Source organism: Rhodoglobus sp. (assembly GCF_053580035.1).
This window is the reverse complement of the sequence record NZ_JBMDVL010000001.1, coordinates 57672-285591: the sequence shown is the minus strand read 5'-3', so window position 1 is coordinate 285591 and position 227920 is coordinate 57672. Positions and strand designations below refer to the sequence as shown.

At 57.7% G+C, this 227920-nt stretch carries 227 protein-coding genes, 2 tRNA genes and 1 pseudogene (1 of these 230 running past the window's edge); 127 read left to right on the top strand and 103 right to left on the bottom strand.

The window, feature by feature from the left end; genetic code table 11:
- The first annotated feature begins 12 nt into the window (after nucleotides 1-12).
- From hisG to pyk, 13 genes are all read left to right on the top strand, one after another.
- On the top strand, nucleotides 13-855 hold the full coding sequence (gene hisG, locus ACOH1Z_RS01395) for an ATP phosphoribosyltransferase (protein ID WP_449646713.1): 843 nt from the start codon (nucleotides 13-15) through the stop codon (nucleotides 853-855).
- A 2-nt stretch (nucleotides 856-857) separates the two neighbouring features.
- On the top strand, nucleotides 858-1610 hold the full coding sequence (hisF, locus tag ACOH1Z_RS01390) for an imidazole glycerol phosphate synthase subunit HisF (protein WP_449646712.1): 753 nt from the start codon (nucleotides 858-860) through the stop codon (nucleotides 1608-1610).
- Nucleotides 1607-1984: a phosphoribosyl-AMP cyclohydrolase gene (gene hisI / locus ACOH1Z_RS01385; RefSeq protein WP_449646711.1), complete on the top strand. Its 378-nt coding sequence runs from the start codon at nucleotides 1607-1609 to the stop codon at nucleotides 1982-1984. Before hisF ends, hisI begins: the two co-directional genes overlap by 4 nt.
- Nucleotides 1977-3503 carry an anthranilate synthase component I gene (locus ACOH1Z_RS01380; RefSeq protein ID WP_449646710.1) on the top strand — a complete coding sequence of 509 codons (1527 nt, stop codon included), beginning with the start codon at nucleotides 1977-1979 and terminating at the stop codon, nucleotides 3501-3503. Before hisI ends, ACOH1Z_RS01380 begins: the two co-directional genes overlap by 8 nt.
- Nucleotides 3504-3505: 2 nt before the next feature.
- The gene (locus ACOH1Z_RS01375) at nucleotides 3506-4069 is read left to right on the top strand and encodes a Trp biosynthesis-associated membrane protein (protein ID WP_449646709.1); all 564 of its coding nucleotides are present in this window, start codon (nucleotides 3506-3508) and stop codon (nucleotides 4067-4069) included.
- A gap of 60 nt (nucleotides 4070-4129) precedes the next feature.
- On the top strand, nucleotides 4130-4360 hold the full coding sequence (locus ACOH1Z_RS01370) for a DUF6704 family protein (protein ID WP_449646708.1): 231 nt from the start codon (nucleotides 4130-4132) through the stop codon (nucleotides 4358-4360).
- A gap of 1 nt (nucleotide 4361) precedes the next feature.
- A complete protein-coding gene (gene trpC / locus ACOH1Z_RS01365; protein ID WP_449646707.1) occupies nucleotides 4362-5132 on the top strand; it encodes an indole-3-glycerol phosphate synthase TrpC in 771 nt (256 codons plus the stop codon).
- A complete protein-coding gene (trpB, locus tag ACOH1Z_RS01360; RefSeq protein ID WP_449646706.1) occupies nucleotides 5132-6364 on the top strand; it encodes a tryptophan synthase subunit beta in 1233 nt (410 codons plus the stop codon). The genes trpC and trpB overlap by 1 nt, the downstream gene beginning before the upstream one ends.
- Nucleotides 6364-7146: a tryptophan synthase subunit alpha gene (trpA, locus tag ACOH1Z_RS01355; RefSeq protein ID WP_449646705.1), complete on the top strand. Its 783-nt coding sequence runs from the start codon at nucleotides 6364-6366 to the stop codon at nucleotides 7144-7146. Before trpB ends, trpA begins: the two co-directional genes overlap by 1 nt.
- A 33-nt stretch (nucleotides 7147-7179) precedes the next feature.
- The gene (gene lgt, locus ACOH1Z_RS01350; RefSeq protein WP_449648175.1) at nucleotides 7180-8229 is read left to right on the top strand and encodes a prolipoprotein diacylglyceryl transferase; all 1050 of its coding nucleotides are present in this window, start codon (nucleotides 7180-7182) and stop codon (nucleotides 8227-8229) included.
- Between the two features lie 105 nt (nucleotides 8230-8334).
- Nucleotides 8335-12909, top strand: a complete 4575-nt coding sequence (gene gltB, locus ACOH1Z_RS01345; protein WP_449646704.1) for a glutamate synthase large subunit — start codon at nucleotides 8335-8337, stop codon at nucleotides 12907-12909.
- A complete protein-coding gene (locus ACOH1Z_RS01340; RefSeq protein WP_449646703.1) occupies nucleotides 12902-14359 on the top strand; it encodes a glutamate synthase subunit beta in 1458 nt (485 codons plus the stop codon). Before gltB ends, ACOH1Z_RS01340 begins: the two co-directional genes overlap by 8 nt.
- 60 nt (nucleotides 14360-14419) lie before the next feature.
- Entirely contained in the window at nucleotides 14420-15865 is a 1446-nt protein-coding gene (pyk, locus tag ACOH1Z_RS01335) for a pyruvate kinase (protein WP_449646702.1), read from the top strand.
- 151 nt (nucleotides 15866-16016) lie between these two features.
- Here pyk and ACOH1Z_RS01330 read toward each other — a convergent pair.
- Nucleotides 16017-16099: transfer RNA gene (locus tag ACOH1Z_RS01330), tRNA-Leu, on the bottom strand.
- 39 nt (nucleotides 16100-16138) lie between these two features.
- Between ACOH1Z_RS01330 and ACOH1Z_RS01325 the strand changes: the two genes are divergently transcribed.
- A complete protein-coding gene (locus ACOH1Z_RS01325) occupies nucleotides 16139-16744 on the top strand; it encodes an ANTAR domain-containing response regulator (protein ID WP_009772227.1) in 606 nt (201 codons plus the stop codon).
- A gap of 59 nt (nucleotides 16745-16803) precedes the next feature.
- Here the strand turns inward: ACOH1Z_RS01325 and ACOH1Z_RS01320 are convergent, their stop codons facing one another.
- Complete coding sequence (locus ACOH1Z_RS01320; protein WP_449646701.1) at nucleotides 16804-17235, bottom strand: PaaI family thioesterase; 432 nt, start codon at nucleotides 17233-17235, stop codon at nucleotides 16804-16806.
- 59 nt (nucleotides 17236-17294) lie between these two features.
- Here ACOH1Z_RS01320 and polA point away from each other — a divergent pair, with 59 nt between their 5' ends.
- The 4 genes from polA to rpsA all read left to right on the top strand — a co-directional run bounded on the left by polA (nucleotide 17295) and on the right by rpsA (nucleotide 23717).
- Entirely contained in the window at nucleotides 17295-19961 is a 2667-nt protein-coding gene (polA, locus tag ACOH1Z_RS01315) for a DNA polymerase I (RefSeq protein ID WP_449646700.1), read from the top strand.
- Between the two features lie 46 nt (nucleotides 19962-20007).
- On the top strand, nucleotides 20008-20274 hold the full coding sequence (locus tag ACOH1Z_RS01310) for an HPr family phosphocarrier protein (RefSeq protein ID WP_449646699.1): 267 nt from the start codon (nucleotides 20008-20010) through the stop codon (nucleotides 20272-20274).
- Between the two features lie 34 nt (nucleotides 20275-20308).
- Nucleotides 20309-22027 (top strand): DUF885 domain-containing protein, encoded by a 1719-nt coding sequence (locus tag ACOH1Z_RS01305; protein ID WP_449646698.1) that lies wholly within the window; start codon nucleotides 20309-20311, stop codon nucleotides 22025-22027.
- Nucleotides 22028-22250: 223 nt separating this feature from the next.
- Nucleotides 22251-23717, top strand: coding sequence for a 30S ribosomal protein S1 (gene rpsA, locus ACOH1Z_RS01300; protein WP_449646697.1), 1467 nt, complete (start codon nucleotides 22251-22253; stop codon nucleotides 23715-23717).
- A 163-nt stretch (nucleotides 23718-23880) separates the two neighbouring features.
- Here the strand turns inward: rpsA and ACOH1Z_RS01295 are convergent, their stop codons facing one another.
- A complete protein-coding gene (locus ACOH1Z_RS01295; protein WP_449646696.1) occupies nucleotides 23881-24471 on the bottom strand; it encodes a DUF4126 domain-containing protein in 591 nt (196 codons plus the stop codon).
- A 39-nt stretch (nucleotides 24472-24510) separates the two neighbouring features.
- Between ACOH1Z_RS01295 and coaE the strand changes: the two genes are divergently transcribed.
- Both coaE and uvrB read left to right on the top strand, forming a co-directional pair.
- Nucleotides 24511-25128, top strand: coding sequence for a dephospho-CoA kinase (gene coaE, locus ACOH1Z_RS01290; protein WP_449646695.1), 618 nt, complete (start codon nucleotides 24511-24513; stop codon nucleotides 25126-25128).
- Between the two features lie 34 nt (nucleotides 25129-25162).
- The gene (gene uvrB / locus ACOH1Z_RS01285) at nucleotides 25163-27235 is read left to right on the top strand and encodes an excinuclease ABC subunit UvrB (protein WP_449646694.1); all 2073 of its coding nucleotides are present in this window, start codon (nucleotides 25163-25165) and stop codon (nucleotides 27233-27235) included.
- A 10-nt stretch (nucleotides 27236-27245) separates the two neighbouring features.
- On the opposite strand, the gene ACOH1Z_RS01280 is transcribed toward uvrB, so the two are convergent.
- Entirely contained in the window at nucleotides 27246-28298 is a 1053-nt protein-coding gene (locus ACOH1Z_RS01280; RefSeq protein WP_449646693.1) for a glycosyltransferase, read from the bottom strand.
- A gap of 67 nt (nucleotides 28299-28365) precedes the next feature.
- On the opposite strand from ACOH1Z_RS01280, the gene uvrA reads away from it, so the two are divergent.
- From uvrA to ACOH1Z_RS01230, 10 genes are all read left to right on the top strand, one after another.
- Nucleotides 28366-31239, top strand: a complete 2874-nt coding sequence (gene uvrA, locus ACOH1Z_RS01275) for an excinuclease ABC subunit UvrA (protein WP_449646692.1) — start codon at nucleotides 28366-28368, stop codon at nucleotides 31237-31239.
- Nucleotides 31240-31312: 73 nt separating this feature from the next.
- Nucleotides 31313-33280, top strand: coding sequence for an excinuclease ABC subunit UvrC (gene uvrC / locus ACOH1Z_RS01270; RefSeq protein ID WP_449646691.1), 1968 nt, complete (start codon nucleotides 31313-31315; stop codon nucleotides 33278-33280).
- A gap of 12 nt (nucleotides 33281-33292) precedes the next feature.
- Complete coding sequence (rapZ, locus tag ACOH1Z_RS01265; RefSeq protein WP_449646690.1) at nucleotides 33293-34168, top strand: RNase adapter RapZ; 876 nt, start codon at nucleotides 33293-33295, stop codon at nucleotides 34166-34168.
- Between the two features lie 45 nt (nucleotides 34169-34213).
- Nucleotides 34214-35194 (top strand): DNA-binding protein WhiA, encoded by a 981-nt coding sequence (whiA, locus tag ACOH1Z_RS01260; RefSeq protein ID WP_449646689.1) that lies wholly within the window; start codon nucleotides 34214-34216, stop codon nucleotides 35192-35194.
- Nucleotides 35195-35303: 109 nt separating this feature from the next.
- Nucleotides 35304-35930 (top strand): superoxide dismutase, encoded by a 627-nt coding sequence (locus tag ACOH1Z_RS01255; RefSeq protein WP_449646688.1) that lies wholly within the window; start codon nucleotides 35304-35306, stop codon nucleotides 35928-35930.
- 109 nt (nucleotides 35931-36039) lie between these two features.
- Complete coding sequence (gene gap / locus ACOH1Z_RS01250) at nucleotides 36040-37047, top strand: type I glyceraldehyde-3-phosphate dehydrogenase (protein ID WP_449646687.1); 1008 nt, start codon at nucleotides 36040-36042, stop codon at nucleotides 37045-37047.
- Between the two features lie 12 nt (nucleotides 37048-37059).
- Complete coding sequence (locus tag ACOH1Z_RS01245) at nucleotides 37060-38277, top strand: phosphoglycerate kinase (protein ID WP_449646686.1); 1218 nt, start codon at nucleotides 37060-37062, stop codon at nucleotides 38275-38277.
- Nucleotides 38265-39062 carry a triose-phosphate isomerase gene (tpiA, locus tag ACOH1Z_RS01240; protein ID WP_449646685.1) on the top strand — a complete coding sequence of 266 codons (798 nt, stop codon included), beginning with the start codon at nucleotides 38265-38267 and terminating at the stop codon, nucleotides 39060-39062. The genes ACOH1Z_RS01245 and tpiA overlap by 13 nt, the downstream gene beginning before the upstream one ends.
- Before the next feature lie 46 nt (nucleotides 39063-39108).
- Complete coding sequence (gene secG / locus ACOH1Z_RS01235) at nucleotides 39109-39357, top strand: preprotein translocase subunit SecG (protein ID WP_010202547.1); 249 nt, start codon at nucleotides 39109-39111, stop codon at nucleotides 39355-39357.
- 33 nt (nucleotides 39358-39390) lie between these two features.
- The gene (locus tag ACOH1Z_RS01230) at nucleotides 39391-39753 is read left to right on the top strand and encodes an RNA polymerase-binding protein RbpA (protein ID WP_449646684.1); all 363 of its coding nucleotides are present in this window, start codon (nucleotides 39391-39393) and stop codon (nucleotides 39751-39753) included.
- Nucleotides 39754-39870: 117 nt separating this feature from the next.
- Here ACOH1Z_RS01230 and pgl read toward each other — a convergent pair whose 3' ends face one another.
- Genes pgl through tkt form a run of 6 tightly spaced genes read right to left on the bottom strand, consistent with a single transcriptional unit; the run spans nucleotide 39871 to nucleotide 48043 of the window.
- Nucleotides 39871-40674 (bottom strand): 6-phosphogluconolactonase, encoded by an 804-nt coding sequence (gene pgl, locus ACOH1Z_RS01225; protein WP_449646683.1) that lies wholly within the window; start codon nucleotides 40672-40674, stop codon nucleotides 39871-39873.
- Nucleotides 40674-41645, bottom strand: coding sequence for a glucose-6-phosphate dehydrogenase assembly protein OpcA (locus ACOH1Z_RS01220; protein ID WP_449646682.1), 972 nt, complete (start codon nucleotides 41643-41645; stop codon nucleotides 40674-40676). The genes pgl and ACOH1Z_RS01220 overlap by 1 nt, the downstream gene beginning before the upstream one ends.
- The gene (gene zwf, locus ACOH1Z_RS01215) at nucleotides 41642-43183 is read right to left on the bottom strand and encodes a glucose-6-phosphate dehydrogenase (protein WP_449646681.1); all 1542 of its coding nucleotides are present in this window, start codon (nucleotides 43181-43183) and stop codon (nucleotides 41642-41644) included. The genes ACOH1Z_RS01220 and zwf overlap by 4 nt, the downstream gene beginning before the upstream one ends.
- Nucleotides 43184-43218: 35 nt before the next feature.
- Nucleotides 43219-44817, bottom strand: coding sequence for a glucose-6-phosphate isomerase (locus ACOH1Z_RS01210; RefSeq protein WP_449646680.1), 1599 nt, complete (start codon nucleotides 44815-44817; stop codon nucleotides 43219-43221).
- Nucleotides 44814-45926 (bottom strand): transaldolase, encoded by a 1113-nt coding sequence (tal, locus tag ACOH1Z_RS01205; protein WP_449646679.1) that lies wholly within the window; start codon nucleotides 45924-45926, stop codon nucleotides 44814-44816. The genes ACOH1Z_RS01210 and tal overlap by 4 nt, the downstream gene beginning before the upstream one ends.
- A 23-nt stretch (nucleotides 45927-45949) precedes the next feature.
- Nucleotides 45950-48043 (bottom strand): transketolase, encoded by a 2094-nt coding sequence (tkt, locus tag ACOH1Z_RS01200; RefSeq protein ID WP_449646678.1) that lies wholly within the window; start codon nucleotides 48041-48043, stop codon nucleotides 45950-45952.
- A gap of 236 nt (nucleotides 48044-48279) precedes the next feature.
- On the opposite strand from tkt, the gene ACOH1Z_RS01195 reads away from it, so the two are divergent.
- The gene (locus tag ACOH1Z_RS01195; RefSeq protein ID WP_449646677.1) at nucleotides 48280-49200 is read left to right on the top strand and encodes a heme o synthase; all 921 of its coding nucleotides are present in this window, start codon (nucleotides 48280-48282) and stop codon (nucleotides 49198-49200) included.
- 35 nt (nucleotides 49201-49235) lie between these two features.
- On the opposite strand, the gene ACOH1Z_RS01190 is transcribed toward ACOH1Z_RS01195, so the two are convergent.
- Nucleotides 49236-50177: a COX15/CtaA family protein gene (locus ACOH1Z_RS01190; RefSeq protein WP_449646676.1), complete on the bottom strand. Its 942-nt coding sequence runs from the start codon at nucleotides 50175-50177 to the stop codon at nucleotides 49236-49238.
- Nucleotides 50178-50423: 246 nt separating this feature from the next.
- Between ACOH1Z_RS01190 and sufB the strand changes: the two genes are divergently transcribed.
- The 5 genes from sufB to ACOH1Z_RS01165 are packed head-to-tail and all read left to right on the top strand — an operon-like array spanning nucleotide 50424 to nucleotide 54497.
- Complete coding sequence (gene sufB / locus ACOH1Z_RS01185) at nucleotides 50424-51842, top strand: Fe-S cluster assembly protein SufB (RefSeq protein ID WP_449646675.1); 1419 nt, start codon at nucleotides 50424-50426, stop codon at nucleotides 51840-51842.
- On the top strand, nucleotides 51843-53030 hold the full coding sequence (gene sufD, locus ACOH1Z_RS01180; protein ID WP_449646674.1) for a Fe-S cluster assembly protein SufD: 1188 nt from the start codon (nucleotides 51843-51845) through the stop codon (nucleotides 53028-53030).
- Nucleotides 53027-53362 carry a non-heme iron oxygenase ferredoxin subunit gene (locus ACOH1Z_RS01175; protein ID WP_449646673.1) on the top strand — a complete coding sequence of 112 codons (336 nt, stop codon included), beginning with the start codon at nucleotides 53027-53029 and terminating at the stop codon, nucleotides 53360-53362. Before sufD ends, ACOH1Z_RS01175 begins: the two co-directional genes overlap by 4 nt.
- A 36-nt stretch (nucleotides 53363-53398) precedes the next feature.
- A complete protein-coding gene (gene sufC, locus ACOH1Z_RS01170; RefSeq protein ID WP_449646672.1) occupies nucleotides 53399-54163 on the top strand; it encodes a Fe-S cluster assembly ATPase SufC in 765 nt (254 codons plus the stop codon).
- 4 nt (nucleotides 54164-54167) lie between these two features.
- Nucleotides 54168-54497, top strand: coding sequence for a metal-sulfur cluster assembly factor (locus ACOH1Z_RS01165; RefSeq protein ID WP_100388990.1), 330 nt, complete (start codon nucleotides 54168-54170; stop codon nucleotides 54495-54497).
- A gap of 12 nt (nucleotides 54498-54509) precedes the next feature.
- Here the strand turns inward: ACOH1Z_RS01165 and ACOH1Z_RS01160 are convergent, their stop codons facing one another.
- Complete coding sequence (locus ACOH1Z_RS01160; RefSeq protein WP_449646671.1) at nucleotides 54510-55130, bottom strand: biotin transporter BioY; 621 nt, start codon at nucleotides 55128-55130, stop codon at nucleotides 54510-54512.
- A 120-nt stretch (nucleotides 55131-55250) separates the two neighbouring features.
- On the opposite strand from ACOH1Z_RS01160, the gene ACOH1Z_RS01155 reads away from it, so the two are divergent.
- On the top strand, nucleotides 55251-56849 hold the full coding sequence (locus tag ACOH1Z_RS01155; RefSeq protein WP_449646670.1) for an ABC-F family ATP-binding cassette domain-containing protein: 1599 nt from the start codon (nucleotides 55251-55253) through the stop codon (nucleotides 56847-56849).
- 58 nt (nucleotides 56850-56907) lie between these two features.
- Here ACOH1Z_RS01155 and ACOH1Z_RS01150 read toward each other — a convergent pair whose 3' ends face one another.
- From ACOH1Z_RS01150 to ACOH1Z_RS01140, 3 genes are read right to left on the bottom strand one after another with little or no spacing between them, the layout of a single operon-like run.
- Nucleotides 56908-57744 carry an SURF1 family cytochrome oxidase biogenesis protein gene (locus ACOH1Z_RS01150; RefSeq protein WP_449646669.1) on the bottom strand — a complete coding sequence of 279 codons (837 nt, stop codon included), beginning with the start codon at nucleotides 57742-57744 and terminating at the stop codon, nucleotides 56908-56910.
- The gene (locus ACOH1Z_RS01145; protein WP_449646668.1) at nucleotides 57741-57929 is read right to left on the bottom strand and encodes a hypothetical protein; all 189 of its coding nucleotides are present in this window, start codon (nucleotides 57927-57929) and stop codon (nucleotides 57741-57743) included. The genes ACOH1Z_RS01150 and ACOH1Z_RS01145 overlap by 4 nt, the downstream gene beginning before the upstream one ends.
- 50 nt (nucleotides 57930-57979) lie before the next feature.
- Nucleotides 57980-58282: a DUF3099 domain-containing protein gene (locus tag ACOH1Z_RS01140; protein ID WP_449646667.1), complete on the bottom strand. Its 303-nt coding sequence runs from the start codon at nucleotides 58280-58282 to the stop codon at nucleotides 57980-57982.
- Between the two features lie 70 nt (nucleotides 58283-58352).
- Here ACOH1Z_RS01140 and ACOH1Z_RS01135 point away from each other — a divergent pair, with 70 nt between their 5' ends.
- Complete coding sequence (locus ACOH1Z_RS01135) at nucleotides 58353-59075, top strand: beta-ketoacyl-ACP reductase (RefSeq protein WP_449646666.1); 723 nt, start codon at nucleotides 58353-58355, stop codon at nucleotides 59073-59075.
- 32 nt (nucleotides 59076-59107) lie between these two features.
- On the opposite strand, the gene serB is transcribed toward ACOH1Z_RS01135, so the two are convergent.
- Nucleotides 59108-59746, bottom strand: a complete 639-nt coding sequence (gene serB / locus ACOH1Z_RS01130; RefSeq protein WP_449646665.1) for a phosphoserine phosphatase SerB — start codon at nucleotides 59744-59746, stop codon at nucleotides 59108-59110.
- A 128-nt stretch (nucleotides 59747-59874) separates the two neighbouring features.
- Between serB and ACOH1Z_RS01125 the strand changes: the two genes are divergently transcribed.
- Both ACOH1Z_RS01125 and ACOH1Z_RS01120 read left to right on the top strand, forming a co-directional pair.
- Complete coding sequence (locus ACOH1Z_RS01125; protein ID WP_449646664.1) at nucleotides 59875-60657, top strand: ABC transporter ATP-binding protein; 783 nt, start codon at nucleotides 59875-59877, stop codon at nucleotides 60655-60657.
- 94 nt (nucleotides 60658-60751) lie between these two features.
- A complete protein-coding gene (locus ACOH1Z_RS01120) occupies nucleotides 60752-61003 on the top strand; it encodes a type B 50S ribosomal protein L31 (RefSeq protein WP_010202510.1) in 252 nt (83 codons plus the stop codon).
- Nucleotides 61004-61159: 156 nt separating this feature from the next.
- Here ACOH1Z_RS01120 and ACOH1Z_RS01115 read toward each other — a convergent pair whose 3' ends face one another.
- On the bottom strand, nucleotides 61160-61858 hold the full coding sequence (locus ACOH1Z_RS01115) for a 3'-5' exonuclease (RefSeq protein ID WP_449646663.1): 699 nt from the start codon (nucleotides 61856-61858) through the stop codon (nucleotides 61160-61162).
- 129 nt (nucleotides 61859-61987) lie between these two features.
- On the opposite strand from ACOH1Z_RS01115, the gene ACOH1Z_RS01110 reads away from it, so the two are divergent.
- Both ACOH1Z_RS01110 and ACOH1Z_RS01105 read left to right on the top strand, forming a co-directional pair.
- Nucleotides 61988-62899 (top strand): alpha/beta fold hydrolase, encoded by a 912-nt coding sequence (locus ACOH1Z_RS01110; RefSeq protein ID WP_449646662.1) that lies wholly within the window; start codon nucleotides 61988-61990, stop codon nucleotides 62897-62899.
- A complete protein-coding gene (locus tag ACOH1Z_RS01105; RefSeq protein WP_449646661.1) occupies nucleotides 62896-63978 on the top strand; it encodes a glycosyltransferase family 4 protein in 1083 nt (360 codons plus the stop codon). The genes ACOH1Z_RS01110 and ACOH1Z_RS01105 overlap by 4 nt, the downstream gene beginning before the upstream one ends.
- A gap of 28 nt (nucleotides 63979-64006) precedes the next feature.
- Here the strand turns inward: ACOH1Z_RS01105 and ACOH1Z_RS01100 are convergent, their stop codons facing one another.
- Together ACOH1Z_RS01100 and ACOH1Z_RS01095 are read right to left on the bottom strand one after the other, a co-directional pair.
- Complete coding sequence (locus ACOH1Z_RS01100) at nucleotides 64007-64663, bottom strand: histidine phosphatase family protein (RefSeq protein WP_449646660.1); 657 nt, start codon at nucleotides 64661-64663, stop codon at nucleotides 64007-64009.
- Nucleotides 64664-64692: 29 nt separating this feature from the next.
- Nucleotides 64693-65523, bottom strand: coding sequence for a Sir2 family NAD-dependent protein deacetylase (locus ACOH1Z_RS01095; protein WP_449646659.1), 831 nt, complete (start codon nucleotides 65521-65523; stop codon nucleotides 64693-64695).
- Between the two features lie 82 nt (nucleotides 65524-65605).
- Between ACOH1Z_RS01095 and ACOH1Z_RS01090 the strand changes: the two genes are divergently transcribed.
- The 3 genes from ACOH1Z_RS01090 to ACOH1Z_RS01080 all read left to right on the top strand — a co-directional run bounded on the left by ACOH1Z_RS01090 (nucleotide 65606) and on the right by ACOH1Z_RS01080 (nucleotide 68886).
- A complete protein-coding gene (locus tag ACOH1Z_RS01090) occupies nucleotides 65606-66409 on the top strand; it encodes a TrmH family RNA methyltransferase (protein ID WP_449646658.1) in 804 nt (267 codons plus the stop codon).
- Nucleotides 66410-66443: 34 nt separating this feature from the next.
- Nucleotides 66444-67670, top strand: a complete 1227-nt coding sequence (locus ACOH1Z_RS01085) for a D-alanyl-D-alanine carboxypeptidase family protein (RefSeq protein ID WP_449646657.1) — start codon at nucleotides 66444-66446, stop codon at nucleotides 67668-67670.
- 109 nt (nucleotides 67671-67779) lie between these two features.
- Entirely contained in the window at nucleotides 67780-68886 is a 1107-nt protein-coding gene (locus ACOH1Z_RS01080; protein WP_449646656.1) for a fatty acid desaturase family protein, read from the top strand.
- A 70-nt stretch (nucleotides 68887-68956) separates the two neighbouring features.
- Here ACOH1Z_RS01080 and ACOH1Z_RS01075 read toward each other — a convergent pair whose 3' ends face one another.
- Nucleotides 68957-69718, bottom strand: coding sequence for an SGNH/GDSL hydrolase family protein (locus tag ACOH1Z_RS01075; RefSeq protein WP_449646655.1), 762 nt, complete (start codon nucleotides 69716-69718; stop codon nucleotides 68957-68959).
- A gap of 148 nt (nucleotides 69719-69866) precedes the next feature.
- On the opposite strand from ACOH1Z_RS01075, the gene ACOH1Z_RS01070 reads away from it, so the two are divergent.
- From ACOH1Z_RS01070 to ACOH1Z_RS01060, 3 genes are all read left to right on the top strand, one after another.
- Nucleotides 69867-70130, top strand: a complete 264-nt coding sequence (locus ACOH1Z_RS01070) for a GlsB/YeaQ/YmgE family stress response membrane protein (protein WP_449646654.1) — start codon at nucleotides 69867-69869, stop codon at nucleotides 70128-70130.
- Nucleotides 70131-70315: 185 nt separating this feature from the next.
- The gene (dinB, locus tag ACOH1Z_RS01065; RefSeq protein WP_449646653.1) at nucleotides 70316-71563 is read left to right on the top strand and encodes a DNA polymerase IV; all 1248 of its coding nucleotides are present in this window, start codon (nucleotides 70316-70318) and stop codon (nucleotides 71561-71563) included.
- 69 nt (nucleotides 71564-71632) lie between these two features.
- Complete coding sequence (locus ACOH1Z_RS01060) at nucleotides 71633-73402, top strand: DEAD/DEAH box helicase (protein WP_449646652.1); 1770 nt, start codon at nucleotides 71633-71635, stop codon at nucleotides 73400-73402.
- 186 nt (nucleotides 73403-73588) lie between these two features.
- On the opposite strand, the gene ACOH1Z_RS01055 is transcribed toward ACOH1Z_RS01060, so the two are convergent.
- From ACOH1Z_RS01055 to imuA', 4 genes are all read right to left on the bottom strand, one after another.
- Nucleotides 73589-73792, bottom strand: coding sequence for a cold-shock protein (locus ACOH1Z_RS01055; RefSeq protein ID WP_009772173.1), 204 nt, complete (start codon nucleotides 73790-73792; stop codon nucleotides 73589-73591).
- Nucleotides 73793-73948: 156 nt separating this feature from the next.
- Entirely contained in the window at nucleotides 73949-77410 is a 3462-nt protein-coding gene (locus ACOH1Z_RS01050) for an error-prone DNA polymerase (RefSeq protein ID WP_449646651.1), read from the bottom strand.
- A 42-nt stretch (nucleotides 77411-77452) separates the two neighbouring features.
- Complete coding sequence (locus tag ACOH1Z_RS01045; protein ID WP_449646650.1) at nucleotides 77453-79060, bottom strand: DNA polymerase Y family protein; 1608 nt, start codon at nucleotides 79058-79060, stop codon at nucleotides 77453-77455.
- Entirely contained in the window at nucleotides 79057-79878 is an 822-nt protein-coding gene (gene imuA' / locus ACOH1Z_RS01040) for a DnaE2-dependent mutagenesis accessory factor ImuA' (RefSeq protein ID WP_449646649.1), read from the bottom strand. Before imuA' ends, ACOH1Z_RS01045 begins: the two co-directional genes overlap by 4 nt.
- Before the next feature lie 78 nt (nucleotides 79879-79956).
- Here imuA' and ACOH1Z_RS01035 point away from each other — a divergent pair, with 78 nt between their 5' ends.
- The 3 genes from ACOH1Z_RS01035 to ACOH1Z_RS01025 all read left to right on the top strand — a co-directional run bounded on the left by ACOH1Z_RS01035 (nucleotide 79957) and on the right by ACOH1Z_RS01025 (nucleotide 82699).
- Nucleotides 79957-80988 (top strand): ATP-binding cassette domain-containing protein, encoded by a 1032-nt coding sequence (locus ACOH1Z_RS01035; RefSeq protein WP_449646648.1) that lies wholly within the window; start codon nucleotides 79957-79959, stop codon nucleotides 80986-80988.
- Nucleotides 80985-81830 carry an ABC transporter permease gene (locus tag ACOH1Z_RS01030; protein WP_449646647.1) on the top strand — a complete coding sequence of 282 codons (846 nt, stop codon included), beginning with the start codon at nucleotides 80985-80987 and terminating at the stop codon, nucleotides 81828-81830. Before ACOH1Z_RS01035 ends, ACOH1Z_RS01030 begins: the two co-directional genes overlap by 4 nt.
- 182 nt (nucleotides 81831-82012) lie before the next feature.
- Nucleotides 82013-82699, top strand: coding sequence for a GDSL-type esterase/lipase family protein (locus ACOH1Z_RS01025; protein WP_449648174.1), 687 nt, complete (start codon nucleotides 82013-82015; stop codon nucleotides 82697-82699).
- A gap of 51 nt (nucleotides 82700-82750) precedes the next feature.
- Here the strand turns inward: ACOH1Z_RS01025 and ACOH1Z_RS01020 are convergent, their stop codons facing one another.
- The gene (locus tag ACOH1Z_RS01020) at nucleotides 82751-83464 is read right to left on the bottom strand and encodes a LysR substrate-binding domain-containing protein (protein WP_449646646.1); all 714 of its coding nucleotides are present in this window, start codon (nucleotides 83462-83464) and stop codon (nucleotides 82751-82753) included.
- Between the two features lie 37 nt (nucleotides 83465-83501).
- Between ACOH1Z_RS01020 and ACOH1Z_RS01015 the strand changes: the two genes are divergently transcribed.
- The 5 genes from ACOH1Z_RS01015 to ACOH1Z_RS00995 all read left to right on the top strand — a co-directional run bounded on the left by ACOH1Z_RS01015 (nucleotide 83502) and on the right by ACOH1Z_RS00995 (nucleotide 88647).
- On the top strand, nucleotides 83502-83864 hold the full coding sequence (locus ACOH1Z_RS01015; protein WP_449648173.1) for a DUF5997 family protein: 363 nt from the start codon (nucleotides 83502-83504) through the stop codon (nucleotides 83862-83864).
- Nucleotides 83865-84045: 181 nt separating this feature from the next.
- Complete coding sequence (locus tag ACOH1Z_RS01010; RefSeq protein ID WP_449646645.1) at nucleotides 84046-85146, top strand: GAF domain-containing protein; 1101 nt, start codon at nucleotides 84046-84048, stop codon at nucleotides 85144-85146.
- A gap of 51 nt (nucleotides 85147-85197) precedes the next feature.
- Nucleotides 85198-85947, top strand: a complete 750-nt coding sequence (locus ACOH1Z_RS01005; protein ID WP_449646644.1) for a DarT ssDNA thymidine ADP-ribosyltransferase family protein — start codon at nucleotides 85198-85200, stop codon at nucleotides 85945-85947.
- 21 nt (nucleotides 85948-85968) lie between these two features.
- Nucleotides 85969-87288, top strand: coding sequence for a GNAT family N-acetyltransferase (locus ACOH1Z_RS01000; RefSeq protein WP_449646643.1), 1320 nt, complete (start codon nucleotides 85969-85971; stop codon nucleotides 87286-87288).
- A gap of 60 nt (nucleotides 87289-87348) precedes the next feature.
- Nucleotides 87349-88647, top strand: a complete 1299-nt coding sequence (locus ACOH1Z_RS00995) for a M18 family aminopeptidase (protein WP_449646642.1) — start codon at nucleotides 87349-87351, stop codon at nucleotides 88645-88647.
- Nucleotides 88648-88659: 12 nt separating this feature from the next.
- On the opposite strand, the gene ACOH1Z_RS00990 is transcribed toward ACOH1Z_RS00995, so the two are convergent.
- Both ACOH1Z_RS00990 and ACOH1Z_RS00985 read right to left on the bottom strand, forming a co-directional pair.
- Nucleotides 88660-89412: a ZIP family metal transporter gene (locus ACOH1Z_RS00990; protein ID WP_449646641.1), complete on the bottom strand. Its 753-nt coding sequence runs from the start codon at nucleotides 89410-89412 to the stop codon at nucleotides 88660-88662.
- Nucleotides 89413-89504: 92 nt separating this feature from the next.
- Nucleotides 89505-89969: pseudogene (locus tag ACOH1Z_RS00985) on the bottom strand (RNase H family protein); the annotation flags it as partial.
- Nucleotides 89970-90095: 126 nt separating this feature from the next.
- Between ACOH1Z_RS00985 and ACOH1Z_RS00980 the strand changes: the two are divergent.
- From ACOH1Z_RS00980 to ACOH1Z_RS00970, 3 genes are read left to right on the top strand one after another with little or no spacing between them, the layout of a single operon-like run.
- Nucleotides 90096-90869, top strand: coding sequence for an ABC transporter ATP-binding protein (locus ACOH1Z_RS00980; protein WP_449646640.1), 774 nt, complete (start codon nucleotides 90096-90098; stop codon nucleotides 90867-90869).
- Between the two features lie 17 nt (nucleotides 90870-90886).
- The gene (locus ACOH1Z_RS00975; RefSeq protein WP_449646639.1) at nucleotides 90887-92422 is read left to right on the top strand and encodes a transporter; all 1536 of its coding nucleotides are present in this window, start codon (nucleotides 90887-90889) and stop codon (nucleotides 92420-92422) included.
- Nucleotides 92423-92470: 48 nt separating this feature from the next.
- Nucleotides 92471-92791 (top strand): hypothetical protein, encoded by a 321-nt coding sequence (locus tag ACOH1Z_RS00970; protein WP_449646638.1) that lies wholly within the window; start codon nucleotides 92471-92473, stop codon nucleotides 92789-92791.
- A gap of 57 nt (nucleotides 92792-92848) precedes the next feature.
- On the opposite strand, the gene ACOH1Z_RS00965 is transcribed toward ACOH1Z_RS00970, so the two are convergent.
- A complete protein-coding gene (locus ACOH1Z_RS00965; RefSeq protein WP_449646637.1) occupies nucleotides 92849-93133 on the bottom strand; it encodes a GNAT family N-acetyltransferase in 285 nt (94 codons plus the stop codon).
- Between the two features lie 9 nt (nucleotides 93134-93142).
- The gene (locus ACOH1Z_RS00960; RefSeq protein ID WP_449646636.1) at nucleotides 93143-93628 is read right to left on the bottom strand and encodes a glutathione peroxidase; all 486 of its coding nucleotides are present in this window, start codon (nucleotides 93626-93628) and stop codon (nucleotides 93143-93145) included.
- 121 nt (nucleotides 93629-93749) lie between these two features.
- Here ACOH1Z_RS00960 and ACOH1Z_RS00955 point away from each other — a divergent pair, with 121 nt between their 5' ends.
- The 3 genes from ACOH1Z_RS00955 to ACOH1Z_RS00945 all read left to right on the top strand — a co-directional run bounded on the left by ACOH1Z_RS00955 (nucleotide 93750) and on the right by ACOH1Z_RS00945 (nucleotide 96811).
- Nucleotides 93750-94688 carry a J domain-containing protein gene (locus ACOH1Z_RS00955; RefSeq protein WP_449646635.1) on the top strand — a complete coding sequence of 313 codons (939 nt, stop codon included), beginning with the start codon at nucleotides 93750-93752 and terminating at the stop codon, nucleotides 94686-94688.
- 99 nt (nucleotides 94689-94787) lie between these two features.
- Nucleotides 94788-96056 carry an APC family permease gene (locus ACOH1Z_RS00950; RefSeq protein ID WP_449646634.1) on the top strand — a complete coding sequence of 423 codons (1269 nt, stop codon included), beginning with the start codon at nucleotides 94788-94790 and terminating at the stop codon, nucleotides 96054-96056.
- Nucleotides 96057-96094: 38 nt separating this feature from the next.
- Nucleotides 96095-96811 carry an endonuclease/exonuclease/phosphatase family protein gene (locus tag ACOH1Z_RS00945; RefSeq protein WP_449648172.1) on the top strand — a complete coding sequence of 239 codons (717 nt, stop codon included), beginning with the start codon at nucleotides 96095-96097 and terminating at the stop codon, nucleotides 96809-96811.
- 1 nt (nucleotide 96812) lies between these two features.
- On the opposite strand, the gene ACOH1Z_RS00940 is transcribed toward ACOH1Z_RS00945, so the two are convergent.
- From ACOH1Z_RS00940 to ACOH1Z_RS00925, 4 genes are all read right to left on the bottom strand, one after another.
- Nucleotides 96813-98276: a SulP family inorganic anion transporter gene (locus ACOH1Z_RS00940; protein ID WP_449646633.1), complete on the bottom strand. Its 1464-nt coding sequence runs from the start codon at nucleotides 98274-98276 to the stop codon at nucleotides 96813-96815.
- 278 nt (nucleotides 98277-98554) lie between these two features.
- A complete protein-coding gene (locus tag ACOH1Z_RS00935; RefSeq protein ID WP_449646632.1) occupies nucleotides 98555-100255 on the bottom strand; it encodes an ABC1 kinase family protein in 1701 nt (566 codons plus the stop codon).
- 37 nt (nucleotides 100256-100292) lie between these two features.
- Nucleotides 100293-100859 (bottom strand): PadR family transcriptional regulator, encoded by a 567-nt coding sequence (locus ACOH1Z_RS00930; protein ID WP_449646631.1) that lies wholly within the window; start codon nucleotides 100857-100859, stop codon nucleotides 100293-100295.
- Between the two features lie 228 nt (nucleotides 100860-101087).
- Nucleotides 101088-101171, bottom strand: a tRNA-Leu gene (locus ACOH1Z_RS00925).
- A 152-nt stretch (nucleotides 101172-101323) separates the two neighbouring features.
- Between ACOH1Z_RS00925 and ACOH1Z_RS00920 the strand changes: the two genes are divergently transcribed.
- A complete protein-coding gene (locus ACOH1Z_RS00920) occupies nucleotides 101324-102655 on the top strand; it encodes a M20/M25/M40 family metallo-hydrolase (RefSeq protein WP_449646630.1) in 1332 nt (443 codons plus the stop codon).
- Nucleotides 102656-102679: 24 nt separating this feature from the next.
- On the top strand, nucleotides 102680-103531 hold the full coding sequence (locus ACOH1Z_RS00915; RefSeq protein ID WP_449646629.1) for an undecaprenyl-diphosphate phosphatase: 852 nt from the start codon (nucleotides 102680-102682) through the stop codon (nucleotides 103529-103531).
- A gap of 18 nt (nucleotides 103532-103549) precedes the next feature.
- On the opposite strand, the gene ACOH1Z_RS00910 is transcribed toward ACOH1Z_RS00915, so the two are convergent.
- Nucleotides 103550-104485 carry a proteasome assembly chaperone family protein gene (locus ACOH1Z_RS00910; RefSeq protein WP_449646628.1) on the bottom strand — a complete coding sequence of 312 codons (936 nt, stop codon included), beginning with the start codon at nucleotides 104483-104485 and terminating at the stop codon, nucleotides 103550-103552.
- Between the two features lie 65 nt (nucleotides 104486-104550).
- On the opposite strand from ACOH1Z_RS00910, the gene ACOH1Z_RS00905 reads away from it, so the two are divergent.
- The 12 genes from ACOH1Z_RS00905 to ACOH1Z_RS00850 all read left to right on the top strand — a co-directional run bounded on the left by ACOH1Z_RS00905 (nucleotide 104551) and on the right by ACOH1Z_RS00850 (nucleotide 115850).
- Entirely contained in the window at nucleotides 104551-105222 is a 672-nt protein-coding gene (locus ACOH1Z_RS00905; protein ID WP_449646627.1) for an HAD family hydrolase, read from the top strand.
- A complete protein-coding gene (locus tag ACOH1Z_RS00900; RefSeq protein WP_449646626.1) occupies nucleotides 105219-106205 on the top strand; it encodes a tRNA (adenine-N1)-methyltransferase in 987 nt (328 codons plus the stop codon). The genes ACOH1Z_RS00905 and ACOH1Z_RS00900 overlap by 4 nt, the downstream gene beginning before the upstream one ends.
- A gap of 10 nt (nucleotides 106206-106215) precedes the next feature.
- On the top strand, nucleotides 106216-107217 hold the full coding sequence (locus ACOH1Z_RS00895) for an FKBP-type peptidyl-prolyl cis-trans isomerase (RefSeq protein ID WP_449646625.1): 1002 nt from the start codon (nucleotides 106216-106218) through the stop codon (nucleotides 107215-107217).
- 47 nt (nucleotides 107218-107264) lie between these two features.
- Nucleotides 107265-108248 (top strand): helix-turn-helix transcriptional regulator, encoded by a 984-nt coding sequence (locus ACOH1Z_RS00890; protein ID WP_449646624.1) that lies wholly within the window; start codon nucleotides 107265-107267, stop codon nucleotides 108246-108248.
- Nucleotides 108241-109224 (top strand): helix-turn-helix transcriptional regulator, encoded by a 984-nt coding sequence (locus ACOH1Z_RS00885; RefSeq protein ID WP_449646623.1) that lies wholly within the window; start codon nucleotides 108241-108243, stop codon nucleotides 109222-109224. The genes ACOH1Z_RS00890 and ACOH1Z_RS00885 overlap by 8 nt, the downstream gene beginning before the upstream one ends.
- Nucleotides 109225-109232: 8 nt before the next feature.
- Complete coding sequence (locus tag ACOH1Z_RS00880; protein WP_449646622.1) at nucleotides 109233-109580, top strand: hypothetical protein; 348 nt, start codon at nucleotides 109233-109235, stop codon at nucleotides 109578-109580.
- Nucleotides 109559-109960: a hypothetical protein gene (locus ACOH1Z_RS00875; RefSeq protein ID WP_449646621.1), complete on the top strand. Its 402-nt coding sequence runs from the start codon at nucleotides 109559-109561 to the stop codon at nucleotides 109958-109960. The genes ACOH1Z_RS00880 and ACOH1Z_RS00875 overlap by 22 nt, the downstream gene beginning before the upstream one ends.
- An 81-nt stretch (nucleotides 109961-110041) precedes the next feature.
- The gene (tatA, locus tag ACOH1Z_RS00870; protein WP_449646620.1) at nucleotides 110042-110260 is read left to right on the top strand and encodes a Sec-independent protein translocase subunit TatA; all 219 of its coding nucleotides are present in this window, start codon (nucleotides 110042-110044) and stop codon (nucleotides 110258-110260) included.
- A gap of 47 nt (nucleotides 110261-110307) precedes the next feature.
- A complete protein-coding gene (tatC, locus tag ACOH1Z_RS00865) occupies nucleotides 110308-111066 on the top strand; it encodes a twin-arginine translocase subunit TatC (protein ID WP_449648171.1) in 759 nt (252 codons plus the stop codon).
- A 55-nt stretch (nucleotides 111067-111121) separates the two neighbouring features.
- On the top strand, nucleotides 111122-113554 hold the full coding sequence (locus tag ACOH1Z_RS00860; RefSeq protein ID WP_449646619.1) for a DEAD/DEAH box helicase: 2433 nt from the start codon (nucleotides 111122-111124) through the stop codon (nucleotides 113552-113554).
- Between the two features lie 12 nt (nucleotides 113555-113566).
- The gene (gene lnt, locus ACOH1Z_RS00855; protein WP_449648170.1) at nucleotides 113567-115132 is read left to right on the top strand and encodes an apolipoprotein N-acyltransferase; all 1566 of its coding nucleotides are present in this window, start codon (nucleotides 113567-113569) and stop codon (nucleotides 115130-115132) included.
- The gene (locus ACOH1Z_RS00850; RefSeq protein ID WP_449646618.1) at nucleotides 115125-115850 is read left to right on the top strand and encodes a polyprenol monophosphomannose synthase; all 726 of its coding nucleotides are present in this window, start codon (nucleotides 115125-115127) and stop codon (nucleotides 115848-115850) included. The genes lnt and ACOH1Z_RS00850 overlap by 8 nt, the downstream gene beginning before the upstream one ends.
- Here ACOH1Z_RS00850 and ACOH1Z_RS00845 read toward each other — a convergent pair.
- The 4 genes from ACOH1Z_RS00845 to ACOH1Z_RS00830 all read right to left on the bottom strand — a co-directional run bounded on the left by ACOH1Z_RS00845 (nucleotide 115847) and on the right by ACOH1Z_RS00830 (nucleotide 118620).
- The gene (locus ACOH1Z_RS00845; protein WP_010202408.1) at nucleotides 115847-116212 is read right to left on the bottom strand and encodes an RNA polymerase-binding protein RbpA; all 366 of its coding nucleotides are present in this window, start codon (nucleotides 116210-116212) and stop codon (nucleotides 115847-115849) included. The genes ACOH1Z_RS00850 and ACOH1Z_RS00845 overlap by 4 nt on opposite strands.
- A 143-nt stretch (nucleotides 116213-116355) precedes the next feature.
- Nucleotides 116356-117138: a glycerophosphodiester phosphodiesterase family protein gene (locus ACOH1Z_RS00840; RefSeq protein WP_449646617.1), complete on the bottom strand. Its 783-nt coding sequence runs from the start codon at nucleotides 117136-117138 to the stop codon at nucleotides 116356-116358.
- On the bottom strand, nucleotides 117113-118027 hold the full coding sequence (locus tag ACOH1Z_RS00835) for an SPFH domain-containing protein (RefSeq protein WP_449646616.1): 915 nt from the start codon (nucleotides 118025-118027) through the stop codon (nucleotides 117113-117115). Before ACOH1Z_RS00835 ends, ACOH1Z_RS00840 begins: the two co-directional genes overlap by 26 nt.
- Nucleotides 118024-118620 carry an NfeD family protein gene (locus ACOH1Z_RS00830; protein WP_449646615.1) on the bottom strand — a complete coding sequence of 199 codons (597 nt, stop codon included), beginning with the start codon at nucleotides 118618-118620 and terminating at the stop codon, nucleotides 118024-118026. The genes ACOH1Z_RS00835 and ACOH1Z_RS00830 overlap by 4 nt, the downstream gene beginning before the upstream one ends.
- Nucleotides 118621-118721: 101 nt before the next feature.
- On the opposite strand from ACOH1Z_RS00830, the gene ACOH1Z_RS00825 reads away from it, so the two are divergent.
- The 4 genes from ACOH1Z_RS00825 (at nucleotide 118722) to ACOH1Z_RS00810 (ending at nucleotide 121088) form a co-directional block, all read left to right on the top strand.
- Nucleotides 118722-119498, top strand: a complete 777-nt coding sequence (locus ACOH1Z_RS00825) for an SDR family oxidoreductase (RefSeq protein ID WP_449646614.1) — start codon at nucleotides 118722-118724, stop codon at nucleotides 119496-119498.
- 10 nt (nucleotides 119499-119508) lie between these two features.
- Entirely contained in the window at nucleotides 119509-119964 is a 456-nt protein-coding gene (locus tag ACOH1Z_RS00820) for an NUDIX hydrolase (protein ID WP_449646613.1), read from the top strand.
- Complete coding sequence (locus ACOH1Z_RS00815) at nucleotides 119961-120446, top strand: heme-binding protein (RefSeq protein ID WP_449646612.1); 486 nt, start codon at nucleotides 119961-119963, stop codon at nucleotides 120444-120446. The genes ACOH1Z_RS00820 and ACOH1Z_RS00815 overlap by 4 nt, the downstream gene beginning before the upstream one ends.
- A 138-nt stretch (nucleotides 120447-120584) precedes the next feature.
- A complete protein-coding gene (locus ACOH1Z_RS00810; protein WP_449646611.1) occupies nucleotides 120585-121088 on the top strand; it encodes a hypothetical protein in 504 nt (167 codons plus the stop codon).
- Between the two features lie 540 nt (nucleotides 121089-121628).
- Here the strand turns inward: ACOH1Z_RS00810 and ACOH1Z_RS00805 are convergent.
- The 3 genes from ACOH1Z_RS00805 to ACOH1Z_RS00795 all read right to left on the bottom strand — a co-directional run bounded on the left by ACOH1Z_RS00805 (nucleotide 121629) and on the right by ACOH1Z_RS00795 (nucleotide 124679).
- Nucleotides 121629-123389: a hypothetical protein gene (locus ACOH1Z_RS00805; RefSeq protein WP_449646610.1), complete on the bottom strand. Its 1761-nt coding sequence runs from the start codon at nucleotides 123387-123389 to the stop codon at nucleotides 121629-121631.
- Nucleotides 123386-124294 carry an ATP-binding cassette domain-containing protein gene (locus ACOH1Z_RS00800; protein ID WP_449646609.1) on the bottom strand — a complete coding sequence of 303 codons (909 nt, stop codon included), beginning with the start codon at nucleotides 124292-124294 and terminating at the stop codon, nucleotides 123386-123388. The genes ACOH1Z_RS00805 and ACOH1Z_RS00800 overlap by 4 nt, the downstream gene beginning before the upstream one ends.
- Before the next feature lie 73 nt (nucleotides 124295-124367).
- On the bottom strand, nucleotides 124368-124679 hold the full coding sequence (locus ACOH1Z_RS00795; RefSeq protein ID WP_449646608.1) for a hypothetical protein: 312 nt from the start codon (nucleotides 124677-124679) through the stop codon (nucleotides 124368-124370).
- A gap of 162 nt (nucleotides 124680-124841) precedes the next feature.
- Here ACOH1Z_RS00795 and ACOH1Z_RS00790 point away from each other — a divergent pair, with 162 nt between their 5' ends.
- Nucleotides 124842-127232, top strand: a complete 2391-nt coding sequence (locus tag ACOH1Z_RS00790; RefSeq protein ID WP_449646607.1) for an ATP-binding cassette domain-containing protein — start codon at nucleotides 124842-124844, stop codon at nucleotides 127230-127232.
- 43 nt (nucleotides 127233-127275) lie between these two features.
- On the opposite strand, the gene ACOH1Z_RS00785 is transcribed toward ACOH1Z_RS00790, so the two are convergent.
- Nucleotides 127276-127680 (bottom strand): VOC family protein, encoded by a 405-nt coding sequence (locus tag ACOH1Z_RS00785; RefSeq protein WP_449646606.1) that lies wholly within the window; start codon nucleotides 127678-127680, stop codon nucleotides 127276-127278.
- 229 nt (nucleotides 127681-127909) lie between these two features.
- Here ACOH1Z_RS00785 and ACOH1Z_RS00780 point away from each other — a divergent pair, with 229 nt between their 5' ends.
- From ACOH1Z_RS00780 to glpK, 10 genes are all read left to right on the top strand, one after another.
- The gene (locus ACOH1Z_RS00780) at nucleotides 127910-128272 is read left to right on the top strand and encodes a DUF805 domain-containing protein (RefSeq protein WP_449646605.1); all 363 of its coding nucleotides are present in this window, start codon (nucleotides 127910-127912) and stop codon (nucleotides 128270-128272) included.
- Between the two features lie 227 nt (nucleotides 128273-128499).
- Entirely contained in the window at nucleotides 128500-129264 is a 765-nt protein-coding gene (locus tag ACOH1Z_RS00775; RefSeq protein ID WP_449646604.1) for a GAF and ANTAR domain-containing protein, read from the top strand.
- 81 nt (nucleotides 129265-129345) lie between these two features.
- Nucleotides 129346-130542 (top strand): Rossmann-fold NAD(P)-binding domain-containing protein, encoded by a 1197-nt coding sequence (locus ACOH1Z_RS00770; RefSeq protein WP_449646603.1) that lies wholly within the window; start codon nucleotides 129346-129348, stop codon nucleotides 130540-130542.
- On the top strand, nucleotides 130542-130868 hold the full coding sequence (locus ACOH1Z_RS00765) for an NAD(P) transhydrogenase subunit alpha part 2 (RefSeq protein ID WP_449646602.1): 327 nt from the start codon (nucleotides 130542-130544) through the stop codon (nucleotides 130866-130868). The genes ACOH1Z_RS00770 and ACOH1Z_RS00765 overlap by 1 nt, the downstream gene beginning before the upstream one ends.
- Nucleotides 130865-132286 carry an NAD(P)(+) transhydrogenase (Re/Si-specific) subunit beta gene (locus ACOH1Z_RS00760; protein WP_449646601.1) on the top strand — a complete coding sequence of 474 codons (1422 nt, stop codon included), beginning with the start codon at nucleotides 130865-130867 and terminating at the stop codon, nucleotides 132284-132286. Before ACOH1Z_RS00765 ends, ACOH1Z_RS00760 begins: the two co-directional genes overlap by 4 nt.
- 60 nt (nucleotides 132287-132346) lie before the next feature.
- Complete coding sequence (locus ACOH1Z_RS00755) at nucleotides 132347-132928, top strand: DoxX family protein (protein WP_449646600.1); 582 nt, start codon at nucleotides 132347-132349, stop codon at nucleotides 132926-132928.
- 67 nt (nucleotides 132929-132995) lie between these two features.
- Nucleotides 132996-134069, top strand: coding sequence for a 2,3-butanediol dehydrogenase (locus tag ACOH1Z_RS00750; RefSeq protein ID WP_449646599.1), 1074 nt, complete (start codon nucleotides 132996-132998; stop codon nucleotides 134067-134069).
- Between the two features lies 1 nt (nucleotide 134070).
- Nucleotides 134071-134505: a pyridoxamine 5'-phosphate oxidase family protein gene (locus tag ACOH1Z_RS00745; RefSeq protein ID WP_449646598.1), complete on the top strand. Its 435-nt coding sequence runs from the start codon at nucleotides 134071-134073 to the stop codon at nucleotides 134503-134505.
- A gap of 126 nt (nucleotides 134506-134631) precedes the next feature.
- Nucleotides 134632-135003 (top strand): YchJ family protein, encoded by a 372-nt coding sequence (locus tag ACOH1Z_RS00740; protein ID WP_449646597.1) that lies wholly within the window; start codon nucleotides 134632-134634, stop codon nucleotides 135001-135003.
- A gap of 35 nt (nucleotides 135004-135038) precedes the next feature.
- Nucleotides 135039-136547, top strand: a complete 1509-nt coding sequence (gene glpK / locus ACOH1Z_RS00735; RefSeq protein WP_449646596.1) for a glycerol kinase GlpK — start codon at nucleotides 135039-135041, stop codon at nucleotides 136545-136547.
- A 6-nt stretch (nucleotides 136548-136553) separates the two neighbouring features.
- Here glpK and trpD read toward each other — a convergent pair whose 3' ends face one another.
- Nucleotides 136554-137609, bottom strand: a complete 1056-nt coding sequence (trpD, locus tag ACOH1Z_RS00730) for an anthranilate phosphoribosyltransferase (RefSeq protein ID WP_449646595.1) — start codon at nucleotides 137607-137609, stop codon at nucleotides 136554-136556.
- Nucleotides 137610-137686: 77 nt separating this feature from the next.
- On the opposite strand from trpD, the gene ctaE reads away from it, so the two are divergent.
- Genes ctaE through qcrB form a run of 4 tightly spaced genes read left to right on the top strand, consistent with a single transcriptional unit; the run spans nucleotide 137687 to nucleotide 141881 of the window.
- Nucleotides 137687-138322 (top strand): aa3-type cytochrome oxidase subunit III, encoded by a 636-nt coding sequence (gene ctaE / locus ACOH1Z_RS00725; protein ID WP_449646594.1) that lies wholly within the window; start codon nucleotides 137687-137689, stop codon nucleotides 138320-138322.
- A 17-nt stretch (nucleotides 138323-138339) separates the two neighbouring features.
- Complete coding sequence (gene qcrC / locus ACOH1Z_RS00720; RefSeq protein WP_449646593.1) at nucleotides 138340-139152, top strand: cytochrome bc1 complex diheme cytochrome c subunit; 813 nt, start codon at nucleotides 138340-138342, stop codon at nucleotides 139150-139152.
- A gap of 39 nt (nucleotides 139153-139191) precedes the next feature.
- Entirely contained in the window at nucleotides 139192-140268 is a 1077-nt protein-coding gene (gene qcrA / locus ACOH1Z_RS00715) for a cytochrome bc1 complex Rieske iron-sulfur subunit (protein ID WP_449646592.1), read from the top strand.
- Nucleotides 140265-141881 (top strand): cytochrome bc1 complex cytochrome b subunit, encoded by a 1617-nt coding sequence (qcrB, locus tag ACOH1Z_RS00710; RefSeq protein WP_449646591.1) that lies wholly within the window; start codon nucleotides 140265-140267, stop codon nucleotides 141879-141881. Before qcrA ends, qcrB begins: the two co-directional genes overlap by 4 nt.
- Nucleotides 141882-142300: 419 nt before the next feature.
- Here the strand turns inward: qcrB and ACOH1Z_RS00705 are convergent, their stop codons facing one another.
- From ACOH1Z_RS00705 to ACOH1Z_RS00680, 6 genes are all read right to left on the bottom strand, one after another.
- Nucleotides 142301-142762: a GNAT family N-acetyltransferase gene (locus ACOH1Z_RS00705; protein ID WP_449646590.1), complete on the bottom strand. Its 462-nt coding sequence runs from the start codon at nucleotides 142760-142762 to the stop codon at nucleotides 142301-142303.
- Nucleotides 142731-143153, bottom strand: coding sequence for a cytochrome c oxidase subunit 4 (locus tag ACOH1Z_RS00700; protein ID WP_449646589.1), 423 nt, complete (start codon nucleotides 143151-143153; stop codon nucleotides 142731-142733). The genes ACOH1Z_RS00705 and ACOH1Z_RS00700 overlap by 32 nt, the downstream gene beginning before the upstream one ends.
- Before the next feature lie 3 nt (nucleotides 143154-143156).
- Nucleotides 143157-144836: an aa3-type cytochrome oxidase subunit I gene (ctaD, locus tag ACOH1Z_RS00695; protein ID WP_449646588.1), complete on the bottom strand. Its 1680-nt coding sequence runs from the start codon at nucleotides 144834-144836 to the stop codon at nucleotides 143157-143159.
- Nucleotides 144837-144841: 5 nt separating this feature from the next.
- Nucleotides 144842-145699, bottom strand: a complete 858-nt coding sequence (ctaC, locus tag ACOH1Z_RS00690) for an aa3-type cytochrome oxidase subunit II (RefSeq protein ID WP_449646587.1) — start codon at nucleotides 145697-145699, stop codon at nucleotides 144842-144844.
- 137 nt (nucleotides 145700-145836) lie between these two features.
- Nucleotides 145837-146193 carry a HesB/IscA family protein gene (locus ACOH1Z_RS00685; RefSeq protein ID WP_009772096.1) on the bottom strand — a complete coding sequence of 119 codons (357 nt, stop codon included), beginning with the start codon at nucleotides 146191-146193 and terminating at the stop codon, nucleotides 145837-145839.
- A gap of 9 nt (nucleotides 146194-146202) precedes the next feature.
- Nucleotides 146203-147621: a dipeptidase gene (locus tag ACOH1Z_RS00680; protein WP_449646586.1), complete on the bottom strand. Its 1419-nt coding sequence runs from the start codon at nucleotides 147619-147621 to the stop codon at nucleotides 146203-146205.
- A 38-nt stretch (nucleotides 147622-147659) separates the two neighbouring features.
- On the opposite strand from ACOH1Z_RS00680, the gene ACOH1Z_RS00675 reads away from it, so the two are divergent.
- Nucleotides 147660-148238: a DUF3043 domain-containing protein gene (locus ACOH1Z_RS00675; protein ID WP_449646585.1), complete on the top strand. Its 579-nt coding sequence runs from the start codon at nucleotides 147660-147662 to the stop codon at nucleotides 148236-148238.
- 45 nt (nucleotides 148239-148283) lie between these two features.
- Here ACOH1Z_RS00675 and ACOH1Z_RS00670 read toward each other — a convergent pair whose 3' ends face one another.
- From ACOH1Z_RS00670 to hisD, 3 genes are read right to left on the bottom strand one after another with little or no spacing between them, the layout of a single operon-like run.
- Nucleotides 148284-149318, bottom strand: a complete 1035-nt coding sequence (locus ACOH1Z_RS00670) for a quinone-dependent dihydroorotate dehydrogenase (RefSeq protein WP_449646584.1) — start codon at nucleotides 149316-149318, stop codon at nucleotides 148284-148286.
- Nucleotides 149319-149369: 51 nt separating this feature from the next.
- A complete protein-coding gene (nrdR, locus tag ACOH1Z_RS00665; protein WP_449646583.1) occupies nucleotides 149370-149828 on the bottom strand; it encodes a transcriptional regulator NrdR in 459 nt (152 codons plus the stop codon).
- A gap of 20 nt (nucleotides 149829-149848) precedes the next feature.
- Nucleotides 149849-151162, bottom strand: a complete 1314-nt coding sequence (gene hisD / locus ACOH1Z_RS00660; RefSeq protein ID WP_449646582.1) for a histidinol dehydrogenase — start codon at nucleotides 151160-151162, stop codon at nucleotides 149849-149851.
- Between the two features lie 67 nt (nucleotides 151163-151229).
- Between hisD and ACOH1Z_RS00655 the strand changes: the two genes are divergently transcribed.
- Entirely contained in the window at nucleotides 151230-151733 is a 504-nt protein-coding gene (locus ACOH1Z_RS00655; protein ID WP_449646581.1) for a flavin reductase family protein, read from the top strand.
- Nucleotides 151734-151777: 44 nt separating this feature from the next.
- Here the strand turns inward: ACOH1Z_RS00655 and dnaE are convergent, their stop codons facing one another.
- The 19 genes from dnaE to ACOH1Z_RS00560 form a co-directional block, all read right to left on the bottom strand.
- Nucleotides 151778-155296, bottom strand: coding sequence for a DNA polymerase III subunit alpha (dnaE, locus tag ACOH1Z_RS00650; RefSeq protein WP_449646580.1), 3519 nt, complete (start codon nucleotides 155294-155296; stop codon nucleotides 151778-151780).
- A gap of 67 nt (nucleotides 155297-155363) precedes the next feature.
- Nucleotides 155364-156284: an RluA family pseudouridine synthase gene (locus ACOH1Z_RS00645; protein WP_449646579.1), complete on the bottom strand. Its 921-nt coding sequence runs from the start codon at nucleotides 156282-156284 to the stop codon at nucleotides 155364-155366.
- A gap of 163 nt (nucleotides 156285-156447) precedes the next feature.
- Nucleotides 156448-157239 (bottom strand): DivIVA domain-containing protein, encoded by a 792-nt coding sequence (locus tag ACOH1Z_RS00640; RefSeq protein WP_449646578.1) that lies wholly within the window; start codon nucleotides 157237-157239, stop codon nucleotides 156448-156450.
- A 126-nt stretch (nucleotides 157240-157365) separates the two neighbouring features.
- Nucleotides 157366-157659, bottom strand: a complete 294-nt coding sequence (locus tag ACOH1Z_RS00635; RefSeq protein WP_449646577.1) for a YggT family protein — start codon at nucleotides 157657-157659, stop codon at nucleotides 157366-157368.
- A gap of 44 nt (nucleotides 157660-157703) precedes the next feature.
- Nucleotides 157704-158165, bottom strand: a complete 462-nt coding sequence (locus tag ACOH1Z_RS00630; protein ID WP_449646576.1) for a cell division protein SepF — start codon at nucleotides 158163-158165, stop codon at nucleotides 157704-157706.
- 36 nt (nucleotides 158166-158201) lie between these two features.
- Entirely contained in the window at nucleotides 158202-158888 is a 687-nt protein-coding gene (locus ACOH1Z_RS00625; RefSeq protein WP_449646575.1) for a YggS family pyridoxal phosphate-dependent enzyme, read from the bottom strand.
- Between the two features lie 5 nt (nucleotides 158889-158893).
- On the bottom strand, nucleotides 158894-160051 hold the full coding sequence (gene ftsZ, locus ACOH1Z_RS00620; protein WP_449646574.1) for a cell division protein FtsZ: 1158 nt from the start codon (nucleotides 160049-160051) through the stop codon (nucleotides 158894-158896).
- Between the two features lie 254 nt (nucleotides 160052-160305).
- Entirely contained in the window at nucleotides 160306-161388 is a 1083-nt protein-coding gene (locus tag ACOH1Z_RS00615; protein WP_449646573.1) for an FtsQ-type POTRA domain-containing protein, read from the bottom strand.
- A complete protein-coding gene (murC, locus tag ACOH1Z_RS00610; RefSeq protein WP_449646572.1) occupies nucleotides 161375-162823 on the bottom strand; it encodes a UDP-N-acetylmuramate--L-alanine ligase in 1449 nt (482 codons plus the stop codon). The genes ACOH1Z_RS00615 and murC overlap by 14 nt, the downstream gene beginning before the upstream one ends.
- Nucleotides 162820-163914, bottom strand: a complete 1095-nt coding sequence (locus ACOH1Z_RS00605) for a UDP-N-acetylglucosamine--N-acetylmuramyl-(pentapeptide) pyrophosphoryl-undecaprenol N-acetylglucosamine transferase (protein ID WP_449646571.1) — start codon at nucleotides 163912-163914, stop codon at nucleotides 162820-162822. The genes murC and ACOH1Z_RS00605 overlap by 4 nt, the downstream gene beginning before the upstream one ends.
- A complete protein-coding gene (gene ftsW / locus ACOH1Z_RS00600) occupies nucleotides 163911-165356 on the bottom strand; it encodes a putative lipid II flippase FtsW (RefSeq protein ID WP_449646570.1) in 1446 nt (481 codons plus the stop codon). Before ftsW ends, ACOH1Z_RS00605 begins: the two co-directional genes overlap by 4 nt.
- Nucleotides 165313-166839 carry a UDP-N-acetylmuramoyl-L-alanine--D-glutamate ligase gene (murD, locus tag ACOH1Z_RS00595; protein ID WP_449646569.1) on the bottom strand — a complete coding sequence of 509 codons (1527 nt, stop codon included), beginning with the start codon at nucleotides 166837-166839 and terminating at the stop codon, nucleotides 165313-165315. The genes ftsW and murD overlap by 44 nt, the downstream gene beginning before the upstream one ends.
- 2 nt (nucleotides 166840-166841) lie before the next feature.
- On the bottom strand, nucleotides 166842-167939 hold the full coding sequence (gene mraY / locus ACOH1Z_RS00590) for a phospho-N-acetylmuramoyl-pentapeptide-transferase (protein WP_449646568.1): 1098 nt from the start codon (nucleotides 167937-167939) through the stop codon (nucleotides 166842-166844).
- Nucleotides 167936-169339 (bottom strand): UDP-N-acetylmuramoyl-tripeptide--D-alanyl-D-alanine ligase, encoded by a 1404-nt coding sequence (locus ACOH1Z_RS00585; protein ID WP_449646567.1) that lies wholly within the window; start codon nucleotides 169337-169339, stop codon nucleotides 167936-167938. The genes mraY and ACOH1Z_RS00585 overlap by 4 nt, the downstream gene beginning before the upstream one ends.
- Nucleotides 169340-169375: 36 nt before the next feature.
- The gene (locus tag ACOH1Z_RS00580; RefSeq protein ID WP_449646566.1) at nucleotides 169376-171037 is read right to left on the bottom strand and encodes a peptidoglycan D,D-transpeptidase FtsI family protein; all 1662 of its coding nucleotides are present in this window, start codon (nucleotides 171035-171037) and stop codon (nucleotides 169376-169378) included.
- 100 nt (nucleotides 171038-171137) lie between these two features.
- Nucleotides 171138-171758, bottom strand: coding sequence for a cell division protein FtsL (gene ftsL / locus ACOH1Z_RS00575; protein ID WP_449646565.1), 621 nt, complete (start codon nucleotides 171756-171758; stop codon nucleotides 171138-171140).
- Nucleotides 171755-172708, bottom strand: a complete 954-nt coding sequence (gene rsmH, locus ACOH1Z_RS00570; protein ID WP_449646564.1) for a 16S rRNA (cytosine(1402)-N(4))-methyltransferase RsmH — start codon at nucleotides 172706-172708, stop codon at nucleotides 171755-171757. The genes ftsL and rsmH overlap by 4 nt, the downstream gene beginning before the upstream one ends.
- 98 nt (nucleotides 172709-172806) lie before the next feature.
- Entirely contained in the window at nucleotides 172807-173238 is a 432-nt protein-coding gene (mraZ, locus tag ACOH1Z_RS00565) for a division/cell wall cluster transcriptional repressor MraZ (RefSeq protein ID WP_449646563.1), read from the bottom strand.
- A 244-nt stretch (nucleotides 173239-173482) separates the two neighbouring features.
- Nucleotides 173483-173866, bottom strand: a complete 384-nt coding sequence (locus ACOH1Z_RS00560; RefSeq protein WP_449646562.1) for an SCO2097 family morphological protein — start codon at nucleotides 173864-173866, stop codon at nucleotides 173483-173485.
- Between the two features lie 73 nt (nucleotides 173867-173939).
- Between ACOH1Z_RS00560 and ACOH1Z_RS00555 the strand changes: the two genes are divergently transcribed.
- The gene (locus ACOH1Z_RS00555; RefSeq protein ID WP_449646561.1) at nucleotides 173940-175058 is read left to right on the top strand and encodes a polyprenyl synthetase family protein; all 1119 of its coding nucleotides are present in this window, start codon (nucleotides 173940-173942) and stop codon (nucleotides 175056-175058) included.
- Nucleotides 175059-175113: 55 nt separating this feature from the next.
- Here the strand turns inward: ACOH1Z_RS00555 and ACOH1Z_RS00550 are convergent, their stop codons facing one another.
- Nucleotides 175114-175455: an Rv2175c family DNA-binding protein gene (locus ACOH1Z_RS00550; RefSeq protein WP_449646560.1), complete on the bottom strand. Its 342-nt coding sequence runs from the start codon at nucleotides 175453-175455 to the stop codon at nucleotides 175114-175116.
- A 338-nt stretch (nucleotides 175456-175793) separates the two neighbouring features.
- Between ACOH1Z_RS00550 and ACOH1Z_RS00545 the strand changes: the two genes are divergently transcribed.
- Both ACOH1Z_RS00545 and pknB read left to right on the top strand, forming a co-directional pair.
- A complete protein-coding gene (locus tag ACOH1Z_RS00545; protein WP_449648169.1) occupies nucleotides 175794-177143 on the top strand; it encodes a LysM peptidoglycan-binding domain-containing protein in 1350 nt (449 codons plus the stop codon).
- Nucleotides 177144-177201: 58 nt separating this feature from the next.
- Entirely contained in the window at nucleotides 177202-179166 is a 1965-nt protein-coding gene (gene pknB, locus ACOH1Z_RS00540; protein WP_449646559.1) for a Stk1 family PASTA domain-containing Ser/Thr kinase, read from the top strand.
- 140 nt (nucleotides 179167-179306) lie between these two features.
- On the opposite strand, the gene ACOH1Z_RS00535 is transcribed toward pknB, so the two are convergent.
- Together ACOH1Z_RS00535 and ACOH1Z_RS00530 are read right to left on the bottom strand one after the other, a co-directional pair.
- On the bottom strand, nucleotides 179307-180677 hold the full coding sequence (locus ACOH1Z_RS00535) for a class II 3-deoxy-7-phosphoheptulonate synthase (RefSeq protein WP_449646558.1): 1371 nt from the start codon (nucleotides 180675-180677) through the stop codon (nucleotides 179307-179309).
- A 91-nt stretch (nucleotides 180678-180768) separates the two neighbouring features.
- Entirely contained in the window at nucleotides 180769-181458 is a 690-nt protein-coding gene (locus ACOH1Z_RS00530; RefSeq protein ID WP_449646557.1) for a lysophospholipid acyltransferase family protein, read from the bottom strand.
- 163 nt (nucleotides 181459-181621) lie between these two features.
- On the opposite strand from ACOH1Z_RS00530, the gene ACOH1Z_RS00525 reads away from it, so the two are divergent.
- The gene (locus tag ACOH1Z_RS00525) at nucleotides 181622-183445 is read left to right on the top strand and encodes an AMP-dependent synthetase/ligase (protein WP_449646556.1); all 1824 of its coding nucleotides are present in this window, start codon (nucleotides 181622-181624) and stop codon (nucleotides 183443-183445) included.
- 127 nt (nucleotides 183446-183572) lie between these two features.
- Here ACOH1Z_RS00525 and def read toward each other — a convergent pair whose 3' ends face one another.
- The 3 genes from def to ACOH1Z_RS00510 form a co-directional block, all read right to left on the bottom strand.
- Complete coding sequence (gene def, locus ACOH1Z_RS00520) at nucleotides 183573-184064, bottom strand: peptide deformylase (protein ID WP_449646555.1); 492 nt, start codon at nucleotides 184062-184064, stop codon at nucleotides 183573-183575.
- Between the two features lie 4 nt (nucleotides 184065-184068).
- Complete coding sequence (locus ACOH1Z_RS00515) at nucleotides 184069-185391, bottom strand: MinD/ParA family ATP-binding protein (protein ID WP_449646554.1); 1323 nt, start codon at nucleotides 185389-185391, stop codon at nucleotides 184069-184071.
- A gap of 104 nt (nucleotides 185392-185495) precedes the next feature.
- Nucleotides 185496-188900: a pyruvate carboxylase gene (locus ACOH1Z_RS00510; protein ID WP_449646553.1), complete on the bottom strand. Its 3405-nt coding sequence runs from the start codon at nucleotides 188898-188900 to the stop codon at nucleotides 185496-185498.
- A 121-nt stretch (nucleotides 188901-189021) separates the two neighbouring features.
- On the opposite strand from ACOH1Z_RS00510, the gene ACOH1Z_RS00505 reads away from it, so the two are divergent.
- Complete coding sequence (locus ACOH1Z_RS00505) at nucleotides 189022-189822, top strand: ParA family protein (protein ID WP_449648168.1); 801 nt, start codon at nucleotides 189022-189024, stop codon at nucleotides 189820-189822.
- Nucleotides 189823-189882: 60 nt separating this feature from the next.
- On the opposite strand, the gene ACOH1Z_RS00500 is transcribed toward ACOH1Z_RS00505, so the two are convergent.
- The 4 genes from ACOH1Z_RS00500 to ACOH1Z_RS00485 all read right to left on the bottom strand — a co-directional run bounded on the left by ACOH1Z_RS00500 (nucleotide 189883) and on the right by ACOH1Z_RS00485 (nucleotide 192495).
- Nucleotides 189883-190431 (bottom strand): MerR family transcriptional regulator, encoded by a 549-nt coding sequence (locus ACOH1Z_RS00500; RefSeq protein ID WP_449646552.1) that lies wholly within the window; start codon nucleotides 190429-190431, stop codon nucleotides 189883-189885.
- Nucleotides 190432-190658: 227 nt separating this feature from the next.
- Complete coding sequence (gene ftsR, locus ACOH1Z_RS00495; protein WP_449646551.1) at nucleotides 190659-191357, bottom strand: transcriptional regulator FtsR; 699 nt, start codon at nucleotides 191355-191357, stop codon at nucleotides 190659-190661.
- Complete coding sequence (locus ACOH1Z_RS00490; RefSeq protein WP_449646550.1) at nucleotides 191357-191866, bottom strand: FHA domain-containing protein; 510 nt, start codon at nucleotides 191864-191866, stop codon at nucleotides 191357-191359. Before ACOH1Z_RS00490 ends, ftsR begins: the two co-directional genes overlap by 1 nt.
- A gap of 44 nt (nucleotides 191867-191910) precedes the next feature.
- The gene (locus tag ACOH1Z_RS00485; protein WP_449646549.1) at nucleotides 191911-192495 is read right to left on the bottom strand and encodes a CDP-alcohol phosphatidyltransferase family protein; all 585 of its coding nucleotides are present in this window, start codon (nucleotides 192493-192495) and stop codon (nucleotides 191911-191913) included.
- 83 nt (nucleotides 192496-192578) lie between these two features.
- On the opposite strand from ACOH1Z_RS00485, the gene ACOH1Z_RS00480 reads away from it, so the two are divergent.
- Nucleotides 192579-193022, top strand: coding sequence for a hypothetical protein (locus tag ACOH1Z_RS00480; RefSeq protein WP_449646548.1), 444 nt, complete (start codon nucleotides 192579-192581; stop codon nucleotides 193020-193022).
- A complete protein-coding gene (locus ACOH1Z_RS00475) occupies nucleotides 193022-193420 on the top strand; it encodes an Hsp15 family ribosome-associated heat shock protein (RefSeq protein ID WP_449646547.1) in 399 nt (132 codons plus the stop codon). The genes ACOH1Z_RS00480 and ACOH1Z_RS00475 overlap by 1 nt, the downstream gene beginning before the upstream one ends.
- Here the strand turns inward: ACOH1Z_RS00475 and ACOH1Z_RS00470 are convergent.
- From ACOH1Z_RS00470 to ACOH1Z_RS00445, 6 genes are all read right to left on the bottom strand, one after another.
- Nucleotides 193417-193707 (bottom strand): DUF4287 domain-containing protein, encoded by a 291-nt coding sequence (locus tag ACOH1Z_RS00470; protein ID WP_449646546.1) that lies wholly within the window; start codon nucleotides 193705-193707, stop codon nucleotides 193417-193419. The genes ACOH1Z_RS00475 and ACOH1Z_RS00470 overlap by 4 nt on opposite strands.
- Nucleotides 193708-193719: 12 nt before the next feature.
- On the bottom strand, nucleotides 193720-194205 hold the full coding sequence (locus tag ACOH1Z_RS00465) for an SRPBCC family protein (protein ID WP_449646545.1): 486 nt from the start codon (nucleotides 194203-194205) through the stop codon (nucleotides 193720-193722).
- Nucleotides 194206-194209: 4 nt separating this feature from the next.
- Nucleotides 194210-194575 (bottom strand): ArsR/SmtB family transcription factor, encoded by a 366-nt coding sequence (locus tag ACOH1Z_RS00460; protein WP_449646544.1) that lies wholly within the window; start codon nucleotides 194573-194575, stop codon nucleotides 194210-194212.
- A gap of 70 nt (nucleotides 194576-194645) precedes the next feature.
- The gene (locus tag ACOH1Z_RS00455; protein ID WP_449646543.1) at nucleotides 194646-195431 is read right to left on the bottom strand and encodes a thioesterase family protein; all 786 of its coding nucleotides are present in this window, start codon (nucleotides 195429-195431) and stop codon (nucleotides 194646-194648) included.
- A gap of 103 nt (nucleotides 195432-195534) precedes the next feature.
- Entirely contained in the window at nucleotides 195535-195801 is a 267-nt protein-coding gene (locus tag ACOH1Z_RS00450; protein WP_449646542.1) for a Rho termination factor N-terminal domain-containing protein, read from the bottom strand.
- A gap of 193 nt (nucleotides 195802-195994) precedes the next feature.
- Nucleotides 195995-197086: an Rv2578c family radical SAM protein gene (locus ACOH1Z_RS00445; protein ID WP_449646541.1), complete on the bottom strand. Its 1092-nt coding sequence runs from the start codon at nucleotides 197084-197086 to the stop codon at nucleotides 195995-195997.
- A gap of 138 nt (nucleotides 197087-197224) precedes the next feature.
- On the opposite strand from ACOH1Z_RS00445, the gene ACOH1Z_RS00440 reads away from it, so the two are divergent.
- Nucleotides 197225-197689, top strand: a complete 465-nt coding sequence (locus ACOH1Z_RS00440) for a GNAT family N-acetyltransferase (protein WP_449646540.1) — start codon at nucleotides 197225-197227, stop codon at nucleotides 197687-197689.
- The gene (locus ACOH1Z_RS00435; protein WP_449646539.1) at nucleotides 197686-198183 is read left to right on the top strand and encodes a GNAT family N-acetyltransferase; all 498 of its coding nucleotides are present in this window, start codon (nucleotides 197686-197688) and stop codon (nucleotides 198181-198183) included. The genes ACOH1Z_RS00440 and ACOH1Z_RS00435 overlap by 4 nt, the downstream gene beginning before the upstream one ends.
- On the opposite strand, the gene ACOH1Z_RS00430 is transcribed toward ACOH1Z_RS00435, so the two are convergent.
- Nucleotides 198180-199550, bottom strand: a complete 1371-nt coding sequence (locus tag ACOH1Z_RS00430) for an LLM class flavin-dependent oxidoreductase (RefSeq protein ID WP_449646538.1) — start codon at nucleotides 199548-199550, stop codon at nucleotides 198180-198182. The two genes, ACOH1Z_RS00435 and ACOH1Z_RS00430, sit on opposite strands and share 4 nt — an antisense overlap.
- A 145-nt stretch (nucleotides 199551-199695) precedes the next feature.
- Here ACOH1Z_RS00430 and ACOH1Z_RS00425 point away from each other — a divergent pair, with 145 nt between their 5' ends.
- Nucleotides 199696-200274, top strand: a complete 579-nt coding sequence (locus ACOH1Z_RS00425; protein WP_449646537.1) for a flavin reductase family protein — start codon at nucleotides 199696-199698, stop codon at nucleotides 200272-200274.
- 10 nt (nucleotides 200275-200284) lie between these two features.
- On the opposite strand, the gene ACOH1Z_RS00420 is transcribed toward ACOH1Z_RS00425, so the two are convergent.
- Complete coding sequence (locus ACOH1Z_RS00420; RefSeq protein WP_449646536.1) at nucleotides 200285-200809, bottom strand: hypothetical protein; 525 nt, start codon at nucleotides 200807-200809, stop codon at nucleotides 200285-200287.
- Between the two features lie 150 nt (nucleotides 200810-200959).
- On the opposite strand from ACOH1Z_RS00420, the gene ACOH1Z_RS00415 reads away from it, so the two are divergent.
- Nucleotides 200960-201916, top strand: coding sequence for an NYN domain-containing protein (locus tag ACOH1Z_RS00415; protein WP_449646535.1), 957 nt, complete (start codon nucleotides 200960-200962; stop codon nucleotides 201914-201916).
- Nucleotides 201917-201980: 64 nt separating this feature from the next.
- Here ACOH1Z_RS00415 and ACOH1Z_RS00410 read toward each other — a convergent pair whose 3' ends face one another.
- Complete coding sequence (locus tag ACOH1Z_RS00410) at nucleotides 201981-203030, bottom strand: LLM class flavin-dependent oxidoreductase (protein ID WP_449646534.1); 1050 nt, start codon at nucleotides 203028-203030, stop codon at nucleotides 201981-201983.
- A 102-nt stretch (nucleotides 203031-203132) separates the two neighbouring features.
- On the opposite strand from ACOH1Z_RS00410, the gene ACOH1Z_RS00405 reads away from it, so the two are divergent.
- The 3 genes from ACOH1Z_RS00405 (at nucleotide 203133) to ACOH1Z_RS00395 (ending at nucleotide 205741) form a co-directional block, all read left to right on the top strand.
- A complete protein-coding gene (locus ACOH1Z_RS00405; RefSeq protein WP_449646533.1) occupies nucleotides 203133-203756 on the top strand; it encodes a MerR family transcriptional regulator in 624 nt (207 codons plus the stop codon).
- Nucleotides 203757-203836: 80 nt separating this feature from the next.
- Nucleotides 203837-204883, top strand: coding sequence for a hypothetical protein (locus tag ACOH1Z_RS00400; RefSeq protein WP_449646532.1), 1047 nt, complete (start codon nucleotides 203837-203839; stop codon nucleotides 204881-204883).
- Nucleotides 204884-204928: 45 nt separating this feature from the next.
- A complete protein-coding gene (locus tag ACOH1Z_RS00395; protein WP_449646531.1) occupies nucleotides 204929-205741 on the top strand; it encodes an alpha/beta hydrolase in 813 nt (270 codons plus the stop codon).
- Here ACOH1Z_RS00395 and ACOH1Z_RS00390 read toward each other — a convergent pair.
- Both ACOH1Z_RS00390 and ACOH1Z_RS00385 read right to left on the bottom strand, forming a co-directional pair.
- The gene (locus tag ACOH1Z_RS00390; RefSeq protein WP_449646530.1) at nucleotides 205738-206181 is read right to left on the bottom strand and encodes a hypothetical protein; all 444 of its coding nucleotides are present in this window, start codon (nucleotides 206179-206181) and stop codon (nucleotides 205738-205740) included. The two genes, ACOH1Z_RS00395 and ACOH1Z_RS00390, sit on opposite strands and share 4 nt — an antisense overlap.
- Nucleotides 206182-206338: 157 nt before the next feature.
- A complete protein-coding gene (locus ACOH1Z_RS00385) occupies nucleotides 206339-208708 on the bottom strand; it encodes a phosphoketolase family protein (protein WP_449648167.1) in 2370 nt (789 codons plus the stop codon).
- 234 nt (nucleotides 208709-208942) lie between these two features.
- Here ACOH1Z_RS00385 and ACOH1Z_RS00380 point away from each other — a divergent pair, with 234 nt between their 5' ends.
- On the top strand, nucleotides 208943-209590 hold the full coding sequence (locus ACOH1Z_RS00380) for a DUF1294 domain-containing protein (RefSeq protein WP_449646529.1): 648 nt from the start codon (nucleotides 208943-208945) through the stop codon (nucleotides 209588-209590).
- Between the two features lie 64 nt (nucleotides 209591-209654).
- Here the strand turns inward: ACOH1Z_RS00380 and ACOH1Z_RS00375 are convergent, their stop codons facing one another.
- A complete protein-coding gene (locus ACOH1Z_RS00375; RefSeq protein ID WP_449648166.1) occupies nucleotides 209655-209945 on the bottom strand; it encodes a metal-sensitive transcriptional regulator in 291 nt (96 codons plus the stop codon).
- A gap of 113 nt (nucleotides 209946-210058) precedes the next feature.
- Between ACOH1Z_RS00375 and ACOH1Z_RS00370 the strand changes: the two genes are divergently transcribed.
- The 8 genes from ACOH1Z_RS00370 (at nucleotide 210059) to ACOH1Z_RS00340 (ending at nucleotide 216016) form a co-directional block, all read left to right on the top strand.
- A complete protein-coding gene (locus ACOH1Z_RS00370; RefSeq protein ID WP_449646528.1) occupies nucleotides 210059-210244 on the top strand; it encodes a DUF8730 family Cys-rich protein in 186 nt (61 codons plus the stop codon).
- An 8-nt stretch (nucleotides 210245-210252) separates the two neighbouring features.
- Entirely contained in the window at nucleotides 210253-210366 is a 114-nt protein-coding gene (locus tag ACOH1Z_RS13480) for a DUF8730 family Cys-rich protein (protein WP_510177742.1), read from the top strand.
- A 62-nt stretch (nucleotides 210367-210428) separates the two neighbouring features.
- Nucleotides 210429-210791 carry a rhodanese-like domain-containing protein gene (locus ACOH1Z_RS00365; protein WP_449646527.1) on the top strand — a complete coding sequence of 121 codons (363 nt, stop codon included), beginning with the start codon at nucleotides 210429-210431 and terminating at the stop codon, nucleotides 210789-210791.
- Between the two features lie 104 nt (nucleotides 210792-210895).
- Entirely contained in the window at nucleotides 210896-211822 is a 927-nt protein-coding gene (locus ACOH1Z_RS00360) for an alpha/beta fold hydrolase (protein ID WP_449646526.1), read from the top strand.
- A gap of 77 nt (nucleotides 211823-211899) precedes the next feature.
- Nucleotides 211900-213195: a sensor histidine kinase gene (locus ACOH1Z_RS00355; RefSeq protein ID WP_449646525.1), complete on the top strand. Its 1296-nt coding sequence runs from the start codon at nucleotides 211900-211902 to the stop codon at nucleotides 213193-213195.
- On the top strand, nucleotides 213192-213893 hold the full coding sequence (locus ACOH1Z_RS00350; protein ID WP_449646524.1) for a response regulator: 702 nt from the start codon (nucleotides 213192-213194) through the stop codon (nucleotides 213891-213893). The genes ACOH1Z_RS00355 and ACOH1Z_RS00350 overlap by 4 nt, the downstream gene beginning before the upstream one ends.
- Before the next feature lie 135 nt (nucleotides 213894-214028).
- Nucleotides 214029-214910 carry an ABC transporter ATP-binding protein gene (locus ACOH1Z_RS00345; protein ID WP_449646523.1) on the top strand — a complete coding sequence of 294 codons (882 nt, stop codon included), beginning with the start codon at nucleotides 214029-214031 and terminating at the stop codon, nucleotides 214908-214910.
- A complete protein-coding gene (locus tag ACOH1Z_RS00340; RefSeq protein WP_449646522.1) occupies nucleotides 214910-216016 on the top strand; it encodes an ABC transporter permease in 1107 nt (368 codons plus the stop codon). The genes ACOH1Z_RS00345 and ACOH1Z_RS00340 overlap by 1 nt, the downstream gene beginning before the upstream one ends.
- Before the next feature lie 76 nt (nucleotides 216017-216092).
- Here the strand turns inward: ACOH1Z_RS00340 and rimK are convergent, their stop codons facing one another.
- Entirely contained in the window at nucleotides 216093-217283 is a 1191-nt protein-coding gene (gene rimK / locus ACOH1Z_RS00335; protein ID WP_449646521.1) for a 30S ribosomal protein S6--L-glutamate ligase, read from the bottom strand.
- Between the two features lie 3 nt (nucleotides 217284-217286).
- Here rimK and ACOH1Z_RS00330 point away from each other — a divergent pair, with 3 nt between their 5' ends.
- Entirely contained in the window at nucleotides 217287-217790 is a 504-nt protein-coding gene (locus ACOH1Z_RS00330; protein WP_449646520.1) for an ATP-dependent zinc protease family protein, read from the top strand.
- 40 nt (nucleotides 217791-217830) lie between these two features.
- Here the strand turns inward: ACOH1Z_RS00330 and ACOH1Z_RS00325 are convergent, their stop codons facing one another.
- The 3 genes from ACOH1Z_RS00325 to ACOH1Z_RS00315 all read right to left on the bottom strand — a co-directional run bounded on the left by ACOH1Z_RS00325 (nucleotide 217831) and on the right by ACOH1Z_RS00315 (nucleotide 220029).
- Nucleotides 217831-218358, bottom strand: a complete 528-nt coding sequence (locus ACOH1Z_RS00325) for a DUF427 domain-containing protein (protein WP_449646519.1) — start codon at nucleotides 218356-218358, stop codon at nucleotides 217831-217833.
- Nucleotides 218359-218437: 79 nt separating this feature from the next.
- Entirely contained in the window at nucleotides 218438-219181 is a 744-nt protein-coding gene (locus tag ACOH1Z_RS00320; RefSeq protein ID WP_449646518.1) for a phosphatase PAP2 family protein, read from the bottom strand.
- Nucleotides 219178-220029, bottom strand: coding sequence for a PPK2 family polyphosphate kinase (locus ACOH1Z_RS00315; protein ID WP_449646517.1), 852 nt, complete (start codon nucleotides 220027-220029; stop codon nucleotides 219178-219180). The genes ACOH1Z_RS00320 and ACOH1Z_RS00315 overlap by 4 nt, the downstream gene beginning before the upstream one ends.
- Before the next feature lie 43 nt (nucleotides 220030-220072).
- On the opposite strand from ACOH1Z_RS00315, the gene ACOH1Z_RS00310 reads away from it, so the two are divergent.
- Nucleotides 220073-220882 carry a DUF1206 domain-containing protein gene (locus tag ACOH1Z_RS00310; RefSeq protein WP_449646516.1) on the top strand — a complete coding sequence of 270 codons (810 nt, stop codon included), beginning with the start codon at nucleotides 220073-220075 and terminating at the stop codon, nucleotides 220880-220882.
- Here the strand turns inward: ACOH1Z_RS00310 and ACOH1Z_RS00305 are convergent.
- Complete coding sequence (locus tag ACOH1Z_RS00305; RefSeq protein ID WP_449646515.1) at nucleotides 220844-221575, bottom strand: phosphatase PAP2 family protein; 732 nt, start codon at nucleotides 221573-221575, stop codon at nucleotides 220844-220846. The two genes, ACOH1Z_RS00310 and ACOH1Z_RS00305, sit on opposite strands and share 39 nt — an antisense overlap.
- Nucleotides 221576-221735: 160 nt before the next feature.
- On the opposite strand from ACOH1Z_RS00305, the gene ACOH1Z_RS00300 reads away from it, so the two are divergent.
- On the top strand, nucleotides 221736-222722 hold the full coding sequence (locus tag ACOH1Z_RS00300; protein ID WP_449646514.1) for a diacylglycerol/lipid kinase family protein: 987 nt from the start codon (nucleotides 221736-221738) through the stop codon (nucleotides 222720-222722).
- Between the two features lie 52 nt (nucleotides 222723-222774).
- Here the strand turns inward: ACOH1Z_RS00300 and ACOH1Z_RS00295 are convergent, their stop codons facing one another.
- Complete coding sequence (locus tag ACOH1Z_RS00295; RefSeq protein WP_449646513.1) at nucleotides 222775-223953, bottom strand: FUSC family protein; 1179 nt, start codon at nucleotides 223951-223953, stop codon at nucleotides 222775-222777.
- Nucleotides 223950-224630 (bottom strand): response regulator transcription factor, encoded by a 681-nt coding sequence (locus ACOH1Z_RS00290; RefSeq protein WP_449646512.1) that lies wholly within the window; start codon nucleotides 224628-224630, stop codon nucleotides 223950-223952. The genes ACOH1Z_RS00295 and ACOH1Z_RS00290 overlap by 4 nt, the downstream gene beginning before the upstream one ends.
- Nucleotides 224631-224794: 164 nt before the next feature.
- On the opposite strand from ACOH1Z_RS00290, the gene ACOH1Z_RS00285 reads away from it, so the two are divergent.
- The 3 genes from ACOH1Z_RS00285 to ACOH1Z_RS00275 all read left to right on the top strand — a co-directional run bounded on the left by ACOH1Z_RS00285 (nucleotide 224795) and on the right by ACOH1Z_RS00275 (nucleotide 225517).
- Entirely contained in the window at nucleotides 224795-224968 is a 174-nt protein-coding gene (locus ACOH1Z_RS00285; RefSeq protein ID WP_449646511.1) for a CsbD family protein, read from the top strand.
- A gap of 59 nt (nucleotides 224969-225027) precedes the next feature.
- A complete protein-coding gene (locus tag ACOH1Z_RS00280; protein WP_449646510.1) occupies nucleotides 225028-225189 on the top strand; it encodes a hypothetical protein in 162 nt (53 codons plus the stop codon).
- Nucleotides 225190-225328: 139 nt separating this feature from the next.
- Complete coding sequence (locus ACOH1Z_RS00275) at nucleotides 225329-225517, top strand: hypothetical protein (protein ID WP_449646509.1); 189 nt, start codon at nucleotides 225329-225331, stop codon at nucleotides 225515-225517.
- A gap of 12 nt (nucleotides 225518-225529) precedes the next feature.
- Here the strand turns inward: ACOH1Z_RS00275 and ACOH1Z_RS00270 are convergent, their stop codons facing one another.
- The 3 genes from ACOH1Z_RS00270 to ACOH1Z_RS00260 form a co-directional block, all read right to left on the bottom strand.
- Nucleotides 225530-226231: a polyamine aminopropyltransferase gene (locus ACOH1Z_RS00270; RefSeq protein ID WP_449646508.1), complete on the bottom strand. Its 702-nt coding sequence runs from the start codon at nucleotides 226229-226231 to the stop codon at nucleotides 225530-225532.
- A gap of 91 nt (nucleotides 226232-226322) precedes the next feature.
- On the bottom strand, nucleotides 226323-227309 hold the full coding sequence (locus ACOH1Z_RS00265; RefSeq protein ID WP_449646507.1) for an FHA domain-containing protein: 987 nt from the start codon (nucleotides 227307-227309) through the stop codon (nucleotides 226323-226325).
- A 2-nt stretch (nucleotides 227310-227311) separates the two neighbouring features.
- On the bottom strand, nucleotides 227312-227575 hold the full coding sequence (locus tag ACOH1Z_RS00260; RefSeq protein ID WP_449646506.1) for a hypothetical protein: 264 nt from the start codon (nucleotides 227573-227575) through the stop codon (nucleotides 227312-227314).
- 212 nt (nucleotides 227576-227787) lie between these two features.
- Between ACOH1Z_RS00260 and ACOH1Z_RS00255 the strand changes: the two genes are divergently transcribed.
- Nucleotides 227788-227920 carry the start of a hypothetical protein gene (locus tag ACOH1Z_RS00255; RefSeq protein ID WP_449646505.1) on the top strand. The gene runs 266 nt beyond the window's last position, so 133 of the gene's 399 nt are visible here — the first part of the coding sequence; the start codon lies at nucleotides 227788-227790; its stop codon lies beyond the right edge, outside the window.

Genomic DNA, 227920 nt, shown 5'->3' with positions numbered 1-227920 from the left:
CTGAGAGTTGACATGTTAAGAGTTGCAGTGCCCAATAAGGGTTCACTGAGTGATACCGCTTCCGAAATGCTGTCGGAAGCTGGTTATGTTGGTCGCCGGGACCCCCGCGCGCTGAACGTACGTGACGAACGCAATGGCGTTGAGTTCTTTTACCTCCGCCCCCGCGACATCGCTACCTATGTTGGATCCGGCGCTCTCGACGTTGGGATCACTGGCCGAGACTTGCTTTTGGATTCGCAGTCGCCTGCTGTTGAAATTGCGAGCCTTGATTTTGGGGGATCCACCTTCCGTTTCGCCGGAACGCCCGGCCGCTTTTCTGAACTCTCCGATCTCAATGGAGTGAGGGTAGCCACCAGCTACGCAGGACTCGTTGGTGCGTTTCTTGAGCGTCACGGAGTAAAGGCAGAGCTCGTAGGCCTCGATGGTGCCGTCGAGTCCGCGATCCGCCTTGGAGTAGCGGATGCCGTTGCCGACGTCGTGTCCACTGGCTCAACGCTGCGCGCTCAGGGCCTCGAAATCTTCGGACCGGTCATCCTCGATTCCACCGCCGTTCTCATTAGCTCCGGCACGGCATCCGGAGATGGTGTCGCCACCCTTCAGCGCCGCCTTCAGGGAGTTCTTGTGGCTCGACAGTATGTGCTGATCGACTACGACGTTCCTGTTCGACTTCTTGACGCCGCTACGCAAGTGACTCCCGGTATCGAGAGCCCTACAGTCTCTCCGTTGCAGGATCCCGAATGGGTTGCAGTGCGCTCGATGGTTCGACGCACCGACACTAACCACGTCATGGACGAGCTCTACGCCGTTGGCGCACGCGCGATTCTCGTCAGCACCATCCACGCTGCGAGGATTTAGTCGTGGCTGTCGCAGTCCGAGTCATTCCGTGTCTCGACGTCGCCGACGGCCGGGTCGTCAAAGGCGTCAACTTTAAGGATCTTCGAGACGCAGGAGATCCCGTTTCGCTCGCCCGCCGCTATTACGACCAGGGCGCTGACGAAGTGACCTTCTTGGATGTCACGGCGACGGTAGAAGGTCGCGCGACGATGTACGACGTTGTCCGTTCAGCAGCGGAACAGATCTTCATCCCACTGACTGTTGGTGGGGGAGTCAGGGAACCCGACGACGTCTCCAAGCTTCTTGCCCATGGCGCAGACAAAGTTGGCGTCAATAGTGCAGCGCTCGCTCGACCGCAGCTCATTGATGACATTGCGCGACGTTTTGGTGCTCAAGTACTCGTATTGAGTCTCGATATTAAACGCCGCGGCGATGGCTGGATCGTGACCACGCACGGTGGTCGGACTGAGACCGATCGAGATGCGATCGACTGGGCCCGCGAGGCAATGGACCGTGGTGCAGGCGAATTGCTCGTCAACTCCATCGATGCAGATGGCACCAAACAGGGTTTCGACCTTGAGTTGGTCTCGGCGATTAGCGAATTTGCGACAGTGCCCGTCATCGCCAGTGGTGGTGCCGGTGCTGTGGAGCACTTCGCCCCGGCAATTGCCGCCGGTGCCGATGCCGTGCTTGCGGCATCCGTGTTCCACAATCGCCAACTGACTGTCGGCGATGTTAAAGAGTCACTTCGAAATCATGGATTGGTTACGCGATGAGCGACGAACTCACCCTGGCGACGATTAGCGATGTTCTTGAGCGGGCACAGTTCGCGCCTGACGGCCTGCTGCCGGCAATTATTCAGCAGTGGGATACCAAAGAGGTACTCATGCTTGGCTATATGAATGCGGAAGCACTGACCCGCACATTGACTGAGGGTCGAGTGACTTTCTATAGCCGAAGCAGGCAAGAACTTTGGCGCAAGGGTGATACCAGCGGCCACTTTCAGTTCGTTCGGACGGCAGCCCTCGATTGTGACCGAGATGCACTTCTCGTAGGTGTCGAGCAGGTCGGACCGGCGTGCCACACCGGAACTCACTCCTGCTTCGAGGTCGACCCGCTCGTTCCCGTTCAGGGATTCTCTAATGAATAGCACGACAGACCACGCGGAATTTGAGCGCCTCGTAGCGGTAGGAAACCGGGTCGTTCCGGTCATCCGTCAAGTCTTTGCTGACGGTGAGACGCCAGTGGGCGTGTACCGCAAACTTGCGCAGGCCAAGCCAGGTACTTTTCTTCTTGAATCGGCGGGCCAGGGTGGCATTTGGTCTCGATTCTCGTTCGTCGGCGTAGCGAGCTTTGGTGTGCTTACGCACAACGAAGAGTCCGTTGAGTGGATCGACTACGGCTTGTCGAGGGAGAGAGTTCTCGGCAACGATTGCCCCACAGCCCCGCTAGAGGCTCTAGCGCACCTCAACGAACGATGGAAGACACCAAGAGTTTCCGGCCACCCGCCTCTCACCGGCGGCCTCGTTGGCTTTATCGGGTGGGAAGCGATCCGACAGCTAGAGAACCTTCCGGATGCTCCGCCCGCCGATTTCGATGTTCCGAGCCAAGCACTGAGCTTCGTTTCCGATCTCGTTGTGCTCGACCACCGCAATGGCACAGTGTTGCTCATATCCACGGCGCTCAACGATGGAAATCTTGATTCCGCGACGATGTGGACGGAAGCGCAAACTCGACTCGACGTTTTGCAGACTGGGCTTGCTCGACCGACCGAAGCGTATCTCGCAGAGGTCGACATCGAGATTGAGCCGATCCCAATTCCTCGAACCACTCCTGATGAGTATGCGCAGGCCATCGCCAAATCTAAAGAGTTCATTCGTGAAGGTGACGTATTTCAAGTCGTCATCTCGCAGCGTTTCGATCACGAACTTAGTGCGAGTCCTCTCGACGTCTATCGAGTGCTCCGTACGCTCAATCCATCGCCATACATGTACCTGCTTTCCTTGGTCGATGTTTCTGGTCGCCCATACTCGATTGTCGGGGCCAGCCCCGAAGCGCTCGTCAAGGTGTCGCAAAAACGGGTGCACATGCATCCGATCGCTGGCTCGCGCCCGCGCGGAGTGGACACTGAACACGACCTCGAACTTGCTGAAGAGTTGCTCGCCGATACGAAAGAGCGCGCAGAACACCTCATGCTTGTCGATTTGGCTCGCAACGACCTTTTGAAGGTCTGTATCCCCGGCACTGTGGCCGTCACCGAATTTATGCAGGTGGAACGCTTCAGCCACATCATGCACTTGGTCTCGTCAGTTGAGGGCGACCTTTCGCCGAATGCTTCAGCCGTCGACGTATTCCGTGCCACGTTCCCGGCAGGAACGCTTTCTGGTGCGCCCAAGCCCCGCGCGCTGGAGATTATCGACGAGCTCGAGCCTGCTCAGCGCGGCGTGTATGGGGGAGTGGTTGGCTATTTCGACTTCGCTGGAGATGCTGATCTCGCGATCGCCATTCGCACGGTCACGATCGTCGATGGTATGGCGCGGGTGCAAGCTGGCGCTGGTCTGGTGGCCGACTCGGACCCTGCTGCTGAACATCAGGAAGCTAAGAACAAGGCGGCGGCTCCACTGCGCGCCGTCGCGGTGGCCAATGCGATGCGGCGGCTGAATTCGTGATCGTGAGACGCTCCAGAGCGATCGTGCTCGCTGCTCTCGTAATTTTGGGCGCGACCGTGATGCTCTCCTGGACTCAACAGTGGTTTACGATCGCGCTGTATGAAGGCTCAAGAGTTGACGTGCTCGGAAGTGATGCTGCCGGCTCGCTGGCAGCTCTGGCGCTATCGATCTTCGCGCTGGTTGCGGCACTCAGTCTTTCTTCCGTGATCGTGCGGCGCGTGCTGGGAGTTCTTGCCGCCGGTGTTGGTGCGATCATTGTGGCCGTGAGCCAGTCAGCAATCGCCGATCCGCTTCATTCCTCTGGTGCACTCATCACGGATGCCACCGGAATCAGTGGCGATGAGTCGCTTCGGTCTTTAGTCGACACTGTCAGTGTCAGCGGCTGGCCGATACCGGCGATAGTGGCAGGCGGGCTCATTGTCGTTGTGGGTTTGTTCGCGACGATTTCGGCCCACCGTTGGCCTGCACCCACTAAGAAATACGATCGTGCGACAGCAGTCGTTGCCGACGATCCAGCATCTCAATGGGACGCTCAGAGTCGGGGAATCGACCCAACTGCGAGCTGAGTGGCACAACCACGAGCTTTACTCCCGCTAGAATTTAGGATCAGCAAAGAATGGAGCCTGATGAGTACTGATACTGACCCCGGCCACGGAAACTCTCCTGCGGCATGGACTGCCGTCGTCATCATGTTGGTCGCGTTCACAATCGGAACGCTCGCATTCTGGTTCAATGTGCCGTGGCTCGTGTTTGCCTCGGCAGGGCTCGTCGTTGTCGGCCTGATCGTTGGCCAGATTCTGCGCAAACTCGGTTACGGCGTCGGTGGCGACAAGCTCACCGTCGAGCCCCACAACTAGAGTGCTCTCCGATTTAGTCGACGGCGCGCTCGAAGATGCCGCCGTTCGTCGTGAGGCTGTCAGTCTCGCTCAGGTAGAGCGTGCTGCTGCAGATGCTTTTCCGGCTCTGGATGCCCTTGAGGCTCTGTCGCCGCGCGAACGTGTGCACATCATCGCTGAGATCAAACGGTCTAGTCCATCTCGCGGTGCGTTAGCGGAAATCAGCGATCCGGCATCGCTAGCGTTGTCCTATCAAACCGGCGGCGCCAGTGCGATTAGTGTGCTCACCGAGCAGCGTCGATTCGGAGGTTCCCTTGAGGACCTCACGACGGTTAAAGCTGTTGTGCGACTTCCGGTCTTGCGTAAGGACTTTATCGCCGAGCCTTACCAAGTGTTTGAGGCTCGCGCTGCTGGTGCTGACCTCGTGCTCCTCATTGTTGCTGCTCTAGACCAGAAGATTCTCGAGCACCTTTACAACTTGATCGTCTCATTGGGCATGACGCCGTTGGTCGAAACGCATTCTGCTGACGAGGTTTCGCGGGCCTTGGATGTTGGGGCCAGCTTGGTCGGCGTCAACGCACGAAACCTGAGCACTTTCGAACTCGATCAGAACCTGTTCGGCGAGCTTGCCGATCAGATTCCTAGCGGAGTTATCCGCATTGCCGAATCTGCCGTGAAGTCTGCGGCTGATGTCGCCCACTACCGCAAGGCAGGCGCTGACGTCGTTCTCGTGGGCGAAGCCCTCGTTACCGGTGATCCCATTGCCACCCTGCAAGAATTTTTGGACTGCTAATGCTGAGAGATGAACTAGGACCGTATTTCGGAGAGTTCGGCGGGCGCTTTGTCCCCGAATCCTTGATCGCCGCTCTTGATGAGCTCGACGCTGCCTATAACGAGGCGAAGAACGATTCCTCGTTTCAAGCGGAGCTTGCGGAGTTGCACGCTAGTTACACCGGGCGGCCATCCATTATTACCGAGGTTCCGCGATTCGCGGAGCACGCGGGTGGTGCTCGAATCATCCTCAAGCGTGAGGACCTGAATCACACCGGTTCTCACAAAATCAACAACGTGCTCGGGCAAGCACTGCTCGCTCGTCGACTAGGTAAAACTCGCCTCATCGCAGAGACCGGGGCGGGGCAACATGGCGTAGCGACCGCAACAGCGGCAGCGCTGTTTGGCATGTCGTGCGTTGTCTACATGGGCGAAGTGGATACAGAACGCCAAGCACTGAACGTTGCGCGCATGCGTTTGCTTGGTGCAGAAGTCATTCCCGTGACAGCGGGCTCGCGCACCCTCAAAGATGCGATCAACGAGGCACTTCGCGACTGGGTTGCCAACGTCGAAGACACCCACTACCTCTTGGGGACTGTTGCTGGTCCGCATCCATTCCCTGTCATGGTGCGGGATTTCCACAAGGTGATCGGCGACGAAGCTCGCGAGCAAGTTGTGAAACTCACCGGCGCCCTTCCTACCGCGGTTGTAGCGTGTGTCGGCGGTGGCAGCAACGCTATGGGGATTTTCCACGCCTTTCTCGATGATGCCGACGTAGCGCTTTATGGCTACGAGGCGGCAGGAGAAGGGCACCTCACCGAACGTCATGCGGCGACCCTCACACGAGGCCGCCCTGGGGTCCTCCACGGTGCACGTAGCTACATGCTCCAGGACGCTGATGGCCAGACCGTTGAATCACACTCGATTTCTGCCGGCCTCGACTATCCGGGTGTTGGCCCTGAACACTCGTGGCTGAAAGATATCGGGCGGGCAGACTACTTGCCCATCACCGATGCTGAGGCGATGGATGCTCTGCGCTTGTTGAGCAGAACCGAAGGCATCATCCCCGCCATTGAGTCTGCACATGCGTTGGCTGGGGCCATCAACTTGGGCAAGGAACTCGGGCCAGACTCCGTGATCTTGGTAAACCTCAGCGGCCGCGGTGACAAAGATATGGAAACTGCTGCAGAATACTTCGACCTCATCGATGCGGAAGCGGCTTCGGCTGCTACTTCCCGCGCGGAGGAAAAGTAATGAGCACCGTAGAAGACACCATCGCCCAGGCAAATCGTGATCGCTCAGGTGCGTTAATCGGATACCTTCCTGTCGGTTTCCCGACCATCGCCGACAGTATTGAGGCTGCCGTTGCTCTCGCCGAGAATGGTGTCGACGTCATTGAACTTGGCTTGCCATACTCCGACCCGGTGATGGACGGCCCCGCAATTCAGAAAGCGACCCAGCAGGCTCTCGCTAATGGTTTCCGGCTTCAAGACGGGTTTGATGCCGTGGCGGAGATCACGTCGCGAGTGTCGGCACCGGTGCTCTTGATGAGCTACTGGAACCCGATCATGCAATTTGGGGTCGATCGGTTCGCAGACGAACTCAAGGCTGCTGGGGGAGCGGGCATCATTACGCCTGACCTTGTTAGCGATGAGGCCGCAGAATGGATTGCGGCATCAGACCGCACAGGTCTTGACCGAGTCTTCCTCGCAGCCCCGTCGTCCAGCGATGCCCGGTTAGTTCGCGCTGTTGAGGCAAGCACTGGATTCGTCTATGCGGTCTCCACGATGGGAATTACGGGCGCCCGTTCTGATGTCGATACCGCAGCGAAAACTTTGGTTGCGCGCTTGCGAAACGCGGGTTCCACGAGCGCGTGCGTTGGACTGGGGATTTCGACCGCTGATCAAGTGCGTGAGGTGCTCAGCTACGCGGATGGTGCAATTGTCGGCTCAGTATTCGTCAGCGCTTTGGCCAATGGCGGGGTGAGCGCCGTAGCACAGACGGCAGCGTCGCTTTCGACCGGTACGCTTGCTTAGTCGCAGTCCAGAAAGGTGACCCTCTTGTCATTAGTGCCCCTCAGTATTCCGAGCCCGCCCGATTCATGGTCGACGCTCGCGACAATTCCGTTCGGCCAATGGTTGAGCGGTCTGGGCGTCAATCCCAACCAGGCGATCGTGATCCACACGTACGCGATCTGCATTCTGCTGGGAATCATTGCGGCTACCTGGTTGACTTCACGTCGGCTCACTAATCGTGGTGCTGAACCCGGGATTGTTCTCGACATCATCATTTGGGCTGTGCCTCTTGGTTTGGTTGGTGCGCGCGCCTATCACGTGTTGACTCACCCTGGCGATTACTTCTATGACGGCGCGGATCCCTGGGAAGTCATCCGTATCTGGAATGGTGGAAATGCGATTTTCGGGTCGCTTATCGGTGGAGCCGTCGGTGCCTATATTGGCGCGCGTACGACCGGAATACGGTTCTGGAGCTTTGCGGATGCTCTCGCTCCTGCGATTCTCTTGGCTCAGGCTATTGGTCGTCTCGGCAACTATTTCAACCATGAGCTCTTCGGCCAGCCTACTGATTTGCCGTGGGGTCTCGAGATCGAGGCGGGTAATTCAGCAATCCCTGCAGGGTTGCCCGTTGATACCCTGTTCCACCCGACTTTTTTGTACGAAATGATCTGGAATGTTGTCGGCATCGTCTTCTTGCTCACAATGGAGCGTCAATACGGTTTCGTAAAGAAGCATGTTCTTGGACTCACCCTTCCCGTCTTCACGGCTACAGGCCCAATTCGCCTCCAGTGGGGCAAGGTGTGGGCGCTGTACATGATTTGGTATGGCGTCGGCCGTGTCTGGTTCGAGTCGATTCGCATTGATCCCAGCGAGGTTTATCTCGGACTCAGAGTTAACGTGTGGGGCGCAATCTTCACCGTGGCCTTCGGCATTATTCTCTTCGTTGTGCAGTCACGTCGTCACGTTGGTGTCGAAAAGAGCGCCTACGTCGATGGTCACGTGTGGACCGCCGATGGTGTTGTAAACTCCGATGAAACGTATTCTGAGCATGACATAGTCGTCAACGCTGCCGAGGAGTCCGCTCCTGTCACTGCTTCGAAATAGTCCGCCACAAGCGGCGATACCCCTCAGGCCCCTATCGGGCGCTGAATTTTCTCTGGGCCACTGAAGTCCCTCTCCGCACCAGTAATAACGTGAGGACGGTACGGCATGGCTGTTACCCCACCCTTTGAACGCTTTGGTTCGATCCCAGCAGCAGCAGGGATGTACGACCCATCCAATGAGAAAGATGCTTGTGGTCTCGCCATGGTGGCGACGCTTCGCGGCACCCCTGGGCACGATATTATTACGACGGCGCTTGAGGCGCTTCGTAACCTAGAACATCGCGGCGCGGTCGGTTCCGATGCCGGAACCGGCGACGGCGCGGGCATCATGACTCAGATTCCCGATGATTTCTTTCGAGAGGTCGTCGATTTTGAGCTGCCGAGCAACGGCCGTTACGCCGTCGGCAATGTTTTCCTTCCGCTCGATAGCGCCGCCCGTCACGATGTTAAAGCTGGCATCGAGAAGCTTGCTGCCGAGGAAGATCTCACGGTATTGGGGTGGCGCGATGTGCCGATTCAGCCCGATGAGCTCGGAAGTCTCGCCCGCGGAGCAATGCCGGCTATTGAGCAGCTCTTTTTGCAGTCCAAACGTGTCGACTTGAAAGGAACGCTGCGCGGCATTCATCTCGACCGCCAGACGTATCGTCTCCGTAAGCGTGCAGAACGTGATCTGCACGCTTACTTCCCCTCGCTTTCCTGTCGGACGATCACCTACAAGGGCATGGTGACGACGCTCCAGCTCGAGCCTTTCTATCCTGACCTTTCCGATGTGCGTTTCGCGTCAAAGCTCGCGCTCGTGCACTCGCGCTATTCAACGAATACTTTCCCTTCGTGGCCTTTGGCGCAGCCATTCCGCATGGTCGCTCACAATGGCGAGATCAACACTGTGCAGGGCAACCGTAACTGGATGCGTGCACGGCAATCGCAGCTCGAATCTGCGGTTTTCGGAGATATTAACGACATCCTGCCGGTCAATACTCCAGGTGCAAGCGACTCAGCGTCCTTCGATGAGGTCGTCGAGTTGTTGAACCTTGCGGGTCGCCCACTCCCACACGCAATGATGATGATGGTTCCCGAGGCGTACGAGAACCAGGTTGATGCAGATCCTCGCCGTCGGGCGTTCTACGAATATCACTCGATGTTGATGGAGCCCTGGGACGGCCCAGCAGCACTCGTCTTCACTGACGGTTCGCTGGTAGGCGCAACGCTCGACCGCAACGGACTTCGTCCCGGACGCTACCTTGTGACCGACGATGGACTCGTCGTACTCGCCAGTGAGATCGGCGTATTCGACGTCGATCCCATCAAGGTTGTTCGCAAGGGACGCTTGCGTCCCGGCAAGATGTTCTTGGTCGACACTCAGGCCGGTCGCTTGATCGAGGATGACGAGATCAAGGCAGAGCTTGCGGCATCGCAACCGTGGGCTGAGTGGCTTGAGAGCGGTCGAATTGCCCTCGAAGAGCTGCCGGAGCGCGAGCACATCGTGCATACCCCGGCGTCAGTTACTCGTCGTCAACGCACCTTCGGGTACACCGAAGAAGAAGTACGCATTCTTATCGAACCGATGTCACGGTTGGGCGCAGAGCCGCTCGGTGCTATGGGATCCGATACGCCCATTGCGGTACTTTCGGAGCGCCCACGACTACTTTTCGACTACTTCACTCAGCAGTTTGCGCAGGTGACGAACCCACCACTCGACTCGATTCGTGAGTCGGTTGTTACGTCGATGCGTCTCGGAGTTGGCCCGCAACGTAACTTGCTAGCGGCGACCCCTGAGCATGCCAAACAGGTCGCTCTGCCGTTCCCGGTAATCGACAATGATGAGTTGGCCAAGATTCAGCACATCGAACCGCATCCCGGCTCCCGCCTCGCGACGACCATTAAGGGTCTCTATCGAGTTGATGCTGGACCATCAGCGATGGAAGCGCGGTTGGCGGCGATGTGCGCCGAGGCCGATGCGGCTATTGCCGATGGCGCAGAGTTCATCGTGCTCTCCGACCGAGACTCGAATAAGGACCTCGCACCGATTCCATCGCTGCTCATGGTCGCTACGGTGCACCATCACTTGATTCGCCAGCATGACCGCATGAAGGTTGGGCTGATGGTGGAAGCTGGCGATGTGCGCGAGGTTCATCATGTGGCTCTTCTTGTGGGCTACGGCGCGTCAGCAATTAACCCGTATCTGGCGATGGAAACCGCTGAAGAGCTCGTTCGTAATGGCACGATCACTGATGTGAGCGCCGAGAAGGCAGTTCGTAATCTGATCACCGCGCTTGGCAAAGGCGTGTTGAAGATCATGTCCAAGATGGGCATCTCGGTAGTGAGCTCCTATGCGGGAGCTCAGGCCTTCGAAGCTGTCGGTCTTTCTCAGGCGTTCGTCGATCAGTATTTCACTGGCACCAAGAGCATCTTGGGTGGCGTGGGCCTCGATGCCATCGCTCGGGAAAATGCTGCACGTCACACTGCCGCTTATCCCGAGGACCGTGCGCCAACGGTTCACGAACGTCTCAACACCGGTGGAGAATATCAGTGGCGCCGTGAGGGCCCACCGCATCTGTTCAACCCGGAGACTGTTTTCAAGCTTCAGCACTCGACTCGCACGCGTCGCTACGACATCTTCCGTGAGTACACCTCGCAAGTAGATGAGCAAGCGGAAAACTTGATGACCTTGCGTGGACTCTTCGCCTTCAAGACTGAGGGTCGCGAGGCTGTACCGATCGACGAGGTCGAGTCGGTAGCGAGCATTGTCAAGCGGTTCAGTACCGGTGCAATGAGCTACGGCTCGATTAGCAAAGAAGCTCACGAAACACTGGCTATCGCCATGAATCAACTCGGAGCGCGTTCGAACACTGGCGAAGGTGGCGAGGACGTCGAACGACTTCTCGACCCCTCTCGTCGGAGCGCAATCAAGCAGGTTGCTTCTGGCCGTTTTGGCGTGACGAGCATGTACTTGACCCATGCAGACGACATCCAAATCAAGATGGCTCAGGGAGCAAAGCCTGGTGAGGGCGGTCAGCTGCCGGCGAGCAAGGTGTATCCGTGGATCGCACGGACGCGCCACGGCACACCCGGAGTCGGATTGATTTCGCCGCCGCCGCACCACGACATCTACTCGATCGAAGACCTCAAGCAATTGATCTTCGACCTCAAGCGGTCGAACCCGTCGGCTCGAGTCCACGTCAAACTGGTGAGCCAGAAAGGCATCGGAGCAGTTGCGGCCGGCGTCACGAAGGCAAAAGCGGATGTTGTGTTGGTATCTGGCCATGATGGCGGAACGGGCGCTAGCCCCCTGAATTCGCTCAAGCATGCTGGCACGCCGTGGGAAATCGGTTTGGCCGAAACCCAGCAGACGCTCATGCTCAACGGAATGCGTGACCGCGTTACGGTTCAGGTTGATGGTCAGATGAAGACGGGCCGTGACGTGATCATCGGTGCGCTTCTCGGTGCAGAAGAGTACGGGTTCGCGACGGCGCCCCTTGTGGTGTCTGGGTGCATCCTGATGCGGGTTTGTCACCTCGATACGTGTCCTGTCGGTGTCGCGACTCAGAATCCCGAGTTGCGTGAACGCTTTACGGGCAAGCCGGAGTTCATCGTCAACTTCTTTGAGTTCTTGGCTCAAGAGGTCCGTGAATACTTGGCGCAGCTAGGATTCCGCACGCTGGAAGAAGCGATCGGCCACAGCGAACTGCTTGACATGAACCGGGCAATCTCACACTGGAAGACTGACGGCCTAGATCTGACTCCAGTATTTGAGGGACCGGTATTCGCTGACGATGAGCCTCGCACTCAGTCGGTGGCTCAAGATCACGAACTCGATGAGCACTTCGACCAGCAGCTTATTGAACTCAGCCGCGCGGCATTGGAGAACAAGAGCTCTGTTTCGATCGATCTGCCTGTGCGCAATACTGATCGCGCAGTGGGCACGATGCTCGGTCATGAGGTTACGCGTCGTCACGGCGAGCACGGTCTGCCGATTGACACGATCACCATCACGCTGCATGGTTCAGCGGGCCAATCACTTGGTGCCTTCGTTCCGGCAGGTATTTCGTTGAAGCTGTACGGTGACAGCAACGACTATGTCGGCAAGGGACTGTCCGGAGGTTCGGTCGTTGTCCGGCCTGATCTGGCGAGTGTTTTCCCCGCCGAGACAAATGTGATCGCGGGAAACGTTATTGGTTATGGCGCCACGAGCGGCAGCATCTTCATTCGTGGAAAAGTGGGCGAGCGCTTTATGGTTCGCAATTCCGGAGCGACTGCGGTAGCGGAAGGCGTTGGTGACCACGCTCTTGAGTACATGACCGGCGGTCTCGTACTCATCCTTGGCACGACGGGGAGAAACCTCGGTGCGGGGATGTCTGGTGGCACCGCGTACATTCACCAATTGCGTGAAGAACGCGTTAACGCCGAGTCTTTGAGCTCCGGCGAACTGGGCTTGAGCGAACTCGGCAGCGCTGATGTAGAAATTCTGAAAGATCTGCTCGAGCTTCATCGTGCCGAAACAGGGTCGGTTGTTGCCGAAAAAATGCTCGCCGATATGGATGCTACGGCTGCCCAGTTTACGAAGGTGACTCCGCGCGATTATGCGGCAGTAATCGAAACTCGAGCAACCGCACTGGCCGAAGGACTCGACCCCGATGGGGACGTTACTTGGGCGCGAATCAAGGAGGTTACCGGTGGCTGATCCCAAGGGATTCCTCAAGGTACAAGAGCGTGAGCTTCCCAAGCGACGCCCCGTCAGTCTTCGACTGATGGATTTCAAAGAAGTGTACGAACAGCAAGAGTCGGGTCAATTGGCTCGTCAAGCTGGCCGTTGTATGGACTGCGGTATTCCGTTCTGTCATCAGGGATGCCCGCTTGGCAATTTAATTCCTGAGTGGAACGACCTGATGCGTCGGGGAGAGAGCGCCGAAGCAATTGAGCGGCTGCACGCGACGAACAACTTCCCCGAGTTCACCGGGCGGCTGTGTCCTGCACCGTGCGAGAGTTCGTGTGTTTTGGGTATCAACCAACCAGCAGTAACGATCAAACAGATTGAAGTTTCGATCATTGATCAGGCATTTGCCGATGGCAATGTCACCCCACACCCTCCTGGTCGGCTGACGGGCAAGACGGTTGCCGTTGTTGGATCAGGTCCCGCTGGTTTGGCTGCCGCTCAGCAACTAACGCGCGCTGGTCATACGGTTGCGGTGTTCGAGCGTGAGGACCGCATCGGTGGATTGCTTCGCTACGGCATCCCCGACTTCAAGATGGAAAAGCGCCACATTGAGTTGCGTCTTGCCCAGATGCAGGCTGAGGGAACTCGTTTTCGCGCTGGAGTAAACATTGGTGTCGACATCTCGTGGAACGATCTGCGGTCGCGTTACGATGCCGTCGTTGTTGCTACCGGCGCTACGGTGCCGCGCAACTTGCCGGTGCCCGGCCGCGACTCTCTCGGTGTGCACTACGCCATGGAATACCTCGTTCAATCGAACAAGGTTGTTGCCGGCGACTCTGTGAGCGAACAAATCACTGCTGAAGGCAAGCACGTCGTGGTTTTGGGCGGTGGAGACACCGGAGCGGACTGCATCGGCACGGCACATCGCCAAGGAGCGCTCTCCGTTACGAACCTTGCCATTGGAGTCCAGCCTCCGGCGGAGCGCCCAGAACACCAGCCGTGGCCCCTGACCCCCACACTCTTCGAGGTGTCCAGTGCCCATGAGGAGGGCGGCGAGCGACTCTACTTGGCATCGACCGTTGAGTTCGTGACTAACTCTGTCGGCGAAGTGCGTGCGATCAAGGTCGCCGAGACCGAATTCGTCGATGGCCGCAGAGTGCCGAAGGCGGGGACCGAACGCGAAATTCCGGCCGATCTCGTGCTGCTCGCGCTCGGATTTACTGGTCCCGAGACAGACTTGCTCAACAAGCAGCTGCCACTCGGATCAGATGATCGTGGCAACCTGACGCGCGACGCTGACTACCAGAGCGACACTCCCGGCGTTTACGTCGTTGGGGATGCTGGCCGTGGTCAGTCATTGATCGTGTGGGCTATTGCCGAGGGGCGGGCTGCGGCATCCGCTGTAGATCGGTACCTTGAAGGGGACACGCAATTGCCGTTCCCTGTTTTGCCCAGCGATCGCGGGATGACCGTGTAGCTGTATCACCACCACTAGTACCACCACCCATTCACCACCACTGAATTGTCAAAGGAAGTTATGAGACGCGCAAAAATCGTCGCGACGCTCGGCCCGGCTACGTCGAGCTACGAGAACATCAGGGCAATCATCGATGCAGGTGTCGATGTTGCTCGCATGAACCTCAGCCATGGAAACTACGCCGTCCACGAAGAGGTGTACGCGAATGTGCGTCGTGCCGCCGAGGACGCTGGCAAGCCGGTTGCAGTGATGGTTGACCTTCAGGGCCCTAAGATTCGTCTTGGCAAGTTCGAAGATGGACCCTACGACCTCGCAGTCGGTGACATTTTCAAGATCACGATCGACGATATCGTCGGTAACCGCGAGATTTGCGGGACTACTTTCAAGGGATTGCCTCAGGATGTGGCCCCTGGCGACTTCCTGCTCATTGATGATGGCAAGGTCAAGGTCAAGGTTGTGAGCGCGACGGATACTGTCGTGACCACCGAAGTCATCGTTGCTGGCGCCGTATCGAACAACAAGGGCATCAACTTGCCTGGTGTTGCAGTCAACGTTCCTGCTCTGTCGGAAAAGGACGAAGACGACCTTCGCTGGGGTCTCAAGCTTGGCGCTGACCTGATCGCGTTGTCGTTCGTTCGCAATGCTGAAGACATCGTTCGGGTTCACGAGATTATGGACGAAGAGGGCCGTCGGGTTCCTGTCATCGCGAAGATCGAGAAGCCACAGGCTGTCGATCACCTTGAGGCAATCATTGACGCCTTTGACGCCATCATGGTTGCGCGTGGCGACCTTGGCGTTGAACTTCCTCTCGAGGCGGTTCCGATTGTTCAGAAGCGTACTGTCGAGTTGGCTCGCCGGATGGCTAAGCCGGTCATTGTTGCGACCCAAATGCTTGAGTCCATGATTTCTAGCCCCGTACCGACGCGCGCGGAAACGTCCGACGTCGCCAATGCGATTTTGGACGGTGCTGACGCCGTCATGCTCAGCGGCGAAACCAGCGTGGGGGAGTACCCCGTGATCACGGTTCAGACCATGGCAAAGATTGTTGCTTCAACAGAAGAACACGGTCTCGACCGTATTGCTGAGCTGGGCACGAAGCCGAAGACACAGGGCGGTGCAATCACACTTGCAGCAGCCGATGTTGCCGCGTTCGTTGAAGCAAAATATGTCTGTGTCTTCACCGAATCTGGTGACTCTGCACGTCGGATGTCACGACTGAGGTTCCGCATTCCCATGAAGGCCTTCACGCCGAACCCTGAGATTCAACGCCGCATGTCGCTGATCTGGGGAATCGAATCATTCATTGTCGACCGTGTTACCCACACGGATGAAATGTACCGCCAAGTTGATCAAGTTCTGCTTGATCAGAAGCTCGCTGAGATTGGGGACAAGGTAGTCGTTATTTCCGGTTCCCCTCCCGGAATCGCGGGATCGACAAATGACCTTCGCGTGCACATCATCGGTGACGCGATTAACGCCAAGGCGCCAGTCTGGGCGAACAACTAGTTCACTCAGATAATTGTCGCCAGCGTGCCGGCGAGGACCCAACGGTTCTCGCCGGCACGCGCCGTTAACGAACAATGCGATAGCGGATGGCGCGTTAACGAATAAGACCGAGATCAGGGGTTCTGATCTCGGTCTCATTCTGTAAATATTGTGCCGAATGTGGGACTCGAACCCACACGTCCTTTCGAACAAAGCATTTTGAGTGCTCCGCGTCTACCATTCCGCCAATTCGGCTGACTACAACGCTGAATAGAATACCGTAGGCTTGCACTTGTGACTGACCAAAACACCAATCCCACTGCTCCTCGCCGCGTCGTCGTTGCCGAAGATGAGTCTCTCATCCGCATGGACATCGTAGAAATTCTCCGTGACGCCGGCTATGAGGTTGTCGGTGAAGCCGGTGACGGCGAGACCGCCGTGGCCTTGGCCACAGAGTTGCGCCCCGATCTGGTCATCATGGATGTCAAGATGCCTCAGCTCGACGGCATCTCAGCCGCTGAACGCCTGAGCGCCAACCACATCGCCCCGGTCGTGCTGCTTACCGCCTTCAGCCAGAAGGAGCTCGTAGAGCGTGCTTCAGAGGCTGGTGCGCTTGCCTATGTCGTCAAGCCGTTCACTCCGAGCGATCTGCTGCCAGCGATTGAGATTGCGCTTAGTCGCTATGCGCAGATCATTACTCTCGAAGCTGAAGTCAGTGACCTCGTCGAGCGTTTCGAAACTCGCAAACTCGTTGATCGCGCCAAGGGCCTACTGAATGAAAAAATGGGGCTGAGCGAACCTGATGCATTCCGTTGGATTCAGAAGGCATCTATGGATCGTCGCTTGACGATGCACGATGTGTCGCAGGCCATCATCGACCAGCTCAGCGCCAAGAAGTAGTTTCTGGCGCGTTATCGCGCCGCCTTGAGGCCCGCACTGATCTTGGGGCCCGCACCGCGCTATGGGGTGTGGCGATCCTTCAGGATGTTCGTGATGCGAACCGTCGAGAGTCGACGCTCCTGTTCGTCACGGATCACGATTTCGTGAGTGGCCAGTGTGCGGCTCAGAGCGATCGCGGTACACGTCGCGGTGACTATTCCTTCGCGCACTGCTCGGGTGTGGGTCGCGTTCACTTCGATGCCCATGGCGACTCGACCGGGGCCGGCATGAATCGCAGAAGATATTGAGCCAAGTGACTCGCCGAGAACCACGTGAGCGCCGCCGTGCAAAATACCGATCACCTGGGTGTTGCCCTCAACGGGCATAGTCGCAACCGAACGTTCGGCTCCCAACTCAAGAAACTCGATCCCCATCTTCTGGGTGAGTGCTCCGCCTCCTGATTCAATAAGTCGTGCGACGAGTTCAGGATCGAGGTCATCGGGATACTTCACAGAGGGGCCCTTCAAGCTAAGTCGTTCCGGCTGTCGGCAGGCGCGGCTAGGCTGGCTGCGTGTCGGATAATCAAAAGCCTACCCTCATGATCATTGACGGCCACTCGTTGGCCTTCCGAGCGTTTTACGCGCTCCCTGTCGATAGTTTTCAGAACAGGGAGGGTCAACATACCAATGCCATTCACGGCTTCTTGTCGATGCTGATCTCTCTCTTGCAGAATGAGAAACCCACGCATCTCGCCGTGGCGTTCGATATTTCCCGCTATTCCTTCCGCACGCGGGAGTACCCCGAATACAAAGGGACGCGTGGCGAAACGCCTGTCGAGTTCGTGGGGCAAATTCCGCTGCTGGAGGAGGCTCTCAAGGCCATGGGTGTCCAAACTCTCAGCAAAGAAGATTACGAAGCAGACGACATCCTCGCCACGCTCGCCCATGAGGGTTCCGACAACGGCTACCGGGTACTTGTTGTTTCTGGCGACCGTGATGCAATTCAAATGGTCAACGATGATGTCACTTTGCTTTATCCAAATGCTCGTGGCGTTTCCGAGTTGAAGCGGTACGACCGCGATGCTGTTTTCGAACGCTACGGCGTGGAACCCCACCAATATCCGGATGTCGCAGCTTTGGTTGGCGAGACCAGTGACAACCTCATCGGCGTTGACAAAGTGGGGGAGAAGACCGCGGTCAAGTGGATCAATCTCTACGGATCGCTTGACGAAGTGCTAGCTCATGCCGAAGAAATTAAGGGCGTGGTTGGGCAAAATTTGCGGGATCAGATGGATCGCGCGGTTCGCAACCGCAAGCTCAACCACCTTCTTACTGATGTCGAATTGCCGGTTACCGTCGGCGATCTCGACCGACGCCCCATCGACGAAGCAGCAGTTCAGGAAGTTTTTGATCGACTCCAGTTCAAAACTCTGCTTCAACGCGTGCTCAAGATTGCGGCAGCGGAACGCGGCGATGAACCCGCCTCGTCGACAGCCCTCGAAACAGCAACCACTGTTCCCGTTGTGCGCACGATGGTTGATGAAGAACTTGCTAAGTGGATTGCTACGAACAGCGCTCAAGGCACAAAGCCTCTCGGCCTCACACTGACAACCGTTGACGGCAAGGTGACCGGCCTCGGGCTAGCAACCGCAACCGAAACTGCTTTTGTGCCCTGGGCAGCAGACCGACTCGACTACGCAGCGCTCACCGAGTGGTTAGCCAGCGACGCTCCGAAGTTCATGCATTCCGCCAAAGCGCAGCTCAAGGTCGCCTTGGCTAACGGTCTCGAGATCGCCGGGATTGCCTTCGATACGATGCTTGCTGCATGGGTGCTCAAGCCAAGCGGAAAACCTGAAGAGCTCGAGGCCCAGGTGTACAACTACCTAGGCGAAACGATCGAACAAAGCGACCCCAATCAGCTTGTACCCGAAACAGAGGCGCTGAGCGCCGCGACGCTGTCTTGGTATGTTATTCGCGTCGCGGAATATCTTGCCGGTCGACTAGACGAAGGTTCGCTCGGTGTTCTGACCGAGATCGAGATGCCGCTTGTTCCTGTATTTGCTCGAATGGAGCGTTCGGGCATTGCCGTGAATCGGCAATTGCTCAACGATCTCAGTACTTCACTGTCTGAAACAGCAGCAGAAGTCGCTCGCAATGCCTTCGAGGTAATTGGGCGCGAGATTAATTTAGGTAGTCCGAAGCAGCTTCAAGAGGTGCTGTTCACTCAGCTGGAGATGCCAAAGACGCGCGCAAACAAGACCGGCTATTCCACGGATGCCGCTAGCCTTGCTGACCTGCAAGAGCAAGCTCCGCATCCGTTCCTCGATCTATTGCTCAAGCACAGGGATGCCACAAAGCTGGCTCAAATCATCACCGGTATTGAGAAAGCGATTGATGAGTCGGGTCGCGTACACACAACGTACGAGCAAGCAGGGTCAAGCACCGGTCGCATTGCGTCTAATGAACCCAATCTGCAGAACGTTCCCATCAAAACAGCGACAGGACGGCAGATTCGATCAGCTTTCGAAGCTGGCGCTGGATTCGACACTCTATTGACCGCCGATTATTCGCAGATTGAAATGCGCATCATGGCCCATCTTTCTGGAGATGAAGGGCTCATTCAGGCTTTCAACGATGGCGAAGATTTGCATCGTTTTGTCGGATCCAGAATCTTTGGAGTTGAGCCGGCCGATGTCACGTCGGAAATGCGAACCAAGGTGAAAGCGATGTCCTACGGCTTGGCTTACGGACTCAGTGCTTTCGGCCTCAGTAAGCAATTACGTATTGAGACGAGCGAAGCCAAGGCACTAATGACGGACTACTTTGCGCGGTTCGGTGCTGTGCGGGACTACTTGCGCAATGTTGTCGAGCAGGCGCGAGTCGACGGCTACACCACAACGATATTCGGTCGCCGGCGACCCTTTGGCGACCTTAATTCGAAGAATCGTGTTTTGCGTGACAACGCTGAGCGCCAAGCATTGAACTCACCCATTCAGGGATCGGCCGCCGATATCCTCAAAATTGCGATGTTGCAGATCGATGCCGATATTCGTGAGGGCGAACTTAAATCGCGGATGCTTCTCCAAGTTCACGATGAATTGGTCTTTGAAATCGCTGGGGGAGAGCTTGAGCAAATGACTACTATCGTTCATGAGCGGATGTCGGGTGCTGCGAACCTCTCTGTCCCGCTAGACGTTCAAATTGGTACGGGACACAACTGGGATTCGGCAGCTCATTAGGGTTTTCAAGAATTACGGCGAACACTAGCCGCAGCGAGGAGCAGAGATGACAAGCAGAACCGCAACCATCGGATCAAAGGTGGGGCTTCACGCTCGCCCAGCATCTCTATTTGCTCAAGCGGTAAGTACCTGTGGAGTGACAGTGATGCTCACCGACTCGACAGGCAAGACTGTCAACGCGGCGAGCATTCTCAGCGTGCTATCGCTGGGGATCGAGTTCGGTCATTCTGTGACGTTGACATCCGATGATGACGGCGCAGAAGCCGCGCTTGAGTCGTTAGCTCGGCTGCTTGCTAGCGAACTAGACGACTAGCAACAAGATCCGCTAAAAAAGGAGCCAGACAAAGATGTCAGAATCGAAGCTTCAGCCAAGCAACGAGGATTCCTGTGCATCGCGTGAGTCCACGCCGATCGACGCGATCGCCGAAGAGTGGGTTGAGACTTTGACAAGACTCAACCCAGCAATCGGTACCTGGATCGGATCGCCGGGTGCGCATTCTGGGTATGCCGACTATTCACCAGAAGGGCACTCTGAGATTGTTGAAGCTACTCGCGATGTCCTAGAGCGTCTCAAGAATGAGGCTGTTGTTGACCACGTGGATCTCGTTACCAAGTCCGATATGGTGTCGACGCTGCAGCTTGAACTCGACTCTGATGCTGCGAGCTTGTGGATGCGCGATCTCAATAATCTGGCAAGCCCAGCTCAAGACATCCGTGGCGTACTCGATCTCATGCCCACTGCGTCCGGAGACGATTGGTCGGTTATTGCAGACCGACTTCACAACATTCCCGCCGCGATCGATGGCTACATTGCCACCCTCCGCCACGGCATTGATCAGGCGGTCGTTCCGGCCAAGCGTCAAGTTGCTGAAGTTATCGCTCAGGCGAAACAAATCTCAGCACCGGGTGGATTCTTCGATAGCTTTATCGCGGCGGCTCAGCCAGTTGCAGCAGGCGATGCAGCTCTAGAAAGTGCTCTAAACGACGGTGCGTCGGAAGCGGCCAAAAGTTACCTCAAACTCGAAGAGTTTCTCCGCACTGAACTAGCTCCACGAGCTTCGATGCAAGACGCCTTCGGCCGGGAGCTTTATACCCTCCAGTCCCAGAGCTTCCTTGGTTCCAAGATCGATCTCGACGAAACCTATGAGTGGGGAATTGAAGAACTCGCTCGCATGACTCGTGAGCAAGAAGAAATCGCCCGTGAAATCAAGCCAGGGGCTACAGTCGCGGAAGCGATTGCTCATCTCGATTCAGATCCTGCGCGGACTCTCCATGGCACCGAGGCGCTCCGCGAGTGGATGCAGCACCTGAGCGATGAGGCCGTGAATGCCTTGGCCGGCACACATTTCGATATTGCAGAGCCCATGCGAGCGCTTGAGTGCATGATCGCTCCAACACACGACGGAATCATCTACTACACCGGGCCAAGCGACGACTTCTCGCGCCCCGGCCGCATGTGGTGGTCAGTGCCAGAGTCGGTGACCGAATTCACTACGTGGCGAGAAGCGACAACCGTTTACCACGAGGGCGTGCCCGGCCATCATCTTCAGATCGCTCAGGCCGTATACAACCGCAATCAGTTGAATACCTACCGTCGACAGCTGTCTGGCACTTCGGGTCACGCCGAGGGGTGGGCTCTCTACGCTGAACGGTTTATGAGCGAGCTTGGTTTTCTTGATGATCCAGCGAATCGCTTCGGCATGCTCGACGGCCAGCGGATGCGTGCAGCGCGGGTTGTTCTCGACATCGGTGTACATCTGGGCAAGCCCAAACTCGACGGGACCGGAGTCTGGGACTGGGACTACGCTCTTGACTTCATGACGAAGAATGTCACGCTCGATCCCGCTAATGTTCGGTTTGAAGTGAACCGTTACTTTGGCTGGCCGGGCCAAGCCCCGTCCTACAAAGTAGGACAGCGAATCTGGGAAGAGCTGCGAGACGAGTGCAAAGCGCGCGAAGGCGAGTCCTTCGATTTGCGCGCCTTCCATCGCCGAGCACTCAACGTCGGGGGAGTAGGGCTTGACACTCTGCGAACCGCAGTACTCGCCCACTATGAAAAGCCCTAGCGAGGATGCTGATTTCATATCCGTGCCGTGAAGGCGCAGTTTTCCCCAACTAAAGAGAAACACTGGGGTCGGCTGGTTGGTTTTCCCTCACCTGAGGCGCTAGGCTGGAGTGTCGCAATTGCGACTTCTTATTCGCCTGCCTGCGGCGATCACAAAATTACTTATTGCCGTTGGCCCAATTGTGCGCTTTTCGAAGCGCAACCCATACCGGAGCTACTACTACATGACAATCGCAACGACCGACAAGGCACCCAAGCAGGTCGCCATCAATGACATTGGATCTGCTGAAGATTTTCTCGCCGCGGTCGAAAAGACTCTGAAGTTCTTCAACGATGGTGACCTTATCGAAGGTACCGTCGTCAAAATCGATCGTGACGAGGTTCTCCTCGACGTCGGTTACAAGACCGAGGGTGTAATCCCCTCCCGTGAACTTTCCATCAAGCACGACGTTGACCCCACCGAGGTTGTCAACGTTGGCGACACCGTTGAGGCTCTTGTTCTTCAGAAAGAAGACAAAGAAGGCCGTCTCATCCTGTCGAAGAAGCGCGCACAGTACGAGCGTGCATGGGGCGACGTCGAACTCATCAAGGAATCGGATGGCGTTGTCACCGGTTCTGTCATTGAGGTCGTCAAGGGTGGACTCATCGTCGACATCGGTCTTCGTGGATTCCTCCCCGCATCGCTCATCGAGCTTCGCCGCGTTCGCGACCTCACGCCGTACCTCGGCCAGGAGATCGAAGCGAAGATCCTCGAACTCGACAAGAACCGCAACAACGTTGTTCTGTCGCGTCGTGCCCTTCTCGAAGAGACTCAGTCGGCTAGCCGCACTTCGTTCCTCAACAACTTGGCCAAGGGCCAGGTTCGCAAGGGTGTCGTTTCCTCGATCGTCAACTTCGGTGCGTTCGTTGATCTCGGCGGCGTAGACGGACTCGTCCACGTTTCTGAGCTCTCCTGGAAGCACATTGAGCACGCTTCAGAAGTTGTTGAAGTTGGCCAGGAAGTTACCGTCGAAATTCTTGAGGTTGACCTCGAGCGCGAGCGCGTTTCGCTGTCGCTCAAGGCAACGCAGGAAGACCCGTGGCAGGTATTCGCCCGCACCCACGCAATCGGACAGGTTGCACCGGGTAAGGTCACCAAGCTCGTTCCGTTCGGTGCGTTCGTTCGCGTCGCAGACGGCATCGAGGGTCTCGTTCACATCTCCGAGCTCTCCGGCAAGCACGTTGAGCTCGCCGAGCAGGTTGTTTCGGTTGGCGACGAAGTATTCGTCAAGGTCATCGACATCGACCTCGAGCGCCGTCGCATCTCGCTTAGTCTCAAGCAGGCTAACGAGGGCGTTGACCCAGAAGGTACCGAGTTCGACCCGGCACTCTACGGAATGCTCACGGAGTACGACGACCAGGGCAACTACAAGTACCCCGATGGTTTCGACCCCGAGACCAACGAGTGGAAAGACGGCTTCGAGTCACAGCGCGAGAAGTGGGAGCAGGACTATGCTGCCGCTCAGGAGCGTTGGGAACAGCACAAGAAGCAGGTTGCTGCAGCCGCCATTCAGGAAGAGTCGATCAGCAGTGCACCTGCTGGATCGTCCTCGTTCTCGAACGACGAGGCAGCATCCGCTGCTGGTTCAGGAACCCTTGCAGACGACGAGACTCTCGCCGCTCTGCGCGAAAAGCTTTCGAGCAACAACTAGTCTCTAGTTGAATTTCTGTGGCCAGTCTCCTTCGGGAGGCTGGCCACAGTCCGTTAACGGGAGAAGCATCCAGCGGACGAGAGCTCGCTTGCCAACGCCGGCAGCGAGGGTGCGAGGCCCTCGATCACAAGCTGGTGCGAGGCGAGCAACTGGCTGAGGTCCGCTACTGGCGGGTTAGCCGTCCGCGTCGTGATCGACGAATCCGCACAATGACGAGAGCAACCAGGGCGATTAGGGCAACAAGGCCGATCACCGGCACGAGTAGTGCCATGAAGCTCAGCAGCACGCTGCTGAGATCTTCGGCAGCGCTCACTACGGGCGCAGCAGTGCCCGCGCTAGCAGCGTTGAGGGCGGGGCGCGCTAGCATCTTCGTGGCGTGCGTTCCGAACGCGAGGAGGACACCAACCGCAACGGGAACCCAAGCATGGGAACTGAAGAACGCGGCGGGATCGGTGACAACGGCGGTTTCGGATGCAGCTCCAGTGCCGAAGGCGATCCCTCCCGCGGCGGGGCGTATGACACTTTGGATCCAGTCATTGACGGAATCCACGACGGGGATTTTGTCCGCCACGATTTCGACGACAAGAAGCACACCGAGAATCACCAAGACCCAAGGATTTTCGAGCCAAGTCCACGCGCCCGGCAACTCAACGAAATCAAAGACTCGCCCTGCGAGCCCCAAAATTAGCAGCGGGATGTAGGCATTGAGTCCGGCCGCTACAGCCAGACCGCTACCGGTAAGCACCTCAAGCATCCGGAGTTCCTTTCAACACGCTGAGGCTAGCATTAGAGAATGCACTTATTAGCGCTCACCGGTGGCATTGCGTCAGGTAAGTCCACAGTTGCACAGCGCTGGAAACAGCACGGTGCGGTCGTAGTGGATGCGGATGCTCTGGCTCGCGAAGTGGTCGAGCCCGGCTCGCGAGTTCTTGACGTGATTGCTCATCGATTCGGCCCCGGCGTGCTTTCGGAGGACGGGTCGCTGAACCGTGCAGCGCTGGGCAACATAATCTTTCGAGACAGTCAGGCTCGGGAGGACCTCAACGCCATCACTCATCCCGCGATCGGGCGACTTGCGCAACGTCATTTTGACGATGCTGCTCGGCTGAATCCCGATGCGATTATCGTCTACGACATCCCATTGCTAGTGGAGTCTGCACAGTCTCTCGACCGCTTTGAGTTCGTTGTCACGGTTGAAGCTGAACCTGAAGTACGGATTCAACGACTCATTGAGCATCGGGGGATGTCTCAGAGCGAGGCTCGGGGCCGTGTGGAATCCCAGGCCACATCCCAAGATCGTCGCGCCGTTGCCGACTTCGTTATTGAGACAAATGGTTCGCTTGACGATACCGAGCATCAAGCCGACCAAGTGTGGTCCCGCATCGACTCGCAACTGCAGGCGTCGCTCTAATCAAGTTGTCAGTGCGCATGCTTAGACTTGAGTAATGCAACCGACCCGCTCAGTGCGTCCATTTGAGGTGATCAGCGAGTACTCACCGTCTGGCGATCAGCCAGAGGCCATTCGGCAACTCGCGCAGCGGATCAACGCCGGAGAGACTGACGTGGTGTTGCTTGGCGCGACGGGTACCGGAAAGTCGGCAACGACAGCGTGGCTTATCGAGCAGGTTCAGCGTCCGACTCTCATCATGTCGCACAACAAAACACTGGCAGCCCAGCTCGCTAATGAGTTCCGTGACCTGATGCCCAACAATGCTGTCGAGTACTTCGTGTCGTACTACGACTACTACCAGCCTGAGGCCTATATCCCGCAAACGGATACGTTCATCGAGAAAGATTCGTCGATCAATGCCGAGGTCGAACGGCTACGACACTCCACGACAAACTCCTTACTCAGTCGCCGCGACACCGTCGTGGTTTCCACGGTATCAAGCATCTACGGCTTGGGGGCGGCAGAGTCCTACCTCGAGGCAATGATTGCTCTTCAGGTGGGAATGCGTATTGATCGTGAGACGCTCATTCGCAAGTTTGTGAGCATGCAATACCAGCGCAACGACTATGACTTCTCGCGGGGCAACTTTCGCGTTCGTGGCGACACCATCGAGATCATTCCGGTGTATGAAGAGCTGGCGATTCGCGTGGAGATGTTTGGCGACGAGATTGAAGCTCTTTACTCTCTGCACCCGCTGACCGGCGAAATTGTTAAAAAGATGGATGCCGTTTCCGTTTTCCCCGGAACGCACTACGCGGCGAGCCCAGAAACGATTAAGACGGCGATCGTGTCGATTCAAGCGGAGCTCGCCGATCGACTGGCAGTCCTCGAACGCCAAGGCAAGTTGCTCGAGGCACAACGGTTGCGGATGCGCACAACGTATGACATCGAGATGATGGAGCAAATCGGTTTCTGCAACGGCATCGAGAATTACTCCCTGCACATGGACGGACGCCAGCCTGGCGAGCCACCGAGCTGTCTCCTTGATTATTTTCCCGAAGACTTCTTGGTCGTAATTGACGAGTCTCATGTAACGGTGCCCCAAATTGGCGCGATGTATGAGGGCGATGCTTCCCGAAAGCGCACCCTCGTTGAGCACGGATTTCGGTTACCGAGTGCGCTCGACAACCGTCCACTGCGCTGGGAAGAGTTCCTAGAACGCGTTGGTCAAAAGATTTACCTCTCGGCCACCCCCGGAAAGTACGAGCTAGGAATTACCGACTCAATCGTCGAGCAGGTCATCCGACCGACCGGACTGGTTGATCCCCAAATTGTGGTTAAACCATCGAAGGGCCAGATAGACGATCTCCTCGAACAGATCACCACGAGGGTCGAGAAGAATGAGCGGATCTTGGTCACAACGCTGACCAAGAAAATGGCGGAAGAGCTCACAGAGTTCCTGTCAGAGCACGGCGTTCGGGTGCGCTACCTGCACGCTGACGTTGACACCCTTCGTCGCGTCGAATTGCTCACTGAACTGCGGCAGGGGGTCTACGACGTGCTCGTCGGTATCAATCTGCTCAGGGAGGGCCTCGATCTTCCCGAAGTCTCTCTCGTCGCGATTCTCGACGCCGATAAAGAAGGATTCCTTCGTTCATCGACGTCGCTCATCCAGACCATCGGACGAGCAGCACGAAACGTCTCCGGTGAGGTCCACATGTACGCGGATGTCATCACCCGGTCCATGCAGTTCGCCATCGAAGAAACTGATCGTCGTCGCGAAAAACAAGTCGCGTACAACACCGAACACGGCATCGACCCGCAACCGCTTCGCAAGAAGATCGCCGATATCACCGATGCTCTCCTCCGTGAGGGCGCCGACACCGCCGAGCTTCTTTCCACCCGCAATCGTGATGGTAAAAAGCGGGCACCTACACCCAATCTTTCACGTGAGGGAATCGCAGCGAGCGGTGGAAACGACCTTGAGCAGATCATTTCAGAGCTCAATGAACAAATGTTGCAGGCGGCATCCGAATTGAAATTCGAACTTGCTGCGCGATTGCGTGACGAAGTTCAGGATCTCAAGAAAGAACTACGCCAGATGGAACAGGCTGGTCACTTGCGTTAACTTTCATTGCTTAGCCCAGCGATTCGTGAAGGTCAATCATGGCGCGGGCGAGTGGCATCGCATCAAAAGGTAGTGCGGTCTCGCGTGCAGCACGCCTACGCTTCTCCACTGGTTCGGCGCGAAGCACCAGGGTTGCTTGTGCCATGTGCGCAGGATCCGCGGAAGTGCTGAGGCCACCGCCATCTCGAAAATCAATGTGGCCCTGGATGTGCGCGCTCACGATTACCGGGGTGCCAGACGCGAGGGACTCAAGAGTGATCCCATGACCGATGGTGCCGCCAACCGTGACGAACGCGAAGTCTGCGGTGGCAAAGACCTCGGCGCGTTCGGCTAAGGAGAGGTCGTCGGCGCTCAAGAATTGCACTGGCAGCCCAGAGGCGCTCCGCTCGAGTCGATTGCGCAGCGGACCGTCACCCACGACCACTAGATGCGCATCGATCCCCTGGATAGTAATGGCACGGATAGCTTCTATAGCGACTGCTACAGCGCCGCCAGTGGTGAGCGGCGCGGCACACACCACAATCACATCGGCACCGCTCGTGTCGCGGAGAGCAGAGTTGTGGCGCAACGGAGTGAAAATCTCCAGATCCACCCCGGGCTCAACCGTCAAGATTCTACTGGCGTCGAGGTACGCGGAGCGAAGTGTCGTCGACTCGCTGCCACACACAACTCGCTCATAGTTCGTCAGCGCTGCGTCGGTCGACCACTTAGCTTGCACATCGTCGGCGAGAAGTATTGCCGGTACATGGTTGTTTCGCGCCCAGATTCCCAGTTGGCGAAAACTCAGGCGATCGGCAACCTCAAGGCGGTCGGGAACTAGCCGATCAAGCGCACGGCGGATCGCGAGGGGAATCCTCACAAACCCACGGCGCATTGCGGGTCCACGTGCGGGAACCGTGACCACGGTGCCGTACTCGGTCCATTTTACGGACGCGACAATTCCAGGCACAATTACCGAAAATTCGTGACCAGCCGCGCGGTACGCGATTCCGCGTGAACGCACCGCGCTTGAGGGGGAGAGCGCCGGAACTGAATAGAAACTGGCCACGTGCGCGATGTGCATATGTTCATTATCGCCCTCACAAGGCAAACGTTCAGGCAATGTCAGTGGTCTCCGTAGAATAGTAAGAGTGACTACTGCTCCGTTGATCCCCAATTCTCACCTCAGCGTCCGCGGCGCTCGAGTTCACAACCTCAAGAACGTTGACCTCGAAATACCTCGTGATTCGCTCGTGGTTTTCACCGGTCTTTCTGGGTCAGGAAAGTCGAGCCTTGCGTTCGACACGATCTTCGCTGAAGGTCAACGCCGCTATGTAGAATCTCTCTCCGCTTACGCGCGGCAGTTTCTTGGTCAAGTCGACCGACCTGATGTTGACTTCATCGAGGGTCTCAGCCCTGCAGTGTCGATCGATCAGAAGTCGACGAACCGTAATCCGCGGTCCACTGTTGGCACGATCACAGAGATCTACGACTACATGCGGCTCCTCTGGGCGCGCATCGGGGTCCCGCACTGTGCTGTGTGTGGCGAAAAGATCGAACGTCAGTCTGTGCAGCAGATTGCTGATCAGCTCATGAAACTCGAGAGTGGCACTCGCTACCAGGTCGTGAGCCCGGTCGTTAGTCAGAAGAAGGGCGAGTTCGTTGACCTATTCGCCGAATTAACGTCGAGCGGATACTCACGCGCGTTGGTGGATGGCGACGTGATTCAACTGAACGATCCTCCCAAACTCAAAAAGCAGGTTAAACACGACATCTCCGTCGTCGTTGACCGCCTCGTCGCTAACGAAGACATCCTCACTCGCCTCACCGATTCCCTCGAAACGGCACTTCGACTTACCGATGGAACTGTTGCGATCAACTTTGTGGACGAAGAGGGCGATGCTGCATGGCGTTCATTCTCAGAGAAACTCTCCTGCCCCAACAACCACCCCATCCAACTTACTGAGATTGAGCCTCGAACCTTCTCATTCAACGCTCCATTCGGTGCCTGTCCCGAATGTTCCGGGCTGGGTACCCGCATGTCGATCGACGCGGATCTATTAATCGCCGATGATTCAGTAAGCCTGTCAGAGGGCGCAATTCTGCCGTGGACCAACGCAGGAAAGGGCCTCTATAACTATTTCGAGAAGTTGCTCGGCGGCCTAGCCCAAGACCTAGATTTTTCTTTGGACACGCCCTGGGGCGAGCTTCCAGAGGACGTCAAGGATGCGATTCTGACCGGAAATAACTTCAAAGTCTCCGTCAAGTGGAAGAATCGCTACGGCCGAGAAATGAAGTATTCGACCGGGTTCGAGGGAGTTATACCGTACATCGAACGCAAGTATCTCGAGGCAGAAACTGACGTTCAACGGCAACGTCATGCCGCCTACCTGCGCGAAATCCCTTGCCCCGTCTGCCAGGGCAAACGACTCAAACCAGAAGTTCTCGCCGTCACCGTTGCTGATCGCAGCATCTCTGATATTTGCGAATTGAGCCTCAGTGACGCCTACGGTTTCATGAACGGCATCACACTTTCAGAGCGCGATGCTCGTATCGCGGCCCAAGTGTTGCGCGAAATCCGGCTTCGTTTGGAATTTTTGGTCGAGGTCGGATTGAGCTATCTCAACCTCGCCCGCGCAGCCGCGACTTTGAGCGGTGGCGAAGCTCAGCGCATCAGACTTGCAACTCAGATCGGGTCTGGGCTTACTGGTGTGCTTTATGTCCTTGATGAACCCAGCATCGGTCTTCACCAGAGGGACAATCGCCGGTTGATCGAGACCTTGGTGAAGCTCAAGAACCTTGGCAACACCCTCATCGTCGTCGAGCACGACGAAGACACCATTCGCACTGCGGACTGGATTGTCGATATTGGGCCGGGTGCTGGCGAACACGGCGGAGAAGTCGTGCATTCTGGCTCCTATGCTGACCTTCTGAAGAACACGGAATCGATTACCGCAGACTACTTGTCAGGACGAAAGGCGATTGAAACGCCGAAAAAGCGTCGACCAATTGACCGCGACCGGCAAATTACTGTGGAAGGTGCGCGAGCCAACAACCTCCAGAACGTCACCGTGAAGTTTCCCCTCGGCACGTTCACCGCGGTGACCGGAGTGAGTGGTTCAGGAAAATCGAGTCTCGTTAACGACATTTTGTATAGGGTTCTCGCCAACGAACTCAACGGTGCACGTCAGATCCCCGGCAAGCACACGCGGGTCACCGGTCTCGAGAACCTAGACAAGGTTGTCCACGTCGATCAAAATCCCATAGGTCGCACACCCCGGTCAAACCCCGCCACCTATACCGGCGTCTTCGACAAAATTCGCACGCTGTTTTCTGAAACAGGGGATGCAAAAGCACGAGGTTACCTTCCCGGTCGATTTAGCTTCAATGTGAAGGGTGGCCGCTGCGAGAACTGTTCGGGCGACGGAACAATCAAGATCGAGATGAACTTTCTCCCTGATGTCTACGTCGCTTGCGAAGTATGCGGGGGAGCCCGTTACAACCGCGACACACTCGCTGTGAAGTACAAATCCAAGAACATCGCAGAAGTTCTCGACATGCCCATTAGCGAGGCTGCAGAGTTCTTTGAGGCGATCTCTAGCATCCATCGATACCTGAAGACGCTAGAAGAGGTTGGACTCGGCTATGTGCGACTCGGTCAAAGTGCAACCACACTTTCCGGTGGCGAAGCACAACGGGTAAAGCTCGCGACCGAACTACAGAAGCGATCGATGGGGCGCAGCATCTATGTCCTCGATGAGCCGACTACTGGGCTTCACTTCGAGGATGTTCGCAAGTTGCTCTTAGTGCTCAATGGTCTCGTTGATAAGGGAAACACGGTCATCGTGATCGAACACAATCTCGATGTTATTAAATCCGCAGACTGGCTTATCGATCTCGGGCCTGAGGGCGGAGCCGGCGGTGGTCAACTGCTATTCACGGGCACGCCGGAAAAGCTCGCCAAGGTGAAAGATAGCCACACCGGAAAGTTCCTCGACGAGGTGCTCAGCGGCAACCGTGTCTAATCAATCGTCCGGATGTCTAGAGTGAAAACGGCGCACGGAACAAAGATTGCATCTAGCGAGGAAAGGGAACGACATGGCTGAAACAGTCAGTTGGCGCCCTCGCGCGGGTGATATTCCTACTCAGCCGGGCGTCTATCGCTTCATAGACGATCGCAAGAGAGTTTTGTACGTCGGCAAGGCCAAGAACCTCCGTTCGCGGTTGAGCAACTACTTCGCACCGCTATCGTCGCTCCACGAGCGCACTCGCCGTATGGTGCTTTCGGCAACCGACGTCGAGTGGACAATCGTAGGAAACGACTTCGAAGCGCTGCAACTCGAATACACTTGGATTAAGGAATTCGATCCGCCGTTCAATGTTCAGTACAAAGACGACAAGTCGTACCCGTATCTGGCAATCACAATGGGCGACGACGTTCCTCGCGTGCTCGTCACCCGTAACCGAAATCTTCCGAACGCGCGCTATTTCGGACCCTACTCCCGAGCCTGGGCAATTCGCGACACCGTCGACGTTATGCTCAAGGCTTTCCCCATGCGAAGTTGTTCGCAGTCGGTCTACAAGCGTGCGCAACATACAGGTCGCCCCTGTCTGCTGGGAGATATCGGAAAATGTGCAGCGCCGTGCGTAGGGCGAGTTACCCTCGAGGATCACAAGTCGATTGCGCTGGACTTCGCCTCGTTTATGGCGGGCAATGACTCACGGATGCTCAATTCGATCCGGGAACAGATGAATCAGTCAGCAGCCTCGCAAGACTACGAGTCTGCCGCCCGCTATCGGGATCAGATAGGTGCCCTCGAAACGGCACTGGCCAAGAATCAAATCGTGCTCTCCGAAGATGTTGACGCCGACTTCTTTGGAATCGCACATGATGAGCTCGCAGCTGCCGTGCAGCAGTTCATCGTGCGAGGCGGACGTATTCGAGGTGTGCGGGGCTGGGTCGTCGACAAGGAACTTGATGTCGATCTTGGCGGTCTGGTCGAGTCTGTGCTTCAGAATGCGTATGACGACGCGTCACCTCCGCGCGACGTCATAGTGCCGGCATTGCCCGAAGACAGCACGGTGCTAGAAGAGTGGCTAGCTCAGCGGCGTGGAATAGGAGCTCGCGCTCGATTGCGGGTTGCGCAACGCGGTGAGAAAGCTGCACTCGCTCAGACCGTCGAGACAAATGCAAAGAACGCGCTGATGCTCTACAAGTCGAAGCGCAGTGGTGACTTCGTTGCTCGCTCTCAAGCTCTGGCCGACATCCAGGAAGCACTAGGCATGTCTGCGGCTCCACTGCGAATGGAGTGCTTCGACGTCTCGCACCTCTCGGGAACGAACGTTGTGGCATCAATGGTGGTCTTCGAAGACGGATTGCCGAAAAAGCAGCACTATCGGCGCTTCAACATCGCGGAAACGACGGACGACACTGACTCGATCTACCAGGTACTTAAGCGCCGGCTCGCCTATCTAGCGGTCGGAGCTACCGTGCCAGAATCAGGTCAACCAACCCCAGTGAAAGACCTCGCTAAGTCAGAAGAATCGACGGCGCTGGATGAGCAAGACGTCACTGGTGAGCTGTCGAACCTCACCCAGCAGCCCGCGAGCTCCACAAAATTTGCCTATCCGCCACAACTTCTCATTGTTGATGGTGGCCAGCCGCAGGTTTCCGCAGCGAAACGTGCGCTAGAAGAGTCGGGGGTTTCTGGCATTCAACTCGCAGGGATCGCGAAAAGGCTCGAAGAAATTTGGCTTCCGGATTCTGACTTTCCGGTCATCCTGCCGCGTAATAGTGATGCACTCTTTTTGATTCAGCGGCTTCGGGATGAAGCCCATCGTTTTGCTATTACTCATCAACGACAGCGTCGATCGAAAGATGTGTCGTCGGTTCTCGCAACTGTCCCGGGCCTTGGACCAGCGCGGATCAAGACCCTCCTTCAGCATTTTGGATCCGTCGCCAGGCTCAGGGGCGCCTCAGTTGACGAGATCATCGAAGTACCTGGCATTGGCGCGTCGACAGCCGACGCCATCATTCAGAAGCTCGCCCAACCCGACCTCAGGTAGTCTGGCAACACCATGAAACCTGTTACCGAACAGCAAGAGATGCTCATCGTGACCGGGATGTCAGGCGCAGGACGATCGACAGTCGGAAATGCTCTAGAAGATCTTGGCTGGTATGTCGTTGACAACCTGCCGCCCCAAATGTTGCGTCCGCTCGTTGATCTCGCCCACCGGGCGGGAGATTCCCTGCCTCGCGTCGCGGCTGTTGTTGATGTTCGAGGCGGAAAGCTCTTCTCCGACGCTCAAGAGGCCATCCAGTCGCTGCGAGGCTCGACCTCACTGCGGGTGCTGTTTCTCGATGCAGAGGACGCTGCGCTTGTTCGTCGATTTGAACAAGTGCGTCGCCCCCACCCGCTTCAAGAGGAGGGGACTCCGCTGGATGGGATTGCCGCAGAACGTACCCGAATGGCAGAAATTCGTTCCAGCAGCGACATCATCATCGACACTACAGATCTGAACATCCACCAGCTTGCAACAACCATTATCGAGAAGTTCTCTGCGGAGAGCGACGCCGGTTTGCGTATTACTATTGAGAGCTTCGGGTTTAAGTATGGCCTTCCAGCAGACGCCGATATGGTGGCTGACTGCAGGTTCCTGCCTAATCCCTTTTGGGTTCCTGAACTCAAAGCGCTTGACGGACTCGATGATCGAGTGCGCGCGTACGTCGTTGGAGCAACCGGAGCACAAGAGTTTGTTGCAGACTATGCACGAGCACTTGAGCCTGTCTTTGCTGGCTATCAGCGCGAAAACAAACGACACGCAACGATTGCGATCGGCTGCACCGGCGGTAAACACCGGTCGGTTGCAATTGCAGAAGAATTGTCGGCGATTCTGAGCGGCTTGCCCGGAGTTGCCGTAAGCATCAAACATCGGGATCGCGGACGAGAGTAGATTACTCATCCATGAACACCGCCACCGTGAAAGAAAGGCCAGTTAGTGGCATTAACTGCTGAAGTCAAAGACGAACTGGCACGAATTCAGTTGGGCAAGACCACCGAGCGCGCAGCTGAACTCGCGACAATTCTGCGTTTCTCGGGCGGATTGCACCTGATTTCGGGACGCATCGCCGTCGAGTCTGAGCTCGAGACCGAACTTCTCGCGCGTCGCGTGCGACGCGACATCGCAGAGTTGTACGGGGTGCGCTCCGAAGTGTCACGAGTTGCGTCATCTGGCGGACGTCGCTCAAATAATCTTTTGGTGCGAGTTCTCGACGGGGGAGAGACCTTGGCCCGCCAGACGGGGCTGCTGGATGCTCGCCGCCGACCCATTCGTGGGCTCCCGAATCGGGTCACGACAGGAGGTCGCGGCGAACTGGCGGCTGTCTGGCGAGGCGCATTCCTTGCTGCCGGTTCCCTCACCGATCCCGGTCGCTCTGGGGCCCTGGAGGTTACTTGCCCCGGGAATGAAGCGGCTATGGCTCTTGTCGGCGCAGCGGGGCGCCTGCGCGTGGCCGCTAAGGCTCGAGAGGTGCGCGGAGTTCACCGCGTCGTAGTGCGTGATGGTGAGGCGATCAGCGCGATGCTCACGATCATGGGCGCAGAAACTACTGTGGTCAGTTGGAACGAGTTGCGCCAGCGCCGCGAGGTGCGAGCGACTGCAAACCGCCTGGTCAACTTCGACGATGCGAACCTCCGCCGCTCTGCGCAAGCAGCCGTAGCAGCTTGCGCGAGGGTCGAGCGTGCTCTTGAGATTCTCGGTGACGATGTCCCCAAGCATCTCCGTTACGCCGGTGAATTACGGTTAAGTCACCGTGATTCGAGCCTTGACGAGCTGGGACACCATGCCGATCCGCCCATGACCAAGGATGCCGTTGCCGGTCGTATTCGACGGCTGCTCGCAATGGCCGACAAGCGCGCAAGCGATCTCGGAATCGCCGGAACCGAAGCGAACCTGCCCTCCGAGTTGGAGGAAGCTTAGCGTTCGATGCATGCGACACGTGTGTCGTATGGACGTGGTTAGACTGGAACCATCTCGCCTGCTCGTGCTTGCCAGCCGCGCAGGTTTCAAGATTCTAGGAGGACTTCCGATGGCTGAATATACCCTTCCCGAACTTTCATATGACTACTCGGCGCTCGAGCCGAGCATCAGTGCGACGATCATGGAATTGCACCACAGCAAGCACCACCAGGCCTACGTGACTGGCGCAAATGCTGCGATCGCTGGACTTGCTGATGCGCGCGATGTCGGTGACCTCTCGAACGTGAACAAGCTGGAGAAAGACCTCGCGTTCAACCTCGGTGGCCACGTCAACCACTCGATTTTTTGGACCAACATGTCACCAAATGGTGGCGACAAGCCGACCGGCGAGCTTGAGAGCGCAATCGACGACCACTTTGGCTCCTTTGACAAGTTCACCGCGCACTTTACTGCAACCGCCATGGGCGTTCAGGGCTCGGGTTGGGCCGTCCTGGCGTGGGATTCGCTGGGAGAGCGACTCATCATTGTTCAGTTCTTTGACCAGCAAGGCAACTTGCCGGCCGGAATCGTGCCACTTTTGATGCTCGATGTTTGGGAGCACGCGTACTACCTCGACTACAAGAACGTGCGCGCTGACTACGTAAAAGCGTTCTGGAAAATCGTTGATTGGGCTAACGTTCAAGACCGCTTCAGCGCAGCGCGCTCGAAGACAAATGGACTGCTGCTACTCTCGTAGCGGCATCGTGGCCGGGTTTGGCCCCGGCTTTAGCCCTGTCTCCGCTAGATAGCACCACCCCACCACTACAGCACGACGCGTCCTAGACGCCTGATTTTCTGGAGCAACAGTGAGCGTAAAAATCGGTATTAATGGTTTCGGTCGCATTGGTCGCAACTTCTTTCGAGCGGCTTTGGCCAAAGACAGCAACATTGAAATTGTTGCGGTAAATGACCTCACAGATAACAAGACTCTCGCTCATCTGCTCAAGTACGACACAATCACAGGTCGTCTCGATGCAGAAGTAACGTTCGACAACGACCAGATCGTCGTCAATGGAACCGCGATCAAGGTATTCGCTGAGCGTGACCCCGCCAATCTTCCTTGGGGAGAGTTGGGTGTTGACATCGTTATCGAATCAACTGGTCACTTCACCAAGTCAGTTGATGCAGCGAAGCACATTGCTGCGGGTGCGAAGAAGGTCATTGTTTCTGCTCCTGCCTCAGGTGACGACGTAGCGACCGTAGTACTTGGTGTTAACGAGGGTGACTACGACCCCACCGTGCACAACATCATCTCGAACGCATCGTGCACGACAAACTGCCTCGCGCCATTGGCGAAGGTCTTCATGGACAACTTCGGCATCGACACCGGCTTCATGACCACGGTTCACGCGTACACTGCTGACCAGAATCTTCAGGATGGTCCTCACGGCGACTTGCGTCGTGCTCGTGCAGCAGCGCAGAACGTCATCCCGACGTCGACAGGTGCCGCAAAGGCACTCGGTTTGGTTCTTCCTGAGCTCGTGGGCAAGCTTGACGGCTATGCACTTCGCGTTCCTGTTATCACTGGATCGATCACTGACCTCACGATTACGACGTCAGCTGATGTCACGGTTGAGAAGATCAACGCCGCATACAAAGCAGCAGCGGAAGGTCCCCTTAAGGGAATCCTTAAGTACACAGAGGACGAAATCGTCTCGAGCGATATCGTCGGCGATCCGCATTCCTCGATCTTCGACGCCGGCCTCACTAAAGTCATCGGCAACCAAGTCAAGGTCGCATCATGGTACGACAACGAGTGGGGATACTCTAACCGTCTCGTAGATGTTGCAGAGTACGTCGGCGAACGCCTCTAACCCCCGCCGAATATGAGCCTCAGAACTCTTTCAACGTTTTCGGACCTCCGGGGAAAGCGTGTAATCGTCCGTTGCGATCTCAACGTTCCCCTCAAGGACGGTCAGATCACCGACGACGGTCGCATTCGTGCTTCTCTGCCGACGCTCAACGCTCTCATCAACAAGGGTGCACGGGTAGTTATCGTCTCGCACCTTGGTCGCCCTAACGGCGAGCCTGATTCGCAATACAGTCTTGAGCCTGTGGCCCAACGACTTTCGGAACTTCTCGGCAAGGCTGTCGTCTTTGCCAAGGACACCGTGGGTCACGCCGCAGAACAGGCAGTTTCGGAGCTGGGAGAGTGTGGCGTAGCGCTGCTAGAGAATCTGAGATTCAATTCCGGTGAAACCTCAAAGTCAGAGACTGAACGTGGAGAGTTTGCTAGCAAGCTCGCTCGCTTCGGTGACGCGTTCGTCTCTGACGGTTTCGGTGTTGTTCACCGCAAACAAGCGAGTGTTTTCGAGCTTGCACAGATCCTCCCGAGCGCGGCTGGGCTTCTGATCGAAACTGAACTCGATGTGCTCGAACGGTTGACTGTCACCCCTGAGCGGCCCTACACCGTCGTCTTGGGAGGTTCGAAGGTTTCGGACAAGCTCGACGTCATTGGCTCGCTTCTTCCGCGCGTAGATTCACTGCTCGTCGGGGGAGGGATGCTCTTCACTTTCCTTGCCGCCCAAGGGCACAAAGTCGGAGCAAGCTTGCTGGAGGCTGATCAACTTGAGACAGTCAAAAACTATCTCGCCCAAGCTCACGATCTCGGCGTGCAAATTATTTTGCCAACCGATGTTGTCGTCGCGGAATCTTTCGGTCCTGATGCGGCTCATGCGGTAACCGCTGCAGATCAGATCGAGAATACCGACTTCGGCGCGAGCGGGATCGGGCTCGATATTGGACCAGACACTGCCGCACGATTTGCGGACGTCGTCCGCTCGTCTCGGACAGTGTTCTGGAATGGGCCGATGGGCGTATTCGAGTTTCCGGCTTTTGCCGCAGGCACGAAGGCAATCGCTCAGGCACTCACTGAAACCGAGGGTTTTGGAGTCGTCGGTGGCGGCGACTCTGCGGCGGCGGTTCGTGCACTAGGTTTTGACGATGACCAATTTGGTCACATTTCTACGGGTGGTGGAGCGAGCCTTGAGTTCCTCGAAGGTAAACCACTTCCCGGACTGGAGGTACTTGGATGGCAAAGCTAAAGCGTGTCCCGCTTATTGCGGGTAACTGGAAGATGAATCTTGACCATCTTCAATCAATCGCATTTGTGCAAAAACTTGCATGGACGCTGAAAGACGCAAATCACGATTTCGGCGTCGACGGCGCAGAAGTCGCGGTGTTTCCGCCGTTCACTGACCTTCGGTCCGTGCAGACTCTTATCGCAGCAGACAAGCTCGACGTCCGTTTCGGCGGTCAGGACCTTTCCGAGCACGAGTCTGGCGCCTACACGGGTGAGATCTCTGGCGCGTTCCTTTCATCGTTGGATTGCCGCTACGTCTTGGTCGGGCACTCTGAGCGTCGCACTATGCACGGTGAGACTGACGAGCAGCTCTCTCGCAAGGTCGCAGCAGCGCTTAAGCACGGTCTCGTTCCCGTGTTGTGCGTCGGTGAGACCGCCGACGATCTTGAGGAACACGGCCCAAGCGCCGTCCCGGTCTCGCAGCTTAAGGCTGGACTTGCGGGAATCTCGGGCTCACCTGAAATCGTTGTCGCTTACGAGCCCGTGTGGGCCATCGGATCCGGTAAGGCTGCGACTCCGGAGCAGGCAGAGCAAGTTGCCGCTCGGCTTCGTGAGACGCTCGCAGAAGTCCTGGGCGAAGACGTAGCCGCAGCGACTCGAATTCTTTACGGCGGTTCGGTGAAGTCTGCCAACATTGCTAGTTTGATGCGGGAGCCCAATATCGATGGTGCTCTTGTTGGCGGCGCGAGCCTCGATGTCGCCGAATTTGCGAGCATTTCGCGCTTCTCCAAGCACGTCGGCACCTAGCCGTTATACTGTTCGAGGCCTGAACGGCCTGTTCGAAAGGTTCTTTGTGGAAATTCTTCAAGTTGTGTTGCAGGTCCTGCTCGGTATTACGAGCTTGCTGCTCACGCTTCTTATCCTGCTTCACCGTGGTCGCGGTGGAGGCCTCTCCGATATGTTCGGTGGGGGAGTAACATCCAACCTCGGCGCATCGGGTGTTGCCGAGCGCAACTTGAACAGAATCACGGTGATCCTCGGAGTCGTGTGGATCAGCTGCATCGTTGTTCTTGGACTCATTACCAAGTTTGACGGCGCGTAAAGAACCTCCAGCCTCTCGAGACAAGGAAACACAGTGGCATCAGGCGGTAGTGCAATTCGCGGATCGCGCGTTGGCGCAGGTCCCATGGGTGAACAAGATCGTGGTTTTCACGCTGAGCGCGTCCACGTTTCATACTGGGATGCCCTGGGCAACGAGACTGTACGGTCTTTTGCGGCCACTGTTCCCGACGAGGACATCCCGGAGACAATAGATTGCCCGTCTTCTGGCCTCCCTGCGGGCCGTGACAAAGAGAATCCTCCATCGGTAGCAAAGCTTGAGCCATATAAGACTCACCTTGCCTACGTAAAGGAGCGCCGTAGCGACGACGAAGCCGCCGAGTTGCTAGAGGAAGCGCTACTACAATTACGCACGCGACGAGGAACTGTAAGTTCCTAGAACGGCCCGTGCGGGCTGCAATATCTAAAAGTAAGGGTCCAACCGTGTATCGGTTGGACCCCTACTTAGTTTGCGCTGAACCGTCAGTTAGCGCAGAGCTCTTGGCAGTCGCGGATTCTAGTGTTCGTCGGTCGCGTCCGCGCTAGTCCAGAACTCTCCTGGATCGATAAGGGAATCGGGAACCTGCGCTGCAGCATCCGAGTCGACAAAGAAGAGTGTCTTGCGGCGTCCCTCTAGGCCTGCTGCAGGGACCTCGTTGTAGCTAGCGCCGGCGAGCGTCAGTCCGAGTGCAGACGCCTTGTCGCTTCCTGCAACCACAGCCCAGATCCGCACAGACGAATTGAGCACTGGAAGAGTCAGACTGAGCCGTTCATCAGGTGGCTTAGGCGAATTGCGGACCGCGATAACAGTGCGCTCCGTCTCGCGGATGCCTTCACGTTCCGGAAACAGCGATGCGATGTGGCCGTCGGGGCCAACCCCCAGAAAAACGACATCGAAATTGGGGTACTTGCCAGACCGCGCTGCGTGACTTGCTAGTTCAGTCGAATAGGCTTCAGCGGCTTCGTCCAAGCTCAGCCCAGCGTCGGAGGCGGCGAATGGATGAACTCGCGCTTGGTCGACAGGAATGTGGTCCAGTAGTGCCGCTCGAGCTTGCACGTCATTGCGTTCGGAATCTCCTGCAGGCAACCAACGTTCATCGCCCCACCAGAAGTTGACGCGTGACCAGTCAACCGCACGGCGTTTCGCCGATCTATTGATGGCTTCAAGTACCGCTTGTCCCATAGTTCCGCCGGTGAGTACGACAGTCGCTTCATCAAACTCAGCAATGATATGAGGGACTTTCGTGAGAAAGCGATCAGCTACGGCTTCGGCGAGTTCTGGTTTCGTCGCATGGACAATTGCACGCCGTTCGTTGCTCACTAGTTACTCGCCTTCATAGAGTTGTTGACCTGCACGCTCGTAATTTCGCTCACTCCGCGACGAACCACTTCGCCGAAAAGGCTGTCGGGGTCGAGACGGCGTAGCTCCTCAGCCAGGCAGTCACGGAGGCTGCGACGCGGGAGAGAAATGTCGTGAACCGGTTGATCTGGCTGAGTCAATGTAGCGATGCTCGCAACATTGCGTTCAAGCGAAATCGTGCCCGATTTGCGTTCCATGATCACAGCGTGAATGCCGGTGGGCACGGGGGAGCCATCCGCCACCTCAAGAGAGACTTCCACTTTGAGTTGCATTTGAAGCCAGGCCGCGAGGAGCATCGTCGAGGGTGAATCAGCGGCGCCGCTTACGGTAACCGCAGTGATGGCCTCAAAGGGCGGCTGGTCGAGCACGGCCGCAAGCTGCGCACGCCACAGGGTGAGCCGCGTCCACGCAAAATCGGTGTCACCGGGAACGTAGGTCTTGCACATGCGGTGCATTGCATCGAGGGGGTTCTCGTTTGCAGCGGCATCCGTAATCCTGCGCTGCGCTATGCGACCCAGTGGGGACTCTGATGCGCTCTCTGGGGCCTCTCCCGGCCACCAAGCCACAACAGGCGCGTCAGGGAGCAAGAGGCCTGTGACGAGGCTCTCCTGGTCGATAGCGGCGTCACCGTAGGCCGTAACGACAATAACTTCGCTCGCGCCTGCGTCGCCACCAACGCGAATTTGAGCGTCTACTCGCGGCTCTTGCTCGCGGTCGGATGCCGCGCTGCTCGTCGACACAACAAGAACGCGCATAGGGTGCTCTCGAGATGCATCATTAGCGGCCGCAATAGCTTCTTCTTCGTTACCAAGTTCTGTAGCGATAATCAGCGTCAAGACTCGACCGAGAGCCACGGCTCCGCCGTCCTCACGAATTCTCACAAGTGCTTTTGAGATCTTTGCCGTCGTGGTGTTTGGCAGATCAACGATCATGGTCTTCTCCAAACTCGTCCATCGCGCGCCATGAGGTCGTCAGCAGATTGTGGTCCCCAGGTGCCTGGGCGGTACTGCTCGGGGGCTCCCTGCGTTTCCCAGAATTCTTCAATTGGGTCGAGGATCTTCCAACTCAGTTCGACTTCTTCATGGCGGGGGAACAGGGGAGGATCTCCGAGCAATACATCCAAAATGAGACGCTCATAGGCTTCGGGGCTTGCCTCAGTGAACGCATGGCCGTATCCGAAGTCCATCGTGACATCCCGGACATGCATTTCTGCGCCGGGCACCTTCGATCCGAACCGGATTGTGACACCTTCATCCGGCTGAACTCGAATCACGAGTGCGTTCTGTCCAAGAGCGGAGGTGCGGCTTTCTTCAAACAAGTATTGCGGAGCGCGCTTGAACACAACGGCGATCTCAGTAACGCGGCGTCCAAGTCGTTTTCCCGCACGGAGATAGAACGGAACGCCAGCCCACCGTCGAGTTCCGATGTCCAGACGGATGGCTGCGTAGGTTTCCGTCGTCGACTCCGGATTCATTCCCTCTTCGTCGAGGAATCCAGCGACCTTCTCGCCACCCTGCCAGCCGCCTGCGTATTGCCCGCGAGCGGTGTGCTCACCGAGATTAGCGGGAAGGCGAACTGCGGAAAGCACCTTCTCCTTTTCTGCCCGCAAGTCTGCAGCATCAAACGAAACCGGTTCCTCCATAGCCGTCAGTGCCAGCAATTGAAGTAGGTGATTTTGGATAACATCACGGGCAGCACCGATGCCGTCGTAGTAGCCGGCTCGGCCGCCTACCCCGATGTCTTCAGCCATGGTGATCTGAACATGATCGACGTGATTGGAATTCCACAGGGGCTCATACAGCTGATTGGCAAAACGCAGCGCCAAGATATTTTGGACTGTTTCCTTGCCGAGGTAGTGGTCGATCCGAAATACGCTGTCTGGAGGGAAGACTGATTCCACGACATCGTTGAGCTCGCGAGCAGTCTTGAGATCGCTACCAAATGGTTTCTCGATAACCACCCGACTCCACTGGCCATCGCGCTGTTCGGCGAGGCCAGAATTACGGAGCTGTTCAGTGACCTGCGGGAAAGACTTCGGAGGGATCGACAAGTAAAACGCGTGGTTCCCCATCGTTCCGCGTTCGCGATCGAGCTCGCCTAGCGTCGTCTTGAGGCGCTCAAATGCTGCAGCGTCATCGAATTCGCCCTGCACAAAACGGATTCCCTGTGCAAGTTGCTTCCACACATCTTCGTCAAAGGGAGTTCGCGCGTATTGCTTGACGGCGTCGTGAACGACTTTTTCGAAGTCCTGGTCTTCCCACTCACGCCGAGCAAAGCCGACGAGAGCGAAACCTGGGGGAAGCAGCCCCCGATTCGCGAGGTCATAGACCGCAGGCATGAGCTTTTTGCGCGACAGGTCGCCGGTGACGCCGAATATAACTAAGGCGCTAGGTCCTGCAATGCGATTAAGCCTGCGGTCAGAACTCAACCGCAATGGGTTAAATTCGGCGCTGATGTCAACGGGGGACATGCTTCTCCTCTGTGTGCTGCGCAAGGATGCGGCAGCTATCCGATCGCGTCGAGAACGAGCGGCAACGAAACCTTCGGCTTCGAAACCGTGAGGCTCAATACGGGACGACCGTGATCGGCTAGCACGCTAGCATCGCCCGCCGCCTGTGCACGGATGAGCTGTCCGAAAGTAAACGGACGGTCCGGGATTTGAAGGTCAATATCTTCAACCACGATGATCTGCAAAAATACTCCGACAGCGGGCCCACCCTTGTGGAACTGTCCAGTCGAGTGCAAAAAGCGAGGTCCCCAGCCAAATGTGACAGGCCGTTTGGCGCGGGCTGCGGCGCGTTCCCGGATACGAGCGAGCTCTGGATAAGCAGTGCGGTCGGCGTAGGCCTGAATCGCAACGTAACCGTCGTCATCCAAATAGGAGAGCAGCGAAGAAACAACTCCGGAAAGATCGCTGCTGTCAGCAATGACACCGTCGGTTCCACGAATCTCTATATCCCCGACAGTAAACGCCGGTGCTACCGGTGGCGTGGGATTGTCAATCAGTTCGCGCGCGGCATTCTTCGCGGCCTCGACATCGGGCTGGTCAAACGGGTTGATCCCGAGCAATCGCCCGGCAACTACTGTCGCGTACTCCCAGAGCAGTAATTGACCGCCGAGTGAGCCCGCAATCTCTATTTCCCCATCGATGACCTCTTTGGTGTCGTCCCATTCGCCAACGAGCCGAACGATCTGAAGATCATCAAGAGCTTCAGTGATTTCGGGGGAGTCAGTGCTGAGGACAACGGGAAGAAGACCCTTGCCGAGCTTTCCCGTAGATTCTGCGATGAGCTGTTCAGCCCAGTCGCCAAATCCGAGGATGTGCGTGCCGTCAGGAACGATGCCCAGCTTGTCCTTGAGCGGGTCTGCACCAGCAATCGCAGCACCAAGAATGAGGCCAGGGTTGCTCTCGTTGTCTACGGCGAGTTCAACCATGACGGCTTCTGCTTCATCGAGAAGTTCCACCAAATCAACACCCGCTAGGCCCGAGGGGACGAGACCGAAGGCGGTAAGCGCTGAGTATCGGCCACCAACGTTGGGGTCGGCATTGAATACGCGGTATCCCGCCGTACGAGCGGCAGCATCCATCGGAGAACCAGGATCAGTCACAATCACGATTCGTTCACGGGGGTCGATTCCGGCGTCAGTAAAGGACTTCTCGTAGATGCGCTTTTGAGAATCAGTTTCGAGGGTCGAACCTGACTTCGACGAAATGATGACCGCTGTTGAGTCCAGTCGGTCCGCTAGCGCCGCTGAAACCTGAGCAGGGTCAGTCGAATCGAGAACAGTGAGTTCAACGCCATAGGTACGCGTAATCACCTCGGGGGCGAGGGAGGAGCCACCCATACCGCCGAGGACAAAGTGGTTGACGCCCTCAGCCCGCAGTTTGTCGCGAAGCGCATAGATGTCCTCAACCATCGGACGTCCGACCGAGACTGCCTCAACCCATCCGAGTCTTTTAGCTGATTCTTCTTCCGCCTCAGGACCCCAGAGAGTGGAGTCTCCTCCGGTGATACGGCTCGCGACTAGATCGTTGACGAGCTGAGGAACAATACGGTCGACGGCTTCTGCTGCCGCTCCCGATACAGCAATTTTCACACTCATTTTGCGGCCTCGAGCGCAGCAGAAACGGTGTCGAGCAGCTCATTCCACGAGACAATGAACTTTTCAACACCCTCTTTTTCGAGAAGGGCAGTTACTTCGTCGTACGAGATACCGAGTGCGGTTAGCGCGTCCAGAGTTATATTGGCCGCCGCGTAATTTGCGGTTACCTGTTCGCCTTCGATAACTCCATGGTCGAACGTAGCCTCGAGAGTCTTTTCCGGCATGGTGTTTACTGTTTCGCCTACAGCAAGCTCTGTGACGTACAGGGTGTCGGGGAGACTGGGGTCTTTCACACCAGTGGATGCCCAGAGAGGGCGCTGCTTATTCGCGCCGGCGGAGAGCAATGCCTCAGCACGCTCAGTCGAGAAGGCTGCCTCATAGAGTTCGTAAGCGAGACGAGCGTTTGCTACGCCAGCCTTGCTCTTGAGTGCCTTGGCCTCATCGGTACCGATTGCGTCCAGTCGCTTGTCAATCTCTGTGTCGACCCGCGAAACGAAGAATGATGCGACCGAATGGATCTTGGAAAGGTCATGGCCAGCGGCCTGTGCCTTCTCAAGTCCGGTCAAGTAGGCCTCAATGACGTCGCGGTGGCGAGCCAGGCTGAAGATGAGCGTGACATTGACGCTAATTCCGGCGGCAATGGTCTCGGTGATCGCTTCAAGTCCCTCAACGGTTGCGGGAATCTTGATCATCGCATTTTCGCGGGCTACTTTCGCCCACAACTGCTGCGCCTGCGCGATAGTACCTGCGGCATCGTGAGCAAGCCCAGGCTCTACCTCTATCGACACCCGGCCGTCGCGGCCACCAGTTGCATCGTAGACGGGACGGAAGATGTCGCTAGCTGCAGCGACGTCGTCCGTAGTGATCTCGAATACAGCTTCCGTAACGGTCTTGCCCTTGGCGGCAAGCGCAGCGACCTGCTCGTCGTATGCTTCGCCCTTAGCCAAGGCCGTTGCGAAGATCGTCGGGTTGGTCGTCACACCAACAACGTTGCGCGACTCAATGAGCGACTCGAGGCCGCCTGAATTGATTCGTTCACGTGAGAGGTCATCGAGCCAAATGCTCACTCCGAGGTTGGACAGTGCGGTGGTGGGGGTTTCGTTAGTCATTCTTGTCTCCTTTATCGGAATGCCTAGACGGCATCCAAAGAATCGCGTGCTGCGGCCACAACGGCCTCGGTGGTGATGCCAAACTCACGGAAGAGAGTCTTGTAGTCAGCCGATGCACCGAAGTGATCAATGGAGATGCTTCGGCCGGCGTCGCCGACGTACTCGCGCCATCCAGTGGCGACTCCTGCTTCGACCGATACGCGTGCACGCACAGTTGAAGGCAAAACGGACTCGCGGTATTCGGCTGACTGCTCAGAGAACCACTCAAGGCTCGGGGCAGAAATCACACGGGCGTTGATTCCGTCAGCCTTGAGTGCCTCGCGCGCCTCAACGGCAAGCTGAACCTCAGACCCGGTAGCGATCAGGATGACGTCAGGCGTTCCGTTTGGAGCCTCTGCGAGCACATACGCACCGCGCGCGACGTTGGAGGCGGAAGCGAACGTCTCGCCGCTTGCATCGCCTTCTCCGCGGGCAAACGTCGGAACGTTTTGACGGGTGAGTGCGATTCCGGCTGGGCCGTTGCGACGCTCTAGAATCGTCTTCCAGGCCCACGCAGTTTCGTTAGCATCAGCGGGACGAACGACATCGAGGCCCGGGATCATGCGCAGGCTTGCAAGCTGTTCGATGGGCTGGTGCGTCGGACCATCTTCGCCGAGAGCGATCGAGTCGTGAGTCCACACGAAGATCGACGGGACGGCCATAAGGGCAGCCAATCGCACTGCGGGGCGCATGTAGTCGCTGAAGATGAGGAACGTGCCGCCGAACACACGGGTGTTTCCGTGCAGGACGATTCCGTTGATGATCGCGCCCATTGCGTGCTCGCGAATACCGAAGTGAAGCACCCGCCCGTATTCGTTTCCGCTCCACTCTCCTGTGGAGTGTTCGCTCGGGATGAACGACTGTCCGCCGGCGATGGTAGTTAGGTTCGATTCTGCAAGGTCGGATGAGCCGCCCCACAACTCGGGCATTACCGCTCCGAGTGCTCCAAGTACCTTGCCGCTGGCGGCGCGTGTTGAGACATCCTTCCCAGCTTCGAACTGGGGGAGTGCTTCACTGAATCCCTCGGGAAGTTCGCCAGCCTGAATACGGTCAAGTAATTGCTTGCGCTCGGGGTTGGCGGCAGCCCATTTGTCAAAGGTCTCGGTCCACGAAGCTCGAGCGTGCTTGCCACGCTCAACTGCGAGACGTGTGTGCGCAATCACATCGTCGTCGACGACAAAACTTTGTTCTGGGTCGAAACCGAGCGCCTTTTTTGTGCCTGCCAGTTCTTCTGCACCGAGGGCAGATCCGTGGATCTTCCCGGTGTTCTGCTTGCTCGGTGCTGGCCAACCAATAATGGTGCGCAGGATGATCAACGACGGCTGATCTGTGACGGCCTTAGCTGCCTCAATCGCGTCATTGAGAGCTTCGACGTCTTCGACGTACTCGCCGGTCTTCTTCCAATCAACTACCTGAACATGCCAGTTGTACGCCTCGTAGCGCATGTGAACGTCTTCGGTGAAGGCGATGTTGGTGTCGTCTTCAATGGAAATCTGATTGCTGTCGTAGATAGCAATCAGGTTGCCAAGCTTTTGGTGGCCGGCAAGAGAGGAAGCCTCTGACGATACGCCTTCTTGAAGATCTCCATCGCCGGCAATGACGTAGACGAAGTGATCGAACGGGCTCTCACCTGCTGCTGCTTCTGGGTCAAATAGACCGCGCTCGAAACGCGAAGCATAGGCAAAACCGACGGACGAGGCGATGCCTTGACCTAGGGGCCCCGTAGTGATTTCGACACCCTTGGTGTGGCCGTACTCGGGGTGACCAGGTGTGAGCGAACCCCAGGTGCGAAGTGCCTTGAGGTCGTCGAGTTCGAGGCCGTAGCCGCCGAGGTACAGCTGGACATACTGGGTTAGTGAACTGTGGCCCACTGAAAGGATGAAACGGTCGCGCCCCAGCCATTGATCGTCGCTTGGATCGCGACGCATCACTTTCTGAAATAGCAGATACGCTGCAGGCGCCAAACTCATCGCGGTACCGGGATGCCCGTTACCTACCTTCTCAACAGCATCAGCCGCCAGAATTCGAGCAGTATCTACTGCTTTGTTGTCGATGTGATCCCATTGAAAAGCTGCCATGAGAATAATGACCCTTCTGCAAGCGAAGTGCCTGACCGTGAACGATCAGGGCACGTGAACGGCCCGCCACGCGACATCTTTGGCTCGCTCAGTGGGTTGTCGCAACTACGCGAACGCAGAACACGGACCTCGTCACCGAGAGGCGGGCATCCCAAGTATAGGGAACAGAGCAGGTGAACGGCGCCTTGCTACGGTGACGGTCAGCGCAATCGCTTCAGCGGTTTAGAATCGTGGGTATGGATGTCACTTTAGAAGCCCGTACGCAGCACGAACGCATCGGCATCCTCCGTAAGACACGCGCGTATGTCGCACTAACAAAACCGCGAGTTATCGAACTCCTGCTTGTAACGACGGTTCCAGTGATGGTGCTTGCTGCTAACGGCATTCCCAACCTGTGGCTCGTGTTGGCGACGCTGGTTGGCGGAATTCTCAGTGCGTCATCAGCAAACGCCTTCAACTGTTACATCGATCGCGATATCGACCGTGTCATGGCTCGTACGAAGAACCGTCCGTTGGTTACCGGCGAGTTAAGCGACCGCGAGGCTCTTGTGTTTGCGTGGGTAACGGGAGCTGGGTCGGTTCTCTGGCTTGGCGTCTTGACTAACTGGCTTGCGGCGGGACTGTCGCTCTTTGCCATTCTCTTCTACGTCTTCGTGTATACCCTGCTGCTGAAGCGTCGCACCCCTCAGAATATTATTTGGGGCGGAATTGCAGGGTGCATGCCCGTGCTCATCGGATGGGCAGCAGTCACCGGTGATCTCTCGTGGGCGTCGATTGTGCTTTTCGCCGTTGTATTTCTCTGGACACCTCCGCACTACTGGCCGCTGTCGATGAAATACCGGGCAGAGTACCAATCTGTCGGCGTACCAATGCTCGCGGTAGTTCGTGGCCGCGCAGCAGTCGGGCTCCAAGTCATCTTGTACGCCTGGGCAACCGTCGTTTGTTCGCTACTGCTGGTACCCGTCGCTGACATGGGGATTGTCTACACCGTGGTTGCCGCAGGCAGCGGCGCGTGGTTCATCATCGAGTCTCACCGTTTGTATTCAACGGCAATCCGCCACGGCGAAGTTAAAGCGATGCGGGTCTTCCATAGCTCAATCAGCTACCTGACGCTGGTGTTCCTCGCGGTCGGTATCGACCCACTTCTTCCGTTCTAAGAGCGGCTAACCTCGCAACGGCACTGGTCGCTAGCTCACCTAGCCGCTAGCTCCTCGTGAGCAGGTACGGACTGTGTGGCTTGCGGGTTCGAACTCCGCAACGAGAGCACTACTACGGTCATTGCCGCAGCTATCGTGCACGCGATGATCATATGGCTGCCGACAAGTACGATCGGCAATCCGGTGCGGGACTGAACGATACCGACGACGGCCTGCACAGCTTCGAGGACGAGCAGGATGATCGCAAAGTTCATGATTCGACGATGACCGCCGATGGCAAGCATGATCACGAGCGCGAGCGTGGTTGCCAGCAGCGCGTAGCCTGGCCAGCTATGCACGTGCTGCAGGATGCTCGCATCCAGGCCGTTGCGAGCGGAGCCGTCATCACCAGCGTGAGGTCCTGCCCCTGTAGTAAGGATGCCCGCGATGATTGTCAAAGCAACAAAGAGGCTCGTTACGTGGGTCAGGAGAGCGATCGGACGCGAGACAAGGAGTCGGTCACCTCGGGGGCCCATCCATACTCGGTAGACCAAGGCAGCACTGACTGCGACCAGAATTGCCGATATCGCAAAGTGAACGCCAACGACGCTCGGATCCAGTTGAACGCGAACGGATAGCCCACCAATCAGTCCTTGAAGAACCGTTCCACCGAGGATGACTAGACCAAGGGTCATCAGGTCGCGACGCTCGCGACGAAGCCGGATGAGCATCAGGACCATAAGGATGGCGACAAAGCCGACAATGATCGACAACAGGCGGTTTCCGAACTCGATTGCACCGTGCACTCCCATCTCTGGCGTCGCGATGAGGGACGCATCGGTGCAGAGTGGCCAGGTCGGGCATCCGAGTCCTGAACCTGTGAGGCGAACAGCCCCTCCCGTTGCGACAATCAGAATCTGAATGACGAGAGATGTCACTGCGAAAAAGCGAACTCGCGTGCTGACGAACTGGGGTAATCGTGCGATGACGGCGTTCACGGCCGTACCTCCTGTTATTTCGAGCTTCTGCCTGTAGAATGGATTGCGTTCAGGAACACAGCCCATGCCGGGAAGTCAATGATGACAGCGAGGTAATGCCTTGCTTGTCCTGTTTCAGTCTAAGTTCGCCCGCACTGTGTTGTGACACAGTGCACGCGCAACTCACGAAATATTCCCGGCAATCTGCTGTGCGAAGGAATGCCAACACAGCCACCTTGGTTGATAGGGGCAGGAAAAGAGGTACCAATGTCCGACGTGCTTATTGATCGTCCGGAACTCAGTGGCATGGGCCAGTATGAGTTCGGCTGGGCTGACTCCGACGTTGCAGGAGCCTCTGCACGACGAGGCATCAACGAAGAGGTCGTCCGCGACATCTCAACGCTGAAAAACGAACCAGAATCGATGCTCAAGAAACGCCTAAAAGGCCTTGAGCTCTTCGGTCGCAAACCGATGCCGAAGTGGGGCGCAGACCTCTCGGGCATCGACTTTGACAACATTAAATACTTTGTTCGTTCCACGGAAAAGCAAGCCCAGACGTGGGAAGACCTTCCTGCCGATATTCGTGACACGTATGAGAAGTTGGGTATTCCCGAGGCGGAGCGTAATCGTCTTGTCTCTGGCGTAGCCGCACAGTACGAGTCTGAAGTTGTCTTCCACTCAATCAACGCTGAACTTGAAGCTAAGGGTGTCATCTTCATGGACACTGATACGGCGCTGCGCGAGCACCCCGAGTTCTTTGACGAGTATTTCGGATCAGTGATTCCCGCTGGCGACAACAAATTTGCCGCGCTGAACACCGCTGTGTGGTCTGGTGGCTCGTTCGTTTACGTTCCCAAGGGCGTCCACGTAGAGATTCCGTTGCAGGCCTACTTCCGGATCAATACGGAGAACATGGGCCAGTTTGAGCGCACGCTAATCATTGCGGATGAGGGCTCATACGTTCACTACATCGAGGGTTGCACCGCGCCGATCTATAAGTCGGATTCGCTGCACTCGGCCGTGGTGGAAATTATCGTGAAGAAGAACGCTCGCGTTCGCTACACAACGATCCAAAACTGGTCCAACAACGTCTACAACCTGGTGACCAAGCGTGCGATCGCGCACGAAGGCGCAACTATGGAGTGGATTGATGGAAACATCGGTTCAAAGGTCACGATGAAGTACCCGTCGATCTACCTCGTCGGCGAGCACGCCAAGGGCGAAACCCTCTCGGTCGCGTTCGCGGGCCCCGGTCAGCATCAGGACGCCGGCGCCAAAATGATTCACATGGCCCCATACACGACCTCGTCAATTGTTTCGAAGTCAGTGGCTCGAGGCGGAGGTCGCGCCGGCTACCGCGGAGAGGTCCGAGTAGACGAGAAAGCTCATCACTCGGCAAATACTGTGCGCTGCGACGCTCTCTTGGTTGACACAATTTCTCGATCGGACACCTACCCGGCAATCGACATCCGTGTGGATGACGTGCAGCTCGGGCACGAGGCTACGGTTTCCAAGGTGAGCGCTGAACAACTCTTCTACCTGCAGTCTCGGGGAATGGAAGAGGACGAAGCGATGGCGATGATTGTTCGAGGATTCATCGAGCCCATCGCACGCGAACTGCCCATGGAGTACGCCTTCGAACTCAATAAGCTCATTGAACTGAGCATGGAAGGATCCGTCGGCTAAATGACCGTCGTTACACCAGAACAACACGGACTCAAAGCTCATAGCGATGGTGGATGGGATGCCGAAGATAAGAACTTCGTTCCCGTTCAAACGCGTTCCGCACGACCTAAGTCGTTCGAACACGCCGATTTCGCCCCCGTAACAGGGATCGAAGCGGACTGGAAGCTCTCACCGGTGAAACTCATTAAGCCTTTGCTTGATGACACCCTCAACGGTGGGAACTATCCGTTTGACGCGGAGGTGCCCGATGGCGTTGTCGTCGAATGGGTCGCCAGAGACGACAAACGCATCGCATCAGCGGGTGCTCCAGAAGAGCGCGCATCTGCCAATGCTTGGACAAGTTTCGAGCAAGCGCTAGCAATCACGGTTACTAGCGAAGAACACGTGACGCTTCGCCTGACTCGCACTGAACTCGGCACTGATGCCCGCGCTGGGCACATTGTTATCACTGCTCGCCCTCACAGCAACAGCACGATCATCGTTGAGTCGTCCGGAGCTGCGCTTCTGAGCGAGAACGTCGAAATTGTTGTCGAGGAGGGCGCCAAGCTCAATGTGGTTAGCGTTCAAGACTGGAACGACGAAGCGATTCACTTGGCAAGTCACTTTGCGCAAGTCGGCCGTGATGCCTACCTCAAACACACAATCGTGTCGCTTGGCGGCAAGGTCGTTCGAGTCAACCCCTCGGTTCATCTCTCAGGAGAAGGGTCGGATGGCGAACTCAACGGTCTGTACTTTGCCGACAAGGGTCAGCACCTCGAACAGCGCGTTTACCTGCATCACCAAGCAGCGCACACGCGCGGCCGCGTGAACTATAAGGGTGCGCTTCAGGGAGAGGGAGCACGCACCGTGTGGGTCGGCGACGTTCTTATCGGCAGTGAGGGTGCTGGCACCGACAGTTACGAGCAGAACCGCAACCTCGTTCTCACTGAAGGAACACGCGCTGACTCGATTCCCAACTTGGAAATCGAAACTGGCGACATCCAGGGTGCCGGGCACGCCAGTGCAACCGGACGGTTCGACGACGAGCAGCTCTTCTATCTCCAAGCTCGAGGTATCTCCGAAGCCGAGGCGCGACGTCTGGTCGTCATCGGATTCCTCACGGAAATCGTCCAGAAGGTCGGCGACGGCGCGCTTGAAGCGCGTCTGCATTCGGCGATTGAAGCTGAGCTGGAAGGCACTCTCTCATGACCGCTCAGCGAGTGTGCGGAATCGACGAACTTGAGCCGAACAAGGCCTACCGTGTTGATCTAGATGGCACTGCCATCGCGATTGTTAAAGATTCGGCCGGCGTAGTTCACGCCATTGGCGATACCTGTACGCATGGAGATATTTCTCTAGCCGAAGGCTTTGTCGAAGACGGGGCGATCGAGTGCTGGGCTCACGGTTCACTGTTTTCGCTCGATACTGGTAAGCCGCTGAGCTTGCCAGCCTATGAACCTGTACCGGTCTTTGTAGTGAAGATCGACGACGATGGCGGGGTTCACATCGACCCAGAAGACACCGTCGCCATCGAGGGCTAAACGCCCTCCTCACGAGACCATTAAGGAAAGAAATAAATGTCAGTATTGTCAGTCAAAGACTTGCACGTCAGCGTTGAAACTGAGCAGGGCACCAAGAACATCCTGAAGGGTGTCAACCTCACGATCAAGCAGGGAGAAATCCACGCGATCATGGGGCCCAACGGTTCGGGAAAGTCCACTCTGGCTTATACGATTGCGGGCCACCCCAAGTACCACGTCGAGAGCGGATCTGTCACTCTCGATGGAGAAGAAGTGCTCGATATGAGCATCGATGCTCGTGCTCGCGCTGGGCTTTTCTTGGCTATGCAGTACCCAGTAGAGATTCCCGGAGTCAAGGTCGCCGACTTCCTTCGCACCGCCAAGACCGCTCTCAGCGGTGAGGCTCCTGCACTTCGGCCGTGGATCAAAGAGGTCAACGCCTCGATGAAGGCACTCCGGATGGACAAGGCGTTCTCTGACCGTAACGTGAACGAGGGATTCTCCGGCGGAGAGAAGAAGCGCAACGAGATTCTGCAGTTGGAGCTTCTCAAGCCACAATTCGCGATTCTCGACGAGACTGATTCGGGACTCGACGTAGACGCACTCAAGATTGTCTCTGAGGGCGTCAATCGCGCACACGAGTCAACAGGTCTCGGCTTGCTGCTGATCACTCATTACACTCGTATCTTGCGATACATCAAGCCTGATTTCGTGCACGTGTTCGTTGATGGTCGAGTGGCCGAGCAGGGTGGTCCTGAGCTTGCAGATCGCCTTGAAAACGAAGGCTATGATCGATTTTTGACCGACACGAGCGTAGCCTAAAGCCATGTCTACTGTTTTGGCTCCCGCACTCTTCGACGAGGTCGAAGAGGCGCTAAAGGACGTCGTCGATCCCGAGCTTGGCGTCAATATTGTTGATCTTGGCCTGATCTACGATTTGAGTTGGGATCCCGAGAACAATGCGCTCATCATCAGCATGACGTTGACTTCCGCTGGTTGTCCCTTGACCGACGTAATTGAAGAGCAGATTGCACAATCTCTGGACAACGTTGTTGAAGCGTTCCGTATCAATTGGGTCTGGATGCCGCCGTGGGGCCCAGAAAAGATCACCGATGACGGGCGTGACATGATGCGCGCGCTGGGATTCTCGATCTAGTTCGCTGCTTCGCTAGCGGGAAACCGGTTCGACCGCACTGTGCCGCAGCACTGCACTCCAGGTTACGGAGAGTATGGCTGCGGCCAAGATGATCTTGGTAGCGGCACCCAGTAAGAACGGGGTGAGTCCGACTTCGATAAGGCTAGAGATCGATGTCGACTGCCCTCTAGCGTGGAACGCGACAGCCAGACCTATCAGCCCGCAAATGAATGTGACGGCAATTGCGAGACTCGCTCCGACTAGCGCGCGAATAAAGGTTCGGTCCCATTGCCGCTCGGCGAAGAGTCCAGCGATTGCCGCGCAAAATACATAGCCAATGAGGTACCCACCTGTTGGTCCTGTGAGTACCGTGATTCCTGCCTCGCCGCCGCTGAAGATGGGCAAGCCTATTGCTCCTAGACCCACATACACAACCATGGCAAGAGCACCGCGGAGAGCTCCCAGAGCCATTCCGACCAGTAGTACAGCGAGTGTTTGAGCCGTGAGGGGCACCGGATCTAGCGGCACGACGAACTGTGCCAAGATTGCGGTAAGCGCCGCACCCGCGACAATGAAGGTCACGCTGGACACGAAATTCTGACCGAAAACTTGATCGATTATGGTTGCGGGTAACCTGACGGGTTTCTTGCTCATAGCGGAGCGCTCCGGATCAGTAAAATTCTGACTGCACTGTGCAGCCAACGCTAGGAAGTAGACTAGTTGGTTGGTGCTGTCGCCCACTAACCCCAACCCCCAAGATTTGGATGTTTTGCCGTGCTTGCTGTGCATGATCTCGAGTTGCGCGTTGGCGCACGCATGCTGATGCAGGGCGTCAATTTCAGAGTCGATCGCGGCGACAAAATCGGGCTGGTCGGGCGAAACGGTGCCGGCAAGACAACCCTCACGAAAACGCTTGCCGGAGAACTTGAGTCCACCGACGGATCAATCGAACGTACCGGGGAGATCGGCTACTTGCCGCAGGACCCCCGCTCCGGAAACCCTGAAGATCTCGCGCGTACTCGCATTCTTGACGCCAGAGGGCTCGGCAGCATCGTGCTGAAGATGCGCCAAGCTCAAGACGAGATGGGAAGCAGCGATCCAGAAATCAGCGCTGCCGCCATGGATCGATACGGCAAGTTGGATGACCGCTTCTTATCCCTAGGGGGGTATGCGGCTGAAGCCGAAGCGGCATCGATCGCGAGCAACTTGAGCCTGCCGGATCACATTCTCGATCAACAGCTGTCTACGCTTTCCGGCGGACAGCGTCGCCGCATCGAGCTCGCGCGGATTCTATTCTCGGGCGCAGACACGATGCTTCTTGACGAACCAACAAACCACCTCGACGCCGATTCGGTTGTGTGGCTTCGAGAATTCTTGAAGAACTTCGGTGGCGGTTTGATCGTGATTAGCCACGATGTTGAGCTCGTCGAAGACACCGTGAACAAGGTCTTTTACTTGGATGCCAACCGGCAGCAAATCGATCAATACAACATGGGCTGGAAGCATTACCTTCGCCAGCGCCAGTCTGACGAAGAGCGTCGCCGAAAGGAACGCGCCAACGCAGAGAAGAAGGCGAGCACGCTGCAAGCTCAGGCCGCTAAATTCGGTGCAAAAGCGTCAAAGGCTGCTTCTGCCCACCAGATGGTTGCTCGAGCAGAAAAATTGCTTGCCGGTCTCGATGACGTGCGCGCCAACGATCGGGTTGCCGCACTCCGTTTCCCCGACCCAGCGCCCTGCGGTCGTACGCCGCTCATGGGCTACAACCTCAGCAAGAGCTACGGCTCGCTTGAAATCTTCGCATCCGTCGATCTCGCGATCGACCGCGGCTCGAAAGTAGTAATCCTGGGCTTCAACGGTGCAGGAAAGACCACGTTGTTGCGGATGCTCGCCGGCGTCGACAAACCAGACACCGGGCATATTGAGCCTGGCCACGGCCTTCGCATCGGTTACTACGCCCAGGAGCACGAGACAATCGACGTTAAGCGTTCGGTTCTCGAAAACATGGTGTCGTCGTCTCCTCACATTACGGAGATGGAAGCCCGCCGGGTTCTCGGTTCATTCCTGTTCACCGGTGATGACTCAGCAAAGCTTGCTGGCGTTCTCTCTGGTGGAGAGAAAACCAGACTCGCACTGGCCATGATCGTTGTCAGTGGCGCAAACGTACTTCTTCTCGATGAGCCCACCAACAACCTTGACCCCGCGAGCCGCGAGGAAATCTTGGGCGCGCTGTCGAACTACAAGGGCGCCGTTGTGCTTGTGAGCCACGATGAGGGTGCCGTCCAGGCCCTTAACCCCGAACGCGTTCTGATTCTGCCTGACGGAATCGAAGACCACTGGAATAAGGACTACGCGGACCTCATCTCGCTGGCGTAGCATTGCTCGGCCGAGCTTCGTCATCCAGACTTCAGGTACGACACGCCTGCGAGGCTAGCTAGGCGTCGAGAATCGCGTCTTCGATCTCGGCATCCGTTGGGCCGCGGTCTTCCGCTTTTCGTTTGCGTTTGTCAGCACGCTCGCGTTCCGCAGGATCCGCTTCATTGATGAGACGGTACTCCTGCCGGACCGCCCAGCCGAGCCCGATAAAGGCCAGAACTCCAAAAGCTACCCACTGAAACGCATACGACAGGTGAGCGCCTTCATCCAGAAGCGGTTTCGGATAGGCAATCGGCATTTCAGCGACGCTGGGGGACTCAGAGGCAAGAAGGCCGTACCCGCCGATATACGTTTCTTCGTCTAGAAGGTTCGCGATCGTTGGTAAGTGAATCGTTGCGACTTGGCCAGCAGGTGCTGACCGACCCTGAACGGTGGGCTCACCGGGTTTGAGGCGGACCACAATATCGATTGCGCCCGATGGGGGAGTCGGCACGGCATCCGGTGAATCTTGGCTATTACCCGCAGGAACCCAACCTCGATCGACGATGATGACACGGCCGCTCTCAAGCTTGAACGGCACAAGGATCTCGAAACCGGGCTGACCGGAATACGGGCGCCCGCGAACCAACAGTTGTTCGTTCTCCAAGTACTGACCGCTGACCGCCACAGACATCCACTTATTGTCGATATCAAAATCAGCGAGTTCCGGCATCAGACTGTCGAGTTGTTGCGGCGCCGCATCCCAGTTCTCGCTGACTCGAGCGACTTCAGCCGCGGCTTCTTCGCGGCGGTCAAACTGCCAATGCGAGAGAAACACGCAACCAATCGCAAATGCGACAACTAAAGCCAGGTAGCCAAACCATCTCTGCGAGAACGCGAAGCGCCACTTTTTCACTGTGATGCACCATCCGGTACAACGGTTGCAGGATGTGCAAGCTCGCTAACCACAACAGGAAAGCCTCGAGTGCTGAGGTAATCATTGAGGTAGTCGACATGTTCGTCACACGCCAACCAAATCTTGACCCTCTCAAGACCGTGGATGCGGGGGTTGCGCCAATTGACGTTCCAGCGAGCATCCAACAAACATCCTGCTCGTGAGCACTGCGAGGTTACTGGGCCGTTCTCTCCGATCAACGAGCTGCCTCGTCTGACGAGTTCGAATCGCTCGAGGAGTTGATCGAGCCAATGGCGAATTGACCTGGCGTATTAATCGAGCCGGATCGACTCGAATTAACGTTCGCCAGGACAACGGCGATGTAGGGCAAGACGACCGCACCGAGAATCGGAAGTACGAGCCACCAGCCCCGAACGAAGACGCACAAGAGAACACAGACAACTCGGATCGCCATAGCGATCGAGTAATTGACCATGCGTCGATGGCGCTCGTCATCGGGTCGTTCAGGGAGCGAGGTAATCGACTCAGGACTGGTCATGGGCTTTCTTAGGTATCGAGGAAGGTAGACCTAAGCCTACGCCGCTGTTCGCGACTATATGCTGGGAACCATGAGCACCACAGCATCTCCATCACGGATCGTTCTTGTTACCGGCGGCAATCGCGGTATTGGCCGGGCTATTGCCGAAGAGTTTGTTGCTCAGGGGCACAGAGTCGCCGTGACTGCGCGTACTGGGTCCGGACCGGAAGGCACGCTCACTGTGATCGCCGACGTTACCGATCCGGCGAGCATTGATGCTGCATTCACTGAAGTCGAAGCACAACTTGGTCCGGTTGAAGTCGTAGTAGCGAATGCAGGGATTACGCGTGACATGCTCTTGATGCGTATGAGCGATGACGACTTTACTCAAGTGATCGACACCAACCTCTCCGGTGCGTTCCGGGTGGTCAAGCGCGCATCCAAGGGCATGATGAAAGCACGGTTTGGGCGCATCATTCTTGTTTCGAGTGTCGTAGGTCTTCTCGGTTCTACTGGTCAGGTCAATTACTCAGCGTCGAAGAGTGGACTCATTGGTCTTGCTCGCTCAGTGACGCGGGAATTAGGCAGTCGGGGTATCACTGCCAACGTCGTTTCTCCCGGATTCATAGAGACCGATATGACGGCTGCGCTGCCGGCTGAACAGCAGGATGCGTACCTCAAACAGATCCCGGCAAGTCGCTTCGCCCAGCCTCAAGAGGTCGCCCGAGCAATTACGTGGCTCGCTAGCGACGATGCCGCTTACATTTCTGGAGCCATCATTCCGGTCGATGGCGGTCTCGGAATGGGCCACTAGAAGAGCGCAGCCGCACACGCGGTCCGCGCTGACTATCCGCGGAGGCCTAAGAGCGGCAAAATTACGCTCAGATCCCGCGTATCGATGTGAACATCAGCATTGGCGCGCACGATCGGTTTAGCGGTGATCCCCAGCGAGAGTGCTGCCGCGCTCATCATGAGCAAGTCATTAGCTCCATCGCCGACAGCGATGGTTGCCGAGAGGGGAGTGCCTGTCGCTGCTGCCCATTCATGAAGCGCATCCGCTTTTGCCTGGGCATCGATAACGGGGCCAAGAACGTTGCCCGTGAGCTTGCCGCCAACTACTTCAAGTCGGTTGGCGCGTGCGTAGGCCAAGCCAAGCTTTTTCGCGATTGGATCGAGCAGCTCATGAAATCCACCGGATACGGCGGCGACATTTCCTCCGGCCGCAATGACCGCAGCGATCATTTCCTCAGCACCGTGAGTGATTCGGATGTCGCGACCGCAGTCTGCCACCACTGATTCATCAAGCCCAGCCAACGTTGCCACTCGCGCACGCAAGCTCTGCTCAAAGTCGAGTTCACCATTCATGGCACGAGTTGTAATGTCGGTAACCTCGGTTTCGGAGCCCGCATGGGCGGCGAGCAACTCGATAACCTCGTTCTCGATCAGAGTGGAATCTACATCGAGAACAACGAGAAATTTAGCCACAAGTTGAGCCTTTCGTGCCACAGCTTCGGTCGTAATGTGTCGGAACCTTGCAGCACCGCGTTCCAGACTATCGGGATCAGTCGAGTGGCTGCCCCGCGAGAGGGTCAGAGCGAATAGGATAGGGGATCATGGCTAGTGTCCTCTCTTTTTCTGATGTATCCGTTACTCGCAACGGCACCACAATTCTCGACTCGATTTCGTGGAGCGCAGAGGCATCCGATCGGTGGGTGATTCTGGGGCCAAATGGTGCAGGCAAGACCACCCTGTTGCAGTTGGCTGCCGCCCAGATTCATCCCAGTTCGGGTGAAGTCGTCGTGCTTGAGAGCACGCTCGGGTCGGCCGATGTGTTCGATGTACGTCCCCGAATCGGGTTCGCATCGACGGCACTGGCTCGTCGCGTGCCCAACAGCGAGCGGGTAATCGACGTCGTTCTCACTGCTGCGTATTCGGTTACCGGCCGCTGGAACGAGCAGTACGAGAAGGTTGACATTCGCCGTGCCCGGAGAGTTCTCGCCGAGTGGAGCCTTTCGCACCTCGAAGACCGCCGCTTTGGAGATCTGAGCGATGGCGAACAGAAGCGTGTACAAATTGCGCGCTCAGTCATGACTGACCCAGAGCTGCTTCTGCTGGATGAACCTGCCGCAAGCCTTGACCTCGGTGCTCGCGAAGAACTCGTGCAATTACTGAGTGGCTATGCGAAGGCAGAAAGCGCACCAGCAATCGTCATGGTTACGCACCACGTCGAAGAGATTCCTCAGGGATTTACGCACGCGCTGATTATCACCGACGGAACAGTGCATAGCGCCGGTAAGATTGACGATGTTGTTACGTCAGAGAACTTGAGCGCAGCCTTTGGGCTTGAGCTGATCATCACAAAAGACTCGGGCCGCTACACGGCGCGGGCCACCTAAACCTCTGATAGGCTTGTGTGTCGGTCCGCGTGACCGCCTACGTCTTTTATGTAGTCCAGAACTCAGCACTTAATCCAGAACCCAGGGAAATCCAATGAAGTCCGAGACCCACCCCACATACATGCCCATCGTTTTTCGCGACCTCGCGTCGGGCTCAACGTTCCTCACCCGTTCAACAGTGACGAGCGAGAAGACGATCGAGTGGGAAGACGGCACCACCTACCCGGTGATCGACGTTGAAATCTCCTCTGAGTCGCACCCGTTCTACACGGGCAAGCAGCGCATCATGGACTCCGCCGGGCGCGTTGAGAAGTTCAAGAACCGTTACAAGGGCTTCGGCAACTAGTAACACTCCAGTTTCACTGAAGGCGACCGGTATTCCGGTCGCCTTCAGTCGTTAACAGCGACTTCCGCTGCCAATTGCGCCAGCGTCACCACTGGCGACCACGTCGAGAAACTGGCGAGGCACCTCTGTTGCAGCCGACCTACGAAGAAGTAGCTGCTACTGCGGGAACGAGCGGACGGGCCATTCGCCGTTGGCGACGAAATCATGGTCGCCCTTGGACGAGCGCATGTAGTCCTGAAAACTGGCTGCCTGGTCGGAGTACCACTGGCGTTGACGAGCGTGAAGTTCGGCGAACGGAATGCTCAGCTCCTCGGTGAATTTCACCAGCAGGGCTTGGGCCACGCGTGCGGCAGCAATTGCATCCGAGCCAGCATCATGGGCATCGTCGAGCACTACGCCGTACAACCCCGATGTTACCTCAAGGGTGCGCTTTCCACGACGGTAGCGATCCACTGCCTTGTCAATCACTAAAGGATCAATGACGACATAGGGTTCGGGCAGCGGGTCGATCGAATAACGACGGCACTCCCGATCAAGTAGTGAAAGGTCATACGGCGCGTTGTAGACCACGAGCGGGATGCCGAGACCACAGGTCACTTTCAGAGTTTGTACGATCTCGGCAACAACGATGGAGGCATCGCGACCCTCGGCCCGTGCTCGCTCAGTTGAGATACCGTGAATTGCGGCAGCACCTTCGGGAATTTCAATTCCGGGGTCGGCAAGCCAATCCCAGCGTGACAGTACGCGACCTGAAGAATCGACGATGGCAATACAGGCTGAAACGATGCGGCTGGTTTCAACATCAACGCCAGTCGTCTCAAGATCGAAAGTGGCTAGGGTTCCCGAGTTGCTCATGATCTCAGCGTATGCCGGAGCACTGACAGCAGGAACGCGGCTCGCGGTGATCCATCGCTTGGGCAGCGTTCTCGACGCGCGACACGTCAGATGCGAGCAACCACTCGGCGACTGCCTAGAATTGTGTGAATGAGACCCGCATCGCCGTACGGAGAACTACTCGCCGCTAACCCTTCGAGACACTCCACTATCGACGTGCTCGGCGCAACAACCCACTACTGGGAGTACGGGCCAGCAGATGCGGAGACTGTACTCGTTCTTGTTCACGGTTTTCGGGGGGACCACCACGGACTCGAGGCGGTGTGTGCACACCTTCGCGGCATCCGCATCGTCAGCCCCGACCTTCCCGGGTTTGGTGACTCTGCGCCGCTCAACGGGCACGCCCACGACATCACGGGTTATGCAATGTGGCTCGACGCGTTCATCGGATCTTTGGGACTCAGTGGTCGCGCAGTGCTGCTCGGCCACTCATTTGGTTCTATTGTCGTCGCGGCGGCAATAGCTCGCGGACTTACAACACCGCAACTGATTCTCGTGAACCCAATCGCGGCGCCTGCCCTCGCCGGCCCTAATGCCGTGCTCAGTAAAATCACTCTCGGCCTCTACCGCTTGGCACGATCACTTCCCCTCGCCCTGGGTGCACCGCTGCTCAGCAATTGGCTTGTCGTGAGGGTGATGAGTCTTGCGATGGTAAAGACGCATGACGCCGAACTTCGCCGCTGGGTACATCAACAGCATCACGCGTACTTTAGTAGTTACGCGAATCGTGACGGCCTGCTTGAGGGGTTTGAAGCATCGATCGGCTCAGACGTCAGCATGTTTGCAGAGCAGATTTTGATGCCAACCTTGCTGATTGGTGCACGCAACGATCCGATTAGTCCTGTTCCAGCGCAAGAGCGGCTGGTGGATGTGATTCCGGATGCCCGACTCGAACTTTTCGACAATGTTGGCCATCTCATCCACTACGAACGGCCACGCGAAGCCGCCGAATTAATTGTTTCGTTCCTCAATACAGGAACAGTTGCGGAGTCAACCAAGTGAAAATTGTTTTTGATTGCCGCTACACGCGCATCGGCCGACATGACGGTATCAGTCGCTATGGTTCACGGCTGGTTGAGGAATTGAACAAGCTGCACCCCGTAACGATGCTGATCTCTGACAAGCGCCAGCTCGAACTTTTGCCCGACCTTCCGTGGGAGCTGGTGAGCTCACCGACAAGCGCTCGGGAACCATTAGTCGCGCTTCAGGTCAATAAGCTCGGGCCGGATGTTGTATTCACACCGATGCAAACCATGGGACCGTTCGGGCGCAAGTACGCTCTCGTCACGACGGTGCACGATTTGATCTACTACAAGCATCCAACGCCGCCCCGCAATCTGCCGTGGCCGGTTCGGGCAATGTGGCGTATCTATCACCTCACCTGGGCGTTCCAGCGTGCACTACTGAACCGTGCGGATGCGCACGTCACAGACTCCGAGACGACTCGCGATCAGATGCTTGAGCATCGACTCACCACACGACCGATCTCTGTGGTGACTTTAGGAACTGACAGCGCTCAGCAGTCTGCCGTGCGCACCGCCCCCACCTCGCGAGAGCTCGTTTATATGGGCTCCTATATGCCATACAAAAACGTGGAACTCATCGCGCGTGCGCTTCACGACTTGCCCGGGTACACCCTGCATCTCATGAGTCGCGCTGATGACGACGTGAAGGCCCGGTTAGCTGCGCTTGCTCCCGAATCCTCGCTCATTTTTCACAATGGGGCGAGCGACGAAGTGTACGCCGAGACCCTGTCACGGGCCACTGCGCTTGTTTCTGCATCGCGGGACGAGGGCTTCGGACTACCACAGGTCGAGGCGATGGTTCTCGGCACTCCAGTGTTGCTGAGCGACATTCCGATCTTTCGTGAGATCTCCGGGGCCGCGGGCGGCTTCTTTGACCCGGATGACCCAGCAGAACTTGTCCGTGAGGTGCACGCTCTTGAAGACCCTGCAGTCTGGCAGTCGCGCTCAACACTGGCGCGTACTCGTTCCGCCGAATTCACGTGGGCTAAGGGTGCAGCTGCACTCTCGCGGGTATTGCGCGACGCAGTGGAAGCTCGCACGCAGTCACGCAAGTGATTGGATGAGTGAGCTGGTAGCTCACGCTCTAGTGTGTTGACGACTCCCGACGCGCCAGTACATTCTGCGTGTCAAATGGATCTCCGCCTGTGGTCTCTGATTCGGCTTCGATAGGGTCATCAAAGTTCACCAGATAGAGAGATCCATCGTCGTGGCGAAAGCTGTGTACCGATCCGTTGACGATGGGTGAACGCGGTCGCTCAGGTGCCACCGCTGCCAGAATGGACGCAATCACTCCACCATGTACGACGACGATCACTGACTTTCCGTGATTGGCTTCAGCAAGTTGCACGAGGGCGGGAAGTGCGCGGTCAATTACCGCTTGCCGCGGTTCACGGCCGGGTACTTCAGTATTTCCCGGATAAAGAGCATCAACTTCGCTATCCGTGCGACCTTCGGCGTCACCATAATTACGTTCGACAACCGCTGGAAGCGGGATCGGCTCAGCCAAACTCGTTTCCGCGGCAATGATTTGAGCGGTCTCCATCGCGCGGGAGAGTGGGCTGGCAAAGATGCCATCCCAGTTACGTCTCGCCAGAAGCTCACCCGTTGCCTTCGCCTGAGCTCTCCCCGTGTCATTCAGGGGTATGTCGCTACTGCCCTGAATGCGCCGCTGGCGATTCCAATCCGTTTCGCCGTGACGTACTAGGTAGATGAACACAGGACTCCCATCGATGGCACTCACTAACTCATGCTCGTGCAGCGCTCAATTACTTATGTACCCAGACGATCGAGCAAACTGCTCAAAATGACGGATGCTCCGCCGTCCAGCTTAACGTCGGCCCGTCGATCTGCCTTTGTTATGCCGCGATTGATGATGATGAGCGGGATCTGCTTGCGAAGCGCACGCTCCACCAAGCGAATTCCAGAATTCACAACCAGCGACGAACCCGCGACGATGAGCGCCTCCGACTGGTCCACGAGCGACGAAGCAAGCTGAAACTTTCGTGGCGGAACGAATTCGCCGAAGAAGACAACGTCAGGTTTCAGCATTCCGCCGCAGACAGTGCAGTCAGGAACCACGAAAGCCTCGACCTCCTGCACCTCCGCATCGCCGTCAGGATTCAGCCGGTTGACTTCAGACTGTTCCAGCCAAGGATTGAGCTGCTCAATGCGCTGAGCGAGAGGAACGCGAGCGAAATATTGCCCACAGCGAAGGCACCGCGCTCTGTCAACGCTGCCATGAACATCCACAACTCGTCCTGAACCGGCTTGCAGGTGCAACCCGTCAACATTTTGGGTAATAACGCCGTTGCTCAGCCCACGCCGTTCAAACTCAGCCAGAGCCAAGTGTCCATCGTTGGGAGCGGATGCTGCAAAGCGTTTCCAGCCCAGGTGACTTCCGGCCCAGTACCGTTTGCGAAAGTCTTCGGCGCTCTGGAATTGCTGGAAGGTCATCGGATTACGCACCGCGGCGCCCTCGCCGCGATAATCGGGTATACCGGAATCGGTACTGATGCCGGCGCCGGTGAGAACGCTGATCAGTTTTCCATCCAGAAGCTCCGCAGCACGATCAATTTCGTTGCTGGCGTTTTGTGTCTGCACACCTCCAGCGTAGACACTGCTAACAGCACAAAAGCCGAGTCGAGACATCCTTGCCTCAAATTCGCGTAGTTGGGAACACACAGTGAATGTCATCCGGGTTACCGAACTCTCTGATCCGCGACTGAGTGATTTCGCTAACCTCACCGATGTTGCGCTCCGGCGCCGCACCGAACCCGAGGGCGGCTTGTACATTGCCGAGTCGTCGAAGGTCATCTCCCGAGCTTTGCGGGCAGGACACATTCCTCGCGCGGTGCTCGTGCTCGAACAGTGGCTCGACGATGTAGCTGAACTGCTCGGTGACTCAGAAACCCCGGTTTATGTGGGGGAGTCCGCATTGTTGGAACAATTGACTGGCTTCAATCTGCACCGCGGCGCGCTGGCATCGATGCACCGACCGCGATTGCGATCCGTTTCAGAACTGATCGAGGGTGCCCGCCGCATCGTCATTCTTGAAGACATCGTCGATCACACCAATGTTGGTGCGGTGTTCCGCTCGGCTGCCGCTCTGGGCGCCGATGCCGTTCTCATCACCCCCCGCTGTGCAGATCCCTTCTATCGCCGTAGCGTGCGGGTCAGCATGGGAACTGTTCTCCAGGTGCCATGGACCCGGCTGGACAACTGGCCAGCGGATGCCGCGATACTCCAAACAGCGGGCTTTCACCTCGCAGCGCTTGCGCTGAGCGACGATTCCATCGATCTTGATACATTCGCCGCGAACGCGCCAGAGCGAGTCGCCCTCATTCTCGGAACCGAAGGTGATGGTCTATCGCGACAAACCATCGAAGCTGCGGACAGCGTTGTTAAGATTCCCATGATGCATGGCGTGGATTCGCTCAATGTCGCTGCCGCCAGCGCAGTGGGAATGTACACGCTTCGCGTGCGCTAGCGCTCAATCGCACCTGAACTGTTAGCGTTATGCGGTGCCGCTGACTCAACGCCAAATCTTTCGTCGCCGACGTATTGTCGTGTTTTCCGTCGTCGGAATTGTTCTCACGACAGCGTTCTACCTCCCTCTCACGCTGCTCGCGCCTCTCGAACAAGTCTCTGCGTCAGCGATCGCTCACCCAGCGCCAGAGCTCGCGGAGCCCGAATTCACGTTCCCGACTTATGGGGCTTCAGCGATCGCTGCCACTGATCGTCCGGGCGTACTGGCACAAGCTGGAAGTAAAGAGGCGCTTCCTATCGCCTCGATTACGAAAATCATCACGGCGCTTGTCGTGCTCGACGTCAAGCCGCTAACAGCTGACGAGTTAGGGCCAACGATCACCTTCGGGGCTGCAGATCTCGACTACTACTACACCCAACAAGCGCAATACGGACTGGTATGGCCCGTTTCCGATGGGCAGCAGTTGTCGCAACGAGACGTCATGAACGTCACGCTTCTTGCATCGGCGAACAATTATGCTCAGTCACTTGCCCTCTGGGCTTACGGCTCTGAAGACGCATTCGTTTCAGCCGCTGCTACTTGGCTCACCGACCACGGGCTAGCAAATACCACGATCAGCGAGGCGTCGGGCATCAAGACTTCGAACACCAGCACCGCTCAAGACCTCACTGAAATCGCGCGCCTCGCGATTTCAACGCCTGTCATTGCGGCGATCGTGGGAACTCCTTCAGTGGAAGTTCCGGGCTTGGGAATCGTGAGCAATCGCAATCAGCTTCTCGGAATCGACGGCGTTGACGGCATCAAGACGGGAACGCTCCTCGACAACTATGCGTGCCTACTGTTCTCTACCGACGTTCCCATCGGTGATGAGATCAAGACATTCGTTGGCGTTGTGCTCGGCGGACCGGACCACCCGACGATCGCTGCGGCAATCCGCACGCTCATTGCGGAGGCAACTGAGGGCTATACAGAAGTGACTCTCGCCAGCGATGGCGAAAAATTTGCCGAATACGACACGCCGTGGGGCGATGACACCACCGCTGTCACTTCAGCCACCATCACTCGTGTTGTCTGGGGAGAAGATGACATCACGATGACGGTGGATGCCGACCCAGTTCGCGTCGCTACCGCAGGCTCAAGCGCCGGTGTTGTCTATGTTCAGATCGGTTCTGAGTCGATTGAAATTCCGCTTCACTTCAGTGACGAAATCGACGGCCCGGGAGCGTGGTGGAGGCTCACGCATCCGCAGAGTTTGTTTTAGTTATCAAATAAACACGGGGCTCACAGGCACTAGCGGTAAGATTGTTTGATCTGGAGCACCCGCTCGTATGTCACATGGCTGGGAAGTCATACGAAACTTCTGAGGTCACGTGAGTAGTTCTCTCTCAGCCGATCCCACACGTGTAATTAAAACTGGTCCACGCGGTGTCGGTAATCCCATCAGCGAATTCGCTGCCTTGCTTCGCACCGTGCGCGAAGCTGGTCTTCTGCGTCGCAGTCGAGCCTTTTACATCATCACTTTTGCCGTCATCACGTTGGCAATGGTCGCAGCCTGGTTTGGCTTCGCAATGCTGGCCGGCACTTGGTATGTGCTGCTCATCGCGGCTGCCATGGGCATCATCTTCACGCAGTACGCATTCTTGACGCATGAGCTAGCTCACCGTCAGGTCTTCGACTCGAGCAAGCTCAATGACACGCTTGGGCGCCTTATGTCCGACCTCGTTGTCGGCATCAGCTACGCCTGGTGGATGAACAAGCACTCGCGTCACCACGCGAACCCCAACACGGTAGATAAAGACCCTGACATCGAAACTGACTTCATCATTTTCCAGAAGGAAAAAGCAGTCGGCCTCAAGGGAATTACCAAGTTCATGGCTAACCGCCAAGGTTACCTCTTCTTCCCCGCTCTCTTGCTCGAGGGCTTCAACCTTCACTCACACGCTTTCCAAGAGGTGTTCAACCTCAAGAAGAAGGTCGACAAGCGGGCTCTCGAAATCGTCCTGCTCCTCGTGCGCAACATCGGTTATCTCGCGGTCGTTTTCACGTTCCTACCGGTAGGAATGGCGTTCGCTTTCCTCGCGGTCCAGATGGGCATCTTCGGCTTGTACATGGGCGCATCGTTTGCTCCCAATCACAAGGGAATGCCAATTCTGCCCAAGGGATCGAAGGTTGACTACCTGCGACGTCAGGTACTTACTAGCCGCAACATTCGCAGTGGTGTCTTCATGAACCACTTCATGGGTGGTTTGAACTACCAAATCGAACATCACTTGTTCCCCACGATGCCTCGACCGCACCTGCCTCGTGCCGCAGAAATGGTCAAGGAATACTGCAAGACCAAGGGAATCAAGTACACCGAGGTAGGGCTAGTAACTTCCTACGGAATTGTTATTCGTCACCTCAATGAAGTTGGCCTTGGCGCTGACGGTGACCCATTCGATTGCCCTGCAGCGGGCCGAACCGGCTACACAGGCTAAAGAACGCCGCACTACAACGCTGAAGGGCCCCTACCGAGTCGGTAGGGGCCCTTTGACGTTGTATCGAAGCTTAGAACTCCGGACGCTTCGCTGTGATGTTGTCTCCAGACGACTCGTGACGTATTCGACGGAGCACCCAAGGCATAAGGTGTTCGCGCGCCCAACCGATGTCTTCCACTCTCGCTGTGCGCCAACGCCGCGGCGGAAGAGGTTCTGGTTTAAACGGTTCGAGTTCATTGGCAACGTTGAGAGCCTCAAGAACCATGCGAGCTACGGTGTGATGTCCGATAGCGGAGAAGTGCAGTCGATCCGGTGCCCACATGCGCGGATCACCGAGTTCACGCAGTGACCACATGTCGGCGACGACGGCATCGTGCCGATGAGCGATCGTGCGAATGTTCTCGTTATAGATGGCGACTTTTCCTCGCATGCGATTCAGTACTGGCGTCATCCCGATGTCTGGTCCCGTGAATAGCACGACTGTGGCACCGTCGCTTCGTAGCCCGGCAACGAGCGCATCGACTCGGCCAGCTACCTCGTCGGGATCTGAACCGGGGCGGATGATGTCGTTTCCTCCAGCCGAGACGCTAATCAAGTCGGGCTTGAGCAGCAGTGCCGGCTCGAGTTGCTCGGCGTGAATCTGGTTAAGCAGTCGCCCACGGATCGCGAGATTTGCATAGGCAAAGCCTTCTTTGTCTTGCCCAAGAACTTCAGCGACACGGTCGGCCCACCCGCGATTGCCGCCGGGGGAGTTGGGTTCTGGGTCGCCAATTCCTTCAGTGAAGGAGTCGCCAATGGCGACATATCGAGTCCACGGATGTTGTTCTTGCATTCATCCAGCTTGCCTCACATTTTGTCTGTGCGAAACCCGAGTGATTCCTGTGAGCAGCCTGTATCACTTGACCCCCGGATGGGGGCATATTAGGTTTATTCACGATCTTCACATCGAAGACAACATACAACCGTTTGGAGAACACACAATGGGAATCATTGGTTGGATCGTACTGGGACTTATCGCCGGAGCCATCGCTAAGGCAATTCTGCCCGGACGCCAGAGCGGCGGTTGGATTGCGACACTGATCCTTGGTGTCGTTGGTGCACTCGTTGGTGGATTCGTTGGAGGCGCGATCTTCGGAATCGGGCTCGAAGAATTCTTCTCCATCCAGACGTGGCTTGTAGCCATCGCTGGTTCAGTGCTCGTGCTGTTCATCTACGGACTAGTCACGCGCGGCTCACGTCGCTAACTCTTTACTAAGAAAGCAGGCGGCACACCGAGGTGTGCCGCCTGCTTTGTTTAACCGGTTGCGGGAGATTTATCAGCCGCCACCGTGGCCCGCCACCCCGGCCTGCTTAGCGGTTCGAATACTCGGCTTGCGGAGGGGCAGTGAAGCGTCACCGCAGCGTCAGAGGCTCCTGAGAGAATAGGAGCATGGGCAAGCAAGACGGACTGACACGGCACGTGTCGGCACTCGACGTCGACGACAGCACCGCAACCATCCTGCACGTCGACATGGATGCCTTCTTCGCTTCCGTTGAGCTCCTCGATCACCCCGAACTCATTGGCAAGCCAGTAATTGTCGGCCACAACTCGACCCGCTCAGTTGTCACGGCCGCCACCTACGAAGCTCGTAGATACGGCGTGAACTCGGCGATGCCGATGGCTCTGGCGCTTCGACGCTGCCCTAAAGCCATCGTGCTTGAGCCACATTTTGAGCGGTACCAGCACTACTCAGCCAAAGTCTTTGAGATTTGCGATGAACTCACACCAAAGGTCGAGCGATTGGGCATCGACGAAGCCTTCCTCGACGTGGCTGGCGCACGCGCGATCTATGGCTCGCCCAAAGAAATCGCTGCATTGCTTCGCGCGCGAGTCCTCGCCGAGACAGGTTTAGTCTGCTCAGTGGGTGCTGCGGCATCCAAGTATGTAGCTAAAGTAGCGTCAGGTTTGTCAAAGCCAGACGGTCTGCTCGTGATTCCGGCCGACAAGACCATCGAGTTTCTTCATCCGTTGCCCATCTCTGCACTCTGGGGCGTCGGCGGCAAGACCGAGGAGACGCTTCAGCAGCGTGGCTTCTCCATCATTGCCCACATCGCCCACGCCGATCGCGAGTCGCTAACGCGAGCAGTGGGGGAGGCCGGTGCCGTGAAACTGCATAACCTCGCCTGGGGCAATGACCACCGAGAGGTCGAAGAGCGCCCGGCAGAAAAGAGCATCGGCCACGAGACGACTTTCGAATACGACGTGCTCGACGCCGACGGGATCCGCAGAGAGCTTCTGCGCCTGTCCGGAAAAGTTGCCATTCGTCTGAGAGCTGCCGGCGTGGTGGCGCGAACTGTCGTTCTCAAATTACGATTCGAGGATTTCAGCACGGTGACGCGCTCCCGCAAGCTGCCTGAGCCCACCGATCTCGGTCGCACCCTTTACGAGACCGTCCGAGGCATTTACGACGAGTTTGTGGCCGAAGGACGTCCCGTCCGCCTCGTCGGTGTGCGCGGAGAACAACTCGTCGACCCCGGAGGAACGCTCATCAGCTTGTGGGACACCACAGACGGCTGGCGTGATGCTGAAGAGGCAATGGAAGCGGCCTCAGCACGATTCGGCAGCGGAGCTATTGGTCCTGCACGGTTGCTAGGTGCTGAACGCTCCGCGCGTCCACGACTCGGCCAGCGCGATTAGCCCGCGCCTGCAGCGAAACTCCGCTGCCGCGACCATCGATGTCAGTCAGAAACGGTAAAGTCTTATCAAGTGAGCACTCCATTGCCTGGCCCAACCGTGGGCACGTTTGCGGCGGAACACCTCTCACCGTCGTACCCGGAGCGCGCCGCCAGAGGCACCGCGTCCAAATTGCGGGCGTGGCAAGCCGAAGCACTCGATCTATATTTCGAACGAGAGCCGAAAGACTTTCTTGCTGCAGCGACACCGGGAGCCGGAAAGACAACTTTCGCACTGCGATTAGCGGTTGAACTGATCGCACGACGTGAAATCGACCGCGTCACCGTTGTCGCCCCAACAGACCATCTCAAGCGGCAATGGGCCGATGCCGCTGACCGAGTTGGGTTGCGTCTCAACCCTGGATTCTCCAACGGCGATGCGTGGGGTGGTCGACGGTTCAACGGAATCGCCGTCACCTATGCGCAAGTCGCAATGAAGGCATCCTTGCATCAAGAAATCACCGATTCGGCGCGGACCCTCGTCATTCTTGACGAGGTGCATCACGGCGGTGATGCGCTGAGTTGGGGCGATGCCATCCACACCGCGTTTGGCCGCGCGACCCGGCGACTCTCCCTCACGGGGACTCCATTTCGCAGTGACACTGCCCCTATCCCGTTTGTCACCTACGCGCCCGACGGCAAAGGCATTCGCACTTCAGTCACGGATTACAGCTACGGCTACGGCCGTGCCCTCAGCGACGGCGTCGTTCGGCCCGTCATGTTTATGGCCTATGCAGGCAAGATGCGTTGGCGCACCCGCATGGGTGATGAGATGGAGGCCCGGCTGGGCGAGGGCGACACTAAAGATGTGACTTCCCAAGCTTGGCGCACTGCCCTTGATCCCCAAGGCGAATGGATGCCGGCAGTGCTTCGAGCCGCTGACCGTCGTCTTAGCGAAGTGCGGCATTCGATTCCGGATGCTGGCGGACTCGTCATTGCTACTGACCAGCTCGCTGCGCGCGCCTATGCGGGACTCATCAAAGAAATTACGGGGGAGTCAGCGACGATTGTCCTCTCTGACGAAAAAGAGTCCTCTGCACGTATCGAGAAGTTCGCGGCAAGCGACAGCCGGTGGATGGTTGCCGTGCGGATGGTGTCAGAGGGCGTAGACGTTCCTCGGCTAGCCGTCGGAGTGTATGCAACGTCAGCGTCGACACCGCTCTACTTTGCTCAAGCCGTTGGGCGGTTCGTTCGCGTGCGCCGACGTGGCGAGACCGCATCCATTTTCTTACCGAGCGTTCCATCGCTGATGCTTCTGGCAGAAAAGCTTGAGCAGGAACGAGATCACGCACTCGATCGTGAGAGCGCACAAGACGAGTTGCTTGACGATAGCCTTCTCGACAGCGAAAACCAGGAAGAGAAAACGAGTGATGAGCTTTCAGATGAGTTCGTTTGGGAAGCAATCGAGTCAGATGCAAATTTCGACCGGGTGCTTTTTGACGGGAATGAGTTTGGATTTGCGGCAGAAACAGGCAGTGATGAAGAGCTCGACTTCATTGGGCTCCCCGGAATTTTGGAACCTGAACAGGTTCGCGAACTACTGCTGCAACGCCAGAAACGCCAGTCTCGGCGCGCCGAAGGCAAGCCAAAAGCAGACAAGCCCCAACCGTTGTATCGAACGCTCAAAGAGCAACGCACCCTGCTGAATAATCTGGTGGGGCGACGCGCGAAACTATCCAACGAACCCCACGGACTCATTCATGCTGAGCTGCGCCGAGTCTGCGGAGGGCCTGCTGTCGCGCAGGCAACGGTGACGCAGTTGCAAACGCGCATCGACTATCTGAGTAAAAGCATGCACTCCTAGGGGGAGTGCCTCTCACATTTCGCAACACGCTGGGCGCCGGACGCGTGGCACCGCAACCCCCATCGCTGTGGTCTTGTGGGTCCATCCGACTGATCGAGCAGCTGCTGCAGCTAAAACAATCGTGGGTTAACAAGAAAACGCCCCCGGTATAGGACCGAGGGCGTCTTCGTTACTGAACTATCAAGATCAGATGGGGCGGATGTTCTCCGCCTGGGGTCCCTTGGGACCCTGTGTGATGTCAAACTCAACCTTTTGGTTCTCGTCGAGCGACTTGTAGCCATTTGTTGCGATGGCCGAGTAGTGGGCGAACACATCAGGACTTCCGTCCTCGGGGGCGATGAAGCCAAAGCCCTTTTCTGCGTTGAACCACTTGACGGTACCTAGTGCCATTTAAAACTCCTCCAGGAGCGTTTCTTTCAGGCCCCGACAGTCGAGGCCGCATCCATGCCTTGTATAGAACATGAACGATTCCATAAGGCTATATCAGTATTGCGCTGCATGGGTCATGTATTTCGTAAAGTTCACACAACGGTAATGAAGTTTCTTTTAATGGAAATCACGCGATTGCGTGCGGGGAAGCCCAGAAAGTGGCTCAAAACGATCTGCGAGCACATTAATAACGCCATCATCTGATCGCTCAACAATGCCACGAACAATCAAGGCTGCACTGTCGCGCGCGATGCGGCGATACCGCCCCCAGACACCGACACTGCAAATCACGTTGATGAGTCCCGTCTCATCTTCGATATTCATAAAGGTGATGCCGCTGGCTGTTGCCGGACGCTGCCGATGGGTAACCACTCCACCGATCTCGATGCGGCGACCCGACTCGGTGACAGCAAGGTCAGTGGCAGAAAGAACCCCCCGACGCGTCAAAGCCTCTCGCAGATGCACCACAGGATGACTTGCTGGAGAGATTCCCGTTGCCCAAAGATCAGCCATCAGGTCATCAAAATTTGAGGCCAACGAAAACAGCGGAGGCTGCACAGTGACCATGCTGTTCGGCAAATACTCTTCCCGATCGTGTGCAGCATTACCCGCATTCCACAGCGCCTCCCGACGGGTCAGCCCGAACCCATCGAAGGCACCAGCCGCCGCCAACGCTTCTAACTGCTTTGTGGTGAGCCCTACGCGGCGAACTAGATCATTCATTGAAACGAACTCGCCCGAATCACGCTCAGCCACAATTTTTTCTGCAACAGCTGTACCGATGCCCTTAACCTCATCCAAACCAAGACGCACCGCGAATGCACCATCACGACGATGATCATCAGTATCAAAGTGGGCCGAGCGATCAAAGGGGCCGACCGGTGGCTGTTCGTGATCGGTGCACTGCCCACTTCCGGTAGGCGCTGTGCTCCCAGAGTGCTGCTCAAGCCCCGCAAAAACCCCAGAACGATGGATGTCAGGGCCACGCACCTGCACCCCGTGGCGCCGAGCATCCGCCACCAAAGACTGTGGAGAATAGAAACCCATCGGTTGCGCGCGCAGCAGCGCAGCAAGGAATGCCGCGGGGTAGTGCAGTCGAATCCACGCGCTGGCATAAACAAGAAGGCCAAAGCTGAGGGCATGGCTTTCAGCAAAACCAAAACCGGCAAAGGCTTGAATGCTCTCGTAAATGCGGTCGGCATCCGCCCCGACGATTCCGTTGCTCGCCATCCCGGAATAGAGCTTCGACCGCAACTTGTCGATGCGTTCGATGCCGCGCTTCGACCCCATCGCGCGCCTCAACAGGTCAGCATCATCCGCCGAACATCCGCCAACCGCCACCGCGATCTGCATCAACTGCTCCTGAAAAATGGGTACCCCCAAGGTGCGCTCAAGTGGCTCAACCAGATTGGGATGCAGGTAAGTGATCGGTTCGGCACCCATCTTGCGGCGCACATACGGATGCACAGCTCCACCCTGAATCGGACCGGGGCGAACGAGCGCAATCTCTACCACCAGATGATAAAACTCTCGCGGCTGCAGACGCGGCAGCAGCCCCATCTGAGCGCGACTTTCCACTTGAAAGACCCCGATGGCATCAGCTCGACACAACTGGTCGTAGACGCCCTGCTCTTCGGCGGGAATCGTAGCGAGATCCCAACGCTCACCAAGTGCCTCATCAACGAGATCGAAACTGTATTGCATGGCCGAAAGAATGCCGAGGCCGAGAAGATCAAACTTGACCAGCCCCATCCACGCGCAGTCATCTTTATCCCACTGCACCACTGTGCGCTTTTCTTTGCGGGCATGCTCAATGGGCACAACTTCGCCAACGGGTCGTTGCGTCAGCACCATTCCGCCCGAATGGATACCTAAGTGCCGCGGAAACTTCATCACCTGCTGAGCAAGTTCCAACACCGAGTCGGGAATGTCATGGTCGATTCCGGAAACTTCAGAACCCCACCGCTCCATTTGCTGTGACCAGGCATCTTGCTGACCCGCGCTGTAGCCGAGTGCTTTCGCCATATCGCGCACAGCAAACCGGGGACGATACTGAATCACGTTCGCCACCTGGGCCGCATTTTCGCGCCCGTAGCGGTCAAAGACGTATTGGATGACCTCTTCACGACGTTCGGAATCGAAATCGACATCAATGTCGGGTTCCTCTTCGCGCATTGCCGAAATAAACCTCTCAAACGGAAGCTTGTAGCGAATCGGATCGACCGCCGTGATCTTCAGCAAATAACACACCACTGAACTGGCCGCTGAGCCTCGTCCCTGACACAAGATTCCTCGGCCGCGAGCAAACGCCACAATGTCGTGCACAATCAAGAAGTAGCCGGCGAAATTCTTCTCTTCGATCACATCAAGTTCACGCTGGATACGTGCCCGGTTAGCTGCAGAAAGTGTGATCGCTCGATCGGCGACTCCCGCCCAGGTGAGTTCACGTAGCCAGCTCGACGGCGTATGCCCCTCTGGCACCGCCTGATCAGGAAGGGCTGGCTTCGCCTGTCTCAGTTCAAACGCCGCCTCATTGGCCACCTCAACCGTCGTAGCCACCGCACCGGGGTAGCGGGAAAAGCGTGCCGTCATCTCGACGCCCGACTTCAGATGAGCTGTTCCGGCAGCAGGGAGCCAGCCATCCATCTCATCAAGACTGCGTCGAGCACGCACGGCGGAAATCGCCGAATGAAGATGATGTTGGCGTGGCGTCGCATAGTGAGCGTTCGAGGTGGCAACAACACGGAGACCACGCGCATGAGCTAAAGAGTAGAGAGCATCGTTGTAAGCAGAGTCGAGGGGATACCCCTGATCGAAAAGTTCCACAATGACAGCTTCGCTGCCGAAGAGCTCACACAGTCGGTCGATCTCGTGGCCAGCAGCCGTTATTGATTCATTGCTTGGTGCTGAATTGGGGTTCGGGCCACAGAGCGCTCGACGCACAGCACCCTTTCGGCATCCGGTCAGCACAAACCAGTGTCCCCCTGCCAACTCCGCCAATTCGTTCAGGTCATACTGCGGGCGCCCCTTTTCTCCTCCCGCCAGTTGCGCGCGAGTAATAGCCAGCGCCAATCGGTGATACCCCTCCTCTTTGCGAGCAAGCACCAGCAAGTGTTCGCCTTCCGGATCAGCGTTGCCGGCTTGCGGTTCTGTGAGATTCAAAGAAAGTTCTGCACCAAACAGTGTGGAAAGCCCCAACTCGGCTGCGGCCTCAGCCATTCGGACAATTCCGTAGAGCCCGTCATGATCGGTAAGAGCAAGAGCAGTCAGTCCCAGCCGAGCAGCTTCTTCTGCCAGCTTCTCCGGCATGCTCGCGCCATCAAGAAAACTGAAGCTCGAATGCGCGTGAAGCTCGGCATAGGGCACAACCTCACTAAGGGATGCCGTATCGGCGTCGCCCGTCGACGCACCATGCTCTACATCGAGATGCTCATTCGGAGGGACATAGGGCACACGTTTGCTCGACACCAACGACATGGCACGCCCGTCACCGGCTTCGCCAATCGGTGTAACCGAGCCAAACCCCGACAGCGTTCGCTCAAGCTGGTGCCACGGAATCGGAGGATTAGACCACGCCATGAGACACCTCACCCCGCGGAACGTTCATCAACCACACGTGCATTAGTCGTACCTCGCTTCGGCCCACCAGCCGCCATCGTCGAGCACAAGCAACCACGCACATCCGGTGTCATCGACGGCTTGAAAACGCCAAGCATTTCCTGAGGCCCCCGCCTCCCACCAGCGTTCAGCGAGAGGCCACGGCCCTGCCCACGCCGTTAGCGTGCGCGAGCGCGAATCGCTGGTCGCAAAACGTGCGGGGGCCGCAGCAACCTGACCTCGCTCATCCACGGAAACTGGACTGCCATCGTGAGCAAAAACATGCACAGCATGACGCGATGAAAAAACTGTTCCCGGTAGGGGAGCAGGCAGCGCCCCTGGCCACGGCCGATGCGCAGATCTTTCATCAATGCTGCGATCGCCCCAAGCGGTAAATTGCTGCCGCGACTGAAGCGTTCGCCCACCCTGCAGAGTTGGCATGAGCACAGCCCCATGCCCGAGCATGCTCTGCACTCGAGAGAGTCCGTGATGGATGCGCGGCTCAAGCCCAGAACCCCACAATCCTGTTTCGTGGTTGCCAATCGCATCCACCGTTTCGGGCACAATGCGCACACGACTGATACCCGAACTCAAACCTGCATCAATAAGACCGGAGCCTTGCACCTGCCAACGGACACGATCAACAACATCGCTTGCAGTGAATGACCGCGGATGTAACCACACACGTTCGGCAATTTCGCCAGATTCGGAATCAAGCTCGACACGAATCGCGGTGGCAACTAATTGGGCATTCACCAGTGCCGCAATGAAATCATCAGCCAGACTGCGAATGCCGAAGGCCACTTGGTCGACCCTGTCGAGTGCTGGCTCAAAATCGATAACAACATCAAGATCGAGAGGAGGCGTGCGGGCAATAAATGCCTGGGGGTCACGACCACCAGCAAGGGAATGCAATCGAGCGCCGAGTTCTCCAAAACGAATACGAACATCGCTGTGCTCAAGCTGGGCAAAGCCGCCAAGAGTAGAGATACCCAATTTCAGGAGAAGAGTGGCGATCGGGGGCTCTTCAAGCACCGCGATGGGTAGTGGTGCCAGAAAGTTTGCAGACTCTCCGAGAGGAATGAGTCGCGCCTGACCGGAGCGAGAATGCGGATCTGCCCCCACAGTGCTGCGTGCAGCATGCACCGCAGTGAAGAGGGCATCAGCAATACCCACTCGTGCATCGGACGCAACAATCTCATTAACTCGATCAATGACGGTGAGTGCTGCAGCCTTTTCGCCACCGTAATACTGGGCGGCACCACGCACCCTCACAGCACACATGCCCGGTCGAAGTAGTTGTACGCCAGGAATTAGCTCTTCAACGCCAGCAATCACAGGTTCGAATGCACGACTATCGAGCGCAGGATCGTAGGCGCGATCGATAAGCCCAGGAAACTTCGACTGCGCTTCTCGCAACCTCAACCCCCGGCTGATCCCCTCAGCCCGCGCAGAAGCAGAAGCGGCAAAAACGAGACCCTTCTCAGTGAGCACGAGCGGAGCATCCGTCGGCAACTTTTCGTGTTGTCTGGCAGCAACCACTGGCCAATCAGGACACCACAGCACAAGAACGCGGGGGAGAGAAAGAGGATTAGCGGAGCGCTGAGCCAAAGGAAGCGGTGTGGCGGTCATGCTGACACCCGATGCGGCAGCGCCGAAATTTGCGGCAGGACTGTCAGTTCAGGCAGGACTGTCAGTTCAGGTTTGGCCAACTCGTGGTCGTTATAGGACCGAATAGTTTCTGCCGAATCGGGTAACCACAATCGCGCACTGCGGGGACGTGCAGCACTCTTGCTTGTGACAGTGACGGTTACCTCGCGAGCAGCCAAGTGCCCATAACCCGCACCAATGCCATGCCATCGACTTTCGCCCAACGACACCATTGCTTCGCTTTGCGGCCACGACCCCATCATGAGCAGCGTAGATTTGCGCTGCCGAAGCCGTGAAGCCAACCGTGCGACAGCAGAATCAGAAGCTCGAGCAGGGGGTCGAGCCACAACAACATCAACGACATCTGCGATCGCCGCAGTAACGGCCAACCATTGGTCACCCGGATGCGGAACCAACACCAACCGTTCAAGATCGACCCCGAAGCGTGCGGCTGCTTCGATGCCAAACTCAGGAACCCCAATGACTGCACACCAAGACCCTGCCGCAGACGGTGGCGCGAGCAATGCCATCAGCAACATGGTTGATTTATCTATCGAATAAACGCTGCCCTGTTGCAAACCACCACCGGGTAAAAGTTTGCCGATAGCAGGGTGGGTGGGGATCAGTTGGGTATTTAGTGTGCGCGACTGCATCTGGGCGATGCGGGATTGCAGTTCGGCTACCCGTTCTGAAGCCGAGCTGGCTGCGATAGACCTCCCGCTTTGCACACTCGATCGCGCTTCAGCGGTTGCTGAAAAAGCTTGAGCGGAGACAGGGGACACCTGTTCATATTCGAACATATGTTCGAGTGTGTCAATTGCGTACGACATCTACCGGCGTGTCTTTACGATGTCGCACGCATCATCTACCTTTGCTTCGTGACTTTCATCGAAGCAGTTGACCTCAGAAAGACCTACACACCCAAAGGGGCCGCGCCGGTTCATGCGCTCGACGGTCTCGATCTTGTCGTTCCTCAGGGAACAGTTACCGCCCTTCTCGGCCCGAATGGTGCAGGAAAAACGACAACAGTAAAAGTGCTCACAACGCTTATCCGCCCCGATTCGGGCACCGCGACAATCAATGGAATTGATGCGATCGCTTCACCAGAACGTATTCGCCCAATGATTGGGGTGTCCGGGCAGTACGCGGCCGTCGACGAAAATCTCACGGGCTTTGAAAACCTCGATATGGTTGGCCGCCTTTACCATTTGGGCGCACAACAGTCTCGCGAACGGGCTCGTGAACTCATTGACCTCTTTGACCTCACAGAAGCGCAAAATCGTCCGGTTAAGGGATTCTCTGGCGGCATGCGGCGACGCATCGACCTCGCTGGCGCCCTCGTCATGCGACCGCCGGTGCTCTTCCTCGACGAACCGACGACCGGCCTTGACCCGCGCAGCCGTATCGGCATGTGGGAGATCATCACGTCGCTAGTGGGGGAGGGCACAACCGTTCTCCTCACCACCCAGTATCTCGAAGAGGCTGACCAGCTCGCTGACAGTATCTCGGTGATCGACGATGGCAAGGTCATTGCGAAGGGAACCTCAGACGAACTCAAAGCTTCAATCGGTGGCCAACGCGTTGAAGTGAGTCTTGTTTCGACGGATGATTCAGCTGCCGCCATCGAAATCCTCACCCGATTTGGCACAACCGAACCTGTTGTGAACCTCGATGGTCGTGGACTCACGGTTAACGCAGAAGACGCCCCTGCCGCACTGCAACGTATTCTCAGTGAGTTCGCCAGCCAGGGCATCCAACTTTATGACGCAGGAATGCGCAGGCCGACTCTCGACGATGTGTTCTTGAAACTCACCGGCCACACGGCGAGCACGGATGATGCTGAGCCAACAGACTCGACTTCCTCATCCGCAACGCAGAAAGCAACTTCAGCAAAGAAGGCACAGCAATGACCGCTACGGTTCGCGAAAAAACACCGTACCCCACCACATCTTCGCCGGTCGCCGCATGGCTCAACGATGGATGGATCACCACTCGCCGCAACCTCATCAAGATCAAACGTGTCCCTGACATCTTGGTCTTTACGACCCTGCAGCCGATCATGTTCGTACTGCTATTTACCTATGTCTACGCCGGCGTGATCGATATTCCCGGCAGCACGTACGCCGAGTTCATCATGGCGGGTATTTTCGCCCAGACAGTGGTTTTTGGTTCCACCTACTCTGGTTCGGCTATGGCCCAAGACCTGAAAGACGGGATTATTGACCGTTTTCGCACATTACCCATGAGCTCATCGGCTGTGCTGGTTGGTCGCACAAATGGCGATCTCCTCATTAACTCAATTTCGATGGTCGTGATGATGGCCACAGGACTCATTGTGGGTTGGCGAATCAACTCAAGCCCATTTGAGGCTCTCGCTGCGATCGCGCTGCTCTTGCTCTTTGCCTATGCGTTGTCGTGGGTAATGGCGTTCATCGGAATGAGCGTTCGCAGCCCCGAGGTGATCAACAATGTTTCTTTCTTGGTGCTCTTTCCGCTCACCTTCATCTCAAATGCGTTTGTTCCCGCAGAAACTCTGCCAGGGCCGTTGCGCGCATTTGCGGAACTCAACCCCGTATCGGCCTTAGTGCAAGCAGCTCGTGAGTTGTTCGGCAATACCCCTGTGGGCTCTGCGCAGTCCGAGGTGTGGTCGCAACAACATCCAGTGATCACAGTCCTCATCGGAATTGTACTGATGTTGGCGATTTTCATTCCGCTTGCGGTGCGAAAATTCGCAAGCATCAGCACACGTTAGGAGCGGGGAGCGCGGTCCTTTGAGCCGCGGAGGTATGGTTAGCGGCTCATAACGATGTTATGATCCGCATAATTAGACTGCCCCTCCCGCTGGGACATTTACATCGCAACCACCTGAGCGATGCGCTCCGATATACCCGAAACGGAGAACAAGAGATGTTCGCCACGCTAGGACATATCGTGATGAAGTCATTCATGCTTGTGTGGTTATATACCTCACCACATTCGTGGCGAGGTCTTCCTGTGCCTGAAGCTGGTCCGCCCGTGGTAGTTGACGGACCCAATTCTCGGAATATTCTCCTGTGCGGTTCGGGCGTCGTTGTCGGCTACGGGGTTGCATCTCATGAGCTCGCCCTCGGGGGTTCGCTCGCTCGCTCGCTCGCCGCCATCACGGGTCGCGGCACTCAAGTGGCGACAATCGCCGGCGTCAGGCTGTCCCCTAAAGCAGCACAGTCACTCCTCACGCCTCAAACACTCAGCGAAACGGATGCCGTAGTACTGTCGTTCGGAACTTTCGACCTTCTCTCTTTTCGCCCCGCACGAACGTGGGGTCGACGCATCGGCGAGCTGGTCGACTCGGTCCTTGCCAACACCACATCGCGTACGCAAGTCTTTGTTTTGGATTGCACTGCGCCAAAGATGTCGACCTTTACCGCCGCTTACCAGCGCCGTCTCTTGACGCTGACATCTGAATACAATGAACAAATTCGTCTACTCGTTGAACAACGACAACGTGTCTACCGGATCGATTTCGCGCCAGAGCCTGAAGATGCGGAAGCTATAGAGGGCCGGCAAAATTATCGAACTTGGGCTGACGCGATCGCTCCCGAAATTGCCGGGGCGCTCGACGGTCCAGGAGTGAAAGAGTAGCTAAACGATCACGCGCACGAGCTGGCGGCTCCGTATGTCGCGGTCGGCCCGCTAGCGTTTCTTGTTCTGACGCTTGCCCGGACGAGCCGGACGTCGTACGTTCGCTCGCGGGTATTTGACGCGAGGGCTCGCCTGACTAGGACGTTGCTGTTTCTTTGTTGCCGTTTTGTCCTGGCTAGCTTCCGCCGTTGCGTCAGCAGACTCTGAAGCCTTCGCTGTTCCCCGTGAACTCCGTGCAGTGCGTCCGCGAACGATGCCGATGAATTCTTCAACGTGCGGATCAACCGAACCGTCGCGCCACGCAACGGCGACCTGCCACTCTGGCCCGTCGTCGAGTAGCTTTGCCACGACATCCCGGCGCATCAGTGCTCGTGCTACCGACTGCGGCATAATGGCCACTCCCACATTGGCAGCAACAAGTTCTGTTGCCTCTGACCAGCCACCAGATAACTCATTCTCAGCGCTAAGTTCGGAACGATTGACCGACTCCGACTTAGCCAGTGCGTGTTCCTTAGGGACAACCACGACGGCACGTTCTGTGTAGAGCGGGATTGCGGCTAGCGGACGATCGCCATCGAAATCTAAATCGATAGGTAGACGCAGGAGGGCGACGTCGGCGGCGCCGCTGTGCAGCATGGCCAATGCCTCTTCTTGCTCGCTTGCTACAAGATTCAGAGCGACATCGACGAGACGCTCATTCCAGACGCGTGCCCATTTGCCCGGGGTCGCACCGAGAACGAAGGCAACAGTGAATGACGAAGGCATGGGTTCAGGTTAGTCTTGGGGCGTGCCAGTTCAGACCATGAAGCCCGCGACAGCCGCCAAAAAGCTCGGTATTTATCTGCCAGCAACCCCAGAAGAGTTCCGTGACTCCGAAATTAGTCGCGAAGAACTTGCAGCGCTGCTCGAATCACCTCCGGAATGGTTAGCACAATTGCGCCGCGAAGGGCCCCATCCTCGACAGGTTGTTGCTCAAAAACTCGGGGTTTCGACATCGGGACTCGCCCGCGCAGGAGCGCCCGACGTGATGACAACTTCAGAGATCAAATCGCTTCTCGTCGAAATGCCGCAATGGCTCGTTGAGGAGCGATCGGTTCACGCCGCGGTCAACGAAGAGAATGCACGGATCAAGGCCGAACGCTCTGCGAAGGCCGCTCGTAAATAATCATCAGTTTTCCTCATTCTGCTAGTTCTGAAAAGTATTCAGGTCTATACTTTGTAGCTTGAGTGCGTCCGTGTCTGGACGTTCGGGTGGGGATCGATTGTTTCGTAGCTATGCTGCGCTATTGGCGTGGCCTTTAGTCAAGCTTTGTCTTGCGCTAATTCCGCAGAGTTGGCGGACCCTTGTGGTGCCCACAGATGACCCGCGCGCTGAAGCAGTTGGCCCGGATCCCGACCGCGTGCTGCTGCTTGGTCCGGGAAAGTCAGCTGGATTCGGAGTTGCTACGCACGAGCTGGGCCTCGGCGGTCACCTCGCCCGTGAACTTTCCGCACTCACCAAACGCGGGTGCAGCGTCGACATCGTCTCCGACCCTTCCATGTCCGCTGCAGACATCCGTGTCATCATTGGCTGGGCGCGTCTAGAGAAATTTGATGCACTTGTGCTGACCTTGGGAGGAGCAGACACCATACGGATGCGCTCGCTCTTTGTGTGGCGGCGAGACGTGTCAGCGCTGCTCGACGCTATCAAAGACAGCGGGGGAGGTGCACTTCACAGTTTCATCGTGGGGATTGCACCCGCCGACGAGTTGCTTACGCTGCCCGCCATGCTGCTCCGCATTGTCAATATGAATATCGCCAAGCTCAACGCCATAATTGAACAGCTCTGTGCGGCGCGAGCGGGCATCACATTTGTTCCCGCAACTCCACCGTCGGATTCCGCTAGCATTCCGTTTGCAAGCCACACCTACGCGCACTGGGCGCACGAGCTGGCTCCAGTAATTGCTGCTCGACTCGCAGATGGCGCCGTTCAGCCCTCAAATTGGTCGTCGAATACCGATCGTCCAGCATTCGACGATTCCGCACTCTCAATTGGGTCGGTGTCGAACTCGCTTGAGACGATCACTCAGTCCGCTCGAGTCATGTTTAACACTACGGGCGCTGCGGTTACGTTTCACGATCAAGAAACGTTCTGGTTCACCTCCACCTCAGGTGTTGGCGACATGCGGCGTGACGAAGCAGGGGACTTCTGCAGCGCGGCATTTGTCGCCCAAGGTCTCGTCGTATTGCAAGACACTCTCAAGGATCCTCGGTTCTCCGATCACCCCTGGGTTCTGAGGGGGCCGCGTATCCGGTTCTATGCCAGCTACCCGATTTCGGCACCTAACGGCGATGTTGTAGGCGCTGTCTGCATCTTCGATACTGGACCCCGCACGTTCGATTCGAGCCACGAATCACTACTCCGGGAGTTGGCCATGCGAGCAGCGTCGGCAATACAGCGACGATAATTGCCGTACCTTGGGAACGGAGGTCATTTCTGAACTCCGAGAAAGGACCCAATGAGTGGCACCGAGTGCATCCACGGCTTCGAGAATCAATTGTGCGATTCCTGCTTCCCCAAGGCTGCCCCTGCCAAGCCAGTGACGCGGGCAACAACGTCATCGCGTACCAAACGCGTACCTGGTGCGCCACGAGCGTCAAGCAATAAGCTCCCGGTCCTGGCCGATCAGCGGGCCTATCACGTCACGCACATCAGCAATCTCGAAAATATTCTTCGTACGGGACAACTGGTTGCTGCAGCTCAAATCGAAACTCCGATCTTAGACATCAGTTCGCCTCTTACTCGTGAACTTCGCAGCACAGCCTCGCTTAGCACGGGGGAGTCGGTCGACCGTTACGTGCCATTCAGCCTCGTACCTGAGTCAAGTGCATGGCGTGAGCTGCGGGATGGCGCAATGGAGCCACGGTGGTCGGATGCCGCACGTGCAGCATCATCGACAGATTTCGTTTTTTTGGTAACAACCATTCGTGCTCTCGGTGATGACGCGGTGCTTGCCGATGGTGACGCTTCTGCATCGCTCACTCGGTTTGCCGCTGATGAAGAAACCAAGACGCGAATGCTGGGGAATTTGCGCGCCGACGAACTCACGGAGGATGCTGAAGTTCTGATTCATGGTTCATTTGCCTTCGACGAAGTGCAGCTTGTTGGTGTAGCTAGTGACCGCGCTCGAGATCGTGTGAAGCAACTGCTCGATTCTGCATCCTTCGCGACCAAAGTGGCGGTCTACCCGCCATGGTTCATTCAGTAGGGTACGCGGTAGCGTTGGTGCATGACGAATGACTTTTCTACGCACCCCGTTGATGAGACTTCAGCAGCTTCGCTCGCCAGTCGCGGCCTGCGTTACGGTCTAGTTGACTCCTCCAATCGGGAGGCTTTTGCTGCCTGGTTTCAGGCGGACTCTCGAGGTTTTCATGGTCCGGTCATGTCTCAAGAACAGGTCGACTCCAACTTTGAGGGAGTGACCTACCGGCGCACTGTTGGTGTGTGGGATGACAGCCTGATTTCGCCAGAGGTCCCGGTGGCAACTACCAGCTCATGGACTGAACAACTGACAGTTCCTGGCGGTCGCAGCATTGATGCGTGGGCAATCAGTTCGGTTACGGTGTCCCCAACTCACCGGCGCCGAGGCGTCGCCAGATCGCTGCTCGAAGGCGAGTTGCGTTCCGCAGCGAGCATGGGGCTGCCGATGGCTATGCTCACCGTCTCGGAGTCCACTATCTACGGGAGATTCGGCTTCGGACCTGCAGTGTTTGCCGCAGATCTCACTATTGACTCCACCCGCGCAACGTTCAGATCCTCGGAGCGTCGTGGCAAGTTGCAGCCGGTCTCGCCGTCTGAATTCAGCAACGATGCACCCAACATTTTTGATCGCATTCGTCTTGCGACTCCCGGCCAAATAGGGGTGTGGCCTTTGCGATGGGAGCAAATCGCTGGTCTAGCTCCTGGCGACGAGGAGTACACCAAGAAAACTCGTGTCGTGAGGTTCGACGATGACGGCGGAACTCCTCGCGGCTTTGTTGTTTATCGAGTGAGTGGTGGTGGGCTTGATATCACCAATCATTCGCTCACAGTCGATTATCTTCTCTCGGAGACTGCCGAAGCCTACGAGGCCCTGTGGCGCTACGTTCTCGAGGTCGACTTGGTGCGCGAAGTTAAATCCGAACTCCGTTCCGTCGCTGAACCGCTCCTCTGGCACCTCTCCGACATGCGGGCTGTCACAGCGACTCCCATCGACCACTTGTGGTTGCGCATCCTCGATGTTCCTGCCTCGCTCACTGCGCGGCAATATACCAGCTCCTCGCGCATCGCCTTTGATGTCTCGGATACGCTCGGTTTCGCTAACGGGCGCTTCCTCCTTGAAACGGATGACGAGGGAACCCCACAGGTGTCCCATTTGGACGAACTTCCTGCAAATACCGCTGCCGTCGAGCTCTCAGTGAACGAACTCAGTTCGCTGTATCTCGGGGGAGTGACGGCCGAATCCCTCGTTGCCAGTGGCCGGATGCGCGAGCTCACTTCAGGCGCCGGTGCGACTATTGAACGTACTTTCCATTCACCGACTACACCGTGGTTGAGTATCTGGTTCTAATGCACCTTGATTCGTAGCGCTGCGAGACGGACGCTCATCTAACAGTGCGAGAATTGAGCCATGACTGCCGCTCTCGATCACGTAAACGATCTCGCACGCTTTGTATCCGCATCCCCATCGTCTTTTCACGCCGTGGCGGAAGCCGCTCGACGACTACGCGCTGCTGGCTTTAGCGAACTTCACGAGGCGGACGACTGGAATGGCGCCCGAACTCGCAAAGCGGCAAAGTACTTCGTGATTCGCGATGGCGCGATTGCAGCGTGGATTCAGCCGACGAAGGCCACCGCGACGACTCCTTTCCGCATCCTCGGAGCGCACACGGATTCCCCAAGCTTCAAGCTCAAGCCGAAGCCCACCACAGGCAATGAGGGAATGCTCCAGGCCGGGGTGGAGATTTATGGCGGCCCGTTGCTCAATTCTTGGCTTGACCGTGAGCTCGAGTTGGCCGGACGAATCATTTTCAGTGATGGAACCTCCGAGCTGGTACGCACGGGTCCGTTGCTGCGTTTTCCGCAGCTCGCCGTACATCTGGACCGCAAGGTCAACGACGGCTTAACTCTGAAGCGTCAGATGCACATGAACCCCGTACTTGGCTTGGGGGAGTTGGGTGACGCCGACCTGCTTGAGCACCTCGCATCGCTTCTCTCAACCGAGTCAACAAAGCGCTCCGCCGCTGATATCGACGGCTACGACATTGTCGTTGCCGATACAGCAACTCCCGCAGTTTTCGGCCTTGATGAAAAGCTGTTTGCTTCTGGGCGACTCGACAATTTGTCGTCGGTTCACGCCGGTCTCGTTGCACTCGTTGCGCTGTCAACCAAGCTTGATCACATTCCCGTATTTGTCGCGTTTGATCACGAAGAGGTTGGGTCAGCAACACGTTCAGGTGCCGGTGGGCCTTTCCTCGCCGATCTTCTTGCTCGAATCGGTGGCGGACTTGGTGGTTCCGATACTGATCGGATGCGAGCCGTCGCCGAATCATGGTGCCTTTCGTCTGACGCGGGTCACGCCGCACACCCCAACTATCCCGAGCGGCACGATCCTGCTAATCGGCCACGACTTGGCGGGGGACCGCTGTTGAAGATCAACGCGAACCAGCGCTACGCGACTGATGGTGTTGGCGCAGCGGAGTGGGCGCGCGCTTGCCGTCAGGCTGGTGTCGAGTACCAAGAATTTGTCTCAAATAATGACATGCCCTGCGGATCGACCATCGGGCCCATTACCGCGACCCGTCTAGGAATCCGCACGATCGACGTCGGACTTCCGCTGCTGTCGATGCATTCGGCTCGCGAGATGTGCGGGGTCGCAGATCCACTGGCATTGAGTAAGGCAATTTCGGCGTTCTTCTCGCCAGAGTAAAACGAGTCTGGGCTACCCGAGTTCGTGAAGCGCGAACGAAGTCAAAAAACCTACCGTGACAATCAGGCCAGTGATTGCTCTGTCGCGCGCAAAAGCTTCAGGGATCATGGTGTTCGAGAGCATTGCGAGGATGGCCCCGGCGGCGATAGTCGTCACAAACGCTATTGTGGACGGGCTCGCGGTTGCGAGAGCGAAAGTGCCAATCATCGCCGCAATTCCGCTCGCGACGGCGATACCGCCCCACACGCCGAAGACATAGCGAGCTGAGCGCCCCGACTGTTTCATTCCAGCGGAAGCAGAGAGCCCTTCTGGAACATTCGAGAGCCCGAAGGCCACGAGGAGTGACATGCTCACGCCTCCCGTTGCAACAACACTCAGCCCAAGAACGAGAGATTCGGGGATGCCGTCAAATAGTGCGCCGATGGCTATGGCTGTGCCACTTCCCTGTTTTTCGCTCTCCGACGATTGAAGGGTCGAGGAGCGTTTTCGGTGTTGCGCACCGAATCGTGCGAGCACACTGTCAGCAATTACGTAGAGAGTCGCGCCAGCGAGACAGCCCGTGACTGTTGCACTGACGCCGCCGCCATCATTGGCTTCTTGAACTATTTCGTAGGCGAGCGTGGAGAGAAGCACCCCTGCTCCAAAAGCCATGATGCCCGCTGTGACGGATGCGGGTACCTTGATGAACCACGATACGAGGGCGCCGACAACGAGCATGGAACCCGAGACGAGGGCGGCACCACCGGCAATCAGAAAATCGGGCATGAGCTGGTCCTCCAGTGTTGTTTAGCGTGCGCCTAGAACAGTGGGGAGATCTCGTCTGAAAGAGAACTGCCGAGCGAAGCATCGCTAGCAGCAGCACCAGGGTATCCCGGGCCTACTGGGCACTCGCTGCGGCGTTGGAATGCTTCAGCTGCACCGCGCGCCCGAACGTCAGCAGCTTCATTGAGCGGATGCCCCACATGACCGCGAACCCATTCGAACCGGTACCGTCGCCCGACGATGGCGTCATCGATCTGCTTAAGCAGGTCGACATTCATGACGGGTTTGCCATCGCTCTTGCGCCAACCCTTTTTCTTCCAACCAGGCATCCATTTAGTGACCGAGTTGATCACGTATTGGCTGTCGCACAAGATCAGAAGGTCATCATCGACATGTGCGGTTGCGCGAAATAGCTGAAGCACGGCCATGAGCTCTCCTTGATTGTTCGTTGCATGATCCCAGCCACCGGCCGCCCACGTGCTCTCGTCGACGTACCAGGCCCACCCTGCTGGTCCGGGATTGCCCAGTGCTGAGCCATCGGCAGCGGCAGTAATCGTCATAACAACCTTTCATCGGTGCGTGCACGGTGTCGTTGGCACCGAACTATTCGACTCTAGTAGCTGCGCATCACCGCAGATTCTGGTGTCAGACGCACAATGAGCACCATTCGGTTTTAGGCTAGTGCCGTGCCCGATGCCAAAACTCTTTTGCCTGCCCTCGAAATCACCGGTCTGACCAAGCGCTTCGGTGAGAAGCTCGCTGTTAACGCGGTTGATCTGATTGTTCCCAGTGGCTCTTTTTTTGGACTTGTCGGCCCAAACGGTGCCGGTAAGACAACAACTCTTTCGATGGCAACTGGGCTCCTCCGGCCTGACTCTGGCACAGTGTCGGTTTATGGCGTTGATGTCTGGACCAACCTGGTGGAGTCAAAGAGGCGCCTTGGTGTTCTGAGCGATGGAGTACGACTTTTCGACAGACTCACCGGGCTGCAACTCGTCACCTACTCAGGGCTCCTCAGCGGCATGGAGCGGGCAGTCGTTGCGGAGCGTGCCGCCGATCTTCTTGAGCTCTTCGATCTCGAGGCTGCCGGCGGAACTCTTGTCGTCGATTACTCCGCTGGAATGACTAAGAAGATTGCCCTAGCCTGTGCGCTCATTCATGCGCCGCAAGTGCTCGTTCTTGACGAACCATTTGAGTCCGTCGATCCAGTGTCCGGGGCCAACATCCGCGATATTTTGCACGGATTCGTTGAGTCTGGCGGAACTGTCATCGTGTCGAGTCATGCCATGGACCTCGTGCAACGCATGTGCGATCACGTCGCGGTAATCGCTGATGGTCGTGTTCTCGCTTCGGGAACTACCGACGAAGTCCGGGGAGATTCGACGCTGGAAGACCGGTTCGTGGAACTCGTCGGTGGAAGACGTCACGGGAAGGGCCCCGAGTGGTTGCGCATCTCGTAAGGCTTCGGTTTCGGCTGTTGATCAACAGCCTCAGTCGAAGCCCGTGGCAGGCCGTTGCCGTCATCCTCGGCACCCTCTACGCCCTGTTTCTACTTGCGCTTGCCATCGTTGGCCTTTTCACCCTGAGTTTTGCCCCGGTCGAGGTCGGTCGCACGGTCAGTGTGCTTGGCGGCGCTGTGCTTCTACTCGGGTGGACCGTGCTTCCGCTGTTGAGTTCTGGCATCGATGAGACTGTTGAGCCCTCGAAGCTCGCTGTATTTCCCATCCAGACAAATACCCTCGTGCTTGCTCTCGCGATCAGTGGCTTGTTGGGAGTTCCCGGAGTGATCACGACTCTCGTGACTTTCTCGACGGGACTCATTTGGTGGCAAACTCCGCTGATCGGCGTTGTCGCTGTTATCTGCGGCGCGGTCGGGGCTTCCACCTGCATCATTGGGTCACGGATGCTCGCAGCTCTGACAGTGCGCATCTCCAGTGGGCGTCGTGCTCGCGAAGCGAAGACAATTTTGGTTTTGATCCCATTGATCTTGCTTGGCCCGGCGATACTGGGTATTTCTTCGCTATTGCGCGATTTCTCCGGGATCTTTCCCGCCATCGCTGGAGTCGTAGCGTGGACACCCCTTGGTGCCATCTGGGCGGTACCTGGCGATCTCGCGCTCGGCAACTATGGCTATGCCGTTCTCCATGCCCTCATGGGAATCGCCACTCTCGCAGTTTCGGTGTTCGTCTGGCGCTGGGCACTCGACCGTGCTCTTGAACGCCCTGGCCACTCGACTACCAGTACAGCAACTCGGCGAGGTCTCGGGTGGTTCAGAGTATTTCCTGGCACGGCAAGCGGTGCTGTCGCTGCACGGGCGTTGACGTACTGGATTCGCGATCCGCGCTACACGCAGTCCCTGATAAGCGTTCCGCTTGTGCCAGCGCTCGTGTTTTTCTATAGCGGAGCGAGCGGCGATCTCACGGGATTGCTCTTTGTTGGGCCCATTGTCGCGGTGCTGCTCGGGATGTCCATTTATACGGATGTCTCATACGACAACACTGCTTTCAGCCTCCACCTCCAAACTGGCGTCAGCGGTCGCGCTGATCGTTGGGGAAGGGTGTTGGCGGTATCAACGTTTGCCATACCGGTCACCATTTTTCTGACCGTAGCAAGCGTCTGGGTCAGCAACAGCTGGGAGAGACTTCCTGGCCTTCTCGGCATCGCGCTCGGGCTGCTTCTGACCGGACTTGCGCTGTCATCGCTCGTATCAGGTCGCTTCGCATTCTCCGTTCCGGCCCCCGGTGATAATCCATTCAAGTCACGCCCAGGTGGCGGATTCACGTTGATGCTGTCCATGTTGGCCTCGTGGACAGCTTTGACGGTTTTGACGCTTCCTGAAATGATTCTGGCTCTGCTCGGCATCGCAACAGATCAACCGCTACTTGGATGGCTTGCCCTCGCTATCGGAGTAGGGCTCGGCACGGGGTTGCTCATCATTGGTGTTCGATGGGGCGGCAAACTAGTGGATAACCACGGTCCCGAGCTTCTTGTTCAGTTGCAGCGCCAAAAGTAGCTCCACAATTGTGACGCAGCGTCCAGCTAAGGGGCGTATTTTTTGCCCATGAGTGACGATCCATCTCGAATGAGAAACCAGCCGGCCCTGACCACTAATTCGGGAACGAGCTGGCTCATCGTCGGTGCCCTCTTTGCGGCGATCACTATCGCGATGCTTTCGGCACTGGCAACACTGCCGCCATCTGGATTAGCGTTCGCGACGATTGCAGTGATTTCCGCGCTCTATGCGGGGATGCTCATTGCACGATTGCTCGTGCGCACCCGAAAACTCCGCCTCAGATTAATCGCCGGGTGTTTTCTCGCGATCGCCCTAGTTGGGCTCGTGTCTGTGATTGTTATTGCTGCCGTGAACTGGGCACCACAGTAACGTCGAGACGGAAGAATCGTCGAGACAGAAGAATCGTCGCGGCAGAAGTAGCGGGAACTAGCGAGAGAGAAGTTCTGCACGAGTCGGATTGGCATCGAACCACTCGGCGATATACCAGCACATCGGCAGAACTCGTTTCGATGAATTCGATTCAACGTCGTCCATGGCGAATTTGACCAATTGTGCCGCATACCCTTTGCCGCGATGGGCGGGCTGAGTGTAGGTATGGTTGAACGAAATCGAGCCCCCCTGTGACCGATAGTCTGCGACAGCGACGAGCGCGCCATCGACGTTCATCACGTAGCGGTTCGAGTCAGCTTCATGCACAAATTGGGTAGTCATCGATCTACCCTATGCGGGGAGTGCTGCTTCAATTGCACCGACGATAGCGGGGTCATCCGGAACCACCGTCGGACGAAAGCGCTGCACTTCATTGTCGGGAGTGACCAAGAACTTCTCGAAGTTCCACGCGACGCGACCGGCCTTGCCTGCACTATCAGGAGTCTTCTTGAGCTCCGCGTAGAGCGGGTGAGCAGACTTGCCGTTGAGCTTCACTTTCTCGAACATGGGAAAAGTCACACCCCACGTCATGGAGCAATATTCTTTAATCGCGTCTTCACTCCCGAGTTCTTGCAAAAACTGGTTGCTCGGAAAACCCAAGACTGCGAATCCACGCTCGCCATAGGTCTTTTGTAGTTGTTCGAGCTGCTCGTATTGCGGTGCGAGGCCGCAACGCGAAGCTACGTTGACGATGAGAACCACCTTGTCGCGAAAATCAGCGAGCGAGGTTGTGGAGCCATCAATAGTGGTCAGAGGGATGTCGCGAAGTTCAGTCACACGATAACGCTACGCCTGCAGGCTGGGCACTCGCCTACGACATCCCGTGTGTTACCAGCGAGGTTCGGTAATGTGGGGGATTCACCCGAAACTGCGTCAGCCACCCAGCGAAAGCGAGTCCATGCCCGATAGCCCCTTGTCAGCGAGTGCCTACGAGGTGCTTGGTGTTGAGGCCTCGGCTAGTGACGCTGAGCTTAAGAAGGCTTTTCGTCGTGCGCTTCGGCAGACTCACCCCGATACTGGGGGAAATCCCGAGAAGTTTGCCGCCGTTCAGCGTGCGTGGGAACGCGTGGGAACTCCGGAGAAACGGCGCGGCTACGATGCCGTCTTCTCTTCCCGCTCGACTTCACCCCAATCTTCTCGTCCGTCGTACGCCGCCGGCACGAGCACAAACTCTCGCGAAAGCTCTCGCCCGAAGGCTCGGGCCTACGGGCATCCAGGCGGATGGCGACGGGAGCGTTTTCTTGACGGCATGCGCGAGTGGGTTGGCCGGGGAGTCAGCCTCGATGATCCTTACGATCCGGCTCTCGTCAGAGGAGCACCGCGCGAACTGCGTCGAACACTCGCGGATGCCTTCGCCGAAGAGGCAACTGCTCGTACGATTAGCACTCTCGGAATCGGATTCACCGTGTGGCATGACATCGCGACGGGAGCCCCCGACCGCAAGATTGATCACGTCGTTCTCGGGCCCACCGGACTATTCGCGATGCTCTCCGAAGACTTTGGTGGACCGATAAAGGTTCGCCGCGGCGAGCTAATCGGACCCGCTGTCCAGCCAGAGAAACCCATGCACGAGTTGTCCTCTCGAGCGAAGGCGCTGAGTCGTCAGCTGAAGGTCGCATTCACCTGTTTCGTGATAGTCGTTCCCGATGAAGCCCTCGCTCAACCGCAGGTTTCTCTTGGAACCGTTCGAGGACAACCAGCAATCGTGGTGCGTCAGAGCGTTCTCGCACACTTACTGCGCACCGGTCCTGAAATTCCCGGTACCCGACATCTTGGCGGCAATGAGCTTTTCGACGTACGCACCAGGCTCAGTAATGGAATTTCCTTCGTCGACTAGAACGTAGTCCCCAACGTTTCTCAGTTCGTTGCACACTGTTCACCCGACGATCGATGTCGCGCGCCTCTGGCCCAACTCCGCCACGAGTATGGTGATCTTGTGAATACACACGCCACGCTTGCTCGGCGGTTGACCACATTTGACGCCACGATGATTGGTCTTGGCTCAATGATTGGTGCCGGGGTATTCGCCGCATTCGTGCCAGCCGCACACGCCGCCGGTGGTGGGCTAGTGATCGGCCTGCTAATTGCGGCAGCGGTGGCGTGGAGCAACGCCGCGGCCTCCGCGCAACTTGCCGCCGTGCATCCAGTAGCCGGAGGTACATATGCCTACGGCCGGGCACAGCTCGGTCCGTGGTGGGGGTTCTTCGCCGGCTGGTCATTTGTGATCGGCAAGACAGCAAGTTGTGCCGCTATGGCACTGGTGTTTGCGGCCTACATCGCACCGGCTGGTTGGGAAAAGCCCACTGCCATCGCTGCGGTCGTGTCCCTCACCGCGGTGAATTTACTCGGGGTGACACGCACTGCACTCGCGACAAAAGTCATGGCCACCGCCGTCATTATGGTGCTAATCGGCGTTCTCATTGCGACGATCAGCTCGTCCTCCTTCACCCCTCAGCTCTTTTCACTTGTCGACGACACCAGCGTCTACGGGATACTCCAGTCGGCCGGGATACTATTCTTTGCCTTCGCTGGCTACGCCCGTATCGCGACCCTTGGCGAAGAAGTTCTGGCGCCCCAACGCTCAATTCCTCGCGCGATCATGATCGCACTCGCTATCACCGTAGCTCTCTACCTTGCTCTCGGAGTAGTCATGCTCTCTGTGCTTGGAGTGGATGGGCTAGCTCACTCGAAAGCACCGGTCGCCGATGTAGCCAACGCGGTTGGATGGGGATGGGCATCCGGCCTCATCTCGCTAACAGCGGGCGTTGCTTCACTCGGCGCACTACTGGCTCTGATGGCCGGCATCAGCCGGACGACGTTTGCCATGGCGCGAAACAGCGATGTGCCACCGTGGCTGGGCGCGGTTCACCCTCGATTCGCCGTGCCTCACCGTGCGGAGATTTTCCTTGCGATCATCGTCATCGTGGTGATTCTCCTAGCTGACCTTCGAGGGGCGATTGCCTTCTCGTCGTTTGGAGTTCTGCTTTACTACTGTGTAGCGAACGTCGCAGCTTTTACTCAGCCCACAGCACAACGCCGTGTACCGCGACTCATCAATGTTCTTGGGGCGGCGGGATGCGTCCTGCTGGTGGCGACGTTACCTGTCATGGGCATTGCTGTTGGGGCTGTCATCCTGATCCTAGGGATTCCTGTGCGTTTGTTGTCGAATCGACAATCTCCCGCACTTTCAGATCATGGCGCATAGGCTAGTTCTCTCTTAAGAAAGAGGTATTTGGATTCGTGATTCGCGTAATTAGCTACAACCTCCGCAAAAATAAAGCAGCCACCGAATTGGCGAAGCTCGCAGAAACACCCGACCTCGATGCCCTGTGCCTCCAAGAGGTCATTTCATCTGAGCTTCCCACTGAGATTGGTGACCTGCACCTTGCCGACTCAACCAAAAACAACCGGCTGGGACTTGCCGTCTACTATCGGCGAGGACGATACGAGCAAACTGCGAGCCAAGCGTTTGAACTCAAGAAGTCGCTTCATGACCGAATCTTCACGCCGACCCCTGAGCGCCTCGTAGGTTCGCGACTCATCGATCGCGACTCCGGACACGAGCTTGTGCTTGCTTCGTTCCACGCCGCTCCGCTCACCGCCCTCAACTCGTTGCGGCGCAACCAAATAAAGGCCGCTCACGAACTACTGCAGACGCTCGGTTCAGGCGCGCCGATCCTCATGGTCGGTGATTACAATTACCCTCTGTTTAAAGATGGCCTCACCCAGAAGGTGAAAAAGACTGGTTACGACCTGTCTCTCAGCGACCGTATGACCTACACGAATTATAAATTCTTCCGCGGGCACTTCGACTTTGTCACGTCTCAGGGCTTCACGATCGAAGGTGTAGAAACTCTGACCCGAGGTTCTTCAGATCATCTACCCATCTTGGTCACGGCGGCGTACGGAACAGCCAACACCCACCACTCCACTATTTCTGTGGAGCCTCTCGCAAACTGAGTTAGCCTTCGCCCCCGAGGTTTCCCGCAAGACGCTCGTGCATATACTGACTGGCTTCATTGAGGCCAATCAGTACAACGCGCTTTCCGAGGCGCTCGTACTTCGTAGTGATTGCATCAAGGGCGGCAACTGTGGAGGCGTCCCAAATATGGGAGTTTGACATATCGATGATGACCCGATCAGGGTCATCCGAATACTCGAACTGCGTCGTCAGGTCGTTGCTGGAGGCGAAGAAGAGTTCGCCATTCACACGGTAATACGCGGTAGGAACCGTCTCATCTTCGGGCAAAGTGCGTTCGACTGTCGCAAAGTGAGCAACGCGACGAGCAAAGGCCACCATCGCTACGATGACTCCAACGAGAACGCCAACCGCAAGGTTGTGAGTTGCGACAACCACGACGACCGTCGCTACCATAACGACAGTCTCGCTCAGGGGCATGCGCTTGAGAGTCGAGATCTGCACGCTGTGCCAGTTGAACGTCGACACCGCGACGATGATCATCACAGCGACGAGTGCAGCCATCGGGATGATGGCAACGACGTCGCCAAGTACGACAACCAGAATGAGCAAGAAGATACCAGCCAAGAACGTCGAGATGCGGGTTCGAGCCCCGGATGCCTTGACGTTGATCATGGTTTGACCGATCATCGCGCATCCACCCATTCCGCCGAACAGACCAGAGAGCACATTCGCGACGCCCTGACCCCAAGCTTCACGAGTTTTGCGAGAGTGAGTGTCTGTGATGTCGTCGACAAGTTTTGCCGTCAACAGCGACTCAAGGAGCCCAACAAGCGCCATCGCGAGGGCAAACGGGCCGATTATTTGCAGCGTCTCCCACGTGAGAGGGACATTCGGGATGAACAGCTCAGGAAGACTGCGAGGGAGCTCGCCCTGATCCCCGACGTTGGGCACGGCGATCGCCATAGTGACAGTGGCGATGGTGATCAGGACGATGGCTACCAGCGGAGCAGGAATGACCCTAGTGAAGCGCGGCATCAGCACCATGATGATGAGGCCGACACCGACGAGGGGGTAAACCATCCACGGCACATTAATGAGGTGGGGCAACTGCGCCATGAAGATCAAAATTGCGAGGGAGTTCACGAAGCCGAGCATCACGCTCCGGGGGATAAACCGCATCAGCTTCGCTACGCCAAGTACGCCCATGATGACTTGAAGTAGCCCACCAAGAATTACCGTCGCGATGAAGTAGTCCATGCCGTATTCGCGGGCGACGGGGGCGATCACCAAAGCGATCGCTCCCGTCGCGGCGGTGATCATTGCTGGCCGACCGCCGAGGAATGCGATCGACACAGCCATAACGAAAGAAGAGAAGAGCCCGACTCGAGGGTCGACGCCCGCGATGATCGAGAACGAAATGGCTTCAGGAATCAAAGCTAATGCGACAACCAACCCCGCCAGTACCTCGCGGGTAAGGATTCGCGGTGTGCGCAAAGCCGTCATGACTGAGGGTTCGGCGCGGTAGCGATTAGGACGAGGCGATTGTGCGATGGCGATAATATTCTCCTGCGAAAGGCGCCACACGCGGGCGCGGTGTACTGAATGCTTGAGGAGCCTAGGTGCGAGATATGCACGGCTGAATACCAGCGACATTGCCGGCTAGAGACCAGAGGTAGCCTGGCTAGACAAAAGCGGACAACAGCAGATTCGACTGGGTCCTTCTAACACGATAGCCGATCGCACAGATTCGCGGGTGACTCCCAGCAATCCCTTCGCGGGGATTAGAAGCGACGGCTAGTCGATAATATCCCGCCGAGTACGGCATGCAGGAGGGGCAGAAGCGACACAATCATGAGTACGACGCCGAAATTCGGCTCCGTTGGCTTCAGCAGGATGCCCCCAATGAGTAGTCCGGCGAACAAGACAGCGGACAACACTCGTCGCACGAGCTGCTCCACCACCCGCAACCGTTTGTCGACGCTTGGCGTCTCTACCGCTAGTTGACCACGTTGCATAAGCGTCGCAACGCTCTCCAGCTGCTGAGGCAGTCGCAGAAGGAGGCCAGCGGAGGAGAGCGCTTGCTTCGCAAACTCCTTGATTGTTCCGCTACCTTCATCGACAGCGAGGCGCTGGGCGAACGGCTCAATCGCCGTCCAGACGTTGTACTTCGAGTTCAGGTTGCTAGCCACGCCAGAAGTCACCGAGACTGAGCGGATGATCAGCAAGAAGTTCTCGGGAAGCTGGAACGGCATTGTCCGCACCACATCACTGAACTCGTTTCCAAAGGCCCGGAATTCTTGCGGGTCGACTTTTTGGAGCTCGCTAAATCCCATTCCCCCGAAACGGTCGAATAGTTCACCCATCGCGCGTTCGAGAGGCGCAGTCTCTGCGGTACGAAGCAGGATGCCCATATCTCGGACGCTGGCAACAAGGCCTGGGGCGTCTCTCGCGGCCGCGGCAATGATGAGTCGTTGTAGTCCGCGGCTGAGGTTTTCGGGCACTTCTCCCATCATGCCAAAGTCAATGAACGTGAGCGTCCAATCAGGGGTAGATTGGTCAACTCGTTCTGGGTCAGCTGGAGTGACGAATATGTTGCCAGGGTGCGGGTCGGCGTGGAAGAAGCGGTGCATAAAAAGTTGCTCAAACATCGCACGCGATAATTCGTCGGCGACTTCGGCTGGGTCGATACCAGCCTCTTCGAGGCGCTGCACGTCGTTGATTTTGATCGCCGTCGCGTCAGAGAGCGTCAGGATACGTCGCGTGGAACGCTCCCACACCACCACGGGTGCCTCTACTCGCGGGTCATCAGCAAAGTTGTCTGCGAATCTTTCGGCATTGCTTCCCTCATTGAGGTAGTCAATCTCGCGCAGACTAATGATTGCGAATTCTTCGAGAAGCGCTGGCAAATCCACGCGTCGCGAGATGAAGCGCACACGACTCAGCCACCGCGCAACACGCCGAAGCGCCGAGAGGTCGACCTCAATTATTTCGCCGATTCCTGGGCGCTGCACCTTGACGACTACATCGCTAAACCCGACATCCGTCGCCTCCGACGGTGTCAGGCGCGCGCGATGAACTTGACCAAAGGAGGCAGCAGCAATGGGGGTTGAGTCGAAGAACGCGTAAGCACGCTCAAGGGGGAGCCCGAGTTCGCGCTCAGCGCAGTCTACGATCAAAGCAAAGTCGACCGCTGGCACTTCATCCTGAAGTCCCTCTAGCTCTCGAGTGATTTCAGCCGGCAACACATCAAGGCGGGAGGACATAAATTGTCCGACCTTGATCATGAGTCCGCCTAAATCGACGGCGAGGGTGTGGAAGTTTCGGGCGATGTGAGCTGCGCGTGCAAGTCGGCGGCGGGCGGCGATCCGTTCGAGACCGAACCGGGGGAGTACGAGTTCAAACCACCATTCGAGAACCATGTACCGAGCAGCGAAACGCAGTATCCGACGATAGCGGGCGCGCAGGTGTCTGGTCTCGGTCATGGATTCTCCCTAGTGCCGACTACTCGGCGCCATTTGGTCAGTCTTGGGCGAGGATTGCGTAAAGCTTACGACGCGCATCGTCCACAACGGCGATTGCTTCTTCGACCTGTTCGGGGCTACCACTTCGCATGATCGGGATCACGGCTTCTGCCAGTTTGGCGGCAGCATGAGGCAGTGCTGTGGGCCGCGAAGAGTCGTGCGACTCCGAATCGTGCCATGGTGCTGGACGGCTCGACTTCACTTCGTCGTGCCCCTTCTCCGTCAACGTGTAGGTCTTCTTACCGTCGGCTTCGTGCGCCTCGATAAGCCCCTCATCGGCGAGTAGCTGGAGTGTCGGGTAAACAGAGCCAGGGCTGGGCTTCCACGCACCTTTACTGCGGCTTTCGATTTCGTGAATGATCTGGTAGCCGTGCATCGACTCTTCAGCAAGAAGAGAAAGGATGGCGACACGCACATCTCCGCGTCCCATCCGCGGCGATACGCGGCGCTCAAATTCTGAGCGCACGTTGTCGAGCGCATCCCAGAGACCCTGGCCGGCATGGTCAAAAGCTTCTGCGAACGGACGGCGCGAGTTGCGGCCGCCGGTTCCAAATGAGTTGTTCATGGTGGTCCTCCATTCCGCGGGGCGGGGCACGAGAGGCCCTGCCGATACTCAACGATACATCGTTAACTATTTGCCGAAGGAAAACCACAGGAAACTTGCAGAAGCCGTCAGCGCATACCGGCCGAGTGGGATACGGCTCCGAGGAACGAAAAAAGGCCGGCAGCCGTATAAAACGACCTGCCGACCTAATCTCTCAACTACTGATTCGTTAGTCCGAATCATTCGCTGTGCGCGAAGGGGGACTTGAACCCCCACGCCCTTACGGGCACTAGCACCTCAAGCTAGCGCGTCTACCAATTCCGCCATCCGCGCGCATCAGCGGCGCTCTAAGAGCACCGCCGAGATAAGAGAATAGCATCATTTCTGAGCACACAATGACGCGTCCCGTGCACGGCTCCACGCGAGGCTGATCGACCAAACCGTGGCGTGCAGATTTTTCCCGGTCAGACGGCTAGCGTGGCCTTATGACTTCTGAGCCATCTCTTGAGCGCACCGCTCGCATCGCGCAAGATCTCATCCGCTTCGACACTTCTAACTACGGTGAGGGGCGATCCAACGGAGAGACTGTTGCCGCTGAGTACCTAGGCGCACTTCTTGAAGAGATGGGTTTGACGACCCAGTACTTTGATGCCGCCACTGGTCGCACCACCGTCGTGGCTCGTGTCGAAGGCAGCTACGACACCGAATCGTCGGCACCCCATGCGAAAGAACGCCCCGCCTTGATCCTGCACGGGCACACCGACGTTGTGCCGGCAGATCCAAAAAACTGGTCTGTTGATCCGTTCGGTGGAGAGATCCGGGACGGCCTTCTTTGGGGCCGCGGTGCCGTGGACATGAAAAACATGGATGCCATGATCGTCACCGCTCTCGGCGACATTTTGGGAGCAGGCAAACGACCAGCGCGCGACCTCATCATCGCTTTCTTCTCAGACGAGGAGAACGGTGGCGAATTCGGTTCGCACTTCATGGTTGATCACCACGCCGACGTCTTTGACGGCGCGACCGAAGCCATCAGCGAAGTTGGCGGATACTCCGTTGATCTCCAGGGCCAGCGCGCCTACTTGCTGCAAACCGGCGAGAAAGCGCTTGTGTGGATCAAACTCACCGCGCGAGGCATGGCCGCCCATGGTTCGCGAGTAATCAGCAACAATGCAGTCACAAAACTTGCCGAGGCAGTCGCAATCTTGGGTCGTCAAGAGTGGCCAGTGCGGCTCACCGACACAACAACGTTGCTGATCTCCGAATTGTCGCGCATCCTCAAAATCGACCCAGAAGTGGTTGGACCAGACGAGCTAATCCTGGCAACGGGTACTGCCTCGGGATTCCTGCAGGCGACACTGCGGACCACCAGCAACCCAACACTCTTGAACGCCGGCTACAAGCACAATGTGATTCCCGACTTTGCCGAAGCACTCATCGACATCCGCACACTTCCCGGCGAAGAGGATGAGGTTCTCGCTCAAGTGCGCGCATTACTGCCTGACGAAATTGAGATCGAAATCATGCACCGCGACATTGGGCTCGAAACGAGTTTCGATGGTCCGCTGGTCGATGCCATGATCGGCAGCCTCAATGTATTTGACCCGGGAGCTCCTGTATTGCCCTATCTCATGTCTGGCGGCACAGACAACAAGGCTCTCAAGCGGCTAGACATTACCGGCTACGGATTCGCGCCGCTCCAATTGCCCCCGGAGATCGACTTCCCCGGCATGTTCCATGGCGTTGATGAACGTGTGCCGTTGGACGCACTAGTCTTTGGCAGGCAGGTTCTCGGAGACTTGCTTCTCAAGTACTAGTTTTCACCTGATCGGGAGCGCTCCATGGGTTTTATCGAGGCCATTATTCTTGGGCTTGTTCAGGGACTCACCGAGTTTCTGCCGATATCGTCGAGCGCCCACTTGCGCATCATGGGCGAGTTTCTTCCCTCCGCGAGCGACCCAGGCGCAACATTCACGGCAATCACCCAGTTGGGCACAGAACTGGCCGTGATCCTCTACTTTCGCAAAGACATTGCCCGAATTCTGAGCCGCTGGTTTCAACAGTTTCGAAAGCCCAGCGGGTCTCACCGTGAGGTAGTCGACAAGAATCATCCGGATGTTCGGCTCGGCTGGCTGGTCATCATCGGTACGGTCCCGATCGTAATCGTCGGATACTTTGCCCAGGAGTACATCCGTTCCACGTTCCGCTCGCTCTGGTTGGTCGCGACCGTGCTCATTGTCTTCGGCATCATTTTGGGAATCGCTGACTACCTCGGAAAGCGCACTCGTGCACTCGATGAAATGACCTACGGCCACGGCATCACCATCGGCCTTGCGCAGGTGCTCGCACTCGTGCCCGGTGTTTCCCGCTCCGGCTCAACCATGACTGCCGGACTCGCCCTTGGCTATACTCGCCCCGCTGCAGCACGTTTCGGCTTTCTCCTAGCGATCCCCGCTGTCTTCGGCAGCGGGCTCTATGAACTCGTCCACAGCTTTGGTGAGTCAAACCACGTGTTTACCTACGCCGAAACTGCGGTCGCAACAGTGATCGCGTTCGTCGTGGGGTATGTCGTCATTGCCGCCCTCATGCGGTACATCGAAAAGCGCTCGTTCTTGCCGTTTGTCATTTATCGCGTAGCACTCGGCGTGACGTTATTTGTGCTGCTATCGTTCAACGTCATTCAGCCGGTGTAGTGCGTCGCCAGCCAGAATCTAGTCTTTACCGCGCCACGGCTCATCGCCGGCGGAACCCTGATCGGGCTTATCGTCTCCGCGACGAAGATACTTCTCAAATTCTTGAGCGATCGCCTCACCACTAGCTTCGGGGGAGTCAACAGTGTCGCGCGCCTGCTCCAACTGCTCGATGTAGGACGACATGTCGTCATCTTCGCCGGCAAGAGCGTCAATGCCTGTTTCCCAGTCGGTGGCCTCCGTCACGAGGTCGCCTCGAGGAATCACGACATCCACAATTTCTTCAAGCTTGTCGATGATCGCCAGAGTTGCCTTAGGCGATGGCGCATTGTGCACATAGTGCGGAACGGATGCCCAGATCGACATAGTAGTGATGCCTGCCGCTTCAGCAGCCTGACCCAACACCGAAAGAATCCCCACTGGCCCCTCGTAGTTGCTTCGCTCAATTTCTAAAGCAGAACGCACCGAAGGGTTTTCACTAGAGGTAAAGACTGAAATTGGTCGCGTGTGCGGAACGTCAGCCAGCATTGCGCCAAGGAAAACGATCGACGTAATGCCGTTGTCAACAACGGTTTCGAGAATGTCTCTCGTGAACGCCTTCCATGATCGCGAAGGCTCGGTTCCCAGCAGCAAGTAAATGTTCGACTGGTTGTTCGCACTGAGTTGCAATTCCGCATCAGCGGCGATGCTATCCGGACGAACGGTATTGGGGCGGGACGGTCCATAAATGGTTACCGAGGGCCAAGTAAGCGACCGGTTACCGTCATCATCATGCGCGACCATGGGCCGATTAAATTGATAGTCGAAGTAGTCCTCAGGATCGACTTCGGCGATGGGGTAGACGTCTAATTGCTCTTTGAGGGATTTGACGGCACCGCTGGCCGCTTCTCCGGCGTCATTCCACCCCTCGAAGGCGACGACCAAGAGTCGTCCGTTCGCGAATGGGGTGTTAGTCACTTGGCTCCTTTAGGTCGAGTGCCACGAATGTCACTAGGTCAAGGATAGAACTACGATGGTGCGTTGTGACTCATTCCACTCCGGCTGCCGTTTTATGGGACATGGACGGCACCCTCATAAATTCCGAACCATACTGGATTTCCGCCGAGGTCCAGCTCGTTGAAGCGTTCGGAGGTGAGTGGACGCATGACGACGCTATGGCCGTCGTTGGCAGCGGCCTATTCAATTCAGCACGAGCTATGCAAGCCAAGGGTGTTGAACTCGATGAGCAAACTATTGTTGATCGGCTCACCGATCAGGTGATGACACAGCTGCGAGAATCCGGAATCCCTTGGCGTCCAGGCGCCCGTGAGTTGCTGCTTGAGCTTCGAGAAGCCAACATACCGACCGCCCTTGTCACCATGTCGATAGGGCGCATGGCGCACCATGTCGTCGACAATCTTGGTTTCCACGGTTTCGACGCGGTGATTTCGGGAGATGACGTCGAGAATCCGAAGCCTCATCCGCAGCCGTACCATGTCGGCGCTGACGCCCTCGGCGTTGACATTGATGATTGCGTTGCCATCGAAGACTCCCCACCGGGCGCCACTTCAGCCTTCAGCGCTGGAGCAACGGTAGTGGGAGTTCCTTTTATGGTCGACATTCCCGAAGATCAGACTCATGCGCTCTGGCCGACACTTGCCGGGCGCACGCTCGAACATCTCTCAGAACTTCACGCAAAGGTAGCAACTCGATGACTGACGTATTCCGACGACAGAGCGGCGAATTCCGCGTAGGTGACCGTGTTCAGCTCACAGGACCAAAGGGCCGCCTCAACACGGTTACCCTCGAGCCTGGGGGAGCATTCCACACTCACCGGGGTGTGCTGAGCCATGACGTCATCATCGGCCTTCCGGATGCCAGTGTGGTCACGTGTTCCAACGGCATCGAATATTTGGCGATGCGACCGCTGCTCACCGATTTCGTCATGTCGATGCCCCGCGGTGCCGCAATTATTTATCCGAAGGATGCCGCACAGATCATTGGCCAAGCCGATGTATTTCCGGGAGCCCACGTTGTGGAGGCTGGTGTTGGCTCCGGCGCACTCTCCCTGTGGCTTTTGCGCGCCATCGGACCGAGTGGCCAGTTGAGTTCATTCGAACGACGTGAAGAGTTCTCAGAGATTGCTCAGTCGAACGTTGAAGCATTCCTCGGCGCGAAGCCCGAAAACTGGTCGGTAACTGTTGGTGATCTTCAGGAACAACTGCCAGCATCCGTTGAACCTGGGTCTGTCGACCGTGTGGTTCTCGACATGCTCGCTCCGTGGGAATGCATCGAAGAGTGCGCCACCGCGCTGACGCCAGGCGGAGTGCTGCTGTGCTACATCGCCACCGTCACACAGCTGTCACGTGTTGCTGAAGCGATTCGCGCAACCGGACTCTTCACTGAACCTGATTCCAATGAAACTATCGTGCGCGGCTGGCACGTCGAGGGCCTTGCCGTTCGTCCAGATCACCGCATGGTTGCCCACACAGGGTTCCTGATGACGGCGCGCCGTCTGGCGCCCGGCTCCGTATTGCCGGAACTCAAGCGCCGCGCATCCAAAACTGACTTCAGCGATGAGGATGTCGAGATCTGGACTCCCGGTGCACTGGGTGAGCGCAGCGCGAGCGCTAAGCGCCTGCGCAAGACTGCGCGTGAGGCGAAGGCGGCGGCTGAAGCCGCGTCTTCAGACCGGTAGAGTGATGGCGATGTCTGTGTCGATGAAAAGAGTATTTGTGCGCAAGCTTGCAGTGGTGGCCCTGAGCGCCGGAATCGTTGTTTCGTTGAGCGGTTGCGCCAACGGCCCCTTCAATCTGGCTGCGTGTACTCCGCTGTTTTCTTCGGGCAGCAACGCGGCTCTCGTCACTACCGGCGGAGACCTCAGCACCGACCCCGAAGCGGAATTTCCGACTCCACTCATTGCCGATGGCATCTCAAGTGAGGTGACGACGGTTGGTGATGGCGAACAGCTCAACGATGGAGACGTTGCCACACTTCAAATCACGATTTACAACGGCGAAACTGGCGAACAGCTGATTTCCACGGGTCACGACAGCGCCGGTCTCCGTGTTCCCGTTACCGAGCGCGCACCGCACTTTGGCGAGATCGCACAATGCTCGACGGTTGGATCGCGCATTGTCACTGTGGGAACCGCTGGCGAGATCTTGGGTGCCGAAAATATCACTCAGAACCAGCTTCCGCTAACCGATAGTGACACCATCGTGATGGTTAGCGACGTTGAAACCCGCTATCCGGGCAAGGCTGACGGCACAAACCAGGTTCCCCCGTCCGGTCTTCCTGCGGTGGTTCTGGCACCGAATGGTCAGCCTGGCTTTACGTTCCCCGGAACAGAAGCACCGAGTGAACTTAAGGTGGCAACGCTCAAGGCTGGAGACGGTCAAACGGTAGCCAAGGGCGACCTTGCCGTGATGCACGTGAGTGGCATCGAGTGGGATGCCGACGCCACCTTTACCAACAGTTGGGAAGAAGCTGGCGTTCCCGGAACCTATCTCATCGAGAGCAGCGAAACTTCGGACCGTGGACTTCCTCCGGGGCTAGCTACGGCACTCATCGGAAAAAAGGTCGGCTCGCAGGTTCTCGTTGTTCTCCCGCCAGACGTGGGATTTGCCGAGGGCACAGCTCCAGACGGGGTGACTAGCGGATCCACATTGGTATTCGTTTTCGACATTCTGGGAATCCAAGAGCAGTAATCGTTCAACTAGACACGGCCGGGTGTCAGAGACATAGGATTTGACTCGTGCCAGTACCCAAAGTTCCCAACGAGGAGCGACTTTTTAGCTTGGTGTTAGCCTTGCTGTCGTCCGAGGCCGGACTGACGAAGAGCGAAATCTTGTCGACCGTCCAGGGCTACCGTCAACGGTTCGTGCACTCGGGCGATAACTCCAACCTTGAGCGCCAGTTTGAGCGCGATAAGGATGATGTTCGCGAACTCGGGGTACCGCTCGAGACGATGGAGTCTCCCGAGCAGGCTGGCAATAATCACAACCTTCGCTACCGCATTCCACGGGTCGATTACGAGCTTCCGGACGACATCAGTTTCTCGGCTGAAGAGTCGACGCTTCTCGGGCTCGCCGCAATGGTGTGGCGTGAAGGTTCGCTGTCTGAAGAATCGCGCCGCGCAATGGTCAAGCTTCGTTCGCTCGGCATCGCTACTGCCGAGCCGGTGCTGAGTTACGCCCCGCAGTTGCGAGTGCGCGAACAATCTTTCGAGCCGTTGCGGTCAGCGCTCGATAAGCGGGTTTTGGTTTCGTTTGACTATCTGAAACCGGGGGAGCAGTCATCAACGCAGCGCACGGTCGCACCGCTTGCGCTCGTTCAGCATCAGGGCCGCTGGCATTTGTATGCCAAAGATCCAGCGACAGATCGCTTTAAGACGTTCCTCCTTCGCCGCATCGTGAGCCCCGTGCGTGCAAGCAAGAAGCCATTCGATGAATCGACGGTGGATGCCGCTGCTCGCGCACTTGCCGAGCTAGAAGCTGTCTGGCAATCCAATGTCGCAGTTGTGCGAGTCGAGCCAGGAACAGATGCAGCTACCCGATTGAGCAAGCGCCGGGGCGCTACAAAACGCGCAACCGCAGACCTCGAGCTCCACTTCACCGACCTCAATATTTTTGCTGATGAGCTGGCAAGTTTTGGGCCTGAAGTACTCGTGATTTCTCCTCACGCTGTACGTGCTGCCGTCATCGAACGCTTGACGAGAACGGCGGCTGACCATGGCTAAGAAAGTTCAACCACTTCGCGCGCAAGACAAGCTGGTCTATTTGCTCGCTCTTGTTCCCTATTTGATGGATCGCGATCGCGTGAGCGTATCGGAAGCCGCCGCGCACTTTGGGGTTCCCGAACAACAAATTCGGGACGCCGTTCGGTTGATTGCGGTGTCGGGAATTCCTGGCGAGACGTCGACCTATCAAGACAGCGACCTGTTCGATATCGCGTGGGATGATTTCGAAGAGAACGACCAGATCGTGCTCACCCACATGGTCGCCATCGACGACTCACCGCGGTTCTCTGCGCGCGAGGCATCCGCGCTTATCGCTGGTCTTCAATACCTCTCTGGTCTGCCAGAGCATGCTGACCGAGCTGCGATCGCGACCCTCATGTCGAAACTTTCGCGTGGAGCCTCCGCTCAGCCGACCGCAATGGGCGTTGAAGCAAGCGATCTTGATGAGACTCTTGCCCTGATTCGTGAGTCAGTTGCCGCGGGGACGCAGATCGAGTTCGACTACCTCAATTCGCGGGGAGAGTCAGAGCGTCGCCGCATCGATCCGCTGCGGGTCGAATCTGTGGACACTGATTGGTATGTCCGGGGTTGGTGTCACTCTCGCGAAGACGTGCGAACCTTCCGACTTGACCGCATCTCATGCCCGACTATGACTTCGGCACCGATCACCCACACCGCGGCCGATGTGAGCCTTCCAGAGACTCTCTTTGACGCGTCGCCAGAAGACTGTGAGGTCACCATCGAGGTCGTGGAGAGTGCGATCCCTCTCTTGGGAGATTATGTAGCAGAGAATGCGCGATTGACTCCTGCAGGGGAGCGCGTACGCACCACGGTTCGTGTTCCCCATTTTCACGGGCTGAAGCGCCTCATTGCTGGGCTCCCGGGCGTTGTGACTGTTGTTGGCCCCGCTGAAGCTCGTGAAGCCGTGGCGTTGTGGGCTCGCTCTGGTGTCGACCGCTATGCGGAATTGCCGTAGGGATTTACATGATTCAGTGGTGGGGATGGCTTCTGATCTGGGCGGGCCTCGTGCTCGCGCTGTTGCTCGTGCTCGGGTTTCTTGCCTACAGATTGTTTCGTAAAGCAATCGATCTGATGCACGAGTTATCTGCCGTCGTCGATAAGACTGCGGCGCTGGATGTTGATGTCCCGGAACTATCTCAGCCACAGATTGCCATACTCACTCAGATGAGCGAGATTCGAGCACAACGCGATACTCGGCAGCGGCGTCGCTCAGAACTGAAGATCGAACGCCACGAGCGTCGCCTTGCGCGGGCTAAGCGAATCACTAGGCGCGATGCGAACTCGGCTCAATGGCCAGCAGGGTGGTCGTAGTGGGCTGGTTGATCGCTACGGCAATTGTGTTTCTCGCGCTGCTTTGGACTGCGACGAGGCTGCGCCGACGGTCCATCCGCACCATCTTGCTTACCACGGGTGCGCAAACCTCAGCCATCAGCAGCATTTATCGCCGCGGCCGACGGGCTCCTCGAATTGCAGTGCGCTACACGGATAACTCCGGTACCGAACGAACAGCGGTGAAAGCACTCCTGAGCGCCGGCGACTCCGAACTGCTCAAGCAGCCTGCCGTCGTTCTTTATCATCCGAAACGTGCCGACCGTTCTGACTACGTTCTTGTCGGTTTTGGAAATCAGCCGCGCACTTGGTTCCCGGTCGATTTCGTCTCGAACACCGGCGGGAACACGACTCAAGAGTAGACAAGCCAGCCTTAAGCGCCTCGGCGAGGTGCTAGGTATGATGGCTACACGTAATCTTCGACAGTTAAAGGATGTACCCACATGCTCGGCAATCTCACCGGGGCACACCTGATCATCATTCTGGTGATCGTCCTGCTGTTGTTCGGCGCCCCCAAACTTCCTGGGCTCGCCCGCAGTATAGGTCAATCAATGCGAATATTCCGCAGCGAGGTCAAGACCATGAAGGACGAAAACGACGGCGATGACACGACCTCGTCGACTTCGGCAGACTCCAACGATTCCACGCCTCCGAAGCCTTAGCTTTTATGCCCCGAACCAGTAGGTGGCGCAACAAGAGCGACGAACGGATGTCGCTGGGAGCGCATCTGATAGAACTGCGTAAGCGGTTGACGATTTCGGCAGTCGCGATCATCGTCACCGCTATTGGCTCCATCTTCATTGTGGAGTACGTCATCGACGCTCTCCGCGCTCCGATTACGAATATCGCGGATGCGACAGGGCGCGGCGCTGCGCTCAACTATGACGCGGTCACCCAGGCGTTCGACATTCACTTCCAGATCATCATTACGGTCGGAATTGTGGCCGCTAGCCCCGTATGGCTTTACCAAGTGTGGGCGTTCTTAGTTCCCGGTTTGGTCCGAAAAGAAAAGCAGTATGCGATCGGGTTCCTTTCAGCCGCTATTCCATTGTTTTTAGCCGGGTGCGCTGCGGGGTGGTTCATCATGCCAAACATCGTGACGCTGCTGCTCAGTTTCGCCGGTGACCAGGATCTCTCGAATTTGAACGCCAAGTACTACTACGACTTCATCGTCAAGCTCATGTTGGCGATCGGAATCGCGTTCGTTCTTCCCGTTTTTATTGTGCTTCTGAACTTTGTTGGCGTGCTCTCGGCCAGCGCGATTCTCAAAGGCTGGAGGGTGGCGATACTGGCGATCTGTCTCTTCACTGCAATGGCAACCCCTGCAGCGGATGTCATCTCAATGTTCCTCCTCGCCATCCCCATGGTGATCCTCTACTTCTCAGCCGCCCTTATCGCGTGGCTCCATGATCGTCGAGCGGCGAAACGGGCGGCACGATTCGATGCCGAGCTCGACGCCGACCTCTAGTCGCCAACCGTGCGGGATACGTCCGGCTTCGCCGTCACCGCTTAGGCTGTAGTCAATGAGTGATCTGTCTCCCGCCGAACGTTTCGCTGCGGCGAAGAAGCGTCGCGGTTACCCCGTGCTTGAAGCTTTTCGTGCCAGCCAGCGTTTTGATCTTGACGAGTTCCAGGTTTTGGCGTGTCAAGTCGTGGAGGATGACAAGAGCGTCTTGGTGGCAGCACCAACGGGTGCAGGTAAGACAATCATCGCCGAGTTTGCCATCTACCGCGCGATGCAACTCGATGGGCCGAAGGTTTTTTACACCGCCCCAATGAAGGCGCTCAGTAACCAAAAGTTCCAGGAACTGGTCACCGAGTACGGTGCGGAAAATGTTGGACTCCTCACCGGGGATACCAACGTAAACGCAAGCGCGCGCATTGTTGTGATGACGACAGAAGTGTTGCGAAACATGCTGTACGCGAAGTCTGATTTGCTTCGCAGTTTGAGCACCGTCGTCATGGATGAGGTGCATTTTTTGGGCGACCGCTTCCGCGGTGCGGTGTGGGAAGAAGTAATCATCCACCTGCCAGACGACGTTCGCATGGTGTCGCTCAGCGCCACCGTGTCGAACGCTGAGGAGTTCGGCGACTGGTTGCAGGCCGTTCGCGGCGACACCGAAGTTATCGTCTCAGAGCAGCGCCCTGTGCCCCTAGAGCAGCACGTTCTGGTGAGCAGCAAGCTTGTCGACCTATTCGATTCGTCTGGACTGGCCGCAACGAACAGAGTCAACCCCGAACTCGTACAGATGGCGCGGTTTGGCGGGCGAAGTCAGAGCGTGCGCAATCGCAAAAATAGCAGTCGTTACGAATCCCGTGGCGGTCGCCCGGCACGCACCAAGATGGACCGCGCGGATGTTGTCGCGATGCTGTCATCCAAAAATCTCGTTCCGGCAATTTTCTTCATTTTCAGTCGCATGGGTTGCGATCAGGCGGTGAACCAGGTTCTCCGTGCGGGTGTTCGCCTCACGACGGTGCAGGAGCGTGATGAGATTCGCGAGATCGTGGAGGCACGTTGCCGCACTCTTCTCGATGAAGATCTCGCGGTTCTCGGCTATTGGGAGTGGCTCAATGGGCTCGAGCGCGGTGTCGCCGCCCATCATGCCGGCATGCTGCCTGCCTTCAAGGAGGTCGTTGAGGAGCTCTTTCAGAAGAAGCTTGTCAAAGCAGTCTTTGCGACCGAGACTCTTGCTCTCGGCATTAACATGCCAGCGCGCACCGTCGTTCTTGAGAAGCTCGAAAAGTTCAATGGCGAGGCTCGAGTACCGATAACTCCAGGGGAGTACACCCAACTCACGGGGCGCGCTGGCCGTCGCGGTATCGATATCGAAGGCCACTCCGTCATTCAGTGGGTTGACGGTCTCGATCCTCAAGCCGTCGCTTCTTTGGCATCCCGCCGCACTTACCCTCTCAATTCGAGCTTTAAGCCGACCTACAATATGGCGGTTAACTTGATTGAACTCTTTGGTCGCGAACACACGCGCGAAATCTTGGAGTCGAGCTTCGCGCAGTTCCAGGCGGACCGCGCGGTCGTCGATCTTGCGCGCAAGGTGCGTTCACAGAAAAATTCGCTTGAGGGCTACGAGAAATCGATGCAGTGTCACTTGGGTGATTTTGCTGAGTATTCGCGCATTCGTCGGGAATTGAACGATCTTGAGCGCAAAACGACCCCGAAGAATGATCCTAGCCAGCGAGCCGATCGGGATCGGCGCCAGCGCAAACTTGCAAGCCTTCGCAACCAGATGCGCAAACATGATTGTCATGCGTGCCCCGAACGTGAGTCTCATGCTCGCTGGGCTGAACGATGGTGGCGCCTCAAGCGCGAGACCGATCAGCTGAGTCGGCAGATTCAGAATCGCACCGGCGCAGTCGCGAAAATCTTTGATCGAGTTACTGATGTATTGACGCAACTTAATTACATTGAGCCTGGCGCAAACGGCGAGATGACGATCAATGCTCACGGCAGAATCCTTCGGCGCATTTATGGTGAACGCGACCTACTGGTTGCTGAATGTCTTCGCCACGGTTTTTGGAAAGATTTGGATGCCGCGTCGATGGCCGCCATGGCGACCACGCTCGTCTACGAACCTCGCCGCGACGAAGGAGACCTCAGCGATCGTTACCTTCCTCGCGGCCCGTTCCGCGAAGCGTTCGATAAGACCTCAACGTTATGGGCGCAGCTTGATGACCTCGAGCGCGACAACCGTCTGCCAGGAAGCCAACCACTGTCAACGGGCCTTTCGCTCGCGATGTACCGCTGGGCCAACGGAGCCAATCTCGACTCGGTTCTTGATTTGGCGGATATGGCGGCAGGCGACTTTGTTCGATCGACTAAGCAGGCGATCGATCTTCTCGATCAGCTCTCAGTGGTTGCTGACGGTGACGTCGGTCGCACAGCGCGCCAAGCACTCGATGGCATCCGCCGTGGAATAGTCGCCTACAGTTCTGTCGCTTAGGCTCGACGAGTGATGCTCCACAAACCCGTTGCTGTGCTGCCCCTGTGGGCAGCAGTAGTTACCGCACTCGCTTCGGGCCCCGTGCTGGATGCAGGATTCCCTGACAAAGATGTGTGGCCGATGACTTTCGTCGGCATCGCCCTGGTGTTGATCGCGGCGCGTGGTCGAAGTGTCGGTGGTTCTTTGCTGATCGGGTTCTTGGCTGGCTCAGCATTCTATTTCACGCATATTCAGTGGGCGTCGTTGTTTTTGGGTCCGGTACCGATGTCTGCCCTCTCGATTCTTGAAGCAATGTTCTTCGCTGTCGGGACGTTGGCGATTGCCTTGGCCTATCGGTGGTTACCACGCGTGTTTGGTGTTGGTTGGGCAGCCACGATCGGACTGTCGATTGTCATTGCTGGTTTGTGGACAGCTCGAGAAGCGTGGGCAAGTGTGTGGCCCTATGGCGGATTCGCTTGGGGACGGGTGGCGCTTTCGCAATCGGATAGTCCCCTTTCAGAATTATTCGCGTGGCTGGGTATTTCGGGCGTCAGCTTTGTCATGGTGTTGGTCGTCTCCCTGACGCTGGCAGCAATCGAATATTCGTGGACGCGATATCGCGAGACTCCGCTCGATGAGCGATCTCAGCATGTCTCCCGTGCGCTGCGCACCGCCTTTGTCCCCGTGGCAATTTTTGCGATTCTCGTCAATATTCCCGCGTTTGCAGTGACCACCGAAGGATCGCTGCGGGTAGGCGCAGTGCAGGGGAGCGGTAAAGCCGCCTACTTTGATGAGCGTGAGCGCGGTGATCTCCTGAATGCTCAGCTTCAAGCGACCGAACCCTTGTATGGAGAGAAGCTTGATCTCGTGGTGTGGCCAGAAGGGGGAACTGATATCTCGCCGCTGAGCAACAGCTATGCCGCTGCCGCGTTCGACTTTGTTACCGAACGCGCTGGGGCGCCGCTCATCTCTGGTGATATTACCGAGCGCAATGACAACGTTTACAACAGTCAATTGCTGTGGATGCCGGGAGAGGGCGTTGTCGACATTTATGACAAACGTCACCCTATTCCGTTCGGCGAATATGTTCCCAACCGTGATTTCTGGTCTCAGTTTGCGCCCGACCTCATCGGACTCATCGCCCGCGATTACACAATTGGGGCAACAGACATGGTCTTCGACGTCAACGGGGTGACCGTCGGCGTAAACATCTGTTTCGATATCGTGGATGACCAAATTTTGACCGAGTCAGTCGAGCAGGGGGCGCAAATTATCATTGCGTCGTCCAATAATGCAGACTTTGGGCGCACCGATGAGAGCGCCCAACAGCTCGCGACCGCGCGAATTCGGGCTCTCGAGCTCGGCCGAAGCGTCGTGAACATTTCGACAGTAGGACTGAGCGCGATTATTGCGCCAGACGGAAAAACGATTGCTGAGCTTCCTTGGTATACACCGGCAGTCATGCTCGAAGATGTCCCGTTGAGCAGCACGATCACCCCTGCAGTTGTCTGGGGTCGTGAACTTGAGTGGCTTGTCTCAGGAATTGGGCTCGGCGCACTCGTCGTCGCAGTGCTTGTGGGTCGGAGAATGAATGCCTAATGTCATCGTAATAGTGCCCACCTACAACGAAATCGAAAATATTTCGGCCATCGTCGGGCGACTGCGGCAAGCAGTGCCACGAGCAGACGTCCTCGTCGTTGACGACTCAAGCCCTGACGGAACAGGGGAGCGGGCTGATCAGCTGGCGTCTGCTGACCCCGGTGTGTCTGTGCTACATCGCCCCAAGAAAGAGGGCCTCGGCAGGGCGTATCTTGCTGGGTTCACGTATGCGCTCAACCACGGCTATGAGTACGTCGTCGAAATCGATGCGGACGGCTCACACGACCCCACAGACTTGGCCGCCATGATCAAGCTCGCGAAGGCAGGAAACGACCTAGTCATTGGATCTCGCTGGGTCAGCGGCGGCTCGGTAAAGAACTGGCCGTGGTTTCGACACAGCGTCTCGCGCGCCGGTAACGCCTACGCACGGGTGGTGCTCGGTTCACACATCCACGATCTCACTGCGGGATACCGAGTGTTCCGCGCTAGCGCACTCAGAGACCTGGGCCTAGAAGGGGTCTCGTCGCAGGGATACTGCTTCCAAGTGGAACTGGCCTGGAATCTCGAACGTGCGGGCTACCGAGTGGTTGAGCATCCGATCACATTCGTTGAGCGTTCAACGGGCCGGTCAAAAATGCATGCAGGAATTGTTGCAGAGGCACTGCTCAGGGTCACCGGCTGGGGGCTATCGGCGACCCTGAGAACAGTACGTCGTTAAGCGCCGATCTTCTGCTGACCGCGACGAGCGCGGAGGAAGTCAAGGCGCTCCTGAAGAAGCTCTTCCAGTTCGGGACGCGTGCGACGCTCAAGGAGCATGTCCCAGTGGCTACGGGGAGTTTTAACGTCAACGAGATCGAGTTCGACGAGTTCGCCATCGCTATCGAGGAGCGTTCCCTCCTGACCAGTCTTGGCATCGTGCCACTGCTGGGGCACCTCAGCGTCGGACGAAAACATCACTTCAAAAGTGTTGCCGTCTGCTGCTCTGTATGTGCTCTTTTTCCGCGGGGAAAACTCGACACCCTCTTCGCTCTGTAGGCTTTGGGTTCCAAGTCTCATGCCGCGCAAGCTGCGATCTGCCATCGTGTGGCCTCCTTCAATTCGCGGTTTCTACAAGTAATAGACCCTCTTGCTGAACGAATGCTTCCAAGCGCGCAGTGTTCACAGCGAGTTGTCAGTCTTTAACAACGTTTTCGCTGCTGAGACGTGGAATATGCACTGCCTGGTTAGGCTCGCGATTCCACGACTTCGAGGGCAAAATCTGCTCGATCGGTGACGATTCCATCGACTCCAAGATCGAGCAAGTGACGCATTCGCTGCGGTTCATTGATTGTCCAGACGTGCATCTCAAGTCCGAGAGCGTGCACACGTTGAATCATCCGCTGAGTGGTCACCCGCAACCCTAGCGCCTTCTCGGGCACTTGGATGGCGACAAGCCCGCCCAAGGCACGACGCGTTGCCGGCGAAATACCCGTCTTGGCGCTCAAAAGCGCCACCATAAAACGACGAGCGGATGCCGAACTCGCCACTCCGGGCAGTTGTTCGACGGTCGCGGCTCGCCGTTTCTCATCAAACGACGTCACCAGTACGCGATCTAGCGCAGAAAGATCGCGGATAGCGCGAACGGTCGGCAATACTGCCCCGCGAGATTTGACGTCAATATTGAAACGGGTCTCGGGGAAAGCATCTAGAGCCTCGGATAAAGAACAGAAGCCCTGACCGTCGCCCAGATCGATGCGACGCAACTCCGCCATCGTCAGTTGCTCAACCTTGAGATCTCGGCCGGCAACGCGCGCAAGGCTGGGATCATGGGAGACGACTGCAACACCATCGAGACTGGCGTGAACATCCGTCTCAATGTATTGAGCTCCGACGGCTACTGCCTTGGCGAAGGCAAGCATCGTATTTTCGGGTACATCCACCGCAAGCCCTCGGTGCGCGAGCACGCGAGGACTCGCGGGGGAGAGGTACGACGATTTGCCGCTAGCGCGCGACTGGTCCTTTGCCACTAAAGAATCCTTCACCAATGCCTTTAAGTGCTTCCGTCAGTTCAGACGGAATGATCCACATTTTGTTGGATTCACCGTTTGCAATCTTAGGCAGCGTTTGAAGGTATTCGTACGCAAGGAGCTTCGGATCGGGGTCACCTTCGTGGATGGCCGCGAATACAGTTTTGATCGCGGCCGCTTCGCCATCGGCGCGCAATACTGCCGCCTTTGCTTCACCTTCGGCTTCGAGAATCGCTGCTTGACGGGAACCTTCGGCCTCCAGGATGGCGGCCTGCTTGGTGCCTTCAGCGGTAAGGATCTGCGCCCGACGGTCACGCTCGGCACGCATCTGCTTTTCCATCGAGTCCTGGATCGACAGGGGCGGGTCAATTGCCTTGAGCTCGACTCGTCCGACGCGGATGCCCCACTTGCCTGTTGCTTCATCGAGGACGACCCGCAGTTGCGAGTTGATGTTGTCGCGGCTCGTGAGGGCTTGTTCGAGGTTGAGGCCACCGACGACGTTACGAAGAGTCGTGGTGGTCAGCTGCTCCACTGCCCCAAGGTAGTTGCCGATCTCGTAGGTAGCGGCGCGAGCATCCGTGACCTGAAAGAAGACAACAGTGTCAATGGATACGACGAGGTTGTCTTCGGTAATAACCGGCTGTGGCGGGAACGAAACAACTTGCTCACGCAGGTCGATGAGCGGCAGCATCCGGTCGATGAATGGCACCAGGATGTTGAGGCCCGGCAGCAGCGTTTTGCGGTACTTGCCGAGACGTTCAACGACACCGGCCCGAGCTTGCGGAACAATGCGAATCGCACGAAACAGAGTGGCGAGAACAAAAATGGCGAGTACTACAAGGAGTATCACCACAAAGATCTGGCCTATGAAACCAGCGGGATCAATCACTTTTCTTCCTTTCTCGGCGGCTGTGGGGTCGCTCGAGGCTTGGTGCTGCGGGATTTGGATGCGCGGGGCTTGGAGGTTGGCGGGTCAACGGCTTCGTCCGGCACAGACTGTGCGCTCGTTGTGCCTGCCAATGATTCAGGCACTACCACCGCGATCGCACCCTCAATAGCGGCTACGGCAACACGCGAGCCAACGGAGATAGCAGAGGCAGCGGAGCGGTCATCGATGCGTGCGGTCCACGTTTCACCGTTGTCGAGCTTGACTTCACCAATACCGTTGGCGAACGCGCCCGTCACGCGCCCGCCGAGCTCGTACAGTGCGTCGACGTTGCTCTTGGCCGGATCGGCCCCTTTCTCAAGATTCATCAGCAGCACCGGCCGGATGGTGAAAATCAGCAGGCCCGAGATGGCGGCGGCGAGAGCAATTTGCAGCCACCATGGCCAGCCAAGCAGGTTAGAGCCGAGGCCGCCGATGAGGGTTCCCGCGGCAATCATGAGGAAGGTGAATTCGAGAGTGAGTACTTCGATCACGATGAAGAGCACGACAAGGGCCAGCCACAGGATCCACAAGTAGTTGGTCAGATCAATGAGCATTGTGCGGCGCCCTTCATCGTTGCGCTGTTCGACAAATCTTCGCTCTCGACGCTAGCACTTAGATCACTGCATGGCGCGGCTTCGACCGCTAAAGTCGTAGGGTGAATAGCGAAAACTCGAATCCTCTGGCAGCCCACTCGCTCGATGGCGCACGCGCGCTGATTACCGGTTCATCGCGGGGGATTGGCGCCGATACGGCTGCTTACTTCGCTCAAGCCGGTGCGCGCGTTGCGATTAATTACCGCAACAAGGAGGCCCGCGCTCTCAAGTTAGTCGCACAGCTCAATGAGACTGACGGGTCCGCTATCGCGATTGGCGCTGACCTCACTGACCCTGAAACGGTTGCCGCGCTGTTTGAGACGGTGAAGTCCGAATTCGGTGGCCTAGAGATTCTGGTACTCAACGCCTCCGGTGGCATGGAGGGTGGCATGGCTGAGGACTACGCCATGCAGCTCAACCGTGATGCTCAGGTCAATTTTTTGAAGACCATGATGCCGCTGCTTCATGAGGGTTCACGCGTCGTTTTCGTGACGAGCCACCAGGCTCACTTCATTCGCACAGTCGAGACGATGCCGGAATATGTTCCTGTTGCTCTCAGCAAGCGCGCTGGTGAGGACGCTCTGCGCGAGTTGATTCCTGAGCTTGAGTCTCACGGCATCGGCTTCGTTGTTGTCTCTGGCGACATGATCGAGGGAACAATCACAGCGACTCTGCTGCAGCGCGCCAACCCTGGTGCAATCGAGGCTCGCAAAGAAGCCGCTGGTCGCCTGTACAACGTGAGCGAGTTTGCCGCTGAAGTTGCTTCTGCTGCTGTCGAGCAGGTCCCGGAGAACAACACTCGCTACGTCGGCGACGTCTCAGACTTCCTCAACCAGTAGCGACCCGCAGATGCCGGTGAACCGAACTACCAGCCGTGTGCTGTTGTTCGACCGCGAGCAGCGCTTCTTGCTTTTTCTGACGAAAGCGCCGGATACAAGCGGTGTCGCGCGCTGGCTCACGCCGGGTGGCGGCGTGGACCCGGGGGAGTCACACCACCAAGCGGCACTACGCGAGCTTGAAGAAGAAACCGGACTTGTTATCGAGGATCTCGGTGCGCCCGTGTGGTCGCACGACTTCGTAGTGGAGTGGGATGACGCTGATCATGACACCGGTCACGCCGAGTTCTACCTCGCTCACACGGATGTCTTCGAGCCGTCGCAAGAACAATGGACAGCCGACGAACGCGTCGACGTGTTAGCGCACCGGTGGTGGACCATCGATGAGTTGGCCGCCACATCAGATCGTTATGAACCCGCCGAGCTTGTCGGCGTCATTCGAACGCACCTTCAGGAGATGAACCGATGAGTCGTCCACTACCGCACTACTCGGTGCCTGATGTTGAGTACTTGAATGAGATTGAGTTCGACACCATCACCAATGATGATGCTGTGGCGCTGGGGCTGATTGCCGTACAGGTCATTCAGGAATGGGATCTCAATCTCGCAGTTGAAATCGTTCTCCACGGTGACGTTGTCTTCAAGGCGAAGCTGAAGTCGACAAACGCAGACAACGACCTTTGGCTGGCGGGAAAAGCTGCAGTTGTGAACCATTTCGGCGAAGCTTCGCTCGTGGTCAAGCTGCGCCACCTCGCTGCCGGTACGCCGTTTGAGGAACGAACGGATGTCGACCACGACACGTATAAGGCTCACGGTGGATCGATTCCGCTGTGGGTCGACGGCGCCATCATCGGCACAATGACCATGTCGGGGGAGCCGGACGCAATCGATCACGAAGCCGCTGCTGAGGCGCTGGCGAGGTTCGTCAGCAGCCGTAATCCAAGTTTTTAGTGTGGTGCTGCCGCGAGCACGGGTCGAGCCTCGCATCTCCAAAACTGATAATTAGTTGACAGACGCTCAAGTTTTCGTTTAGCCTATCCATGTGGCTCAGGCCTGAGCCTTCGACGCCACCGCAAGGTGCAATCACTAGTGACTAAGTGGGGGAGCGCCATGAGCGCGGTACGCAGCGGCCTGTACATGGTTTCCGCTGCGGCCGCCGTCGTGGCGATACTGACCGGATGCACCGGCATCTCAGAGGCAGACGTCGAAGTCAGAGTTCACACGCCGAACCCCACAAACACGGCTAGAGATTCCGTTATGTCAGAAACTCCAGAATTGATGGCGTTCGACACCGGGGGCGAAGTTGTCCTAGCGACGAGCACCAATGCCGGCGGCTCTATCGATGTGTCGCCATTCGCCCCCACAACAGGACGAATCGCAGTGTATTCAGATTGTGTTGGCCCCGGCCGCATGACAGTGTCGATCGGTGACGTCGCACAGTCTTCTCACGACTGTCGCGAAAGCTCAGATGACGCAGTCCACCTAGACCAGCTGGATATCGATCCCAGCGGCAGCTATTCAATCGCAGTGACGACCGACAACCAGCAGCCCTGGACCGTCACGGTCGTCGCGTTGCCGCCGTTGCAGCCCTGACCTCTGCCGCCCCTCTCAGGGACGTATTTAGTATCCGATAATGCACATTATGTCAGCTCAAGGAGGAAAGCACCCCTGCGCGTGTTGCCCGACGACCAATCGCGACGAACCTGGCCACTCAGTGCACGCCCACGCCACGATTGCCTCATTGGGCTCCTGGCGACTAATGGCCTAGATTTCACGGCAGCACAATCCTAGAACCGAGAAATGGACTTTAGCTCACCAGTTCTTGCCGTCTCGTGGCTGACCGGGAACGCGAGTCTGCAGAGAAATTCGTGGCGGACCAACAACCCCACCCGACCACAAGACGAGAAAGGGCGGTCGGCAGGACCGCCACTCCCCCGTGTCGTGCCGCGAACTCGCTGCGAGTGCGCGGCCAGCCCTCAGGGACGCACGCTCATTCGGCTCTAGGAATGAGATCGACTTCGCTACTTGAAGGCGTTGCTTGAGTCCGACGACGCTTCTCTCAGCAAAACAATCAGCCATCTGGAGCATGCCTCCCAGCCGAATACCAAAGCCTCTGGCGCTCGTTGTTTGCGCTCACACCCCTCGGCGCCGAAAGGAGATCCAACCGAGCAATAGGCTCCCGAACGCCCACAGAGCCAACACTGCCATCGATTCGTGAGGTCGAAGCTGCAGTACGTCGCCGAACTGGAAGAGTGGCATCGTCTCGTTCAGGCCGATCATGCTCGCCGCGTCTGGCCCCGACGGAAGTAGCGAAATAGCGTTGAGGGGCCACAAGAAAACAGTTCCCCGCGCTTGAATCTGAAGCGGCCCAAACACACTGGGAACGATTATGAAGATCAAGGCTAGCGCCACAATCGCGGCTGCCGACGAGCGAGCGATCAATCCGATCCCGCAACCCAGCGCTGACACCAGCCCGAAGATTAGTGTTCCTTTTGCTAGTGAGATTGCCACAACCGGGGCGTCAAGGTCAGCGGGGAAGCCGAACCGCTGCTGTAGCTCTGTCACCACTACGGCTGTCACTGTCAGCGAAACAATGCCCACCCCCATCGACATAGCCACGACGACACCCGTCTTCGCCAGCACCAGCCATCCGCGCTTGGGGACGGCGACAACCGTAGGCCGAATGTTTCCTGTCGAGAAGTCTGACGTCATCACGAGAGCACCGAGGGCCGCGAGGAAATACTGCGCGAGCGCGAGCCCCCCGGTAATCGCAGAGGACTGTTCGTGGAACGTGACGCGAGCCAGGTCGCCGGGAAGGATCGGAGGAACTAGAACTTCATCGGGAATTCGGCCCGACGCATACTGGTACCCCAACACGACAATCGAGATACCGCTCAGCGCCAGTAACCAACGAGCTGAAGGCATCGACAACGCCTTAACAGACTCAGCGTGCACTACGCCCCAGAACGTCAGCCCCGGCCGGAGCGGCCTCGCGCCATCCTTTGTCTGAAAGCGGCGAGTTCGTCTTGCGCTCAGAGCCCTGGGGTAAAGAGATCGTTTCGAAAAGATAGACGTGCCGGCCCCAAGTGCCAGAAAAACAAAAACGAATAGGCAAAGGAATCCGATTGATTGATCGAGGGTTGAAACGACCGTACCGCCCAACACGAAGGGTTCCGCCGGAGGGAGCGTCGTAAACGCCTGAAGCGCTGATGCTGGCAGCACCGCTATAACGCCCTCAGCGGTATTCCCGCCAAACAAGAAGAGGATGCTCGGTAGCAGAAACACAATCGCCACAAGCATCACGGTGGCAGAACCACCGCTTTGCATCAGTGCACCACAGGCCACTCCAAGCACAGCGAATAGACCACAGCCCACAGCAATACATATCAGCAGTCTGAGGGCGCTTTCCACACCAGCTTCTGAGTAGCCTCGCGATGTCAGCGTCACCGAAGAAATCCAAGCGCCGGCGAGTACACCCGGAAGAGCAGCCATCGCGGACAGGGCGAAGACTGGCACAGCTTTGGCAACAACCAACAGTGAACGGCGCGGCACTGCGGAAAGAGACGCAGCCACAACGTCACCCGTGTACTCCGAAGTCATCGCAATAATGCCCAAAATCGCGGAAAGAAAAGCGAGGGGAAGCGCCGCGACCGCGATCGATTCGAAAAACACCGGTGACGCGCCCTGACCGGGAACGCCGTCTGTGTGCGACGGCACCGGGAATACACGTGCGCCAGCAAGCACGACCGGGACGATGAACATCAGTACGACAACGGCGTGCGGTGGCCGCAGCGACCAGAGCTTAACAAACTCCGAACGCATCGCACCGGCGGTAATAACAGCCCATCGGGATGTTTCACTCCTCGGGCGGCTGAAGGAAACGTGAGCACTCACGCTGATGACCCTTGCCTGTATTCGACGCTAGCGTCTGTGAGATGACGGTAGGTATCTTCCAGCGATTCAGTCTGTGTCTGGAGTTCGGAGAGCGGTATCCCCAGCGCGGTTGCACAAAGGCCGACAGCTGCGGCTGATGCGCCCTCAACGAGAAGGGTGTCATCGGTTACATCAACGATCGCACCCTGCGCAGCCATTGCGCGAGCCAGCTCTCCAGCACGAGGGCTGCGCGCTCTAATATGCTCGACGCCCTGTGCTCGAGCAAGATCAGCGAGTTTGGTGTCGGCCAGCACCTTGCCCCGCCCCACGATTACCACGTGGTCTGCGGTGAGCGCGACCTCGCTAATAAGGTGCGAGGAGAGTAGCACTGTTCGCCCCTCCGCCGCGAAAGACCGAACGAGCTCCCGAAACCAGATCACACCGTCGGGGTCCAACCCGTTCACAGGCTCGTCGAAAACATACACTTCTGGATCGCCCAGCATTGAGGCCGCAATGCCGAGCCGCTGACGCATGCCCAGCGAGTAGCCGCGAACACGACGCGACGCGACACCACTGAGTCCGACCTCTTCGAGCACAAACTCCACTCGCTCATTCGAGATTCCATGCGTGAGAGCAAGCGCGCGAAGGTGATCGAATCCCGAGCGACCCGGATGCGCGTTGCGAGCATCCAACAGCGCACCGACACGAAACAGTGGGTTTCTGATTTGCCCATAGCGTTCGCCGCCCACGAGCGCTTCCCCTGAGCTCGCCACCTCGAGCCCGAGTAAGATCCGCATTGTCGTGGTCTTGCCGGAGCCATTTGGCCCGAGGAAACCTGTTACTTGTCCCGACTCGGCTGTGAAGCTCAGGGAATCGAGCGCGAGCTTATTCCCGAAACGCTTGGTCAACTTGCGAAACTCGATCAATCAATTCCCCTTGGGCCGTGCGAAACACACGCACATGACAGAACAGCGAAACTAGCGCGATGAGCCGCCACTGCTATTTGTAGCTCGGCCACACCTGGGTATAGCCGCCGCAGGAAGCGTGCGCATTCACGATATTGGCACCTCCGTTGACGTAATACCAGCCACCAAGATCAGTCCACGAAGCAAAGGGCCATGCTGCATGGCAAGTTACGTTGACACGTGCATATCCGACACCGGAACATGACGCCGTTGCGATGTTGTTAAGGGATCCGGCGCCCCAACAGTTCGCAGCGGCGTTCGCAGGCGCTGCGATAAGCAGTGGGCTGAGCAAGGCAAGCCCAATTGCGGCGATTAGTCCTCGCGAGCGGAGCTGTGAAATTTTCATAACTATTCCTCTCATTTAGATTTATAGAAGAATACTCACACTATGAGAACGAATTGTCTACCCCTGTGCCGAGAAACCTCAGAGCGCTTTCGCGATAATGGACACAAAGCATCCGCGACCCCATCGAGCCGCGACATCCGCACCGCCAGGAAGGCACCCACGATGGCCAACACGAGCAACCACGACTCCCCCAGCGCTCACGCGGCTGACGGCCACGATCTGATTCGCGTGCGGGGCGCCCGCGAAAACAACCTCGCCGATGTGAGCATCGACATTCCGAAACGTCGCCTGACGGTCTTCACGGGCGTCTCGGGGTCGGGCAAAAGTTCGTTGGTCTTCGGCACAATCGCGGCCGAGTCACAACGCATGATCAACGAGACCTACAGCTCCTTTCTACAGGGCTTCATGCCCTCGCTCGCACGCCCCGATGTCGATGTGCTTGAGGGCCTTACGACTGCGATCATCGTCGACCAGGAGCGCATGGGATCCAACGCCCGCTCGACGGTGGGCACCGCGACCGACGCCAACGCCATGCTCCGTATTGTTTTCAGCCGCCTCGGCGATCCCCATGTCGGCTCGCCGCAAGCGTTCTCGTTCAACGTGGCATCCATCTCGGGCGCAGGTGCGGTCACGTTTGAGAAGGCCGGCGTCACGACCAAGGAACGGCGCGAGTTCAGTATCACGGGCGGTATGTGCCCGACGTGCGAAGGTCGTGGCACCGTCAACGACATCGATCTGACACAGCTCTACGACGACAGCAAGTCACTAGCCGAAGGTGCCCTCACCATCCCGAACTACACCGCCGATGGCTGGATGGTGCGCATCTTCACCGAGTCAGGCTTCCTCGACCCCGACAAGCCCATCAAGAACTACACGAAGGCTGAGCTGCACGACTTTCTTTACAAAGAGCCGGTCAAGGTCAAGATGCAGTCGATCAACATGACCTACGAGGGATTGATCCCCAAGATTCAGAAGTCGATGCTGACGAAAGACCGTGAGGCGATGCAGCCCCACATCCGTGCGTTCGTCGATCGGGCCGTCACATTCACGGCCTGCGCCGATTGCGGGGGCACTCGACTCAACGAGGGTGCCCGAGCATCCAGAATCGCGGGAATCAGCATCGCGGATGCCTGTGCCATGCAAATCAGCGACCTCGCCGCGTGGGTGCGCGGCCTGAATGAACCATCCGTCGCCCCGCTGCTCGAAGCGCTGCAGCAGACCCTCGATTCGTTCGTGGAAATTGGCCTCGGCTACCTCTCTCTCGATCGTCCAGCAGGCAGCCTCTCGGGTGGTGAAGCCCAGCGCACCAAGATGATCCGCCACCTCAGTTCTTCGCTGACCGACATCACTTACGTTTTTGATGAGCCGACCATCGGCCTCCACCCGCACGATATTCAACGGATGAACGAGCTCCTGTTTCGCCTGCGCGACAAGGGCAACACGGTACTCGTCGTCGAGCACAAGCCCGAGACGATTTCGATTGCCGACCACATTGTCGACCTCGGTCCTGGGGCCGGCACCGACGGTGGCAAGATTTGTTTCGAGGGCAGCTTCGATGAACTTCGTCAGAGCGACACCGTCACTGGCCACCACATCGACGATAGGGTCTCGGTCAAAGACACGGTGCGCTCCCCTACCGGGGTCATGGAAATTCGCGGCGCGGACACCCACAACCTCAAGAACGTGGATGTCGACATCCCGCTCGGCACCCTCGTCGTGATTACAGGAGTCGCCGGTTCGGGCAAGAGCTCGCTCATCCTTGGTTCAGTCGTTCCCCGCGACGGCGTCGTGTCGGTCGATCAAGCTGCCATAAAAGGATCGCGGCGCAGCAATCCGGCAACCTACACCGGACTCCTCGAGCCGATTCGCAAAGCGTTCGCCAAAGCGAATGGGGTCAAGCCAGCCCTTTTCAGCGCTAACTCTGAAGGCGCCTGTCCCAACTGCAACGGGGCAGGCGTCATTTATACCGACCTCGGCGTGATGGCGACCGTCGCCACTACCTGCGAGGTTTGTGAGGGCAAACGCTTCCTCGCCTCCGTGCTTGAATACACGCTCGGTGGGCGCAACATCAGTGAGGTGCTCGGGATGTCCGTGTCCGAAGCCGAGGCCTTCTTCGGTGAAGGTGACGCACGCATGCCCGCAGCTCACGCCATCCTCGATCGGCTCGTCGATGTGGGCCTCGGCTACTTGCGTCTTGGCCAGCCGCTACCCACACTTTCGGGCGGTGAGCGGCAACGGCTCAAGCTCGCCACCCAAATGGCAGACAAGGGCGACGTTTATGTTCTGGATGAACCAACCACGGGCCTGCACTTGGCCGATGTCGAGAGACTCCTCGCCCTACTCGACCGTCTCGTCGATTCGGGAAAATCCGTGATCGTCGTTGAGCACCATCAGGCGGTGATGGCCCATGCGGACTGGATAATTGACCTCGGCCCAGGCGCTGGGCACGAGGGCGGTTCGATTGTCTTTGAGGGAACTCCGGCCGATCTCGTCGCGGCACGCTCGACCCTCACCTCGCAGCACTTAGCCGCTTACGTAGCTCAGCGCACCTAACGCCAACCACTCACAGCCGCTACCAGCCGCTACCAGCTACCAGCTACCAGCTATAGATTCGGGGAATGATCGCGTGTCGCGCGGATTGATCCGGCCCGGGAAACACAACCATCACTGCTAAGTGATCGGGGTCACGCCCTTCAACAACCTCGAAATCGTCGAGACGCTCTCGGCGCACATGGCGAGACTGGCGCCTCAGGGCGTTTTCGGACCGTTGCAGTTCCTCAAGGCTGTCTGCGCTCCAGATCAGGTACTGCAGACCGACAGAACCCGACACTCGACTGGGCTGTGCATGCTTACCGCGGAGGTAAAGCTCGTAGCCTTCGCCGCCTACGAGCAGCGCGGCAGATTCATCCCGAACAGAGCACTTAAGCCCGAGAAGGTCGGAATAAAAGGCGATCGATCTATCAAGATCGGATACGAACATGACTGGGGATGAGAGACGCACAACAACTCCTCGCTAAGAGAATGTCAGCCCGCACCAGCGAGCGAGCTAACCCTGACGCCTACTTTGCACGTCAGTTCCCTGTTGGACGTCAACGCTACGCTTACCCGCAGCCCGTTCGGCAAATCTTCACTGTTTATTCAGGAAGGCCCCGGGCTTTTATCTGGTTCCATTACCCGCACGATGCAAGAAGCGCCTAGCCTGAAACAAACCCGACCCAGTGGGAGCCATTGTGACTTTCTTCGAATCCATCGCCACAGTCTTCCGCAAGTATGCGGATTTCACCGGCGTCGCCAGTCGCTCTGAGTACTGGTGGTTCGCCCTCTTCTCCTTCATCACTACAGCGATCGCTGCAGCACTTGACCCCACCACGGGAGACAATGTAGCCGCGATTGGACTCTCAGTCGGGCTCAGCAGCGCCTGGTCTCTTGCCCTCCTCCTCCCGCAACTGGCGGTTACCGTGCGAAGACTGCGTGACACCGGTCGCAACTGGACCAACATCTTCTGGGTACTCGTGCCCATCGCAGGCCTCATCGTGCTGATCGTTTTCTTGACCCAGCCGAGCGCTCCCGGGACGTCTCGGGAACACGTATAGGCGCTTCATAGCATTCGTCGCCACGACGACTCTCATCACGACTGGAGATCATCTGCTAACAGCCTCCTACATCTCTAAGCCGGTTGTCGCGGTTTCAGCGGTAGCCTCAAATGGAATGGGTTACTTTGCACGCACCGTTCACGATGACGCTCGTGACATAGTTGCGCGAGTACTCGAGTTCAATCTACTGAACCAAAATCCACCTCCCCGGTAAGAAAGAGCGCCAGATGGACGGCACAACCCGCGAGGCCCAAATCAGTGCCGCGTTCGTCACCGTTGCGGAAACACTCTCCGCCGACCACGACATGGTGGATGTACTGCACACCTTTGTTGAACGGTGCGCCGAGATCGTGTGTATGGATGCCGGCGGACTCGTACTGGTCGATGACACTGGTGAGCTCCAACTCATGACATCGACGAACGAAGCCGCAATGATGCTGGAAAGTATTCAACTCGAGGATGGGGCAGGGCCATGCATCGACTGTTTCCAGAGCGGAAATGCAGTAGCGATTGATGACATTTCGGCGTCAGTTGCTTGGCCAGTGTTCTCTTCTACCGCCGTTGGGCTGGGGTTCAACTCGCTCCTATCGATCCCGATGAAGGTCCAGGGCAGGGTGCTCGGTACGATGAACCTCTTTAGGGCCGCGAGCGAAGCCGTTAGCTCACGGGATGCCGCGGTGGCTCAAGCCCTCGCTGATGTCGCGACGATCGGGATCACCCACGAGCGCGCGCTCCACGAGGCGCACGTTGTCGAAGAACAATTACACAATGCCCTGACGAGCAGGATCGCCATAGAACAGGCGAAGGGCATCGTTGCGAACGGCTTATCGCTCAGTATGGACGATGCGTTCGGAATACTGCGCCAGTACGCCCGTGATCGCAACCTCACAATTCGGGCAACATCAGAATTGGTGAGTCGACGGGAGGTCACGGTGCAGCACATTGTTGCAGCTGGGACCAAGCAAAAATCGTCAAAACTTATCCACAATTAGGCGGCAAACGCTGGTGTACTCTTGAGGTAGTTGCTCCAGACCTTGGCAACGGAATTTGTTCCGTTTCGATCAAGGATGGCAATGCCCAAGTCAGGTACAGGCTTCACCGTCGGGGTTCTTTCCGAAAACAGTTCGCGCGAGCATCGCGTCAGTCTCGACCCGAGCGCTACTAAACACCTTGTCCAGACTGGATTTGCTGTTGTCGTCGAAGAGGGATGCGGATTAGGTGCGAGCTTCACTGATGCGAGCTATTTAGCCGCCGGAGCCAGAATCGCGACGTCCGTCGAGGTCATCGCCAGTTGCGATGCACTCGCCTCCCTCTCCCTCCCTCCTACTAGAGTCACCGACGGTCTCACCGCGGGCAGCGCGGTGATTGGTCTGCTCGACCCGCTAAATAACCTCAGCAGAGTCAAAGCATTGGCTGCCCAAGGGCTCACCCTCGTGGCACTCGAATTGCTCCCCCGAACCCTCAGCCGTGTCCAATCAATGGATGCTCTCAGCTCCCAATCGAGCGCGGCAGGCTACCGCGCGGCAATAGTGGCAGCAGAGAAATTTGGCCGCTACCTCCCCATGATGATTACGGCATCCGGAACCGCAACGCCCGCGAAGGCAATCGTTATTGGCACGGGTGTCGCGGGGCTGCAAGCAATAGCTACAACGAAGCGACTTGGTGCTGTTGTAACGGGGTACGACGTGAGAGAAGCATCCCGCACCGAAGTTGAGTCGCTTGGCGCCAAGTTCTTGACGTCGTCCGTTGCCGCTGGTGCTGGTGAAGGCGGCTATGCCCGGGCAATGACTACTGACGAGCAGGCGACCCAGCAACAAGAACTCGCAGACGCCCTTGTCGGTTTCGACATCATCATCACGACCGCGAAGGTGCCAGGACGCACTCCCCCGCTGCTCGTCTCGGAAGATACTCTCGCGGAACTGAAACCCGGAACCGTCTGCGTCGATCTCGGGGCGAGCGACAAAGGCGGAAACGTCTTTGGCTCGATCGATGGTGAAACACTCACGACCGCGAACGGTGTCGTAATAGTCGGCGGGGGCAACCTTGCCGCTGATCTCCCCTCCTCATCCTCCCTAATGTTTGGCCGAAATGTCGCGGCGGTCATCGAGACAATCGCCCCTGCGGGTGTAATCACGATCGATCCAGCCGACGAGGTCCACAAAGCGATCGTCGTTTGTCATGCAGGAGATGTCACGAATACGGCGGTGCGCACCGCCCTCGATAGCGACCCCCTCACTCCAGCCGACCCTTCGAAAGCACAGGCCAAGTAATGGAAACCCTGTACAGCAACCTCGCTATTTTCGTTCTCGCGCTTCTCGTGGGTGTCGAAGTGATCGGCAAGATCCCTTCGACGCTGCACACCCCAATGATGTCGGGGTCCAATGCCATCCACGGAGTCGTCATTGCTGGCGCCGTTGTCACGGCGTCACTCGCCAATTCTCCAACCGGCTACATTCTGACCTTCATTGCGGGTGCCTTCGCTGCCGCAAATGTGTTCGGAGGGTATGCCGTGACCGACCGCATCCTGAAGATGTTTACCCGCCCGACACCGCACAAGATGGCCGACACCACGAGCGGCAAGGAGGACGCCTCATGACCGGCTTCGAGTTCCTCGTGGGCATTCTCTACCTCCTCTCGGCATCGCTCTTTGTAGTCGGGCTCCACATGATGCGTGCACCAGCAACTGCCCGAAACGGGAATCGCATCTCCGCTATCGGGATGGTCATCGCGGTCTTGGCAACGATTATGCTTTCACTCGTCTCCGACGGTGGTCAATGGATTGCGTGGGTGGCGCTCGCTGCCGGCGTGCTCGTCGGCGCGGTCTTCGGGGTATATCGAGCGCTCACGGTCAAGATGACCGATGTCCCTCAGCTCGTGAGCGTATTCAACGCCGTAGGAGGTAGCGCCGCTGCCGCGATTGCCTTCGCCGCTTTCATCCTGGCAACCAGCAACGATCCACTCGACTTAACCGTCTCTATCCCCGTCGTTCTCGACGTACTCATTGGATCGATCACTTTCTCAGGATCGCTTATCGCGGCAGGAAAGCTGCAGGGCATCATCCCCGGCAACCCCGTAACGTTCCCTGGATTCCGTGTTCTTAATGCCACGATGGCTCTTATCGCCCTCGGCGCGAGCGTTGCGGCAGTCATCCTGCCCGATAACACCCTGCTCCTCGTGGTGGTTCTCGTGACCGCGCTCATCCTCGGCATTCTTATGGTGCTGGCTATTGGCGGCGCTGATGCGCCGGTCGTCGTGTCGCTCCTGAATGCACTCACTGGTCTAGCTGTGGCGATGGCTGGCTTCGCAATCAACAATCAGGCGCTCATCATCGCAGGTGCTTTGGTCGGCGCCGCTGGCACCATTCTGACGCTGCAAATGGCTCAAGCGATGAACCGCTCAGTGCTCTCGATCATCGTCGGTGGATTCGGCACCGGCGAGATTACGGCAACGGCAGGACCAGCGGATGAGGAACTCACCAATGTGCGGAGCCTCACTTCGGATGATGTCGCGATTCAACTCGCCTATGCGCAGCGCGTCCTAATCGTTCCCGGCTACGGACTCGCCGCAGCGCAGGCCCAGCACGAAGTCGCCGAGCTCGCTGCGCTGCTGATGGCCCACAACATCGACGTCAAGTACGCCATCCACCCTGTTGCTGGACGAATGCCGGGCCACATGAACGTACTCCTCGCCGAAGCCAATGTGCCTTATGAGCAGATGCTCCAACTCGACGAGGCGAATGCGGCGTTCGATAACTGCGATGTAGCTCTGGTAATCGGAGCCAACGATGTCTGTAATCCGGACGCTCGAACGCCGGGCAACGCTGTCTCAGGGATGCCCATTCTCGACGCCGATCATGCCAAAGCCGTTGTCGTCATCAAGCGATCGATGCGCCCTGGCTACGCGGGTATCACCAACCCGCTGTTCACCGATCCCAAGACGGGAATGCTCTTCGCCGATGCGAAGAAAGCACTTACTGACATCACCGTGGCTGTCAAACAGTACGTCTCGGCCTGAATCCCCTTGAAGCCACTCGGTTTCATTTTCTCAATCATCCACCACTGAAGGAATACAACGATGACCACACGTACAGCCGCAGCCCCACCTCTCTCCCGGAACGAGACGGGCACGGTGGTCGAGGATGGAAATCGAGTCGTTTCGGCTACTGGGCGCCGCGTTCTGGCAGTGTTACGTCTCGCTACCGGGTTCCTTTTTCTGTGGGCGTTCTTCGACAAGACCTTCGGTCTGGGATTCTCGACCCCAGCGGAACGAGCGTGGATCAACGGCGGAGCTCCCAGTCAAGGTTTCTTGACCGGCGATGCCGTTGTCGGCCCCTTAAAGCCGGCTTTTGCTGCGATTGCCAGCCCCACCTCCGACATTCTTTTTATGCTCGGAATGCTCGGAATCGGCGTTGCTGTGATGTTGGGAATCGGCCTACGTGTCAGTGCCGTAGCGGGAACCGTCATGATGCTCCTGATGTACCTCGCCGAGTGGCCGTTCGCAGCGAACGCGGGTTCCACTAACCCGCTCGTGGACTACCACATCATTTATGCACTCGCACTAATCACCATCGCTGCGCTGTCGGCAGGAGACACCTCGGGTGTTGGCCTGGCGTGGAAGCGACTCAGCATTGTGCAGAAGATGCCGTGGCTGGTTTAGCGATTCTCCCCTAGTTCCCTAGTTCCCTAGTGCCAACCGTTGACCACTGAGTAGATAGAAGAAGACTATGAAGGCAGCACGTTTCTACGGACGCAAAGACATCCGTATCGAAGATATTCCTGCACCAGAACTTCGCCAAGGGACTGTCGCTATCGACGTCGCGTGGTGCGGCATTTGCGGAACAGACCTTCACGAATACCTCGAAGGGCCCATTTTCATTCCCGCGGCAGGATACCAACACCCGCTCACTCACGAGGACGTCCCGGTGACCATGGGCCATGAGTTCTCGGGAACGATCACCGCTCTCGGTGAAGGAGTTACTGACCTCACCGTCGGCGAAAACGTTGTCGTCGAACCGTACTTTGTGTGCGGTGAGTGCGCACCTTGCCGTGCAGGCAACTACAACCTCTGCACAAAAATGGGTTTCATCGGGCTCGCTGGCGGAGGCGGAGGACTCAGCGAAAAAGTCGTCATTGAGCGTCGCTGGGTTCACCCGATCGGCGACATCCCGCTCGATCAGGCCGCCCTCATTGAACCCCTCGCCGTTGGCCATCACGCGTTCGTGCGTAGTGGTGCGAAAGCCGGCGATGTTGCATTCATCGGTGGCGGCGGCCCCATCGGTCTTCTGCTCGCCGCCGTGCTCTCAGCAGAGGGAATCACGGTAATTTTGTCCGAGCCCGGCACAGCACGGCGCGAAATGGCGTTGTCCACCGGAGTGGCCAAGCACGTGATCGACCCCAGCGTCGAGGATGCTGTGGCTAAAGTCATGGAGCTGACCAACGGAGTCGGTGCCGATGTCGCCTTCGAGTGCTCAAGTATCAATGCAGTGCTCGATCAACTCTTTGACGCGGTGAAGCCCACTGGTGTTATCGTCAACGTCTCCATTTGGGGTCATCCTGCACAACTCGATATGCAAAAGCTCGTCCTCAAGGAAATTGATCTGCGCGGGACCATTGCCTACGCGCACGATCACCCCGCAACAATCAAACTTGTTCAGGACGGCAAGGTCGACCTCGCACCGTTCATCACGGGTCGGATACCTCTCGACAAACTCATCGATGAGGGATTCATGACGCTCATTGATCACAAGGAGACTGCCGTCAAGATCATCGTTCGGCCGGAGGTCGGCAATGTCTCATGACATGAGTGAAGCAGGCTGGTCGCCGCAAGGACCTGTAGTCGAGCTTTCCGATCAGGCAAGCCTCGGTCTGCTCGCCAGTAAAAGCTTCGGGCATCTTGCCCTCAGCAATGAGGGGCGCCCAGATATCTTCCCGGTCAACTATTACTGCGACAAAAAAACAATCCTGTTCCGTACCGCATCGGGTTCCAAGCTTCACGAGCTCACCGAGAACATTCACGTTGCCTTCGAAGTCGACCAAACGACTCCGAATGACGTGTGGAGTGTTGTTGTTCGAGGATTAGCAACAGTGCTCGATGACGCGTCGCAGGTGACAGCTCAGGCACTCAAGACACTGCCGGATTGGGTTCCAGTGGAGTCCTTCGTCTACATCTTGATCGAGCCAGAATCTATCCGCGGTCGCCTCTTTGAAGGTCGCCTGCCCATTGGACACAGTTAGCGTCAACAGAGTTGTTTTGTGGGTCGGCGGGAATCTGTTCCGGCCGACCCACCAACTGTTCATTATGGTCCGAGTGGCACTGCCACACGAGACGCGCACTGAAGCGCGACTCGTTAGGCTTGACCAATGAACGCGTGCCCCTGCCAGTCGGCGGAAACCTACGAGGAATGCTGCGCTCGGTTCCACCGCGGCGACGCACTGGCTCCGACCGCTGAACGGCTTATGCGTTCGCGCTACAGTGCCTATGTCCTTGGCGAGACCGAATACTTGTTGAAGTCGTGGCATCCGTCTACTCGGCCGACGAGTCTTGAGGTCGATCCAGATGTGCGCTGGTACCGTCTGGATATTGTTGCCCGCACAGGTGGCAGCATGTTTGATTCTCGTGGCACTGTGGAATTTCGCGCGCACTACCGCAGCGACGGTGTTGCCGATCAACAACATGAGAACAGTATGTTCGTGCGGGAGAACGGCGCCTGGCTCTACGTCAACGCGGTCTAAGCACGCAACGCTCAAAGAAAGGCTGAGGAGAACCGGTGAACTACATACTCTCAATTGACCAGGGAACCACGAGCACCCGGGCGATCATCTTCGATCACGATGGCACGCCGGTCACCTCTGGTCAGCTGGAACACAAACAGATCTTTCCGAAAGCTGGATGGGTCGAGCACGACCCCATCGAGATTTGGAACAATACTCGCGAAGTCATCGGCCAAGCACTTTCCAAAGCAAATGTGACCCGCCACAGCATCGCAGCCGTAGGCATCACCAATCAGCGGGAAACCGCCATCATCTGGGACCGCGCAACCGGCAAGCCCGTCTACAACGCAATCGTCTGGCAAGATACCCGCACGCAAACCATCATCGACCGCATCGCTGCTGGCGATACCGACAGGTTCAAGAAACTCACCGGGCTGCCTCTCGCAACCTACTTTTCGGCATCCAAAATTGTGTGGATGCTCGACAACGTCGATGGAGTACGCGAGCGTGCCGAGGCCGGCGAGCTCGCTTTCGGAACCCCAGACACGTGGGTGCTGTGGAATCTCACCGGAGGCCCAGACGGTGGGGTTCACGCCACGGATGTTACGAACGCCAGCCGAACGTTACTCATGGACCTCGAAACTCTCTCGTGGAGCGCCGAAATACTTGCAGAACTCAACATTCCTGCATCACTGATGCCCGATATTCGTAGTTCTTCCGAGGTTTACGGCACCGTTTCAACTTCTAGCCTGCTGCGCGAAGTGCCCGTCGCGGGAATACTCGGCGACCAGCAAGCTGCCACGTTCGGACAGGCCGCTTTTGACGCTGGCGAGTCCAAAAACACCTACGGCACCGGAAACTTTCTCCTCACCAACACCGGAACTGACATCGTGCACTCCGCGAACGGACTCATCACGACCCTGGCCTATCAACTCGGGGATGAGTCCCCTCACTACGCCATTGAGGGCTCGATAGCAGTGACAGGGTCACTCGTTCAATGGTTGCGTGACAATCTCGGAATCATCGCTCGTTCAGAAGACGTCGAAGCGCTCGCGGCATCCGTCGACGACAACGGTGGTGTCTACTTTGTTCCCGCGTTTTCGGGCCTCTTTGCCCCACATTGGCGACCGGATGCTCGCGGTGCGATCCTCGGACTCACGCGCTTCGCCAACAAGGGCCATATTGCGCGTGCAGCACTGGAGGCCACCGCGTTCCAGACCAGTGACGTCGTCGATGCGGCAAACTCGGATGCCGAAGTCGCAATGACTGAGCTTCGGGTTGACGGCGGGATGGTCGCAAATTCTGCTCTCATGCAGTTTCAGGCGGACATCCTCAACATGCCCGTCATACGGCCAGTGGTGGCAGAAACTACGGCACTGGGTGCGGCCTATGCTGCCGGACTAGCGGTCGATTATTGGAGCGGGCTCGACGAGTTACGTGACAAGTGGAGCGAGGGTGAACGTTGGGAACCGCAGATGGCGGATGACGAGCGCCAGCGTCTCTTGCGCAATTGGAAGAAAGCAATCTCCAAGACCCTCGATTGGGTCGACGAAGACACCGACTAGCTCCCCTTAGCGGTTGGTCGCCGCGACCCATTCGTCGAGTTTCGCACTCGCTCGCCCAGAGTCCACGAGATCTTCTGCGCGGTCGAATTGCTCTTTCAACCGTGCGAGAAGGGGCCGCTGGCTCTGTTCTGGTTCTTGAGCGAGCGTGAATGACGCAAGCCCTGCGGCCGCGTTGAGCAGTACGACATCACGAGCTGGCGACTTCTCCCCCGCCAAGACTGATCGAATAACGTTCGCATTGTGCTCGGGGCTTTCGCCAAGAAGAGCCTCGATGGGTGCGCGCGGGATGCCGAGCTCAAGCGGATCAAGATCATGTTCGGTCACGAAGCCTCGCGATACTTCCCAGACGTGGCTGTGGCCAGTCGTTGTGAGTTTGTCTATACCGTCATCCCCGCGGTAGACGAGCGCGGTAGCGCCGCGAGTTTGGAAGACACCGACGAGGAGACTGACGCGTTCGCGGCTTCCGACGCCGACGGCAGACGCTTGCGGGCGGGCGGGATTGCACAGCGGGCCCAAAATGTTAAACAGAGTGGGGATGGCAAGTTCGCGACGTGTCGGTCCGGCGTGGGCAAACCCGGGGTGAAACAGAGCCGCATAAACAAACGTGATCCCCACTTCGCGCAAAACTTCGGCAACCCGTTCTGGCGTGAGGTCAAGGTTCAGGCCCAAAGCACTCAGAACATCGGATGCTCCGCTCTTGCTGCTCGCCGCGCGGTTCCCGTGTTTAATGACGGGGACATCTCCGGCTGCCGCAATGATCGATGCCACCGACGAGATGTTGAGAACCGCTCCATAGGGATCTCCGCCGGTGCCGACAATATCGAGGGCCATGGGGTCGACAGGCAGTGGAAGAGCGCTGGCGAGGGCGGCATCCCGGAATCCTACGATCTCATCGACAGTCTCGCCTTTGATCCGGAGGGCAATCAGCATCGCTGCCAACTGTGCCGAAGTAGCTTCGCCGTTCATCACAGACTTCATTGCCCACTCGGCTTGGCTGATCGATAAATCGTTTCCCGAGACGAGAGAACTAAGGATTTCGGGCCAAGTTGGGGTAGATGCCATAAAGGAAATCCTACCGATGCTGTGCGACTGGCCGCGGATTGAAAAACGAACCCTGAGATATCAGCCATAATAGGTAGGTGACCACAGCTGCCCTCAATCGCTCGCTCGGAGCCCAGTCTGTCCAACGACCGAACACTGTTGCGGTCGGTACCATCGTCTGGCTCGGAAGCGAGGTGATGTTCTTCGCTGGCCTCTTCGCCATTTACTTCACTTTGAAGTCAACTTCGCCTGGATTGTGGGCGGAGCAGGCTGAGAAGCTCAACGTACCGTTTGCCACCACGATCACGATCGTTCTTGTGCTTTCGTCGGTGACCTGCCAGTTTGGCGTGTTTGCTGCGGAGCGCATGCAAGTACACCGCACCGGCAAGCTCTTCGATGTGCGCAAGTGGGGCATGACTGAGTGGTTCTTCCTCACGTACGCCATGGGCGCTGTGTTCGTCACCGGTCAGGTCTTCGAATACGCAACGCTCGTCTCTGAGCACGTCAGCTTGTCAAGCGACTCCTACGGCTCGGCCTTCTACATCACCACCGGATTCCACGGGCTCCACGTAACCGGCGGCCTCATCGCCTTCTTGCTCGTTCTTGGGCGCGGATTCGCAGTAAAGACCTTCGGCCACAAAGAAGCAACGACCGCGATCGTTGTTTCGTACTACTGGCACTTCGTCGACGTAGTCTGGATCGGCCTCTTCCTCATCATCTACGTGCTCAAATGAGAAACGGAAATAAAGTAATGGCCACATCGGCAGTCCGAGCGTCTCGCAGGTCACGACCTGCTGGTCGACGTCACCCTCTTGCGACCGTAGCGCTGCTCCTCGTCGCACTCGTCGGAACTGGTGGCGCTTACGCGCTCTTCACTTCGAGCGCGACTGCAGAGACCAGTGCCTCGGCTGAATCGCTGGTCGAAGAAGGCGGAAAGCTATTCGCAGCAAACTGCGCTACGTGCCACGGGCTTGACCTTGAAGGCACTACTCAGGGGCCCACCCTGATTGGGGTTGGCGCTGCAGCCACTGACTTCCAGGTGGGAACCGGCCGTATGCCGCTCGCCGTTACCGGTCCTCAGGCGGAGAAGAAGCCTGTCCAATTCACCGAAGAGCAGATTCTCGCGTTGTCCGTGTTCGTAGCATCGCAGGGCCCCGGCCCCGCCATCCCCGCCGACATGTACCTCACAGGCGAAGGCTACGACGTTTCCAACGGTGCCGAACTGTTCCGCATAAACTGCGCGATGTGCCACAACGTTGCTGGTGCCGGTGGAGCACTCACCGAGGGCAAGTTTGCCCCGTCCCTAGCTGGTGTAACACCGAAGCACGCCTACGAAGCAATGCTCACCGGCCCGCAGAACATGCCCGTGTTCAACGACACCAACCTCTCCCCTGAGGAAAAAGCAGACATCATCACGTACCTGAAGTACCTCGATGAGACTCCTTCGGTTGGCGGCTTCACGCTCGGTTCACTCGGCCCTGTTTCCGAGGGTCTGTTCATTTGGATCTTTGGCCTTGGCGCGATCGTGGCAATCACGGTCTGGCTCACGGCTAAGTCAAACTAGTTAGCGACCGCTTCACAGCGGACGGTTGAAGGGATAAGAATGGCAGACGACCACGGCGATACCGCCGGCAGCATGGCTGCGGGTAAGGACGTCGCGCAGCACAGCGCTACTGCACACGATGCAGGCACCGCTGTCGTCGCAACCGACGAAGTACCCAACCCGGGGTTCCCTCCGTACCGCCCGCGGGTGACGGATCTTGACCCCAAGGTTGACAAGCAGCAAGAGCGTCGAGTCTCAGCGCTATTTTTCCTTTCCATCATTGGTAGCGTTCTCGCTGTAGCGGCGTACATTGCGTTCCCTATCGAGCCCGGCAATATGGACTCGGTTCGCAACAACACGATGTTCCTCGGACTCGGAATAACTCTCGGACTCCTTGGCATCGGCGTCGGTGCCGTTCACTGGGCCAAAGCGCTCATGGAGGGGCACGACCTCGTTGAGCAGCGTCACAGCACCCGAGGTAGCGAAGAAACTCGCGCCAAGGCCGTCGAAGTCTTCACCCTGGGCAACAAGGAATCAGGCTTCGGCCGTCGCACCTTGCTGCGCAACACCCTCATCGGCGCTCTTGTCGTTACGCCGTTGCCTGCAATCGCGCTGTTCCGTGACCTGGCACCCGCGGATGATCCGGTGAAGCTCCTCAAGCACACCTTCTGGGAAGAGGGAATGCGGCTAACGCGCGACCCCAGCGGCACCCCGATCAAGGCTTCCGACCTCACGATTGGTTCAGCGTTTCAGGTCATCCCTGAGGGAATTAACGACTCTGAACACCGCATTGAGGAAAAAGCGAAGGCCGCCGTACTGCTGGTGCGCCTCAAGCCAGAAGATCTCGAAGTCTCCGAGGGTCGCGAAGACTGGAACTACGACGGAATCGTCGCTTACTCCAAGATTTGCACCCATGTCGGATGCCCGGTCGCGCTCTATGAGCAGCAGACCCACCATTTGCTATGCCCCTGCCACCAGTCGCAGTTCGACATCAAGCGCGAAGCAGCAGTTATCTTCGGGCCAGCAAAACGTCCACTTCCGCAATTGCCGATCACGGTCGACTCCGAGGGCTACCTCATCGCACAGAGCGACTTCCGTGAACCCATCGGACCAAGCTTCTGGGAGCGCAAGCTATGACAACCACACCCACCCAGGACGCACAGTCGAAGTCGCGCGGACAGCGCTTCACTTCAGCTGCCGCGAACTACATTGATGAACGCACGAGCATCTCGGGCCTCGTCAAAGAGGTCGGTCGCAAGATCTTCCCCGACCACTGGTCGTTCATGCTCGGCGAGGTCGCTCTCTACAGCTTCATCGTCATTCTGCTCTCAGGCACATTCCTGACGTTCTTCTTCGAAGCGTCCATGGTTGAAGTTCACTACGAGGGTTCCTACGCACCGCTCAAGGGAATCCAGATGTCTGCCGCTATGGCATCGACTCTCGATATTTCATTCGATATCCGCGGTGGACTGCTCATGCGCCAGGTGCACCACTGGGCAGCGCTGCTGTTCGTGGCTGCTATCGGACTGCACATGCTCCGGGTGTACTTCACCGGCGCGTTCCGCAAGCCGCGTGAGATTAACTGGTTCATTGGCTTCGTGCTCTTCATCCTCGCGATGGCTGAGGGCTTCACCGGCTACTCGCTCCCCGACGATCTACTCTCCGGCAACGGACTTCGCATCATTGATGGAATGGTGAAGGGAATCCCGGTTATTGGTACCTGGATTTCGTATCTGCTCTTCGGTGGGGAATTCCCCGGTGTAGATATCGTGAGCCGCCTGTACATCCTGCACATCATGCTGCTGCCGGCGATCATTATTGCTGCCCTCGGCGTCCACATGCTGTTGCTCGTGATCAACAAGCACACGCAGTTTGCTGGTCCGGGCCGCACCAACGACAACGTCGTCGGTTCGCCCGTAATGCCCGGTTTCGCGGCGAAAGCCGGTGGATTCTTCTTCATCGTCTTCGGTGTCATAACCTTGATCGCGTCGACTTTCTCGATCAACCCGGTGTGGGTCTATGGACCCTACGACCCCTCCCCCGTCTCTGCCGGTACTCAACCCGACTGGTACATCGGATTCGCCGACGGCGCCCTCCGGCTTATTCCACCAGGGTGGGAGACTGAGTGGTTCGGATTCACGTGGTCGTTCAACATCATTGTGCCGCTCGTCGCCCTCGGACTGTTCATCGCTGTCGTGGCCTTCTACCCCTTCATCGAGGCTTGGGTTACCGGCGACAAGCGCGAGCACCACATCGCTGACCGTCCGCGCAATGCTCCTACCCGCACTGCGATTGGTGCAGCAGGAGTCACGTTCTACGCCGTCCTGTGGGCTGCGGCCAGCTCGGACTTGATAGCAACGCACTTCAAGCTCTCGATCGAGGGCGTTATCCACTCATGTCAGGCTCTGCTCATCTTCGGACCGATCATCGCTTACTTCCTCACGAAGCGAGTTTGCCTTGGTCTGCAGAAGAAGGACCGCGAAATCGCGCTCCACGGCTACGAGTCAGGTCGAATCGTGCGCCTTCCGCACGGTGAATACATTGAGGTCCATGAGCAACTCGACGAGTACGAACGTTGGAAGCTTGTTAACTTCACCGACTACAAGCCGCTGACGATCCGCCCCAATGCTGACGGCAAAATCACTGGTGGCCAGCGCCTCCGTGCCTCAGTTTCGCGGTGGTTCTTCGAAGACCGAATCGCTCCCGTATCTCAGGGTGAGATCGAACAGTCGAAGGACGCGCACCACTAAGCGTTCCTCACACGAACGGTTGTGGGCCTTGTCGGATACTCTCCGTCAAGGCCCACAGTCGTTTAACGCGGCGGTGTAAAACAAGACGGCAAGAGCGGTATTCCACGGTGCCGTTATGAGTCATAGTCAAAGCCACCGTGCTCTGCTGCGCTCTGTGATGCAGCGTGGCGCGTGGTACCGGGGTTCGGTTACTCGGTCGGTCCAGCCCACTCACGAGGTTCGCTCCCCCGACGTTGTGCAGCGCCAGAGCAAATTTGGCCGTGGAGGCTAGCTAGGTCACAGCCGCTACTCGGTCTCTCATTGCGTCCTCGGAGCTGCCTAAACGCCAGTGAAGAGGCGGAGCGCTGCACGGGACGCTTACTTAGAACCACCAAAATAACTACGGGTGGCGAAGCTTTCCCTAGAGGGCAAAAAGCGTTCTAGTCGAAGACTCGCTTGAGGAAGTCAGCGGTCGAGCGGTAGCCGATGCGTTCAAAGAAGTCTGCGGATCCACGGCTCGGAACTGTGAGCTGACGTACTCCGCGTTCCAGGCACACTGCCTCTACAGCTTCAACGAGACGCGTGCCGATGCCGGAACTTTGGACGGTTCCATCGACAACAAGTTCTTGCAGCTGCGCTGAGCTGCCGTTGGTGTGGAGAAGGTGCGCGATAGTTGCGAAGGCATACCCCACGACGCCGACCTCGGGGTGTTCAGCGACAAGCATGAGTGTCGTTGCACCATCGTCGACCGCGTGCGAGAAGCTCGCATCAAATGCGGCACGGTCCGGAGCGTACTCAGTACCTAGCTGCTTCAGTAACTCAAATACTGAGCCCGCATCGGCAGCGGTGGCAGAACGTATCTGCACTGTCTTAGCGTGCGAAGTATCCGCGGTAGTACTCATACGTCCACCCTACGAGGCTTACGATGAGAATTCCGCCACCAATGAACGAGATCCACGCTCCGATTGCGACGCCCAAGAAGACGAGCGAGACGGATGCCGCGAGAACGATTGGCCACCAGCTCCAGGGGCTGAAGTGCCCTTGCTCGGCATCGCCGTCTTCGATGTTGGCATCGAGGCGGTCTTCTGCGAGCTCCCCACCCTGTGCATCGTGCACCTTACCTAGGTAGAAGGCTATTAGCGCCCACAGCAGGCCACTGAGGAGCAGTGAGATGGTTCCCACCCATTCAACGCGCTGATGAGCCTGGTCGATGAGCGACCAACCGGTGTACAGCGCGGCCACCACGAAGAAGAATACGGTGAGAATCCAATAAAGCTTGACGTTAGCCCTCATGAGCTATTTCACCTTCTCATCTGCAAGATCATAAACCGGCGCTTCGGGGGCATCTTTGCCTGGGCCAATGCCCACGGGGATACCAGCTTCAGGGTGGTTCAAGTCGAATGCCGGGGATTCGGAACGAATTCGTGGGATCGACGTGAAGTTGTGCCGTGGTGGCGGGCAGCTTGTCGCCCACTCGAGCGAACGTCCGTAGCCCCACGGGTCATCGACGGTCACGCGCGGCGCCTTGCGAGCGGTGATGTAGACGTTATAGAGGAACGGGATCATCGACACGGCAAGAATGAACGCGCCGATAGTGGAGACCTGGTTCATCCATGTCACGCCATCCTCTTCGAGGTAGGTGCGGTAACGACGCGGCAGGGCAACAACGCCGGCCCAGTGCTGAATGAGGAAGGTCGTGTGGAAGCCGATGAAAAGCAACCAGAAGTGAATCTTTCCGAGACGCTCGTTGAGCATTTTGCCGGTCCACTTGGGCCACCAGAAGTAGAATCCACTAAACATCGCGAAGACCACAGTTCCGAACACAACGTAGTGGAAGTGTGCAACCACGAAGTAGGTGTCAGAAACGTGGAAGTCGAGCGGGGGGCTAGCAAGAATTACGCCCGTAAGCCCACCGAATGTGAAGGTAACGAGGAACCCGATCGCCCACAACATGGGCGTCTCAAACGTAATTGAGCCTCGCCACATTGTGCCGATCCAGTTGAATATCTTCACGCCAGTCGGCACCGCAATGAGCATGGTCATGAGCGAGAAGAACGGAAGCAATACCGAGCCAGTCACGTACATGTGGTGCGCCCAGACCGTAACCGAGAGCGCAGCAATCGAGATTGTCGCGTAGATCAGGGTCGAATAGCCGAAGATCGGCTTACGGCTGAAGACAGGGAACACCTCGGAGACGATTCCGAAGAACGGAAGCGCGATGATGTAGACCTCAGGGTGGCCGAAGAACCAGAACAGGTGTTGCCACAGAATGACGCCACCGTTCGCGGGGTCATAAATATGTGCGCCGACAACTCGATCCGCTCCGAGACCGAAGAGAGCCGCTGCCAACACAGGGAACGCCATGAGGATGAGCAACGACGTCACAAGGGTGTTCCAGGTGAAGATCGGCATACGGAACATCGTCATGCCAGGAGCACGCATCGTAATGATGGTGGTGATGAAGTTGACCGCACCAAGAATGGTTCCGAAACCGCTCATCGCAAGTCCGAAGACCCACAGGTTGCCACCAATACCAGGAGAGAAGGTCGTGCTTGAGAGCGGAGCGTAAGCGAACCAGCCGAATGATGCCGCACCTTGAGGGGTGAGGAAACCTGCGACGGCGATTAGCGAACCAAAGCTATAGAGCCAGTATGCGAATGCGTTCAGGCGAGGGAATGCTACGTCAGGAGCACCGATCTGAAGCGGCATGATCACGTTTGCGAAGCCGGCGAAAAGCGGCGTCGCGAACATCAAGAGCATGATCGTGCCGTGCATCGTGAAGAGTTGGTTGTACTGCTCACCAGTAGCAACGACTGACAATCCTGGCTCGAAGAGCTGAGCTCGGATGACAAGCGCCATCACGCCGCCAAGAAGGAAGTAGAAGAAAGAGGTGATCAGGTACATGTACCCAATGGTTTTGTGGTCAGTCGAGGTGACCCAGTTCACCAAGACATTGCCCTTATGTTCGACGCTCATGAGCCCTATTCCTCGTCGCTGCTGCCGTTGCCGGGCAAGTTTTGGTTCACGTTGTAATCAAGACCGAGCTGACCTTCATAGCCCGCTTCGCGCTGGCCTTCGATGTAGTCCTTGTACTCGGCGTCAGAGACGACCTTGACGGTGAAGAGCATGAGCGAGTGATATTCGCCACAGAGCTCAGCACATTTGCCCTGATACGTACCTTCCTTAGTCGGAATGAAGTACATATAGTTGCTCTTGCCGGGGATCATGTCCTTCTTGTACAAGAAGTCGACGACCCAGAATGAGTGAATCACGTCGCGCGATTCAATCTTGATTTCAACCTTTTTATCGACAGGCAAGACCAACTGTGGCAATGAATCCACGTTGATTGTTCCATCGGGATTGAAGTCTGCTTGTACACCGGGGCTGTACACGTTGTCGTCGGTGTAGTTGAAGTCCCAAGCCCAACGCTTGCCGATTACCTCAATCGAAACATCGGGGTTTACCTCGACCTTTTCGATCTCAGCTTGGTCGCGAGCGGTGAAGGCAAAGAAGCCGATAACCAGGATCAGGGGCACGATCGTGTAGAAGATCTCGATCGGCATGTTGTAGCGCAGCTGAACAGGAAGTCCGGTCTGTCCGCGACGACGGCGGTAAACCACGGCTGCCCAAATAATGAGCCCCCAGGTAATTACACCGACAACGAGAAGAACAATCCACGAAGTTACCCACAGGCCGATAATGCTGCTCGTGTGGTTGGTGACATCTGGGCCTCCGGGCAAATAACCCTGAAGTTGATCTGGGGTACAACCGGCCAAGACCAGCATCGTAACCAGAGCGACGGGAATCGCTGCCCATCGAATTCGGCGGTTAGAGCGCACCTGTGACCTCTCGAAGAACACGGACTAATACCTTTCCAGTGTATACGGAGCCAGACCCAGTAATGATTACCGGCTCGCCCCGCGCAAGCGAAAAGGTGCACCAAATCGGCGCACCTTCTCAAAAAAATACTGCGAAATTAGTGGAAACTGTCTCCGCAAGCGCAGCTGCCCTCAGCGTTGGGGTTGTCAATAGTGAAACCCTGCTTCTGAATTGTGTCTTCAAAGTCGATGCTGGCACCGTCGAGGTAGGGGACGCTCATCTTGTCAACGACAACCTCTACGCCGTCTCCGAAGTCAACGCTCACGTCGCCGTCGAGAATGCGCTCGTCAAAGTAGAGCTGATAGATGAGTCCAGAGCATCCGCCTGGCTGAACGGCCAAACGCAAACGCAGGTCGTCGCGACCTTCTTGCGACATCAGGCTACGAACCTTGTCGGTGGCGGCCTCGGTCAGCGCGACCCCATGGGCAGCAGTTTCAACAGCGGTTTCAGTCATGACGTAATTCTACGCCCGGCGTTCCAACTTTGCGAGCAGAAGCGCCTCGGTGAGGATCGCGCGTGTGAAAACACCCAAGTGCAGCGACTCATTCGGACTGTGCGCCCTCGATTCCGGATCTTCTACGCCAGTCACCAAGATTTGAGCCTCGGGAAACACCTCTACGAGGTCGGAAATAAAGGGAATTGACCCGCCTATGCCTGTCTGGAGGGGCTCGTTGCCCCACGCCTCATGCATCGCGGCCGTTACGACGTCGACGGCCCAACCACTGGTGTCGACCAAAAATGGGCTTCCGCGATCGACATCAGAAATTTCCACGTGTGCGCCGAAAGGAGCGTGTGACTCGAGGTGGCTGCGTAGTGCGACGAACGCGTCATCCGGATCTTGCCCCGGCGCGATTCGTGCGCTCAGCTTGACAGTGACACTCGGAGTCAACGTGTTGGATGCATTCATGACCGTCGGAGCATCGATGCCAGTGATGGTGATCGACGGCTTGTTCCAGAGCCGACCGAGCACGCTTCCAGACCCCAATGATGAAACACCGTCGAGCAACCCTGCTTCGTGTCGCAGTTTCTCTTCGCTATATTCCGGCGTCTCTCCGTCGCGAGTGATCAAGCCTTCCACGGCGACCGAACCATCCTCATCGTGCAGGGTCGCAAGCAGTTTGATCGTTGCGAGCATCGCATCCGGGGCCGCTCCCCCAAACATTCCAGAGTGCGACGCATGAGCAAGCGTTGACACCGTCAATTTGAACGTGACGTTTCCGCGCAAGCCAACGGTGAGAGATGGGGTGTTGATATCCCAGTTGTCGGAGTCAGCCACCACGATGACATCGGCGGCAAGCTTGTCGCGGTTCTGGGTGATGAAATTCGCAAATGAGCGTGAGCCGAACTCTTCTTCGCCCTCAAAGAACACAACCAAGCCGAGCTCGAAGTCAGTTCCTACCGTCTCGACAAAAGCGCGTATTGCCGCAACGTGGGCCATGATTCCGGCTTTGTCATCGGCGGCGCCGCGGCCGTACAAACGATCCCCGCGCACAGTCGGCTCGAATGGGGGCGAGTCCCAATCCGCATCCTGGCCGGGGGGCTGCACGTCGTGGTGCGCGTACAAGAGAATTGTGGGCTTCCCATTTTTGGCCTTGCGGGTGGCTAGCAGCGCCGGGTGACCGAGAGTGTTTTCATCGATCGGCGCGCGCGCGAGTTCAACGCTGTCGAAGACACCGATACCGTCAATCAAGGCTTGTGCGGCCTCGGCACTGCGCTGAACTTGCGCAGAATCGAAACCGTCCCAGGACACGGAAGGAATTCGCACCAACGATGACAGCTCAGCGATCGTTGCTGGCATAGCGGCGTTAACAGCCTCAGACAGTGAATCGAATTGCGGGTCAGGAGTCATCGACGGAGTCGTCGGCTGCGGCGTGTGAGTCATACGAGTAATCTTAGATCGACACCAACGCAAGGAACCCAGTGGTAAAAGCATCTTCTTCCGAAAGCAACCCAACTCCCGAGACTCCGGCTGACCACGAAAGTGTCGCCGGAAAGGGACGCCCGACCCCCACGCGCAAAGAGCGAGAAGCGGCCAATCTGCGCCCGCTCGTCTCCGATGACCGCAAGGAAGCACGCCGCCAGGCGCGCTCGCAATTGCAGGCAGAGCGCGAACGTGCGCGTGTCGGCATGGCAAATGGTGAAGAAAAGTACCTGCCAATTCGAGACCGCGGACCTCAGAAGCGGTTCGTACGCGACTATGTTGACGCACGCTTTAGCGTTGGTGAGCTGCTGGTTCCCGCGATGTTCGTGGTCATCATCTTGACCCTCTTGCCTCAGCCGGAAGTTCAAGTTTTCGGACTATTCGCGCTGTGGGGATTCTTCATCGTGGCTGCGCTCGACGCGATCCTTCTCGGACTCCGCCTGCGCCGTAAAATCGCCGAGAAGTTCGGCGAATCGCGCGCGGAAAAAGTTCGCTGGTACGCCGCGATGCGCTCACTTCAATTGCGGATCATGCGACTGCCCAAGCCGCAGGTCAAGCGCGGACAGTTCCCGAGCTAACTGTCGAGACCATCGAGCAGGACGTCCGACACTTGTGGTCTGGCGTCACTTGGCGCGATCAGCGCGCAAGAGCGTTGTGAGCCGTCGATTGATTGTTCGCGCCCAGAACGGGCCGCGATAGATAAATCCGGTATAACCCTGAACAAGAGTTGCGCCCTCTCGCAGCCGCTCAGCGACATCCTCAGCGGTCTCAACGCCACCGACGGAGATCACACAGAACTCGGCAGGAACCACGGCGCGAATGATCCGCAACAGTTCAAGTGACCGTGCAGCGACAGGTTTACCTGACACTCCCCCAGCGCCAGCGGCCTCAACGATGTCTGGCGCTGTAGTCAGCCCCTCGCGGGAGAGCGTCGTGTTCGTCGCGATAATGCCGTCAAGCTCCTCAACCGCTAATCGCGCAATTGCTGCAGCTTCGTCATCCGTTACGTCTGGAGCAATCTTGACCAGCACCGGGGTGCGGCCGGCGGCAGACTTTACAGCGGTCAGCAACGGCTTCAGTTTGTCGATTTCTTGCAGGCCGCGGAGCCCTGGAGTGTTTGGCGAACTCACGTTGACGACCAAATAGTCGGCAAGTGGTGCCAATGAGCGCGCACTCGTGAGGTAGTCAGATACAGCGTCCTCGACGGCGACTACTCGCGATTTTCCAATGTTTATGCCGATCACCGGTCGGCCTTCTCGCTGGCGTGCGCGATCAATAACACAAGCTGCCTTAGCGGCCCCAGCATTGTTGAACCCCATGCGGTTAATCACACCGCGGTCCGCGACCAGACGAAAGAGTCGGGGTTTAGGGTTTCCTGGTTGAGGCAGAGCCGTGATCGTGCCGACCTCGACATGACTAAAGCCGAGCTGGCCCAAACCAGAGATGCCAACGCCCGACTTATCGAAGCCCGCAGCGACACCGAAGGGTGAATCAAATGTGAGCCCGAGTGTCTCTACTCGGAGAATTGGATCTGGGATGCGATGAAACAGGCGTCCGATCCCCGTAGCGGAAAGCAGCCGAATCACCGTAAAGGCGAGAGAATGGGCGAACTCAGGGTCGAGCCGTTTGAGAACGGTCCGGAAAAAGAACTCATACATAGACAGTGGTGCTCTCAGCGATAGAAGACAGTGGTCAACAACGGGGCCAAGCTAGGGTGTGGTGCCGTGGTCCAGACGCAGTTGGTTGATGGCATCATCAAAGTCGTCAAGCGAATCGAAAGCTTGGTAGACACTGGCGAAACGTAAATAGGCAACCTCATCGAGGTCTCGCAGCGGCGAAAGAATGGCTAGGCCGATTTCGTTGGCATCGATTTGGGCGGCACCGGTTGCACGAATGGACTCTTCGACCTTCTGCGCAAGAACAGCAAGGTCACCGTCAGTAACCGGTCTACCTTGGCAAGCTTTACGCACACCACTGACGATCTTTTCGCGGCTGAACGACTCGACTACACCGTTTCGCTTGATGACGTTGAGCGATGCGGTTTCGGTTGTCGAAAATCGTCGCCCGCACTCGGGGCACTGTCGACGTCGGCGAATCGAGAGGCCGTCATCGCTGGTGCGAGAATCGACAACCCTGCTATCGGGATGCCTACAAAAAGGGCAATACATAGTGTGTCAAGCGTACCTGTTTAGTGATCCGAGAAACGTGCACTCACAGCGGCACCGTGTGCCGGAAGGTCCTCTGCCGTGCTCAAAGCAACAATGTGCGGCTCGAGAGCACGCAGCGCATCATGGCTATAGCGAATAACCTGTTGCGGGCGCAGGAACGTGTAGGCGCCGAGACCCGACGAGAACCGCGACTGTCCACCGGTAGGGAGCACGTGATTCGATCCCGCCAGATAGTCTCCCAGGCTCACCGGAGACTGTGCACCCAAGAAAATGGCACCGGCGTTATCGATCATGTCGAGAACGGCGCCAGACTCTTCAGTCTGAATTTCTAAATGCTCGGGGCCATAGGCATTGCTGAGCGCAGCGGCAGAGGCCATGTCATTCACCAGAACAATCGCGGACTGCTGGCCATCGAGGGCGATACCGGCGCGCACCGAATGCGACGTTGCGGCTAGCTGCTTCGAGAGCTCGATACGTACAGCATCCGCAAGTTCTTCTGAATCGGTCACCAGAACCGCAGCGGCGAGTTCATCGTGCTCCGCTTGGCTCAATAAGTCAGCCGCGACAAGACGCGGGTTTGCTTCCGAATCAGCAATGATCAAAATTTCGGTCGGACCGGCCTCAGAGTCGATGCCGACGATGCCCCGAACCGCACGCTTTGCTGCAGCTACATAGACATTTCCTGGCCCGGTAATAATGTCTACGGGATCGAGCCCCAAATCCGGGATTCCGTAAGCGAAAGCGCCAATGGCTCCCGCGCCGCCCATTGCGTAAACTTCGTCGACGCCGAGCAAGCCTGCGGCGCCCAGGATGGTTGGATGAACCGCTCCTCCGAAAAGCCGCTGTGGAGGCGACGCCAAGGCAACGGAAGAAACACCGGCCACCTGTGCTGGCACAACATTCATGATGACGCTCGATGGGTAGACCGCTTTACCGCCAGGCACATAAAGCCCGACGCGATTTACGGGTTGCCAGCGCTGAACGATTTCAGCGCCATCCCCCAGCTCGGTCATGATTGCAGGCGGAATTTGAGCCTTGCTTGCAGTGCGAACTCGGTCAATGGCAAGTTCAAGAGCTTCACGCACGGCGGGCTCAAGCGCGCGCATCGCTCGCGTAATCTCATCCGCGTGAATTCGAATACGGTCGGGCCGCACACGATCGAGGCGTTCGGCTTGGTCAAGTAGAGCTTGCTCGCCCCGCTCCCGAACATCGTCAATGAGTTGGACAGCTGCTGCGGAGGCAACAGAAACATCCATCTGAGCACGAGGGATGACACGGGCAAGTTCGGCGCGGCTCAGAGTGGCGGCGCGAAGATCGATTGTATTCAGCGACATGGCCTCCCCATGTTAGTTCGTTCTGTGCTCGGAATTCTTTGAGGCAGATTAGGCTTGGTAAGAAGACATGGATAATTCAGCAGCAGCAGACGGAATCGACGCTTTCAAGAGCGCGTTTAGGCGCCACGCCGCAGGCGTAGCGGTGGTCACCTCAGTCGCCCCCGATGGTCACCCGGTGGGATTCACGGCGACTTCTCTCGCGTCGCTGGCGGCTGTTCCCCCGCTTGCGACATTCAATATGGCGCAGGTATCAAGTTCGTGGCCGGCCATAACGGTGGGAAACCTGGTGGCTATTCATATGCTTGGCCCACGAAGTCGCCATCTTGCCGAGCGTATGGCTGCCGACCATGACCTCCGATTTGAGGGAGATCATTGGCACGCAGATCCCAACGGATTGCCTCTTCTCGATGGTGCAACAGCGATTGCCATTGGTCGCATCGTTGATGTGCATCCAGTTCACAACAACGCAATCGTCGTTGTCGAAATCGATCACGGCATTTTGGGCGACGAAGACGAAGCCTTGTTGTACCACGAGCGCACCTACATGCGCCCCCACGCCCTCGACGACTAGAGCGGTAACTGCCGCCTAACTGCGAGAGGCCATCCGTCGCTCCCCTAGCCCAAGCAGCCAGGGCCGAGGAGCGTCTTGAGCTCACCGTAAAGATCGGCAGAGACCTTCACCCGGTAGGGCACTTCAAAGATTCGCCCAACATCGCCGCGAACCAGTCGCAATCGCACTTCGACATCGCCGGCGTGACGAATGAGTACATCGCCGAGTCCGGCGACCACATCGGTGGTTGCACGCTGTTCATTGATCGACACGACGATAGGTCCAGATCCCAAGCTGGGTCCGAGCTCCGGCGAGAACATACTCACCGCGTGCAAATTCATTCCATCGTCTCGGGCACTGGCGCGCCCCCGGACGACAACAATGGAGTCGTTGACGAGACCTGGTGCAAACTCCTGATAGGTCTTGCCCAAGAACATAACGCTGATTTCGCCACCAAAGTCTTCGACAGTGACAATCCCGTACTGGTTTCCGCTATTGCGCGCTACACGGTGCTGCACGCTAGTGACCAGTCCTGCGATCGAGACGTGCTCGCCGTCGGCAACCACGTCACCCGAGAGGACCTCTGTGATGGTGGCATCTTGGTGCTTCGCAAGCTGCAGCTCAAGGCCAGAGAGCGGATGATCGGAAACGTAGAGACCCAACATCTCGCGCTCGAAAGCCAACTTGTCTCGCTTCGACCACTCTGGTCGCTCGGGCACACCATCGTCTTCCTCATTGAAGTCAAAGATTCCGCCGAAAAGATCGACTTGACCGTTGGCTTCGTTCCGCTTGAGGCTCACGGCTGAATCGCACGCGTCTTCATGAATTTCGAGGAGTCCACGACGGGTTGCTCCGAGAGAGTCGAATGCACCCGATTTGATCAGAGATTCGACGGTGCGCTTGTTAGCGACCTGAATGGAAACCTTGCGCAAATAGTCATGGAATGACTCGAAACGGCCCTTTTCGGTGCGTGCGCGAACAATCTGTTCGACTACTGCGGCACCGACGTTTCGCACAGCACCGAGACCGAAACGGATGTCTCCGGCAACGGCAGTGAAGTTCACCGTCGACTCATTCACATCCGGAGCGAGAACTTTAATTCCCATGCGACGACATTCACTCAGATACATCCCGAGTTTGTCTTTCGAGTCGCCAACGCTCGTGAGCAACGCCGCCATGTACTCCGCAGGATAATTTGCTTTGAGGTAGGCGGTCCAATAGCTGAGCACGCCATAGCCGGCACTGTGCGCCTTGTTGAAGGCGTAGTCGGCGAATGGCATGAGCGTTTCCCAGAGCACCTTGACGGCCTCTTTACTGAAACCGTTCTCGAGCATGCCAGATTCGAACCCGATGAACTGTTTGTCGAGTTCCTCTTTCTTCTTCTTGCCCATCGCGCGACGCAAAACGTCGGCTTGGCCAAGCGTGAAGCCAGCAACCTTTTGAGCAACCGACATCACTTGCTCTTGGTAAACGATCAACCCGAAAGTGGTGCCAAGGATTTCTTTTAGCGGCTCTTCGAGTTCGGGGTGGATCGCATCAATCTCTTCCAAGCCGTTCTTGCGCAACGCGTACTTGGTGTGAGAGTTCATGCCCATGGGGCCCGGCCGATACAAAGCGATAACAGCCGAAATGTCTTCGAAGTTCGTAGGTTTGAGCTGCTTGAGGAGCGCACGCATTGGCCCGCCATCCAACTGGAACACGCCAAGTGTGTCGCCGCGCGCAAGCAAGTCGTAGGTCTTCTGGTCGGCATCCAGATCAAGATCTTCGATAACGAGCGGCGAACCGGTATTTGCCCGGATCATCGTGAGCGCGTCTTCGATAACCGTGAGGTTTCGCAGTCCGAGGAAGTCCATCTTGATGAGCCCGAGGCTCTCCAAGGGCGGCTGATCGAACTGGGTGATGATTGCGCCATCGTCTTCACGGCGCATGATGGGAAGCACATCGAGCAAGGGCTCGGCCGAGAGCACGACTCCGGCAGCGTGCACGCCCCACTGGCGTTTCAATCCCTCGAGTCCGACAGCTGTTTCGAACACTTTTGCTGCTTCGGCGTCAGTGTCGACGATTCCGCGGATATCTGCGGCCTCTTTGTACCGTGCCGCATCTTTATTGCGCACGTCATGAAGTGAGATGTCCTTGCCCATGATCGCTGGCGGCATTGCCTTGGTCAGCTTTTCGCCGACCGAATACGGCATGCCGAGCACGCGCGCAGAGTCCTTCAGCGCTTGCTTAGCCTTAATCGTGCCGTAGGTGACGATTTGGGCGACTCGATCGTCACCATATTTGTCGGTGACATAGCGGATAACTTCACCACGTCGCCGATCATCGAAGTCGACGTCCACATCGGGCATTGATACACGTTCTGGGTTCAAAAACCGCTCGAAGATGAGCCCGTGTGCGAGTGGATCTAACTCGGTAATTCCAACGGCATACGATGCCATGGAGCCAGCAGCCGATCCACGACCTGGGCCTACTCGAATGCCCTGAGCTTTCGCCCATTCGATGAAGTCGGCGACCACGAGGAAGTAACCGGGGAAGCCCATCTGCTGAATAACATCAACTTCGTACTTAGCCTGAGCCAGGTGCGCGTCAGATGGCGCATTATTGAAGCGCTTATTCATTCCCTTGGCGACTTCTTTTTCGAACCAGGTCGCTTCGGTCTCCCCCTCGGGAACAGGGAATCGTGGCATGAGATCGCGACCCTCAAAGTTGACTTCGCAACGCTCGGCGATCAGAAGAGTGTTGTCGCACGCCTCGGGATGCTCACGAAAGAGTGAACGCATTTCCGCTGCCGATTTGAGATAGAACTCGTTGGAATCAAACTTGAATCGGTTGGGGTCATCGAGAGTGGATGCTGACTGCACGCACAGCAGCGCCGCGTGCGCGGTGGCATCGTGCGCGTGCGTGTAGTGCAGGTCGTTGGTGGCAAGAAGCGGCATGTCGAGCTCTTTGGCAAGCTTGATGAGATCGAGTATCGTGCGACGCTCGATATCGATTCCGTGATCCATGATTTCGGCGAAGAAGTTTTCTTTGCCGAAGATGTCTTGGAATTCCGCAGCAGCTTGCCGTGCCTCGTCATAGAGACCAAGGCGGAGCTTGGTCTGCACTTCTCCACCGACGCAACCGGTGGTCGCGATGATGCCCTTGGAGTACTGACTGAGTAGCTCACGATCCATGCGGGGTTTGAAGTAAAAACCCTCGATCGACGCCTTCGAAGACATGCGGAAGAGGTTGTGCATCCCCTCGTTGTTTTGAGAAAGCAACGTCATGTGGGTATACGCACCGCTACCACCGACGTCATCCCGAGTCTGGTGGCTACCGCCCCAACGCACTCGAGTTTTGTCGCCGCGAGCCGTTCCTGGCGTTATGTAGGCCTCGGTACCGATGATCGGCTTGATGCCGCGGGCAGTCGCAGACTGCCAGAAATCGTAGGCACCAAACATGTTGCCATGGTCGGTGATCGCAATCGCCGGCATGCCCTGTTCAACAGCAGCATCAAGGAGGGGGCCCACGCGCGCAGCACCATCGAGCATCGAATACTCGCTGTGAACGTGCAAGTGCACAAACGAGTCGTTATTAGCAGCCACAGACACTCCGAATTCTTTCGAAATCCAGCCTAAGCCAGCACCCCAAACAGACTCTAACTGACGCGCCCTAGTCGGCCCGAAGCACCTCAAGTGCAGCCTGAAGGTCGGCCGGATATGGCGACTCAAACAAGACTTGTTCACCGGTTGCCGGATGCGCGAAACCTAGTTTGTGGGCATGTAACCATTGGCGGTTAAGGCCGAGTCTCGCCGAGATAGTCGGGTCTGCTCCATACATGCTGTCACCAACACATGGATGACGCTGAGCCGCCATGTGTACCCGGATCTGATGGGTGCGCCCGGTTTCCAGGTGCACCTCGACTAGCGCTGCCGAGGGAAAAGCTTCAAGAGTTTCATAGTGGGTTATGGAGTCTTTTCCTCCAGCCACAACGGCAAACTTCCAGCTTGACCCCGGATGACGGCCGATCGGAGCATCGATTGTGCCCGATAGAGGGTCAGGATGTCCTTGAACGATCGAGTGATACACCTTGGTCACTTCGCGATCGTGGAACGCGCGCTTCAGTTCGGTGTACGCGAGCTCTGATTTTGCCACAACCATGAGTCCGCTTGTTCCCGCGTCGAGGCGGTGCACGACGCCGGCGCGTTCTGCTGCACCAGAGGTCGAAATCCGGTAGCCAGCACCGGCAAGCGCACCGAGTACCGTCACACCGTCCCACCCGATTGATGGGTGGGCCGCAATGCCTGCAGGCTTATCTACGACCACGATGTGATCATCGTCGTAGACGATGCTCATCGTGTCGAGAATGACGGGCACGATCTGCGGCTCGGTCTTAGAGACCCAGGAGATTTCGATCCAGGCGCCAGCGGAGAGTCGATCCGACTTTCCCACTTCAACCCCATCAATCGTTACTCCGCCCGATGCGGCAACTTCTGCGGCAAAGGTACGTGAGAAACCAAGGAGCTTGGCTAGGGCTGCGTCGACGCGCTGCCCCGCAAGACCTTCAGGAACCGGCATACTACGGGTTTCCACTACTGCTCCTTGATTTCTTACTGATCTTTATTGATTTCTTGCTGATCTTTATTTCGGATGCTGCACTGCAGTCAGTTTTTCGACACGAGCGCAAACATAGCAAAAGCCGCCAACAGCGGCGGAGCCGAAGCTCTCACCGACTGTTGACGGCTTGTGCGAAAAACTAGCTGCCGGAGAATCCGGTGAAGCTTGCCGGAGGCTGCTGTGCCGACTGGGGCGCAGCGAAGTCTTCGGGTGAGAGGTGACCTGCTGGCTGGGCAACTGGAGCGGCGTCCTGTTGAGCAGAGTCCTGAGCCGGGGCCCCTGCGGAGACGAGACTTGCAGAATCGAGTTCGTGGAGCTGGTCCTCGATGTAGCTCTTCAACTTCTCGCGGTATTCGCGCTCGAAGTTTTGGAGCGACTCGATACGGCTCTCAATTGCTTGACGCTCCTGATCGAGCGAACCAACGATAGCTTCACGCTCCTTTTCGAGGGAGCCGATCTGCTCACGCTGTTTGGCTTCTGCGTCGGCAACGATTTCCGCAGCGGATGCTTTACCTTCTGCGATGAGAGCATCGCGCTTGGCGATACCGTCACGAACGTGCTCTTCGTGCAAACGACGTGCGAGTTGAAGCAAGTTGTTTGTGCTGCTGGCGTCGTCGAGAGCAGATGTGGCTGGCTCTGGGGCCAACGCAGCAGGTTCTGCAACCGATGGAGCGCTTTCTATCGCTGCGGGTGAAGCGGCAGCAACAGGTGCTGGCACAGCAGGAGCACTGCCCGCCGCCTGCTGAAGCTCACTTGAACGGGACTCGGCAGCGGTCAAACGCTGGCGGAGTTCGTCGTTCTCTTGATTAAGTCGGCGCAACTCAACGACAACTTCGTCGAGAAAATCATCGACGTCATCTTGGTCGTATCCCTCTCGGAATTTTGTTGATTCAAACCGCTTGTTGACTACGTCTTCTGGAGTCAAAGCCATTGCCGCCACCTCTAAAACTTTCTTTCAACGTATACACAACGTTCAACGTTCGCGTCACATCGTAATGACGAAACCTGATTAGTTGCCGCATGCTCTCCGATAAGAGTACATCGGCACTTGCTAGATCTAAAAGCCCCGCAAAATGGAGGTCAGAATAATGCACGCCAGCATCACGAGCATCCATGACAGATCGAGCGCTCCATTGCCGATGCGAATCATCGGTACGACCTTGCGAACAGCCTTGATCGGAGGATCGGTAATGGTGAACACAAACTCGGAAAGAACGAGGCCGACTCCGCTTGGACGCCACCCTCGCGCAAACACCACGACGAGATCGAGAATGAACCGAGCCCACATCGCAAGCATAAAAAGATTAATGGCGTAGATAGCCACCGTGGCAACAATAGAAACCGGATTCACCCTTCTAGGTTACCGGTCGAAATTGTTGCTGCTGCGCAGAGTGTCTACTGAGCGAAGAATGAGGCGTCGACGTCTGACTCGACCTCGGCCTGCTCGCCGCTGACCGCAACGTGTGCTGGCGAGAGGAGGAAGACCTTGCTCGTTACTCGCTCGATTTTGCCGTAGAGACCCTGTGAGAGTCCGCTAGCGAAGTCAACCAGGCGGCGGGCATCCGGCTCACTCATTTGCGACAGGTTGATGATGACCGGGATGCCTTCGCGGAAGTTCTCAGCGATGAGCTGTGCATCCTTGTACTGGCGCGGGTGCACCGTCAAAATCTCGTTCATCTCTGCCTCCGCAGTGCTGGGCGCAGCGCGACGCAACGGGGTAACCGGCGCGCGGTTAGAGCTCGTTGGGGCTGGTGCTGCCGCAACAGGGGCAACCGGCGCGGCTGGTCCCTGCTCGTACTCGTAGTCTTCATCGGCGAGGCCGAGGTAGACCATTGTCTTGCGCAGTGGGTTGGCCATGATAATCCTCCGAATGGTGAAGCTTCTGCTTCGAGATTAACCATGGTCGGGTCGTTTTCCCGTGATTGCCGTGCCAATACGTAGGTGTGTCGCGCCCTCGGAGATTGCTTCTTCAAAATCGCCTGACATTCCCATCGAGAGCGCTCGAGCGGTTGGGTGCTGAGCCCCCAGGCGCTCCGAGAGTGCCCTCAGGGCGGCGAATGCTGGCCTCGGGTCTGCGTCAAGCGGGGCAACCCCCATGAGGCCTCTCAGCTCGATTCCCGCGGCATTTGCCACGCGATCGACGAAACCATCGAGTTCACTGGGAATCACTCCACCGCGGCCCGGATCGTCAGTGAGATTCACTTGCACGAAGACGTCGAGGGGGACGACCGCATCTTCGCTGGCGAGTGCCGTGATGAGGGAATCGCGATCGACAGAATGAATCGCCTGACAGTAGGCGCGAACTTGACGCGCCTTCTTGCTCTGCAACTGGCCGACGAAGCTCCAGCGTGCGTCAAGGTCAGCGAGCTCGGCCACCTTGGGCTGCGCCTCCTGGTGCCGGCTCTCTCCGAAATCGCGAACCCCAAGTGCATGCAACTCTCGCACCATACTCGCGGGATGAAACTTGGTGATGACGATTCGCGTAATCGACGAGAGATCGCGTGATGCAGCGTGTGCGGCATCCGCGATCCGCTCGTCGATTTCTGCGAGTCGAGTGGCTAACGGTGTTTGGTCAGCCATCGTTCCTACTTCAAGAAGTCAGGAACGTCGAGATCGTTGTCGTTCTCAGCGTCGTCGTCAAAACTACGGTCGATCGTGGCCGCGGGGACGACACTCGGCTGCGACTTCCAGTCGGTGTCTTTCTCGGCCGACTTTTCTGCGGCAGAGATGTGCTCCGCTGGCGCTTCAGGAACGACGTAGTTCGTGCGGCGCCCCTCGACAGGCTTAGCCGATGGCTCTCCCCCGTCAAAACCCGCAGCGATAACGGTGACGCGCACTTCATCGCCGAGAGTGTCGTCGATTACGGCACCGAAAATGATGTTCGCTTCTGGATGCACAGCCTCTTGCACGAGGCGTGCCGCATCGTTGATCTCGAAAATTCCGAGGTTCGATCCGCCCTGAATCGACAAAAGCACACCGTGTGCTCCATCGATGCTGGCTTCAAGCAGCGGGGATGCCACTGCAAGCTCAGCCGCTTTTATGGCCCGGTCGGCCCCGCGTGAAGAACCGATTCCCATCAGCGCAGAACCCGCGCCCTGCATCACTGACTTGACGTCAGCGAAGTCCAGGTTAATGAGACCCGGTGTCGTGATGAGGTCGGTGATGCCTTGAACACCGGCAAGGAGTACCTGGTCGGCGGTCGTAAAGGCTTCAAGCATGCTGATGCCACGATCGCTGATCTCGAGGAGACGATCGTTGGGCACGACGATGAGGGTGTCGACCTCGTTTTTGAGGGTTTCAACGCCAATTTCTGCCTGCGACGAACGGCGCTTGCCCTCAAAGCCGAATGGCTTCGTGACGACACCGATAGTGAGTGCGCCGATCGACTTGGCGATTCTTGCAACTACGGGTGCGCCACCGGTTCCGGTTCCGCCACCCTCACCTGCTGTAACGAACACCATGTCGGCGCCAGCAAGCGCTTCTTCGATTTCTTCTGCGTGGTCCTCTGCAGCACGTCGGCCAACCTCTGGATCGGCTCCTGCACCGAGTCCACGAGTCAGTTCGCGACCGACGTCTAGCTTGACGTCGGCGTCGCTCATAAGCAGTGCTTGGGCGTCGGTATTGATCGCAATGAACTCGACGCCTCGCAGGCCGAGCTCGATCATTCGGTTGACGGCGTTAACTCCGCCGCCACCGATGCCGACTACCTTGATGACTGCGAGGTAGTTCTGGTTTGATGTCACGTTCGGCCTCCACTGGAAACTATCAACCTCGACTTGAGGTTTAAAGTTATGCTCAGTATGTATTTCTTTTGTTGAGAATATGCGGACACAGAGCAACAAAGATGCACCGCTTACCGCGTGTCGGAAAGTGTTCGAACAATTAGCAGAAATTGCCGCAAAAGGCCCCGAGAAACCAAGCGAATCTGCGGCCCAGCTGGTGCACGACTCCTAATGAATCCGCGCTGATGGTGACCTCACGCCCACCTCTCGAACGGCTAGCTCGGTCGGAAGATTCCGTTGCTCGGAGCAGAGACGTCGAACTCGCCCGCCCGTCCAGCATCCGTGATCGAAATCAGAGATGCCAAGAGCACGGCCTTCTTAGCTGAATCACCGGCACTCCCCCAGACAACTCGTTGCCCAACACCAGCAAGCACAAAGGACACATCATCTTTCGTCGTTGCCGATGCACTAGTGACTTGCGCCCTCAGATCAGGCGGGAGCGAGAGCAGAACTTCAGTGACGGCAGCAAAGGCCGGACTTGAGGTGTCCGCTCCCCCGGTATCGATGAGGGGAACCCCCTCGATGCGCTCAGCAGATTCCTGAATAGTGATGCCCGCAGGATCAACCATGCGAAAAACGCCGTCAACGCTGATCGAACCGATCGGTTCGCGCTCGACAATATGAACGAGAAGCGTGTCGGGAGGAACAATCTCGGTGACGTAGCTACGAATCAGCGGAAACACTGAAAGCTCTTTAGTGATGGCATCAAAGTCGAGTAGCGCTAGAGGGGTACCCTCTTGCGTCTCGACTGCAGTCTGGATTTCCGCCGGGTCAATACGGTTGGTGCCATCAACCACGACAGTGCGGAGCGCCAGAATCGGCGAGAACACTGCCACCGCGATGAGACCAAGAAGGGTGGCGACTATTCCAGCGACCGAGAGAAGCACAAATTTGCGAGTGCGTGCTCGCCGAGTGAAACGGCGCAGCTCGGCTCGCTCGGCCCTCTTTCGCGCTCGCGCAGCCTGGCGAAGTTGCTTCTTTGCCAGAGCATCCGGACTTGGCTCACGGCCGTGCAGCTTAGGGCGCGGCGCTCGTTCGATTCGAGGAGAGGAAGGCCCTTCTCGGCTGGACGCCTGTGACGCCTGTGACGCCCGTGACGCCCGTGTCGCCTGTGATGGCTTCGTCGCGCCGGCCGCGCCGGTGGGATTGCGAACTTGCGGAGTAGCGCTAGGGGATTTTTTGGGCGTGGCCGCGTTTTCCTTCGACTGTTGCGCCGGAGTTCCCCGTTTGCGCCGCGGTTTTGCGCTCGACGTCGTCGACTCCGGAGAAGGCTTATCGAAACCCTCAGGCCTCTTCACTCGGCACCTGATCTGCCACAGACGGCGTCCGGTCGTCTGACGATCGATGATCGCCTATTGCCGCGACAAGCTGCGGAATAATCCGATAAACGTCACCACAACTGAGAGTCATCACGATGTCTCCCTCAGCGGCCAATTCAGCTACGCGCTCTGCTGCCAATTGCCAATCCGGGACAAAATCAACACGACTCGAATCCGCGAATTTTGACGAAACTAACTCGCCAGTGACACCTGGGATCGGATCTTCGCGAGCCCCGAAAACGTCAAGCACGACGGTATGGTCAGCAAGTCGCTCATAAACTTCGGCAAACTCATTCGCCATGTCGCGCGTGCGGCTGAACAAATGGGGTTGATGAACGGCAATGAGCTTGCCGCTACCCAGCACGCTCCGCGCTCCGCTGAGCGCTGCTTCGACCTCCGTGGGGTGATGGGCGTAGTCGTCGTAGACACTGACGCCATCCACAACAGCATGCAGTTCGAAACGTCGTTGAGTTCCCGCAAACGTAGACACCGCATCAATCGCGGCCCCGAGTTCGAAACCGAGCCCGACAAGCACAGCGATGGCGCCTGTCGCATTCACCGCATTGTGACGACCAGGAACAGACAACTGCACGCGCTCTTCGCGACCGTCGACGACGATAGTGAACGCGATGGGCCCCTCATCGGTCAACGAGTGCATGCGAATGGTGGCGTCGGCCGCTTCACCAAACGTGACGATGTTCTTGTGGGCCAACCGTTGTGTGACCCTGATCGCGCCCACATCATCACTCGACACCACAACAGCCTCGGTCGCACGAGACGCAAATGTCACAAACGCATCATCAAAAGCTTCGTGTGAGCCATAGTGATCCAAGTGATCAGCATCAACGTTAGTAATCAACGCAATCGCCGTTGAGTACAGCAAAAATGAGCCGTCAGATTCGTCGGCTTCCACGACAAAGAGATTGTCTGTTCCCAGACCAGAACTCGCGTCAAGGCCCTGAATAACACCGCCGTTGACAAAGCTGGGGGAAGCGCCAAGTTCGCGAAGACCAGTAATGATCATTCCCGTTGATGTTGTTTTGCCGTGCGCCCCAGCAACAGCAACAAGCCGAGTATCACCAATCAGCCACGCCAAAGCTTGAGAGCGGTGCAATACCGGAATCCCGCGCTCGATAGCCGAAAGGTACTCCGGATTATCTGGCCACAACGCACCCGTGTAGACCAAGGCATCCGCATCGCCCAGATGACGGGCATCGTGGCCAATATGGATCGTCGCGCCCTCCGACCTCAACGCGTCGATATTCGCGTTTGTCGCACGGTCAGATCCGGTAACAGTGATTCCCGCATCCAAAAACAATTGAGCAATACCGCTCATGCCCGCGCCACCAATACCCACAAAGTGGGCAGAGGTCAGTGCACCGGGCAACGGCATGGTCAAATCGGGAAAGATCATGATGTCAATGGTAGATCGCGACCGAGCGCCCGATCGACGAGTTCGAGCATCCGATCAGTTCCATCGAGTGAACCAATGGTCGATGCTCGCGCCGCCATGTCTGCGATGAGAGCCCGCTTGCGCAGCATGGGCACCAATTCACTCGTCACCCAACGATTCGTGAATTGGGAGTCCGCGACCACAACAGCAGCCCCCGCATCTACAGCTGTGCGGGCGTTGGACTTTTGCTCGCCGTTTCCGACCGGGTACGGAACATAGATGGCGGGGATTCCCAGGCCGGTCAATTCCGCGACAGTCGATGTCCCCGCGCGAGCAATTGCCAAGTCGGCCGCGGCCAAAGCCAACTCCATCCGATCGCAATACTTCACGACGACATAGCCAGGAAGTCGCGGATCCTCAACAACGTCCCGGTACTCGCCGGTGATATGGAGAACCTGCCATCCCGCACCCAGTATTCGAGTCACCGAAGCAGCAACAGTGTCGTTGAGACGCTTAGCACCGGACGAACCGCCAGTAACGAGCAGCGTGGCTTTGTGCGGGTCGAGTCCGAAAAAATCATCAGCTTCGGCGCGAGCTGCAAAACGGTTTAGCGACTCAATCTCAGCGCGAAGCGGCATCCCGACCACGACACCGCCCCGGATAGGGGTTCGGTCGAACGCCGTACCCACAAAGGGCGTAAAAAACGAACCGAGGCGGTTGGCCATGCCCGGCCTGCTGTTGGCCTCGTGAATGACAAGCGGAATCTTTGCCTTACGGGCCCCTAAATATGCCGGGGCCGCAACATAACCGCCGAAGCCAACAACGACGTCCACACCGCGCTCGGTTATGAGCTCAGCGACATGATCGATAGTTTCGCGCAGCCGACGGGGAAAATCCAGAGCAGCCCTATTCGGCCGACGCGGGAATGGAAGCTTGTCGATTGTCAGGAGTTCGAAACCGCGCTCAGGGACTAGCCGAGCCTCAAGACCTTCCTCAGTGCCGAGCACGAGAACTTCAGCCTTCGGTTCGCGAACACGAATTCGTTCCGCTACCGCAAGGAGCGGATTCACATGGCCCGCTGTGCCGCCGCCAGCAAGTAAATAGGTGGTCATCGGCGTCCTCGTGCTCGATCGGCTGCGAGCATGCGTGAGCGATCAGCAGCAGTCTGGGTTGGCGGCGTTGGGGCCGGGGTGGTGCGCGGCTCAGGCTTGTTACCTGCTCGAGCAAATGACAGCACGATTCCGATCGCCAGAAGCGTCGCGATCAAGGCTGAGCCACCGGTTGAGATCAGGGGCAACGGGACGCCGAGAACGGGAAGCACTCCCAGCACCACAGCAAAGTTGACGAAGGCCTGACCGACCGTCCACACCATTACTCCGGCGGTAGCAATCCGCACAAAGCTGTCGTTTGTCGAACGAATGATCCTGATGAAAGCAATCGCCAGCACCACAAAAAGAAGGAGAACTACGGTCGCACCGATGAGTCCAAGTTCTTCACCAATAATGGCGAAGATATAGTCATTGTCCGCGTGCGGAAGCCAACCACGTTTAGCAACCGAATTGCCAAGACCGGTGCCAAAAATTCCACCGCCAGCAAGAGCCCAATACGCGTGGTCAATTTGCCAGCATGCATCCTGATAGTCGAGATCAGTGCATCCGTTGAGCCAAACTCCAATGCGCGAGCTTCGGGAACTGCTCGTACCGGCGAAGAGCAGCGCACCCACAGCCACTCCCAAAACGCCAACGGCGAGGAATCGCAGGCGGACCCCGGCAAAGAAGAAGCAGCCGAACACGATGAGCAGCATGATCGATGCTGTTCCCAAGTCGTTGCCGATCAGAACGAAACCGATTGCCGCACCCGCAACCGGCCCCACCGGTAGGAGCACATGACGCCAATCGGTGAGCAGATCCTGCTTCGTTGACAAGACCCAGGCAACCCAAATGATCACAGCAACTTTAACGAATTCCGAGGGTTGCGCCGTAAACGAGCCCAATCGGATCCAGTTCTGGTTTCCGCCATAGCCATAGCCGATACCAGGAACGAAGACGAGGAGCTGAAGTACCCCACCAAACACAAGACCGGGCCACGCCCAGCGTTTCCAAAAGCCAACAGGCGCCCGGGAAGAAATCAGCATGAGTGGCACACCGATGAGGGCAAACATTCCTTGACGCAGGAAGCGACCAAAGAACCCTTCGTCTGCGGTGAAAGACTCCACCGAAGACGAGGACAGAACCATGACTAGCCCGAAAATCACCAGAAAGAGTGTTGTGCCGAGCAGGAGGAAAAAGTTGCTCGACTGCGCGGAAAAAATGCGTTTCACGGGTACGCGAGCGGAGACTGGCGCATCAGAGTCTTTACTGGCGGATGCAGTGATGCCTTCGGATCCCACCGCTGCGCTTGGACGCGCGTAGGCTGCGGCAGCAGCAAGAGTGCGAGCGGCACGCGATGGTGATCCTGCTGCGGGAGTTTTTCGTTGTTGCGACTTCTGCTGGGGCGGAATCGGCGCAGCGCTACTCGGACGCTGGGGGCGCTGCGGGGGCGTCGGTGGTGTCATCGTCGCTCCCTCCTACTCGGTCACGCACAGCAGCGATAAATTGTTCGCCGCGATCGGTATAGCTGATGAATTGATCCATGGATGCCGCTGCCGGCGCCAGGAGGACGGTGTCACCATCGGTCGCGATTCCGTGCGCCATCTCAACGACGCGCGGCATCACGTGTTCAGTGTCAGTCGAGTCAACCTCGAAGACGGGAATCTGGGGCGCGTGTCGCGCGAATGCCGCGAGGATTGCCAGCCTGTCGGTGCCGATGATGATGGCCGCCTTGAGTCGTTTGGCGTGCTGGTTCACAAGCGGGGCGATATCCACGCCCTTGAGTAGTCCCCCGACAATCCACACCACGGACTCAACGGCGGAAAGCGACGCACTTGCCGCGTGCATGTTCGTTGCTTTGGAGTCGTTGATCCACGAGACTCCTCCGCTGATGAGAACAACCTCGTTGCGGTGAGCGTCGACCTGGAAACTAGCAACTCCTGCGCGAAGCGCTTCGATGCTGATACCCGCAGCCCTAGTAAGCGCGCTGGCTGCCAAAATGTTGGCGAGCATGTGAGGTGCCGCTAGGTTCCGTTGACGAAGTTCGTCAAGAGTGAAGAGCTCGACCGCAACATTGTGGCGGTCCTCATGGAACGCGCGTTCTGCGAGAAGATCGCTAACGATGCCGAAGTCGCTTGGCCCTGGGCTATCGAGGCCGAAGCCGATCGCTCGACATCCCTCAATGACGTCAGCTTCCTCCACCATCTCTTGAGTGGCAAGTACGGCACGGTTATAGACCGCGGCGATCTTGGTATTCGAATACACGGTTGCTTTCGCCTGAGCGTAGGCATCCCGTGAGCCGTGCCAATCAAGATGGTCATCGGCGAGGTTGAGACACACGCTTGCCAGTGGTGAGATCGCTCCAACACCGTGTCGTGGCATCCCGTGAAGTTGAAAACTCGAGAGTTCTACAACGAGGAAATCGAATCCGTCGGGATAGCGGATCGCGTCAAGTACCGGAATGCCGATATTTCCGACCGCGCCAGCCCTGAACCCGGCGGTCGACAGGATGTGAGCTGTTAATTGAGCCGTGGTTGTTTTGCCGTTCGTTCCCGTTATGGCGATCCACTCGGCGGGCGTTCCTGTCTTGTCTCGCAGCCGCCACGCAAGTTCGATCTCTGTCCACATGGGCACATCGGCAGTGCGACACCACTCGAGCAGTGGGTGATCAAGCGGATAGCCAGGCGACACGATAACCACGTCTGGCCGGTGCGAGGAGAGAGCTGAGACCTGAGTATGAGGCGATCCTCCGAGCGTGAGTGCTGCGCCAACTACCTTCGCCATTTCGACACGGTTTTCGGATGCCGTGTCTGCGATAACGAGCACGTCGGCTTTCAGTTCGGTGAGGGTATCCGCCGCGGAGAAACCGGTGGCTCCCAGACCGAGTACTGCGACCTTGAGGCCGCTCCATTCTGAGTTCCAGCTGGTGAGAGTTTCGAGATCGCGCACAGCTACTGGTTAATCCATTCGAGGTAGAAGAGGCCGACGCCGGCGGCAACGAAGAGGGCGGCGATTAGCCAGAAGCGCACGACGACCGTGACTTCTGCCCAGCCTTTGAGTTCAAAGTGATGGTGCAGCGGACTCATCAAGAAGATTCGTTTACCACCGGTGATCTTGAAGTACACCCGTTGAAGGATCACTGAACCGGTGACGATAAGGAAGAGGCCTCCGATGAGAACGAGCAGCAACTCGGTGCGACTCATGATGGCGAGCGCGGCAAGCGCACCGCCGAGTCCCAGCGAGCCGGTGTCGCCCATGAATACCTGAGCCGGGGAGGTGTTCCACCAAAGGAATCCGATGAGCGCTCCAGCGATTGCCGCAGCGATGATGGCGAGATCTAGTGGGTCACGAACGTCGTAGCACTTGTAGAGCACTTCGCGGTCGATTCCAATGTTGCTACATGACTGATTATTCTGCCAGAAGCCGATGACAATGTAGGAGGAGATCGCGAAGATTGCTGATCCAGTGGCGAGTCCATCGAGACCATCCGCTACGTTTACTCCGTTAGAAGCGCTCACGATGATGAGAGTCACCCAAATCGCGAACAATATCCCACCGGCGACGACGCCGAACGTCGCGAGATCCAGCCAAGTGATATCCCGAACTGCGGAAATCATTGTGGATGCCGGTGTGAGTCCTCCCGGATCAGGGAAGTTGAGCGCGAGAGCGGCAAAACCGGCTGCAACTATTACCTGTCCGGCCACTTTCGACCAACCGCCGAGTCCGAGACTGCGCTGCTTGCGGGTCTTCAAAAAGTCGTCGAGAAAACCGATCAGACCCAATCCGACCATGAGGTAGATCACGAGAAGACCCGAAAGCGTGACAGTTTCCTGGGCTACCCAGTGACCGACAAAGTAGCCGGCGGTCGAGCCAATGATGAAGACGATTCCGCCCATCGTGGGCGTTCCACGTTTGGTGTGGTGGCTCTCAGGACCATCGTCCCGAATGAATTGACCCCATTTGAGTCGCACAAATAGGCGAATGAACAGTGGCGTCAGCAGGAGGGTGAACATGAGCGAGAAACCCGCTGCTATGAGGAGGGCAATCATGCCGTTACACCCGCGATCCGGTCACCCAGGTGCCGAAGGCCAGCAGAGTTCGACGATTTCACCAGCACAACATCGCCCTCTCGCAGTTCTTCACGCAGCACAGCGTATGCCTCTTCGACGCTATCCACGAGTACCGACTCTCCATCCCACGAACCTTCGAGACCGGCAGCGTTGTGGATGTGGCGGGCGGCGTGGCCAACAACAATCAGCTTCTGCACGTTCAAGCGCACGATGAGTCGCCCGATGCGATCGTGTTCTTCGTTGGCATAGTCGCCTAACTCGGCAATCTCCCCAAGCACTGCGACGGATCTGTTTTTCGGGCCAACGACCTGCACGAGTGTCTTCAAAGCCGCCGCCATGGAATCGGGGCTCGCGTTGTAGGCGTCGTTGATCACGGTGATGCCACCGGGACCAGCGAGCAGTTCCATGCGCCAACGCTCGGCTCGTTCGATCGACTCAAGTGCGGTCGCTGAACTCTGAGGGTCAATGCCAAGGGCTCGCGCTGCTGTAATCGAAGCAAGGGCATTCGTGACGTGGTGTTCACCAAGGATCCGCAACTGCACCGGGATGGTGTCGTCACCGATATGAAGATCAAATGCGGTGCCGCGAGCGGTCGCCTCGATTTCGTCAGCCCAGACATCCGCGCTTGCGTCGAGCCCAAAGGAACTAACGGCAGCCTCGGTTAGCGCGCCCATCGCTTTAACTCGACCGTCGTCGTAGTTGAGAACGGCTGTTGCCTCCGGCGGCAGCCCGGTCACCATTTCGGACTTTGCGATGGCAGTCGTCGCCGCATCGCCAAACTTTCCGATGTGAGCAAGCCCAACTATGAGCACGATTCCGACGTCGGGCATCACGATCGATTGCAGTCGGGTGATGTCGCCGACACCGTCTGCACCCATTTCTACAACGAGGTACTTGGTTTCGTGCGTCACGCCAAGCATGGTGATCGGTGCACCAACGTCGTTGTTGAATGAGCCCTGAGGTGCAACAGTCTCACCCTGACGTTCGAGGATGCTCCGCAGCATGTTCTTCGTTGTGGTCTTGCCATTTGACCCTGTGACGGCAACAACCTTCAAATCTCCTTTAGCGCGAACGCGAGCGACGACAGTGCGGGCGAGTGCCTGGAGTGCGTGCACTCCGTTAGCGACAATGATCTGCGCGACATCCAGGTCAAGGGGGTATTCGGCAACGACCAGTTCAGCGCCGTTGGCAACCGCGCTGGCGGCAAAGAGGTGCCCGTCTGTTGTCTCTCCCCGAAGCGCAAAAAACACCGATCCCGCTGTGCTCAACCGCGAGTCCGTTTGCACGGCTACAGCCGGCAACTGACGGTATCCGGTTGCCGAGTCAACAAGGGTTCCACCTACGGCGGTGGCAATCTCGGCGATAGTCAGTTCGATCACGTGGTGTGCTCCAGGTTGGGTGAACGCGCGGAAAACTTACCAGCGCAATGGCAGATCCGGTCCCGCAGTTCCCGACGGAGTAACACGGTAGGTGGTAAGCGTCTGGGCCATAATGTCTCGGAATGTCGATGCAATAGCGCCCGAATAGATGGTATCTGGGATACCGGCGGTCGCGATCACAACGTACTCAGGATTGTCTGCTGGAGCGATCCCAGCGTAGGAGATAACGACTTTGTCGCCATAGCCGCCGTTCTCGGCGACCTGCGCTGTTCCGCTCTTGACTGCTACTCGATATCCGGGAATCTGCAGGTTCGGAGCTGATCCGCTCGAGCTATAAACCATTTCCATCATCTGAAGAGTCTGCTCAGATGCTTCTTTCGAGATAACTCGAACTCCGTCGGCCGAAGGCGTATCCGTGACACTGCCGTCTGGCCAGTAGCAGCCTTCGACGATCGATGGTGGAATCCGAACGCCGTCGTTGCCGAGTGCCTGGTAAGCACTAGCCATCTGGATAGATGTCACGCTCAGACCCTGGCCGAATTGCACGGTGTAGTTGGTACGCGCATCCCAGTTATTCGCTTCGTACAGGGTGCCACTCGACTCACCGTTGAAATCGATACCCGTCTCTTCTCCGAGGCCGAATGCCTGCAAGTAGTCGTGGCGAGCCGAAGCCTTGAGCAAATCGGTGTACTGAGCGATTGCGGTGTTCGAGGACTCAACGAGTGCACCGGCGAGAGTCAGTCGCTGGTCGGCGTGATAAAACGAGTCACTAATGACGCCGCCACCATTGGCAAGCTCAAGTGCGTATGGCGAAACCACTTGCGTGCGTTGATTTGCCGCTCCGGAATCGATGAGCGATGCAGCGGTAAGGGCTTTCACCGTGGAACCTGGCTCGTAGGGGGTACTGAATGCACGGGAGCCGAGATCTCCCACATCAGAAAGGTTGACGTTGTTGGGGTCTACGGTCGGCCAATCACTTACCGCCATGAGGTGTCCGTCACTGACGCGCATGACCACTCCGGTTGCCCAAGTAGCACCAAGCGCTTCTGCTGTCTGCGCCATCCGCTGCTGCACATAGAACTGCAGATCTCGATCAATGGTCAGTTTGAGAGTGCCGCCGTCTTTTTGTTCGAGAATGTCTACCGAGCTACCTGGCAGCGCAACCCCATCTTCTCCACGGGCATAGCTCGCTTCGCCATCCTGGCTCGCTAGGCACTCATCCTCGGTCAGTTCGAGCCCCGCTTGCGCACCATCGGTACCGATGAACCCGACGAGATTGCCGGCAACTTCGCCGTTGGGGTAGCTACGGTCTGGGCGCAGTTCGTAGTACAGCCAAGCGATATCGAGTTTGGCTACCGCTTGGTACTGCTCGAGCGTGATTCCTTTTGCCAAATACTCGAAGTCGGAGTCCGGGTTCTCAAGGATCATCGTCAGCAACGCCGCGGGGTCTCCCCCAATCAGCTCGGTGATTTTGGTGAGATCTTCTAGAACGACGACAGACGCGTTCTCCCTTAAGAGAGTCACCCGCGGTGAGATCACAATGTCGAAGCGTTCGACGCTGTCGGCAAGAACGGCTCCGCGCGTGTCAACGATGTCTCCACGCGTTCCGTAGGTCACTCGGGTCAGCGTGCGTTTCGTATCTGCTTCTGCAGACAACGTCTCAGCTTGAACAACCTGAAGGTCTATGAGCCGGATCATGAAAACTGCGCTCAACGCGAGAATCGTAAAAACAACAAACGTGATTCTGGCACGTGTCGAGCGCGGCTTCATCGGTTCTCCCCCGGTGTGATTGGTTCAATCATCGCGTGACAGGCGCGGGAATCGCGTTATTAGCGACCTCTGGCGCGGCGGTGGATGCAGAAGCAGTCGATGAACTCGAAACCGTTGCTGCCGTGGTTGCCGCAGCCGCAGCTGCCGTTGCATCGGCTGCCTTCGCCGCGGCAGCGACCTCTGCACTTACGAGAGGCATTCCGGTGAGCAGGGTGTTGCCAACGAGGCCGCACTTTCCGCCGCAACCGGTGGGGTCCGCACTGCCGGGAAGCTGGAAAACAGAGCCAGTAGCGACGTTGAGCGAATACGGAGTGGAGTTGGGAACCATTCCGAAGCCAGCTGCTTGTGCTGCAAGATTCTGCGAAGACGATTGCAGCGCGAGCGATTCGAGGAGATTCTGCTCGGTGCGGTTCAGAAGCTTCTGCTGGTCTTGCAGCGAATCAATCTGGTAAGCACCCTGAGTAACAACAATGCTCAGCAGCAGTTGGGCTGCGAGGATCACAAACATGCTGGCCACGGTAGCGACAGCATAAAGAGCCCGCGGACGGGCCTTTCGCTGGGCCCGAGTCGTGACGATCTCGATGTGAGACGGTCGCTGACGAGGGGTTGGTTCGTGCTGTGGCTGCGCATAAGCGAGGTTAGTGCTCATGAGATGACTCGCATTCGTTCGATAGCTCGCAGTCGTACGGGCTTGGCGCGGGGGTTGGTTTGTTGTTCTGCGTCACTTGCTTGTTCAGAGCCTCGAACGAGCAGTTTCAATTCGGGCTTGTGTTCGGGAAGCTCGACAGGAAGGCCTGCAGGCGCCGTCGACCGCGACCGTCGTTGAAGTTCACGCTTGACGATGCGGTCTTCGAGCGACTGATATGCCAGCACGACCATTCGGCCGCCGATGTCTAGCGAGTTGATCGCTGCGGGGATTGCGCGTTCGAGAACGGAAAGTTCTTGGTTTACTTCAATGCGGAGGGCTTGGAACACACGTTTTGCGGGGTGCCCAGCCCGCTGAGCGGCTGCGGGAGTAGCCGCGATTACCAGTTCGACTAGTTGCGCCGATGTGGTCAACGGCTGCTGTTCGCGAAATTGCACGATCCGACTCGCAAATCGAGGTGCTAATTTCTCGTCACCGTAGGCGTAGAAGATGCGGCGAAGTTCTAGTTCGCTATAGGTAGCGAGGATGTGCTCGGCCGTTATCGGTGTCGAGACATCCATTCGCATGTCTAGCGGAGCATTTTGAGAATAGGAGAACCCGCGCTCAACTCTGTCGAGTTGGAGCGACGAGACACCGAGGTCGAAGAAGATTCCTTGAGCGCTCGGGAATCCCAGCGAAGCGAGTGCCTGCGGAATCTCGTCGTAGACAGCATGAACAAAGTGCGTGCGGCTAGAGAAAGGCTCAAGCCGACGTCGAGCGATAGCAAGAGCGTCCTCGTCTCTATCAATGCCCACGAGCGTGAGCTCAGGGAACCGCTGGAGGAAAGCCTCAGCGTGTCCGGCCATGCCTAAGGTGCCGTCAACGAGCACGGCGCCTGGTGATTCCAGTGCCGGTGCAAGCAATTCGATCGAACGCTCAAGGAGCACTGGGGTGTGGATGGTGTTATCAGCCATGGTGTACGGGCTAGTTCTCGGAGGCTGATCCCCATCCGATGCGACCTGATATCGGGGAAGAAAATCAGGGCGTTCGGCTGGGAGTCAGCGTCGAAGAGCTAGAAGAGTCCCGGAATCACCTCCTCGGTGGTGTTGACGTAGTCGGCCTCGCTGGCCGCGTAGTAGGTGTTCCAGGCTTCGGTGTCCCAGATTTCAGCGCGGTTGCCTGCACCGATGACGGTGAGGTCACGCCCCAAGCCTGCGTATTCGCGCAGCCCGGCTGGGATGGTGACCCGGTGTTGTTTGTCTGGTGTCTCTTGGTTTGCACCGGAGAGAAAGAGACGAAGAAAGTCTCGCCCTTGCTTGCTTGTTACAGGCGCCTTGCGAATTGCTTCGTGCATTACTTCGAATTCGCGCTGGCTGAAGACGTAGAGGCAGCGCTCTTGTCCACGGGTAACGACCACGCCTGACGCGAGCTCTTCACGAAATTTGGCCGGGAGGATGATGCGGCCCTTGTCATCGAGCTTGGGGGCATAGGTGCCAAGAAACATGGCTACTCCCCCTCATTCTCCGGCCCAGATTTAGGTGTTCTCCACTTTACTCCACTTTCAACCACTTATCTAAGGTTTTTACCCATAAATATCAAAATACCTTGAAAGAAGTCAGTAAACATAAGGGATAAGCAGGTGGAGGAAAATGGAGCAAATTTGGCAGAACGCAGCAAACTGACCCCGTTTAGGGCACAAAAAAAAGGACCAGCCCGAAGGCTGGTCCTAAAAGTGGAGAGGGTTGGAGTTAGCTGCGCCCGTCCTGGCGGCGATCCCAACGACTGTTGATGGTGTCCATGAATGACGCACCACGCTTCGTTGCTCGACGCGATGAAGTGGAGGGCGATGCATCCGCTGCATCTGCGGCGCTCAAACGCGGTGGTGAGACAAACAGAAGCACACCAACGAACATCACAATAAAGCCGAGCACGCCGACAAGGGGCTGCTGGATGATGACTCCCGTGAGGAGGGCAATAATTCCGGCGACACCGACAAGAACGCCGATCACCATCATTCGGTAGTTGGGCTTGCCACGACGAGGGCTGACTGTACTGACGAAATCAGCATCGTTTTGATAGAGGCTGCGCTCCATCTCATCGAGGGCCCGCTGCTCTTGCTCTGAAAGCGGCATTCCGTTCCCCTCTCTATGGGATCCACGGCTAGGCCTCCATAGTACGCCCCGATTCAGTCGCTAGGCTAGACAAGTGCCTGAGAGTAACCAGTTAGTTGACCTTGTCCAGCTGAACGTTGACGAGTTCCTCGCCGAAAAGCGTGCGGAGCTGGACGCGATCGCGCCCGAACTCACTTCCCTGATCGACGTCGGGGGTGATCTACTCTCTGGCGGAAAGCGCTTTCGCGCACTCTTTTGCTACTGGGGCTGGCAATCAGTCGCGGGAATACCTTCGGCAGAAAGCCCTCTAGACGATGACGCTGTTGCAGGCGCATTGCCTGGCGTTCTTATGTCGGCATCGGCGCTAGAGCTCTTTCACGCCGCAGCGCTCGTTCACGACGACATCATGGACCGTTCTGACACTCGACGCGGCGCGCCAGCTGCACACCGTCGCTTTGAGCAAATGCATCGGGATGGCGGCTGGGCCGGCAGCGCAGAAGCGTACGGCCAGTCCTCGGCATTACTCCTCGGCGACCTTCTTCTCGGCTGGAGCGACGAACTTCTTGGACGCGGAATCGCCATGCTTCCTCGACCGGCAGCGCTGGCCGCTCGTCGAGAATTTATGACGATGCGAACTGAGGTAATGGCTGGCCAGTTTCTCGACATCCACGACGAAAGCGCGTGGGCAAGTTATCCCGAGTCTGAAGCGCTAGAGCGGGCACAGCGCGTATTGATCTACAAGTCGGCAAAATACAGCGTCGAAGCTCCGCTTGCCGTCGGCGCAAGTCTGGGCGCGGGAAGCGAAGAACAGATCGACGCGTTGCGAGCATTCGGGCTCCCCCTCGGTGTCGCATTCCAACTTCGGGACGACGTGTTGGGGATATTTGGCGACCCTGAGTTGACCGGTAAACCTGCTGGCGATGATCTTCGTGAAGGAAAACGAACCGCGATCATCGCCATTGCTCGCCAGAAACTCCCGGCAAGCGCCAATTCAATCTTGGATGAACTTCTCGGCGACCCCGATCTCTCGACAGAGCAGGTCAATATGATTCGCTCGACACTTCAGGATTCGGGTGCCGTCGATCAGATTGAAAAAGTAATCGCACGGAATCTCGAGCGCGCCTGCGAATCGATTGAGAACGCGAACCTGGCGCCGACAGCTCGAGCGCGACTTCTTGAGCTAGCGACGGCAGCTACTACTCGCACATCGTAAAAAGATTGTTGCGGCCTCGGAGGAGAACGCCAAGGAGAGCCGTGGTGCCGAACGCCTAGAAGCCGAGAGCTTGGGCGACTCGACGCACTTCGGCTTTTCTGCCGGCTCTCAATGCTTCGACGGGTGAAACACCCAAGCTCGGTTCGGCGTTGAGCAACCAGTTCATCGACTCGTCTGAAGTGAAGCCAGCGTCGCTCAGAACGATGACGGTGCCTTTGAGCTCGCGCAGCGGTGCCCCATCGACGATGAAGACGTCGGGAACTTGCCACACTCCGTCGATCTTGCTCGCAAGTAGAGCGCCTTCTTCAATAAGGCGGCGAACTTGGCTGACCTTCAAGCCGAGCTGCTCGGTGAGGTCAGGAACGGTGAGCCAGTTAATGGTGGGTGATTCAGTCACCCCTTAAGAGTGCCACGGCCGTTGTGGAAAACCTGACAGTTAGCACGGCATATACAGAATATTCACGAGTCGACTTAGATAACTTCAGTCACATTAGCCACACCAGCCACGATGGTTGACACTAGGCACCTTCTGTGACAGCGTTGGCGCCGTGATCTAGGTGATCACCCACACCTTCTCGGGGCCGGGAGCAGGAAGACAAAATGACACATTTCACAATGGACGACACCGACAGTGTTGCTCACACAGTTTTCGCCGGACTAGTTCCCGCGACAACCGACAACGGAGAGCGCGCACGACGACTAGCTCAACAGCGAGCCCGAGCCGGCCGCAATCTCATGAACACGGTTCCCGTAATTCTCGTCGGATCACTCGCTGCAGCTACCTTCAACCTGACCGGTCCAGTCGAGCCCGTCAATGCAGAAACTCCGAACGATCCTGGCCTGTCGACCGAGACGGCAAAGAAGCCGACCCCACGCGCCGCTGCAATCGCAACCGAGGCCGCCGCGACAGTGATTTCACCAGCCCCGGCGAGCTACACCGTCGCTGAAGGAGACACCGTTAGCGACATCGCGTCTCGCTATGGGCTGTCCACAGCATCCGTTCTGGCGCTCAATGGCCTCAGCTGGTCATCAATGATCTTTCCCGGGCAGCAGCTAACGCTCACCAAGGGCGCAGCAGCACCGTTGCCGAGCGTTAGCCACACCAAGACAACCAATGGTCAATACACAATCGTTGCTGGCGACACCATCAGCGGAATCGCCAACAAGTTTGGTGTCTCGACAATTTCGGTGATGTCAGCAAACGGCCTCGGCTGGTCGAGCATCATTTACCCTGGCCAAACCATTCTGATTCCTGGCAACCTCAGTTCACCAAGCGAAGGCGCGCAGGAAGACACTCAGGAATACGACTTCACGACGGATGATGACAGCAACGATGCGTCGGATGCCGCCAGCAGCGCGGTTGACGACTCTGCCGAGAGCACTACCGAAGCTGGTGATCAGACCGAAGACGTTGCCGTCGTTGACGAAGAACCAGCACCAGCACCGGCACCCGCTCCCGTCGCGGAAGCGCCAGCACCAGCACCCGTCGTATCCGGCAGTAGTTATCTGGTTGTATCGGGCGACACAGTTTCAGCAATCGCCAAACGTTTCGGGCTTTCTACCCAAGCGGTACTCGACGCGAACGGGCTGAGCTCCGCAAGCATTATCCACATCGGCGACAAGCTCACGATTCCGTCGTCGAGCGCGGCTCCTGCAAGCAGCGGCGGCAATGTGACCTATCTGACCGCCGAGATGCGTGCAAACGCGCAGGTAGTCATTCAGGTTGGCCGTGATCTGGGAGTTTCCGACTACGGAATCACGATTGCTCTCGCTACGGCGATGCAGGAATCGAGTCTGCGCAATCTCAACTGGGGCGACCGAGACTCAGTCGGGCTGTTCCAGCAGCGGCCCAGCGCCGGGTGGGGCACCGTTACTCAACTCACCACTCCGTCGTACGCCGCACGACTCTTCTATGGCGGACCGAGCAACCCCAACAAGGGCGTGACCCGCGGTCTCCTCGAGATCTCAGGCTGGAAAGACATGAGCCTGACGCGTGCTGCACAGGCAGTTCAGATCTCGGCTTACCCAGATGCATACGCAAAATGGGAGACCTCGGCCCGTTCGTGGCTGCAAGAACTCGGCTAACCTGCCGAACAGCCGTGTCTAGCGGTACTCTCACGGCTCAGAACTTTAGACTCGCAGAGTGAATGCGAACACTACAGATCCGATGATCGGCCGTCTCCTCGACGGCCGGTATCAGATCCGTTCGCGAATTGCCCGTGGCGGCATGGCCACCGTCTACCTCGCAACCGATCTTCGACTTGAGCGCAAGGTCGCGATCAAGATAATGCACGGCCATCTTGCCGACGACAGCAAGTTCAAAGAACGTTTCGTTCAAGAGGCGCGATCGTCTGCACGCCTAGCGCACCCCAACGTGGTCAACGTTTTTGACCAGGGTCAAGACAGCGACATGGCTTATCTCGTCATGGAGTATCTTCCGGGAATTACGCTCCGCGACCTTCTGCTCGAGCATCGCATCCTGACTACCGAGCAAACGCTCGACATCATGGAGGCTGTGCTCGCAGGACTTGCCGCCGCCCACAAAGCGGGCATCGTTCATCGCGACCTGAAACCAGAAAACGTGTTGCTCGCCGACGACGGGCGAATCAAAATTGGCGACTTCGGTTTAGCCCGTGCTGCCAGCGCAAACACGGCAACCGGTGCAGCGCTGCTGGGTACGATCGCGTACCTCTCCCCCGAACTCGTTACTCGAGGTGTAGCTGACACCCGCAGCGATATCTACGCTGTCGGAATCATGATGTACGAAATGCTCGTTGGCGAACAACCCTTCAAGGGTGAGCAGCCCATGCAGATTGCGTACCAGCATGCCAACGATGCGGTGCCCAGCCCCAGCGCAGCAAATCACTTAGTGCCAGCAGAACTCGACGACCTTGTCCTATGGTCAACCGCCCGCGAACCGGATGATCGTCCGCGTGACGCGCGGGTGCTACTCGATCAGCTCTACCAAACGCACAGTTCTTTGATGACAGCGTTGCCGCCGACAGCCTCAACAGCGGTGCAGCGCACGATGGTGTTGCCAAGCGCTCCTGCTGCGGAGTCACTCGGGTCGACGGCCGAAACACAGATCTTCGGCGCTGAACTTCAACAGGTTGCCCCACCCGCGCCGACTCAAGTGTCAGAAAACACCACAACGCTTTCGACGCGCGCGACCAAACGGAAGTCACGTGGATGGTGGCTGCTCGTACTCATTGTGTTGCTCGTCGGCGGTGCCGCTGGCGCGGGGTGGTACTTCGGCTCTGGTCCTGGTTCGCAAGTGACGATCCCTGAAAGCATCACGAGCAGTACGCCAGATGAGGCGCGGGCAATTCTGGAAGATCTCGGGCTCACGGTGAGCGACGAACTTGGCGAAACGTTTGACCCCGTGGTCGCCATTGATCTGGTAGCCAACTCAACGCCAGCCGTTGGTTCAGCGGTACCCAATGGCTCGGCCGTCACGTTGCTCATCTCGAAGGGCCCCGAGCCCATCGCAGTGCCGGCGTTCGCGGGAATGACAGAACAAGAAGCACGAGATGCCATCGAAGCCGCTCCGTTCACTCTCGTCGAGCCCGTAATCAAGCAGTTCAACGGCGATATCGGTGCTGGACTCGTAATCGACGTCCTCGGCGTTGATGGGGCCTCGATCCTTGCTTCAGAGACCTACGGCGAACTGCAAGAAGTCACTCTCATCGTTTCAGTGGGGCCGCTACCAAACGTCTCCTGCGCGACCTTCGAGGAAGCGTCGCAAATTCTCGCTGGTGTCGAACTCGATGCAGTAAAGGGCATCGAAGTCTTCAACGATTGCGCCGAAGGAACGGTCGTCGCAATTGACTCCGAGAAGAACGCGGATGGCGTTGCCCGCACGTTCCGCGAGGGCGACACCGCAACGCTCATTATCTCTCGCGGACCCGATCTCGTTCAGGTTCCTGATGTCATCGGTGACAATATTGCCGCCGCTAAGCGCGAGCTCGAAGAAGCCGGATTCGTCGTCACCGTTGACACTGCCATCCAGCAAATCTTCTGGAGCTTCCCTCCTGCGGTTGTGACTGATCAAGACCCCGCTGGCGGAGAAATGATCAAGCGTGGCGCCGACGTCACGATCTACGGCTAGCCTGCCCGTTTCAGCCGTGCATTGACGCCTGTCGGTGCCCGGCCGAATACTGGCTCACCAAAACAAACGCTCGCTAGCGGTCCGTTCCTTGCCGGGACGACTGCTAGCGAGCGTCGTTGTTCAACGTCAAGCGTTTGAGGCTAGAAGGCGCGAAGCTCTTCGGCAACCAAGAAAGCAAGTTCAAGCGACTGCATGTGGTTGAGTCGAGGATCGCACAGCGACTCGTAGCGGGTTGCCAGAGTGGCCTCGTCGATCTGCTCTGAGCCACCCAAGCACTCGGTGACATCATCACCAGTGAGCTCGATGTGGATTCCACCAGGGTATGTTCCCGCAGCGCGATGGGCCTCGAAGAACCCCTTGACCTCGTCAACGACATCGTCAAAGCGACGAGTCTTGTAGCCAGTGGGCGTCGTGAGACCGTTGCCGTGCATCGGGTCGGTGACCCATAGCGGCGTAGCTTCCATGTCTTTGATTGCCTCGAGCAACGGCGGCAACGCGTCGCGAACCTTGCCAGCTCCCATACGAGTGATGAAGGTAAGTCGACCCGGCTCACGCTCGGGGTCGAGCTTGTCGATCAACTGCTTCATCGTCTCAGGAGTCGTCGTTGGACCGAGCTTCACACCGATCGGGTTGCGCAGCCGCGAGAAGTAGTCAATGTGCGCACCGTCGAGGTCGCGAGTGCGCTCCCCGATCCACAGGAAATGGGCGCTGGTGTTGTACGGAGTACCCGTGCGCGAATCGATGCGAGTCATAGGGCGCTCGTAGTCCATCAACAAGCCCTCATGGCTTGAATAGAACTCCGTGCGCTTGAGCTCGTCGAAGTCGGCACCTGCCGCCTCCATGAAGCGCACTGCCTTATCAATCTCTTTCGCGAGACTCTCGTACTGGCGGTTCGCCGGGTTAGCCGCGAAGCCCTTGTTCCAGGAGTGCACCTGGCGCAGATCGGCAAAGCCGCCCTGTGTGAACGCGCGAATGAGGTTCAGAGTGGATGCCGCCGTGTGGTAGCCCTCAACCAGACGTGCTGGATCAGCGGTCCGCGACTCTGGAGTGAAATCAAAACCATTGACGATGTCGCCACGGTAGGCCGGAAGGGTTACTTCTCCGCGTGTCTCAAAGTCACTTGAGCGTGGCTTGGCGAACTGGCCAGCCATGCGGCCCATCTTGACGATCGGCTTTGAGGCACCATACGTGAGGACAACGGCCATCTGAAGAATCGTTTTGACGCGATCACTAATTTGCTGGGCCGTAGCGCCAGCAAAAGTTTCTGCACAATCACCACCCTGCAAGAGGAAAGCTTCTCCCTGTGCAGCACGCGCCAGCCGTGAACGCAGGCGATCAACTTCGCCAGCGAATACCAGCGGAGGAAGGGAAGCGATCTTGCTCGAGGCTTCGCCAACCGCAACAGCATCCGGCCACTGTGGCTGCTGCTTGATGGGGAGGGTGCGCCAGTTGTCTAGACCGGCAATCACGGTTGGATCAGCGAGCACGACTGGTTCTGACGGGTCGACCACAGGGAGATTCCTTCATACATTTACTGCGAAAATGGCTGGGCTTGTGACCCACTACGAGCCTACCGGCTCACTGGGGTACGGAATGTCACGGTCAGCGACGAGGAGCAGCCGCGCGTTCCTTGACCGACGTAGCGTACACATCCACATACTCCTGACCGCTGATGCGGTTGAGCTCGTACATGATCTCGTCGGTAATGGACCGCAAAATGAAGCGGTCGCCTTCCATACCTTCGAAACGGCTGAAGTCGAGCGGCGCACCGAAGACGATTCCGATGCGACCCATGCGCGGGATTTTGGTGCCGATCGGCATGACCTTCTCAGTGTCGATCATCGCAACCGGAACCACAGGAACATGGCCCTCAAGAATCATGCGCGCTACACCGGTGCGACCGCGATACATCTTGCCATCTGGGCTACGTGTCCCCTCCGGATAGATGCCAAGAACTTCACCGCGAGCGAGAACCGCAAGTCCCGTATTGAGCGAGGCCTCGGAAGCCTTTCCGCCTGAGCGGTCAATCGGAAGCATTCCTGTGCCGTTGAAGAAAGCGCGAGAGAAGAAGCCCTTGATGCCGCGGCCGGTGAAATAGTCGCTCTTGGCAAGGAAGAAGATTCGCCGATCCATCACCAACGGCAAGAAGACCGAGTCAATGAACGACAAGTGGTTGCTTGCGAGGATCACGCCGCCCTTGCGTGGCAGGTTCTCGAGCCCAGAAACCCACGGCCGAAACACCGTTTTCAGAATGGGGCCGGCCACCAGATTCTTCATAAACCAATAGAACATGGTGCCTCTTTCTCCTGCTCGCGCGAATCTCTACTCTACAGCGCGCCCGAACGTACCCCACAAACGGGTGCAAATATTCTCCCGCGCCAATGCGCGCATGGTCTGACCCGCAAGACCTAGCTAGAGTGGAGTAGACCACCTTACCGGTGCCAAAGGAGTTGCCGTGAAACAGTTTGATGTACCAGCCCTAGTTGAGGCTGACCCGGAAGCGAACGCAACCGATCTTCTGATAGATCGCGTCGCGGCTACGCCAAATAACGCCCTATTCTCACTCCCCACAGCCAATGGCGGCTGGAGTGACGTGACGTCATCAGAGTTCCTAGCTCAGGTGAAGGCCGTCGCTAAGGGGCTCGTTGCCGCAGGCATACAGCCCGGCGACAAGATCGGGCTCATGTGCAAGACGCGCTATGAGTGGACGCTCATCGACTTCGCGACCTGGTTCGCCGGTGCCGTGCTTGTTCCGATCTATGAAACCAGCTCGCCAACTCAAATCCATTGGAATCTCACTGACTCTGGTGCGATTGCCATCATCACCGAGACTCCCGATCACTTCGCGCGCTTCGATGAGATTCGTGCTGACGTGCCCGCCATCGCTAACGTGTGGCAGATCGACCTCGGTGATATTGACAAGCTAGCCGCATCAGGCACTGCAGTGACCGATGAGGAAATTGAGCGCCGTCGCAACCTTGCCAAAGGTGCGGATCTCGCCACGCTCATCTACACCTCAGGCACAACGGGCAAGCCCAAGGGTTGCATAATTACCCACTCCAACTTCGTGGAACTGTGCCGTAACTCACAAAAGGCCATTCCTGAGGTTGTCAATCCCGACTCGAGCACGCTTCTGTTCATCACAACGGCGCACATCTTCGCTCGATTCATCTCCATTCTGTGCATCCACGGCGGAGTTAAGGTTGGGCACCAGCCCGACACCAAGCTGCTTTTGCCCTCGATGGCGTCATTCAAACCGACGTTCCTTTTGGCGGTGCCTCGCGTCTTTGAGAAGGTCTACAACTCCTCAGAACAGAAGGCAGAAGCTGGCGGAAAGGGCAAGATTTTCCGCAAGGCAGCAGATGTCGCGATCGCACACTCGAAAGCAATAGATGCCGGTCACGTTCCGCTGGGTCTCAAGATTCAGTTCGCCATCTTCGACCGCCTAGTTCTCTCCAAGATTCGGACTGCCCTCGGCGGACGAGTCAAGTACGCTGTCTCCGGTTCAGCGCCTCTTGGGCTTCGCCTCGGACACTTCTACCGCAGCTTGGGCCTCACAATTCTCGAAGGCTACGGCCTCACCGAGACAACGGCACCGATCTCCGTGAACAAGCCATCCAACTTCAAGATTGGCAAAGTCGGGCCACCGCTGCCCGGTGTTTCGGTGCGCATTGCCGAGGATGGCGAAATCCAAGCCAAAGGCGTGTGTGTCTTTGACGGTTACTGGAACAACCAAGAAGCCACCGACGAAGTGTTCGACGGCGAATGGTTCAAGACCGGCGACATCGGCAAGTTCGACGAAGACGGCTACCTCGAGATCACCGGACGCAAGAAAGAGATCATCGTAACCGCCGGCGGAAAGAACGTCGCCCCTGCGGCACTCGAAGATCCCATTCGCGCCAACCCGATCATCGGTCAAGTTGTCGTCGTTGGTGAACAGCGCCCATTCATCTCGGCGCTCATCACCCTCGATGAAGAGATGCTCCCCGTCTGGCTCAACAACAACGGCCTAGATGCAACCTGGACCCTTGATCAAGCAGCAAAGCACCCTGCGGTACTCGCCGAAGTGCAGCGCGCTATTGATGTCGGAAACGCGCGGGTCTCCCGAGCAGAGTCGATCCGCAAGTTCCACATCCTCGATGCGGATCTAACGGAAGCCAGCGGACACCTCACGCCCAAATTGAGCATCAAGCGCAACGTGATTCTTGCCGACTTCGCTGATGTAATCGAGTCACTGTACTCGAACTCACCGGCTACTGAAGGAATCTCGCTCAAGTAGTAGTTGCCGGGCCGGAAAGCTCGAGCACGAGAAAACCCCCGTCGTGGGCAAACACGACGGGGGTTTTCTGTGCCTACAAGCGGCTGCGCCTACAAGCGACTGCGCCTACGAGCGACGAATGACGGCGCTAGTACCAGGATGCTTGGCGAATAGCGCGCATCGCTTCGCGCTTCGACTCGGGTTCAAGGCCCTCTATGTACAGATGTCCATCAAGGTGATCAGTTTCATGCTGGAGCGCTTGAGCCATAAGCCCGTTTCCGCTGAGCTCAATCGGCTCGCCGTCAAGGTCAACGCCGGTCACGCGCGCGAACGGGTGCCGGCGACGAAGAAAGTAGAACCCGGGCACCGATAGGCAACCCTCTTCGACGAGCTCTGGTTCGCCAGACACCTCAACGAGAACCGGATTGATGATGTATCCGATTTCGCCGTCAACGTTGTAGCTGAAGGCTCGTAATCCAACACCGATCTGGTTGGCGGCCAATCCGGCACGGCCGGGAACCTGAACAGATTCAATCAGATCATCGATAAGCGCTGCAGCATGCGGGTCTCCGATAACAATCGGGTCGCACGGGGAACGAAGCACGGGATCGCCAAAGAGGCGAATCTCACGAACAGCCATAGTTTTAGTCGGTCCGTACCTCTGGGAGGCCGTCCATTACAACTGCCGCAAGCTCACGTGCAGCGTTCTTAGTCAGCTTGTTGAGGTCGCGGTAGTGCACAACCGAACCCGTGGCGAGGCTGGGGTCATAAGGAACGCGAACGATCTCCCGTACTCGCGACTTAAAGTGCGCCTCGATCTCCTCAAGCTTGACCAAGTTAGTTCCCTGCGTCGCCGTGTTCAGTGCGACTACAGCGTTCTTTACGAGATCGGCGTGGCCGTTGGATTCAAGCCACGTGAGAGTTTCGGATGCGAGGCGGGCCTCATCAACGCTGCCACCCGAAACGATGACAATGGAGTCAGCTCGCTGGAGGGTTGCACGCATGACGGAGTGCACAATTCCGGTACCACAGTCGGTGATCGCTACTGAATAGAATCGCTCTGCCATATCCGCAACGACGTTGTAGTCATCTTCGTCGAAGGCTTCAGAGACGTGGGGGTCGGTGTCTGAGGCCAGAACATCGAGTCGTGTTTCGTCTCGCGACACGACCGTCTGAAACTCGCTAAAAGTGTGAAGCCCATCAGAACGCATGACGACATCGCGCACGGTGGCCCGCGTTTGCTTGTCAATGCGTTCCGCGAGGGTTCCGCGGTCAGGGTTGGCATCGATCGCGATGATGCGATCTTCACGAGTATCTGCCAATGCCATTCCGAGCAAAGCTGTGATCGTCGTCTTTCCGACACCACCCTTGCGAGTGAGCACAGGAACGAAGCGAGTACCACCGATAAAGGTCTTGGTAATGCGCGCCTCGAGCGCTTTGCGCTCCCGTACGTAGTACGAGTCACCCAGATTCACCAAGTGGAAGGTGAGCGCATAGACAAGCTCCTGCAGGAAGCCCTCAGGTGCCGGACGACGGTTCTTCTTGCCCTGATTGATGAGACGTTCGGCGGTGAGCATCGTCGCCGTTTCTGGTGCAGCGCGAACCTCGGTGCGCTGTCGACCGCGACGTGTCGTTGGGTGATCTACCGGAGGCAATTCCGGGATAACCGCCGCTTCTTGGGCAGTCTCTGCAGGCATCGTGACCACGGCAGATGGAACAAAGGACACCGAAGTCGTTGCCATAGCTGCAGGGTCAACGTGGTGGGCGTTGACCGGCACGTCGTCGATAGCGACAGCCGCCTCGTGCTCTGGAGTCTCCCGAACCTGAGTCGGCAACGCCAACGTGAACGTGAGACTTTCAGTGCTCGGTGCCTCTTTTACCGTCGAATCTTTCGAGTCGTGATCGGTCGACGAACTTTCGTCGTCGGAGGACGACTGCACATCGGGTTCATTGCGCTTAGTAGCCACTTATCGATCCCTTTCAGAAAGCAAACACACAACTTTACCGCGTATACGCACCGAACGTGACCCTTGCCTCAAAAGAGCCTCGTTCGGAGCCCACGTCGGCGTGACTAACTTGGCTCAATTTCTACAAGCAGGTCTCCGGCATCCACTTGCTGCGTCTGAGGAATGGCGAGCCGTTTGACCCTGCCAGCAACCGACGTAGTGATCGCCGCTTCCATCTTCATTGCCTCAATTGACGCAACCGCCTGGCCTGCCTCAACCTGTGTGCCCTCTTCGACCTGAAGCGTCACAACCCCCGAGAATGGCGCTGCCACATGACCCGGCTTCGACGCATCGGCCTTTTCAGCTGACGTCGAGTCGACCTTAATGCTCAGGTCTCGGACGAAGACCGGACGCAACTGGCCGTTGAGTGTGGCCATAACCGTGCGCATCCCCTTCTCATCTGCTTCACCGATCGCCTCAAGCCCGACGAAGAGCTGAACTCCCTTGTCAATTTCGACGACATGTTCGTTGCCCTGCTGGAGACCATAAAGGTAGTCGGTGCTTGCGAGAGCGGAGAGATCTCCATAGGCCTCACGAGCTTTTTCGAAAATCTGGGTCGGTCCAGCAAAGAGAAGCCTATTGAGGGCGGAACGACGTTCGTTTGGCTCACCGTCGAGAGCAGCCTGGTCTTCAGCGCTGACCTCTTCGACACCAATCTTGACGTTTCGGCCCTTGAGGACTTTCGACCGGAATGGCTCTGGCCAACCGCCAGGAAGCTCACCCAACTCCCCCGCCATAAACCCAATGACCGAGTCGGGGATGTCGTACTTGTCCGGATTTTCCTCGAAGTCCGCTGGATCTGCCTTCGCTGCAGCAAGCGCCAGGGCGAGATCTCCAACAACCTTCGAGGACGGAGTGACCTTTGGCGGACGGCCGAGCATCTTGTTGGCAGCAGCATAGAGGTTCTCGATGGTCTCGAACTGGTCGGCAAGGCCAAGCGCAATCGCCTGCTGACGCAAGTTCGACAACTGACCACCAGGAATCTCGTGGTGGTAAACGCGGCCCGTTGGTCCAGGAAGTCCTGACTCGAATGGGGCGTAAGTGTGGCGAACGGCTTCCCAATACGGCTCAAGATCCGAGACCGCATCGAGCGAGATTCCCGTGTCACGCTCGGTGTGCGCGAGCGAAGCGATGAGAGCCGACATGGATGGCTGACTTGTCGTACCCGCCATCGGAGCGCTAGCGACATCCACGGCATCCGCACCCGCACGCGACGCCGCAAGCAAGGTGGCCAGCTGGCCGCCTGCCGTGTCGTGAGTGTGCACGTGCACCGGAGCATCGAAACGTTCACGCAACGCGGCCACGAGGGTCTCTGCGGCCTCTGCACGCAGCAGCCCAGCCATGTCCTTGATTGCGAGCACGTGAGCGCCGCTCTCCATGATCTGGTCGGCAAGCTTGAGGTAGTAGTCGAGGGTGTACAGGTCCTCATTCGGATCGAGCAAGTCACCCGTGTAACAGAGGGCGACCTCAGCGACGGCGGTGCCCGTGTTGAGCACTGCGTCAATTGCCGGGCGCATTTGAGATACATCGTTGAGCGCATCAAAAATGCGGAAGATGTCGACGCCGGTGCTCGCAGCCTCACGGACAAACGCATCCGTAACCTCTGTGGGGTACGGGGTGTAGCCGACAGTGTTGCGACCGCGAAGAAGCATCTGGATGGCCACGTTAGGTAGAGCCTCCCGCATTGACGCGAGGCGCTCCCACGGATCTTCAGCCAAGAAACGCAGAGCGACGTCATACGTTGCCCCGCCCCAGGCCTCGACCGAAAGCAATTGCGGAGTCAACCGCGCAACATGCGGCATTACAGCAACTAAGTCTCGAGTTCGCACGCGAGTAGCCAAGAGCGACTGATGGGCGTCGCGGAATGTCGTTTCTGTTACCGCGAGAGCTTTCTGCTCACGAAGAGCTGAAGCGAAGCCGGCAGGGCCCAGTTCCAACAGTCTTTGGCGTGAACCGGCAGGAGCCTCAAGGGAAAGATCAACCTGAGGCAACTTGAGCTGCGGGTTGATGATTCCTGCACCGTCGCCGTTGGGCTGATTGACGGTCACTTCAGCCAACCAGGTCAAGATCTTTGTTCCACGGTCCTTAGACCGGTGTGAGTTCACGAGCCACGGGCGCTCATCGATGAACGCCGTGCTCAAATCTCCCGCAATGAACTCCGGGTCATCGAGCACTCCCTGAAGGAACGGGATGTTTGTCGTCACACCGCGAAGACGGAACTCAGCCAGTCCACGACGTGCGCGTCGCACAGCGGACGCAAAATCACGACCGCGGCACGTCATCTTCACGAGCATGGAGTCGAAGTGCGGAGAAATTTGCGCCCCTGCAGAAACCGTTCCACCATCCAGACGGATGCCCGCGCCACCAGGCGAGCGGTACGTCGTGATCTTTCCGGTGTCAGGCCGGAACCCACTCGCCGGGTCTTCGGTCGTGATGCGGCACTGGAGGGCTGCTCCGCGGAGCTTGAGCTCATCTTGACGGAGCCCCAATTCTTCGAGGGACTCGCCAAAAGCAATTCGCATCTGAGACTGAACGAGGTCGACGTCGGTGACCTCTTCAGTGACAGTGTGCTCCACCTGAATGCGCGGGTTCATCTCGATAAAGACGTGCTCACCCTTGCGCTCCCCCGCCGTGTCGAGCAAGAACTCGACAGTGCCGGCATTGACGTAGTCAATAGACTTCGCAAAGGCGACGGCGTCACGGTACATCGCTTGTCGAGTGTTCTCGTCAAGGTTGGGGGCTGGAGCGATTTCGACAACCTTCTGGTGCCGACGCTGAACGGAGCAATCGCGCTCAAACAAGTGAATGATGTTGCCGTGCGAATCCGCAAGGATCTGAACTTCGATGTGGCGTGGTCGCACAACCGCTTGCTCGAGAAACATTGTCGGGTCGCCGAAAGCGCTTTCCGCTTCACGCATAGCCTCGACAAGCGCATCGCGGAGATCTTCTTTCTTCTCCACTCGACGCATTCCGCGCCCGCCACCACCAGCAACTGCCTTAGCGAAAATGGGGAAACCGATGTCATCGGCGCCCGCGAGAAGTTCATCAAGATCAGTACTTGCCGGAGTCGACTTGAGCACGGGAACTCCCGCAGCAATAGCGTGCTCCTTGGCTGTGACCTTGTTGCCAGCCATCTCAAGAACCTTCGTCGGCGGACCGATGAAGGCGATTCCGGCATCCGCTGCTGCGTGAGCAAGCTCCGGGTTCTCCGAAAGGAAGCCGTAACCGGGGTAGATCGCGTCAGCACCCGACTCTTTAGCTACGCGGATAATCTCCGAAACGTCGAGATAGGCACGTACAGGATGCCCCTCTTCACCAATGAGGTAGGCCTCATCCGCTTTGAGCCGATGAACCGAGTTTCGATCCTCGTAGGGAAAAACAGCAACAGTTCGTGCACCGAGTTCGACAGCCGCGCGCATTGCACGGATCGCGATTTCACCTCGGTTAGCAACGAGAATCTTCTTAAACATTCGATCCTTCCTGACAAAAACCAAGCCTAGAGTGATTGAACTCTGGCAGTTTCCTCAAGGGTGCGCAAAAGTTGGCGGAGTTTTAGGTTTCTTAACTGTAGTGAAGGTATCGTCGTTACTCGTGCACGTACTTAGCGTTAGTTCCCTCAAGGGGGGCGTTGGAAAGACGACCGTGACGCTTGGGCTCGCTTCGGCAGCTTTTGCTCGCGGTCTTCGAACCCTCGTCGTCGACCTTGACCCACAGTCGGATGTGTCGACCGGAATGGACATCGATGTCACCGGTCACCTCAACATTGCCGACGTGCTCGCTTCTCCTAAAGAGAAGATCGTGCGCGCGGCAATCGCCCCCAGCGGGTGGACTAAGGGCCGCCCCGGCAAGGTAGATGTACTCATCGGATCGCCATCCGCGATCAACTTTGATGGCCCGCACCCGAGCATCCGCGAGATCTGGAAGCTTGAAGAAGCTCTCGCCAACGTCGAGGCTGACTACGATCTGGTGCTCATTGACTGTGCACCGTCTCTCAACGCTCTTACGCGAACCGCGTGGGCGGCCAGCGACCGCGTCTCCATCGTCACTGAACCTGGCCTGTTTTCGGTTGCTGCCGCTGACCGCGCCCTTCGAGCGATTGAAGAAATTCGTCGAGGACTATCCCCACGACTTCAACCACTCGGCATCATCGTGAACCGCTTGCGCTCACAATCGCTTGAACACCAGTTCCGCATCAAGGAACTGCGAGACATGTTTGGGCCGCTCGTCCTCTCCCCCCAGCTGCCAGAACGCACATCGCTGCAGCAGGCTCAGGGAGCGGCCAAGCCACTCCACGTCTGGCCCGGCGAGAGCGCCCAAGAGATGGCGCGTTACTTCGACCAGCTTCTCGATCGCGTCATGCGCGCTGCGAGAATGGGTGAATACAACAACTAGCGTTTCCGCACGGTACTGACCCGCAGGGCGTGCCTGCGAAGGTGTAGCTACAGAGTGCGTCTAGGAAGCGCGGGAAGCGCGGCGCTTCGCCAGCTCATCCATGGGGTCTTCGCCCTTGACAGTGTCGATGTCGATGAGACTTGTCTCAACTTCACGAAGCACCTTGCCAACGGCGATACCGAAAACGCCTTGGCCGCGGCTGACGAGGTCAATGACTTCGTCATTCGAGGTGCACAGGTAGACGCTGGCACCGTCACTCATGAGTGTGGTCTGGGCGAGATCGTGGATGCCTGATTCACGCAATTGGTTGACGGCGATACGAATCTGCTGAAGAGAGATGCCGGTGTCGAGAAGGCGCTTCACGAGCTTGAGCACCAGAATGTCGCGGAACCCATAAAGTCGCTGTGATCCTGATCCTGCTGCGCCACGAACGGTTGGCTCAACAAGCTCTGTGCGGGCCCAATAGTCGAGCTGGCGGTAGCTGATTCCTGCTGCCCGAGCGGCGACCGCACCGCGGTAGCCTGCTGAGTCATCGAGGTCGGGCATTCCGTCAGTGAAGAGAAGGCCAAGATCGTAGCGTGATGTCTCGCTACGGCTCAATTCACTCATGGCATTGCCCCTCTAGATTCTGATTCGACCAGCACGAGAAACGATCAACCTTCATGTTGAAGTTGACGCTTAATCTTTCGTGTTACCCCACGGTAGTCACGCCCGCCGCATCGATCAACGACATTCGCAAAAACTCCGCGGCGTGTCGGAATTAGTCAGGGTAACTGTGCCAACGTCAGCTAATCGCGCCCGGCCACAACCAGAAAACGATCAACGAATCGACCGTACTACGAATCGAGTCGACTAAGGGCAGATCGGATAAGACTGCTGCGAACAATCTCTAGCTGGCCCGCAATTTCACGAGCCATCTCTGCAGCGCGAGCCCGGCTCGATGCATCCTTGCGACGAGCTACGGGCATCAGTGCGCTCTCAATGAGCCCCAACTCGCGCTCAGCGGACGCACGGAAGCCACGCAAGTGCCTCGGCTCAATTCCACTGCGCTGAAGCTCGACAAGCGACTTCAGTACCGCAAGCGAATCTTCGCCAAAAACATCGGACGCCACGATAAGCGACGACGAAATCGCATCGCTCAAAAGCATGGGGCTTGCGCCAGCTTCGCGAATTAACTCTTCCCGCGTGAGCTTGCGCTCGGCCGACAGCATCGATGCTGCCGCAACGGCACCACCAGGAAGTTCAGGAGTGCGCCCGGCATCCATTTCTTCGAGGTAGCCACGGATTACCTTGAGCGGCAAATAATGGTCTCGCTGCATGGAAAGCACAAAACGAAGTCGCTCCATATCGGACGACGAAAACTTGCGATACCCCGACGCCGTTCGTGCCGGCGCCACGAGTTTGCGCTCCTCAAGAAACCGAAGCTTCGACGGAGTGAGATCGGGAAACTCAGGACTGAGTTTTGCGAGAACTTGCCCAATACTCAACAGTACTGGCGCCGGAGCTTGACGCGCTTGACGCGCAACCCCAGCCACTAATTACCAGCCGCCGACGGAAGGTCACGGCGAGACGCGTAAAACGTCAGCCTGTACTTGCCAACCTGAACCTCAGCGCGGTCACGAAGAACCGCGGTCGACTCGATGCGGTCACCCCCGAGATACGTTCCGTTGAGCGAGCCCAAATCCTTAACATCGAATGTTGTACCGCGACGCAAAAACTCGACATGACGACGCGAAACAGTCACGTCATCGAGAAAAATATCCGCCTCGGGATGACGACCAACAGTAGTGATGTCGGCATCCAGCAGAAAACGTGCACCAATATTTGGTCCGCGGCGCACAATCAGCAGCGCAGAACCTGAAGGCAGCGCAGAAATTGCTGACTGCTCATCGACCGAAACATCGGCGCCCATTGCCGCGACCTGAGCCGCGAACTCGTGACTATAAGTAGCAGTGGTGTCGATTCGCTCGACAATAGGCTGCGCGGACGTCTCGTCAGCCGACTGCATGTCGGCGCCGTGACCACTATTCATTGACTCAACCATCGCAAACCTCCCTGACTGAACAGCGTATCGGATCGGAGCACTCCTCAACCCCTCGGAATGCGAGAAATTCGGACCGATTGTGCGACATAGATGAACCCAGCCCACCAATACAAGAACGCACCCCACAAAGCGAAAGCCCAACCGATGGGATCAGTGGCCCACGCGACGTCAGGAAACGCCTGCCCGAGCATCAGGATTGGAAGAGCATAGAACAGTGCAGCTGTCGCAACTTTGCCGAGGTGATGAACCGGGAGCGGGCCAAATCCATAGTTAGCCGAAATGAGTCCCAAAATTACGAGCATGATTTCGCGCGCGACGATGATGATGAAAAGCCACCACGGTATGACATTCCGTGCCGCCAAACCAATAAGTGCCGCAAAAATGAAAAGCCGATCGGCAGCGGGATCTAGCAACTGCCCCAATCGGGTGATCTGGTTGAATCGTCGCGCAATAACGCCATCGAGAAAGTCACTCACGCTCGACACGACAAGAACGACAAGCGCAAGAGCATCCTGTGCCGAGATGATGAAAAAGAGGAACACCGGCACGAGTGCGAGTCGGATGAGACTCAGCACATTGGGCACAGTCCAGACACGGTTGCTGATCTCGGGTGAACTGCTGACTGCCACACTTCGAGTGTAGCGAGCATCCGACCACGAAATGCCGCGATCGAAACAGGAACTTGCTAGCCATCAGGCGTAGCCTTAGCCCCATGTCATGCATCCGCTTTAATACTCCGGCGCAGCGGGCCCAAATGCGGGCAATGGCCCCATCGATGCTCACTGCTGAAGAGGCCGCTGATCTTCACCCAGCACCAGAAGTTACCCCAAGCAAGATTGCTCGACTGCGCATCTTGGCTGGCGACCCCAACCCGAAAATTCGTGAAAGTGCGGCGAGCAGCCACAACACGCCCGTCGACGTGTTCGAGGTGCTGGCTCGCGATACTGACGAGGGCGTTCGCGCCTGCGTGGCACGCAACGAATATGCGCCGTGCGACGTGCTGCGGATGCTCGTGGATGACCCCTCGGAGAAGGTGCGGGGATTCCTCGCCATCAACTACTTCGTTCCCGAGGACACCATGAGCACGCTCGCCGCCGATGACAACGCCACAGTGCAGCGCCTTGTTCGCTGGAAAACTGAACTCGCCAGCGCCTAGTGGCTGCAGGCACAGTACGCGTCGATAGCTGGTTGTGGGCAGTGCGCGTCTTCAAGACCCGCTCACAAGCCACCGCAGCCTGCCGGGCCGGACACGTCAAAATCGGCGGTACGAGCGCAAAAGCCGCGCATCCGGTGCGAATTGGCGATGAGGTCCGCATTCGCATTGCCGGATTCGACCGCATCCTCGTTGTCAAACAGACCATCGTGAAGCGAGTCTCAGCAGTCACTGCCGCCGAGAGCTTCATCGATGAGACTCCTCCGCCACCCTCCCGCGAGGAAGTGGCGCTGGCACCCCGCCGTGATCGTGGAGCGGGTCGACCTACCAAGCGCGAGCGTCGCGAGCTGGAGAAGCTACGGGGTCGCGACGAATCGGATTCGCGACCACGCGACGACTAGTTCGGCTTCGTTGCGATTCCATCGAGCCAAAGCACGTCAGCTTCGTCACGATGAGCACCAGCGGTGCCCACATGCTTTGCGTCAATGTTTGGGCCTTTGGTGATGACGTGCACCATCGCCATGCCGTGCCCACGCCCCAGACCGTAATCGTTCTTGAGCCACTCCAGAATTTCAGCGGCCTTGACCGATCGGTCCGCAAGCCCCTTCTGCTCTGCGATCGCGATGAATTGGCGAGGCGTGAGACCGGTCTTCTGTTCTACCGCGTCCAGGTAAGCCTGAAATGACATCCCGCTTCCTGCCTAGCCTTCGTCAAGGATGGCGCGGATTTGGCCAAGAGCTTCGCGCATTCCCTCTTCCATGCCCATCTTGATCATTTCCTCGAGCTGAGCGGCTGACTCGAATCCTGAATGAATCGTGAGCCGGGTTCCGTTGTCTACAGGCTCAAAGACGAGGCGAGCGATCGTAACACCGAGGTCGCCACTCGGCTCACCAGCATCATCCGCAAATCCATCTTCTATCGATAGCTCGCGCGGTTCGACAATAGAGGTGAACTTCCACCAGCCATGCATCTTCTCGCCCTCAGGACCCGTCATGTAGTAGTGGGCGCGACCGCCAGGCTCGAACTCGAATTTCACAAACGTCGCCGGCCACTCGGGTGGCCCCCACCAGCGCTCAAGTTGCCGAGGGTCACTGACCAGTTGCCAGGAGCGCTCAAGCGTGGCGGGAAACTCGGCGGTCGTCGTGAGAGTCAGTGCCTCAACATCGGTGTGGCTCGTGACGTTCATTGCTTCACCTGTTCTTTCGTTCGTTGTCTATGTCATTGGGGTCGTCGTTGAGCACAGCGGCCATGCGCAGCGCTCGCTTCTCCCACACCTCTTCAAAGTGCGAGAGAAGTTCTTGGATTCGATGAATGGATGTCAGATCGCCGCGAACTATTTGCTCACGGCCGCTGCGCTGCTTCGACACAAGCCCAGCCGCCTGCAGCACGGCAACGTGCTTTTGAACCGCGGCAAAACTCATCTCATAGCTGCTGGCGAGACGCGAGACAGAGATTCCTTCCCGCATTACGCGCGTGACTATGTCACGACGTGTGGAATCAGCGAGAGCGCGAAACATCGCGTCCACTTCGGCGTCTGTTACTTCATCTACAACCATTTGGTTGTAGATTACGCTCGCAGGACGGGCAACACAAGACCCACATGAGAATTAATTAGCAGGTGGATGCTTACAGTTTGCGGAGCGTCAGGATCTGCTCAGCTCGACCGAATGGTCCGCTCAGATCGTGGAGGACAGTCGATGTCAGGCCGACCCCATCAGCCCCAAAATTTACGGCATTCTGCAATCCAAGCCACTCCCCAGTTGGCGCACGATAGAGATGGATCTGCAAGTCAACATTCGGGAAGGCGTACCCGCCCTCCCCCGGCTTGACGCGCGTGGCGATGCCATTGCTCGTGTCAACAAGCCCCATCAGCCGCACAAAATCGCTTACCGGCTCATCTGTCAACAGAGGATACGGTGTGCGCAACCACACGCGTCCGTGTCCAGGACCATGATCCGGAAGAGCCCGTGCGTCAATCGATTGAATGTAGCCTCCTGGCCACTTCGAGAGATTCACTGCGCCAGTTGCGTGCTCGGGAGCCAACATCCGTTCGTCGACAACTCCTTCTACTGCTGAGGTGTCGGAGGTGTGAAGACGCCACGCAGTCGCTCGAACTGCGACACGACCCGCAGCAACGAGCTCAGCTTGGACAAGTTCGATTGTGCGCCCCGGCCTCAGCAGCGTTGTCTTCACTTCGAAAGCACCATCAGGAATGAGCCCGAGGATCTCGTAGCTGATGCGTGCAATGCGGAGTTCTGTCCGCGCTTCGAATGACTCAAGCGCGTGCGCCAGAATTCCGGCAACCGGAGCCATGTGCTGCTCGTGCGGATTCCACGCTCCTTGTGCGTGAATCGTGGACTCAAAATGAGTGTCGTCGTGGCGAACGTAGTAGGCAGAAGCTTGAGAGGTCACAGCACCAGCCTAATGAGACGGTCTCCCGGCCGCAGCGTGTGCACCACATTTGCTCACTCACGCTCAGGCACGAGGAGCCGTATCGAACCGCGTCTCGGCACTCCTAGTGTGCGCGCAGCTTCGCGATCAGGTCGTCCTTGTTGAGCGAAGAGTATCCGTGCAGGTCCAGTTCGCGGGCCCGATTCTGCAATTCTTTGACTGTCCAGTCTTCGTAGGATCCTGACTCTCCCCCTCGTCGCCCAACTTCGGATCGTCCATCCCGTGCCGCCGCGTTCGCAATGCGCGCTGCTTTCTCCGCTGACGCACCGTCGTTGCGGAGTTCCTCATAGAGCTCCGGGTCCTTCACCCGTGAATTCTTGTTGGCAGGCATCTTCGTTTCACTCCCCAAGTTCGATTCGTCTCCATTAGGGGCGTCAGCTTCGACCCCTTTGCTGCGCGAGGCAGCATATTCACGATAAACACGGGCGGACTGAGCCCCCACAATTTTCTGAGAACGCCGAGCGAACGTGGAGCCTGCTCCCAGATCGCGGCGAGCAGGAATGGGTGCGAGTATGCGCGAACCGCTAAAACAACATGGGTTGCGGCATCGTCCTAGCGGCCAAGGCTGGCGGCATTTCTTCCGCGATTAGCGATCGCTCCCCATTGACGTCGCGCGTACTTACGGTGGCACGCGAACCAACGATTCCTGTCGCTGGGTCAAGTGCGGTTCGCTCGAGACCGTGCCGACGGATAATCGGACGCAATTTGGCTGCTAGCCAGTGACGATATTCCATGGGAGCGTAGGTGCCGCGTGAATACATTGAGTGATAGCGCTCGAGCAATTCCGGATGCGCCGCTTCTAGCCATTGAAAGTACCACTCCTTGGTCCCGGGCTTGAGATGAAGGGCAGAATAGGCAATTGATGTTCCGCCGGCATCCTTCACCGCGGCAACTGCACGCTCCAAGTGATCACGCGTATCGGTAAGAAACGGCAGGATCGGCATGAGAAAGACTGCGCAATCGAGGCCAGCATCTCTCACCGCAGTTACTGTGGCGAGGCGTGACTTCGCAGTCGGCGTACCAGGCTCGACCGACTGTTGCAGCTCGTCGTCATAGATCGCGATCGACATCCCGATATCGACGGGTACGTGCTCGCTTGCCTCTTTCAGCAGTGGTAAATCTCGCCGAAGCAGGGTGCCCTTGGTGAGAATCGAGAGCGGCGTTCCCGAACCGGCCAATGCAGCGATGATGCCCGGCATCAGCCGGTATCGACCCTCTGCGCGCTGGTAAGGGTCAGTGTTGGTTCCTAAAGCAACAGCGTGCCTTCCCCAGCTGGGCTTGCTGAGTTCTTTGGCCAGCACCTCAGCAACATTGACCTTCACCACGATTTGAGTGTCAAAGTCTTTCCCTGAATCGAGGTCGAGATATTCGTGCGTCGGTCGCGCGAAGCAGTAGGTGCACTGGTGAAGGCATCCGCGCATCGGGTTGATGGTCCACCCGAACGGCATATCGCTTGCGGTGGGGACTTTGTTGAGGGCGCTCTTGGCTACTACCTCGTAGAAGGTGACGCCCTGAAAGTCTGGCGTGCGAACCGTACGCACAAGATTGTTGAGCTTCGCAAGGCCGGGCAGCGCGTTGGGGGCCTCACTGCTGACCTGTTGACCACTCCATCGCATGCTTCTATTCGAACATATGTTCTAATCAATGGCAACTTCCACTGATGCGGCACTAAGGCCCCCGCCCACGCTGATAACGTCATAAGAGTGTTTTCCAAAGTGACGGTCCCGACAACTCTCCACACGCGAGATGGTGAAATGACGCTTCGGTATTCCGAATTGGGCGACATCGACACCATCCTTCAACTTCTGGCGGATGACCCAGTCAGCGCCTTGCGGGGAGATACCGCGCGCCCCGAAGATCGCCCGGCCTACGAAAAAGCGTTCCACGCGATCGCAACAACTCCCGCGAACGCATTGCTTGTTGTCGTTGCCCCCAGTGGTGATGTCGTGGCCACCATGCAATTGACCGCGATTCCCGGGATGGCGCGGCGAGGTTCACACCGCCTCCAAGTCGAAGCCGTTCGGGTTGCGGCAAGTCAGCGCTCATCGGGCATCGGCGGCGCGATGATGCGGTGGGTCATCGACATCGCAGCGCCAACACTCGGCGCTTCGCTCATCCAACTCACATCGGATGAGGCGCGCACCGACGCGCATCGCTTCTACAAGAAGCTGGGCTTCGAGGCATCGCACATCGGGTTTAAGTATTCGATCAAGCTATGACCTCAGTCGCCGACGCCAAAAACGACGGCGTCACCCTTCGTGACCTGCGTCTCAGCGACGGTGATGCAGTCTTCGAGTGGATGCGGGATCCAGAGTCGGTCGCGATGGCCGCATTCACGGCACCAGACCCCGACGACCGGGCCGAATTCGATTCCTGGTTTGCTCGCATTCTCGCGAACCCCGACGTTGTAGCCTGCGCGATCTACCGCAGCGGAACTCTCGCCGGAATGATAGCCACCTTCATGATGGACGACCAGCGAGAGCTCACCTACTGGATCAGTCGTGATTTCTGGGGTCAAGGAATCGCCAGCGCTGCACTAGCGCTAATGCTGGAACTCGACACTCACCGCCCGCTTCAGGCACGCACAGCCACACACAACATTCGTTCCGCCGCCGTAGTGCTGCGCAATGGATTCGTCGAGATTGGCCGCAACGTCGACTTCGCCGCCGGCGTGAAACGGGACACCGAAGAGATCATCTTCGAGCTTCGCTAGGGACGTCGGCGATAACTCGCCCCTGCATGCTCGGCTGGCAGCCGGTTTCCTCGTCCGTGAAGCTTGTTGCGCAGCGTGCCCTCCACGTATTCCTCAGGATATAGACCCCGCTCGCGCAACACAGGGATGACGTACTCCACGACATCTTCGAAGGTACCTGGCGTAATGGCATACGCAAGATTGAAGCCATCAACGTCGGTCTCTTCTACCCACTGTTGCAGCTCATCCGCGATTTCCGTGCCCGAGCCAATGATGAACGGACCCAGACCCCCGATAGCGCCGAGTCGGGCAATATCGCGAACTTTCCACTCGCTTCCGTCATTGTTTGCCTGCTGAAAGTTGGCGACTGTTGACTGGATTGCATTGCTTTTGACGTTGCCAATGGGCTCATCGAGGTCATATTCCGAAAGGTCGATCCCCATCCATCCGGACATGAAGACGAGCGCTCCCTCTTCGCTTGCGTAGCTGAGATAGTCGGCATACTTCGCGTGAGCTTTCTCCGTGGTGTCATCCGTGATGATCGTGAGCAGTGTGTAGATTCGCGCAGAATAGCGATCACGGCCAGCCTCTTCAAGAGCATCCCGGATGCGGCCAACCGTTGCCTTGAGTCCCGCTTTAGTCGAGGCAGCAACAAAGATCGCTTCGGCGTTGCCTGCCGCGAACTGGATGCCCCTCGGTGATGCGCCTGCCTGGTAGATCACCGGGGTTCGCTGCACCGACGGCTCTGACAAATGGATCCCCGGGACCGTGAAATGTTTGCCCTTGTGCTCAATGTCGTGAACTTTGCTTGGGTCGGTGAACACACCGGTTTCGCGATCACGAATAACGGCATCGTCTTCCCACGAGCCCTCCCACAGCTTGTAGAGAACTTCGAGGTATTCGTCGGCGTGGTCATAGCGATCATCATGCTCGAGCTGATCATCATTGCCCATATTGCGGGCTGCTGAAGGAAGATAACCGGTGACGACGTTCCAACCGATGCGCCCCTTGGTGAGGTGATCAAGCGTCGACATGCGACGCGCGAAAGGGTACGGATGTTCGTAGGCCGTGCCGGCGGTAATGCCGAATCCCAAGTGTTCCGTGACATGCGCCATGGCCGAAACGAGCAACAGTGGGTCATTCACCGGAACTTGCGCGCCGTGGCGAATCGCAGCCTCATTGGAACCCGCGTACACATCGTAGGTACCGAGGACATCCGCAATGAAGATGCCATCAAAGGTGCCACGTTCGAGCAGCTGGGCAAGTTCCGTCCAATAGTCGAGGTCTTTGTAGCGCCACGATTGGTCATCGGGGTGGCGCCACATTCCTGACGACTGATGGGCGACGCAGTTCATGTCGAAGGCGTTGAAGCGAATTTGTTTAGGCATGCCACCATGGTGCGCCGAGCAGCCATTCACTGCACCTGGCAGTGAAACAAAGGACGAAACACAGAGAAATAAAGCGACACATTCTCGCTTCGCTGGCGGATGCGGCGCATTCTTGTTCGCATCCCCACAACCTTCGGATGGACGAATGCAGACGACAGCGAAACATCAGACTCTCTCGCACGATGAGGCGTACAGCCCCGATGAGCGCACCTCGCCCGAAACTGAGATCAGTGGCGACGATTTTGCTCGCGCCTTTCGTCACTATCCTGGCGGTGTTGCGGTCATCACCGCCGACTCCCCCGACGGTCCCGTTGCCCTCACAGCGACATCGGTTGTTTCTGTGAGCGCGGTACCGCCGCTCCTCGCGTTCTCGATCAGCCATCGTGCATCCACCGCCGCGAGCATCCGGAGCGCCAGCTCCTATGTGGTCCACTTCTTGGGAAAAGACCAACTTGAAATCGCGCAACTGTGCGCAACTAGCGGTGTTGATCGATTTTCTGACACCAGTTTGTGGAGACGACTGCCGACCGGTGAGCCGTACTTTCCGAGCGCACCAGCCTGGGTCGCAGGAACGCGGGTCGATCAACTCGACGCGGGAGCCGCATCCATAATTTTGCTTCGTGCGACACAGTCCGCAGTCGATTCTGGGGCAGAAGGCACTCCACCGCTCGTCTATTTCAATCGCGGTTGGCACCAGCTCGGCGAACACTCACAAGTGAGCTAGCCCAGCGGAACTAAACCGGTGCAACCTCTGACGCCGACTCGTCATCGCCCCACGACTCAACTAGTGAGATCCGGCCACGGGAATCCTTTATCGCAAGAGTGAGCGCGATTATCGCGGTGGCAATGCCAATGACGCCGAGCGGATTTGCGATGCCAATGGCTATTCCTAGTGCCGGCTCGTACGGACCGCTAATTATGGTCTGAAGCCCCTGAGGTGTTGAATCCGGAATCGTAAGTCCCAGAAGAAATCCGCATATCCCGGAGGCGATGAGCAAGGCTCGGGTTAAAACCCGCGTCTCGAACCCGCGACGTGCCGTGCGCCGAACTGCCAGCCCGGTCAGAACAAACAAGACCGCAAAAATGAGTCCGAGCGTTGCAGCGTAGACAATCGTGAGGTCACCCCCGATGCCAAAGAGGTGCCGACCGAACGATATCCACCCAGCCAGACCGATGCCTGCCACGATTACGGCAACACCGGTGTGGCCTTCCCGCGGGATCCCGGGGGTGGCTCGAACCCGAATTGCACTGTAGCTCATGACTTGCTCTCCATCACTCTGATCGCCCAATGGTAGCGACGATGAGGTTCCCCCAGTCGCTGACTCGCGCGGCGTGTACTGCTAGCGTGAGCCGAAGAAGCCTCAGTAACGTTGTGCGCGAGGTGGACCGCTCTAGCCGGAGGAGACCCCATGCCCGCTTCCACAGAAGGACGCGTTGCCGTCTACATCGATTTCGACAACATCGTGATCTCGCGCTACAACCAAAAACACGGCAATGGTGCGTTTCAGACGGACAAGGTTCGGTGGCACGTCTCAAACCGTGCAAGCACGACGCCGGTCGGGACCAAGCTCGCGGACGCCGAAGTCGACGTTGAGGCCCTGCTCGACTACGCCTCCTCGTTCGGCACAGTTGCGCTCAGCCGCGCCTACGCCGACTGGTCTTTACCGGTCAACTCGAGCTACCAGAAACAGCTCATCAACCGCGCTGTCGAACTCGTGCAACTCTTTCCGCTCACAGCTCAAATGAAGAATGGGGCGGACATCCGGCTGTCTGTTGACGTCATGGAAGACCTTTTTCGTCTGCCCGACCTCACTCATGTGGTGATCGTTGCTGGCGACTCAGACTATGTGGCGCTAGCGCAACGCGCCAAGACCCTTGGTCGCTTTGTCGTCGGTGTCGGAGTCGCTGGTGGCACAAGTCAAGCGCTTACCTCCTCGTGCGACAAATTCGCCGACTATGACTCGCTGCCGGGTGTTGAGTACGGCGCCAGTGCGAATGAATCGCCGGTCTCCGCCTTCACCGCTGCACCACCCGCCACAGACGACGGGGCAACAACGACACCTACTCCCGAATCTAAGTCCAGCGCAAAGGCCGCTATCACCGATCCGCCGGCAACTAAGGTATCTCCATTCAAGGTGCTAGTGCGCGCTATGCGACTAGTGCAACAGAAAGAGGATTCAGAGTGGCTCCACAGCTCCGCGGTCAAGAATCAGATGCTCAGAATTGATCCGTCGTTCGATGAATCTTCGTTGGGCTTCACAACTTTCAGCGAGTTTGTGAAGTCTCGCCTATCGCACGTTGAGATGCGCGAGCATGACGGCGTCCGGCAGCTTAGACTCCGCACCAACGTGACACTGCCTGAATAGCGAGCCTTGGTTCTGTGCAATAAATCAACCGGAGATCGCGTGCCAAAAGATGCGTCTTGGCGCGTTAGGCGAGCAGTTGCTCCGCCAGCAGTTCAAGAGCCCGCACGCGCGCAGGCGAGGTGTTCGGCGCATCCGCATCGTGTGCCGAGAGCCCTGGGCTGACCATAACTTCGTCAACACCGAACCGGGTCGCCAGCGAGCGGATGCGGGCTGCCGCAGCCACGGGTTCGTCGATGACCCAACGTTCGGCCATATCATCGACCATCTGTTGCTGCGGAGCGGCAAGTTCCGTCGCCGCAGCCTGCTCAATTGTCGAGAGCGGACCAAGAGGCATCCCACTGAGGAGCCGAGCCATCTGCTGCAACTGGGGAAGCGCAGCAGCTCGCGCTTCTGCCGCGGTATCGGCGACCGCAACATTGAGCGTCAAGAAGGTTCGTGGCTCCTTCAGCTGATCCGAGGGGACAAAGTTGTCGCGGTACAAACCCAAGATGCGTTCTGTTCCCTCACCAGAGAAATGATGCGCGAACACGTACGGCATGCCCTGGGCTGCGGCGAGTCGCGCAGAATAGTCACTCGATCCCAGCAACCAAAGCTCAGCAACTGACGACGCATTCGGTGTCGCGGTGAGCTCATACACCTGGCCAGACGGCAACTGAAGAGCCGCCCCCTCGGGGTGCATGAGGCTGCGGATGTCGGAAACGTTTCGCGGGAACGCGTCGACGTCGCTTGTTGTTCCCGTCATCCGCAAGTAGGACGTGATCACGGGATCACTTCCGGGAGCGCGGCCAATGCCCAGGTCAATGCGCCCCGGGAATGCCGCCTCCAGAATTGCAAACTGTTCAGCCACGACGAGCGGGGCGTGATTCGGGAGCATCACTCCCCCAGAACCGACGCGGATGCGTTGGGTCTGAGCAGCCAAAATCCCGATCAACACGGCAGGGTTTGTGGATGCCACGGCCTTCATGTTGTGGTGTTCAGCCACCCAATAGCGCGAAAATCCGAGTTCATCGGCACGCTGCGCTAGCGCGGTGGTCGCCGAAATCGCATCAGCGGAAGTCTGGTTGCTGCGCACAGGAATCAGGTCAAGAACAGAAAGACGAAGTGGTGTAGTCATCACTACTATTCAACCGTCGAACGGTCGGGATATTCCTTAGCGTCGCGCATCCGACCGGTATGCCACGCCCTAAAACCCGGGCAGATAGCTATGGTGTCCATTATGAAGATTTCGGAGTTGAGCCACGAGACTGGCGCATCGGTCGCCACGATCAAGTACTACCTGCGGGAGGGCCTTGTGCCCGCGGGGGAACGCTCGGCACCGAACCAGGCGACCTATGGCGAAACCCATGTGCGCCGCATCCATATGATTCGTGCGCTGACCGACATTGGTGGCCTCTCTGTTGCCGACACCAAGCGCGTTATTGAGGCCATTGAGTCCGACCTGCCACTGACGCGCGCTTTTGAGATTGCGCAGAGCACAGTTTCCGAGCGCGTTGACCCTGAATCCTTGGATGCCGAAGCGCTCGAGACGGTTGACTCTGCCCTTTCGGGCTGGGGTTGCGACCCGAACGACCCGGGCCGACTCGCGGCCGCCCGTGTGGTGATGAACTTTCGGCAGGCCGGCCAGGGCACCGATACGGGGTGGCTCGCTCGCTATGCCGAGGCTGCGCAACTCGTCGCAGAAGCAGATCTTGATCTCGTCGAGAGTCGCGATGGACTTGCGGCACAAGCGGAAACCGTTGTCGTGGGAACGGTGTTGGGTGATGCGCTCTTTGCTGCGCTGCGGCGGAGCGCTCAAGCAGCCTCGACGATCCGTCGTCACGGAGATCCGTCTCGGAGCTAACTCGCACACCTCATTTCGCCTTCACCCTTTACAGATAGTGATGCTATCCGATAGTGTCACTATCGACTCAAGGAGAAGCCATGATTGTTCAGCGCGAAGCGAAGGTTCGTCAGTCGTCCCGGCACGATGCCGCCAGCAATTCCTCGAGTTCGTCACGACCTGACAGCGGCACGCTTAACCTTGAGCGTGCGCTACTCCACCGCCCGCTGGTGTGGTTGACCATGGCAATGATCGGGCTTGCGATCATCGCCACGCTCGGCTTGCTCGTCGACCAACGCGAAATTGTGAGCGCGCCGCTGTGGGCAAAACCACTCAAATTCGCTCTGTCGATTGCACTGTATTCGCTAACGCTCGCCTGGCTGATCGGAATGCTCACTCGGCATGCACGTCTGGCGTGGTGGCTCGGAACTGTCAGTGCGGCATTCCTCGCCGTCGAAATGGTCGTGATCGTCGGCGCCGCAGCCCTCGGCACAACAAGCCACTTCAATGTGGCTAGCCCGGTGCCAGCAGCACTCTGGTCAGTAATGGCAGTGTCGATCGTGATCGTGTGGTCGGCGGTAGTCCTTGTCGCCGGCCTTCTCTGGCGCTATCGAATCTCCGATCCGGCGCGGTCACTCGCCATCAAATCTGGTCTCATCGTCGGAATAATCGGTATGGGATTGGCATTTCTCATGACCTCGCCAACGGCCCAGCAATTGAGCGACTTTCAGGGCATCGCGGGAGCTCACACGGTCGGGCTGCCCGACGGAGGGGATGGCTTACCTCTCTTGGGCTGGAGTACGGTCGCCGGAGACCTCCGCATCCCCCACTTCATCGGGATGCACGCCCTACAATTGCTGCCGCTAGCCGCGCTTGCGCTCGAATTCCTGGGGCGTCGAGTGACAGGGCTCGCGCTCCCGCAGACGCGACAGCGCGTGATCGGTGTGCTCGTCAGCCTCTACGTTGCCGTGACTGCCCTGCTGACGGCGCAAGCATTGATGGGCCAATCGATCGTGAAACCGGATGCCGCAATCGCCACGATCGCCAGTCTTCTTTTCGCTTCGGCAGCAGCAGCTATCGCGGTGATCATCGCCCGCGCCGCACGATTACGTCAGGTTGCCAACGCTCAGCCCTCATCACCCCAATAGTGGGCGCCGCCTCACTTGCCTTCGCTAGTTCAATAGACTGATCGGATGCACGCCGCTGAGCCATCGTCACCCGTCTCGAGTGAATCGACTGCGCCAGCTTCTCTCGCCCAGCGACCATCCCGTCGTCGACGCATCCTTTTCGTCTCACTCATCTCATTTGCGTCGCTCATTGTGCTCGCAGCGATGGGCATTCTCGTTTGGGCAAATGTTGGTGTGATGCAGGCCGAGGCTGACCCTCTGGAGAATGTGCGCACGAATCCAGCAGTCTCCCTTCATGAGACGCCCAACTCGTTCATTCTCTCTCCCACTGATGGGGCATCAGGAACCGGGTTGGTGTTCATTCCCGGCGCGAAAGTCACTGCTGAGGCCTACCTCTATAAGCTTTCTGGCGCTGTGGTGGAGTCGGGGTTAACTGTGATCGTCACCAAGCCGATTCTCAACTTGGCATTCTTTGATCAGCGTTCTCTCTCAACATTCACCGACGCTGTCCCGGATGTTGACACCTGGTTCGTCGGTGGGCATTCGCTTGGTGGGGTGCGAGCGTGCCAGTACGCGGCTCAACCTGAGGTGAGCGGACTCATTCTCTTTGCCAGCTATTGCGCCAATGATCTGGCGGATGTTGACACTCGCGTATTGAGTTTGAGTGGCAGCGTCGACATGCTCAGCACTCCAGACAAGATTGTGGCCGCTGCACACTTGCTGCCAACGAACACAACGTTCTTTCCCATCGAAGGTGCCAATCATGCGCGCTTCGGCGACTATGGCGTGCAGCCCGGCGACGGGGTCGCAAGTCTCGACAGCTCGATCGTGCGCGACGTGATCACGGCAGAGGTCGACAGCTTTATCCGCAAGGGTTAGGGAACACGCGCTGCTACGGCGGGCGCCTCGTGGTGCTCGTAGTGCCCCATCGTGATGATCGGGATCGAATCTGTCAGTGCAATGAGACCGTCACTGATCGTAGCGATCGGATCAGCATCCGTGCTGGAGAAGATGGGGAACGAGCGACCCTCGTCAGGTAGCCTGCGCCCGCGCCGAATGATGACGATGGTCGCAGCCGCGAGCGGGATAGCAATCGCGCTTGGTGCCGCAACCCACATTGAGGCACTGAGCAGTCCGTAGGCGCCCCACACCGCATACCCAAGAACAAGCAGCCACTGGGTGGTCTCAGAAATGCCGGCGAGACGCACTGCATCGTTGCGGCTCTGCCAGGTGATTCTTGCCTGCGGAACCCACATCAAGAACGAGAATGCAGTGCCCACGAATCCGAGTGCGTTAATAGCGAAATCGGTGATGTCCATACCGAGTGCTCGATCTTTCTGACGGCCCGAGGAAGAACTCCTAATTGGGCGCAAATTGCTGGGCATCCATCCGATGTCTCGGCAATTCTAAGCACAAATTACACTGCGCGCCAGATCATTTTTTACCCCCATTTAGCGCGGCGGGTTGCCGCCTAATTTAGCGGGCCGATTTCCATTTCCAGTCTGCGACTTCTGGCATGTCTTCGCCGTGCTCGCGGGTGTATTGCTGCGCGTGGAGTCGGGTGTCATGCATCTCTTGCCAGAAGGCGGCGTGACGCGCAGTGAGGCCGGGAACTCGCTCGAGTACGTCGATGACCAAGTGGTAACGGTCGAGGTCATTCATCATCACCATGTCGAACGGAGTGGTTGTCGTGCCCTCATCTTTGTAGCCCCGCACATGCAAATTCGCGTGCCCGGCACGCTTGTAGGTGAGGCGATGAATCAGCCACGGGTAGCCGTGATGAGCGAAAATTACGGGCTTGTCTGTCGTGAAGATAGCGTCGTACTCAGCATCGCTCAAACCATGCGGATGCTCAGATTCGCTGTGCAGTCGCATCAGGTCAATGATGTTGACGACTCGCACTCGCAACTCAGGGATCCGTTCACGCAAGATTTGCGCGGCGGCCAAGACCTCAAGGGTAGGTACGTCACCAGCACACGCGAGTACGACATCCGGTTCTTGACCGACAACTTCGGTGCCTGCCCAATCGAATAGTCCGATTCCCCGCGTGCAATGTTCGATTGCGGCTGGCATATCGAGCCAATTATTTTCGGGGTGCTTTCCGGCGATGACGACGTTGATCTTGTCGACGGAGCGAAGGCAGTGATCGTAGGTGGCGATGAGGGTGTTGGCATCGCACGGCAAATAGGCCCTCACAACATCGGGCTTCTTGTTCATGACGAGATCAAGAAAGCCGGGGTCTTGGTGCGATGCGCCGTTGTGGTCTTGACGCCACACGTGCGAGCTCAGCAGGTAGTTGAGCGAAGAGACCGGGCGGCGCCACGGGATATCGTTCGCTCCTTCGAGCCATTTCGCGTGCTGATTGAACATCGAATCGACGATGTGGATGAACGCTTCATAGGAGTTGAACATGCCGTGTCTGCCGGTGAGCAGGTAGCCCTCCAACCAGCCTTGGCACTGGTGCTCGCTGAGCATTTCCACGACACGACCTGCACGGGCAAGGTGATTGTCGGCGTCGATGGGGAGGAATCCGGCATCCCACTGTTTATCGGTTGTCTCGAAAACAGCGCTTAGTCGGTTGGATGCTGTGACGTCGGCACCAAAAATTCTGAAGTTGTCTGGATTGTCGCGAACAACATCGCGTAGCCACTCCCCGAGGGCGCCGGTCGCGGAACTTGTCGTTTCACCGGGGTTTGGAACGTCGACGGCGTAATCCCTAAAGTCGGGCAGCCTAAGTGGGGCGCGCAACACTCCACCGTTGGTGACAGGATTGGCGCTCATTCGACGGTCGCCCTCTGGCGCGAGTGCCGTTGCAATTGCGAGCGGTGCACCACTCTCATCAAACAACTCTTCTGGACGGTACGAGGCCATCCACTCCTCAAGTTGTTTCAGGTGTTCGTCTGTGTCCCGAACACTCGCAAGCGGGACCTGGTGCGAACGCCAATTGTTTTCGACAGGGTGCCCGTCGACTACCTGCGGTCCCGTCCACCCCTTGGGGGTGCGCAAGATCAGCATCGGCCACGCCGGGCGACCGTCGAGAGTTCCGGCAGCCGCGTCGGCTTTTATCTGCGCAATGTGATCGACGATGTCATCAAGAGTTGCCGCCATGCGTTCGTGCACGGCGCGAGGATCTTCATCGTCGAATCCACCCGAGACAACGTACGGCGTATGCCCGTAACCTCGCATCAGATCGCAGAGTTCGTCTTCGGGGATACGCGACAGCACTGTGGGGTTCGCAATCTTGTAACCGTTGAGGTGCAAGATTGGTAAAACCACGCCATCACGTTCAGGGTCAATAAATTTGTTCGAGTGCCAGCTCGTCGCTAGCGGACCAGTTTCGGCTTCGCCATCGCCGACAACAGCAGCGACGAGCAGATTCGGGTTGTCGAACGCCGCACCGTACGCATGCGAAAGCGCATACCCCAGTTCGCCACCCTCATGGATGGAGCCGGGCGTTTCAGGAGCGGCGTGGCTGGGAATGCCACCGGGGAAAGAAAACTGCCTAAATAGCTTGCGGATGCCATCAGCGCTCTTATCGATGTCGCCATACGTTTCGCTGTACGTGCCATCGAGGTATGCGCTCGCGACGACCGCGGGTCCACCGTGCCCAGGACCAGCAACAAAAATCGTGTCGGTGTCGCGTTCCTGAATAATGCGATTGAGGTGAGCCCACACAAAGTTCAGGCCGGGCGTTGTGCCCCAGTGTCCAAGAAGTCGCGGCTTAGTGTGCTCGCGGCGGAGGGGTTCACGCAGCAGAGGGTTGTCGAGCAAATAGATCTGGCCAACAGCAAGGTAATTGGCGGCCCGCCACCACGCATCCAGCTGGTCAAACGTCTCAGACTGCACTTCGGATGTTCGGGGACGGCACCATGGTGCACGCGGGGAAGTATGGGCAACAGTCACGAGATTTCCTGTCTCTGATCGCGATGAATTGTGCTGGGTAAACCGTGCAATGAAGTCGCGCTCGTCGAGGAGCTTGTGGGACCAGTGTATGAGTATTTTTCCCCGCGCGACTGAATAGACAGAATCGGCGGGCACGCCGTGACCGCACTACCCCCACGCGCGGGATACCCTCAGAATATGGGTTCGCGAAACACACGAAGTGACGGCGTTTTAGCCTCGTGGAACGACGAACGCGGCTTCGGATTTGTGACCCTCGACGACGGTGAGCGGATTTTTGCCCACATCTCCGCGTTCCCACCGCGCGATTCTCGGCCCATGCTCGGTGAGCGACTCAGTTGCACGGTGGAACGCACAACCGACGACAAAATTCGGGCAAGCAACATCCGCTATCTTTCGGCGTCTGGACGCCCGATCCGCACACGCAAACGCAAAGCCGGCACGATGAGCTGGGTTGTGCTGGTGACTTTCGCGCTAGCAATCGGCATCGTGACAGCGATTGGCGCTCTCCCGTGGTTATTTGCGGCTCTCTACTTACTGATGAGCATCATCACCTATATCGTCTATGCGACCGATAAGAGTGCGGCTCAAACAAAGCAGTGGCGAGTGAGCGAGAGTACCCTCCTCGGTTTGGGACTATTCGGCGGCTGGCCCGGGGCACTCGTCGCTCAGCAGCGCCTGCGCCACAAGAACCAAAAACCGAGCTACCGCCAAGCATTCTGGGGCAGCGTCGTGCTGAACGTTTTGGTGTTGGCAATCTTGAGTACGGCTCTCAGTGAGCGGATGTTGGAGCTCGCCCGGCTGCTGCTATCTGCGGCTACTTCCTAAATCAGCGCGTGCATTGAGTGCCTGACCTGCCGGCAGTGTATTGCTATCGCGGGTTAATCAGCGATTAGGCGAGCGAAAGAAATAGTTTCTCGATCTCGTCAGGCTGGGGTGATCCCTCGGCACCCGGGTTTGCCAAGCACTCTTTCATCGCTCCGGAAATAACGAGGAAACCAGCTCGGTCGAGCGCTTTGGAGACCGCGGAAAGCTGATAGATCACGTCCGCACAGCCTGCGCCGGTTTCCACTGTCGTGATGAGTGCGCCCAGCTGACCCTGCGCGCGCCGCAACCGGTTCAGGATCTTCTTTTGAGCTTCGGCGTCAGTGACGGGCAAGGATGCGGAGACCTCAGAGGCCATCATTTTCTCATTTCTCGGACATGATTTGACAGTTGCAATACCCCATGGGGTATAGTTCTCAGCATACCCCCTAGGGTATAAATTCGTATAGTCAGTTGAACGAAAGCAGAGTTATGTGCAGAGCAGTCACGTGCCGGGTATGCGGCAAAACAACGTGGGCCGGATGCGGAGAACACATCCAGACCGTCAAGCGCAGCGTTCCAGCATCCAACTGGTGCAATGGCAAACACTCGGTATCGGAAATTGACGCCGCCAAAGCCAACAAGGGCAGCTTCTTCGCCCGCCTCTTCGGCCGTTAGGAGTTCACATGTGCGCACAAGTTACCTGCCAGAACTGCAGTAAACCCACGTGGGCTGGTTGCGGAGAACACATCGAGGATGCCCTCGCCGATGTCGCCGAGCGCGACCGCTGTCACTGCTAGCCGGTTCGCAACAGCCTCTCGCGAATACGCAATCCCACAACTAATTGTTCACTAGGAGAAAAATGATCCGCCCTCTCGCAGCCTTCGCCGGCTCGCTCATCGTGTTGGCCTCGCTGGCTGCATGTTCGGCACCCGTCGAAACGATCGAACTCAGTTCCGACACCATCATCATTGACGTGCGCACGCCGGGAGAATTCGCGGGAGGTCACCTTGACGGGGCAAATCTTCTCGACCTAAGCGGTGGCCAGTTCGCCGACACGCTCCCCAGCCTCGATCCCGACGCCGACTATGCGGTCTACTGCAAATCAGGCAACCGCTCAGGACAAGCCGTAGCGATGATGACCAACGCAGGCTTTACCAACGTTCTCGATCTGGGATCGATAGACAACGCTACGAAAGTCACCCAGATCGAAATAGTTCAGTAGCGCAACTCGCTCGCGCTGCTCTGCACTAAGACCCAGCGCTCGCACTGCCGAGCAATCTCGAATTGCGGCGGCTACGAACAACCAGTGTGAATACGAGACAATCCTTGAGCACGCGCTTTAACACAAGCGATTCCTGTGACCCCGCCACCGAAAACTTCTCTCGCGTTGTCGTTCCCACCGATTTGGGCGACGTTGTCGTGCACGCCAGCCCCAGCATGATTGCGCACCCCAAGACTGCGACGTTGCTCATTCACGGTGCAGCAGGCTCGTGGACAACCTGGCTGCCACTCATCCGTGCCGCGCATGAAACCGGCGAGCCACTGCAGAACGTTGTGGCAATTGACCTCCCCGGCTGGGGCGAAAGCGGAACACTACCTGCCGGTGCAACAGTCGACGACATGGCCGACGCACTAGCGCAAGTCGCGCAAACGCTCGGCTTCGCCACGTGGGACGCCATCGGCCACTCGCTTGGTGGACACCTCGCCCTTACCCTTGCAGCGAGTTACCCCAACCGCACGCACAGCGTAACCGCCATTTCAGCGACCGGACCCGGCGCGCTTGCCGTGCTCCGGCATCCGATTCGAGATTTTCGGAGATTACCGTTTTTGGCGGGCATGCTCGGCGCCATGAGCTTCCTTTCGGCACTGGGACTAGCGGGCAACAGCCTCATTCGCGGTCTTCATCGTATGAATCTTCTCGGGCCGTTGAGCGCTCCGCTGTTTGCGAAGTGGCAGACGCTCGATGTCTCCGTTATTGACTCGCTGGCCTCAGAGATCCGGCCCACGGCGTTCGTACGTGCCGCCGAGGCAGCGTCCCGCTATGACGAGCGACAGTGGTTGAGCATCCGGTGCCCCATCACTCTAGTTCGGGGTGAACGAGATGTGTTCGTGAGCGCTAGTGACGATGCCTGGTTTGCTGAAGCGCTCCCCCACGCCACGCAACAAGTGACGGCACGTGCAGGTCACTTCGCGCACATCGAGGGTGTTGGCGAGCACACTCGAGTTCACGGTGATACGGCGGTCGCCGCCTAGTTGGCGGCTTCACCCCAGCGCACGCCGAAAAATCACAGCAACGCGAGCAACCTCCCCGCGCCGAGTAACCTAAGTGCATGGTTGATACCCGCAGTGATGTGCGCCACCGCGCAACGCCCGGGGTGAGCCGGTGGGATGTTGTGCTCGCGGTAGGGATGCTCGCTGGCACCCTGCTCAGCACGGTTCTCACCCGCATCGCCGGCATCTTCTCCGAACCTGCCGATTCGGTGGTCACGCTGGTGTGGGCTGCAGCGATCACGCTGCCCCTGCTGTTTCGGCGCCACCATGCGTTGCCCGTCGTCATCGTTGTTGCCGCCGTCTTCATGGTGGGGGCGACCCTTCAGGTGCCCGAAGTTACCTTCTGCAATATTTCGCTCTTTATCGCGCTCTACTCTGTTGGCGTTTGGGAAGACCGACGTCGCGTCGCCACCATCACCCGCATCGCCATCATTGCGGCCATGTTCATTTGGCTATCGATTTCCATTTTTCAGACCACGACCGACCCCGATGCACTGAGCGGATTCTCGCGTGCCGGGGCATTCTCTCCGTTGCTGGCGTACCTCGTGATCCAATTTCTGACCAACGTGCTCTACTTCGGCGCCGCCTACTACTTCGGCGAACGCGCCTACCGCTCCCGACTGGAACGGCATGCGCTGCATCAACGTTCTGTCGAGCTGGTGAGAGAGCGCGAACTGATTGCCGCCCAAGCCGTAACCATTGAGCGCCTGCGTATTGCGCGTGAGCTGCATGACGTTGTTGCCCACCACGTCTCGATCATGGGGGTGCAGGCCGCCGCCGCGCGCACCGTGCTCACTCAAGATCCTGCTGCCGCATCCGAATCGTTGCGTGCTGTTGAGACCGGGTCTCGCCAAGCAATAGATGAGATGCATCGACTATTGGGAACACTGCGGGAGGCTGACAGTCGCGAAACTGACACCGCCGCTGCCTCAACGCTCGGAGTGCACAGCATCGTCGAGCTGATCGAAGCCACACGCAGTGCCGGTCTGCCAACACGGTTCGAAGAATTTGGCGACGCTCAACCCCTGAGCCCGTCAACATCCGTCACACTCTACCGAGTAGCTCAAGAAGCACTCACCAACGCCCGCAAACATGCTGGCCCCAATGGAGACGCCGATGTTCGACTGCGCTGGAGCGATACCGCCGTCGAGATTGAGGTCGGCAACTCTGGGCGCACACCAAGCCGCCGACCGTCCACGGGTCTCGGATTGATTGGCATGGCCGAACGCGTGAACGCTGTGGGCGGCTCACTCGAATTGCGTCCCCGATCTCGTGGTGGCTTCCTTGTGCGCGCTGAATTGCCGGTGCAGGCTGACGTCGGTGCGGGCGCACCAGCAGCGGAGGCTCACGCATGACCGCTCAACCGATCCGCATCCTGCTTGCCGATGACCATGAACTGGTGCGCACAGGTTTCCGCATCATTCTTGGCGCCCAACCCGACTTCGAGGTTGTTGGCGAAGCCCGCAATGGACGTGAAGCCGTCGAACTCGCCGAAACACTAAAACCAGATGTGATCTGCATGGACATCCAAATGCCTGAAGTCGACGGCATCGATGCGACCCGGATGATCGTAGCGAAGCCCAACAGCACTGTCGCGGTTCTCATCCTCACCACCTTCGATAACGAGTCACAGCTCTTCGACGCTTTAGACGCCGGAGCGAGCGGGTTCTTGCTCAAGAACTCGTCTCCCGATGATCTTGCGGATGCCGTGCGCACGCTGGCGAGCGGCGACGCGCTGCTGGCTCCCGCCGTGACCCGGCGCGTGCTGGAACGACTGAGTCTCACCGATCAGCGGCTCCCCCGCCAGACGGAGCCAACTGTTCCTGCCGAGCTAACCGCGCGCGAACATGAAGTGCTCGTGCTCGTGGCGGAGGGCCTCTCCAACTCTGAGATCGCGACGGCACTCTTTCTTGGCGAGGCGACCGTAAAGACCCACGTTTCGAAGGTTCTTCAGAAGCTCCACCTTCGCGACCGTATCCAGGCCATCGTGTACTCCTATGAAAACGGCGTCGTTGTGCCGAACACAGCGCCCGAGCGACCGAACTCGACGTAACGCTGCCCGCTCGCAACTCATGGCCGTCTCCCCCACGCGATGGAGGCAAGAACCCACCCGCAGGCTGATCCCGTCGATCGCGTCAGCCCATACCGTTGTTCCCAGAGAGATTCTTTGCGAACAAAGGCGGTATTCGTGCTCCAGCTCGACAACATCACCAAAAGCTTTGGGGCGCGCCCAGCGCTCGACGGCGTGACCTTTTCTGTGCGCGACGGGCGCATGACGGGCTTCGTCGGCGGCAACGGTGCCGGCAAGACAACGACAATGCGCATCCTGCTGGGTGTTCTTGATTCGGATGCCGGTGAGATCCACCTCGACGGCAAACCACTGGGTGCAGAACAACGGCGTCGATTTGGGTACATGCCTGAGGAGCGGGGACTCTACCCGAAGATGAAAGTTCGGGAGCAACTCGTCTACCTCGCTCGACTGCATGGACTCTCGTCGACCCTAGCGGGCCGAAATGCTGACAGCCTGCTCGAAGAGCTTGGCCTCGGCGAGCGTCGCGATTCCACCCTCGAGAGCCTGTCGCTCGGAAACCAGCAGCGCGCCCAGATCGCCGCATCACTCGTGCATGATCCCGAGGTACTCGTGCTCGACGAACCCTTCTCGGGGCTTGATCCTCTCGCCGTCGATACTGTGGTGGAGGCGCTCAAGCAGCGTGCGGCATCCGGAGCATCAGTACTGTTCTCCTCCCATCAGCTCGAGATCGTTGAGCGGCTGTGCGACGACCTCGTGATTATTGCCGATGGCACTATTCGCGCATCTGGTGAGCGAGACACTCTCCGTGCCCAGCACTCGGCGCCACGCTACGAGATTGTGACGACCGGCGATCTGGGATGGTTGCGAAACGAACCCGGAGTCACGGTCGTTGAATTCGATAGCGGCTACGCCACGTTCGATGCCGAAGAGACCACCATCGCCCAGCGAGTTCTCCGTCACGCCCTCGCCGATGGCGACGTCACCTCGTTCGCCCCTCAGCGCGCATCCCTCGCCCAAATCTTCCGAGAGGTTATCTAATGAACTCCGCTACCGCAGCACGCCAGTCCCCTCGCTACCTTCAATCGGTTGTTCTCGTCGCCGAGCGTGAAATCACTACCCGCCTTCGTTCGAAGAGTTTTCTCATCACTACCGGCATCCTGCTGCTCCTCGTTCTTGGCGGTGTGATTGCGGGAGGAATCTTCTCGCAGACCGCGGGGACGACGAGCGTTGCCACGATCGGTTCGCTGTCGTCAGAGTTGTCTGGGCTTTCAGGTGTTGAGGTCACCACTGTCGACGATCGTGCGGAGGCAGAAGCTCTCGTGAGCGATGGAACTGTGGATGCAGCGGTACTGCCCTCCAAGGAAGGCTCGGGCGCTCCTGCAACCATCATCGCCAACACAGAAGCGCCATCTCTGCTGGTTCAGATGTTGAGTGTCTCCCCCGAGGTTGTTCTTCTTGACCCCGACGGTGAAACGAGCCCGCTCAGCTACATTGCAGCTCTAGGTTTCGGAATCATCTTCTTCATCTCCGGCATGACCTTTGGCCCGATGATTGCGCAGAGCGTTGTTGAGGAGAAGCAAACTCGAATCGTTGAAATCTTGATGTCGGCCGTGCCCGTCTCGGCGTTGATGGCCGGCAAAGTGATCGGCAACTCGCTGTTGGCATTCGCCCAAATTATTGCGATTGCGGTGCTCGCGATCGTCGGCCTGTCGGTGACCGGTCAGGGTGAACTCTTGTCGCTCCTCGGCGCACCGCTGCTGTGGTTCGTGGGATTCTTCATCATCGGTTTCGTACTCCTCGCCGCGCTGTTTGCTGCGGTGGGCGCGATGGTGTCCCGTCAAGAGGATCTTGGTTCGGCCATGACACCGGTCACGATGCTGATCATGCTCCCCTACTTTGCGATCATCTTCTTCAACGATGACCCAAAGATCCTGGCGATCATGTCGTATATTCCATTCTCGGCACCTGTCGGAATGCCCATGCGAATGTTCCTCGGAACAGCCGAATGGTGGGAGCCACTGATCTCCCTCGTTCTGCTGCTCATCACCACGGGCCTCGCTGTGCTCCTCGGCGCTCGCATCTACAACAACTCGTTACTGAAGGTCGGCAGCCGGGTGAGCTGGGCCGAAGCCATCAAGGGCTAGGGCGCTCCAGCGAACGGATGACGGCGCTGGCACTGCACACTGCAGTGTCAGCGCCGCTGCTCGGTGTTAGCGGGGTCTAGTCCTCGGTGATCGGCTGCGGCGGAAGCTTGCGCACCTTCGCGCGACGGCGACGACGTGCTGGGATCATGGCGCGCATCTCTTCGAGCTTGCCAAAGCAGAGCAGGCGGTCGTTCGCCTCGAGCACAGTGCTGCGGCGGGGGTTCGGCACAACGTTGGAGCCACGGTGCAGGGTCAGCACGGTGATGTCTTTCTCACCGAGACCAGATTCGCCGAGCTGCTTGCCGACAAAATCCGCGTCGCTGCCGACGACGATTTCAGCAACCCCATAGCCTGTAGAAACGCTGAGACGTTGGCGAACATCGATCTCAGGGAACGCAACCTGGTTGGCGATGTAGTCAATGATCGCGCCCGCGACATCCAACCCGGTCGCACGCTCAATGCCCTCAAGCCCTGGCGACGAATTGACCTCCATCACCAGGGGGCCATCTTTACCTTCGAGCATGTCGACGCCGGCAACCCGCAATCCCATGATCTGGGCGGCCTTGACTGCGGCACGGTGGTACTCAGGCGTGAGCTCGACAGCTTCAACGTTGCCACCGCGATGCACATTCGACCGGAACTCGTCGCCAACAGCCACCCGGCGCATCGCAGCAACAACACGGTCACCAACAACGAGGGCACGGATGTCGCGGCCCTTACTCTCAGAGATGAAGCTCTGAATCAGCACGTTCTGTTTCGTTGAGTGCAATGTCTCGATAATCGCCTTGGCGACCTGCGTGTCGGGAGCCAGAATCACACCGATGCCCTGCGTGCCCTCGAGCAGCTTGATGACAACGGGCGCGCCGCCGACGCGTTCGATAGCCATCTCGACATCTGCACGGTTGTGCACAAAGGTCGTCGCTGGCATCGCGATGTCGTGACGCGAAAGAATCTGGGTGGCACGCAGCTTGTCGCGCGAGTTCGTGATGCCGCTCGAAGTGTTCGGCGTGTAGACATCCATTTGTTCAAACTGGCGAACAACAGCCGTGCCGAAGTAGGTGATGGAGTTGCCGATGCGGGGCAGGATGGCGTCATAGTCCGACAGCAATTTGCCGCGATATTGCAGGTCGGGTTCGTCCCCCGTGAGATCGATTGCGAACCGAAGGGTGTTGAGCACTTTGATCTGATGCCCGCGTTGCTCGGCGGCCGCACGAAGGCGCTGAGTGGAATAAGCGTGCGGCGCACGCGAGAGAATAGCGAGTTTCATCAGATGACCTGCCAAGATAAGGGGGTGATAGAACCTACCCATTCAAGCACGGTCGCCGGTTGGCGCGAGTGGGTTGCCCTCCCAGAAATCGGCGTTTCGTGGATTAAAGCCAAACTCGACACTGGGGCGCATAGCTCTGCCATTCATGCGTCTGACATCGAAGAATACGTTGGCAAGGACGGCGCCAACTGGGTGCGGTTCCGCGTAATGCCGTGGCAAAAATCTGATGATGATGCTGTTGTCGTGGAGCGTGAAGTCCACGATCGCCGTTCCGTGCGCAGCTCATCCGGTCACAGTGAAGACCGCATCGTGGTGTTGCTTCACGTTGAGCTCTTTGGACATACAGTCACCGCCGAAACGACACTGACTGACCGCAGCGATATGGGCTTTCGGATGCTGATTGGCCGCGAGGCTCTCAGCCAAGGCTTTCTTATCGACTCGAGCGCGTCATTCCTTAGCGGTCGTGCGCCGCGCGCGATCCGCCGCCGCAATCAGGGTCGCAGCTAGCCTCTACGCACGTCGATGGCCGGGCCTTACCAGCCGGCTGTTACCAGCCTGACGTACCCGGGCCACCTTTAAACGGTCCGACAATACGAGAGGTGATCCACCCGCCGTAGAAGTCGCCGGCTTGAGTGCTCACTCGTTCGCCGTCGATTTCGCAGGAGTCCATTTGGCTCGGGTAGAGCGCTACTCGTGTCGCCAAGTCCTCGAATCCTCGGGTCGGATCCGGGTAGGTCCATCCCGCTCGATCGGCAACCACTCCCCCGGAAACAATATCGAAGTAATGGGCTTCACCTTTGAACTCGCAGAAGCTTGTGCCCGCTACTGGTACCAGAACGCCGTCGGGAAACGCAGCGATTGGCACGTAGTAGACGGGTGGATGACTCGTCTCAAGCACCCGCACCGAATCCGTAGTGTCGACGATCACTTGGTCGCCCAACCGCACAACAATGCGTTCGTGTCGTCGTTCCACTCGTGGAGGCCGCGGATAGTCCCACACCGACTCTTGACCTGCGTGAGGCTTGATGGGCTTGGGGCGGGGACGTGATCGGGGAAAACCGGCGGCTGGCGTCATCCACCAATTGTGGATCTGGCTGCTGGGATGCCGCTGCGAATGTCCACAGGCGGGAGCCAAGTCGCGACCGGAAACGTAGCTACCTCGAGACGACCGGCTGCGCACCTGAATCGACTCGCGCCGTTCGATAGGTATCGACAGCAATCACTGTGCCGAGAATCACGAGCGACAGTGCCATTGACGCAAGAACATCGCTGCTCCAGTGGTAGCCCAAATAGAGGCGACTGAGGGCGGTGGCAATCACCAGTATCACCGCCACAACATACGAGACTGCCGCAAGCTTGGGGTTGCTGCGCCGGGAAAATATTAGGAAGGTCAGGATGAGAAAGAAGTCTGCGACACCGAGCACGTGGCCAGACGGAAACGAGAATGTCATGTCTGGGCCGTACAGCATGAGGTCTTCAGGTGGCCGGCTTCGACCGACAACACGGGTGATGATCTGCACGATTACGACGCCGGTGAGGGTGCCAGCGGCCAAGAGGAACGGTCTCCACCAGCGCTCGGCTTTCACACCCCATGTGACGGTCACTGCGAGCACAATGATGGGTAGGGCAATGGGCCCAAACATCTCCGTGAAGACGATCATCAGCACCGTCGCTGTCGCTGACTGCCGGTCTTCCAACCACTCCTGTACTCCAGTGTCCATGCCGGTGAGCGCATCCGGTTGAAGCACCGACCACCACAGAGTCAGGAGACTGATAAGCCCGATAGAGATCAGTGCCGTCGCGACGATATACAGTCGCTTTTTCGTCGCGGCAGTTACGGCGCGTTCGTCGACGAAAAGCTTAGTCTTAAACCGGGAGCCCTTCGTGATTGTATTCATGCTCCGGCGACCCTTCCGCGTTCCTTTTTCAGGTCGTAATCGGGGCGCGGCCACTTCATTTCCAACTCCCTCAGTTTGCTCATCACGATTTCTTGCACGGCCAGTCGGGCGTACCACTTGTGGTTGGCGGGAATCACATACCAGGGTGCTTCATCCGTGGATGTCCGTTCCAACGCGATTTGGTAGGCATCCTGAAGTCCGGTCCATCGTTCGCGGTCATCGACGTCACTGGGGTTATATTTCCAGAGCTTCGACTTGCGGTGAAGTCGGGCAACTAGGCGCTTCTTCTGCTGTTTTTCACTGATCTGGAGCATCACTTTGATAATCACTGTGCCGTTATCGATGGCCTCCTGCTCGAAGGCGATGATCTTGTCGTAGCGGGCTTCGATGGTGTCTGGGTCCGCAAGGTTCTGCACTCGAGCGGCAAGAACATCCTCGTAGTGTGATCTGTCGAAGACACTGACCATTCCTGGTTCGGGAAGGTGTTTGCGAATTCGCCAGAGGAAGTCGTGCTTGAGTTCCTCGTCAGTTGGTGCCTTAAAGCCGTGCACAACGACGCCAGACGAGTTCATTGCCGAAAGCGCATGTTTAACGATGCCGCCTTTGCCAGAGGAGTCCATTCCTTGCAGCACGATCAGTAATGATCGTTTGCCACCCACAGTGCTGTCGGCGAAGAGTTTGCCCTGCAGTTTTCCGAGCTCACGTCGATTTTTCCGGAGCAGTGCGGTGCCGGACTTCTTAGAGGCGTTGATTCCGGGAGTTGCTTGTGGGTCTACTTCTGCGAGCCGAAACCCGGTATCGACGCGAAGCAGGTCACTGGGTGCGTTAGACCACTCTGAATTTTGCATAGGAGATAGTATCCCGCCGGAGCGCTCATCTACACTATCCGTCATGAACGAAGTTTCCGTGTCGGGCGCAGCCCGCAGCGCAAAGAATAGTACTGCTCTTCAGGTTTTGGCCCGACTGGGTTTCGCGGTCAATGGTCTCGTGCATATTCTCATCGGTGCACTCGCAATCGGGATAGCTACGGATGGCGGAAGCACTGATGCTGATCAGTCGGGAGCCTTCCAACAACTTGCATCGACACCGGGTGGGGTCTTTCTGCTCTGGTCGATTGTCATCGGCATGTTCGCTCTCGGACTCTGGTTGCTCATTTCGGCGTTCTTGATGACCGGTGGGGATTCCAAGCGTCAGTGGGCACGCCGGGTCGCTGAAGCCGCCAAGGGACTCACGTACATCGCGCTGGGAGCAACCGCAGTACCGTTCGCCCTCGGTGGCTCAACGAGTTCATCGAACAGCACGAGCAGCCTCAGCGCCATGCTGATGTCGTCTCCGGCTGGCGTCGTCGCGTTGGCTATTATCGGAGCTGCAGTCGTGGGCGTTGGTGCCTACTTCGTTCGCAAAGGAGTCACCCAGAAGTTCGTTGAGGACATATCTTTGCCTCGCGAGCCGATGCGGAAGGCTGTGCTCGGCCTAGGAATTTCGGGCTACGTTGCCAAAGGAATCGCTATCGCGATCGCCGGAATATTGGTCATTGTTGCTGCGATCACTCATGACCCAAGCAAGTCCACCGGACTTGATGGTGCGCTGACAAGTCTGGTGGCCCTTCCCTTTGGAGTTGCCCTTCTGGTTGTCATTGCGATCGGCCTGATCGGCTACGGCCTATATTGCTTCGTCCGGGCGCGTTTCGCTCGACTGTAGTTTGCGATCGTCACGAGAGCCACTGCCACCTCGGATGCGTCGCTCGCCGTCAATTTTGGCGGCAAGCGGCGCTGCGACAACAATCGCAATCCCCACTCCTAGGAGCAACGCGCCCACAGTGTCGGTGAGCCAGTGCGCCCCTAGGTAGGTGCGGCTGAGCATCATGACAACCGTGTAAAGACTCGCCGCGACCCATACCCACACTCGGAGAAAGAGGATGGAAAGCACGAGGGCCATCACTGCGGCATTTGCGACGTGTCCGGAGGGGAATGACCCGAAGTCGACGGTGACGAGAATCGTGTCGGGTCGCGTTCGGGCAAAGAAATGCTTGAGAAGCTGCACCGATCCGCCGGTGATGACCGTGGCAATAGTGAAGTACAAAGCGGCCCAGGGGCGCTTGATGAGAAGCAACGCGATGATGATTGCCCCGGGCACGATGAAACTGGCAACTACGCCTGCTCCCAGATAGTTCATGACTAATGACACCGATTGCCACAGCGGATTGCGGTTATCGGAGAGCACGGTCATCCAGAAAGTATCAACGGCGAGGGGCATCCCGTGGTCACGAACGACGATCAGCGCGCCCAAAGCCACGACCAAACCCAGGGCCACTAATCCACTCAGTAGCGGCCAGAAGCGACGGACACGTTGGGCACGGTCCGTGGCCGCATCTTCCGGGTATTTCTTCTCCATGACGCAATGCTAAAACTTTCTTTCGCCAAAACGGAAACACACAGAACACCGGCGGACTTCACCGGCTAGAGTCATTTCACTGTCGACTCGGCCCATCCGAATCCCTTCGGATCCGCATCGATAACCAACGGATGATGCCCAGAAAGAGTGAGGTCGACTAATGCCTGCAACGCCGAGCAAGAACGCGTCGCGTTCGCTGACTGCCGCCGTAATTTACAACCCCATCAAGGTTGACCTTGACGCGATCAAGTCGGCCGTTGCTGTGCAGGAAGAAGCGTCAGGCTGGAATGCTACCCAGTACTTTTCTACGAGCAAGGAAGACCCTGGGCAGGGTGCAACCCACGAGGCACTGGATGCCGGGGCCGACGTAATTATTGTCGCTGGCGGCGACGGAACAGTACGTGCCGTCGCGGAAGTCGTGCATGACAGCGATGCCGCTTTGGCGTTGATGCCGTCGGGCACGGGGAACCTCTTTGCCCGCAACCTCAAGCTCCCTCTCGATGACATTGAAGGGTCGGTGCGCGCAGCGTTCACTGGCGAGGAGCGTCTCGTTGATATCGGGCTGATTGATATTCGGGACGAGAACGAGAAGCTATCTAAGCATGCATTTGTGGTTATGGCGGGTCTTGGGCTTGATGCAAAAATGTTGGTCAACACTGATGAGGAGCTGAAGAAGAAGATTGGGTGGCTGGCCTATGTTGGCGCCATTGTGAGGGCTCTCACCGATGAGAGCGAGCTTCAGCTCAAGTTTCGGCTCGACGGTGGTCGACCTCGCCGCGCTCGGGCCCACACCATCATCATTGGAAACTGTGGCTCGCTCACAGCGAATGTTCTTCTCCTCCCTGATGCAGCGCCGGATGACGGGTTCTTTGATGTCGCGGTGATGCGCCCCAAAGGGGTTGTCGGCTGGGTGCAAATCATGGGCAAAGTTTTCTGGGAAAACGGTGTTCTTCGGCGCATTAAGGGTGGCGAAGCCCTCACCACTAAGGATGTGCGCGCGTTGAACTACGTGAAGGCGAAACAGATGACGGTGCGTCTGACCAAGGCCGAAGAAATTGAACTCGACGGCGACAGCTTCGGGAAGGCGATTGCTTTCAAGACGCGCATCAAGCCGGCAGGGCTGCGGATGCGCGTTCCACAGGAGTAGTGTTCCTACGCCGACGGCAGCGCGAGTGCCACGTCACCGTCGCAAGTGCACACTAGTCAGGCTCAATAGTCGTTTGTTGCTGCTCGGCCTGCTCCGCGCGCTCGGCTTGTTCTACTCGCGCGCCCAAAGCGGCGAGGATACGCGCAATATCCATCGCGATTGCTGCTGATGCCCCCATCGTCGTGGCGGTCGCTGTGTCTTTTCTGGCATCCAGTTCCGCGGTCAATGCCGCAAGGGCATCAGTGGCAGCCGCATGGGAGGCCGCGCGTTTCTCAGGTGTTCCCCAATCGCTCAGAACCGTCGATACTGCGGCTAGCGCTGAACTCAGCACTGGACGCAGTTCGGGGCGAAGCTCGATTTTGATAGGGGTGCCCCACACTGCCCCAGTGAGCACATCGGTGATGTCGCGAACGTGAAAAGTCACGTTCTCTAGAGCAGCAAGGTCCTCGTAGTCTGCACGTAAATCGCGTCGATACCGCCGGGCCCGTGGGTTAGCTTTGCGGCTTTCGTCGGCGAGCAGTACTGCTTCACGAACCTCGCGTGAGACGTTCACGAGCATGTCTTTTGCGGATGCCCATCCGTCACGTTCTGGGGGCCAGCTTTCGGCTAGGGCGTCGGAAATCTCGGAAAGATGGGTGGATAGAACTCGCCGAAAATTGGAGAGTTGTTGGTCTACGGCGTTCTGGCTGAGCGCCGGGAAAATAAGAACGTTCACGAGAAGTCCAACAACAATGCCGAGGCTGACCTGCTCGAGGTATCCAATCGAATAGTCGTCAGCATCAGGCCCACCGATGATGAGAACGAACAGCACGGTGACGGGAATGTATTCACGGTTGGCGCCGAACCAGCCAGTGGCGGCGATGAGGGCGCCGGCACCGACGGCGAGTGACATGGTGAGAACACTCGGTGAGCTGAAAATGATTACCGCGCCAGCGAGCACTATGGCGACGGCGAGGCTTCCGAGGGTTTGCATGGCGTTCTTCATTGAGCCCATGAGCGTGGGGTACATGCTCACGATTGCACCCAACGGTGCGTAGTAGGGGTAGTTGTCTGCCACCCCGGGAAGGTAGGGCGCGATGGTCCACGCGATGCCGACAGCGAGGGCGGTTTTTGCTGCCTGCAAGATGCGCGATCGGGTGATTTCGGATCTCATCCGCCATGCCGTCTTCTTCACCGGCTCGAGCGTGTTTCCGGCCAGTTCTTGCCGCTTCCCACGCGTGGGCCACCTCATGGGCGAGCCGCTATCTCAATACCGCCGGGTGCAGGTTCCGGATGCTCGATTCTGATTCGATCGGGGCGAAAGCCGTGCTCAATCCCCCACAGCACTGCGTTCGTTCTGCTGTTGACACCGATGCTTCGGTAGCAGCTTCGGATGTAGGTCTTGATTGAGTTAATTGAGAGGTGGGTTCGTTCCGCGATCTCTACGTTCGAGAGGCCCTGGGTGATGAGGGCCAATACTTCTGCTTCGCGCTCGGTGAGGCCTTCTTCGCGTCCCGGCCAGTCACCTCCGATGACGATCGGGGTGCCGGTCTCGCCCAGATGAACGCGCTCGCCCCCGTTGCGAATTGCTTCGAGCGCGGCAACGAGGAGGGCCGCTGGCAGGCCTTTCGAAATGTATCCCCCCGCGCCATGGGTAATCGCAGTGTTCACGAGCGCCGGATCAAGGTTCCACGAATAGACGACTACCGCGGCGACGTTGGGGTTGGATGCCAGCTGCCGCACCGCTGCACGGTCGCCTTGGGTGGATGCGAAAGTGTCGTAAAGGGCAATATCTACGTGTTCGCTGACTTGCTTGTTGAGGTCGAGTTCGACGACGCGAATCCGATTCTGGTAGGAGCGCAACATGCCGACAACTCCGCGTGCAACGACCTCGTAGTCGTTGACTAGGGCAACTCGAACTTCGTTCATGCGTCAACGATAGGGCGTGCTTTTCGGAACTTAGCGATTCTTCACCCTTTAGGGTGAAGCCGCCCCGGTATCCCCCAGAATACTCTCAGCTTTTGGGTGTTTATTTATGCCCCAATAATCGCGGACGGTGTCCGCTTATCCCCCAGAAGAGTAGGAGCTCAATCATGAGTGCATCAGACAAGATCGAAAACTCAGCTGAAGACCTCAAGGGCAAAACCAAAGAGGCTGCCGGTAAAGCTACCGACAATGAGGAGCTTGTTGCTGAGGGAAAGACTGATCAGGCTAAGGCAGATCTGAAGAAGGCTGGCGAGAACATCAAAGACGCGGTTACGGACTAACGTTCCGCGTCATCCCTAGCAATACCCACCCGCATTTCCTTTCGAAAGGTTCGATTCCCATGAACACGCTTCTTATTATCGTGGCGGTTGTTGCCGTCATCCTGCTCCTGACCGGTGGGCTAGTTCAGTCGCTGAACTTCCTCCTCTGGGTTGGCGTTGTGTTGGCCGTTCTCGCCATCATCGTTTTCCTCGCTCGCAAGCTCACTGGCGGTCGGGTTTAACACTCGCCGCTCGGTGAACTAGCACAAGCAGTTCATCCCGACCTCCCCCAGTGTCGCTTGAACTGATCGAGGGGTGCAGGGCCAGTACGGCCCTGCACCCCTCCCCTTTTTTCACCACGATGAACCACGAGGCCCCGCAATGCGCAGAAGATTAACCGCTCAAGCGGATGGTGGCCAATGTGAGCCCTCTCCCGTTGCTGAAGCCCAGGTCGGTGCCGATACGGATGAGACGGTGGCACCATTCCCGCCGCTACCGGCAACCGCGCATGCGGCACGAGCGTCGAATGACAAGCCCATCGTTGAATGGTCAGACGAACGAAGCTTCTAGGGCGAGGCGGAGCTACGCTCCCCGAGTCGCGACGTACACCGTATTGGATGACACCCCACCGGTGAGCGCATTGTCGAAGTCGACGGCGTGGGCGAGCGGGTTCGCAAAGACTTGGCCAAGGCGATCCATGAATTCGGCGTCGGACGGGTCATCCGACCAGAGTGCGAAAACTCCGCCGATGGTGAGATGAGCGCGCACGCGCCGCAAACCCTCAACGGTATAGAGGTCGGCGTGACTGGGGTCTAGTTGGTGGCGGGGCGAGTGGTCGACATCCAGAAGGATCACGTCATACGGCTCGGTCGGTTCTGCACGCATTACTGCGAAGAAGTCCGCGTGGGTGAGGGTGGTGCGTCTATCGCCGGTAAGTTCTGCGGAGACCGGGAGGAGGCCCCGATTGTGCCAATCAATTACAGCGGGCAAGGCGTCGATGACCTCAAGTGAGGCTACGCGCGAATCGGCGAGAGCAGCAACAGCGGTGTACCCGAGCCCAAGGCCCCCATTCACTACACGCAGCTTGTCGCCGCTAGCTGAAGCCAACCCGAGGTCCGAGAGCGCAATCTCGGCAACAGTGAACAAGCTCGACATGAGGTACTCCTCGCCAAGTTTCACCTCATACACGTCTACGTCGAGTGTTGGTTCGCGTCGACGCCGCAGGGTGAGCTCGCCCATCGGGGTCTCTTGAAAGTCGAGCTCTTCAAAGCGGGAGATAGCCATGACTTGAGCCTACGTGTGTGAAGCGCCGGAACGGCCCGGTATAGATAAGGTCGCTCAGCCGCATATGTGGAGCGAAGCGTTCGAAGTCTTGCTAGCGCGTCTCCGGAACTTCGGGTCCCTCCGGCAGCACCACTGGTTCCGACTCTGCGCGATGGCGCCCAGGTTGCGGTTTCTGATGACCCATCTCGCCGCCGATTCGACCGCCAAAGGGGCGACCGTGGTCGGCATACTCTTCGCGGAAGAATCCAATGCGCCACTCGCCCATTTCCATGAGCGCGCCGGTGCGCAGAGTGCGGGAGCCTGCTTCTTGACCGGTGAGTGGTCGAGAGCCGCCGCCGACGGCTCCGAACGAGTGAAGCACGTACTCGTCCTCGTTGTCGTGGCGAATTTCGGCGTGGATGGGATCGAGACCGGGCAGCTGCAGGTCTGCCGACGTTGATGACCCGATCGTGGTGACATCCGACCGCAATTCGAACTCCCGAGGCATCTGGCCGTTCCAATTTTCGGAGCCGACGACAAAGAACAACCTCGGCCGTCCGGCTCCGGGCGCATAGTGCGTCGTCGTAACCCTGCGGCGAATGGTGCGGTCGAAGGTAGGAACGAGCGGAAACAGTGTTCCGGGCGGAAACTGCATCCGCGAGTCGCCCGCAGAGGCGGCATCCCGTCGGCGCAGCATTGGCGCGAGCGCCGCTCGGCTGCCCAATGCAATGTGCGGCGACCCTGTCAACACTCGCTGAGCCACCGAGGGCTTGATCGCGCCAATGCGGGCGATCAAGCCGAGCGGCCCAGACAGTGAGACGGTGAGCCCTCGCTCAGCGAACGCCTTTGCCACAATGCGCGCCTCTTTGAGCTTCACGGATCGTGCTTGCAGAAACAGCTCCGGGTTACTCGAGAACACGTCGATGTCGGTGCCGTGCGCTCTGACCGTTCCCGTCATCGTCTCTGTCTCAAGCCGTGATGCTCCGGTCTCGCCATTGCCCGAAGTCGCGGCATCCGTGTCATCGAGAATTGGTTCGATGAGTGAGAACGCCAGATCGATGTCGAGCCTCGTGGCGGCACTCGTCGTTGAGGTACTCATCGTTACGGGGCGAGCGGTTCGGAGCCGGATCCTTCACTGGTGGTCACCCTGAGGGTGCCGTTGAGTTTCCACGTCGCGCGAGGCGCATCCTGACCAACATCGCGGGGAACTTCGACAGTCATATCAATGAAGCTGTAGTCGATGACGGCGCTTCGACCGGTGAGATACGACCACATTTCCTTTCCAAGATCGGTCCAGTCTTGGATGTTGTGGGCGTCTGGGCCTGAGCCGTTTTCGGCGGCTGAGGGGCTGTTGATATCAGACATGGTTTCGTCCTTTTCGCTCGCGTTGAGGAATCGGGCAACCATCGTGATCGTTAGCCGCCCACTGTGATGCCACAGTAATCGAGCGCCAACGGAGTAGGAAGAGTTGCCGTCGAGGTCACGGCATTCTCACTGGGAAGGGCATCGTGCACAGACGATGCCGCCAACACCCGATGTCGCTGTACTTTGCCAGTTGCCGACCGCAGAATGTTGACATGACTCGGTTTGCGATCGACGCCCCCACTGCGATTCGCCTCGCTCGCGAGCAGGTCACAATCAGCGAGGAGCATCAACTTGTCGGGCCGAATGTCTTGCGCTCCCACGCGCTCTCGATTCTTTACAGGGAGG

Excerpts from the sequence above, each read along its gene's own strand:
- ACOH1Z_RS00970 (WP_449646638.1), top strand. The coding sequence starts at position 92,471 with ATGAGTGACGATCCATCTCGAATGAGAAACCAGCCGGCCCTGACCACT.
- ACOH1Z_RS00300 (WP_449646514.1), top strand. The coding sequence starts at position 221,736 with ATGCCTGCAACGCCGAGCAAGAACGCGTCGCGTTCGCTGACTGCCGCC.
- ACOH1Z_RS00530 (WP_449646557.1), bottom strand. The coding sequence starts at position 181,458 with ATGTTCTATTGGTTTATGAAGAATCTGGTGGCCGGCCCCATTCTGAAA.
- trpB (WP_449646706.1), top strand. The coding sequence starts at position 5,132 with ATGCTGAGAGATGAACTAGGACCGTATTTCGGAGAGTTCGGCGGGCGC.
- ACOH1Z_RS00350 (WP_449646524.1), top strand. The coding sequence starts at position 213,192 with ATGACCGCTCAACCGATCCGCATCCTGCTTGCCGATGACCATGAACTG.
- ACOH1Z_RS00545 (WP_449648169.1), top strand. The coding sequence starts at position 175,794 with ATGAACACGGTTCCCGTAATTCTCGTCGGATCACTCGCTGCAGCTACC.
- ACOH1Z_RS00740 (WP_449646597.1), top strand. The coding sequence starts at position 134,632 with ATGAACGCGTGCCCCTGCCAGTCGGCGGAAACCTACGAGGAATGCTGC.
- ACOH1Z_RS00310 (WP_449646516.1), top strand. The coding sequence starts at position 220,073 with ATGAACGAAGTTTCCGTGTCGGGCGCAGCCCGCAGCGCAAAGAATAGT.
- ACOH1Z_RS00260 (WP_449646506.1), bottom strand. The coding sequence starts at position 227,575 with ATGTCTGATATCAACAGCCCCTCAGCCGCCGAAAACGGCTCAGGCCCA.
- gltB (WP_449646704.1), top strand. The coding sequence starts at position 8,335 with ATGGCTGTTACCCCACCCTTTGAACGCTTTGGTTCGATCCCAGCAGCA.
- ACOH1Z_RS00275 (WP_449646509.1), top strand. The coding sequence starts at position 225,329 with ATGCGCAGAAGATTAACCGCTCAAGCGGATGGTGGCCAATGTGAGCCC.
- ACOH1Z_RS00875 (WP_449646621.1), top strand. The coding sequence starts at position 109,559 with ATGGCCAGCAGGGTGGTCGTAGTGGGCTGGTTGATCGCTACGGCAATT.
- ACOH1Z_RS00410 (WP_449646534.1), bottom strand. The coding sequence starts at position 203,030 with ATGACTACACCACTTCGTCTTTCTGTTCTTGACCTGATTCCTGTGCGC.
- ACOH1Z_RS01050 (WP_449646651.1), bottom strand. The coding sequence starts at position 77,410 with ATGGCGTGGTCTAATCCTCCGATTCCGTGGCACCAGCTTGAGCGAACG.
- ACOH1Z_RS01220 (WP_449646682.1), bottom strand. The coding sequence starts at position 41,645 with ATGATCGTTGATCTGCCAAACACCACGACGGCAAAGATCTCAAAAGCA.
- trpD (WP_449646595.1), bottom strand. The coding sequence starts at position 137,609 with ATGGCATCTACCCCAACTTGGCCCGAAATCCTTAGTTCTCTCGTCTCG.
- rpsA (WP_449646697.1), top strand. The coding sequence starts at position 22,251 with ATGACAATCGCAACGACCGACAAGGCACCCAAGCAGGTCGCCATCAAT.
- ACOH1Z_RS00830 (WP_449646615.1), bottom strand. The coding sequence starts at position 118,620 with ATGCTCATTGATCTGACCAACTACTTGTGGATCCTGTGGCTGGCCCTT.
- ACOH1Z_RS01110 (WP_449646662.1), top strand. The coding sequence starts at position 61,988 with ATGAGACCCGCATCGCCGTACGGAGAACTACTCGCCGCTAACCCTTCG.
- ACOH1Z_RS00285 (WP_449646511.1), top strand. The coding sequence starts at position 224,795 with ATGAGTGCATCAGACAAGATCGAAAACTCAGCTGAAGACCTCAAGGGC.
- ACOH1Z_RS00425 (WP_449646537.1), top strand. The coding sequence starts at position 199,696 with ATGCAGACGACAGCGAAACATCAGACTCTCTCGCACGATGAGGCGTAC.
- ACOH1Z_RS00670 (WP_449646584.1), bottom strand. The coding sequence starts at position 149,318 with ATGTATGAGTTCTTTTTCCGGACCGTTCTCAAACGGCTCGACCCTGAG.
- hisD (WP_449646582.1), bottom strand. The coding sequence starts at position 151,162 with ATGTCGCTGAATACAATCGATCTTCGCGCCGCCACTCTGAGCCGCGCC.
- ACOH1Z_RS00850 (WP_449646618.1), top strand. The coding sequence starts at position 115,125 with ATGCCTAATGTCATCGTAATAGTGCCCACCTACAACGAAATCGAAAAT.
- ACOH1Z_RS00365 (WP_449646527.1), top strand. The coding sequence starts at position 210,429 with ATGATCCGCCCTCTCGCAGCCTTCGCCGGCTCGCTCATCGTGTTGGCC.
- ACOH1Z_RS00450 (WP_449646542.1), bottom strand. The coding sequence starts at position 195,801 with ATGCCTGCCAACAAGAATTCACGGGTGAAGGACCCGGAGCTCTATGAG.
- qcrB (WP_449646591.1), top strand. The coding sequence starts at position 140,265 with ATGACAACCACACCCACCCAGGACGCACAGTCGAAGTCGCGCGGACAG.
- ACOH1Z_RS00790 (WP_449646607.1), top strand. The coding sequence starts at position 124,842 with ATGGCCAACACGAGCAACCACGACTCCCCCAGCGCTCACGCGGCTGAC.
- dinB (WP_449646653.1), top strand. The coding sequence starts at position 70,316 with ATGGGCAAGCAAGACGGACTGACACGGCACGTGTCGGCACTCGACGTC.
- ACOH1Z_RS01305 (WP_449646698.1), top strand. The coding sequence starts at position 20,309 with ATGTCAGAATCGAAGCTTCAGCCAAGCAACGAGGATTCCTGTGCATCG.
- ACOH1Z_RS00640 (WP_449646578.1), bottom strand. The coding sequence starts at position 157,239 with ATGGCTTTGACTCCAGAAGACGTAGTCAACAAGCGGTTTGAATCAACA.
- ACOH1Z_RS00305 (WP_449646515.1), bottom strand. The coding sequence starts at position 221,575 with ATGGAGAAGAAATACCCGGAAGATGCGGCCACGGACCGTGCCCAACGT.
- pyk (WP_449646702.1), top strand. The coding sequence starts at position 14,420 with ATGAGACGCGCAAAAATCGTCGCGACGCTCGGCCCGGCTACGTCGAGC.
- sufC (WP_449646672.1), top strand. The coding sequence starts at position 53,399 with ATGTCAGTATTGTCAGTCAAAGACTTGCACGTCAGCGTTGAAACTGAG.
- ACOH1Z_RS00460 (WP_449646544.1), bottom strand. The coding sequence starts at position 194,575 with ATGGTTGTAGATGAAGTAACAGACGCCGAAGTGGACGCGATGTTTCGC.
- tal (WP_449646679.1), bottom strand. The coding sequence starts at position 45,926 with ATGACTAACGAAACCCCCACCACCGCACTGTCCAACCTCGGAGTGAGC.
- murC (WP_449646572.1), bottom strand. The coding sequence starts at position 162,823 with ATGATCTTTCCCGATTTGACCATGCCGTTGCCCGGTGCACTGACCTCT.
- uvrC (WP_449646691.1), top strand. The coding sequence starts at position 31,313 with ATGGCTGAAACAGTCAGTTGGCGCCCTCGCGCGGGTGATATTCCTACT.
- ACOH1Z_RS01055 (WP_009772173.1), bottom strand. The coding sequence starts at position 73,792 with ATGGCACTAGGTACCGTCAAGTGGTTCAACGCAGAAAAGGGCTTTGGC.
- lnt (WP_449648170.1), top strand. The coding sequence starts at position 113,567 with ATGCTCCACAAACCCGTTGCTGTGCTGCCCCTGTGGGCAGCAGTAGTT.
- ACOH1Z_RS00685 (WP_009772096.1), bottom strand. The coding sequence starts at position 146,193 with ATGACTGAAACCGCTGTTGAAACTGCTGCCCATGGGGTCGCGCTGACC.
- rimK (WP_449646521.1), bottom strand. The coding sequence starts at position 217,283 with ATGAAACTCGCTATTCTCTCGCGTGCGCCGCACGCTTATTCCACTCAG.
- ACOH1Z_RS00395 (WP_449646531.1), top strand. The coding sequence starts at position 204,929 with ATGCACGCCGCTGAGCCATCGTCACCCGTCTCGAGTGAATCGACTGCG.
- ACOH1Z_RS00930 (WP_449646631.1), bottom strand. The coding sequence starts at position 100,859 with ATGAACAACTCATTTGGAACCGGCGGCCGCAACTCGCGCCGTCCGTTC.
- ACOH1Z_RS01295 (WP_449646696.1), bottom strand. The coding sequence starts at position 24,471 with ATGCTTGAGGTGCTTACCGGTAGCGGTCTGGCTGTAGCGGCCGGACTC.
- ACOH1Z_RS00500 (WP_449646552.1), bottom strand. The coding sequence starts at position 190,431 with ATGAGTGAATTGAGCCGTAGCGAGACATCACGCTACGATCTTGGCCTT.
- qcrA (WP_449646592.1), top strand. The coding sequence starts at position 139,192 with ATGGCAGACGACCACGGCGATACCGCCGGCAGCATGGCTGCGGGTAAG.
- ACOH1Z_RS00480 (WP_449646548.1), top strand. The coding sequence starts at position 192,579 with ATGTCATGCATCCGCTTTAATACTCCGGCGCAGCGGGCCCAAATGCGG.
- ACOH1Z_RS00430 (WP_449646538.1), bottom strand. The coding sequence starts at position 199,550 with ATGCCTAAACAAATTCGCTTCAACGCCTTCGACATGAACTGCGTCGCC.
- ACOH1Z_RS00915 (WP_449646629.1), top strand. The coding sequence starts at position 102,680 with ATGGGTTTTATCGAGGCCATTATTCTTGGGCTTGTTCAGGGACTCACC.
- sufB (WP_449646675.1), top strand. The coding sequence starts at position 50,424 with ATGTCCGACGTGCTTATTGATCGTCCGGAACTCAGTGGCATGGGCCAG.
- ACOH1Z_RS01210 (WP_449646680.1), bottom strand. The coding sequence starts at position 44,817 with ATGAGTGTGAAAATTGCTGTATCGGGAGCGGCAGCAGAAGCCGTCGAC.
- nrdR (WP_449646583.1), bottom strand. The coding sequence starts at position 149,828 with ATGTATTGCCCTTTTTGTAGGCATCCCGATAGCAGGGTTGTCGATTCT.
- ACOH1Z_RS01140 (WP_449646667.1), bottom strand. The coding sequence starts at position 58,282 with ATGACCAGTCCTGAGTCGATTACCTCGCTCCCTGAACGACCCGATGAC.
- hisG (WP_449646713.1), top strand. The coding sequence starts at position 13 with ATGTTAAGAGTTGCAGTGCCCAATAAGGGTTCACTGAGTGATACCGCT.
- ACOH1Z_RS01195 (WP_449646677.1), top strand. The coding sequence starts at position 48,280 with ATGGATGTCACTTTAGAAGCCCGTACGCAGCACGAACGCATCGGCATC.
- ACOH1Z_RS00320 (WP_449646518.1), bottom strand. The coding sequence starts at position 219,181 with ATGAATACAATCACGAAGGGCTCCCGGTTTAAGACTAAGCTTTTCGTC.
- ACOH1Z_RS00770 (WP_449646603.1), top strand. The coding sequence starts at position 129,346 with ATGCCCAAGTCAGGTACAGGCTTCACCGTCGGGGTTCTTTCCGAAAAC.
- trpA (WP_449646705.1), top strand. The coding sequence starts at position 6,364 with ATGAGCACCGTAGAAGACACCATCGCCCAGGCAAATCGTGATCGCTCA.
- ACOH1Z_RS00340 (WP_449646522.1), top strand. The coding sequence starts at position 214,910 with ATGAACTCCGCTACCGCAGCACGCCAGTCCCCTCGCTACCTTCAATCG.
- ACOH1Z_RS01125 (WP_449646664.1), top strand. The coding sequence starts at position 59,875 with ATGGCTAGTGTCCTCTCTTTTTCTGATGTATCCGTTACTCGCAACGGC.
- ACOH1Z_RS00995 (WP_449646642.1), top strand. The coding sequence starts at position 87,349 with ATGACTGCCGCTCTCGATCACGTAAACGATCTCGCACGCTTTGTATCC.
- ACOH1Z_RS00435 (WP_449646539.1), top strand. The coding sequence starts at position 197,686 with ATGACCTCAGTCGCCGACGCCAAAAACGACGGCGTCACCCTTCGTGAC.
- ACOH1Z_RS00465 (WP_449646545.1), bottom strand. The coding sequence starts at position 194,205 with ATGAACGTCACGAGCCACACCGATGTTGAGGCACTGACTCTCACGACG.
- ACOH1Z_RS00935 (WP_449646632.1), bottom strand. The coding sequence starts at position 100,255 with ATGACCGAGACCAGACACCTGCGCGCCCGCTATCGTCGGATACTGCGT.
- ACOH1Z_RS00750 (WP_449646599.1), top strand. The coding sequence starts at position 132,996 with ATGAAGGCAGCACGTTTCTACGGACGCAAAGACATCCGTATCGAAGAT.
- ACOH1Z_RS00605 (WP_449646571.1), bottom strand. The coding sequence starts at position 163,914 with ATGACCACCTATTTACTTGCTGGCGGCGGCACAGCGGGCCATGTGAAT.
- ACOH1Z_RS00315 (WP_449646517.1), bottom strand. The coding sequence starts at position 220,029 with ATGCAAAATTCAGAGTGGTCTAACGCACCCAGTGACCTGCTTCGCGTC.
- ftsL (WP_449646565.1), bottom strand. The coding sequence starts at position 171,758 with ATGAGCACTAACCTCGCTTATGCGCAGCCACAGCACGAACCAACCCCT.
- ACOH1Z_RS00860 (WP_449646619.1), top strand. The coding sequence starts at position 111,122 with ATGAGTGATCTGTCTCCCGCCGAACGTTTCGCTGCGGCGAAGAAGCGT.
- ACOH1Z_RS00815 (WP_449646612.1), top strand. The coding sequence starts at position 119,961 with ATGAGTCGTCCACTACCGCACTACTCGGTGCCTGATGTTGAGTACTTG.
- ACOH1Z_RS00940 (WP_449646633.1), bottom strand. The coding sequence starts at position 98,276 with ATGACGGCTTTGCGCACACCGCGAATCCTTACCCGCGAGGTACTGGCG.
- rapZ (WP_449646690.1), top strand. The coding sequence starts at position 33,293 with ATGAAACCTGTTACCGAACAGCAAGAGATGCTCATCGTGACCGGGATG.
- ACOH1Z_RS01000 (WP_449646643.1), top strand. The coding sequence starts at position 85,969 with ATGACGAATGACTTTTCTACGCACCCCGTTGATGAGACTTCAGCAGCT.
- ACOH1Z_RS01115 (WP_449646663.1), bottom strand. The coding sequence starts at position 61,858 with ATGAGCAACTCGGGAACCCTAGCCACTTTCGATCTTGAGACGACTGGC.
- ACOH1Z_RS00885 (WP_449646623.1), top strand. The coding sequence starts at position 108,241 with ATGGCTAAGAAAGTTCAACCACTTCGCGCGCAAGACAAGCTGGTCTAT.
- ACOH1Z_RS00820 (WP_449646613.1), top strand. The coding sequence starts at position 119,509 with ATGCCGGTGAACCGAACTACCAGCCGTGTGCTGTTGTTCGACCGCGAG.
- uvrB (WP_449646694.1), top strand. The coding sequence starts at position 25,163 with ATGCAACCGACCCGCTCAGTGCGTCCATTTGAGGTGATCAGCGAGTAC.
- ACOH1Z_RS00405 (WP_449646533.1), top strand. The coding sequence starts at position 203,133 with ATGAAGATTTCGGAGTTGAGCCACGAGACTGGCGCATCGGTCGCCACG.
- ACOH1Z_RS00625 (WP_449646575.1), bottom strand. The coding sequence starts at position 158,888 with ATGGCTGACCAAACACCGTTAGCCACTCGACTCGCAGAAATCGACGAG.
- ACOH1Z_RS00270 (WP_449646508.1), bottom strand. The coding sequence starts at position 226,231 with ATGGCTATCTCCCGCTTTGAAGAGCTCGACTTTCAAGAGACCCCGATG.
- ACOH1Z_RS00900 (WP_449646626.1), top strand. The coding sequence starts at position 105,219 with ATGACTGACGTATTCCGACGACAGAGCGGCGAATTCCGCGTAGGTGAC.
- ACOH1Z_RS01025 (WP_449648174.1), top strand. The coding sequence starts at position 82,013 with ATGAAGTCATTCATGCTTGTGTGGTTATATACCTCACCACATTCGTGG.
- ACOH1Z_RS01175 (WP_449646673.1), top strand. The coding sequence starts at position 53,027 with ATGACCGCTCAGCGAGTGTGCGGAATCGACGAACTTGAGCCGAACAAG.
- ACOH1Z_RS01160 (WP_449646671.1), bottom strand. The coding sequence starts at position 55,130 with ATGAGCAAGAAACCCGTCAGGTTACCCGCAACCATAATCGATCAAGTT.
- hisI (WP_449646711.1), top strand. The coding sequence starts at position 1,607 with ATGAGCGACGAACTCACCCTGGCGACGATTAGCGATGTTCTTGAGCGG.
- sufD (WP_449646674.1), top strand. The coding sequence starts at position 51,843 with ATGACCGTCGTTACACCAGAACAACACGGACTCAAAGCTCATAGCGAT.
- ACOH1Z_RS00375 (WP_449648166.1), bottom strand. The coding sequence starts at position 209,945 with ATGGCCTCTGAGGTCTCCGCATCCTTGCCCGTCACTGACGCCGAAGCT.
- ACOH1Z_RS01245 (WP_449646686.1), top strand. The coding sequence starts at position 37,060 with ATGAGCCTCAGAACTCTTTCAACGTTTTCGGACCTCCGGGGAAAGCGT.
- ACOH1Z_RS00400 (WP_449646532.1), top strand. The coding sequence starts at position 203,837 with ATGATTGTTCAGCGCGAAGCGAAGGTTCGTCAGTCGTCCCGGCACGAT.
- ACOH1Z_RS00325 (WP_449646519.1), bottom strand. The coding sequence starts at position 218,358 with ATGACGCCAGCCGCCGGTTTTCCCCGATCACGTCCCCGCCCCAAGCCC.
- ACOH1Z_RS01280 (WP_449646693.1), bottom strand. The coding sequence starts at position 28,298 with ATGCACATCGCGCACGTGGCCAGTTTCTATTCAGTTCCGGCGCTCTCC.
- ACOH1Z_RS01120 (WP_010202510.1), top strand. The coding sequence starts at position 60,752 with ATGAAGTCCGAGACCCACCCCACATACATGCCCATCGTTTTTCGCGAC.
- ACOH1Z_RS00445 (WP_449646541.1), bottom strand. The coding sequence starts at position 197,086 with ATGCGATGGAGTGGTCAACAGGTCAGCAGTGAGGCCCCCAACGCGCTG.
- ACOH1Z_RS01020 (WP_449646646.1), bottom strand. The coding sequence starts at position 83,464 with ATGCCTTCGTCATTCACTGTTGCCTTCGTTCTCGGTGCGACCCCGGGC.
- ACOH1Z_RS00490 (WP_449646550.1), bottom strand. The coding sequence starts at position 191,866 with ATGGTTGAGTCAATGAATAGTGGTCACGGCGCCGACATGCAGTCGGCT.
- ACOH1Z_RS13480 (WP_510177742.1), top strand. The coding sequence starts at position 210,253 with ATGTGCGCACAAGTTACCTGCCAGAACTGCAGTAAACCCACGTGGGCT.
- rsmH (WP_449646564.1), bottom strand. The coding sequence starts at position 172,708 with ATGGCTGATAACACCATCCACACCCCAGTGCTCCTTGAGCGTTCGATC.
- ACOH1Z_RS00380 (WP_449646529.1), top strand. The coding sequence starts at position 208,943 with ATGGGTTCGCGAAACACACGAAGTGACGGCGTTTTAGCCTCGTGGAAC.
- tpiA (WP_449646685.1), top strand. The coding sequence starts at position 38,265 with ATGGCAAAGCTAAAGCGTGTCCCGCTTATTGCGGGTAACTGGAAGATG.
- ACOH1Z_RS00470 (WP_449646546.1), bottom strand. The coding sequence starts at position 193,707 with ATGTCATTTCAGGCTTACCTGGACGCGGTAGAACAGAAGACCGGTCTC.
- ACOH1Z_RS00760 (WP_449646601.1), top strand. The coding sequence starts at position 130,865 with ATGACCGGCTTCGAGTTCCTCGTGGGCATTCTCTACCTCCTCTCGGCA.
- tatC (WP_449648171.1), top strand. The coding sequence starts at position 110,308 with ATGTCGCTGGGAGCGCATCTGATAGAACTGCGTAAGCGGTTGACGATT.
- ACOH1Z_RS00795 (WP_449646608.1), bottom strand. The coding sequence starts at position 124,679 with ATGAAAATTTCACAGCTCCGCTCGCGAGGACTAATCGCCGCAATTGGG.
- ACOH1Z_RS00280 (WP_449646510.1), top strand. The coding sequence starts at position 225,028 with ATGAACACGCTTCTTATTATCGTGGCGGTTGTTGCCGTCATCCTGCTC.
- tatA (WP_449646620.1), top strand. The coding sequence starts at position 110,042 with ATGCTCGGCAATCTCACCGGGGCACACCTGATCATCATTCTGGTGATC.
- mraY (WP_449646568.1), bottom strand. The coding sequence starts at position 167,939 with ATGATTGCCCTCCTCATAGCAGCGGGTTTCTCGCTCATGTTCACCCTC.
- ACOH1Z_RS00630 (WP_449646576.1), bottom strand. The coding sequence starts at position 158,165 with ATGGCCAACCCACTGCGCAAGACAATGGTCTACCTCGGCCTCGCCGAT.
- zwf (WP_449646681.1), bottom strand. The coding sequence starts at position 43,183 with ATGTCCCCCGTTGACATCAGCGCCGAATTTAACCCATTGCGGTTGAGT.
- ACOH1Z_RS00755 (WP_449646600.1), top strand. The coding sequence starts at position 132,347 with ATGACCACACGTACAGCCGCAGCCCCACCTCTCTCCCGGAACGAGACG.
- ACOH1Z_RS01370 (WP_449646708.1), top strand. The coding sequence starts at position 4,130 with ATGAGTACTGATACTGACCCCGGCCACGGAAACTCTCCTGCGGCATGG.
- ACOH1Z_RS00510 (WP_449646553.1), bottom strand. The coding sequence starts at position 188,900 with ATGTTTAAGAAGATTCTCGTTGCTAACCGAGGTGAAATCGCGATCCGT.
- ACOH1Z_RS01005 (WP_449646644.1), top strand. The coding sequence starts at position 85,198 with ATGAGTGGCACCGAGTGCATCCACGGCTTCGAGAATCAATTGTGCGAT.
- ACOH1Z_RS00990 (WP_449646641.1), bottom strand. The coding sequence starts at position 89,412 with ATGCCCGATTTTCTGATTGCCGGTGGTGCCGCCCTCGTCTCGGGTTCC.
- ACOH1Z_RS00290 (WP_449646512.1), bottom strand. The coding sequence starts at position 224,630 with ATGAACGAAGTTCGAGTTGCCCTAGTCAACGACTACGAGGTCGTTGCA.
- tkt (WP_449646678.1), bottom strand. The coding sequence starts at position 48,043 with ATGGCAGCTTTTCAATGGGATCACATCGACAACAAAGCAGTAGATACT.
- ACOH1Z_RS00655 (WP_449646581.1), top strand. The coding sequence starts at position 151,230 with ATGGATAATTCAGCAGCAGCAGACGGAATCGACGCTTTCAAGAGCGCG.
- ACOH1Z_RS01045 (WP_449646650.1), bottom strand. The coding sequence starts at position 79,060 with ATGACCGCCACACCGCTTCCTTTGGCTCAGCGCTCCGCTAATCCTCTT.
- ACOH1Z_RS00560 (WP_449646562.1), bottom strand. The coding sequence starts at position 173,866 with ATGCCGCTTTCAGAGCAAGAGCAGCGGGCCCTCGATGAGATGGAGCGC.
- ACOH1Z_RS00765 (WP_449646602.1), top strand. The coding sequence starts at position 130,542 with ATGGAAACCCTGTACAGCAACCTCGCTATTTTCGTTCTCGCGCTTCTC.
- ACOH1Z_RS01075 (WP_449646655.1), bottom strand. The coding sequence starts at position 69,718 with ATGCAAGAACAACATCCGTGGACTCGATATGTCGCCATTGGCGACTCC.
- ACOH1Z_RS01070 (WP_449646654.1), top strand. The coding sequence starts at position 69,867 with ATGGGAATCATTGGTTGGATCGTACTGGGACTTATCGCCGGAGCCATC.
- ACOH1Z_RS00705 (WP_449646590.1), bottom strand. The coding sequence starts at position 142,762 with ATGAGTACTACCGCGGATACTTCGCACGCTAAGACAGTGCAGATACGT.
- ftsW (WP_449646570.1), bottom strand. The coding sequence starts at position 165,356 with ATGACACCACCGACGCCCCCGCAGCGCCCCCAGCGTCCGAGTAGCGCT.
- ACOH1Z_RS00295 (WP_449646513.1), bottom strand. The coding sequence starts at position 223,953 with ATGAGGTGGCCCACGCGTGGGAAGCGGCAAGAACTGGCCGGAAACACG.
- ACOH1Z_RS00895 (WP_449646625.1), top strand. The coding sequence starts at position 106,216 with ATGTCTGTGTCGATGAAAAGAGTATTTGTGCGCAAGCTTGCAGTGGTG.
- ACOH1Z_RS01135 (WP_449646666.1), top strand. The coding sequence starts at position 58,353 with ATGAGCACCACAGCATCTCCATCACGGATCGTTCTTGTTACCGGCGGC.
- ACOH1Z_RS01165 (WP_100388990.1), top strand. The coding sequence starts at position 54,168 with ATGTCTACTGTTTTGGCTCCCGCACTCTTCGACGAGGTCGAAGAGGCG.
- ACOH1Z_RS01030 (WP_449646647.1), top strand. The coding sequence starts at position 80,985 with ATGACCGCTACGGTTCGCGAAAAAACACCGTACCCCACCACATCTTCG.
- ACOH1Z_RS00700 (WP_449646589.1), bottom strand. The coding sequence starts at position 143,153 with ATGAGGGCTAACGTCAAGCTTTATTGGATTCTCACCGTATTCTTCTTC.
- ACOH1Z_RS00580 (WP_449646566.1), bottom strand. The coding sequence starts at position 171,037 with ATGATCCGGCTCATAGACCTTCAGGTTGTTCAAGCTGAGACGTTGTCT.
- def (WP_449646555.1), bottom strand. The coding sequence starts at position 184,064 with ATGGCTGTTCGTGAGATTCGCCTCTTTGGCGATCCCGTGCTTCGTTCC.
- qcrC (WP_449646593.1), top strand. The coding sequence starts at position 138,340 with ATGGCCACATCGGCAGTCCGAGCGTCTCGCAGGTCACGACCTGCTGGT.
- ACOH1Z_RS00845 (WP_010202408.1), bottom strand. The coding sequence starts at position 116,212 with ATGGCAGATCGCAGCTTGCGCGGCATGAGACTTGGAACCCAAAGCCTA.
- ACOH1Z_RS00965 (WP_449646637.1), bottom strand. The coding sequence starts at position 93,133 with ATGACTACCCAATTTGTGCATGAAGCTGACTCGAACCGCTACGTGATG.
- coaE (WP_449646695.1), top strand. The coding sequence starts at position 24,511 with ATGCACTTATTAGCGCTCACCGGTGGCATTGCGTCAGGTAAGTCCACA.
- ACOH1Z_RS00775 (WP_449646604.1), top strand. The coding sequence starts at position 128,500 with ATGGACGGCACAACCCGCGAGGCCCAAATCAGTGCCGCGTTCGTCACC.
- imuA' (WP_449646649.1), bottom strand. The coding sequence starts at position 79,878 with ATGTTCGAATATGAACAGGTGTCCCCTGTCTCCGCTCAAGCTTTTTCA.
- ACOH1Z_RS01380 (WP_449646710.1), top strand. The coding sequence starts at position 1,977 with ATGAATAGCACGACAGACCACGCGGAATTTGAGCGCCTCGTAGCGGTA.
- ACOH1Z_RS01310 (WP_449646699.1), top strand. The coding sequence starts at position 20,008 with ATGACAAGCAGAACCGCAACCATCGGATCAAAGGTGGGGCTTCACGCT.
- ACOH1Z_RS00920 (WP_449646630.1), top strand. The coding sequence starts at position 101,324 with ATGACTTCTGAGCCATCTCTTGAGCGCACCGCTCGCATCGCGCAAGAT.
- ACOH1Z_RS00955 (WP_449646635.1), top strand. The coding sequence starts at position 93,750 with ATGCCCGATAGCCCCTTGTCAGCGAGTGCCTACGAGGTGCTTGGTGTT.
- ACOH1Z_RS00420 (WP_449646536.1), bottom strand. The coding sequence starts at position 200,809 with ATGAGCTACAGTGCAATTCGGGTTCGAGCCACCCCCGGGATCCCGCGG.
- mraZ (WP_449646563.1), bottom strand. The coding sequence starts at position 173,238 with ATGTTTCTTGGCACCTATGCCCCCAAGCTCGATGACAAGGGCCGCATC.
- ACOH1Z_RS00415 (WP_449646535.1), top strand. The coding sequence starts at position 200,960 with ATGCCCGCTTCCACAGAAGGACGCGTTGCCGTCTACATCGATTTCGAC.
- ACOH1Z_RS00880 (WP_449646622.1), top strand. The coding sequence starts at position 109,233 with ATGATTCAGTGGTGGGGATGGCTTCTGATCTGGGCGGGCCTCGTGCTC.
- ctaD (WP_449646588.1), bottom strand. The coding sequence starts at position 144,836 with ATGAGCGTCGAACATAAGGGCAATGTCTTGGTGAACTGGGTCACCTCG.
- ACOH1Z_RS01255 (WP_449646688.1), top strand. The coding sequence starts at position 35,304 with ATGGCTGAATATACCCTTCCCGAACTTTCATATGACTACTCGGCGCTC.
- ACOH1Z_RS00745 (WP_449646598.1), top strand. The coding sequence starts at position 134,071 with ATGAGTGAAGCAGGCTGGTCGCCGCAAGGACCTGTAGTCGAGCTTTCC.
- ACOH1Z_RS00440 (WP_449646540.1), top strand. The coding sequence starts at position 197,225 with ATGACGCTTCGGTATTCCGAATTGGGCGACATCGACACCATCCTTCAA.
- ACOH1Z_RS00390 (WP_449646530.1), bottom strand. The coding sequence starts at position 206,181 with ATGGACATCACCGATTTCGCTATTAACGCACTCGGATTCGTGGGCACT.
- ACOH1Z_RS00265 (WP_449646507.1), bottom strand. The coding sequence starts at position 227,309 with ATGAGTACCTCAACGACGAGTGCCGCCACGAGGCTCGACATCGATCTG.
- ACOH1Z_RS01015 (WP_449648173.1), top strand. The coding sequence starts at position 83,502 with ATGAAGCCCGCGACAGCCGCCAAAAAGCTCGGTATTTATCTGCCAGCA.
- ACOH1Z_RS00330 (WP_449646520.1), top strand. The coding sequence starts at position 217,287 with ATGACCTGCCAAGATAAGGGGGTGATAGAACCTACCCATTCAAGCACG.
- ACOH1Z_RS00355 (WP_449646525.1), top strand. The coding sequence starts at position 211,900 with ATGGTTGATACCCGCAGTGATGTGCGCCACCGCGCAACGCCCGGGGTG.
- ACOH1Z_RS00680 (WP_449646586.1), bottom strand. The coding sequence starts at position 147,621 with ATGACTCACACGCCGCAGCCGACGACTCCGTCGATGACTCCTGACCCG.
- ACOH1Z_RS00370 (WP_449646528.1), top strand. The coding sequence starts at position 210,059 with ATGTGCAGAGCAGTCACGTGCCGGGTATGCGGCAAAACAACGTGGGCC.